At 45.1% G+C, this 230686-nt stretch carries 210 protein-coding genes, 3 tRNA genes, 1 other RNA gene and 1 riboswitch (2 of these 215 cut by a window edge); of the genes, 82 read left to right on the top strand and 132 right to left on the bottom strand.

Features of this window, described 5'->3' with window-relative positions; all coding sequences use genetic code 11:
• Positions 1-2245, top strand: the 3' portion of a protein-coding gene (locus LDX50_RS10465) for a PD-(D/E)XK nuclease family protein (protein WP_225698395.1). 542 nt of this gene lie to the left of the window's left edge; 2245 of the gene's 2787 nt are visible here — the last part of the coding sequence; its start codon lies beyond the left edge, outside the window; its stop codon occupies positions 2243-2245.
• On the opposite strand, the gene LDX50_RS10460 is transcribed toward LDX50_RS10465, so the two are convergent.
• Complete coding sequence (locus LDX50_RS10460; RefSeq protein ID WP_225698394.1) at positions 2246-2944, bottom strand: hypothetical protein; 699 nt, start codon at positions 2942-2944, stop codon at positions 2246-2248. It lies immediately after the preceding gene.
• Between the two features lie 75 nt (positions 2945-3019).
• Here LDX50_RS10460 and LDX50_RS10455 point away from each other — a divergent pair, with 75 nt between their 5' ends.
• Positions 3020-4750 carry an amidohydrolase gene (locus tag LDX50_RS10455; RefSeq protein WP_225698393.1) on the top strand — a complete coding sequence of 577 codons (1731 nt, stop codon included), beginning with the start codon at positions 3020-3022 and terminating at the stop codon, positions 4748-4750.
• Positions 4740-5825 carry an alanine racemase gene (locus LDX50_RS10450; protein WP_225698392.1) on the top strand — a complete coding sequence of 362 codons (1086 nt, stop codon included), beginning with the start codon at positions 4740-4742 and terminating at the stop codon, positions 5823-5825. The genes LDX50_RS10455 and LDX50_RS10450 overlap by 11 nt, the downstream gene beginning before the upstream one ends.
• 15 nt (positions 5826-5840) lie before the next feature.
• Here LDX50_RS10450 and LDX50_RS10445 read toward each other — a convergent pair whose 3' ends face one another.
• A complete protein-coding gene (locus LDX50_RS10445) occupies positions 5841-6236 on the bottom strand; it encodes a tellurite resistance TerB family protein (RefSeq protein ID WP_225698391.1) in 396 nt (131 codons plus the stop codon).
• Positions 6237-6409: 173 nt separating this feature from the next.
• Here LDX50_RS10445 and LDX50_RS10440 point away from each other — a divergent pair, with 173 nt between their 5' ends.
• The gene (locus LDX50_RS10440) at positions 6410-7102 is read left to right on the top strand and encodes a head GIN domain-containing protein (RefSeq protein WP_225698390.1); all 693 of its coding nucleotides are present in this window, start codon (positions 6410-6412) and stop codon (positions 7100-7102) included.
• Between the two features lie 445 nt (positions 7103-7547).
• Positions 7548-8600 carry a DUF4407 domain-containing protein gene (locus LDX50_RS10435; RefSeq protein WP_225698389.1) on the top strand — a complete coding sequence of 351 codons (1053 nt, stop codon included), beginning with the start codon at positions 7548-7550 and terminating at the stop codon, positions 8598-8600.
• Here LDX50_RS10435 and LDX50_RS10430 read toward each other — a convergent pair.
• Together LDX50_RS10430 and LDX50_RS10425 are read right to left on the bottom strand one after the other, a co-directional pair.
• Positions 8592-9467 carry a lysylphosphatidylglycerol synthase transmembrane domain-containing protein gene (locus LDX50_RS10430; protein WP_225698388.1) on the bottom strand — a complete coding sequence of 292 codons (876 nt, stop codon included), beginning with the start codon at positions 9465-9467 and terminating at the stop codon, positions 8592-8594. The genes LDX50_RS10435 and LDX50_RS10430 overlap by 9 nt on opposite strands.
• Positions 9439-10419, bottom strand: coding sequence for a glycosyltransferase family 2 protein (locus tag LDX50_RS10425; RefSeq protein WP_225698387.1), 981 nt, complete (start codon positions 10417-10419; stop codon positions 9439-9441). The genes LDX50_RS10430 and LDX50_RS10425 overlap by 29 nt, the downstream gene beginning before the upstream one ends.
• Before the next feature lie 476 nt (positions 10420-10895).
• On the opposite strand from LDX50_RS10425, the gene LDX50_RS10420 reads away from it, so the two are divergent.
• Positions 10896-13055: a glutamine synthetase III family protein gene (locus LDX50_RS10420; RefSeq protein WP_225698386.1), complete on the top strand. Its 2160-nt coding sequence runs from the start codon at positions 10896-10898 to the stop codon at positions 13053-13055.
• 478 nt (positions 13056-13533) lie between these two features.
• Here the strand turns inward: LDX50_RS10420 and LDX50_RS10415 are convergent, their stop codons facing one another.
• From LDX50_RS10415 to LDX50_RS10395, 5 genes are all read right to left on the bottom strand, one after another.
• Positions 13534-15192, bottom strand: a complete 1659-nt coding sequence (locus LDX50_RS10415) for a S41 family peptidase (protein ID WP_225698385.1) — start codon at positions 15190-15192, stop codon at positions 13534-13536.
• 163 nt (positions 15193-15355) lie between these two features.
• Positions 15356-16006 carry a carbonate dehydratase gene (gene can, locus LDX50_RS10410; protein ID WP_225698384.1) on the bottom strand — a complete coding sequence of 217 codons (651 nt, stop codon included), beginning with the start codon at positions 16004-16006 and terminating at the stop codon, positions 15356-15358.
• A gap of 66 nt (positions 16007-16072) precedes the next feature.
• Complete coding sequence (locus LDX50_RS10405) at positions 16073-17629, bottom strand: SulP family inorganic anion transporter (protein ID WP_225698383.1); 1557 nt, start codon at positions 17627-17629, stop codon at positions 16073-16075.
• Between the two features lie 73 nt (positions 17630-17702).
• On the bottom strand, positions 17703-18020 hold the full coding sequence (locus tag LDX50_RS10400; RefSeq protein WP_225698382.1) for a hypothetical protein: 318 nt from the start codon (positions 18018-18020) through the stop codon (positions 17703-17705).
• A gap of 228 nt (positions 18021-18248) precedes the next feature.
• Positions 18249-18989: a hypothetical protein gene (locus tag LDX50_RS10395; RefSeq protein WP_225698381.1), complete on the bottom strand. Its 741-nt coding sequence runs from the start codon at positions 18987-18989 to the stop codon at positions 18249-18251.
• A gap of 117 nt (positions 18990-19106) precedes the next feature.
• On the opposite strand from LDX50_RS10395, the gene LDX50_RS10390 reads away from it, so the two are divergent.
• The 3 genes from LDX50_RS10390 (at position 19107) to LDX50_RS10380 (ending at position 21358) form a co-directional block, all read left to right on the top strand.
• Entirely contained in the window at positions 19107-19949 is an 843-nt protein-coding gene (locus LDX50_RS10390) for an AraC family transcriptional regulator (RefSeq protein WP_225698380.1), read from the top strand.
• Positions 19950-20044: 95 nt separating this feature from the next.
• The gene (locus LDX50_RS10385; RefSeq protein ID WP_225698379.1) at positions 20045-20755 is read left to right on the top strand and encodes a pirin family protein; all 711 of its coding nucleotides are present in this window, start codon (positions 20045-20047) and stop codon (positions 20753-20755) included.
• A 3-nt stretch (positions 20756-20758) separates the two neighbouring features.
• Positions 20759-21358, top strand: coding sequence for a nitroreductase family protein (locus LDX50_RS10380; RefSeq protein ID WP_225698378.1), 600 nt, complete (start codon positions 20759-20761; stop codon positions 21356-21358).
• A gap of 111 nt (positions 21359-21469) precedes the next feature.
• Here the strand turns inward: LDX50_RS10380 and LDX50_RS10375 are convergent, their stop codons facing one another.
• Together LDX50_RS10375 and floA are read right to left on the bottom strand one after the other, a co-directional pair.
• Positions 21470-22279, bottom strand: a complete 810-nt coding sequence (locus LDX50_RS10375) for an FRG domain-containing protein (RefSeq protein WP_225698377.1) — start codon at positions 22277-22279, stop codon at positions 21470-21472.
• A 72-nt stretch (positions 22280-22351) separates the two neighbouring features.
• Positions 22352-23257, bottom strand: coding sequence for a flotillin-like protein FloA (floA, locus tag LDX50_RS10370; RefSeq protein ID WP_225698755.1), 906 nt, complete (start codon positions 23255-23257; stop codon positions 22352-22354).
• Between the two features lie 134 nt (positions 23258-23391).
• On the opposite strand from floA, the gene LDX50_RS10365 reads away from it, so the two are divergent.
• Complete coding sequence (locus LDX50_RS10365; RefSeq protein ID WP_225698376.1) at positions 23392-23778, top strand: hypothetical protein; 387 nt, start codon at positions 23392-23394, stop codon at positions 23776-23778.
• A gap of 39 nt (positions 23779-23817) precedes the next feature.
• On the opposite strand, the gene LDX50_RS10360 is transcribed toward LDX50_RS10365, so the two are convergent.
• A complete protein-coding gene (locus LDX50_RS10360) occupies positions 23818-25299 on the bottom strand; it encodes a M20 family peptidase (RefSeq protein WP_225698375.1) in 1482 nt (493 codons plus the stop codon).
• Between the two features lie 186 nt (positions 25300-25485).
• Here LDX50_RS10360 and LDX50_RS10355 point away from each other — a divergent pair.
• Together LDX50_RS10355 and LDX50_RS31075 are read left to right on the top strand one after the other, a co-directional pair.
• Positions 25486-25567 (top strand) — tRNA-Leu (locus LDX50_RS10355).
• A gap of 206 nt (positions 25568-25773) precedes the next feature.
• Positions 25774-26121 carry a four helix bundle protein gene (locus LDX50_RS31075; protein ID WP_225698374.1) on the top strand — a complete coding sequence of 116 codons (348 nt, stop codon included), beginning with the start codon at positions 25774-25776 and terminating at the stop codon, positions 26119-26121.
• On the opposite strand, the gene LDX50_RS10345 is transcribed toward LDX50_RS31075, so the two are convergent.
• Positions 26091-26411 carry a hypothetical protein gene (locus LDX50_RS10345; RefSeq protein WP_225698373.1) on the bottom strand — a complete coding sequence of 107 codons (321 nt, stop codon included), beginning with the start codon at positions 26409-26411 and terminating at the stop codon, positions 26091-26093. The two genes, LDX50_RS31075 and LDX50_RS10345, sit on opposite strands and share 31 nt — an antisense overlap.
• Before the next feature lie 75 nt (positions 26412-26486).
• Here LDX50_RS10345 and LDX50_RS10340 point away from each other — a divergent pair, with 75 nt between their 5' ends.
• The gene (locus tag LDX50_RS10340) at positions 26487-27452 is read left to right on the top strand and encodes a hypothetical protein (protein WP_225698372.1); all 966 of its coding nucleotides are present in this window, start codon (positions 26487-26489) and stop codon (positions 27450-27452) included.
• Between the two features lie 39 nt (positions 27453-27491).
• Here LDX50_RS10340 and LDX50_RS10335 read toward each other — a convergent pair whose 3' ends face one another.
• The 3 genes from LDX50_RS10335 to LDX50_RS10325 form a co-directional block, all read right to left on the bottom strand.
• A complete protein-coding gene (locus LDX50_RS10335; RefSeq protein WP_225698371.1) occupies positions 27492-28487 on the bottom strand; it encodes an NADP-dependent oxidoreductase in 996 nt (331 codons plus the stop codon).
• A gap of 82 nt (positions 28488-28569) precedes the next feature.
• Positions 28570-28866, bottom strand: a complete 297-nt coding sequence (locus tag LDX50_RS10330) for a putative quinol monooxygenase (protein ID WP_225698370.1) — start codon at positions 28864-28866, stop codon at positions 28570-28572.
• Positions 28866-29639 (bottom strand): SAM hydrolase/SAM-dependent halogenase family protein, encoded by a 774-nt coding sequence (locus LDX50_RS10325; protein WP_225698369.1) that lies wholly within the window; start codon positions 29637-29639, stop codon positions 28866-28868. Before LDX50_RS10325 ends, LDX50_RS10330 begins: the two co-directional genes overlap by 1 nt.
• 133 nt (positions 29640-29772) lie before the next feature.
• Between LDX50_RS10325 and LDX50_RS10320 the strand changes: the two genes are divergently transcribed.
• The 5 genes from LDX50_RS10320 to LDX50_RS10300 are packed head-to-tail and all read left to right on the top strand — an operon-like array spanning position 29773 to position 35794.
• A complete protein-coding gene (locus LDX50_RS10320) occupies positions 29773-30756 on the top strand; it encodes a PhoH family protein (RefSeq protein ID WP_225698368.1) in 984 nt (327 codons plus the stop codon).
• Positions 30713-31168 carry a GNAT family N-acetyltransferase gene (locus LDX50_RS10315; RefSeq protein WP_225698367.1) on the top strand — a complete coding sequence of 152 codons (456 nt, stop codon included), beginning with the start codon at positions 30713-30715 and terminating at the stop codon, positions 31166-31168. Before LDX50_RS10320 ends, LDX50_RS10315 begins: the two co-directional genes overlap by 44 nt.
• Before the next feature lie 29 nt (positions 31169-31197).
• Positions 31198-33102, top strand: coding sequence for a ComEC/Rec2 family competence protein (locus LDX50_RS10310; RefSeq protein WP_225698366.1), 1905 nt, complete (start codon positions 31198-31200; stop codon positions 33100-33102).
• Positions 33099-33878: an enoyl-CoA hydratase/isomerase family protein gene (locus tag LDX50_RS10305; protein WP_225698365.1), complete on the top strand. Its 780-nt coding sequence runs from the start codon at positions 33099-33101 to the stop codon at positions 33876-33878. The genes LDX50_RS10310 and LDX50_RS10305 overlap by 4 nt, the downstream gene beginning before the upstream one ends.
• A complete protein-coding gene (locus LDX50_RS10300) occupies positions 33878-35794 on the top strand; it encodes a RecQ family ATP-dependent DNA helicase (protein WP_225698364.1) in 1917 nt (638 codons plus the stop codon). Before LDX50_RS10305 ends, LDX50_RS10300 begins: the two co-directional genes overlap by 1 nt.
• Here LDX50_RS10300 and LDX50_RS10295 read toward each other — a convergent pair.
• Positions 35782-36525 (bottom strand): polyprenol monophosphomannose synthase, encoded by a 744-nt coding sequence (locus tag LDX50_RS10295; RefSeq protein WP_225698363.1) that lies wholly within the window; start codon positions 36523-36525, stop codon positions 35782-35784. The two genes, LDX50_RS10300 and LDX50_RS10295, sit on opposite strands and share 13 nt — an antisense overlap.
• A gap of 123 nt (positions 36526-36648) precedes the next feature.
• On the opposite strand from LDX50_RS10295, the gene LDX50_RS10290 reads away from it, so the two are divergent.
• Positions 36649-37170: a D-glycero-alpha-D-manno-heptose-1,7-bisphosphate 7-phosphatase gene (locus tag LDX50_RS10290; RefSeq protein ID WP_225698362.1), complete on the top strand. Its 522-nt coding sequence runs from the start codon at positions 36649-36651 to the stop codon at positions 37168-37170.
• Positions 37171-37213: 43 nt separating this feature from the next.
• Here the strand turns inward: LDX50_RS10290 and LDX50_RS10285 are convergent, their stop codons facing one another.
• The 3 genes from LDX50_RS10285 to LDX50_RS10275 all read right to left on the bottom strand — a co-directional run bounded on the left by LDX50_RS10285 (position 37214) and on the right by LDX50_RS10275 (position 39593).
• Complete coding sequence (locus tag LDX50_RS10285) at positions 37214-37465, bottom strand: RNA recognition motif domain-containing protein (protein WP_225698361.1); 252 nt, start codon at positions 37463-37465, stop codon at positions 37214-37216.
• Between the two features lie 174 nt (positions 37466-37639).
• On the bottom strand, positions 37640-38767 hold the full coding sequence (locus LDX50_RS10280; protein WP_225698360.1) for an NAD(P)/FAD-dependent oxidoreductase: 1128 nt from the start codon (positions 38765-38767) through the stop codon (positions 37640-37642).
• A gap of 118 nt (positions 38768-38885) precedes the next feature.
• Complete coding sequence (locus tag LDX50_RS10275; RefSeq protein ID WP_225698359.1) at positions 38886-39593, bottom strand: tRNA1(Val) (adenine(37)-N6)-methyltransferase; 708 nt, start codon at positions 39591-39593, stop codon at positions 38886-38888.
• A 61-nt stretch (positions 39594-39654) separates the two neighbouring features.
• Between LDX50_RS10275 and LDX50_RS10270 the strand changes: the two genes are divergently transcribed.
• From LDX50_RS10270 to LDX50_RS10255, 4 genes are all read left to right on the top strand, one after another.
• On the top strand, positions 39655-41325 hold the full coding sequence (locus LDX50_RS10270) for a formate--tetrahydrofolate ligase (protein ID WP_225698358.1): 1671 nt from the start codon (positions 39655-39657) through the stop codon (positions 41323-41325).
• A complete protein-coding gene (fdhD, locus tag LDX50_RS10265; RefSeq protein WP_225698357.1) occupies positions 41325-42158 on the top strand; it encodes a formate dehydrogenase accessory sulfurtransferase FdhD in 834 nt (277 codons plus the stop codon). The genes LDX50_RS10270 and fdhD overlap by 1 nt, the downstream gene beginning before the upstream one ends.
• On the top strand, positions 42155-42523 hold the full coding sequence (locus LDX50_RS10260; RefSeq protein ID WP_225698356.1) for a DUF7009 family protein: 369 nt from the start codon (positions 42155-42157) through the stop codon (positions 42521-42523). Before fdhD ends, LDX50_RS10260 begins: the two co-directional genes overlap by 4 nt.
• Positions 42524-42626: 103 nt before the next feature.
• Positions 42627-44384: a glycoside hydrolase family 2 protein gene (locus LDX50_RS10255; protein ID WP_225698355.1), complete on the top strand. Its 1758-nt coding sequence runs from the start codon at positions 42627-42629 to the stop codon at positions 44382-44384.
• A gap of 5 nt (positions 44385-44389) precedes the next feature.
• Here LDX50_RS10255 and LDX50_RS10250 read toward each other — a convergent pair whose 3' ends face one another.
• Positions 44390-45580 carry a trans-sulfuration enzyme family protein gene (locus LDX50_RS10250; RefSeq protein ID WP_225698354.1) on the bottom strand — a complete coding sequence of 397 codons (1191 nt, stop codon included), beginning with the start codon at positions 45578-45580 and terminating at the stop codon, positions 44390-44392.
• 151 nt (positions 45581-45731) lie between these two features.
• Positions 45732-45838, bottom strand: a riboswitch (SAM riboswitch).
• 214 nt (positions 45839-46052) lie between these two features.
• On the opposite strand from LDX50_RS10250, the gene LDX50_RS10245 reads away from it, so the two are divergent.
• On the top strand, positions 46053-48347 hold the full coding sequence (locus LDX50_RS10245) for an FdhF/YdeP family oxidoreductase (protein ID WP_225698353.1): 2295 nt from the start codon (positions 46053-46055) through the stop codon (positions 48345-48347).
• On the opposite strand, the gene argH is transcribed toward LDX50_RS10245, so the two are convergent.
• From argH to LDX50_RS10185, 12 genes are all read right to left on the bottom strand, one after another.
• A complete protein-coding gene (gene argH / locus LDX50_RS10240; RefSeq protein WP_225698352.1) occupies positions 48336-49622 on the bottom strand; it encodes an argininosuccinate lyase in 1287 nt (428 codons plus the stop codon). The genes LDX50_RS10245 and argH overlap by 12 nt on opposite strands.
• Positions 49623-49626: 4 nt before the next feature.
• Positions 49627-50691, bottom strand: coding sequence for a M20 family metallo-hydrolase (locus LDX50_RS10235; RefSeq protein WP_225698351.1), 1065 nt, complete (start codon positions 50689-50691; stop codon positions 49627-49629).
• Entirely contained in the window at positions 50684-51457 is a 774-nt protein-coding gene (gene argB / locus LDX50_RS10230; protein ID WP_225698350.1) for an acetylglutamate kinase, read from the bottom strand. Before argB ends, LDX50_RS10235 begins: the two co-directional genes overlap by 8 nt.
• Complete coding sequence (locus LDX50_RS10225; RefSeq protein WP_225698349.1) at positions 51454-52392, bottom strand: N-acetylornithine carbamoyltransferase; 939 nt, start codon at positions 52390-52392, stop codon at positions 51454-51456. The genes argB and LDX50_RS10225 overlap by 4 nt, the downstream gene beginning before the upstream one ends.
• Positions 52367-53530, bottom strand: coding sequence for an aspartate aminotransferase family protein (locus LDX50_RS10220; protein ID WP_225698348.1), 1164 nt, complete (start codon positions 53528-53530; stop codon positions 52367-52369). Before LDX50_RS10220 ends, LDX50_RS10225 begins: the two co-directional genes overlap by 26 nt.
• Positions 53517-54344, bottom strand: coding sequence for a pyrroline-5-carboxylate reductase (gene proC / locus LDX50_RS10215; protein ID WP_225698347.1), 828 nt, complete (start codon positions 54342-54344; stop codon positions 53517-53519). Before proC ends, LDX50_RS10220 begins: the two co-directional genes overlap by 14 nt.
• The gene (gene argC, locus LDX50_RS10210) at positions 54344-55306 is read right to left on the bottom strand and encodes an N-acetyl-gamma-glutamyl-phosphate reductase (RefSeq protein ID WP_225698346.1); all 963 of its coding nucleotides are present in this window, start codon (positions 55304-55306) and stop codon (positions 54344-54346) included. The genes proC and argC overlap by 1 nt, the downstream gene beginning before the upstream one ends.
• Positions 55299-56510 (bottom strand): argininosuccinate synthase, encoded by a 1212-nt coding sequence (locus LDX50_RS10205; protein ID WP_225698345.1) that lies wholly within the window; start codon positions 56508-56510, stop codon positions 55299-55301. The genes argC and LDX50_RS10205 overlap by 8 nt, the downstream gene beginning before the upstream one ends.
• Positions 56507-57160 carry a GNAT family N-acetyltransferase gene (locus tag LDX50_RS10200; protein WP_225698344.1) on the bottom strand — a complete coding sequence of 218 codons (654 nt, stop codon included), beginning with the start codon at positions 57158-57160 and terminating at the stop codon, positions 56507-56509. The genes LDX50_RS10205 and LDX50_RS10200 overlap by 4 nt, the downstream gene beginning before the upstream one ends.
• A 234-nt stretch (positions 57161-57394) precedes the next feature.
• Positions 57395-58465: a DUF4249 domain-containing protein gene (locus tag LDX50_RS10195; protein WP_225698343.1), complete on the bottom strand. Its 1071-nt coding sequence runs from the start codon at positions 58463-58465 to the stop codon at positions 57395-57397.
• Positions 58449-60860, bottom strand: a complete 2412-nt coding sequence (locus LDX50_RS10190; protein ID WP_225698342.1) for a TonB-dependent receptor — start codon at positions 60858-60860, stop codon at positions 58449-58451. The genes LDX50_RS10195 and LDX50_RS10190 overlap by 17 nt, the downstream gene beginning before the upstream one ends.
• Complete coding sequence (locus LDX50_RS10185) at positions 60794-61855, bottom strand: alkane 1-monooxygenase (protein ID WP_225698341.1); 1062 nt, start codon at positions 61853-61855, stop codon at positions 60794-60796. The genes LDX50_RS10190 and LDX50_RS10185 overlap by 67 nt, the downstream gene beginning before the upstream one ends.
• A 138-nt stretch (positions 61856-61993) precedes the next feature.
• Here LDX50_RS10185 and LDX50_RS10180 point away from each other — a divergent pair, with 138 nt between their 5' ends.
• The gene (locus tag LDX50_RS10180; RefSeq protein ID WP_225698340.1) at positions 61994-62632 is read left to right on the top strand and encodes a DUF6503 family protein; all 639 of its coding nucleotides are present in this window, start codon (positions 61994-61996) and stop codon (positions 62630-62632) included.
• Positions 62633-62637: 5 nt separating this feature from the next.
• On the opposite strand, the gene paaD is transcribed toward LDX50_RS10180, so the two are convergent.
• The 5 genes from paaD to LDX50_RS10155 form a co-directional block, all read right to left on the bottom strand.
• Complete coding sequence (gene paaD, locus LDX50_RS10175; protein ID WP_225698339.1) at positions 62638-63123, bottom strand: 1,2-phenylacetyl-CoA epoxidase subunit PaaD; 486 nt, start codon at positions 63121-63123, stop codon at positions 62638-62640.
• Positions 63124-63154: 31 nt separating this feature from the next.
• Positions 63155-63910 (bottom strand): 1,2-phenylacetyl-CoA epoxidase subunit PaaC, encoded by a 756-nt coding sequence (gene paaC / locus LDX50_RS10170; RefSeq protein WP_225698338.1) that lies wholly within the window; start codon positions 63908-63910, stop codon positions 63155-63157.
• The gene (locus tag LDX50_RS10165; RefSeq protein ID WP_225698337.1) at positions 63907-64518 is read right to left on the bottom strand and encodes a phenylacetic acid degradation b; all 612 of its coding nucleotides are present in this window, start codon (positions 64516-64518) and stop codon (positions 63907-63909) included. Before LDX50_RS10165 ends, paaC begins: the two co-directional genes overlap by 4 nt.
• Before the next feature lie 138 nt (positions 64519-64656).
• On the bottom strand, positions 64657-65643 hold the full coding sequence (gene paaA / locus LDX50_RS10160) for a 1,2-phenylacetyl-CoA epoxidase subunit PaaA (protein WP_225698336.1): 987 nt from the start codon (positions 65641-65643) through the stop codon (positions 64657-64659).
• 42 nt (positions 65644-65685) lie between these two features.
• Positions 65686-66264 carry a TetR/AcrR family transcriptional regulator gene (locus tag LDX50_RS10155; RefSeq protein ID WP_225698335.1) on the bottom strand — a complete coding sequence of 193 codons (579 nt, stop codon included), beginning with the start codon at positions 66262-66264 and terminating at the stop codon, positions 65686-65688.
• Between the two features lie 52 nt (positions 66265-66316).
• Here LDX50_RS10155 and LDX50_RS10150 point away from each other — a divergent pair, with 52 nt between their 5' ends.
• From LDX50_RS10150 to LDX50_RS10135, 4 genes are all read left to right on the top strand, one after another.
• A complete protein-coding gene (locus tag LDX50_RS10150) occupies positions 66317-66826 on the top strand; it encodes a hypothetical protein (protein ID WP_225698334.1) in 510 nt (169 codons plus the stop codon).
• 188 nt (positions 66827-67014) lie between these two features.
• Positions 67015-67698, top strand: a complete 684-nt coding sequence (locus LDX50_RS10145; RefSeq protein WP_225698333.1) for a TIGR04283 family arsenosugar biosynthesis glycosyltransferase — start codon at positions 67015-67017, stop codon at positions 67696-67698.
• Positions 67699-67727: 29 nt separating this feature from the next.
• Positions 67728-69011, top strand: a complete 1284-nt coding sequence (locus LDX50_RS10140) for a glycosyltransferase family 4 protein (protein ID WP_225698332.1) — start codon at positions 67728-67730, stop codon at positions 69009-69011.
• Positions 69001-70116 carry a DegT/DnrJ/EryC1/StrS family aminotransferase gene (locus LDX50_RS10135; protein WP_225698331.1) on the top strand — a complete coding sequence of 372 codons (1116 nt, stop codon included), beginning with the start codon at positions 69001-69003 and terminating at the stop codon, positions 70114-70116. Before LDX50_RS10140 ends, LDX50_RS10135 begins: the two co-directional genes overlap by 11 nt.
• Before the next feature lies 1 nt (position 70117).
• On the opposite strand, the gene LDX50_RS10130 is transcribed toward LDX50_RS10135, so the two are convergent.
• Entirely contained in the window at positions 70118-70753 is a 636-nt protein-coding gene (locus LDX50_RS10130; RefSeq protein WP_225698330.1) for an O-methyltransferase, read from the bottom strand.
• A 22-nt stretch (positions 70754-70775) separates the two neighbouring features.
• On the opposite strand from LDX50_RS10130, the gene LDX50_RS10125 reads away from it, so the two are divergent.
• Together LDX50_RS10125 and LDX50_RS10120 are read left to right on the top strand one after the other, a co-directional pair.
• The gene (locus LDX50_RS10125) at positions 70776-71687 is read left to right on the top strand and encodes a sulfotransferase domain-containing protein (protein WP_225698329.1); all 912 of its coding nucleotides are present in this window, start codon (positions 70776-70778) and stop codon (positions 71685-71687) included.
• A 63-nt stretch (positions 71688-71750) separates the two neighbouring features.
• Positions 71751-72965, top strand: coding sequence for a glycosyltransferase family 4 protein (locus tag LDX50_RS10120; RefSeq protein WP_225698328.1), 1215 nt, complete (start codon positions 71751-71753; stop codon positions 72963-72965).
• On the opposite strand, the gene LDX50_RS10115 is transcribed toward LDX50_RS10120, so the two are convergent.
• Both LDX50_RS10115 and ruvC read right to left on the bottom strand, forming a co-directional pair.
• A complete protein-coding gene (locus LDX50_RS10115; protein ID WP_225698327.1) occupies positions 72930-74390 on the bottom strand; it encodes a lipopolysaccharide biosynthesis protein in 1461 nt (486 codons plus the stop codon). The two genes, LDX50_RS10120 and LDX50_RS10115, sit on opposite strands and share 36 nt — an antisense overlap.
• A 30-nt stretch (positions 74391-74420) precedes the next feature.
• Complete coding sequence (gene ruvC, locus LDX50_RS10110; RefSeq protein ID WP_225698326.1) at positions 74421-74987, bottom strand: crossover junction endodeoxyribonuclease RuvC; 567 nt, start codon at positions 74985-74987, stop codon at positions 74421-74423.
• A gap of 17 nt (positions 74988-75004) precedes the next feature.
• Between ruvC and LDX50_RS10105 the strand changes: the two genes are divergently transcribed.
• The 5 genes from LDX50_RS10105 to LDX50_RS10085 are packed head-to-tail and all read left to right on the top strand — an operon-like array spanning position 75005 to position 80007.
• The gene (locus LDX50_RS10105; protein ID WP_225698325.1) at positions 75005-75934 is read left to right on the top strand and encodes a lysylphosphatidylglycerol synthase domain-containing protein; all 930 of its coding nucleotides are present in this window, start codon (positions 75005-75007) and stop codon (positions 75932-75934) included.
• Positions 75931-77043, top strand: coding sequence for a glycosyltransferase (locus LDX50_RS10100; protein WP_225698324.1), 1113 nt, complete (start codon positions 75931-75933; stop codon positions 77041-77043). Before LDX50_RS10105 ends, LDX50_RS10100 begins: the two co-directional genes overlap by 4 nt.
• Before the next feature lie 38 nt (positions 77044-77081).
• Positions 77082-78302: a GAF domain-containing SpoIIE family protein phosphatase gene (locus LDX50_RS10095; RefSeq protein WP_225698323.1), complete on the top strand. Its 1221-nt coding sequence runs from the start codon at positions 77082-77084 to the stop codon at positions 78300-78302.
• Positions 78302-78934, top strand: a complete 633-nt coding sequence (locus LDX50_RS10090) for a polysaccharide deacetylase family protein (protein ID WP_225698322.1) — start codon at positions 78302-78304, stop codon at positions 78932-78934. Before LDX50_RS10095 ends, LDX50_RS10090 begins: the two co-directional genes overlap by 1 nt.
• 11 nt (positions 78935-78945) lie before the next feature.
• Positions 78946-80007: a glycosyltransferase family 2 protein gene (locus LDX50_RS10085; RefSeq protein ID WP_225698321.1), complete on the top strand. Its 1062-nt coding sequence runs from the start codon at positions 78946-78948 to the stop codon at positions 80005-80007.
• Here the strand turns inward: LDX50_RS10085 and LDX50_RS10080 are convergent.
• Positions 80000-80161: a hypothetical protein gene (locus LDX50_RS10080; RefSeq protein ID WP_225698320.1), complete on the bottom strand. Its 162-nt coding sequence runs from the start codon at positions 80159-80161 to the stop codon at positions 80000-80002. The two genes, LDX50_RS10085 and LDX50_RS10080, sit on opposite strands and share 8 nt — an antisense overlap.
• Before the next feature lie 68 nt (positions 80162-80229).
• The gene (locus LDX50_RS10075) at positions 80230-80580 is read right to left on the bottom strand and encodes a helix-turn-helix transcriptional regulator (protein WP_225698319.1); all 351 of its coding nucleotides are present in this window, start codon (positions 80578-80580) and stop codon (positions 80230-80232) included.
• Between the two features lie 104 nt (positions 80581-80684).
• Between LDX50_RS10075 and LDX50_RS10070 the strand changes: the two genes are divergently transcribed.
• The 8 genes from LDX50_RS10070 (at position 80685) to LDX50_RS10035 (ending at position 86398) form a co-directional block, all read left to right on the top strand.
• Positions 80685-81449 (top strand): TatD family hydrolase, encoded by a 765-nt coding sequence (locus tag LDX50_RS10070; protein ID WP_225698318.1) that lies wholly within the window; start codon positions 80685-80687, stop codon positions 81447-81449.
• Entirely contained in the window at positions 81446-82528 is a 1083-nt protein-coding gene (locus tag LDX50_RS10065) for an asparaginase (protein WP_225698317.1), read from the top strand. Before LDX50_RS10070 ends, LDX50_RS10065 begins: the two co-directional genes overlap by 4 nt.
• A gap of 69 nt (positions 82529-82597) precedes the next feature.
• Positions 82598-82685 (top strand) — tRNA-Ser (locus LDX50_RS10060).
• Positions 82686-82785: 100 nt separating this feature from the next.
• On the top strand, positions 82786-83625 hold the full coding sequence (locus LDX50_RS10055; protein WP_225698316.1) for a MotA/TolQ/ExbB proton channel family protein: 840 nt from the start codon (positions 82786-82788) through the stop codon (positions 83623-83625).
• Positions 83626-83655: 30 nt separating this feature from the next.
• Positions 83656-83982 (top strand): hypothetical protein, encoded by a 327-nt coding sequence (locus LDX50_RS10050; RefSeq protein WP_225698315.1) that lies wholly within the window; start codon positions 83656-83658, stop codon positions 83980-83982.
• Positions 83982-84572, top strand: a complete 591-nt coding sequence (locus tag LDX50_RS10045; RefSeq protein ID WP_225698314.1) for an ExbD/TolR family protein — start codon at positions 83982-83984, stop codon at positions 84570-84572. The genes LDX50_RS10050 and LDX50_RS10045 overlap by 1 nt, the downstream gene beginning before the upstream one ends.
• A gap of 1 nt (position 84573) precedes the next feature.
• The gene (locus tag LDX50_RS10040) at positions 84574-85032 is read left to right on the top strand and encodes an ExbD/TolR family protein (protein ID WP_225698313.1); all 459 of its coding nucleotides are present in this window, start codon (positions 84574-84576) and stop codon (positions 85030-85032) included.
• A 43-nt stretch (positions 85033-85075) separates the two neighbouring features.
• The gene (locus LDX50_RS10035; RefSeq protein WP_225698312.1) at positions 85076-86398 is read left to right on the top strand and encodes an MFS transporter; all 1323 of its coding nucleotides are present in this window, start codon (positions 85076-85078) and stop codon (positions 86396-86398) included.
• Here LDX50_RS10035 and LDX50_RS10030 read toward each other — a convergent pair.
• Complete coding sequence (locus tag LDX50_RS10030) at positions 86395-88278, bottom strand: SLC13 family permease (RefSeq protein WP_225698311.1); 1884 nt, start codon at positions 88276-88278, stop codon at positions 86395-86397. The genes LDX50_RS10035 and LDX50_RS10030 overlap by 4 nt on opposite strands.
• A 34-nt stretch (positions 88279-88312) precedes the next feature.
• On the opposite strand from LDX50_RS10030, the gene LDX50_RS10025 reads away from it, so the two are divergent.
• Complete coding sequence (locus LDX50_RS10025; RefSeq protein ID WP_225698310.1) at positions 88313-88771, top strand: type I restriction enzyme HsdR N-terminal domain-containing protein; 459 nt, start codon at positions 88313-88315, stop codon at positions 88769-88771.
• 18 nt (positions 88772-88789) lie between these two features.
• Here the strand turns inward: LDX50_RS10025 and ald are convergent, their stop codons facing one another.
• The gene (gene ald, locus LDX50_RS10020; protein WP_225698309.1) at positions 88790-89905 is read right to left on the bottom strand and encodes an alanine dehydrogenase; all 1116 of its coding nucleotides are present in this window, start codon (positions 89903-89905) and stop codon (positions 88790-88792) included.
• A gap of 309 nt (positions 89906-90214) precedes the next feature.
• Here ald and LDX50_RS10015 point away from each other — a divergent pair, with 309 nt between their 5' ends.
• Positions 90215-92617 carry an alpha-ketoacid dehydrogenase subunit alpha/beta gene (locus LDX50_RS10015; RefSeq protein ID WP_225698308.1) on the top strand — a complete coding sequence of 801 codons (2403 nt, stop codon included), beginning with the start codon at positions 90215-90217 and terminating at the stop codon, positions 92615-92617.
• 40 nt (positions 92618-92657) lie between these two features.
• Here LDX50_RS10015 and LDX50_RS10010 read toward each other — a convergent pair whose 3' ends face one another.
• Positions 92658-93464, bottom strand: a complete 807-nt coding sequence (locus LDX50_RS10010) for a hypothetical protein (RefSeq protein ID WP_225698307.1) — start codon at positions 93462-93464, stop codon at positions 92658-92660.
• Positions 93465-93572: 108 nt separating this feature from the next.
• Here LDX50_RS10010 and LDX50_RS10005 point away from each other — a divergent pair, with 108 nt between their 5' ends.
• Together LDX50_RS10005 and LDX50_RS30765 are read left to right on the top strand one after the other, a co-directional pair.
• A complete protein-coding gene (locus LDX50_RS10005) occupies positions 93573-94505 on the top strand; it encodes an acyl transferase (protein WP_225698306.1) in 933 nt (310 codons plus the stop codon).
• A 98-nt stretch (positions 94506-94603) separates the two neighbouring features.
• Positions 94604-94729: a hypothetical protein gene (locus tag LDX50_RS30765; RefSeq protein ID WP_255647362.1), complete on the top strand. Its 126-nt coding sequence runs from the start codon at positions 94604-94606 to the stop codon at positions 94727-94729.
• Between the two features lie 8 nt (positions 94730-94737).
• On the opposite strand, the gene LDX50_RS10000 is transcribed toward LDX50_RS30765, so the two are convergent.
• The 4 genes from LDX50_RS10000 to LDX50_RS31000 form a co-directional block, all read right to left on the bottom strand.
• On the bottom strand, positions 94738-95898 hold the full coding sequence (locus LDX50_RS10000) for a sigma-54-dependent transcriptional regulator (protein ID WP_225698305.1): 1161 nt from the start codon (positions 95896-95898) through the stop codon (positions 94738-94740).
• A gap of 22 nt (positions 95899-95920) precedes the next feature.
• Positions 95921-96303: RNase P RNA component class A (gene rnpB, locus LDX50_RS09995), an RNA gene on the bottom strand.
• Positions 96304-96369: 66 nt separating this feature from the next.
• Complete coding sequence (locus LDX50_RS09990; RefSeq protein WP_225698304.1) at positions 96370-97248, bottom strand: DUF2279 domain-containing protein; 879 nt, start codon at positions 97246-97248, stop codon at positions 96370-96372.
• Complete coding sequence (locus LDX50_RS31000; RefSeq protein WP_225698303.1) at positions 97235-101776, bottom strand: translocation/assembly module TamB domain-containing protein; 4542 nt, start codon at positions 101774-101776, stop codon at positions 97235-97237. The genes LDX50_RS09990 and LDX50_RS31000 overlap by 14 nt, the downstream gene beginning before the upstream one ends.
• Before the next feature lie 14 nt (positions 101777-101790).
• Between LDX50_RS31000 and tsaD the strand changes: the two genes are divergently transcribed.
• The 4 genes from tsaD to LDX50_RS09965 are packed head-to-tail and all read left to right on the top strand — an operon-like array spanning position 101791 to position 104710.
• Positions 101791-102795, top strand: a complete 1005-nt coding sequence (gene tsaD / locus LDX50_RS09980; RefSeq protein WP_225698302.1) for a tRNA (adenosine(37)-N6)-threonylcarbamoyltransferase complex transferase subunit TsaD — start codon at positions 101791-101793, stop codon at positions 102793-102795.
• On the top strand, positions 102792-103181 hold the full coding sequence (locus LDX50_RS09975) for a thioesterase family protein (protein WP_225698301.1): 390 nt from the start codon (positions 102792-102794) through the stop codon (positions 103179-103181). Before tsaD ends, LDX50_RS09975 begins: the two co-directional genes overlap by 4 nt.
• The gene (locus LDX50_RS09970) at positions 103178-103807 is read left to right on the top strand and encodes a DUF2306 domain-containing protein (RefSeq protein ID WP_225698300.1); all 630 of its coding nucleotides are present in this window, start codon (positions 103178-103180) and stop codon (positions 103805-103807) included. The genes LDX50_RS09975 and LDX50_RS09970 overlap by 4 nt, the downstream gene beginning before the upstream one ends.
• A gap of 60 nt (positions 103808-103867) precedes the next feature.
• Entirely contained in the window at positions 103868-104710 is an 843-nt protein-coding gene (locus LDX50_RS09965; RefSeq protein WP_225698299.1) for a 1,4-dihydroxy-2-naphthoyl-CoA synthase, read from the top strand.
• 26 nt (positions 104711-104736) lie between these two features.
• Here LDX50_RS09965 and LDX50_RS09960 read toward each other — a convergent pair whose 3' ends face one another.
• The gene (locus tag LDX50_RS09960) at positions 104737-104928 is read right to left on the bottom strand and encodes a hypothetical protein (protein ID WP_225698298.1); all 192 of its coding nucleotides are present in this window, start codon (positions 104926-104928) and stop codon (positions 104737-104739) included.
• 26 nt (positions 104929-104954) lie between these two features.
• Here LDX50_RS09960 and LDX50_RS09955 point away from each other — a divergent pair, with 26 nt between their 5' ends.
• The 5 genes from LDX50_RS09955 (at position 104955) to LDX50_RS09935 (ending at position 108000) form a co-directional block, all read left to right on the top strand.
• Positions 104955-105617, top strand: a complete 663-nt coding sequence (locus LDX50_RS09955) for a peroxiredoxin (RefSeq protein WP_225698297.1) — start codon at positions 104955-104957, stop codon at positions 105615-105617.
• 105 nt (positions 105618-105722) lie between these two features.
• Entirely contained in the window at positions 105723-106193 is a 471-nt protein-coding gene (gene smpB / locus LDX50_RS09950; RefSeq protein WP_225698296.1) for an SsrA-binding protein SmpB, read from the top strand.
• Positions 106190-106984 (top strand): C40 family peptidase, encoded by a 795-nt coding sequence (locus LDX50_RS09945; protein WP_225698295.1) that lies wholly within the window; start codon positions 106190-106192, stop codon positions 106982-106984. The genes smpB and LDX50_RS09945 overlap by 4 nt, the downstream gene beginning before the upstream one ends.
• Positions 106984-107532 (top strand): HNH endonuclease, encoded by a 549-nt coding sequence (locus tag LDX50_RS09940; protein WP_255647361.1) that lies wholly within the window; start codon positions 106984-106986, stop codon positions 107530-107532. The genes LDX50_RS09945 and LDX50_RS09940 overlap by 1 nt, the downstream gene beginning before the upstream one ends.
• Positions 107533-107625: 93 nt before the next feature.
• Complete coding sequence (locus LDX50_RS09935; RefSeq protein WP_225698294.1) at positions 107626-108000, top strand: hypothetical protein; 375 nt, start codon at positions 107626-107628, stop codon at positions 107998-108000.
• Here LDX50_RS09935 and LDX50_RS09930 read toward each other — a convergent pair.
• A complete protein-coding gene (locus LDX50_RS09930; RefSeq protein WP_225698293.1) occupies positions 107997-109340 on the bottom strand; it encodes a sensor histidine kinase in 1344 nt (447 codons plus the stop codon). The two genes, LDX50_RS09935 and LDX50_RS09930, sit on opposite strands and share 4 nt — an antisense overlap.
• Positions 109330-110715 (bottom strand): sigma-54-dependent transcriptional regulator, encoded by a 1386-nt coding sequence (locus tag LDX50_RS09925; RefSeq protein ID WP_225698292.1) that lies wholly within the window; start codon positions 110713-110715, stop codon positions 109330-109332. The genes LDX50_RS09930 and LDX50_RS09925 overlap by 11 nt, the downstream gene beginning before the upstream one ends.
• A gap of 240 nt (positions 110716-110955) precedes the next feature.
• Between LDX50_RS09925 and LDX50_RS09920 the strand changes: the two genes are divergently transcribed.
• The 4 genes from LDX50_RS09920 to LDX50_RS09905 are packed head-to-tail and all read left to right on the top strand — an operon-like array spanning position 110956 to position 117793.
• Complete coding sequence (locus tag LDX50_RS09920) at positions 110956-112206, top strand: efflux RND transporter periplasmic adaptor subunit (RefSeq protein ID WP_225698291.1); 1251 nt, start codon at positions 110956-110958, stop codon at positions 112204-112206.
• 24 nt (positions 112207-112230) lie between these two features.
• Complete coding sequence (locus LDX50_RS09915) at positions 112231-112920, top strand: ABC transporter ATP-binding protein (RefSeq protein WP_225698290.1); 690 nt, start codon at positions 112231-112233, stop codon at positions 112918-112920.
• A gap of 50 nt (positions 112921-112970) precedes the next feature.
• Positions 112971-115346, top strand: coding sequence for an ABC transporter permease (locus tag LDX50_RS09910; protein ID WP_225698289.1), 2376 nt, complete (start codon positions 112971-112973; stop codon positions 115344-115346).
• A gap of 41 nt (positions 115347-115387) precedes the next feature.
• A complete protein-coding gene (locus LDX50_RS09905; protein WP_225698288.1) occupies positions 115388-117793 on the top strand; it encodes an ABC transporter permease in 2406 nt (801 codons plus the stop codon).
• A 62-nt stretch (positions 117794-117855) separates the two neighbouring features.
• Here the strand turns inward: LDX50_RS09905 and leuS are convergent, their stop codons facing one another.
• The 3 genes from leuS to LDX50_RS09890 all read right to left on the bottom strand — a co-directional run bounded on the left by leuS (position 117856) and on the right by LDX50_RS09890 (position 124628).
• A complete protein-coding gene (leuS, locus tag LDX50_RS09900) occupies positions 117856-120624 on the bottom strand; it encodes a leucine--tRNA ligase (RefSeq protein ID WP_225698287.1) in 2769 nt (922 codons plus the stop codon).
• 214 nt (positions 120625-120838) lie between these two features.
• Positions 120839-123304: a zinc-dependent metalloprotease gene (locus tag LDX50_RS09895; RefSeq protein WP_225698286.1), complete on the bottom strand. Its 2466-nt coding sequence runs from the start codon at positions 123302-123304 to the stop codon at positions 120839-120841.
• Between the two features lie 115 nt (positions 123305-123419).
• Positions 123420-124628 carry a serine hydrolase domain-containing protein gene (locus tag LDX50_RS09890; RefSeq protein WP_225698285.1) on the bottom strand — a complete coding sequence of 403 codons (1209 nt, stop codon included), beginning with the start codon at positions 124626-124628 and terminating at the stop codon, positions 123420-123422.
• A 242-nt stretch (positions 124629-124870) separates the two neighbouring features.
• On the opposite strand from LDX50_RS09890, the gene LDX50_RS09885 reads away from it, so the two are divergent.
• The 4 genes from LDX50_RS09885 to LDX50_RS09870 all read left to right on the top strand — a co-directional run bounded on the left by LDX50_RS09885 (position 124871) and on the right by LDX50_RS09870 (position 129373).
• Positions 124871-125563 carry an ABC transporter ATP-binding protein gene (locus LDX50_RS09885; RefSeq protein WP_225698284.1) on the top strand — a complete coding sequence of 231 codons (693 nt, stop codon included), beginning with the start codon at positions 124871-124873 and terminating at the stop codon, positions 125561-125563.
• Complete coding sequence (locus LDX50_RS09880; RefSeq protein ID WP_225698283.1) at positions 125563-126924, top strand: TolC family protein; 1362 nt, start codon at positions 125563-125565, stop codon at positions 126922-126924. Before LDX50_RS09885 ends, LDX50_RS09880 begins: the two co-directional genes overlap by 1 nt.
• A gap of 199 nt (positions 126925-127123) precedes the next feature.
• Positions 127124-129145: a 30S ribosomal protein S1 gene (rpsA, locus tag LDX50_RS09875; RefSeq protein WP_225698282.1), complete on the top strand. Its 2022-nt coding sequence runs from the start codon at positions 127124-127126 to the stop codon at positions 129143-129145.
• Between the two features lie 154 nt (positions 129146-129299).
• Positions 129300-129373 (top strand) — tRNA-Cys (locus LDX50_RS09870).
• Between the two features lie 197 nt (positions 129374-129570).
• Here the strand turns inward: LDX50_RS09870 and hisF are convergent.
• The 9 genes from hisF to trhO all read right to left on the bottom strand — a co-directional run bounded on the left by hisF (position 129571) and on the right by trhO (position 138231).
• Positions 129571-130326, bottom strand: coding sequence for an imidazole glycerol phosphate synthase subunit HisF (hisF, locus tag LDX50_RS09865; RefSeq protein WP_225698281.1), 756 nt, complete (start codon positions 130324-130326; stop codon positions 129571-129573).
• Entirely contained in the window at positions 130319-131041 is a 723-nt protein-coding gene (hisA, locus tag LDX50_RS09860; protein ID WP_225698280.1) for a 1-(5-phosphoribosyl)-5-[(5-phosphoribosylamino)methylideneamino]imidazole-4-carboxamide isomerase, read from the bottom strand. Before hisA ends, hisF begins: the two co-directional genes overlap by 8 nt.
• On the bottom strand, positions 131038-131625 hold the full coding sequence (gene hisH / locus LDX50_RS09855) for an imidazole glycerol phosphate synthase subunit HisH (RefSeq protein WP_225698279.1): 588 nt from the start codon (positions 131623-131625) through the stop codon (positions 131038-131040). Before hisH ends, hisA begins: the two co-directional genes overlap by 4 nt.
• Positions 131625-132746: a bifunctional histidinol-phosphatase/imidazoleglycerol-phosphate dehydratase HisB gene (gene hisB, locus LDX50_RS09850; protein WP_225698278.1), complete on the bottom strand. Its 1122-nt coding sequence runs from the start codon at positions 132744-132746 to the stop codon at positions 131625-131627. The genes hisH and hisB overlap by 1 nt, the downstream gene beginning before the upstream one ends.
• Positions 132747-132748: 2 nt before the next feature.
• Positions 132749-133780 carry a histidinol-phosphate transaminase gene (hisC, locus tag LDX50_RS09845; RefSeq protein WP_225698277.1) on the bottom strand — a complete coding sequence of 344 codons (1032 nt, stop codon included), beginning with the start codon at positions 133778-133780 and terminating at the stop codon, positions 132749-132751.
• Complete coding sequence (gene hisD / locus LDX50_RS09840) at positions 133770-135068, bottom strand: histidinol dehydrogenase (RefSeq protein WP_225698276.1); 1299 nt, start codon at positions 135066-135068, stop codon at positions 133770-133772. The genes hisC and hisD overlap by 11 nt, the downstream gene beginning before the upstream one ends.
• Entirely contained in the window at positions 135068-135928 is an 861-nt protein-coding gene (gene hisG, locus LDX50_RS09835) for an ATP phosphoribosyltransferase (RefSeq protein WP_225698275.1), read from the bottom strand. Before hisG ends, hisD begins: the two co-directional genes overlap by 1 nt.
• A 203-nt stretch (positions 135929-136131) precedes the next feature.
• Positions 136132-137112 (bottom strand): peptidoglycan DD-metalloendopeptidase family protein, encoded by a 981-nt coding sequence (locus LDX50_RS09830; protein WP_225698274.1) that lies wholly within the window; start codon positions 137110-137112, stop codon positions 136132-136134.
• A 63-nt stretch (positions 137113-137175) separates the two neighbouring features.
• Positions 137176-138231 carry an oxygen-dependent tRNA uridine(34) hydroxylase TrhO gene (gene trhO, locus LDX50_RS09825; RefSeq protein WP_225698273.1) on the bottom strand — a complete coding sequence of 352 codons (1056 nt, stop codon included), beginning with the start codon at positions 138229-138231 and terminating at the stop codon, positions 137176-137178.
• Positions 138232-138451: 220 nt separating this feature from the next.
• On the opposite strand from trhO, the gene LDX50_RS09820 reads away from it, so the two are divergent.
• Positions 138452-139213, top strand: a complete 762-nt coding sequence (locus LDX50_RS09820) for a DUF2975 domain-containing protein (RefSeq protein ID WP_225698272.1) — start codon at positions 138452-138454, stop codon at positions 139211-139213.
• A 4-nt stretch (positions 139214-139217) separates the two neighbouring features.
• The gene (locus LDX50_RS09815; protein WP_225698271.1) at positions 139218-139436 is read left to right on the top strand and encodes a helix-turn-helix domain-containing protein; all 219 of its coding nucleotides are present in this window, start codon (positions 139218-139220) and stop codon (positions 139434-139436) included.
• On the opposite strand, the gene LDX50_RS30995 is transcribed toward LDX50_RS09815, so the two are convergent.
• Positions 139424-140125: a CPBP family intramembrane glutamic endopeptidase gene (locus LDX50_RS30995; protein WP_225698270.1), complete on the bottom strand. Its 702-nt coding sequence runs from the start codon at positions 140123-140125 to the stop codon at positions 139424-139426. The genes LDX50_RS09815 and LDX50_RS30995 overlap by 13 nt on opposite strands.
• A gap of 157 nt (positions 140126-140282) precedes the next feature.
• Between LDX50_RS30995 and LDX50_RS09805 the strand changes: the two genes are divergently transcribed.
• A complete protein-coding gene (locus LDX50_RS09805; RefSeq protein ID WP_225698269.1) occupies positions 140283-141209 on the top strand; it encodes a bile acid:sodium symporter family protein in 927 nt (308 codons plus the stop codon).
• The gene (locus LDX50_RS09800; protein ID WP_225698268.1) at positions 141182-142366 is read left to right on the top strand and encodes a 1-acyl-sn-glycerol-3-phosphate acyltransferase; all 1185 of its coding nucleotides are present in this window, start codon (positions 141182-141184) and stop codon (positions 142364-142366) included. Before LDX50_RS09805 ends, LDX50_RS09800 begins: the two co-directional genes overlap by 28 nt.
• Positions 142367-142420: 54 nt before the next feature.
• On the opposite strand, the gene LDX50_RS09795 is transcribed toward LDX50_RS09800, so the two are convergent.
• A complete protein-coding gene (locus tag LDX50_RS09795) occupies positions 142421-143167 on the bottom strand; it encodes a hypothetical protein (protein ID WP_225698267.1) in 747 nt (248 codons plus the stop codon).
• 136 nt (positions 143168-143303) lie between these two features.
• Between LDX50_RS09795 and LDX50_RS09790 the strand changes: the two genes are divergently transcribed.
• The gene (locus LDX50_RS09790) at positions 143304-146168 is read left to right on the top strand and encodes a M16 family metallopeptidase (protein WP_225698266.1); all 2865 of its coding nucleotides are present in this window, start codon (positions 143304-143306) and stop codon (positions 146166-146168) included.
• 3 nt (positions 146169-146171) lie between these two features.
• On the opposite strand, the gene LDX50_RS09785 is transcribed toward LDX50_RS09790, so the two are convergent.
• From LDX50_RS09785 to LDX50_RS09770, 4 genes are read right to left on the bottom strand one after another with little or no spacing between them, the layout of a single operon-like run.
• Entirely contained in the window at positions 146172-146621 is a 450-nt protein-coding gene (locus LDX50_RS09785; RefSeq protein WP_225698265.1) for a hypothetical protein, read from the bottom strand.
• A complete protein-coding gene (gene hutF / locus LDX50_RS09780; RefSeq protein ID WP_225698264.1) occupies positions 146618-147979 on the bottom strand; it encodes a formimidoylglutamate deiminase in 1362 nt (453 codons plus the stop codon). Before hutF ends, LDX50_RS09785 begins: the two co-directional genes overlap by 4 nt.
• Entirely contained in the window at positions 147963-148751 is a 789-nt protein-coding gene (locus tag LDX50_RS09775) for an N-formylglutamate amidohydrolase (protein ID WP_225698263.1), read from the bottom strand. The genes hutF and LDX50_RS09775 overlap by 17 nt, the downstream gene beginning before the upstream one ends.
• Before the next feature lie 48 nt (positions 148752-148799).
• Positions 148800-149420 carry a class I SAM-dependent methyltransferase gene (locus tag LDX50_RS09770; protein WP_225698262.1) on the bottom strand — a complete coding sequence of 207 codons (621 nt, stop codon included), beginning with the start codon at positions 149418-149420 and terminating at the stop codon, positions 148800-148802.
• Between the two features lie 160 nt (positions 149421-149580).
• On the opposite strand from LDX50_RS09770, the gene LDX50_RS09765 reads away from it, so the two are divergent.
• Complete coding sequence (locus LDX50_RS09765; protein ID WP_225698261.1) at positions 149581-150309, top strand: NYN domain-containing protein; 729 nt, start codon at positions 149581-149583, stop codon at positions 150307-150309.
• 7 nt (positions 150310-150316) lie between these two features.
• Here the strand turns inward: LDX50_RS09765 and LDX50_RS09760 are convergent, their stop codons facing one another.
• From LDX50_RS09760 to LDX50_RS09715, 10 genes are all read right to left on the bottom strand, one after another.
• Positions 150317-150823, bottom strand: coding sequence for a GNAT family N-acetyltransferase (locus tag LDX50_RS09760; protein WP_225698260.1), 507 nt, complete (start codon positions 150821-150823; stop codon positions 150317-150319).
• 36 nt (positions 150824-150859) lie between these two features.
• Positions 150860-151147, bottom strand: a complete 288-nt coding sequence (locus tag LDX50_RS09755) for a TIGR03643 family protein (protein ID WP_225698259.1) — start codon at positions 151145-151147, stop codon at positions 150860-150862.
• A gap of 35 nt (positions 151148-151182) precedes the next feature.
• Positions 151183-152157 carry a substrate-binding periplasmic protein gene (locus LDX50_RS09750; protein ID WP_225698258.1) on the bottom strand — a complete coding sequence of 325 codons (975 nt, stop codon included), beginning with the start codon at positions 152155-152157 and terminating at the stop codon, positions 151183-151185.
• A 4-nt stretch (positions 152158-152161) separates the two neighbouring features.
• Complete coding sequence (locus LDX50_RS09745) at positions 152162-153724, bottom strand: amidase (protein WP_225698257.1); 1563 nt, start codon at positions 153722-153724, stop codon at positions 152162-152164.
• A 109-nt stretch (positions 153725-153833) separates the two neighbouring features.
• Entirely contained in the window at positions 153834-155657 is a 1824-nt protein-coding gene (locus tag LDX50_RS09740) for a DUF885 domain-containing protein (RefSeq protein WP_225698256.1), read from the bottom strand.
• 145 nt (positions 155658-155802) lie between these two features.
• Positions 155803-156789, bottom strand: coding sequence for a hypothetical protein (locus LDX50_RS09735; protein WP_225698255.1), 987 nt, complete (start codon positions 156787-156789; stop codon positions 155803-155805).
• A 122-nt stretch (positions 156790-156911) separates the two neighbouring features.
• Positions 156912-157718 (bottom strand): DUF4097 domain-containing protein, encoded by an 807-nt coding sequence (locus LDX50_RS09730; protein WP_225698254.1) that lies wholly within the window; start codon positions 157716-157718, stop codon positions 156912-156914.
• A 33-nt stretch (positions 157719-157751) separates the two neighbouring features.
• The gene (locus LDX50_RS09725) at positions 157752-158594 is read right to left on the bottom strand and encodes a DUF4097 family beta strand repeat-containing protein (RefSeq protein WP_225698253.1); all 843 of its coding nucleotides are present in this window, start codon (positions 158592-158594) and stop codon (positions 157752-157754) included.
• Between the two features lie 6 nt (positions 158595-158600).
• Positions 158601-159374, bottom strand: coding sequence for a HEAT repeat domain-containing protein (locus LDX50_RS09720; protein ID WP_225698252.1), 774 nt, complete (start codon positions 159372-159374; stop codon positions 158601-158603).
• Positions 159375-159932, bottom strand: a complete 558-nt coding sequence (locus LDX50_RS09715; RefSeq protein ID WP_225698251.1) for an RNA polymerase sigma factor — start codon at positions 159930-159932, stop codon at positions 159375-159377.
• Between the two features lie 156 nt (positions 159933-160088).
• Between LDX50_RS09715 and LDX50_RS09710 the strand changes: the two genes are divergently transcribed.
• Positions 160089-162122 (top strand): S9 family peptidase, encoded by a 2034-nt coding sequence (locus tag LDX50_RS09710; protein ID WP_225698250.1) that lies wholly within the window; start codon positions 160089-160091, stop codon positions 162120-162122.
• A gap of 112 nt (positions 162123-162234) precedes the next feature.
• Here LDX50_RS09710 and LDX50_RS09705 read toward each other — a convergent pair whose 3' ends face one another.
• The 5 genes from LDX50_RS09705 to LDX50_RS09685 all read right to left on the bottom strand — a co-directional run bounded on the left by LDX50_RS09705 (position 162235) and on the right by LDX50_RS09685 (position 168043).
• Positions 162235-163137 carry an alpha/beta hydrolase gene (locus LDX50_RS09705; RefSeq protein WP_225698249.1) on the bottom strand — a complete coding sequence of 301 codons (903 nt, stop codon included), beginning with the start codon at positions 163135-163137 and terminating at the stop codon, positions 162235-162237.
• Positions 163138-163232: 95 nt separating this feature from the next.
• Positions 163233-163874, bottom strand: a complete 642-nt coding sequence (locus tag LDX50_RS09700; protein WP_225698248.1) for a DUF2306 domain-containing protein — start codon at positions 163872-163874, stop codon at positions 163233-163235.
• Between the two features lie 138 nt (positions 163875-164012).
• A complete protein-coding gene (locus LDX50_RS09695) occupies positions 164013-165500 on the bottom strand; it encodes a pyridoxal phosphate-dependent decarboxylase family protein (protein WP_225698247.1) in 1488 nt (495 codons plus the stop codon).
• Between the two features lie 36 nt (positions 165501-165536).
• Positions 165537-167090, bottom strand: coding sequence for an FG-GAP repeat domain-containing protein (locus tag LDX50_RS09690; RefSeq protein ID WP_225698246.1), 1554 nt, complete (start codon positions 167088-167090; stop codon positions 165537-165539).
• Entirely contained in the window at positions 167087-168043 is a 957-nt protein-coding gene (locus tag LDX50_RS09685) for a succinylglutamate desuccinylase/aspartoacylase family protein (RefSeq protein ID WP_225698245.1), read from the bottom strand. Before LDX50_RS09685 ends, LDX50_RS09690 begins: the two co-directional genes overlap by 4 nt.
• Positions 168044-168198: 155 nt before the next feature.
• Between LDX50_RS09685 and LDX50_RS09680 the strand changes: the two genes are divergently transcribed.
• Positions 168199-169704, top strand: a complete 1506-nt coding sequence (locus LDX50_RS09680; protein WP_225698244.1) for a Gfo/Idh/MocA family protein — start codon at positions 168199-168201, stop codon at positions 169702-169704.
• Here the strand turns inward: LDX50_RS09680 and LDX50_RS31070 are convergent, their stop codons facing one another.
• Together LDX50_RS31070 and LDX50_RS09670 are read right to left on the bottom strand one after the other, a co-directional pair.
• A complete protein-coding gene (locus tag LDX50_RS31070) occupies positions 169705-169821 on the bottom strand; it encodes a copper amine oxidase (RefSeq protein WP_225698243.1) in 117 nt (38 codons plus the stop codon).
• 112 nt (positions 169822-169933) lie between these two features.
• Positions 169934-170794, bottom strand: a complete 861-nt coding sequence (locus LDX50_RS09670; RefSeq protein WP_225698242.1) for an alpha/beta hydrolase — start codon at positions 170792-170794, stop codon at positions 169934-169936.
• Positions 170795-170978: 184 nt separating this feature from the next.
• Here LDX50_RS09670 and LDX50_RS09665 point away from each other — a divergent pair, with 184 nt between their 5' ends.
• The 5 genes from LDX50_RS09665 (at position 170979) to LDX50_RS09645 (ending at position 176029) form a co-directional block, all read left to right on the top strand.
• Positions 170979-171686: an esterase family protein gene (locus LDX50_RS09665; RefSeq protein WP_225698241.1), complete on the top strand. Its 708-nt coding sequence runs from the start codon at positions 170979-170981 to the stop codon at positions 171684-171686.
• A gap of 9 nt (positions 171687-171695) precedes the next feature.
• A complete protein-coding gene (locus LDX50_RS09660) occupies positions 171696-172844 on the top strand; it encodes an ATP-grasp domain-containing protein (protein ID WP_225698240.1) in 1149 nt (382 codons plus the stop codon).
• A gap of 64 nt (positions 172845-172908) precedes the next feature.
• On the top strand, positions 172909-174009 hold the full coding sequence (locus LDX50_RS09655; RefSeq protein WP_225698239.1) for a carboxylate-amine ligase: 1101 nt from the start codon (positions 172909-172911) through the stop codon (positions 174007-174009).
• Positions 174010-174014: 5 nt separating this feature from the next.
• Positions 174015-174836 (top strand): type 1 glutamine amidotransferase, encoded by an 822-nt coding sequence (locus LDX50_RS09650; protein WP_225698238.1) that lies wholly within the window; start codon positions 174015-174017, stop codon positions 174834-174836.
• Entirely contained in the window at positions 174833-176029 is a 1197-nt protein-coding gene (locus LDX50_RS09645) for a hypothetical protein (RefSeq protein WP_225698237.1), read from the top strand. Before LDX50_RS09650 ends, LDX50_RS09645 begins: the two co-directional genes overlap by 4 nt.
• Positions 176030-176094: 65 nt before the next feature.
• Here the strand turns inward: LDX50_RS09645 and LDX50_RS09640 are convergent, their stop codons facing one another.
• The 26 genes from LDX50_RS09640 to LDX50_RS09515 all read right to left on the bottom strand — a co-directional run bounded on the left by LDX50_RS09640 (position 176095) and on the right by LDX50_RS09515 (position 207417).
• On the bottom strand, positions 176095-177309 hold the full coding sequence (locus LDX50_RS09640; RefSeq protein ID WP_225698236.1) for an ATP-grasp domain-containing protein: 1215 nt from the start codon (positions 177307-177309) through the stop codon (positions 176095-176097).
• A gap of 27 nt (positions 177310-177336) precedes the next feature.
• A complete protein-coding gene (locus LDX50_RS09635; RefSeq protein ID WP_225698235.1) occupies positions 177337-178788 on the bottom strand; it encodes a leucyl aminopeptidase family protein in 1452 nt (483 codons plus the stop codon).
• The gene (locus tag LDX50_RS09630; RefSeq protein ID WP_225698234.1) at positions 178788-179552 is read right to left on the bottom strand and encodes an alpha/beta hydrolase; all 765 of its coding nucleotides are present in this window, start codon (positions 179550-179552) and stop codon (positions 178788-178790) included. The genes LDX50_RS09635 and LDX50_RS09630 overlap by 1 nt, the downstream gene beginning before the upstream one ends.
• Positions 179553-179586: 34 nt before the next feature.
• Positions 179587-180507 (bottom strand): alpha/beta hydrolase, encoded by a 921-nt coding sequence (locus tag LDX50_RS09625; RefSeq protein ID WP_225698233.1) that lies wholly within the window; start codon positions 180505-180507, stop codon positions 179587-179589.
• A 3-nt stretch (positions 180508-180510) separates the two neighbouring features.
• Positions 180511-181029 carry a nuclear transport factor 2 family protein gene (locus LDX50_RS09620; protein WP_225698232.1) on the bottom strand — a complete coding sequence of 173 codons (519 nt, stop codon included), beginning with the start codon at positions 181027-181029 and terminating at the stop codon, positions 180511-180513.
• Positions 181030-181080: 51 nt separating this feature from the next.
• The gene (locus LDX50_RS09615; RefSeq protein WP_225698231.1) at positions 181081-181272 is read right to left on the bottom strand and encodes a hypothetical protein; all 192 of its coding nucleotides are present in this window, start codon (positions 181270-181272) and stop codon (positions 181081-181083) included.
• A 111-nt stretch (positions 181273-181383) separates the two neighbouring features.
• A complete protein-coding gene (locus LDX50_RS09610) occupies positions 181384-183018 on the bottom strand; it encodes a hypothetical protein (RefSeq protein ID WP_225698230.1) in 1635 nt (544 codons plus the stop codon).
• 15 nt (positions 183019-183033) lie between these two features.
• On the bottom strand, positions 183034-184563 hold the full coding sequence (locus tag LDX50_RS09605; protein ID WP_420828562.1) for a sulfatase family protein: 1530 nt from the start codon (positions 184561-184563) through the stop codon (positions 183034-183036).
• An 85-nt stretch (positions 184564-184648) separates the two neighbouring features.
• Positions 184649-185212 (bottom strand): nuclear transport factor 2 family protein, encoded by a 564-nt coding sequence (locus LDX50_RS09600; RefSeq protein WP_225698229.1) that lies wholly within the window; start codon positions 185210-185212, stop codon positions 184649-184651.
• Between the two features lie 97 nt (positions 185213-185309).
• Positions 185310-185744: a hydrogenase maturation protease gene (locus LDX50_RS09595; protein ID WP_225698228.1), complete on the bottom strand. Its 435-nt coding sequence runs from the start codon at positions 185742-185744 to the stop codon at positions 185310-185312.
• Complete coding sequence (locus tag LDX50_RS09590; protein WP_225698227.1) at positions 185734-187191, bottom strand: Ni/Fe hydrogenase subunit alpha; 1458 nt, start codon at positions 187189-187191, stop codon at positions 185734-185736. The genes LDX50_RS09595 and LDX50_RS09590 overlap by 11 nt, the downstream gene beginning before the upstream one ends.
• A 1-nt stretch (position 187192) precedes the next feature.
• Complete coding sequence (locus LDX50_RS09585; protein ID WP_225698226.1) at positions 187193-188461, bottom strand: NADH-quinone oxidoreductase subunit B family protein; 1269 nt, start codon at positions 188459-188461, stop codon at positions 187193-187195.
• Positions 188462-188466: 5 nt separating this feature from the next.
• Positions 188467-190236 (bottom strand): NAD(P)H-dependent oxidoreductase subunit E, encoded by a 1770-nt coding sequence (locus LDX50_RS09580; RefSeq protein WP_225698225.1) that lies wholly within the window; start codon positions 190234-190236, stop codon positions 188467-188469.
• Between the two features lie 118 nt (positions 190237-190354).
• Positions 190355-191155 (bottom strand): dioxygenase family protein, encoded by an 801-nt coding sequence (locus LDX50_RS09575; protein ID WP_225698224.1) that lies wholly within the window; start codon positions 191153-191155, stop codon positions 190355-190357.
• A gap of 187 nt (positions 191156-191342) precedes the next feature.
• Complete coding sequence (locus LDX50_RS09570; protein WP_225698223.1) at positions 191343-191756, bottom strand: VOC family protein; 414 nt, start codon at positions 191754-191756, stop codon at positions 191343-191345.
• Complete coding sequence (locus LDX50_RS09565) at positions 191756-192784, bottom strand: DUF3500 domain-containing protein (RefSeq protein WP_225698222.1); 1029 nt, start codon at positions 192782-192784, stop codon at positions 191756-191758. Before LDX50_RS09565 ends, LDX50_RS09570 begins: the two co-directional genes overlap by 1 nt.
• Before the next feature lie 48 nt (positions 192785-192832).
• On the bottom strand, positions 192833-194119 hold the full coding sequence (locus LDX50_RS09560) for a serine hydrolase domain-containing protein (RefSeq protein ID WP_225698221.1): 1287 nt from the start codon (positions 194117-194119) through the stop codon (positions 192833-192835).
• Positions 194120-194228: 109 nt separating this feature from the next.
• Positions 194229-195845, bottom strand: a complete 1617-nt coding sequence (locus tag LDX50_RS09555) for a M28 family metallopeptidase (protein WP_225698220.1) — start codon at positions 195843-195845, stop codon at positions 194229-194231.
• A 14-nt stretch (positions 195846-195859) separates the two neighbouring features.
• The gene (locus LDX50_RS09550) at positions 195860-197182 is read right to left on the bottom strand and encodes a polysaccharide deacetylase family protein (RefSeq protein WP_225698219.1); all 1323 of its coding nucleotides are present in this window, start codon (positions 197180-197182) and stop codon (positions 195860-195862) included.
• A gap of 16 nt (positions 197183-197198) precedes the next feature.
• Positions 197199-198446 carry a DUF418 domain-containing protein gene (locus LDX50_RS09545; protein WP_225698218.1) on the bottom strand — a complete coding sequence of 416 codons (1248 nt, stop codon included), beginning with the start codon at positions 198444-198446 and terminating at the stop codon, positions 197199-197201.
• 6 nt (positions 198447-198452) lie between these two features.
• A complete protein-coding gene (locus tag LDX50_RS09540; RefSeq protein ID WP_225698217.1) occupies positions 198453-200612 on the bottom strand; it encodes a DUF5916 domain-containing protein in 2160 nt (719 codons plus the stop codon).
• 106 nt (positions 200613-200718) lie between these two features.
• Positions 200719-201486, bottom strand: coding sequence for an NIPSNAP family protein (locus tag LDX50_RS09535; RefSeq protein ID WP_225698216.1), 768 nt, complete (start codon positions 201484-201486; stop codon positions 200719-200721).
• Between the two features lie 51 nt (positions 201487-201537).
• On the bottom strand, positions 201538-202467 hold the full coding sequence (locus tag LDX50_RS09530) for a hypothetical protein (RefSeq protein WP_225698215.1): 930 nt from the start codon (positions 202465-202467) through the stop codon (positions 201538-201540).
• Positions 202468-202620: 153 nt separating this feature from the next.
• The gene (locus LDX50_RS09525) at positions 202621-205149 is read right to left on the bottom strand and encodes a c-type cytochrome (RefSeq protein ID WP_225698214.1); all 2529 of its coding nucleotides are present in this window, start codon (positions 205147-205149) and stop codon (positions 202621-202623) included.
• A 59-nt stretch (positions 205150-205208) separates the two neighbouring features.
• Positions 205209-206174, bottom strand: coding sequence for a proline iminopeptidase-family hydrolase (locus LDX50_RS09520; RefSeq protein ID WP_225698213.1), 966 nt, complete (start codon positions 206172-206174; stop codon positions 205209-205211).
• 34 nt (positions 206175-206208) lie between these two features.
• A complete protein-coding gene (locus LDX50_RS09515) occupies positions 206209-207417 on the bottom strand; it encodes an MFS transporter (protein ID WP_225698212.1) in 1209 nt (402 codons plus the stop codon).
• Positions 207418-207558: 141 nt separating this feature from the next.
• On the opposite strand from LDX50_RS09515, the gene LDX50_RS09510 reads away from it, so the two are divergent.
• The 3 genes from LDX50_RS09510 to LDX50_RS09500 all read left to right on the top strand — a co-directional run bounded on the left by LDX50_RS09510 (position 207559) and on the right by LDX50_RS09500 (position 211025).
• Positions 207559-209391 carry a helix-turn-helix domain-containing protein gene (locus LDX50_RS09510; protein WP_225698211.1) on the top strand — a complete coding sequence of 611 codons (1833 nt, stop codon included), beginning with the start codon at positions 207559-207561 and terminating at the stop codon, positions 209389-209391.
• 127 nt (positions 209392-209518) lie between these two features.
• Entirely contained in the window at positions 209519-210181 is a 663-nt protein-coding gene (locus LDX50_RS09505; protein ID WP_225698210.1) for a hypothetical protein, read from the top strand.
• Between the two features lie 115 nt (positions 210182-210296).
• On the top strand, positions 210297-211025 hold the full coding sequence (locus tag LDX50_RS09500; RefSeq protein ID WP_225698209.1) for a DUF6090 family protein: 729 nt from the start codon (positions 210297-210299) through the stop codon (positions 211023-211025).
• Positions 211026-211096: 71 nt separating this feature from the next.
• Here the strand turns inward: LDX50_RS09500 and LDX50_RS09495 are convergent, their stop codons facing one another.
• The 16 genes from LDX50_RS09495 to LDX50_RS09420 form a co-directional block, all read right to left on the bottom strand.
• Complete coding sequence (locus LDX50_RS09495; RefSeq protein WP_225698208.1) at positions 211097-212197, bottom strand: serine hydrolase domain-containing protein; 1101 nt, start codon at positions 212195-212197, stop codon at positions 211097-211099.
• Between the two features lie 28 nt (positions 212198-212225).
• Positions 212226-212543: a TfoX/Sxy family protein gene (locus tag LDX50_RS09490; RefSeq protein WP_225698207.1), complete on the bottom strand. Its 318-nt coding sequence runs from the start codon at positions 212541-212543 to the stop codon at positions 212226-212228.
• A 9-nt stretch (positions 212544-212552) separates the two neighbouring features.
• Positions 212553-212891: a VOC family protein gene (locus LDX50_RS09485; RefSeq protein WP_225698206.1), complete on the bottom strand. Its 339-nt coding sequence runs from the start codon at positions 212889-212891 to the stop codon at positions 212553-212555.
• Between the two features lie 35 nt (positions 212892-212926).
• Positions 212927-213505 (bottom strand): hypothetical protein, encoded by a 579-nt coding sequence (locus LDX50_RS09480; RefSeq protein ID WP_225698205.1) that lies wholly within the window; start codon positions 213503-213505, stop codon positions 212927-212929.
• Between the two features lie 36 nt (positions 213506-213541).
• Positions 213542-215074 (bottom strand): alpha/beta hydrolase, encoded by a 1533-nt coding sequence (locus tag LDX50_RS09475; protein ID WP_225698204.1) that lies wholly within the window; start codon positions 215072-215074, stop codon positions 213542-213544.
• A gap of 23 nt (positions 215075-215097) precedes the next feature.
• Positions 215098-216075, bottom strand: coding sequence for an NAD(P)-dependent alcohol dehydrogenase (locus tag LDX50_RS09470; RefSeq protein WP_225698203.1), 978 nt, complete (start codon positions 216073-216075; stop codon positions 215098-215100).
• 101 nt (positions 216076-216176) lie between these two features.
• Positions 216177-216986, bottom strand: a complete 810-nt coding sequence (locus LDX50_RS09465) for a hypothetical protein (RefSeq protein WP_225698202.1) — start codon at positions 216984-216986, stop codon at positions 216177-216179.
• A gap of 237 nt (positions 216987-217223) precedes the next feature.
• Positions 217224-217409, bottom strand: coding sequence for a prominin family protein (locus LDX50_RS09460; RefSeq protein WP_225698201.1), 186 nt, complete (start codon positions 217407-217409; stop codon positions 217224-217226).
• A 127-nt stretch (positions 217410-217536) separates the two neighbouring features.
• On the bottom strand, positions 217537-218196 hold the full coding sequence (locus tag LDX50_RS09455) for a DUF6090 family protein (protein ID WP_225698200.1): 660 nt from the start codon (positions 218194-218196) through the stop codon (positions 217537-217539).
• Positions 218197-218279: 83 nt separating this feature from the next.
• On the bottom strand, positions 218280-218999 hold the full coding sequence (locus LDX50_RS09450; RefSeq protein ID WP_225698199.1) for a DUF6090 family protein: 720 nt from the start codon (positions 218997-218999) through the stop codon (positions 218280-218282).
• 114 nt (positions 219000-219113) lie between these two features.
• Positions 219114-221120 carry a copper-translocating P-type ATPase gene (locus tag LDX50_RS09445; protein ID WP_225698198.1) on the bottom strand — a complete coding sequence of 669 codons (2007 nt, stop codon included), beginning with the start codon at positions 221118-221120 and terminating at the stop codon, positions 219114-219116.
• Between the two features lie 295 nt (positions 221121-221415).
• Positions 221416-223392 (bottom strand): serine hydrolase, encoded by a 1977-nt coding sequence (locus LDX50_RS09440; RefSeq protein ID WP_225698197.1) that lies wholly within the window; start codon positions 223390-223392, stop codon positions 221416-221418.
• 27 nt (positions 223393-223419) lie between these two features.
• Positions 223420-224595: an NAD-dependent epimerase/dehydratase family protein gene (locus LDX50_RS09435; RefSeq protein ID WP_225698196.1), complete on the bottom strand. Its 1176-nt coding sequence runs from the start codon at positions 224593-224595 to the stop codon at positions 223420-223422.
• A 65-nt stretch (positions 224596-224660) separates the two neighbouring features.
• Positions 224661-225440: a 3-keto-disaccharide hydrolase gene (locus LDX50_RS09430; RefSeq protein ID WP_225698195.1), complete on the bottom strand. Its 780-nt coding sequence runs from the start codon at positions 225438-225440 to the stop codon at positions 224661-224663.
• A 21-nt stretch (positions 225441-225461) separates the two neighbouring features.
• Complete coding sequence (locus tag LDX50_RS09425; RefSeq protein ID WP_225698194.1) at positions 225462-226955, bottom strand: glycoside hydrolase family 30 protein; 1494 nt, start codon at positions 226953-226955, stop codon at positions 225462-225464.
• Positions 226956-227005: 50 nt separating this feature from the next.
• Positions 227006-228295, bottom strand: coding sequence for a Gfo/Idh/MocA family protein (locus LDX50_RS09420; RefSeq protein ID WP_225698193.1), 1290 nt, complete (start codon positions 228293-228295; stop codon positions 227006-227008).
• Between the two features lie 351 nt (positions 228296-228646).
• Between LDX50_RS09420 and LDX50_RS09415 the strand changes: the two genes are divergently transcribed.
• Complete coding sequence (locus tag LDX50_RS09415) at positions 228647-229507, top strand: phytanoyl-CoA dioxygenase family protein (RefSeq protein WP_225698192.1); 861 nt, start codon at positions 228647-228649, stop codon at positions 229505-229507.
• A gap of 16 nt (positions 229508-229523) precedes the next feature.
• Here LDX50_RS09415 and LDX50_RS09410 read toward each other — a convergent pair whose 3' ends face one another.
• Together LDX50_RS09410 and solA are read right to left on the bottom strand one after the other, a co-directional pair.
• Entirely contained in the window at positions 229524-230291 is a 768-nt protein-coding gene (locus LDX50_RS09410; RefSeq protein WP_225698191.1) for a gluzincin family metallopeptidase, read from the bottom strand.
• Between the two features lie 96 nt (positions 230292-230387).
• On the bottom strand, positions 230388-230686 hold the end of the coding sequence (gene solA / locus LDX50_RS09405; protein ID WP_225698190.1) for an N-methyl-L-tryptophan oxidase. 916 nt of this gene lie beyond the right edge of the window; 299 of the gene's 1215 nt are visible here — the last part of the coding sequence; the start codon falls outside the window, past its right edge; its stop codon occupies positions 230388-230390.

The following is a 230686-nucleotide window of genomic DNA, read 5'->3' as shown; positions in this document are numbered from 1 at the left end:
GGAAGATGGTTATTGCTATGAGGGCAGTATGTACAGACAGCTTGCAGAAAACGTGGAGACTCATAGTTGGAGACAACCGGGTGATATTTTGTGGTTTGCAGGCTTCAATGCCCTCACGTTTGCGGAAGAGAAGATTGTCAAGCACCTGCTCGGGCGTCCGACAACACGAATTTTCTGGGATGTAGACGAATATTACGTTAACGACAAACGTCAGGAAGCCGGACGATTTATCCGTGCTTTCCGGCATGACAGGCAATTGAAACATACCATTCCTGAAGTGCTGCCTGCCATGATCGGTGCAGGTGATCAGGAGGTTCAAATTATCGGCGTGCCTCAATATGTCGGACAGGCCAAACTTTGCAGCAGTTTGCTTCAAAAGACACTGGAGCAAAACCCGGAACTTGATCAACGCCGCATAGCGGTCGTACTTGCTGATGAAACATTATTGCTGCCCGTATTGCATTCGCTGCCCGAATCTGTACAGACCATTAATATCACCATGGGTTTTCCGCTGATCTATGCTCCACTGAGCGGATTTATCGAACTCATTTCTGAATTACATCTGCTGGCCCGCAAACAGGACGGGGAAATCAAATTTCATTACCGTCAGATTCTGGCAATTGAAAATCATCCGATGATGACTGATCACCTGCCGGCAGAACGGCCCTGGAAAAATGAACATGAGCAACGGCTTTACTGGAATATTCCCAGCCTTGCAATCACTCCGCTTTACAGAAAGATTTTCGCGGATACCGATGGAGACTTCGTTTCCTACCTGATATCCATCCTGGAGGAATTATCGGTGATCTCTGCAGAACAGATATCAAACTCACATATTCATTATTTTCTGAAGCACCTGAACCGCTACCGGGAAATGATGGATTATAAAATCGGTGTTGACACCTTCAGGCGTCTTTTCAGGCAACTTGTGCGCATGGATAAAATACCCTTTACGGGCGAGCCCCTGGAGGGATTGCAGATCATGGGAGTTCTTGAAACCAGAAACCTGGATTTCGATCATATATTCGTGCTGGGCATGAATGAAGAATCATTTCCCGCAGGAAAGAACAAGCATTCCTATATTCCATACAATCTGCGGAAGGCCTATGATTTGCCTCATTTTGATCAGCAGGACGCCATTTATGCATATTTGTTTTACAGGCTTCTTCATAATGCGGGTAAGGCCATATTCATTTACAATACGGAAGGGGATGATCTGGGTGGTGAAGAAATGAGCAGGTTTCTCAAGCAACTGATATACGAGCGGCCAATGAAAGTAAGTAATATTCTACTTCGCAGTAAGGCCAATGCCGGGCGAACATCGCCCATCATGGTGCCCCAGGATGAGGAAACATTGGGCCGATTGAGCAGATATACAGGGCGGGATACAAACAAGAGACTCGCTCCCAGTGCGATGAATACGTACCTTGACTGCAGTTTAAAATTTTTCTTCAGGTATGTTGCCAGGCTTTATGAATCCGATGAGCTTGAGGATAATGTGGATGCCCGAACGCTTGGTTCGCTGATACATGAGGGTATCGAATTTCTTTACACTCCGTATTTAGGAAAAGAAGTATCCCCTGAGGACGTTAAAAAACTCAAACCCAGGATCAAGGATGCCGTAATTGCCGGTTTCCGTAAACGATATAAGATTGAAGATGGTGAGCAGTATGAGCCGGAAGGAAAAAATATCATTGCAGCCAGCGTCGCTGAGAAATTTCTGCTAAGAATCCTTGATAAGGATGAAGCCTATGCTCCGTTCAAGGTACTGGGTCTTGAAAAAAAGGTGGAGGGAAGGCGATTGCTGAAGGATGGCATTGAGGTTTATGTTGGGGGTACGGTAGACCGGATTGACATGAAGGATGGTCTGATCCGCATTGTGGATTTCAAGACAGGTTCGGATTCATCGGAGTTCGATGGATTGGATAGTCTTTTTCAGGAAAAAAGGAATAAGGCCGCATTTCAGACAATGTTTTATGCCGTGTTGTATTTGTCAGAGGCCGATACCGACAAGGTTATTCCTGCGGTCTATAACCGAGATGTGCTCTTCCAGGATGCAGACCCCCTTTTCTATGATAAGAAGCTCAAATCGCGCGTAACAAGCCTTTCCGCGTATCGGCAATATGAGCAGGAGCTGGACCAGTTGCTCGGGAAAATCTTTTCTCCTTCCGCTGTGTATGTACAAACGGAGAATTCAAAAATATGTGAATATTGCCCCTATAATATGATCTGTCAGCGCGTCTGATCAGGTGCCAAATAAAATTCCGATAGAAATCTCGAGCCCAGTGTAATCTATTTTTGCATCTTTCCAGTCGATCGGTCGCGTTTCCAGTGGCCCGCTCATCGTTCCTCCTATATAGCTTCCAGTCATTTCAAAGGGCGCATCCCCGATGAAATAGTTAGCCTCCAGTGATACTCCCCACTGATTGGAAACATAGAAAACGAACTCTGTTCCAAAGAAGAAACCCAGTCCAATTCCATGTTTGCCATCCACATCTGAATCGGCCACATCCCATGATTCGTACTTTCGAATGGCCTTGTCCAGGTTGCCATTATTGATTTTGTTGGCGAAACCATAGAAAGCGAAGCCGCCTCCTTTGATGCGGAATTCTGTCGATTGCCCAACCAGCTGCAACACCAGTTCAAGGGGAACCATAATAGTAAAATTAGGACCTACGATCGCATCATTTGTTTCGATATTTTCAATATCCTTAACGTTCATTCCGGACATCCGGTAAAGTGAGAATCCCGTCTGAATAGCCATATATCTGTTCAGGTCGACGCCCACTCCACGCAGTGAAAACGGACTTATGGGGGTGGAAAAGTATCCGTTCTTCGGGATGAAATATGAAAAGGACAAACCTACTTCCTGTGCGCGGGATTTGTATGATGTTGCAGCTGCAATGAGAGTTGTCAGAAGAAAAATGGAGAGGAAACGTTTCATAATTTTATGAAAGGTTAGTGAAAAATTGACATAGCATACTAACTTAACGATTCAAGCTAAACAAACATACATATCATGGTATCAAAACAAAGGCTCTGGCTACTGTTATTTACATTCATTTCTTACATAGCCATGAATGGCTGTACTTCGAAGGAAAACCCCGTGACCGCCGATATGGTGATCAGCGGAGGTACAATCTACACAATGGATCAGACCAATCCGGTGGTGGAAGGAGTGGCAATTGCCAACAAGCGAATTATATATGCAGGACCGGCAGCCGGACTGGAGCAATATATTACTGAAAACACCAGGCAGGTTAACCTGAACGGGAAAACCATGACGCCCGGATGGGTGGAAGGACATGGTCACTTCATGGGAATGGGGTATAACAAGCTGGATCTGGATCTGATGGATGTGAGAAGCTACCAGGAAATGGTGGATCGCGTGAAGGAAGCGGTTGACAAGGCACAGCCCGGAGAATGGATCGTCGGACGGGGATGGCATCAGAGCAAGTGGAATATGCCAGCTGAAGAAATGATCAAAGGGTTCCCTACGAATGACGGATTAAATGAAGTATCTCCGGATAATCCGGTGGTACTGAGGCATGCCTCAGGTCATGCCCTGATCGCTAATGACAAAGCCATGGAAATTGCGGGTGTACTGCCAATGAGTACGGAGAGTATGCAGAACATGGAAATGGAAGGTGGTGAGATCATTCGTGATGAACTGGGTAATCCAACAGGAATCTTTAATGAGCGTGCAATGGGGCTTTTAGCCAAGAACACACCGGAAAATACCCCTGAACGTCAGGCAAAAGCGTTCGCACTGGCGGTCCAAAACAGTTGGGAGAATGGAATAACGGCGTTTCATGATGCAGGAGTTGGACGGGAGACCATTGAATTGTACCGCAGTTATGAAGCGAAGGATTCACTGGGTGTGCGGCTGTATGTGATGGTTACAGGATTTGAGCCTGATTATGTAGAGGAGTGGTTTCAGCGGGGCCCAAAAATTGATACTACAGGGTGGCTTAATATTCGTTCAGTTAAGCTTAATTGTGACGGTGCGTTAGGCTCTCGTGGAGCCTGGTTGCTCGAACCTTATACGGATCGTGCCGGACATTACGGTCATGAGACACTTCCCATGTCTGTCGTTAAGGACATGGCCGAAAAAGGCTTGAAATATGGCTTTCAGATTTGTTCCCATGCAATTGGTGACCGTGCCAATCAGGAAATTCTGGACCGTTACGAAGCAGCTTTCGTGGCAAATCCTGGTGCTGCAGCAGATCACCGCTACCGTATTGAACATGCCCAGCATTTACATCCGGAAGATATTCCAAGATTTGGTGAATTGGGCGTGATACCTGCCATGCAGGCGATTCATATGGCTTCAGACAGGCCATGGGCAATTGACCGTCTTGGAGAGAAACGTATTGTGGAAGGTGCCTATGTGTGGCAGAAACTTCTTCAGTCGGGTGCGAGGATTGTAAACGGCACAGACGTACCGGTTGAACCAATAAATCCCATTGCTTCATTCTATGCAAGTGTGGCTAGAAAAACCCTTGAAGGAACACCGGAGGAAGGGTATGAGCCGGATCAAAGGATGAGTCGGGAGGAGGCATTACGCTCCTATACCCTCGATGCCGCTTATGGTGCATTTATGGAAGATCTTACGGGTTCTATAGAAGTAGGTAAGCTGGCCGATTTTACCGTGCTGGATCAGGATATTATGACGGTTCCTGAAAGCGACATTTTGAATATAAACGTGGCAATGACGATCATTGACGGACGTATTGTATATGAAAAATAACTGGTCACATATTCGAACACCTACGCTCCTGATCGACGAAAAACGGGTTCGAAGGAATATCCACAGGATGGTTACAAAAGCTGCCCGGGCGGGTAAGGTATTCAGGCCTCACTTTAAAACTCATCAGTCCCGGGCGATTGGGGAATGGTTTCGGGATGAGGGTGTATCCCATATTACCGTTTCTTCCGTTGGCATGGCAGAATATTTCGCATCCAATGGTTGGAATAACATTACCATTGCATTTCCATGCAACCTGAGGCAGATCGATCGTATCGATGAGCTGGCCTCAAAAATTGATATTTCGATCCTGGTGGATAGCGAAGACGTCGCTGAACAGATCAGTAAACTCGTTAATCACAAATTGAGGGTATTTGTCGAGATTGATACGGGAAGCGAAAGAACGGGGATCAGGTATGATAATCCTGAAGCGATTATGCGCCTGTATGCGCTGATCGAGGAGTCTGAATTTCTTGAATTTGCCGGCATTTATTCACATGCCGGACATACGTATGCCTGCCGTAGCAGGGAAGAAGTGAAAAAAACCGCCAACGAGGCCATTGACCGTCTCGAGCAGGTAGCGGCGGTTTTCGAGAAAAAGATCGGCGTGTGCTATGGTGATACTCCGGGATGTACTGTGCTGGATGATTTTGGGGATATTATCACCGATTTGAGTCCGGGTAATTTCGTTTTTTATGATATGATGCAGGTCCATATTGGTGTCTGCGAAGTTGATGATATCGGAGTGGTTCTATGCTGTCCGGTTGTCACTGAAAAGACCATTGAGCCGGTGGTTACGTTGTATGGCGGTGCCGTCCATTTTTCAAAGGAACAGCTCGACGATAAATCCTTCGGAAAGGTCGCCATGCTGAACCCTTCCGGATGGGAGGATTCGGTTGTGGGCAGCCTGGAACGAATTTCACAGGAGCATGGGATGGTCAGACTGGATGGCGTAACAGCCAAAGCGGGGGATGTTTTGGCAATTTTACCGGTGCATTCATGCCTTACAGCTGAATGCATGGCAAAATACCTGACACTTAATGGTGTCTACCTTGATCATTACCAAAAAAGCCGGTGAAGCACCGGCCTTCTTTTATTTCAGAAATTTCTGTGTTTTCTTCTTCAGATGATCCCGATCGGAGGTGATCGCCGGGTCGCTGAAAATTTTACTTGAAAGCTCTGCGATTACGCCCTTCTTGTATCCAAGTCGCTCGGCAATATCCTGGCAGAAAGCTATTTCACTTTTAAATACCTGTCCGTCCACTTTCATCAGTTGCACCACGTGATACAAATGTTCAAATTTCTGATCGCTACTGAGCGTGCTGAGATCTCCAATCGGCTTTGCCGGATTACCCAGCATTTGGTCAACTTCTTCCCTGGACAGGCCATTTGACTGTCCGATCATGTGGATCAGTCGGGCTTCCTTCTCAGCCACCTGATTATCACTGGCTGCCAGCTGTATCAATACATTAAGTCTTTCTTGTACCATGATTAAAAAATGATTGCGTTTTTCAAAGCTTAAATGTATTTAAAAATCCGGCACGGAACTGGTCAAAATACCGCCGAATTATTACACTTGTAGTTATTTCAACATTTGATGAACCACTGATGCAACCCTTGATGTCTTGTTTTGTCTTTGGATTGAATATTAATTTTAAAAGCATGAAAACCAAGTATACCTTATTCTTATTCGTAGCCGCACTGTTTCTGGCATCCGGCACAGTATTTTCGCAGCAATCCCAGGAACGAAATGTCGGTTCTTTCAGTGAAATTAAAGTAGGCGAAGCCATTGATCTTTACCTGATACCAGGGTCTGAAGACAAGCTTAGAATTGAAATCGAGGATGGCCGGTTTGATGATGTTGAGACGAAAGTATCGGGCGGCACATTGAAAATTGGTATGCGCCCTGGTAATTACCGGCATACCGTTAAAGTATATGCTACCTATCGAAAACTTGATGGTATTACGGCTACCAGCGCCAGCAATGTTTATACCGAAGGTGTTCTGCGTACGAACAGACTTAATATTTCAATATCAAGTGCCGCATCTGCCGAAATGGAAGTGGAAGCTGAGTTGCTCCAGATTAGCGTAAGCAGCTCAGGAGATCTTGAAATTAGTGGCAAAGCACAAAATGCCAATATTGATGTGTCCAGTGCAGGTGATGTAGATGCGTATGACCTTATCCTTGATGCGGTTCAGGTGCAGGCAAGCAGTGCAGGCGATGCCAAGGTCTTTGCCAAAAATTCGATCCAGGCTCATGCCAGCAGCGGAGGTTCCGTGAAATATCGCGGCAACCCCACAAGGTCACAGACGGATAGCAGCAGCGGAGGCTCCGTCAGAAAATCAGGAGATTAAAACAGGCCCTGGCAGATAATGTCAGGGTTATTTTTTTCGTCTAGAGCGAAGGCGCTCTTCCTGTTGATTTAATTCAAAATTCAATAACGCTACGTGAAAATGCCTGAAATAATCATCGGCAACAGCGTGAGCGGATGTATCAAACTGTGATACGTTCTTCCATTTGCCTGACAACTTCTGAATTGAAAAATTGATCATGTTCTTTCTGTTCAGTTTTAAAAAATCAGTTTGAATATTAAATAAAGTACCAAACAAGTATGCATAACGAGTAAAACGGAAAAAATGTTCGCTAATTGTAAAAAGTGTTAAAATCGTACAGATATTGTACGTTTTTGAACATACCTGAAATTGCGAATTGTACAATGCTGCTTAAGGAGGCTGATTTAATTCATGGCATATCTATTGTGGTAGAACAACACAACTGAACTTTTTACGTTATCACCGCATGAATCGCATCACTCGTTTTTTTTGGGTATGTTCAGGAGCACATCTTGACACCCTCGAGCAATGTCCCAGTGAGTCTTCCAAATATTCAGGTATCGGGGCAACCATATTTTTCACCGGATTATTTGCTGCCGTTGCTGCAGGTTATGCCTTGTACACTGTTTTCGACAGTGTGATTTGGGCAGGCTTGTTCGGAATCGTCTGGGGATTGATGATTTTTAATCTCGACCGCTATATAGTTTCCGGGATGAGAAAGGAAGGATCACTTTGGAAACAACTGCTTACAGCAACACCAAGACTGTTGCTTGCACTGCTCATTTCTTTGGTAATCGCCAAACCGCTCGAACTCAAAATTTTTGAAAAGGAGATTGGTGAGGAATTGCTTGTGATGCATCAGGAAAAGAAAAAGCAGCAGGAAGAATTGATTCGCGGCAGGTATGAGGCAGATCGTAACCTGGCCGAAAATCAAATCCAAAGTTTGCAGAATGAAATCAATCAGAAAGCCGCGATACGTGATGATCTTGCCCGTATAGCCCGGGAAGAAGCAGATGGAACAGGTGGTACCATGCAACGTAATGCCGGGCCGATCTATAAGATTAAAAAAGCCGATGCCGACCGGGCCGAGGCGGAATTCAATGAAATCAGCAAACGGAACGAGGGCCTGATTGCAGAGCAGCGAACAAGGCTGGTATCTCTTGATAGTGCCATGCTGGCCGACCGTGCTGCTATGAATGCCGAGGTGGCGGATGGTCCTGCGGCCCGAATGGATGCACTAAGCCGTCTTACTGCCAAGAGTAGTGCCATATGGATGGCCAATATTTTTATTATTTTATTATTTCTCGCAGTTGAAACTGCCCCGATCTTTGTGAAGCTGATCTCGTATAAAGGTCCGTATGATAATCAGATTCGGGTAGTTGAATATCCTTTTGAAACCAACAGGGTAGAAAAACTAGCACGAACCACAGCAGAAACCCGGGAGCGCACCTCAGATCTTCCCGACTTCGATCGTAAACATGCCAATGACAAACTTGATGTACTGCTGAAGTCAGGGTAATTGACGTCCTTCACCTTTCCAGTGCCGTTCATTCAACGAATAATGAATGGCCAGGCCGATAAGTGAACTAAGTACTGTTATTAGGAAAAAAAGCATTGAAATCGCAACAGAAATTTCCTGGTTCAGGCCAAATAGCTGCGCTCCGTAGAGAAAAACCAATTCCCTTAACCCAAGTCCGCCTACCGTGATCGGTATGATAGTCGCTACTGAAGATACCAGAAAAATTGCGAGATAGGGTAGGTATTCTTGGTGTATGCCTAATCCGTAAATCAAGGCGACGACGCAGGCCATTTGCAATACCTGAATGCTCAGGGAAAGTCCAAAAGTTGCTGGTAAAATCGAACGAAACGATGGAAATATTCGGTAATACAGGTAGATGCCGAATGGTAAGGCCAAAAGCAGCAACCAATTGATCCAGGACGGGTGGTCCGGCAATCGCGGCATTAATGAAAGTGACATGGTTATAACCAACAGATAAATAGCCATAAGCCCGTTAATCCTGTCGGCGACCATGGCCCTGACTAGAGATGGAAAGGAAGTGCCAAATTTTGAATTTAGCAGGTATGCTTTGTATCCGTCACCTCCTATGCCACCCGGGAGCAGGAGATTATAGAACATCCCGATGTAATAAAGTTTCAGATTGAAATTTACCGAGAGGTATGTTCCTATCCGGCCAAAAAAATTATTCAACCGTACGCTGCTGATTACCTGTGATGCGTTGAATGCGATCAGCGCAAGCAGCAAAAATATTGGATTGGTGGATGTGAGATGTTTTAGGGAAGCACTAAAATCAATTTGTCTGAGGAGCAGATAAAGCGCAAGGACGGTTCCGGCAACCTTAATTATGAATTTTAACCTTTGATTCAATTTTGATCGGTTTGGAGATGATGCGCCTGATTTTATAGGTTGCTTTGTGCTGAGATTCATAATAAGTACGCATAATAAGTTCCGTAATGATGCCGAAAGTAAGAAGTTGAATACCCCCGATCAGGAAGATTGCACCAAGGATGAGTATGGGTCTTCCCCATATATCCTGCCCGAGGATTTTTAAAATGAGAAGATAAAAATAAATTACCGATCCCAGTCCTATGGAAATGAGCCCGGCCGGTCCGAATAAATGAATGGGACGTTTTAAATATTTTTGAAAAAATAACAACAGAATCAGATCGCTTAACACACGCATTGTTCGACCGATCCCATATTTAGATTTGCCAAACTTGCGTGCATGATGCTTTACATTCATCTCCGAAATTCGTGCACCATCGAAACTGGCCAGAATAGGAATAAAACGATGCATCTCTCCATAAAGCTGCAAGTTTTTGGCTGTTTCCCGCCGAAAAACCTTGAGTGTGCAGCCGTAGTCATGGACATGAACACCCGAGATATTCCTGATCACGTAATTGGCAATTTTGCTTGGTAATTTCCTTAGAATAAATCCGTCCTTCCGGTTTTTCCGATTTCCAACGATGAGATCGAGATCCTCCCTGATGAGTTTATCCAGCATTAGAGGGATATCTGCCGGGTCATTCTGCAGGTCAGCATCCATGGTAACAATAAATTCTCCACTGGCCTGTTCAATTCCCGCGGCCATGGCTGGTGTCTGGCCGTAATTCCGGTTGAGGACTACAATGTGATGGGGATCATCCAGATGCCGCCGTAATTCCTCAACAGTACCGTCATTAGATCCGTCATCAACAAAGATTACCTCGTAATTAAACCCCTTTAATGCATTATCAATGCTTTCAACGAGATAAGGAACGTTTTCGCGTTCGTTAAGCATGGTTGTAACCACCGAAATTTTGAGGGGAGCAAGTTCCATCACCAATTAAAAACTGATATAGTAAGCTACGTAATTAATATCTTTTTTGTTCCAAATAAGTAAGCTGCTTATTAGACACTGAATTTACGGATAATTGGTGCATCTGAGGAGAAATTACTGTGTATTACTGTTTTTCCTGACCAGAATCATCTGTTTTGCCAATATTTCCAGCTTTATTTCCCTGATGAATCCTATAGCCGCTGTCGTAATAGAGATGATCAATCCAGGTGATGTTATTGTGCCTGCTTAACACAGTGAGCTGGCCCAATTAATAAGATTTGATTAGAATTCCAGCCCGGAATAAATACTGGGATCAATCATTTTTAGTATTCAGGTTGTTTTATTGGCCAGATAGGTCGATTTCAAAGCAATTCCTGAAATTAAGGAGATATATTTTCAAAATCGTGGGTTAATTATTACCCACATGGTCAAAATATTGATATTTTTGTTCACACATTAAATAAATCAACAACCACATGACTACATTGCGAAAAACGGCCCTTGAAAGGGCAAATAGCCGTCCGAAGATTAAAGTTGAATCGCCTGGACGGATTTCAGAATATTTTGGTCGGGATGTTTTTGGATTACTTGAAATGCAGAAACTCCTTGCTCCCGATGTATTCAAAAAAGTAAGCAGGGCAATAGATGCGGGTACAAAGATAGATATTGAAACAGCCGATGCAGTTGCTTCTGCGGCTAAATCCTGGGCGACCACTAAAGGAGCTACACATTATACTCACTGGTTCCAGCCGCTTACAGGATCTACTGCAGAGAAACACGATACATTTTTTGATGCCCTGTCTGGAATTGAAAAATTCAAGGGAACGGCGTTGGTACAGCAGGAACCGGACGCTTCCTCTTTCCCTAGTGGGGGTATTCGAAGCACTTTCGAGGCACGTGGTTATACAGCATGGGACCCAACCTCACCGATGTTTATTTATGGGGTAACACTCTGTATCCCTACGATTTTTGTTTCCTTTACCGGTGAATTGCTTGACAATAAAGCTCCATTAATGAAGGCAGTTGATGCCGTTGATGCAGCAGCAACCCGTGTAGTACAACTCTTTGATAAGAAAGTAACGCGTGTAAAGCCTTCTTTGGGATGTGAACAGGAATACTTTGTCGTTGATAAAGACCTTTATAACGCGCGTCCGGATCTTGTAATGGGTGGACGTACCGTATTTGGTCATAACCCCGCGAGAGGTCAGCAGCTGGACGACCATTACTTCGGCTCAATCCCTCCCCGTATATACAACTTCATGAAGGATTTTGAGATCGAAGCACTAAAGCTTGGTATCCCTGTGAGTACACGACATAACGAAGTGGCGCCGAGCCAGTTTGAAGTGGCACCTGTATTTGAAGATATCAATGTGGCCACAGATCATAATCAACTATTGATGGATGTGATGTCTAAAGTGGCAGAAGGTCACAACCTGAAAGTCCTTTTTCATGAGAAGCCATTTGCTGGTCTCAATGGAACCGGAAAACACAACAACTGGTCACTCATTACCAATACCGGCATCAACCTGTTCAAGCCGAGCAGCAGTGCCCGTGAGAACCTGCTATTCCTTGTATTCTTCGTGAACACAATTAAAGCGGTATACGAATATGCAGATCTTCTCCGTGCAAGTATCGCCTCTGCCGGCAATGATCACCGTTTGGGTGCCAATGAAGCTCCTCCGGCAATCATGTCGGTCTTCATCGGCTCAACCCTCACATCAGTTCTTGACGAGCTTGAGAAAAACGGAAATGTAAAGGTCGAAAAAGGTGACAACATGTATATGAAGCTGGGTATCGATAAGATCCCTCAGATCATTCTTGATAATACAGACCGTAACCGTACTTCACCATTTGCATTTACCGGTAACAAATTTGAATTCCGCGCAGTTGGAGGTGCTCAAAACGTTGCGGCTCCTATGACAGTCCTGAATCTGATCGTCGCTCAACAGCTGAATGAATTCTATACAGAGGTCGAAAAGGAGATAGGTAAGGGAGCCGAGAAGCGTATGGCCGTTGTAAACGTATTGCGTAAATACATCAAGGACAGCAAAAAAATCCGATTCGAGGGAGACGGTTATTCAGATGAATGGGTGAAAGAAGCTGCAAAGCGCGGACTTGAAAACGTGAAGGATACTCCCCGGGCACTTGATGCTTATATCACCAAGAAATCGAAGAAGATTTTTGAGGCCAACGGTGTATTGAGTGAAAAAGAGCTTGAAGCCCGCAATGAGATTTACTGGGAAAACTACATCATGAAAATTCAGATCGAATCTCGTGTGATGGGTGATCTTGCTGCTAACCACATTGTACCCACGGCCGTTAATTATCAGAATAAGCTGATACAGAATGCGAATGGTTTGAAAGGACTTGGAATTTCGAATAAGGAGGTTGTGAAAGTAATCGAGAAAATTTCGGGATACATTCATACCATTCAGACGGAAGTCGATAGCATGATTGAAGAGCGGAAACGTGTCAACAAGATAGAAGACACACGTGAAAAAGCCATTGCGTATTGTGATGACGTCAAAGGTAAATACTTCGATAAAATCAGATACGCTGTTGATAAGCTTGAGTTACTCGTTGATGATGAGGACTGGCCGCTTGTGAAATACCGCGAGATGCTGTTCCTTCGTTAATGATTAACGGAAAAAAAGAAAAGGCCATTGAAATTTCAATGGCCTTTTTTATGCTGAATGGGAATGTGATTTATTAATGAAACGTAGCTTGTATGCGACCGCCCGCTCCTCGGGGGTCGTTAAAAATATATTGCCATTTCTATCATATTTGACCCACGCTAACGCATGGGTCATTTTTTTATTACTCTTTTGCTCAGATAAAGAAAAACGACCCCTGAGTGACGGGGGTCGCATACGTGAGAGAAATATGGTAAAGAAAAACGACCTCTGAGTAACGGGGGTCGCATATGTGAGAGAAATATGGTAAAGAAAAACGACCCCTGAGTGACGGGGGTCGCATACGTGAGAGAAATATGGTAAAGAAAAACGACCCCTGTGTAACGGGGGTCGCATATGATACGTTCTCTGCAGAATTATTCTCAGTGAGCAGCGAAGGTGGAGCGTGCAAAGGACAGTAGTATATGCCCTGTCGAAATGATTACTTTTTATTTAGTATCGTGCCTAATTCTTCGGTATTACTAAGTACCCGAACTGCAGCCTGAAGATCCGGATCAGCATCAAACGTAGACTCAATAGAGCCCCGTTCCAGGTAATATCTGCCGGCAATCTCCTCTTCCAGAAGGGTTTTAATTTGAGATTTATACAGGTCAAGGTCTTTTTCCTTGCTTTGCTCAATCACTTCTTCAAGCTCGTTCAGCTGGTCCTTGATCAGATCATAGTATTTCTCATCACTGGCATTTTCGATCATATCCTCCAGGTTCTTTTCAACCTGGGTTCTATAGGAGTAATCCTGAGTTTTCAACCAGGATTTGAATGCCTCATATTCCTTATCGGATAACGAAAACTGATCGGCTGCCGGAATTTCCGGGTTATCATAGTAATACCGGGTGGCGTAATCGAACAGTATTCCTTTCGTTTGAAGTACATAAGCAATAGCGGAAATATCTTCGCCTTCTACGCTGATATCAGGATCAATTCCGCCGCCATCAAACACTTTTCGGCCATTTTTAGTGGTAAACTCGGTTTTCAGGGAATCCGGAATTTTACCTACGCTTCCGTCAGGTCTGCGATGAGAATAATCCAGCGCCTGAATGCATCTTCCTGATGGAGTATAGTACTTGGCGGTAGTTACTTTAAGCTGTGAATTATAGGAGAGGGGACGGCTTACCTGAACCAGTCCTTTGCCAAATGACTTTTCACCCACAATAACCGCACGGTCATAATCCTGAAGCGTCCCCGCTACAATTTCAGAAGCGGAGGCACTGCCGCTGTTGATCAGTACAGCCAGTGGTATTTCCGTATCCACAGGGTTGTCCAGTGTTTTGTAAGTCTGGTTGTTATCTTCAATTTTTCCCTTGGTGGAAACGACGTCCATGCCCTTGGGAATAAAAACATTGGTGGTATTGACCGCTTCAAGTAACAGACCTCCGGGGTTTCCGCGAAGATCGAGGATGATTTTTTTCGCACCCTTTTCCTTCAATGCCTGAACTGCATTTTTTACTGAGCGCCCTGCCTGGTCGGTGAACTCGGTTAATTTAACCATTCCAATATCTGCCGTTACCATGCCGAAATAGGGGACATTTTCGATTTTCACCTTTTCCCGCTTGAAAGTTAACTTGATGGGGGTTGGTGTATTATAGCGCCTCACGGTCATTTCCACATCCTTGTTGGATTGACCCTTCATCAATTCATTTGTTTCATCACGGGATAGATTTTCAATTGAAACCCCGTTGATGGCAATCACTTCATCACCGATCTTTAGTCCGTTCTTCTGTGCTGAGTATCCGTCCATCAGCATGATTACCTTTACTTTTCCATTAATGCGACCGGTAACGGCACCAATTCCGCCATACTCACCACTGCTTTGGGTTCTGAAATCCTCAATGTCGTCCTCTGGAATATAATTCGTGTACGGATCAAGACTTGCCAGCATGGCATCAATTCCTGAGCGCATCAGCGTATTCGGATTCACCTCGTCTACATAGAGCGCATTTACCTCTTTATAAAGGGTGGCAAAGATGTCCAGGTTCCGGGCGATATCGAAATAACGGTCATCCGGGCCATTGAACGAAAAGAAAATTACCGGGGCAGCGGCCAGGGCAAATACCCATCCCATTTTTCGTAAGGAAGTACGCATATGATCTCGTGGTTTAATCAGGGAAACGTAAGCAGAAAGCTTTTGGTTTCCCTTGTAAGGCATTCATTCAACATTGAAGATACTCAATTCTGTGTAAACCGGATATTATAAAACCCGGAATCTCCGGGTTTTATAATGATTGTAATCGTTTTATGAGAGAATATCAGGCGGTTATATTGGACGGGTTGAAACGGAAAATCTTTTCTAGTCCGTCATTTGAATTCATCGACACGTTCAGATCATGTATGAGACCATCTTTCAGGCTATATACCCAACCGTGAATGTAGGGGAATTCACCTGTTTCCCATTCTTCCTGGACAAATGAAACTTTAGCCAGATTCCCAACCTGCTCAATAATGTTCAATTCAACAAAACGATCAAACCTCTTTTGATCATCCTTGATATTGTTCAACTCCTCTTCATGGGTGCGATAGACATCCTTGATATGCATCAGCCAGTTGTCTAAAAAGCCTAATTTCTCATTGCTCATTGCCGCCTTAACCCCACCGCAGCCGTAATGTCCGCAGACGATGATATGCTTCACTTTTAACACTTTCACCGCATAGTTTACCACGCTCAAAAGATTACTATCGGTGTGCACAACCATATTGGCAATGTTGCGCTGGACGAAAATGGATCCAGGCAAGGCATTCGTTATTTCAGTGGCCGGAACCCGACTGTCGGCGCATCCGATCCATAAAAACTTAGGATGTTGACCTTCTGAAAGTCGTTCAAAGAAATCCGGCTTCATTCGAAGGGTATTCCGAACCCAGTTGATATTCCCTTCCTGCAATTCTTTAATACTATTTGGCATGATATTGATCTTTATGTGATATTAACTTCAATTTAATTATTTATTAAATAGCATGGATAGTCCCTGCTACCCTAAAACACCCGGTTGGTTATCATGAACCGATTTAAGCTTTAGCTCAATATTTTTGTACTGGGCTGTTTCCTTAAAATTTTCGATGACCTCAAGGACATCGTAATCAATATTTCGTGTGCCCGACCCATCGATCGTTACAATGGAATTTTCGGGCAATTTCCGAAGTGTAAGTAGCATACTTCCCTTGTTAATGAATGTAACCTCTTCAGCCAGTTTGATTGTGATCCTTTGCCGGTGGCCATCCTTATCTTCTTCGAACCGGTAGGGCGATCGGTAAACGTTTCGTAAGATATAAAAGATGGCAACCCCCATACCAATCAGAATTCCCTGCAGCAGGTCTGTAAACAAGATCGCGACTACCGTCACAATGAAAGGCACAAATTGTTTCCACCCCAGTTGATACATTTTACGAAACAGAGAAATTTTGGTTAGTTTATATCCTACGACCAACAGGATTGCCGCGAGTGCCGATAATGGAATCAAATTCAGAATTGTTGGGATTAAGATAATGGAAAGCAACAGCAGCACTCCATGAATTACAGCCGACATTTTTGATCGTGCACCAGCATCGATGTTCGCGGAACTTCGCACGATTACTGAAGTCATCGGAAGCCCTCCGATCAGACCTGCGACCATATTCCCGATACCCTGCGCCCTTAATTCCCTGTTGGTGGAGGTGATCCTTTTCAGGGGATCGAGTTTATCTGTTGCCTCGATGCATAGCAGCGTCTCAAGACTCGCAACAATAGCAATGGTGAAGCCAGCGATATAGACATTAATATTGGTCAGTATCCCGAAATCAGGAAATGTAAACTGCCCCAGGAATTCAGCCGTGGAAGCAGCCACAGGTATGGTTACAAGATGCTCACCATGAAGGGCCCAGTCAGAATTATTTCCGTCGAAATATTGATTCAGCAGGATGCCGGCAGCAACCGCTACAAGACCTCCCGGAATAAGTTTGAATAACATTTTCTGACGGATCGCCGGGATCTCCCATATCAGTAAAATGGCCAGACATACTACACAAATGATGAGTGCTCCGGGCTGTATGAATTCTGTCGCACGAAGAATTTCAGTAAAAGTATTTTCACCATCCGCCTGAAAAAATGATAAGTCGCCCTCATAATCTGCATCCCAGCCAACCGCATGGGGAATCTGCTTCATGATCAGGATAAGTCCGATGGCTGCAAGCATTCCCTTGATGACGGAGGAAGGAAAGTAATGGCTGATGATTCCGGCCTGTGCCACACCCAATGCAAACTGGATGATCCCCGCAATTACGACTGCAGCGAGGAATGCTTCGAAACTACCCAGGCTGAAAATTGCATCCAGAACAATCACGGTAAGTCCGGCCGCCGGACCGCTAACACTCACATGTGATCCGCTGAAGAATCCAATGACGATACCCCCGATGATCCCTGATATAAGTCCGCTGAACAATGGTGCCCCCGATGCAAGTGCTATTCCTAGGCAGAGTGGAAGGGCCACCAGGAATACCACCAGTCCGGATGGAAAATCATTTTTCAAATTTGAGAATAATCCCGTTTTCATAAATGGCTGATTGAATGTAATCCCGAAGGAATACAGGTTAAAGTTATGGAGTTGATCTTGTGGCGTTAACTGGTCAGGTATCGCTGCCCCGCTCCGGAGGGGGAGTGAACACATCCGAATGAACCATGCTTAAATATGGATTCAGTAATTCCGGAATGTTGTTGTTTTCCTGCAAAGTAATTCCGTCTGTTAATCCAGGCGAATAAGCGTAAAAGTCCTTTCCGTCCTCACATTCGTTTTCATGCTGATCTCCTGCGGGTTGATGATCGTCTGCCGGCAGGTGGTAACATGCTGAGTCTTCTGAATAAACCACCGAAAGGATAGGGGGTGTAACGAAGGACAATACCAGGCTGAGACTGATCAGAAATGTTAGGATGGTGGATTTATTCATATAATGATCAGGCATTCGTGCTATTGCCCGGATTGATATACTTTCAATTTAATTATAATGGATGTAAATAGATAGTTTCCCTAAACCAAATATTATTTGGTTTAGGGAAACGGGCAATTATTGTAAGTATATAAAATACTATAAATCAGATATATAGAATCATTTACTTAAAGTATATAATTAATTTATTCTTTTCGAATTTTAGCCTGCTTTATTATATAAGCGTTGTTAATCCTGGATGAGATTACCGCTTATCAGATTAAATGTAACGGTTGATCCATTGATAATAAGACTGGCGGTTCCGTCTCCATTAAAGGTGATGGAACCCTTTAAGGTATAGGATCGGTCACTACGGGTAACCTGAATTTCATAAAGGCCGGATCCTGAAATGATGGTTTGTGTTTCAGGGTCAATTGTAAGTGAGGTAAGCGTAATATCCACATTTGAGCTGCCGTTGATATTTTCCCGCTCCTTCACGTTATATTCTCCGGATCGGTCATAGGTTCCGTTGTAAACCAGGTTTTGATTGGCATCCAGTGAGATTTCAAAATCTCCGTTTCCGTCATGTGACCAGGTGAGTTTTGGGCCGTCGAAGGAGCCACTGTAGGTAAAATCAACGGAAAGGCTGACGGGTACTTGTATGGAACTGCAATTTACAGATACGTCGTAGCTGTAGCTGTAATTATACGTTACCATACTTCCATCAGTACTCGATATTTGCTCAGACCCGCTGTCTGTATAATCACATACCGCACTTCGCCCATTGGCAGAACCCTGCGCCGTTTGGTAAAGGGCCACTGATTCCTGGAGGAGTGCATTAACACCGTAAGTGTTGGAGGCTACCGATGCTGCAACCAACAGTGAAACTTCTTCGGAAGCTTCGGGACTGATTTTTTCACCTTCATCATTACAGGCGGTGAGGAAACCAACGGTAATCAGTGCTGACAAAAATAGGATGTTCTTCTTCATTGTTAAAAAATTTGTTCCATGTTGATACACCGTTTTGTGGAGGCGTAACCGTCATTCAACGATTAAATCCACCACTTGTGGACTTGATTCCTTTCTGTTGTATATTTTCACATAATAATGAACGATCGAACTATTGGCAGTGAGTCATTTCAGGGCATTCGAATGGATCGCATGGAGGATATCTATGACCGATCCGGCGGGAGGCCCGGTGAACCCCACCGGCATGACTACTTCACCATCGTATGGGTACACAAGGGTAACGGAACTCATTTGATTGACTTTACCAATTACTCGTTAGGTGAGAATCAGATGTATTTCATATACCCCGGTCAGATTCATCACCTGGTGACAAACAACAGACCACAGGGCTGTGTAATCAGCTTTACCGCAGAATTTCTCTCTGCCAATAATATTTCCATGAGCTTTCTGGAACGCATCAATTTATTCAGAACAGGTAGTGACTCTTCCCCGCTCATCATTCCCGAAAATTTGATCGACAGATTTGATCAACTATTTACGCTGATGTATGACTTGTATGAATCTTCCATATCTTACAGGTCTGAAGCTCTTGGCTCATTACTGAAGCTTGTCCTTGTGCTTTCGAATGAAGCATGCGCGAGACCGGAAACGAATCATCAGCATGAACAGGGAACTTCGTTGCTCAGTCAGTTTCGTAACCTGGTGGAATTAAATTATTCCAGGGAGCATAAAGTCCAATGGTACGCTGGAGCCCTGTTCATTACACCCAAACACCTGAATGCAGTTGTCAAGAATCTGCTCGGACAAACCGCAAAGGAATTTATTCAGGACCGGATTGATACCGAAGCCCGCAGGTTATTGCTGCATACCGACCTTACCGTTAAGGAAATTGCCTTCCGTCTTGGCTTCAGCGATCCCCTTCATTTCAGTCGCTACTTTAAGAATCATACGGGCCGTTCCCCGAGTGAATTCAGAATCTGAGACAATTTCCGACATTTTGCTATGATAACAAGTGATATCTCCATGATCATTTCTTCAAATTATGCGTTATAACATATAAATAGAAAATTTGAGCTATGAAAACAATATTGCACAAATCAAATACAAGGGGTCACGCCAATCACGGATGGCTCAATTCATATCATACGTTTAGTTTTGCAGGCTATTATGATCCGGAGCGGGTACATTTTGGTAAACTCCGTGTGCTGAATGATGATACTGTTGCCCCGGGCAGGGGATTTGGAACACATCCCCACGACAATATGGAAATTATTTCCATTCCGTTATCCGGAGACCTGGAGCATAAGGATAGTATGGGAAATACCACAGTAATCAAGCAGGGAGATGTTCAGGTGATGAGCGCCGGAACGGGCGTATTTCACAGCGAGTACAATAAGAATCAGGATCAGGAAGTGAAATTCCTTCAGATCTGGGTTTTTCCGAATAAAAAGAATGTGGAGCCCAGGTATGACCAGATTTCAATTGGCGAAATTGCCGAGAAAAATGCCTTTTATCAGATCCTGTCACCTAACGCTGATGACCAGGGTGTCTGGATACACCAGGATGCGTGGTTCCATATTGGTGAATTTGATCAGGGCGCTGCTGCTGAATATTCGATCCATAAGGAAGGAAACGGTGTTTATGCATTTGTGCTTGACGGGGAAGTAGAGATTGGTGAACAAAAACTTGCCACGCGTGACGGATTGGGCATTCTGGAAACGGATGCATTCCAGCTGAAGGCATCATCGCCATCGCGTGTTCTGTTAATGGAAGTACCTATGAATTGAGAAATGATGATAGAAACAATAGATATAAAACAGGCAAAAACGAGGTACAATGTACTCGATGTGATCCGCAAGAGGTGGAGCCCGAGGTCATTCAGTAAATACCCGCTCATGCCAGAGGAAATTGAGACGCTGCTTGAAGCGGCTACATGGGCACCAAGTGCGATGAATGAACAGCCATGGAGGTTTGTAGTGGCCTCAAAAGAGGATGAGGAAAAGTTCAGGAAGCTGGCAGATTTTCTTGTTCCCGGAAACCGGGTATGGGCCGAAAATGCAGCTGTATTAATGGTTGTTTTCGGGGTAACAACCTATGCCAGAAATGGGAAGGAAAATATCAACGTCGGGCATGATGTTGGGATGGCCACCCAGAACCTGCTGCTGCAGGGCGTAAGTATGGATGTTTACGGCCATGTGATGGAGGGTTTTGACAAGGATCGGGTTATAGAGGAATTTCAATTACCCGATAATATACGGCCTTTAACCATGCTTGCACTTGGCCGGCTGGATGTTCCGGATCTGCTTGAAGAACCGTATTACTCACGCGAACAGAGTCCTCGTACCCGCCGTTCGGTGGAAGATTCAGTAATATCTTTTCCGGAGATGTGACTTTTTAGTCAAAGCCGGTTATAGTAATAAAGCGCTTCGTCAGGGAAGAGTCGTGACTGCATGAAGTGTTGAAATCAGGATGTCCGCAGTTCGCGCTGCGGACATTTCTTTTTATTCCGGTTCGGCCCTGTTGACTTTTGGTGAATAATGTCGTTTGAGCCATTTGCTCAGTCCTTCATATCCGGGGAAAAGAACGCGTTCATTGATATTTACCTGGTCGAGTTTGTCCCGGATTTCCCATTTCAACTCAGAGGGTATTCGGATGCGAAAGTACATTTCAGGTTTATTCAAAAGCCAGTCATCAAGCATAAGCCCGGGGTGCGACATAAATGTAAATATTGCATACTGGTTAACAATCCTTGAGTCAAGTGATGGTGGTTCAAAAGGAACTACAAACTCATCTGTCTGGCTGGTAAGCTCGGTGATATTATTGTAGGCTTCATTCAGCATTTCTGTCGTAAAGGAATTCGATCCAACAAGTCGAAGCTGATTACGTAAATTATCCGGAAGATAATTCTTAAGTTCCTCATAATTTAGCGCCCATATGACCCCATCACGATTAAACTGGGTTATATCAGCCGTAGCAAAATGTAAGGCCACCAGGGGTGAATAGGTCCAGTCGAGCAGCCGGGTGGGAAGGCCGTGATGTTGTGCCAGCGCGAGCCAGTCCCAGTCGGTATTATTAACAATATCCGGCCGGTGCGCGTATTTCTTGAAATTTCTCAGCAGGTGGAATTCCAGTTTTTCGTAGGGTCCTCCCAGCCGGGTCAGCGATGTCTTTAGTCGGTACTCAAATTGGGATAAGCCACGATAAATAAAAGGGGAACGCACTCTGCCAAGCCGGTCATTAAAAGCATCCTGAAACAATAGTTCCTGTAATTCCAGCCAGCTGGATGGGGTAAGGGCCTCCTTCAAATCCATAGTTTTTCTGCGATGATCGATTGAAAAGTTATCTAATTTTTCCCGATTCCTCCGAATATTTTATTAAATCTGTTATTCTGAATTACGCTTTCCATAGAGCTGACCTACCCGGAAGGCAGCAGATAATGCCGCCGGTATCTCAGCCTCTGCCTGAATCACTTTGGCTTTGGCTTCCTGTGTACGTGCTACCATTTCCTGTTCCAGTGCCACGGCCATTGCTCTTTTTTCCTCGGCTTTCGCTTTCGCGATATTCAGGTCGGCCGCTGCCTGGTCAATTTGAAGTGCCGCTCCAATATTTTCCCCCACATCCAGATCGGCGATGTCGATGGAGAGAATGTCAAAGGCTGTACCACTGTCAAGGCCGTTGGCAAGCACCTGCTTGGATATGCTTTCGGGACTTTCAAGTACTTCGGCGTAATGTCGCGCGGTTCCGATCCGTGAGATGATGCCCTGGCCAACGCGTGCTTTGATTGTTTCTTCGCCCGCTCCTCCAACAAGACGCTGGATATTACTGCGAACGGTTACGCGGGCCACGGCCACCAGCTGGATACCATCGACTGAAACCCCTGTGATGGCTGGTACTATCACGACATATGGAGTTACAGAAACCTGTACCGCTTCCAGTACATTTCGGCCCGCCAGATCAATGGCGGTAGCCTGTTTGAAGGTCAGATCAAGGTTCGCCTTATCGGCAACTATGAGTGCTTTAATTACGGCTTCCAGGTTCCCGTTGGCCAGGTAGTGTGTTTCCATCTGATTGGTGGAAATATGTTCAATGCCAGCTTTATGGGCGATAATCATGGAACGAACAATCAAGCCGGGAGGAACTTTCCGGAATCGCATAAAAACCAGGTCGAACAGGTTGATCTTAACACCTGTAAACTGGGCGGTGATCCAGAGATTGATGGGGAAAATGAAATTCAGTAACCAGATTCCTGCCAGAATGACTGCAATAGTAAGAAGAGAAGGTACAGCCATAGTAAGTTTGTAATGAGTGTTCCGGCAAGGTACATCATGTTGATCATAATTTTGATGTTCATAATGTTTATTTGGCATTTGTGCCATTTTTCCAACCTTAAAGCCTGCTTCCGGGTCATGAAAGAAAATCAAAAATGGCGGCATTGAAATATTTTGTTCCGATTGTAGTGTTGATATGGATCACCGGATGTGCAAACGATTCCGGGAAGGAGATTTTCGACAATACCCTTTCCGGGGAATGGTATTTGGCGGAAGTATTAGCAGATCCGGGCGACGGCAGTGGCACCTTTCAGCCAACAACACAGGAATTGAAGCTGCAAATCTTTTCTTCAGGCCTCTATATCTCGTCTGAATCACTTTGCAACGCGGGATCCGGAATGAGCGGCACCTTTGATATAGAGGAGGGCAAAATCTATCCTGTGAATTGTAATTATTCGTTGGGTTTTAAAGTCGAGGAGGGTGAATTATATGTCTATTTTCCCTGTATCGAACCTTGTGCTTATAAATTCAGAAGAAAATAATCTGCTAAATCTTAGTTGATTATATCATGTTGTTTTGCGCTACTCAATGGAGGATGTTGCATTTTCAATCAGCCGAACATAGTAGCGTATCGCATTTTCAAAATCCTCCACTGAGAGCCGCTCGTTTATTCCGTGAAATGTCTTGATGGTTTCCGGTGTCAGATGGATAGGCGTAAACCGGTAAACATCATCGCTAAGCGGATAATAGTACCGTGAGTCCGTGGCACCAACCACCAGGTTCGGCGAAGTGAGCGCTTCCGGGAATATCTCCTTAATTGTGTTGCGTATGGTTACGAAACCATGAGAATCGGTAGATGAGGATTGAGGTGCTTCAGAATTAAAACTTCCCTCACCAATTACAATTCGGTCATCATTGATCAGGCTTGCAACACGATTTTTTACGTCCTGGATGCTTGTTCCTGGCAAAATCCTGAAGTTGACAGTGGCATTGGCCGTGTAGGGGATTACATTTTCTTTGATTCCTGCATTAAAAATGGTGGGTGCCGTGGTGGTGTGCAGCATGGCCGAACCTGATGCTGATTCAGAAAAAGAATTCATGATGACCGGCTCCAGCAACCACCGGTTTGCAAAGGCCACTTTTTGAGTGAAGGGCATTTCGGGACCAAGATGATCCATAAAATCATTTACAGGCTGGGTTACTTCTGCCGGGAAAGGGTTGTCCTTAAGTTTGACAACTGCCCTGGCCAATACATCGATCGCTGATTCCTCCCCGGGCATGGATGAATGTCCGCCTTCGAGGGCAACCGATAGCTTTAGTGATACAAATCCTTTTTCTGCGGTTCCGATAAGTGCCACGTCTTTGTCGATACCGGGTACAAGTCCTTGTGAAATCGCGAATCCTTCATCCAGCACGAATTCAGCCTTTACTCCCTTATTTTTCAAATGTTCAACAATGGCAGTGGCACCGTTTATACCACCGATCTCCTCGTCGTGACCGAAACAGAGATATATGGTTCGGTTGGGCTGAAAGCCCCGGCTTAATAATAATTCGACCGCTTCCAGGTTTCCGATGACACTCACCTTATCGTCGATGGCGCCGCGGCCATAGATCATGCCATTCCGGATCTCACCGCCGAAAGGAGGGTGGTCCCATTTATCGATATTTTCTTCGGCAACAGGCACTACATCCATATGACCCATAAGAATCACCGGCTTTAGGGATGGGTCTGTGCCTTTCCACTCATAGATCAGACTGAAAGTATTGATTTTGGTGATACCAAGCAGCGAGTCAGCCAGCGGGTAGGTGGTTTTAATAAATTCATGAAACCGGAAAAATGCGGCAGAATCGATCTTTGAAGGATCTTCATTGGATACAGTGGGAATGGTGATCGCCTGCGACATGTGCTCTTTAGCGGATGCCGGGATATCGATCTTCGGTACCGGATCCACATGAACCTGCTGAGAATCGAAAGTGAATGTGTTAAAAAGCATCACGGCAATCAGGAAAATAAATATGGTAAGGAGGGAAAGGAAAATCTTTTTCATGTCGGGTCTTATCATTCTTCGAAAGTTAGTTATCCGGGGGGATAATGCAAATCTGAATAGAAATTAACATTAGTATTGATGTGATTTGCTATTTCAATTTAAATCAAGTCCTGAACAGTGAAATTCCCACATGTATATTGGATAAGAATTCAGGTTTAATCATATTTGCATCCCATTCGGGATTGATTGATCCCGGAATACGCCCAGGTGGCGGAATTGGTAGACGCGTTGGTCTCAAACACCAATGGCTTCGGCCGTGCCGGTTCGACCCCGGCCCTGGGTACTTTTGAGAATGAGAATGAGAAGCAGAATGATGTTTTTCATTCTCATTTTCATTTTAGATCAGTTTAAGACCCATTCTCATTTTCGTTCTCATTATTAATATTATTCATTAGAAAGAATGATATCATTCTTTCTAACTCAAACATATTTAGAAGCAGAATGATATTCCCAATTTCGGTTTGTCCGTCGTGATAGCTAATTCGAAAAATGTTTGAGTTTCAGAATCTCGAGGTTTATAGAAAATCTGTAAATTTTCATCAGGAGGTTAATAGGTTGCTAAAGTCAAAGAAAATTGATCATACCTATCGAAATCAATTACATAGGGCATCACTTAGCGTAGTTTTGAATATTGCTGAGGGCTCGGGTCGGTTCACAAAACCGGATAGAAGGAATTTTTTTATTATTTCACGAAGCTCAATTTTTGAATGCGTGGCACTTCTTGAAATGTTAAAAAATCAGATCCCGGAAATTAGATCCAATTATGAAACACTCCTTGCTGAATGTGATGAAATGTCCAGGATACTTTATTCAATGATCAATAACCTTAAAAAATAAAGTATTAATTGAAATTCAATGTTTGGGCTACTACGAGCGTACCTCAGAAAACTCCTAAAATAACCCATATAGACTTTCATTCTCATTCCCATTCCCATTCCCATTCTCATTCCCATTCCCATTCTCATTCCCATTCTCATTCTCATTCCCATTCTCATTCCCATTCCCATTCTCATTCTCATTCCCATTCTCCTTCTCATTCTCATTCCCATTCTCATTCTCATTCCCATTCTCATTCTCATTCCCATTCTCATTCTCATTCCCATTCCCATTCCCATTCTCATTCCCATTCTCATTCTGCTATCCTCCACAACTTTGTTCCTGCCTTCCGTGTCCGTACCTTGTTCTAAATGAAATAATATTCAATGTATCGCCTCGCATTTTTACTTCTTGTGATGATGGGTGCCCCGGGATTTTCTCAGGATTCGCCCGACTACCAACACTACCACCAACAGGTGATTGCCGCGGAGACCCTGATTACACAGGAGGAATATCGACAGGCACTGGATATCTATAATCAGCTGATTGTATCCTACGATTTTGTTTTCCTGAGGGAATATCAGGTCGCAACCCAGCTTGCAGCTTACCTGGGTGATAATCAAAAAGCGGCCGATTATTTGCGAAAAGGAATTCGCAGGGGATGGAAGAAGAAGTCAATCAAGAAAAATGAAGTCTTGTCAGCCCTCAGGAAAGGCGATAAATGGAAAAGCATCCAGAAGGAATATCCCGAACTAAGATCAGAATATGAGGCTTCATTGAACCAACCCCTTAGGAAACAGGTGAAAAAGATGATTGTAAAGGATCAGAAGAAAGCCTTTCTTGCCCTGTTTACCTTTAGCCCCGAAGCGCAGGACCGGTACGCCGAGAATAAATTTGCGCCACACAGTGAACGCCAGCTGGCTGAATTCATTGAAATCCTGGGAACCTACGGGTATCCCGGAGAACAGCTGATCGGTAATGATGTCTGGATGTCGACGATCCTCAGTCATCATAATTCTATCTCGCAGTCCTACGCTGAAAAAGATACAATCTATGCCTGGCTTAAGCCAAAACTCATGGAAGCCGTAAACAACGGACAGCTTTCATCCTACCATTATGCAATGATCGATGAATGGTATCTGCAGGTTGTGGATGATACTGGCAAAGCTTTCTATGGTTTTCTGGATGCACCGATGGAATCCAGGGTGGAATTTACCAATCAATTACGGGCAGATGCCTGGATCAGACCCATTGAAGTAAGAAACGGACTGGTCGATATCCAGGAATCAACAGGAATTGATTTTTACTTTGAAGGAAATCCATGGGATGGGGGGAAGATTGAGATTCGTTAGCTGTCCGTCCTTAGGCGATGTAATGCGACCTCCCGGAGGTCACACCTTTACCACTATTTTGCCCTTGTTCTTACCAGAAAACAGATCAAGAAATGCTGTCGGAATATTTTCAAAGCCTTCCACAATGGTTTCATTGTAGGCTAATTTTCCTTCCTTCATCCATCCGCTTAGTTTTTGAATGGCTTCCGGGAATTTATCCTCATAGTTTGAAACAATAAACCCCTGCATCAGCGCGCTGTTCCTGATCAGGAACGGCTGTACGCTGATGCCGGTTGGCATAGACGTGTCGTTGTACATGGAGATGGCTCCGCAGATGATCAACCGGGCAAAACGATTTATGCTGAATAAAACTGCATCGGATATCGAACCCCCTACATTGTCAAAGTAGATATCCACGCCATCCGGACAAGCAGCGGCGATTGCTGCTCTCATATTTTTGGTGGTTTTGTAGTTGATGCCTTCATCAAATCCAAATTCAGATTTAAGGATGTTTACCTTTTCATCAGTCCCGGCGATACCTACAACCCGTAATCCCAGTATTTTCCCGATTTGTCCGACAATACTACCAACAGCACCGGCGGCGCCTGAAACCACCAGGGTTTCTCCTTGCACCGGTTTTCCGATTTCCATGAGGCCTGTGTAGGCTGTTAAACCCGTGAGACCAAGAACCCCCAGGTAGGCCGATAACGGCGCCATTCGGGGGTCAACCTTCATAAGCCCTTTTCCTGAAGAAACCTGTTGCTTTTTCCATTGAAGCATACCCGAAACATAATTACCTTTGTTAAACGCGTCATTTTTTGATTCCAGAACTTCGGCAATGATTCCGGAAACGATGGGCTTGTGCAACTCAAACGGGGGGATATATGACTTCGCGTCATTCATCCTTCCCCGGAGATACGGATCTACCGAAACGTACTTTGTTTCCAATAAAAATTGTCCGTCCTGCAGGGCAGGAACTTCTTCGGTGGTGAATTTAAAGTCTGATAATTCAGGTGTTCCAACGGGTCTTTTATCTAATAAAATCGTATTGCTCATTGTTGAGTGGTTAATTTTAACTGAATGATAGATGGTAAGTTACGATTTAATGAGCGGTCGGACGGTATAACCTGAAGAAGGTTTATTCCACCACCTGCTCTATGTGATTCGAGAATGCAAAGGGCTTTTCGGCAAATAGGGCTTTTGTCGCTGGCCAAACGGATCCAAATAATTCAGAATCCCGGTACCGGTCCAGGTGGTCCTGGCTTTCCCAGTGACTGTAGGTACAGAAGGTATTGGGGTCATTGGCATCCCTGTGAAGCTCCAGATGGCGACAACCGGGGAAATGGCGGATTTTATCCCTGCTATTATTGAAAATGTTCAGGAATGCCTGAACTGAATCCTCGCGGAAGGTCATTCTGACGATACGGATCAGCATTATTCTTCGAAGTTTATCATGACGGGACTGTCGTATTTGAGTCCAAGCAAATTCATCGCATTACCCATATTCACCCCGATTTCCATCAGGCCAAGGTCATTGAAAATCACAAAAACATCCCCCGGATCTACCTGGTGAAGAAATTCATGGATCCGGCTTATACGTTCACGGGCAAAGCTGATGGTAAATTTCTTGTCTTTGCTGAGTATATTGAATGTCTCCCGATCGATATTAGTGATAAGGTTGCCATAATGATCCACCCTTAGCACATGCCCTGTGATCATCTTTTTGTTGGCTTTCAGTTGTCTGCCCATCATACGTCGATAGGTTGCAACCCGGGGGCCCAGATCTGTAATGGCTGTACCACTGGCAATTTTGGCTGCCGCGACGGCGAGCACGGTACGCGTGGGAAATGTGGAACGTACGGGGTTGAGCGTATTTATATTGACAATAATACGAGCCTCTTCATCACTTATTAACCCGAAAATCCCATTATCTGTCCCAACAAAATAATGCCCATGCATTTCCAGTGCTATGAAATTATCTTCCGAACCACCTACACTGTTCACGGCGACAAGATGCACTGTTCCGCGGGGAAAATCACGAAACACCGACCGGATTACAAAGGCGCCGTGGGCGAGATCGCATTTTCCTATTTGATGGCTGATATCGATTATACGTATTCCACTGTTTACAGACAGGATTTTTGCTTTTACGGCTGCCACATAGTGATCACTTTCACCGAAGTCTGATAAGAATGTAACTATGGCCATAAAACCTCTGTATGAAAAATTTCGTCAGATAAAACGTTAATGTACTTAAAGGAACTGCAGGCATTGCCTACTTTTGTTGACAAAATTAAGTAAATTTTACCCATTAAAAATTTATCCTAAACCTTATTCAAGTTTGGTAGAAAAAGTTATTACACTGGAGAACGTTTCTCTGATCGACTTTCTTGGAGTTGAGAATAAAAACATCAATGAAGTTGCTTCAGCATTTCCCAAAAGCAAGATTGTGTCACGGGGCAATGAGATCCGTATTAAGGGAAGTACGACGGAAATTCTGAAGATCAATGATATTCTGAATTCATTGATTGAACATTATCACAAATTTGGTAAGGTTACGGAGGAAAACGTGCAGAATTACCTGGCAATGGAAGCCGAAGCAGAGCTCCCCGAGCAGGAAGAGGTACTCATTTACGGTACCCGTGGGTTTACGATCAAGCCGAAGACCATCAATCAGCAGAAACTTGTTTATGCTGTATCCAACAATGATCTGGTATTTGCCCTTGGGCCGGCTGGAACGGGTAAAACGTATATATCCGTTGCACTGGCGGTGAAGGCGCTTAAGAATAAACAGGTTAAAAAAATCATTATTACCCGCCCTGCTGTCGAAGCGGGAGAAACACTGGGATTTTTGCCCGGTGATCTGAAGGAGAAACTGGATCCGTACCTCCGGCCGATTTATGATGCCCTCTACGATATGGTGCCTGCTGAAAAGCTCCGGTACTACATGGAGAATAATGTAATCGAGATTGCTCCCCTGGCATACATGCGCGGCCGCACATTGAATAATGCATTTATCCTGCTGGATGAAGCTCAAAATACCACGCCTAATCAGATTAAGATGTTCCTTACACGGATGGGCCCCCAATCCAAAGTGATTATTACAGGTGACACCTCCCAGATCGACCTTCCGAAAAAACAGAAATCCGGGCTCATTGAAGCTACCCGAATCCTGAAAGATATTGATGGAATCGGATTTGTAGCCTTGTCAGGAAAGGATGTTGTCCGTCATAAGATTGTAAAGGACATCATAGCCGCCTACGATACTTATGAAAATAGTCATGAATCGCATACCCGTGGAAATACGTCTGGTTCAAACGAATGAAGAGCTGAAACAGGCCTTTGCCGTTCGTGAAGCTGTGTACATTGTAGAACAGAATATCGACCGGGAAGATGAATTCGATGAATTTGAACCTGTTTGCCGTCATTTTGTCGCGCTGCAGGATGGGGAGGCTGTGGGTGCCGCCCGCTGGCGGTTTACAAACGAGGGGATCAAGCTTGAGCGGTTTGCCGTGCTCGCTGATTTCCGAAAGCGGGGCATCGCTTCTCAACTGGTGGATGAGGTTATCCGGGATATCAAACGTCATCCAAAATTTAACCATCAGACGCTGTATCTGAATGCCCAGTGGGACGTTCAGCCGCTCTACGCGCAATTCGGATTCAAACCTGTTGGAGATATTTTCCTCGAATGTGATATCAAGCATCAGCGAATGGAAATGTCTGTTCCGATCGTATAATTTGTCCGTACTGATCACGACCTTCTGTCGTGAGAACATTATTCCTGAGAATTACGCTTTATTTTTTTACCGGGATTATCCTGAGCAGACAATTTCCCGGGGATCTTTGTGTAGCAGGTTCTCTTCTGTTGATGCTTATCATAGCACTGATCTGCCAAAAATATTTTATTCATAGGTATGCCCGGGGCATTATCCCCGTAGTCCTTATTCTGGGGGGCTATGTTCATTACGGGATCTTCAAATTAACTGATGAACAACCACTACGAAAAGGGCCCGTTGTCGTCAGGATTCTGAAAAAGGTAAATGACCATCGCTTTGAAGCCAGAATATACGCGATACTTGTGGACCATGAATGGCGCCGGTTCAATCAAAAGATACTGGTGAATAATTTCAACGGAGAAGTTGCGCTGAAGACAGGTGAGCTCGTATTTCTTTCAGGCAGGATCGACTCCCTGCGTTCGGTATCCGGAACCTTTGATGTACGTGCCTATTATGAAAATCGTCATATCAGGAAACAAATCTATGTTGATAATGCAATTGTAGTTCAGCCTGCCTCGGGGTCGGTACAGGTCATTCGCGGTGAAATCGTAAGACGATTGGTAAAGATGCTGGCAGGAAAAGATGAATTGGCCACGGTTCAGGGTATTCTGCTGGGAGATCGGCGAATTCTTTCCGATCAACTTAGAACAGCCTATCAGCGGGTAGGAGGTATGCATGTCCTTGCTGTTTCAGGAATGCATGTGTCGATATTGTTTTTGTTCATACAATTGATTTTGCACAAAGTCCCTAATTATTCTGTGGGTAAATGGGTAAAAATCCTGGTTCCTGTCATTCTTCTTTGGCTTTATGCGGCTGTTGTGGGATATAGTCCGTCGGTTCTCCGTGCAGTATTGTTTCTTACGATTTTCAGCGTTGGCAAGCTTATGCTCCGGCCGGTTTCCATAGTGCATACACTTTCGGTAACCGCATTTATAGTTTGGCTCACAGATCCTTTCCAGGTATATACAGTTGGATTCCAGCTGTCCTATGGAGCGGTTTGCGGGATTGCTCTTTTTCAACCGATTTTTGAAAAGATGCTGATAAATGTTTCTTCAATCCTGGCCTTTATTCTGCGAATATTCACTGTTTCCATTTCAGCCCAGGCGCTCACCTGGCCTCTCATTATTTTCTACTTTGGTGGTATTTCACCAGGAGGTATTCTTTTTTCCATGGTTCTCATACCGGCAGTATTCGTTGTCATATTCCTATCTGTTCTGGGTCTGATTTCTTTCGGCGTACCCTATTTTTCAAGGGGCGTTTCTTCGATACTATCCTATGTGGTTTCTGAATTGAATGAGGCTGTGGTTCTATTGAGTGATCAGGAAGGAATGTATCAGTACATGGATTTTCAAAATATAACGCTGATGCTGGCGGTTGGAATCATAATTTCGACAGGTATTTTGTTTTATTTTCCGGGGCGCCGGCTGTTGGCAGGAATACTGTTTTTAATAGTTGTCTTGACGGTCTTGCCCCGTAATTTAGCTGAAACGAATAAAATCACAATATCCCGCGGCATCCGGATGCCGGTGATCAGGATGGATTCACCCGTACTGTCGGTAGTTGTTTCCGACCAATCCGTGCCTTTAAACAGGGAGCTTTCATCAGTAAAAAGAATTCAATACGGCAACTATACCCAACAATTATATAAATTTGGTAATACGCGTGTATTTTCAACCAGTGAACGGTTAACCGTGCCGATATCGGCTGACATTATTATTATCAACGGGGGACCGATTCCGGGAAATCACGTAATTGAAAGCGGGCAGGTCATCGTCCTTGCCCCCGGGTTATCTTTTTCCGAACGAAAAATGTGGAGGGAATGGGGATTAGAAACAGGTTGTAAGATTCATGACCTTCGTACGATGGGGACGTTTTTGAAAATAACAGCATCATGAAATATAAGTATATCACATACCAAACAGATCAACGCAGGGCATATATTAATTTGAACCGGCCTGACAAGCGTAATGCGCTCAATGGAGAGGTTGTAACAGAATTACTGGATGCATTTGACAAGGCTGCCCTGGATTCTGACTGTAAGGTTGTTATCCTGGGTGCAGAAGGCAAGGTGTTTTGTGCAGGTGCCGATCTGGCTTATTTGCAGGAGCTCCAGTCGAACACCTTTGATGAAAACCTGGCTGATTCGCGACACCTCAAGTCCCTGTTCCTGAAGATCTATACGTTTCCAAAGGTGGTTATTGGTCGTGTTCATGGTCATGCTATTGCGGGTGGGTGCGGACTGGCAACGGTATGTGATTTTGTTTTTACTGTACCTGAAGCAAAGTTTGGATATACAGAAGTAAAAATCGGATTTGTTCCGGCATTGGTTAAAGTTTTTCTGCTTCGTAAACTCGGAGAGGCACAAGCCAGAAAACTCTTACTCACAGGGGATTTGATTGATGCGGCTGAAGCCTGTGATATTGGCATTGCGCAGTATCTGGTTTCTTCAGGTGATCTGGATACTGCTATTGCTGAATTCAGTGAGCGCTTAATTAAAGGAAACAGTGAAAAGTCTATGGCGCTGACCAAGGAAATGATCGCTGCGATACCATCTATGCCACTGGACGAGGCACTGGAATATGCGGCTGAGATGAACGCCCATGCGCGTGAAACAGACGATTGCAGGAAAGGCATTGCCTCTTTTTTGGATAAAACATCATTGGACTGGTGATGACCCCGCTTGAGGTCCTGCAGAAGGTATATGGATATGACCATTTTCGTAAAGGTCAGGAAGAGATCATCCAAAATGTTCTTAATGGAAAGGATACGCTTGCAATTCTGCCGACCGGCGGAGGGAAATCCGTATGCTTTCAGATCCCGGCGTTACTTAAAGACGGCATTTGCATTGTAGTTACTCCCCTGATCGCACTGATGCTGGATCAGGTGTATCAGTTGAACCGGCGCGGAATTCGCGCAGATGCCCTGCACAGCGGGATGACCTCGAGGGAAATCGATGTAACACTTGATAATTGTGCTTACGGTGCCATTCATTTTTTATATGTTTCACCCGAGCGCCTGAAATCAGAACTTTTTCAGCAACGGGTCGCAAAGATGAACGTGAATCTGATTGCCGTCGATGAAGCACATTGCATTTCTCAGTGGGGGCATGATTTCAGGCCAGCCTACCGAGAAATTGCCGAACTGCGTAAGCTTTGCCCCGGGGTTCCTGTAATCGCCTTGTCAGCATCTGCGACCCCTGAAGTACAGAAAGACATTTGCGAACAGCTTCACTTTAAGCAAGGATATGGTGTTTTCAGGGAAACGTTCGGAAGAAAGAATTTATCCTATGCGGTACGGGAGGAAGACGATAAGGATCACAAGCTCCTTGAGATCCTTCGAAAGATAGAAGGTTCATCCATTGTCTACACAAGATCCAGAAAGTCGACATCCGACATTGCCCGATTCCTGTTCATGAATGGGATTTCCTGTACTTTCTATCATGCAGGCCTGGCAGCAGAGGAGCGCCAGAAACGACAGCAGCAATGGGTGAACGGTCAGGTTACAGTAATGGTAGCCACCAGCGCATTTGGTATGGGTATTGATAAGGCGAATGTACGCACTGTAATCCATTACGACATTCCCTCATCCATGGAATCATACTACCAGGAGGCGGGCAGAGCAGGGCGTGACGGTCTTAAAGCGTTTGCTGTCCTTATATGTAATGAACAGGACCTGGGTGTTCAGAAAAAGATTCTTGACAGTGAACACCCTGATAAGGAAACACTACAGCGCGTATACCAGGCACTGGCGAACTATTATTCACTTGCAATTGGAAGTCTGCCGGAACGATCTCTTGATTTTGATATTTCTGCTTTTTCTGAACGGTATCGGATTCCTGCAATGGATTTGTTCAATGCGCTGAAAAAGCTGGAGGAAAATGGATTGATTCAGCTGAATATGGGAATTCACCTGCCTTCCAGGGCGATCTTTCTGGCCAATAAAACAGAAGTATACAAATTTGAGATTGCCCATCAGAGAAGTGAAAACTTCATTAAAGGCCTGCTCCGTTTATATGGTGGTGAATTGTATACGCATTATGTAACCATATATGAGCAGCAGATAGCCAAATTGCTGGGAATGTCCGTAGAAAGTGTTTATAAGGAACTGAATTACCTGGTTTCAGCTGGTATTCTGGATTATCAGCAGCGAAAAGATAATCCACAGATCATGTTTCTCCAGCCCAGGCAGGATGTACGGGTGCTTTCGGTTAGTCAGCATGCACTGGATAGTCGAAAAGATCAGGCCTTTGAAAAATGGAGTATTATGGCGGCATATTTCCGTAACAGGAAGATGTGCAGAACGCGATTTATTCAGCGATATTTTGGAGAGGAGTCTGACAAACGATGTGGGACCTGTGACATTTGCCTGGCAAGACTGAAAGGTGAGCATGCAGAGGAAGAAGAGCGTTTCCGGCAGCATATTCTGGAACTGGTAGACTCAACTCCCAGAGATGTGGAATATATACTCAATGTGCTCGATCCCGAAGAGCCGGAACAGGTTATTGAACTCATACGACAAATGGTGGATTACCAGGAGCTTAAATACCTTGATAACTGGAAAATTGCCAGGATGGATTATGCCGGTTGATATTTTCTGAAGTAGCTGCTCACCTTCATCAGTATAACACCGAAAAAAGCTTCTTTGAATATCCCGCTCGACATTTTTGATTTTCCACGTGTTCTGTCTGTAAATATTATCGGGACCTCAGCTACTTTAAATCCATGGGAAAGTGCAGTAAACTTCATTTCTATCTGGAAAGCATATCCAATAAAACGTATTGAATCCAGGTCGATTCGTTCCAGCACATTGCGTTTAAAACATACAAAACCGGCAGTTGTATCATTAATGGGCATTCCCGTGATGAATTGTACATATTTACTCGCAAAATAGGACATGATTACCCTTCCCATCGGCCAGTTTACCACATTAACCCCACTCACATATCGGGAACCAACCGCTACATCGTTTCCATCAATCGCACAGGCATCATAAAGACGCTGCAAATCCATCGGATTATGCGAAAAATCCGCATCCATCTCAAAGATATAGTCATAGCCATGTTCTATAGCAAAGCGGAATCCCATGATGTAGGCAGTACCAAGCCCTAATTTCCCCTCCCTTTCAATAAGATGGATGGTCCTGGCCTCCTGATCCTGGCTCATTAAATGCTTCACAATCGCCGCAGTTCCGTCGGGTGAATTATCATCGATTATTAGTACATCAAATCGCTTGGGAAGAGCAAATACAGCCTCGATGATGAGCTCGATATTCTCTTTTTCATTGTATGTAGGTATTATAATGAGGCTGTCGTTCTTCACATCAGTTCATGGCTGGTCGGCTAAAATACTAAAATCGACGGAAATCAGATTGCCGTTGGAAACCATTTTAGAGATTATTCCGGAAATTGGAATACTTAGCAAAGAAATACACAACTTTATAACATGATTCAATTGCGCAATAAGTATGTATTACTCGACAGGGATGGTGTGATCAACATGGACCGGGACGACTATGTTTATTCTCCGGATCATTTTGTCTTTATTCCAGGCGCGGTTGATGCAATGAAAGATCTGCATCGGGCAGGATACGGGCTTATTGTGATCACAAATCAGGCAGGAATTGCCAAAGGGCTCTACAAACGTGAGGATATGGAACTTTGCCATAACATCATACGTGAAGCCACCGGAGGCATCATTGAACATTTTTATTATTCGCCCTGGCATCCGGTATTAACAGAAAGTCTCACCCGGAAACCAGGGTCACTGCTTTTTGAAAAGGCCCTTGCGAGGTATCATTTTGACGTGCGCTACAGCTGGATGATTGGTGACAAAGACAGGGATCTTGTTCCGGCGAAAAAAATTGGATTGAACACGATACAGGTGAAATATGCCAACAGTGTGAATGCCGATCATTATGCGGAGAATCTTCGCGAAGCGGCAGGTCTGATTTTGGAAAAGGCATAAAAAAAGCGACCCTTCCGGATCGCTTTCAGGAAATATCTATGGATTAACGCTCTTCTTTGGGGCGTGCTTTCTTCACAACGATGGTTCGCCCATCCATCATACTTTCATTCAGTTCACGAATTGCGTTTTCTGCTTCTTCATCATCAGGCATTTCAACAAATCCAAATCCTTTGGAACGTTGCGTTTCACGATCGAAAATAACTTTTGCGGATGTCACGGTGCCATACGCGGAGAAATACTCATTTAGTTGCTCGCTGGTTGTGCGGAAGTTCAACTTGGCTACGAAAATGTTCATTTGAAATTAGGATAAAATAAAATAATACTCTTGGAAGGAGAAAAGAATGAGAAGCCGGAAGAGGTTTTAGTTTTTTAGGACCTGGCCTTGCCGAATCAAATCAGCCGATCTACCTGTTAAACAAAGGTATAAAAAAAATCAATACAAAATGTTGCACAATTTCTTTGAATCATATCACAGAATCAGTTTCCTGATGGATTTCCCAACCATATTTATATTATCAGGGTATCGCCGTGTTCCGGCAAAAACATCCGATACATATTCGGTAATATACTGTCCTTTATTTTTCAGTATCCGGGCACAAAAAGAGGGATAATCATAGAATAGTTTTGAGAACATACGTGCCGATCGTATTTGCGGTGCGAGCTCAGACTTTATTAGCTGCTGATAAGCCGGACCTGCAGCTGTTGAAGGATTTTCAATGATTGCCCGTGCTGCCCATTTGCCACTAAAAATAGCATGCGAGATGCCCTCCGCCACCAGTGGGTCGGCTAATCCCGCTGCATCACCCGTGAAAAGAATATTGTTATGATATAACTGTCCGTGAGGATAAAGTGGGATCTGAAAGCCATATTGTCTTTTTTCACGGATGATCGGCTCCAGCCCGGTTTTCATCAGGTAGTCGAAAAATGCTCGTTTAAGTGACATGCCTGCATGGGGCATCGCAGCGACACCCACAGATAGGTGATTGGCCTTCGGAAAGATCCAGCCATATCCTTTTTGAATCGCAGTAACGTCGAAGATCACCTGTTTGAAAAAATCTTCATTTCCATCTTCAATCTCTATTTCTGCCTCAATGGCTGGTATTTTGATCCGCTGATCATTAATGTTGAGCTGTTTGAATACTTTGCTGCGCAATCCGTCTGCGGCAATTAAGTGACGGGCCCTGTATTCATCTTTATCAGTTCGTACAGAAATGGATTCACCATCTTCTGTAAAATATTCGAATGATTCCTCGTCATGAATAACCACACCTTCCTTACCCGCGGCATTTGTGAGAAATGCATCAAACTGATCCCTCATAATCATGGATACCAGTGGAAAGGGTCTTTCAACGATATAATGTAAATCATGCCGGAATTTCCAGTCAATCCTGTAAAATTCCTGGTGTACAATATCATTGATAGGGATTTCCAGTGCTTCGCGTGCGCGCCAAACCAATCCGCCACCACAAACTTTGTACCTCGGCAATTTTTCCTTCTCAAGAAGTAAAACCTTCGCACCTGAGGAAGCAAGATAACGTGCGGCAGTTGCACCCGCCGGACCGGCACCAACCACGATAGTATCAAATTGCTGCGCCATAGAACACCTAATTTACATCGGAACGGTGAGATTTCAACAACAGAAACCTGAAGATGGAAATGACGCCGGATAAAATTGATTATTATGATCTATCGATGAGCCTGCTTCCCTGCAGGAATTAGCCCTTCAATTCTAAGTAGAAGGGAGATGTAAGGGCTTTATATTCCTCGGTGTATTCTCCATTATTTCTGATGAACAGATGTTCCTGGTGAATTCTTCCCGGAGTTTTTCCGAAAGACATCATTCTTCTGACAGCCTGATCATGATCAGAATAAACCAAACAGTGGCGATTCAGAAAAAGACCATTGACCAGTGCCAGGTCCATAAAATCCTTACCTTCCTTTACCGGTAAGATGATATGCAGATTCCCTGCGTCTGTGAGCAGCCGTGGCATTGCTTCGATTATATCCATTTGGGATAATTCATGCATCTGCCTTGCCTGATTTCTTGAGGATTCTTTGTTATTCTTTCCCGGATGAAAGTAGGGAGGATTTGTGAGTATTGCCTGATACATTCCGATGTGCTCCTGCAGTTTTGCCTTCTCAATGGTGAGCCGTTCTTTCCAGGGACTATTTTGGAAGTTTTCTCTTGCTTCCGCATACGCAGGTTCATCCGGTTCAATGGCGTGAATTCCTGCGCGGGCATTCCGTTGTGCTGCCATAAGAGCGATGAGTCCTGTGCCGGTTCCTACGTCAAGAATGCTATCGGCTTGATCAATTGCAGCCCAGGCTCCCAGTAGAACACCATCTGTGCCAACTTTCATGGCACTTTGATTATGGACTACCGTGAATTCCTTGAAGCGGAAATTTGATTTGCGATCATTCATGCTGCAAATTCAGTCATAACTGCTAATTTTAGTAGCCACTTAAACCTGAAAATAATAAATAATGAAATCAGACCTGATCATAGCGCAATCAAAGGAGCTTAAGCCAATTATTGAAATAGCTAAATCAGTAAATATACCAGAATCAAGCCTGGAGCTTTTTGGTAAATATAAGGCAAAATTGCCCATTCAGCTGATCGATGAAGAACGTGTAAAATCGGCAAAGCTGATTCTTGTTACAGCCATGACACCAACACCTGCTGGCGAAGGCAAAACAACCACGTCGATCGCACTTACAGAGGGCTTGAACCAGATTGGTAAGCGGACTACAGTCGTTCTCAGGGAACCGTCGCTTGGACCTGTCTTTGGAATGAAAGGGGGTGCCGCCGGTGGCGGATATGCCCAGGTTGTACCCATGGAAGATATCAATCTGCATTTTACCGGCGACTTCGCTGCCATAGAAAAGGCAAATAACTTACTTGCTGCGCTGGTTGATAATAACATTCAGTCGAAAAAAGACAATCTTGGAATTGATCCCCGAACGGTGGAATGGAAGCGTGTGATGGATATGAATGACCGGTCATTAAGAAATATAGTTTCCGGTATGGGGGGTAAGCCAGGTGGAGTAATGCGTGAAACCGGCTTTAATATCACAGCGGCTTCTGAAATAATGGCCATTCTATGTCTGGCCAGGAACATCGATGACCTGAAGGAGAAAATGGGCAACATTTATATCGGCGATACCTATGACGGGAAGGCTGTATTTGCACGTGACCTGAAAGCAGAAGGTGCAATGGCTGTCCTCCTCAAGGATGCAATCAAACCTAACCTGGTGCAGACCCTGGAGGGAAATCCCGCCATTATACATGGCGGTCCGTTTGCTAATATTGCGCAAGGCACCAATTCATTGATCGCCACCAAAATGGGTATGTCACTCACCGATTATGTCGTTACTGAAGCAGGATTTGGTGCCGACCTCGGGGCTGAGAAATTTCTTAATATTAAATGCCGTTATGGGGATATTTCTCCCAGGGCTGTCGTGCTTGTTGCAACCATCCGCGCGTTGAAATATCATGGCGGACAGCCACTGGCGGACTTGAAAGAGCCCAACACAGTAGCACTGGTTAAAGGCCTTGTAAATATTGAAAGACATATAGAAAACATGAAGGTCTTTGGTTTGCCAGTGATCGTTTCTCTTAATAAGTTTTCTGGTGATTCGCCGGAAGAGGTTAAAATTCTCACAGACTGGTGTGCAAAGCAACAAGTGCCTATGGCATTGTGTGAGGGCTGGGAGAAAGGAGGAAAAGGAGCCATTGATTTGGCGGAAAAGGTCTCCGAAGCCGCAGAACGTACGACGAGAAAATTCAAAAGTACGTATGACTGGGACTGGTCGGTCAAGGAAAAAATTGAGGCGATAGCCCGTAAGATCTATGGTGCAAAGGATATTGAATATCTTCCAAAGGCAAAACAAAACCTTGCCAAGATCGAGCGGATCGGTCTGAATGACAAACCCGTTTGTATCGCAAAAACTCAAAATTCCTTCAGTGATGATCCACGTGCTCTTGGGCGTCCACAGAATTTTACGGTAACTGTGCGCGAGATAGAGATTGCAGCAGGTGCCGGATTTTCCATTCCCATCATGGGTAATATGCTGCGTATGCCGGGTCTGCCTCCTTTGCCTGCAGCCACAGGTATGGATATCGATAACGACGGCCGGATAACCGGACTTTCCTGATGAAGGCGGCGGTAACATCTGTAGATGTTTGGAGAACGCGACAGCTAAATCATGATAAAGATCTGCTGGCCGTAGAAGAACCGTTGCAGCTTCGCCTTGAATATGGTGACCCGTCGGATCGTTCCACAGCTGATATCGCCGTAACTATGCGTACCCCCGGGAATGATTTTGAATTGGCGCTGGGATTTTTATTCACCGAGGGAATTGTTACAGACCGAAATGACATTCAGACGATCCGGTATTGTCTTCAGGTAAAGGATGTGCGGGAAAGGGACAATGTTGTAAGAATCTCCCTGAAGCCGGGTGTGGATCCCGGCCTTGAAAGACTGAAGCGTAATTTCTTTACCTCCAGTAGCTGTGGTGTTTGTGGAAAAACGTCCATAGATCAGGTAAAGCAGCTCTGTGCTTCTGTTCAGAATGATTATACTTTTGTCGCAGAGCGGGTGATCTCAGCTCCTGACCTTTTAAGAAAGGGGCAAAAAGTCTTTGAATATACCGGCGGGTTACATGCAAGCGGGTTGTTTGACAAATCCGGCGACCTGATCCTGCTCAGGGAAGACATCGGTCGGCACAACGCACTGGATAAAGTGATCGGTGCGGCGCTGGAGATGAATAAAGTTCCATTGCGAGACCATTTTTTGGTGGTCAGTGGCCGTGCCAGTTTTGAGCTCATTCAGAAGGCCCTGATGGCTGGCATACCGCTGGTTGCAGCGGTGGGTGCGCCCAGTAGTTTGGCCGTGGAACTGGCAAAGCAAGGTAATATGACCCTTCTCGGATTCGTGAAAAGGGGAAATTTTAATATATATTGTGGGAGGGAACATCTGAAAATATGAAGATCAGAATACTTGGAAACAGCCTGAGACTTCGACTGAGCCAGTCGGAAGTTGCTAACCTGGCCGAAGATATGCACGTCTCAGACAGCATTAACTTTGGCGGAAGAAAGCTTATTTATGCGTTGCAGGGAGCAGATGTGGAATCGATTAGTGCAGAGTATAACGGTGATATTATTACGGTTAACGTTCCGGAAAGCCAGATCAGAGAATGGACTGCCTCCGAACAGGTGGGATTTGACCATCGCCAGAAATTGACGGATAATAGCTACCTGAACATATTGGTTGAAAAAGACTTTGCCTGCCTGGTGCCCCGAAAAGGGGAGGAGGACCTGTTTCCAAATCCTCAGGAAGGGAAGCACAAATAATACTATGAAACGTTTTGAAAACCTGCTGTTAAACCTACCTGCACAATCTACACTCTGTGGATTTTTGATTGTGTCTGTTCTTAGCTTGATTTATTTACCATCCATGTCCCAATGGAAACCTGCCGGTGATAAAATTAAGACCGAATGGGGAGAGAAACTTGATCCGGAAAATGTATGGTCTGAGTATCCCCGACCGATTATTAAAAGGGATAACTGGTTAAATCTGAATGGTCTGTGGGATTTTCAGATGACCGAACAGGGCGCCGCGAGGCCGATGGAGTATGATCGCAAAATCCTGGTTCCTTTCCCTGTAGAATCAAGTCTCTCAGGTATCATGGAACAAGTGGGATCAGGCCGGGAGGTCTGGTACAGACGCAATTTCAACATACAGCCCTACTGGGAAGGTGAAAGAATCCTGCTGAATTTTGGTGCAGTTGACTGGCGGACAGAGGTGTGGATAAATGGGATCAAGATTGGTTCGCACGAAGGCGGTTATGATCCATTCTCGTTCGAGATAACGCCTTTCCTGAAAGAAGGGGAGCAGGAGGTTGTGGTAAAGGTTTGGGATCCTACCGATGAAGGCCCGCAACCACGCGGCAAGCAGGTGCGCAATCCCAGAGGTATCTGGTATACCCCCGTCACGGGTATCTGGCAGACTGTCTGGATTGAACCGGTTCCCGCTGCTTATGTCGATAATTTAAAGATTTACCCGGATATTGATCATGAGGTGATAAAGGTACAACCCTTCATTAAACATGTTCGCTATGGTGATGTATTCAAGGTGGAAATAATCGAAGATGGAAAGGTAGTTGGTGAAGCCATGGCGGCAACAGGGCAGGACGCTACTGTTTCTTTGCCGAATGCACATTTATGGACACCGGAAGATCCTTATCTCTACGACATGCGTATTTCAGTGATCTCTAATAGTAAGGTCATCGACCGAATCGACAGCTATGTGGCTATGCGGAAGATCAGCAGGAAGAAGGATGAACGGGGTATTTGGCGAATTCAGTTGAATAACAAGGATATCTTCCAGTTCGGAACACTTGATCAGGGGTGGTGGCCAGACGGATTATATACTGCTCCTTCCGATGAGGCGCTTAAGTATGATATTGAGCAAACGAAGAAGTACGGCTTTAATATGATACGAAAGCATGTAAAGGTTGAGCCGGCACGCTGGTATATGCATTGCGATCAAGTGGGTATGCTGGTTTGGCAGGACATGCCCAGCGGCGACAGAACACACAGCTGGCAGAACCGAAATTATTATGAGGGTACAGAGCTTTTCCGGACACCGGAATCGGAAAGGATTTTCCGGAATGAGTGGCGCGCAATCATGGATTATCTGCAGCCGTATCCCAGTATTGTGACCTGGGTGCCATTTAATGAGGGATGGGGCCAGTTTAAGACCGAATACATTGCCGCTTTTACGAAGGAATATGACCCGGACAGATTGGTGAATGCAGCCTCGGGAGGGAACCACTTCAGGGTCGGTGACATGCTTGATCTTCATAACTATCCGCAACCCGAAATGTATATGTACGATGCCGAACGCGCGACCGTCCTTGGCGAATATGGGGGAATAGGGCTTGTTATCGACGGGCATTTATGGAATGCCGACCGCAATTGGGGTTACATACAATATAAAACCTCTAAGGAAGCCACCGATAAATATGTGGAATATGCCGATATGCTTGCCAAAATGATTGAAATGGGATTTTCTGCAGCAATCTACACCCAGACAACCGATGTGGAGATGGAAGTGAACGGCCTGATGACCTATGACAGAAAAGTCAATAAGCTCAATGTCGAAAGAGTACGAAAAGCCAATCAGTCTGTGATTGAAGTTTTGTCTGAATAATCGGCTTAAGATTCCGATAGCTTCAGGGCATTTTCGATATCCCTGATAATATCTTCCGGATGTTCCAGTCCCACCGATATACGAACAAGCCCCGGTGTAATACCTACATTCGCACGTTCCTGATCACTCAGTTTAGAATGAGTAGTAGAGGCCGGATGCGTGGCTATCGTTCTGGTATCACCCAGATTCGCGGTGAGTGATAACATTTGAAGGTTATCCAGGAACTTTCTCCCACGTTCAACACCACCCTTCACTTCAAACGTGAACAGACCTCCGCCATGAAGCATCTGTTTTTTGGCCAGTTCATATTGCGGGTGGGAAGGGAGAAAAGGATATTTAACAAAATTGATTTCAGGATGCTTTTCAAGCTGGCCTGCGATGGCAAGCGCACTCTGGCAATGCCTGTCCATTCGAACAGCCAGGGTTTCCAGGCTTTTTGAAAGAACCCACGCGTTAAACGGCGACATGGCAGGGCCGGTATGCCGACAAAAAAACCGGATCTTTTGAATCAGTTCCTTGTCGCCAATGATTGCGCCGCCAACTGTTCGACCCTGCCCGTCTATGAATTTTGTGGTTGAATGACAAATGAGATGTGCACCATATTTCAGGGGTTGTTGCAGATAGGGCGTTGCAAAGCAATTGTCCACAATCAGGATCAGGTTATGTTTTTTTGCCAGGTTCCCCAGCCATTCCAGGTCTACAAGGTCAAGACCCGGATTGGATGGTGTTTCAACAAAGATCAGTTTCGTTTTTTCATTGATCAGTGATTCCCACGATTCCGGATCATGGATATCGGCATAGGAGTGTGAAATACCCCATTTTGGAAATATCTGTGTCAAAACCTGATGGGTACTGCCAAACAGGGATCGGGATGCAAGCACATGATCGCCCTGCTGTAGCAGGCCAGCCATACTGCTGTACATGGCCGCCATACCTGAGGCAGTGGCTATTCCGTCGTCTCCGCCTTCAAGCAGACATAATTTTTCAACGAGTTCATTGCTGTTCGGATTGGAAAAGCGTGAATATATGTTACCGCTAATTTCATCTGCAAACATCGCCCGTGCATTTTCAGCATCGTCAAAGACGAAACTTGAAGTCATGAAAATTGGAGTGGAATGCTCCTTGTGCGAAGCGTTGTCAGACTGCGTCCTGATCGCGTTGGTTTCGAAATGTTCTGATTCTGAATGTGATTTCATAAAGCAGGTGAACGGAAGCTGAACCTGGACGGCTCTTTCCCTTTCATTTTTTTAGTAATAAAAGTTTGAATGTACAATCCCTCCCGAACAGACCCGTGGGCTGATAGTGCGGATGGCGAAAAAATTTAACTGAATGTTTCAAGGTAATTAAAATTTATAGCTGTCCGTACCTTACGAACCAGGATTTAGCACCGTTCCACACCCGGGAGGTTGCTAGCGTTTCATTGAGCCTGATCTCTCCGCGCTTCTTTATAAATCAATCACCATTTCTTGGAATTGACGCTACAATCATAAATTCAATTTTTTAACATTCAAAGAATTCAAATAAAAAATGTTAGTAGCATGGTCTGATCGCGTAATAGATATACCGTGCAGAAATGAATGCATTGGCGGTTTGAAGGCGTCTTTCATTGATTTTAGGGTTAAATGTGCAGGGTGGTTGAAATGTAAAATTCTCTGTATTTTTAGCCATATGACGAAGAAGGTTTTTGTTCAGCCGCCGGTGAATTACACCGGGTTGAGAGTTTCAGATCCGGCAGCCGTATCAGGGGGAATCAGGGCGGTGAAGTCTTCTATGCACCATGTATTTAGCCAGGTGGGTGTTATGGAAGGAATTCGTACAATGGCTAAATTAAATCAGTTCGACGGATTTGATTGTCCGGGCTGTGCATGGCCTGATCCGGATGGTGACAGGGCCATTGTAGAGTTCTGTGAGAATGGAGCAAAAGCAGTGGCAGAGGAAGCTACCACTGCCAAAGCCGATCCACAATTTTTTAAAAAATATTCAGTGAGTGCGCTTTCTGCATGGTCGGATTATGAACTCGGAAAAAGCGGAAGGATCACTGAGCCGATGAAATTATCCCCTGGAAGTGATCACTATGAACCGATTTCCTGGCAAACAGCTTTCACGGAAATTGGAGAACATCTTAAAACTCTTCCATCTCCTGACCAGGCCATTTTCTATACCTCAGGGCGAACGAGCAATGAGGCGGCATTCATGTATCAGTTATTCGTACGTCAGTTTGGAACAAATAATCTTCCGGATTGCTCAAATATGTGTCATGAGTCCAGTGGGGCCGCACTTTCGGAAACCGTGGGGATCGGTAAAGGTTCTGTTACGCTCGAAGATTTTTATCGTACAGACCTGATTATTATCATCGGGCAAAATCCCGGAACGAATCACCCCAGGATGCTTACGGCCCTGGAAAAGGCAAAGGCTAATGGCGCAAAGATCATTGCGATAAACCCGTTAAGGGAGACCGGTTTATTAAAATTTAAGCATCCCCAGCATGTTGGTGATATGCTTGGGTCCGGAACAGAGATCACAGATTTATATCTTCAGATACGTGTAAATGCAGATGTAGCCTTATTGAAGGCACTCATGAAACTCTTACTGGAGAAAGAACGCGACCAGCCCGGTCAGATTCTGGATCGTGATTTTATTGAACAAAAGACTACAGGCTATTCCGATTTCCTGTCAGACCTCGAATCATATTCACTTCATGAGCTTATTGCGCAAACAAGTATCGGTGAGGACCTGGTAAGGAAGGCTGCAGATTTGATTGCTTCCAGTGAGAGAATTATTGCTTGTTGGGCGATGGGTCTTACTCAGCATAAGAATGCGGTAGATAATATCCGGGAAGTGGTCAATTTACTGCTGATGAAAGGCAGTATTGGAAAACCGGGTGCGGGAACCTGTCCTGTTCGCGGCCACAGTAATGTTCAGGGCGACCGGACCGTTGGCATCTGGGAATACCTGAAACCATCACTTCGCGAAAAATTGAAAGAGAATTTTAATTTCCAGCCACCTGAAGAGACAGGATTTGATACTATTGGCAGCATTGAGGCAATGCATCAGGGTAAAGTGAAATTTTTCATGGCCATGGGTGGTAATTTCCTCAGTGCATCACCGGATACTGAACTCACCGGTAAGGCTCTGATGAATTGTGATGTTACGGTGCATGTATCGACCAAACTAAACCGGAGTCACCTGTCCCATGGGCAAACTTCCTATATCTTGCCCTGCCTGGGAAGAACCGAAGCGGATATACAGAATGGCAGGCAACAATTCGTGTCGGTGGAAAACTCTACCGGAGTTGTTCATCAATCCCGCGGAAATAAGCGGCCTGTTTCGAATCATTTGAAGAGTGAGCCGGCCATTGTAGCCGGACTGGCCCTGGCAGCGCTGGGCGAACGTTCACAGGTCGACTGGCAAGCCTGGTCTGCTGATTATGACCTCATCAGGAATGCCATTGAAAAAACCATACCCGGGTTTGCCAGCTATAATGAACGTGTACGAAAGCCGGGCGGGTTTTACCTGCCCAATGGTGCCCGGGAAGGTGAATTCCATACCAGGGACAGCAAGGCGCATTTTACCGCCAATCAATTGCCGGCGCATCAAATGTCTGAAAATGAATTTATCATGATGACCATTCGGAGCCATGATCAGTTTAACACCACAATTTACGGATTGAATGACAGGTACCGCGGGATACACAATGAACGACGTATCGTACTTATAAACGAACAGGACATGCTCAAGCAGGGGTTTCGTTCCGGAGATAAAGTGGATATTATTAGTGAGTATGACCACATTGAAAGAAAAGCAGAGGGGTTTATCATCATTCCATATGACATCCCGGCAACCTGCATAGCTACCTATTTTCCGGAAGCAAATTCGGTGGTTCCCTACAATCATTTTGCCCACACGAGCAGAACTCCGATTTCAAAATCTGTTATTGTCCGCCTTATTCCTTCAGCTGCTTAGGGCCGAGTTCATCTTTTCCCGGATCTCCTTAAGGCAAAGATTTCCAATACTGCCTTCATGGGTATGGCTTAGATTTGAAATAGGCTTATAGGTTCCGTCGCCCACCTGCTTGCCCACAGTTTTGTAGGCATCACGAAATGTTGCCCCTTTCATAACCTCTTCATTTACATTTTCTACCGTATACATGTAGCGGTAACGTTCATCATTCGCGGCATTTTTGTTGATGATAACATGCTGAAGCATATATTCGGCCATATCAAGACAGGCTTTAAGCGAGTCTATGGATGGGAAGATGCTCTCTTTCAAAAGCTGATACTCCCGGTGATACCCGCTTGGCAGGTTGTTGGTGAGCATGGTTATTTCCGTGGGAGCTGCCTGAATGCGGTTACAACGTCCCCGTATAAGTTCCCAAACATCCGGGTTCTTCTTATGAGGCATGATGCTCGACCCGGTTGTAAGCTCGTCGGGAAATGAGAGGAAGCCGAAATTCTGACTGTTATACAGGCATACATCCATGGCCATACGTGCTATTGTGGATGCAACAGAGGCCATTGCCATTGCTACACTTCGCTCGAGTTTCCCGCGGCCCATTTGTGCCGCGACCACGTTATATTTCATTGTGGAGAATCCCAATTCACGTGTGGTCATGGAACGGTCGATAGGAAATGAACTCCCGTATCCGGCCGCTGATCCTAATGGATTCTGATCTGCGATGTGCTGAGCCGCTCGCAGGAAATAGATATCATCAATCAATGTTTCTGCATACGAACTGAACCATAATCCGAATGATGATGGCATAGCTACCTGCATATGCGTGTAACCGGGTATAATAATTTCTTTATGTTGATCGGCAAGCAACATAAGCCGGTCGAAGAGGTTCTTCACCAGCTCTGTGATATCCCTGAGTTCATCCTTAAAAAACAGATGGAGATCTACAAGAACCTGGTCATTCCTGGACCTGGCCGTATGGATCCGTTTTCCTGCATCTCCCAGTAATTCCGTTAGTAAGTATTCAATTTTACTATGAACATCTTCAAAATCATCCTCGATCAGAAAGTCACCAGACTGAATCAGTCCCTGAATTTGGTCCAGTGCCTGTTCAATTTCTGCTATCTCATCGTTTGAAATAAGGCCTTGTTTTGCGAGCATGCGCGCATGTGCCCGCGAGCCCTCGACATCATAGGTGGCCAGTTTAAGATCGTATATCCGATCATCTCCAACGGTAAACTGCTCTATCTTTTTTTCAATGCTGTAACCTTTATCCCAAAGCTTCATACTGTTATTTTAAAGTGTCTGTCAACATATCTAATAATCTGCGGTAATCGTTCAATCCCTGCTTCAGCTGTTCTGTAAAAATGAATTCATCAGCGGAATGTGATCGGGAAGAATCACCCGGGCCCATCTTGATGGTAGGAAAGCTCATTAATGCCTGATCCGAGAGAGTAGGGGAGCCAAACAGTTTGAAATTACACTTCCGTGCGGCGTTCACAAGCGGGTGATCCAGGGGAATAGATGAAGGGCGCAATCGCACCGACCTGGGCGTGACTTCCGCCTTCACGTTTGCCTGAATGATATCAAGTGTTTCCTCCAGCGTGTAAGCGTCGGTGGTACGTACATCCACGGTAAACCGGCAGCTGTCGGGCACAACATTGTGCTGGCTGCCTGCCTGGATCATGGTAACGTTCATATGCAGTGGACCAAGCATATCCGATACTTTGTCAAACGTGAAACCTTTAAACCATTCGATATCCGGAATGGCATGGTATATGGCATTTTCGCCTTCATTTCTTGCTGCATGCCCCGATATACCGCTACTCACACAATCAAGTACAAGAAGTCCTTTTTCAGCCACTGCCACTTCTCCTGAAGTTGGTTCACCTACTATTCCGAAATCAATTTTCGGCAGATGCTGAAGAAGCATCTCAATGCCATTGGGTCCTGAGATTTCCTCTTCAGCACTCGCGGCCAGAATGATATTGAATGGCAGGTCCTCAGCATCATAGTAATGGCAAAATGTAAAAATAAGACATACCAGCGCTCCTCCGGCATCATTACTGCCGAGACCGAATAACTTTCCATCCGCAAGAATTGGCTTAAAGGGATCATTCGTATAGCCTGAATTGGGCCGGACGGTGTCATGATGCGAATTAAGAAGCAGAGTGGGTTTCGCAGGTGAGAAGTGCTTATTTGCGGCAAAAATATTATTACGTACGGTGTTATAGGGAACATGCCGGTTATCAAAAAATGCCTTCAGGCATCTGAGTGTACCCGCTTCTTCCTTCGAGTACGAAGGAATCCGGATCAGATCACTCAGTAGTACGATGGCTGATTCAAGATCATTCATGCCTGATCAATTTTGTTCCGGTGGAATTATTCAATGCATGCCGGATTGTGACATCCACATCCTTATCAAACGCCTTGAATGCATTATCCAGTTTAGGAATCATCCCCTCGAAAATTTTACCTGCTGACTTCAATGACAAATACTCATTTTTGTCCAATTGTAATATAACTGATTTGTCGTTTTCAGCATCCCGTAACACACCCGGTTTTTCAAAGCACAGGTGTAAATGAACATTGAATTTTTCACTGAGGGCAATCGCTATGCCGGCAGCAAGGCTGTCGGCGTTCGTATTCAACAGGGATCCATGCATATCGTGCGTCAAGGCGCAAAAAACGGGTGTGATACCATTCTCAAGCAATCGGGATAATTGCCCGGTATTTACATCTTCTGTAACAAAATCGCCTACGAACCCATAATCCACCTGCGCATTTTCGCGTTTCCTGGCCTTAATCAGATTTAAATCTGCACCGGTTAATCCGAGCGCATTCACTTGAAGTGACTGTAATTGGGCCACAATGTTTTTGTTGATGAGTCCTGCGTAAACCATGGTAACGATCTCAAGGGTGGCGGCATCGGTTATTCGGCGCCCCTCGATCATTCTGGGTTCGACTCCCATCGTTCTGGAGAGTTCACTTGCTTTTTTCCCTCCACCATGGATCAACACCCGGGCCCCTTTTTCCTTACTGAAACTGTGCAGGAATTTCTGCAGTGAGACGGGATCATCGATGATATTTCCGCCAATTTTAATTACGGTAACATCGTTCATAGCTGATCAAGTATTGATTCCAGAACAGCTTGCGCAGCCCAGGTTCTGTTTCCAGCCTGCTGATAGATTATAGATTGATTATCCAGTACATCGTCTGATACCACCACGTTCCGGCGAACAGGCAGACAATGCATGAAGCGGGCATGATTGGTGACCTTCATTTTACTGCCATCGATAGTCCAGTCTTCCTGTACCGGAAGTATCTCTCCGTAATGATGATAGCTCGACCAGTTTTTCCCATAAATAATGTCGGCGTTCTCAAAGGCTTCCAGCTGATCATGAACAACAGGTACTCCCTGGATGAATTCATCAGCCAGTTCATATCCTTTAGGGCAGGCAAGTATGATCTCAGCATCAATTACCTTTACCCATTCAAGAAATGAATTTGAAACTGCCTGTGGCAGCGCCCGGGGATGCGGAGCCCACGACAGTACAACCTTGGGTTTTTGGATTCCAAGTTCGTTAATGGTTATCATGTCCGCCAGAGATTGAAGGGGGTGACGGATCGCAGACTCGAGGCTGATCACCGGAACTGTGGCATATTTCAGAACGGCCGATAATACCGCTTCGTCATAATCAGCCGAGCGGTCTTTGAGTCCGGGAAATGTACGTATACCTATGACATCCACATATTCACTGATCACACGGATTGCATCCTTGATATGTTCCTGGGCATCTCCTTTCATGACGGTGCCATCATTCATCTCCAGTTTCCAGCCCTCACTGTTCATATTCATAACCATTACCTGCATTCCAAGATTCATGGCTGCCTTCTGCGTGCTTAATCGTGTTCTGAGGCTCGGGTTCAGAAAAAGCAATCCCAGCACTTTTCGTTCTCCGACATTGGATGTGAAGGGATTTGCCTTTAATTCCAGTCCGCGCTTAATTAATGCTGCGGGATCTTTTACGTCACTCAGACGGGTGAATTGATTCATGCTTTTTATATTCATTGAGCACCGACTGCAATGCGGTGATTAATTTATCCAGTTCCTTTTTCCCTGCTGTAAGCGGCGGTAATAAACGGATGGTGTTGGGATTCACTGATGTTCCCGTGAGAATATGATGTTCACGGAATAGCTTTTCCCGCAGGGGACGGATTGCAAAGTCCATTTCCAAACCTATCATCAATCCTTTGCCGCGTACGGCCTTTACACCGGGTAAATTCAGCAGGGCGTCTATCCAGCGATTACCTTCATCACCGGCACGTTGAATGAGTTTTTCCGATTCAAGGACTTCAAGGACTGCCAGACCTGCTGCGCAGGCAAGATGATTTCCTCCGAAGGTCGTTCCCGACATCCCGTGCCAGGATTCAATTGAGGGGCTTATGAGTACACCTCCAATCGGAAATCCATTACCCATTCCTTTAGCTACTGTAATAATATCAGGCCGGATGTCGGCATACTGATGTGCAAAGAATTTTCCTGTTCGACCATATCCAGATTGTACCTCATCCAATATCAGCAATGCGCCATATTCCTGGGTCATTGCATGTAAATTTTTCAGGAAATTAGTTTCCGGAACGTATATACCTCCCAGTCCCTGAATTCCTTCAATGATAACAGCACAAACATCCTGTGTGCGAAATGCATTTTGCAATGCTTCGATATCATTCCAGGGGATGAAGATCACGTTATCAAAATCGTCCAGAGGTGAACGGTACTTTTCATTATCCGTTACTGAAAGGGTTCTTGAAGTTCTGCCATGAAAGGACCTCTCGAAGGCAATAATCGTCTTACCCGGATTTTGAAATGCGGCAATTTTGATGGCATTTTCATTCGCTTCGGCTCCTGAGTTGCAAAGAAAAAGCTGGTAGTTGTCGTAACCGCTTAGCTTCCCCAGCTTCGCTGCCAGATCAAGCTGAAGTGAGTTAATTACAGAGTTGGAATAGAATCCAATCTTCTTGAGCTGTTTCCTGATCCTTTTTACATAGTGCGGATGACAGTGACCAATGGAGATTACCGCATGTCCGCCGTACAGGTCGAGGTATTTTACGCCATTTTGATCATATACATAGCAATCCCGCCCTTTCACCAATTCAATTGGCAGTAGCGGATAAACATCAAACAGGTTCATTGTCTGGTTTTTTCATTTGGTTAATCCGTTCAAAGGAAGTAGCCAGTCCTTTTATAAGGGCTGAACTCAGACCATTGTGTTCCATCTCATTCAAACCGACGATCGTGCATCCCATCGGGGTAGTAACGCGATCAATCTCTTCTTCAGGATGTTTGCCGGTTCCGTTCAAAAGACTTGCAGCGCCAAGGCAGGTTTGCACCGCAATTTCCTTGGCATCATGTGCATCAAAACCCAGTTGTACACCGCCTTGCATTGTTGCCCTGATAAACCGCATCCAGAAGGCGATGCCACTTGCGCAAACCACGGTGGCGGCTTGCATCAGAGGTTCTTCTATCCACAGGGTTTTTCCAACACAGGCAAAGATATTTTCCACTTCTGTCTGAACCGATTCGGCCACACCGTTATGGGCCATACAGGTCATCGATTCACGGACTGATATAGCCGTATTGGGCATAGCCCGAATAATAGGAAACGGCCCGCCCGCGTACGATGATAATTGTTCTATTCCTACAGCAGTGATTACAGAAACAAGAATATGCCGATCGCTGTCGAGCACAGGGCGGAGTTCCTTGAGAAGATGCTCAATCTGATGCGGTTGTACACAAAGAAGGACAATATCCGCACCTGCTACAGCATATTTATTGTCAGAAGTAACTTCTACATTATCCGACTTCCAGGACTCAATGCTACGCGTGTTTCTCCGTGTAAGAAACAATTTTCTGTCGGCGAGAAATCCCGCCCGTTGTAAACCATCTGCAATCGCCAGACCGAGATTTCCAGCGCCGAGGATGGCAATATTCTTGAGTTTTTTCATTAGAAATAGGAAGCTTTAAGATTCAGCCCGGAGCTCTCATCAAGTCCGAACATTAAATTCATATTCTGTACTGCCTGACCGGAAGCTCCTTTGAGTAAATTATCTATCGCAGAAGTTACAAGTACCTGGCCTTTTTTAACAGTTACATTGATCATGCAATTATTTGTGTTTACCACCTGTTTCAGGTGTATTTCCCCGGAGGAAACATGCGTGAACGGAGCACCCTGATAGAAGTTATTATACAGATCAGTAATATCGGATTGGGTGCCGTCGTATTCGGTATAGGCAGTGATAAAGATCCCACGTGTAAAATTTCCGCGAACCGGCACAAAGAGGAGTTCCGGCAAATCGCCTTGTAATCCTTCCAGTGTTTCTCCTATCTCGTTAAGATGTTGATGGTCAAATACTTTATATAACGAAATATTGTTATTTCTCCAGCTGAAATGACTGGTCGGAGAAAGGGATTGTCCTGCCCCGGTTGATCCGGTGATTCCATTAATATGAATGGCTGATTTTACCAGGTTCTCACTGGCTAGTGGAAGTAGTGCAAGCTGTATGGCGGTGGCAAAGCAACCCGGATTGGCAATATAACTGGCCGCCGCTATTTCGGCTTTATTTATTTCCGGCAGTCCGTAAACGAAATCCCCGGCAGTTGCTTTTAATCTGAAGTCCTGACTGAGATCAATGACCTTGCCCGATACCTTATTGTTCTGCAGCCACTCCCTGCTTTTGCCGTGGCCCATACATAGAAATACCACGTCGGCATCCTGATCAATTTCTGCAGAAAAAATCATGTCACCGGTTATATCACCGTGTACTGTGGATACCCTTTTGCCCGCCTGACTTTCACTGACGGCGGATGTAATAATTGTATTTGGATGATATTGAAGCAGTCGTATCAGCTCTCCGCCGGTATATCCGGCGGCGCCAATGACAGCGGCTTTTATTGTTGAATCAGTCATTCGAAACGTCTTTGTTCACGGTGTGAAAAATCTTGGATGTATTGGCAAGGATCCGGGTAAATCCGCGAACATCTTCTCCGGACCACAATTTATTCATTTCTCCGTACGCACCGAAACTGGATGTCATTAAATCGTGTGGTGATTCAATTCCCTTGACATGAAAATGGTAGGGTCGCAGTTCGATGAAAACGTCTCCTGTAACTGTTTGCTGTGAGTCAGTCAGGAATGCCTCAATATTGCGCATGACAGGATCAAGGTACTGGGCCTCGTGTAGCATCATACCATACCAGTTGGCCAGTTGTTCTTTCCAGTATAACTGCCATTTGGTGAGTGTATGTTTTTCAAGGGCATGATGTCCCTTGATGATCAGCAACGGTGCAGCCGCTTCAAATCCTACCCGTCCCTTGATTCCGATGATGGTGTCACCCACATGTATATCCCGACCTATCGCATAAGGCCCTGCGATCCGGCTGATTTCCTTTATAGCTGAAACCGGATCCATCTTGCGGTCATTCACACCGCAGACTTCACCTTTTTTAAAAGATATCTTCAGGGTTGATATTTCAGTCTCTGTTAGCTGGGTTGGATAAGCCGATTCAGGTAAATCAGTGTTCGAAGTTAGGGTTTCAACACCACCCACACTGGTGCCCCAGAGCCCCTGGTTGATGGAGTAGCGTGATTTTTCCCAGGAAGACTCCACACCGTGTGATTTCAGGTAATCAATCTCCTCCTGGCGGGATAACTTCAGGTCCCGGATTGGAGTTAGAATTTTAACATCAGGGATCAAAACTTCAAAGATAAAATCAAACCGGACCTGATCGTTCCCTGCGCCAGTGCTACCATGTGCCACGTAGTCGGCGCCTTTTTCTTTTACATATTCAGCAACAGTCTCCGCCTGAATGGTTCGTTCCGCGCTTACCGAGAGCGGATAGCTGTGATTTTTCAGAATATTTCCGAATACCATGAAGCGAATTGCATCCTCGTAGAATTTTTGCTGAACGTCTACATTTCTATGCTCCTTTACGCCCAGGGAGTATGCACGCTTCTCGATTTCTTCCAGTTCTTCAGCCGAAAAACCACCAGTATTTACCAGGATGGAGTATATCTCCAGTCCTTTTTCATGAATCAGGTATTTTACGCAGTATGACGTATCCAGTCCGCCTGAAAACGCCAATACCACTTTTTCTTTACCATTTGAACTCATAATACGTAAGATTTGATTGTTGCTATTATTTTCTTCGTCGGTTTCCAGTTTTCTATGGACAGAAATCTCTTAAACCGCTGCCAGCGCTGCTCTTTTGTTACTTTTTCTGCCTGTGTCTTTGCCTTCTCAGGGTCGTACATCATGCCTGTACACAAGCAGTGTGAACGGTTTGTGCGGGTGAGAATATCAAAGTTCTTGCAACTCTGACATCCGTTCCAAAACGCCTCATCCGTTGTTAATTCCGAAAAGGTAACGGGTTTATATCCAAGTTCAGCATTGATTTTCATCACGGCCAGGCTGGTGGTAATACCAAAAATTCGAGCCTCGGGATATTTCTTGCGGCTTAGCTTGAAAATTTCCTCCTTGATCTTTTTACCCAGGCCCTGGCCCCGATAGTCGGGATGGACGATAAGACCTGAGTTGGCCACATACTTTTCATGGCTCCATGTCTCAATGTAGCAAAACCCTACGACCTGGTCGCCATCCATTGCGATTACAGCCTTGCCTTCCTCCATTTTTTTGGAGACATATTCAGGCGATCGCTTAGCAATTCCCGTTCCCCGCTGTTCAGCGGCAGTTTGCATGTATGTACAAATAGTTTCGGCGAAGTGAAGATGTTTTTCACTTGCAACCGTAATGACTAGATTCATTACAGAGTGTATTCAGTTAAATAGAAAGATTATAAAAGCTATTGCGCATGCAAAGGACGTACCTTCGCTAAAGTCGATTACCCCACAAGGGGCCTGAATGGCCTGATCCTTAATACAGACACCGCACTTTCCGGGCGGAAAGCACTTGAAATTGGGCTATATGACTGGTTAGACTTCATTATGACTGACAAAAGTATAAACTTAATTCAGAATACAATGAATTATTTGGGAATTTTAGTAAAAAGAGGGTTGGTTAAACGTGCTGCCTTCCAGAATCCTGCAATCAATACATTCCCTCAGATACTTCTCTTCGTCCTGTCCTGGTATGTAGATACAAGGATCATCAGGCACAGGATATGGGAAATCTCCCCGCCAGGCTGTCACACGGCTGATGGACTTATTGGTGGCTTCAAAATAACCTAAGACCTGTTCATCCGGGTCATTGATGTTGAAAATGTTTCCTTTTACCGCGGCAGGTGGAGTGTCGAAAATAGATCCGTTATTATTCAGCAGGATCCTGATCTTTCTCCAATAGTCGTAGGCCTGGGGCGTCATCGAGTGGGTTTCAAGCGTGATCACGTTTTTTGCGATAAAAGCGTAATCGATTTCATTCTGCGCGATAAACTGCCGTGGCACAGCTGTCCCCTGGAAACCATTTGAATTGAACAGGACAAGATTCTCCGGCTGAATACGTCGGTTTACAAAACATGCCGGGGGAATAGTGTTAAATATATCCGGAAAATTGGTCGGGTCGAAACGGAAGGTCTGGATGGGGGTGTAACGTACATAATACTGCTTCGATGGATCTTCAAGAAACGTTTCAGCACTAACCTGCATCACGTCTTTGGTGATTACCGCGTTGAAAGATCCGGTATTGACTTCAATGCGGGCAAAATTCACATATATATCTGACTGTGCCTGATGCAAGGGAATCTCTTCCGGGACCGACTCATAAAAATCACCTCCAGCTGTACGAATCCGTAAGACGTAGCTTCGGCCCGGTACAATTTGCATGGTGAACTCACTGTAATAATAAATTCCCTCATCGTTGGCGGAAAAAAATCTCCCCTCATTTCCCAGGTTATCATGCAGGGTTACTCGCGCGCCAGGTTCCGGTTGAAAACGGTTGGGCACCGCAGTGGTTCTTGAAAGCTGAACAAACATCCTGTCGGAACCGTCATCAATATGCCCATACACAACCAACTGCCGGCCTTCACGATCAATATCAAATTCAATGGGTTCAACACATCCGGCCAGGATGAAAACCACTATTAGATAAAAATATCGTTTAGCGTTTCCTGACATCCAGTTTCAAACTATAAGTGATTGATGGAAAAATGGATCCCAAAACAGATAATTTGTAGGCACGGGGAATTGGTGAATTATCATTCCGCTGATAAAATACAGAATATGCGTTACGTCTTCCCAGTAAATTGTACAGGCTTATCGTCAGGCGGTCATCCAGTTTCCGGATAATACTGCCCAATGTCATTGACACATCAATCCGGAAATAATTTGGAATCCTGTATTCATTTCGATCTGAGTAGTGAGGAACAACCAGGGGTCCCTGCAGATAGTCAGATGTAAGCGCCGTGATCGGTCTTCCGGTATTATAAACGATAGTCGACCCAAAACTACCTTTACGGGATTTACCCATTCGTATATCTGAAACAAATTTGAATGAATGAGGCTGATCGTAATATGCCGGGAACCAGTCTCCGGAATTGATGGTTTCCACATCACCCGGAAAGGATACTTCGCTTCTTGTGTAGACGTAGGAAACCCACCCGGTCCAGATCGGTGTGAGTCGTTTCACAAAGAATTCAAGTCCGTATGCCCGGCCCTGACCAATCAGTAATTCAGCCTCAATGTTCTCCTGAAGGATGAGTTCCGCGAAATCCTGATACTCGACTACTTTGTCCAGCTTCCGGTAAAAAGCCTCCACCGATGTAACCCAGCGATCGTTTTTAGAATTCTTATAAACACCGATGGAAAAATTATCGGATTGGGTGGGAGGGATGTATCGGGTACTTACCTGCCATTGATCAACAGGAGTTGGGGAAGTCGTATTAGAGATGAGGTGAATATATTGATACATCCGGTTGTACGCCAGTTTCAGGACAGTCTGATCACTCAATTCATAACGAAAAGCGATCCGTGGAGCGAGGTTATTGTAGGTGATGATCTTTTCTCCCGCATTATAAAAGAGCGTATCTGAAATGTTATCATCGCTCAAAACACCGTCGTATTCATATTCAGTGGATGGTCCGATCTGGCTGTATAAATTAAAGCGCAGTCCGGCATTGATATCAAAGCGTTCGCTGACTTTAAAAATATCCTGTACGTAAAAAGCCAGCTCACGCCCGCGATCCCGGCTGATGCCGTCAGGTGATATGAACGAGCCCTCATTTAGCGGATTTCGTATTTCATCACCCGGGTTATAATCAGTCATTTCGAGGCCAAAGTCCAGCTCATGAGCAGCTGTCGTATGCTTTCCGTTAACCCTGAGCTGAATTTTTTCCATCTGATTCCGAAGTTCAGATTCCAGGCCCGGTTGATAATCGAGCAGTGAGTTTGTGTATTGAAGATAGTTGGCATTTACGTCAAAACGCCACACAGCTGAGGGCTGGAAATCATACTTAAAGTTAAATCCGTAATTGCTCCAGTCATATCCGAAACTATTGGAATAGTCGAAAGAGTCTGCGCTCCCCAGGTAGGAGAACATGACATGATGCTTATCATTGAAGAAATGATCACCCCGTACGAAAATGTCATAAAAGTTTGCAGCGCTATTCTGAATATCAAGGTCATTCACCAAACCAAGAACCCAGTCGGAATATGTAACCCTCGCCGCGGCCAGGATACTCGTCTTTTTGGTAATGGGCCCTTGCAATGTCAACTTTCCTGAAACACTTCCGATCCCGGCTTCAGCACTCCAGACATCTGTTTGCCCCTGAAGACTGTTCACAGCAAGCACAGATGAAGCCCGCCCGCCATATTCAGCTGGTATATACCCTTTGTACAGGGTGAAGTCGCGCGTAGCATCCGGATGAAAGATGGAGAAAAACCCGAGTACATGTGATGTATTAAAGAGCTGCATGCCATCGATAGTGACCAGATTCTGATCGATGGCCCCTCCACGAACATTGAACCCCGAAGAACCTTCACCCACGGTACTTACCCCGGGAAGGAGGGTGATCGCCTTGATCACATCCACTTCGCCCAGAAAAGCGGGTATCGCCTCAATATTTTTTATGGTAAGCTTTGATGCTCCCGGGATTGTACTTTGAAGATTCTCCTTCGGATTATTGTCGCGTATGATCACTTCTTCAAGGCTGAGGGTGGTAGCTTCAAGTGTTATTCGCACGAATTCCGGACTTTGGAAATTGTGCTGATAGGTACGACTCAGAAATGAAATGTGTGTGATCGTCAGCAGATGTGTCCCCAGTGGCATCTGAACCCTAAATTTCCCATTCTGATCTGTTACCGCCAATAAATTGCCCGCCGGGTCAAGTATCGTCGCACCTTCTATAGGTTGACGCTGCTGATCCTCGATAATTCCGTCAAGGACAACTTTGCTTTGTCCGAAGCAGGAGAAAGTGAGTAGAGTAAGTAGTACAGTGACCCGAAGAATCACTGCTGAACCCTTTCGCTTTTCAATTGCCAGGATTCCAGCCGTGGATTCATCAGATGGAACCACAGACCGGGGACCAACGCCAGAATGATCATGGTTGAGTAACCGGCGGGCAGCTGCGGACTTTCATCATAATGATACAGGACCTGATATCGTTTTATAGCATTTGCATGATGATCTGAGTGCCGTTGCAGTTGAAAAAGGAAGAAATTACTGATTACGTGGGAAGCATTCCAGGAGTGTATTGGGGTAACCCGTTCATATTTACCGGGCGCGATCTCCTTTCTCTCGATCCCGTAATGCTCAATATAGTTGACCTGTTCGAGGAGTGTGAATGCGATAAAGCTCTGCACAAAGAAAAATACAGGCAGCTGCCATACAAAGTGATTTGCCCAGATACTGAATATTCCGGTAACCACAGCGATGAAGATCAGCGGCAGGATGCTGAACCAGATCATCTCGTTATGAATACTCAGGGCCGAAACACCTTTTCTTCTAAGTCGATTATTCTCAATCTTCCATGCATGGGCATACCCGTGAAATACGCTCCGAAACCAAAATGCGTAGAATGACTCATTTTTACGTGAAGTAGCGGGATCTTCGGGTGTTGCCACTGTAACATGATGACCCTTGTTATGCTCGATATAAAAATGCATGTAACAAACGGTCAGCAGCAAAATTTTACTGTACAGCCTTTCAAGAGCTGATTTTTTATGGCCTAGTTCATGGGCTACTGTAATCCCGATTCCGCCCGTTACTAATCCGGTTCCAAGTGTAAACCCAATCCACTCCTGTACGGAGGAAAGATGGCCAAAGGTGACCACGTAAAAGGCCCATGCAAGGAACAGCAACTGAAAATACGTCCAGAGATAGGTGACAAACCTGTAAAAGAACTGCTCTGAGATGATTGAAATGCGATCCTTTGGGATATTATAATCGGAAGTACCGATCATGTAGTCAAGAAAAGGAATGATCAGAAATACCAGGGCAAGCGAAAGCATGTTCCACCATCCTGCCAGGTAATAACCCACAATTACCGATGCAGGAATTATAAATGCCATAAAAAAGCCGATTTTCCGAATAGGATTCATTTCTTCCTGTTTACTCGCTTTAAGATAACCAAATATGGCAAATTATGGTTTTGTGGGGTTTGGGTTTTGCTGAAATTATTAATACGCCAATGATTTGTATATTGTGAAATGAAATTAAGTTTTCTACTGCTGATTTCTGTTCTTCTTAGCTGCGGTGAGCAAAAGCTTATTTCGGAGGAGATTCTGGAACGTTCTATCGGTTTTCATGATCCGGAAAACCAATGGCAATCACTCGAAACTATTTTGAACTTCAAAGAGGAAGGGGCTAACGGTCCCCGGCAGACTACCGTATGGATTGACAATAATACAGGCTATTTCAGAGTTCGACGCGGAAGTGTGGAGGATCACGGCATGGTTCAGGATTCTTGTTTCATTAATTCAGGGAACGTTGACTGTAACCGTGCAGAAAGATTGAGAAATTACTACCTCTATCTCTGGGGGCTGCCTATGAAGTTGAGAGATAGTGGAACGGTTTTAATTGATCGGGTGGATTCCATTAGATGGAATGGGTATGATGTTCTTACACTTCAGGTAGAATATGAGGAAGACAGGTGGACATATTATATTGACCAAACTGATTATCAGCTGCGGGGGTATTCTTTCCTGAAAAATGATGGTTCCGGTGAATGGATTGAGCTGGAGGGTATTGAAAAGGTCCAGGGCATGAGACTGCCCAAGAGCCGTGCATGGTATGTTTTCAGTGACAGCGCATATCTCGGCCGGGATTTGCTATTATCAGGAGAGTAGGGGACTCAGACAGGTTTAAACTGCTCAAAAGTTTCCTTACAATTCTCGCAATAGTGAATGGAGCGGCATGCGGTCGGTCCGAAAGGATTTTTCAATTGTGTGTTTTCACTACCACATACCGGGCAGGTCGCATGTTCCAGCACATCTATATCAACGATGAGATTGTGTTTTGGCGGAGGAGCCAATCCGAACTTTCGCAGTGCCTCTCTTCCCTGATCGGAAATCATATTTGAATTCCAGGAAGTTTCATAAGTTATTTTCACATCCACCTCCTGAAGGCCATGCTGGTGCAATACATCAATAACATCCTGTTTCATGTAGTCGATTGCCGGGCAGCCGACGAAGGTTGGGGTCATATGAACTGTAAGGTGTTCTTCCTGCCAGTCGAGACGGGTTATTACACCCAGGTCTACCAACGATATTACAGGTATCTCCGGATCTTTGACATCCTGAAGCCAGTCATAAATTTGATCGTCGCTTATCTTTCCCATACAGTAATAACAGATTTTAAGGATGTTTCGTTTACCAGTCGGCGGTAGGATCTGATCTGAATACTTCTGCCATTTCATCCAGGAGCGGTTGCAAATGGGGTGTATGTTTTCCAATTCTGCCGCCATAGGAGGGTGATAATGCGGTTAAATCAGGAACCTGCAGGACTGTCTCAGAGAGTACCTTCATTATTTCGATTTCCCATGCGGCCTGCAGTGCACGTTCTCCTTCAAATAAACCGGAAGAGATGATTTCATCCTCAAATGGTGAGGGCTCAAATATGCCAAGGGCATGGGGCAAAGCTTCATTTAATGAATTCTGTAAACGTTCTACACTTTCCGGTGTGGCATTGCCCAGTTGCCGGATCCACGTTCGGGCATGCATTGTATGATACCGGATCTCGCCTCTGATTTTTATTGAAAGATCAGCGAGTGGTTTGTAGGATGAACGTGTAAGCATATCAAAGCGAATAGCTTCGGCAGCGTCAAATAGGAAATGCCGTATCAGGCTGAAGTCGTATTCGCCATTGGGCAGTTCGGTGAGCGTACAGTTATGAAACTGATCGGCATTTCGCATGAAAGCCACTGTGTCGGGTTCACCTTCTCCGAGTTCATTGAGCATTTGATACAGGGCGTAACTTTGTCCAACTTTGTCCTGTGCCATTGAACTGAATGCGATATCTTCTTCAAGAAGAGGCCCAAAACCTGTCCATTCACTGTTTCTGTGGCCAATAATCAGCTGATCATCAGCCATTTTATATAACATCTCTTTCAGTGCCTCGGTATTCATTGGTCTGCCTGTTTACGTTCCTTGAAATCTTTCAATTTATCCCCTGCCTTATAAGCAATTGCATCCCTGAATTGTTTTTCCGGCAGGGTATTCCAGATAATTTTATCCTCTTCGTCATTGAACAGGATGTCTGATGTTTTAACGACCCAGACATTAAACACCGGCTTACCATCAATGAATTCTGGTTTGGCCAGTGATAGCGCACCCTGATAGCTATCTGCCTCCACCGAACCGATATGTTCGTGTTGTTTGCCACGCCGCATCAGGTGAAACACTTCATAGGACTCCGTATTGCCCGTTCCGGGAGTCTGGTCGGGAACAGATGAGTAAATATTCTGATCATCTTCGGTGAATCCGGTTGTATACACATTGCGTGTATCAACAACGAAAAGGCCTGTGCATGTTTGTCTTCTGGAAAACTGTTCCTTGGCAAACAGGAAAGCCATTTCTTCATTTGGCGCATGAACTGCCCCGGTATGAATGTACGGCTTGTTTTCGTGAAGCTGCGTGAATACCTCAAATGTGCCCAGCTGATCCAGTGGTGCTTTAGGTGCCAGTTCGCCATTTAGTTCGGGAAGTCTGTTTACCCTGGGGTCAAGTGATTTCATACTGCAAATATCCGCCTTTTGTAGCTCCTATGCAATCGTTTTCGGAGGATAAGCAACAGGAAACAATGTCTGCGGCAAAAGGAATAAATAAAAAAACCCGCAGGGTTTGCCTGCGGGTTTCTTCAATTATTTTTCCTGTTATACCAGGGGCTTTACATAATCTGTTTTCGGAGTTTTCAAAGCCTCGCGAACCCAGCGTCCACGCTCTTCGGCGGTTCTTCGCACAGCGAGTCGTTCGGCATTACACGGACCGTCACCATTGATAACCCTTTTGAACTCCTCCCAGTCCGGCTCGGTATAAACCCACCGGCCTGTTTCCTGGTCTTTACTTAATTTGGGGTCCGGAATTGTAAAACCAAGTTCCCATATTTTCGGCACATACATATCGAGGAACTGGTTTCTCATGTCATCATTGCTGGCCATTTTAACCTTCCATTTCATGAGAACTTCTGTATGGGCAGACATTTTATCGGGCGGGCCGAAAAAGTGCATCATGGGCGCCCACCAGCGATCGATTGCTTCCTGCATCATTTGCCGCTGTTTTTTTGTTCCTGTTGCCATGTGGATTACGCAGTGATGGCCATATTTTAAATGAAATGACTCCTCGGCGCAAATACGGTCGAGTGCCCTGCAGTACGGACCATAGCTTCCGCGGGCATTTGCCAGCTGATTCACGATCGCACCGGCATCAACAAGCCAGCTGATAAAGCACGCATCTGCCCAGGTATAAGCGGGGTAGTTGAAAATGTTTGAATATTTTGATTTACCGTTGATCAGGTCATCGATCATCGCTTCCCTGGGTTTGCCCAGTGTTTCAGCAGCAGCATAGAGAAGTTGAGCATGACCTACTTCGTCCTGAACTTTTGCCATGAGGGCAAGTTTCCTCCGGAAGCCGGGCGCACGGGTAATCCATGTTCCTTCAGGTAAAGCGCCAATAATTTCACTGTGTGCATGTTGTTCAATCATGCGGATCAACTGCTTTCGGTATAAATCCGGCATCCAGTCGGTTGGTTCAATTTTTTCACCCCGTTCAATACGGGCTTCAAAGGCTTCAAGTTTTACCGGATCTTCATTGGTAAGTTCTTTACTGTTTACCGGCTCAAAAGTATTTCCTCCTCCGTACATTAGGTATTTATTTGGTTATCGCAATAGTAACAAAAAAACTTGCTATTTCGTTTTCAATCCTTCAATTAACATGTCAGCCAGCTGATTTCCAAGTTTTTCCGGATCGATAATTCCTTCGGGATCATACCAGTGGGGCATCCAGTTAAGGGATGAGAACAGTGTCATTACAGCGAGTTTGGTGTCTACAGGATTAAACTCTCCAGCACGAATTCCTCTTTCAATGATCCGCTTGAACCGGTTAATGTAGTTAATCCGCAGCAATAGAAAATCCTTCAGATACTTATCGCTCAGGTGCCTGTGTTCATTCATGAAGACGGCTGATGCAGTGAGGTTTTCAGCCATTACGGCAATATGCCCTAAAATGCCCGCACGCAGCTGGCCGGCATAGCCGCTTTGATTCTTTTCAACCTGATCGAGCGAATCCATGAATTTTTCGGCCATTCCAAAACAAAGCGTGATCAGAATTTCTTCTTTCGATTTTATATGGGAATAAAGACTGGCTGCCTCGATGCCCAATTCTGTCGCCAGATCGCGCATTGAAGTGGCGGCATAGCCGCGAACCCTGAATAATTCAGCAGCGGCCTGAATGACCTGATCTTTTCTTGATTCCGAGAACGGCATGATACAAAAATAATTATTCGGCAGTGAACCGGAAGTAATTTATTAGTTTTGAATGGATAAAGATATGGGTTTTAAAAACATTCGTAATTTCCATGAAAAGGTGAACAACATTTTTCACCTGACCCTGGCATTGCCCCTTTTGCCGATGGGATATATTTTCCTGGAATCGAATCACGATGATTTTGAACCACCATTGGGTGAAAATCAACTTCTGGTGATTGCATCGATCATTTCAGCACTTTTAGTCACTGCATTTGCCTACACTCATTACCAGGGTAATCTGGAAAAAGTGAGGGAAGAAGATGGATTGGCAGCCCAATTCAGGGCATTATATAGTCAATACCAAAAATTATATCTTGGAAATCTGGCTGCGAGTCTCCTGCTTGTCGTAGGTTATTATCTTACAGGGTCAGATTATGTGATCGGCACTTACGTTCTGCATCTTTTTACCCTGTCACTCATCAGACCCTACTACGACCGGTATAGCCGGGATCTTAAATTATCTAAGGAAGATGCACTGGCAGTAAGAAAGATGACCCTGGCGTTTGAGGAGGATTTGTAAGTTGTGTAATTACCGATACGGCATCATCGGCATTTCGGATGAATTCAAAATAAAATGCAGCGGCAATCATAATCGCAAGCAGGATGCCGATTAAAATGATCAGTTGTTGTCTTTGTTGTTTGCTCACGAAATCCATAAGTTGAACGAACGATTTTGTCTACAGACCCGTAACATCTTGATTTGGTTGCATGCAAACCCTTAAAAAGTCCATATCGGTAATCATCCCTGCCCTCAACGAAGAGAACATGTTACCAGGTCTTTTAAAGTCTGTGTTGGCAAAACGGGTTCCTGTGGAAATTATTGTTGCCGATGGGGGAAGTACCGACCAAACGCGGAAGATTTGTGAATCCCACGGTGTGAAGTTTATTTCTACCTCACGTGGGAGGGCGAAACAAATGAATGAAGGGGCGGCAATGGCCACCGGAGATATTTTGTTCTTTGTGCACGCCGACAGTCGTTTGCCGGAGTGCTGGTATCAGGAGCTTCATGAAGCACTTTCATCGGGCGTCGTTGCGGGCACCTTTTCGCTGGAGTTTGATGAGCAATCTGTTTTGTTGAGAGCCTATGGTCAACTGAGCAAATTGAATCACTCGCTTTTTACTTATGGAGATCAGGGGCTTTTTCTACATCGCACTACATTCATTGAAACAGGTGGTTTTAAGGAAATCCCGATTATGGAAGATGTGGAAATCTACAGGCGGTTGAAAAAGATGGGGCCTGTAGTTAAAATGAAAAGCACCATCGTTACCTCTTCACGCAGATTCCGTAAAAACGGGATAATTTCCCAACAGCTGATGAATATTTTTCTGGTATTTGCATTCAGGGCAGGAGTCCCCGCGGCATGGCTTCAAAAATTTTATCCTTATAATTGATTTAAACTGCAGCCTTATATCTTTGCCACATGAAAACAGTGCTGATCATCACATATTATTGGCCACCCAGTGGTGGAAGTGGTGTGCAGCGCTGGATGAAATTTGCAAATTACCTGGAAGACGAAGGCTGGCACCCGGTAATTCTTACCCCCGAAAATCCACAATTTGTTGTTAAGGATGATTCACTTGAACAAGAAGTGAATGAAAATATTGAAGTGCTGCGCATACCTATTTGGGAACCATATCAGTTATTCGAAAAAGCCGGCGGCAACCCAAATGTATCCCAGGGAAATACTTCTGGGTCTGTGTCATCAATTGCAAAGTTCATAAGGGGTAATTTTTTTCTTCCGGACCCAAGGGTATTCTGGCGAAAACCGGCTGTCAGGTTCCTGAAGGATTACCTGAAAAGCAGGCGCGTTGATTTCATCGTTACGACCGGACCACCCCATAGCATACATTTGATCGGCCTCTCACTGAAAGGGAAATTCAATATTCCCTGGCTTGCTGATTTCCGCGATCCGTGGAGCGACTGGGATATGCTCGATGAATTTCATACCTCTGCGCTGGCGCGGTCTTATCATCGTAAAATGGAAAGGAAGGTTGCCGGAAAAGCGGATATTCTTCTCACCGTAAGCCCTTCCTGGGCAGAAACGCTTCATAAAAGGTACGATCGGCAGGTAGAAGTCATTACCAATGGATTTGATACGGCCGATTTCAGCAATGTTACAGACACCGGGCCCGACAACTTTTCGCTGGCACACTTTGGGCTAATCAATCAGTTTCGCCATGCACCGGCTTTCTGGGAGGCCCTGGAACAACTTCAATTATTGAATCCGGAGATTCATGACCTTTTAAAAATTGATTTATATGGAGTCATGGACCCGGAAATTCACACATTTATTGAATCCTGGGATAAGTCGGGAGAACAGGTGACTATTCATGGAAGCATAAGCCATAAAGAGGTGATTGAATCGTACCGGAAGTGCACGGTTGTTCTGATGTTTATGAATAAAAGTTCAAATGCGAAAGGCCACATCCCGGGGAAATTATTTGAATACCTTTCTGCCGGTAAACCCATTCTTGCAATCGGAGATCCTGAAGGTGATGCTGCAACGATAATTCGTGACACCGGGGCAGGAGTAGTGCTGAGGTGGGACGATACGGAGGGGATCTGTGGAATTCTTAATGAATGGTACCTGGAGTATAAAAAAACTGGCTCATTGCCTGGTCCGGACAGGAATGTGATTAACAGGTATTCCCGAAAGGAGCTCACCACCCGGCTTGCATCATTGATGAACAAACATGCAGGATAACGACGATTTCATACCATTTTTTGACCTCTCACGGCAGGGTGCTGAGCACATATCCGAGTGGATGAATGAAATTGAGCGCATCGTTCGTTCCGGTAAATTTCAATCGGGCCCGGAAGTACCCGGATTTGAGAAAGCTTTTGCAGAATGGCTTGGAGCAGCGGATGTTGTTGGGTGTGCGAGTGGTACCGATGCCCTGGAGGTCGCTCTTCGCGCTTGGCAGATTGGCCCCGGGGATGAAGTCATCGTTCCTGCCAATACATGGGTTTCCGATGCCGAGGCTGTGCTGTTCACCGGGGCTACGCCTGTTTTTGCCGATGTACTTGATGAAACCGGACAACTTGATCCAGCCGGCCTTGAGCCTCTGATCACGGAAAAGACAAGGGTGATCATTGCAGTTCATATGTACGGCTCCGTCTGTGACCTGGGATCCATCATGCAAATTGCCAGGCGGCATAACATCCTTGTATTGGAAGACTGTGCCCACGCCATCGGACTCAAAACCCAATGGGGAATGGCCGGAACACTTGCGGATGCAGCGGTATTCAGCTTTTATCCAACAAAAAATCTTGGTGCATTTGGCGATGCCGGTTGCATTGCTTCTGCGGATTCCCGGTTTATTGATCGGGTGCGCCTAATCCGTGATCATGGTCAGCCTGTCAAGGATACTCACCTGATTGTCGGTAAAACCAGTCGGATGGATGAAATTCAGGCGGCAATACTGTTTAAGAAGCTCCTTTACGTAGATCAATGGAATGCCCGGCGGCGTGATATCGCAATGTCATATGCAACAACCATAGAATCAATCCAGGGTATTCAAATGGGGTTTGACCTGAATCAAAACGCTGTGGTTCATTTGTTTATATTGAGAACCAGCGAGCGGGATGAATTCATACAATTCATGAAGAAGCGCGGGATTGGAACAGCTGTTCATTACCCGTTGCCTATTCCGATAACTCCTGCATTTCAATCGGGTAACTACAGGGGAGTATGGTCGGTGGCCGAGAGGAGGGCAAAAACTATTGTTTCGCTTCCGGTATTTCCTGAATTAACGGACGGGGAAATCGGTCGGATTAATGATGCCCTCGTTGCCTTTGGTCAGAAATGACTCAGGGCTTAAACCAGAAGGTGGTGTCGGTAAGTCCGGTAGTTGTATTCACCATTTTCCAGCCCTTCAGCAATTCAAAAACTTCAGCATAATATTCGCGTTCCGAATTATCCAGGACAAGAATGCCACCTGGCTTTAACCTGTCGATGGCATTTTTACAACATTGAACCCGATTGCGGCCGTCTACAAGTACAAAGTCAAATGAATTTTCCGGAAATTGGAGAATGTAATCGCTGTATTCGGTGTAATCAGGTTTGCCCGAATTCAATTTTGGGGGTATGAGTTCGTAATCCACATTTGAAAGACCTTTTATTTGATCCTCGACTTTCCTATACCACCCTGTATCATGCTCAACGCTTACCAGGTGGTTCAGTAGTTTAGCGAAGAAAAGCGTACTACCGCCACTGCCGTATTCAAAGCCCTTCATGTCACTGGATAGAATTTTTCTGAATATTGCGATGGAAGCAGGTGAAGTCCATGGAACTTTACCCATAAAGAAGCGCCAGGATCTGCTGTAAACCTTTAGGGCGGGGCGGACTATTCTGAAGACCAAATACGGCAGCTGTGCAGTCTTGTAATTTTTTTGTGTAAAGTAGCTTCTCCCGGCAATATCTTTGGTGATCGAATACTTATCCATAGTTTTGTTAAAATCTTGTTTTATGGTATCGGAAAAGCCTGAATTTCTTATTGCAGGAGCTGCCAAGGCAGGTACCACATCGCTCTATCACTACCTGAATCAGCATCCGGAAATTTTTATGTCTCCGGTAAAGGAACCCGACTATTTTGGCGGGCACTTCTGGTCTTTACCGTTAAATGATATTTATGGCCCGGATCCGAAGTTACAAATTTATCAGGATTGGGATGAATACCTATCCTTATTCAGGGAAGGAAAGGGAAAATTGAAAGGTGAGGCGAGTCCGAGTAGCTTTTATTACTTTGCCGAGGCCATTCCTGAAATAAAACGGCGCCTTGATAATCCAAAAATAATCATCATTCTTCGGAATCCGGTTGACCGTGCCTACAGCCATTATACATTCAAAAAACGGGATGTGAAGGAAAATCTGACATTTTCAGATGCCCTTGACGCTGAGGAGAAGCGAATGCAGGAAAATTATCATTATGGATATTTTTACAAGGCACTCGGTTTTTATCACAGGCCTGTTGAAGCCTTTCTGGCTGAATTTTCAGATGTTCATATTGTGCTTCTGGATGAACTCCAGGCAAACCCGGAGCATGTCATAAAAGGAATTTTTCAATTCCTGGATGTTAAAGATGATTTTGAGCCCTCACTGGATGTTGTATATAATGTATCAGGCAACCCAAGGATGAAGGGGCTTAATAAATTTTTACGGAAGAAGAACCCATTCCGGGATTTGATCCGTCCGGTACTGGATGTGGTGCTTTCTGAGAAGTCTAAAACAAAGCTTATGGAGAAGATACACCAGATGAATACTGCGCCAAAGGAGCCGCTTGAAAACAGCACCAGGCAGAAATTACTGGATTTGTACCGATCCGATATAGGAAGATTACAGGATCTCATCAATCGTGATCTTTCACAATGGATGCATTAGTTTCTCCTGCAGTTTGTAAGGGTATATTAGGAAAAAGTAGTTAATTAATACTATACTCGCTTTATGAAAATCGGGATGATCCTGGACAATACATTTCCGCCGGATTCCAGGGTGGAGAATGAAGCTGTTAGCCTGATCAGGGAAGGGCACGAGGTGTTTTTGTTCTGTCTGAATTCCGGTGATCAGCCTGAAAAGGAAATAATCAATGGAATTCAAATTCATCGTTTTCCAACCAATAAGTTCGAATATAAGCTTTCTGCACTTGCTTACACGATACCCTTATATCACTGGCTGATGCGGCCTAAAATCAAGACGTTTATTAACGAAACACAGGTGGAGGTTATCCACATACATGATCTTACGATTGCCCGAGCTGCTTTTGCGGAGGCCAGAAAAGCCGGGAAAAGAGTGGTTCTTGATTTGCATGAAAATCGTCCCGAAATCATGAAGTTTTATGTGCATTTGCAGAAATGGCCTGGAAAATGGCTCATCTCTACGAGGAGATGGAATTCATTTCAGAAGAAATACTGCCATGCAGCGGATGCAGTGATCGTAGTAACTGATGAGGCCAGACAGGACCTTGCCAGCGAATACAGAATTTCTGAGCAAAAATTTGCAGTTGTTCCGAACACCGTCGACACCTCTATTTACCTTTCCTATGAACCGGATCCCGGAATTACTCAGGCATACAAGGATACCTTTAATATACTTTACATGGGTGATACAGGTCTCCGGCGCGGAACAGATACGGCTATTCTTGCCATCGAGTTGCTGAAGGATTCGATTCAGAATGTAAAGCTGATTTTAGTTGGCAGCAATACCGAAGATGCGGAGCTCAGGGAGATCGTTCGGAAAAAGAACCTTGAACCCTATGTACATTTCGCCGGATGGCAGGATGTGTCCCTGTTTCCCAGTTATGTCGAAATTGCCGATGTATGCCTGTCGCCGCTTAAAAGGAACCGCCACCATGACACAACATTTGCCAACAAGATTTTCCAATATATGGCCGGAGGTAAACCACTTGTTGTGAGTGATTGCCCGCCCCAGGTGAGGGTTGTCGAGAATAGTGGGTGCGGGCTTGTGCATCAGGCAGAAAGCCGGAATTCACTGGCAGAATCAATTTTTTATATCCATGAGCATCCTGAAGAATCTCTTGAAATGGGTGAACGTGGCAGACGAGCGGTGATGGAGCAGTGGAACTGGAATCATACTTCCAATGAATTGAGAGCCTTGTATGCCGGGTTAGCGTCTGAACCTGTCAAGAATCAAATCAACTAATTCGCTCAGTTCCGGTGAATATCGCTTCCAGTAAATGACGGGGGCGGTTAATATCAGGAATAATGAGGATTTCAGAATGCTGGCGACCCACAGGTTTTCAGGTAAGGGAAGAAAATAACAAATTATGCCGGCAGCAATCATGATCAGAACTATTTCCATCGTTTTTCCTGTAAATGGATTAAGATCCATTTTGATCTTCAGGAAGGAGAATCGCGCAATATTGTAGGCAAGAATTGCCATGGTGGTTGCCATTGCTGCACCAAGTGTTCCGTACAAGGGAATAAAGACGAAATTCAGTCCGACAGTGATCACCAAAAGCAGTACCGACAAGATGGCATCCACCTTGTAATATTTTGAGTTGACCATGATATATCCGTTGATACCCACACCGGTATCGATCACCTGTGCCAGGCCAAGCATGATGAATATAAGAAAACTATCGGCATATTCTTCCGGAATATAATACAACAATAAGGAGTAATTCAGAGTGATCAGCAGGAAGACTCCACTGCTAAGAATAAGCTGATTTATGGATGATTTTCTGTATAATTCTGAAATAGTCCTATGGTCGTTATCCTTGAATGCATGGGCAATGAGTGACGGTGCGGTACGGGCAATCGAACTTGCAGGCACGCGGATAACAGAAGCCATAGCAGCGGCGATAGCGTAGATACTCACCGAAGACAGACTTTCAAGACTTCCCAGCATGAGACCATCCACCTTATTGATCATGTGTGCAGACAGGCCGCTGAGTACATTGAAAGAGTTGAATTTCCTAATTTCTTTTAAGAAGGTACGGTCACCCGGAGCAATGGTCAGTTCCGTAGGTAATTCCCCAAGTATCCCAATATAGATCAGAGTAATTAAGGCGATCAATGCATAAGATACGGTATAAGCGATGATAAACGTTTCAAAGTCAAATTCTCCTTTGGCATAGAGCAATATCAGGATCATCCACAGTATTCTCAGAAATATGAATGGCAGGGAGGCAGATAAAACATTTTTGAACAGGGCTTTCAGATAGGCATCAAAAAGGTTGTAAAACACCATCGCAATGCTGAAAGGCACCAGTAAATAAAAATATTCTACAAAGAGGCTGGAATTTTCGATATACCAGCTCGTGATTTCAGGTTTAAATATCCAGATCAAAGAAAGTACCAGCGTAAGTCCGCCCGCGCAAATCAAAAACCCGTAATACAATACCTTTCTATGCAGGTATGGGAAATATTTAACGATCATCGAGGGTGTTCCCAGTTGGGAGAACTGTGAAATCACGATGGTCACAGAAAGGAGAATCCGGGTGAGTCCGAACTGGTCACTATCCAGGATGTTGGGAAACAGTATGACCGTATTCACATACCCCAGGAGAATGCCCAGATACTGGATTATGCTGAGCCAAATACTGTTTCTGCGGACAATTCCCATAATATGCGCTTAGCACAAACTTGCAAAAATTTATTTAATACGATCCGGGTTTTCATTGATGAATGATTTCCAGCTTTTAGATCCATTCTTTCTGGTGCCGAACTGAAAGTGATGACAGAGGGCTACAGCAAGGGCATCAGTCGCATCCAGAAGTTTAGGTTGCTCTGTGAAGCTCAACAGCGTCATAATCATCTGCGCCACCTGTTCTTTCGATGCATTTCCATTTCCCGTTACAGATTGCTTCACTTTTTTAGGAGCATATTCCGTTATGGGAATGTCCCTGTTCAGTGCGGCAGCCATGGCTACCCCCTGTGCCCGGCCGAGCTTGAGCATTGACTGTACATTCTTGCCGTAAAAAGGCGCTTCAAGGGCCACTTCATCCGGTGAAAATTCCTCTATCAGGTGGTTAACACGCTCAAATATTTTTTTCAGCTTTAGTTCATGGGACCGATATTTTGAGAGGTGTATGACCCCCAGCTGAAGCAACTTCAGGCGATTTCCCTGAACGAGGATTACTCCATAGCCCATCACATTTGTTCCCGGATCAAGGCCCAGGATGATCCGTTCCAAATTCGAATTTTTCTCTATCTTCACCACCGTTGCAATATAGCTATATGGCCACGAAAAATGAAAGCAGAAAATATTATCTATACCTGATCAAATCAGCGGTTTTCCTGCTGATCCTTTATTTCATTTACCGAAAAGTTGAGGAACATCCGGAAGATTTCCAGAGTCTGCAGCATTTTCTTCAGGATCGGTTATCCGTTGGTATGTTAGTTCTGCTTGCCTTATTGATCCCCGTGAACTGGGGCCTTGAAATTGTGAAATGGCGTTACCTGGTGCGGACCAAATATCCAATAAGCTGGAAGGCAAGTACCGAGGGGGTGCTTTCCGGACTGGCAATGGGTTTTATCACACCCCATGGAATCGGCGATTATTTCGGACGGCTCACTTCTATTGATTTAAAAGGAAAATCCAGTTTTATAGGTTTAATTATGGCAAGTCGTTTTGCCCAATTATCGGTTACAGTTTGTTTCGGTATGTTGGGCGTTACGGTGATTTTGAGTTCGGCTGAAATTGCCATGCTGCTGGGATTGTTTTCAGGAGTGGGAGTGGCAGTCGTTGTGTTACTCAAGTATATCTCCTCAAAAAAACGAAAACGTTACCTCGATTTTATTGGCCGGTACTTTGAAATATTAAGATCACTTACCATCAGATCTTACGCAGTTATATTTGTGTTATCTGTCTTTCGTTATATGACTTTTGCTTTTCAGATGACCCTGGCCATTCGTGTTTTTGCTGATCAGGATTGGTGGCTGTCTTTTGCTGGTACGACATGGATCCTCCTGGCCAAGTCGGTTATCCCCTCGTTTAATTTTCTTAGTGATCTTGGAATCCGGGAATTTTCCGGTATATATTTCTTTGATAATTTTCAGGTGTCACCAGTGCCTGTAATTGCTGCCACCTTGCTGATCTGGTGTTTAAATATAGTATTGCCTACCTTGGCAGGAGCATTTCTGATGCTGAAAATAAGGTTCAAATGATTATACTCCTGGTTTTTCCGGCATTATACTGTATACTCCTACTGGTGTCGATCATCCTTTGGGCCAGGATACCTTCTGTGGGTGTAAATACTGAGGCGAGGAATAGTTTTTCTGTTTTGATACCATTTAGAAATGAAGAGCAGAAACTGGAATCTCTGATGAATTCTCTGCTTGGAGTTGATTACCCGGCAGATCAATTCGAGGTTATATTTATTAATGATCATTCCTCCGACGGGGGGGAGGCAATGATTGAATCAGCCTGTAATAATTATCAAAACTGGAAAATTATAAATCTCAAACAGCAGACCGGGAAAAAGTCTGCGCTGTTAAAAGGGGTTCAGGAAGCCAGATATCCGATTTTAATTACGACAGACGCTGATTGTAATGTACGTCCCGGCTGGCTCAGAACCTATGATCAGGCTTACACACGGCCAGATACACATTTCGTGGCAGGCACCATAGAGCTTGCTTATGAAAAACCCACTCTGCCGGTGATATTCCAGGTGTTTGAACAATATGCTCTCACGGGTTTGACAGGTGTAACCATGCATTCCAGGTATCCAACCATGTGTAACGGAGCTAACCTGAGTTTCACGAAGGAAGCATTCCTGGCAGTGAACGGATATGAAGGTAATGAGCAAATCCCCAGTGGAGATGATCAGTTTCTGTTAAAGAAGGTAACATCGAGGTTCCATGATTCGGCAATTTTTATGAAAGACCCGCAGGCGGCTGTCAGAACGGGGGCAATCACAGAATGGGATGAAATGTTGCATCAGCGGATCAGATGGGCTGCAAAATGGAAATCGACCGGAGGTATGGTTTCTGTGATGGCTGTATTTATTGCATTAACTTATTTCTCCCTCCTGGTTTCATTATTCTTTACACATCAGAGCATGATTGGTGAATATCTGCCGGGAATTCTGTTGACCAAACTTTTTGCAGATGCGTTGTTTGTGGCAGCTGTAGCCGGGAAGAGGATACATGCAGGATTATATATTTATTGGCCAATAATTCAGGTCATTTACCCGTTTTATACGTTGTTTGTGGTATGGAAATCAATTCGCGGAAATTACATATGGAAGGACCGCAGGTATTCCTCCGCAGTTTGACCAGGAAATTCGTATATTCAATTTGTCATTGAAATTTCATGAGTGCTGAATCGATAGAATCAAAGTATAATCTCAAAGAACTTCAGGTTAATGCCTTGCTGGAGATTACACAGGCAATCAATAACAACCTGTCGGAAACCTCCCTGTATAAAATATATGAGTTTACCTTGCGCGCGAACCTGCGCACACAGAAGCTGGCCCTGTTTGTTTTAGACGATGAGTGGGGGTGTAAGATCTGGTTCGGAACCAGCAGGAGCTGTGAGGAGGAAATACCTGCTGAAGATATGCTTGGGCTGAAGACAGTGACAAAACTCAGCGAAGAAAGGGATGATATTTTTGGGGAGTTTGATTATGCGCTGCCCGTGATTCATAAAGATCGCACCCTGGCCATTGTTTTTGTGGGAGGCATGTTAACGAATCATGATCAGGCAACCACGTCGAGCAACCTGAGGTTTATACAGGCCTTGAGTAACATTATCCTGGTGGCTATTGAAAACAAGAAACTGGCACGCCAGCAACTGGAACAGGAATCTCTTCGAAAGGAACTTGAAATCGCCAGTGACGTGCAACATTTTCTTTTTCCGGAGTCTTTGCCGTACGGTCCCCGTTTGAAAATTGAAGCCAGCTATTTACCGCATGACCGGATTGGAGGCGATTATTATGATTATATACCCCTGAACAAAAATCAGTTTTTGCTATGTATCGCAGATGTGAGCGGGAAAGGTATTCCGGCAGCGCTCCTGATGTCGAATTTCCAGGCTTCCCTTCGCACACTGGTCCGCCAAACCGGTAATTTGAGAGAGATCATTGAGGAATTGAATTATCAGATCCTTGAAAATGCCAAGGGAGAAAAATTCATCACCTTTTTCGTATGCATTTATGATCATACATTAAAGACACTGGCCTATATCAATGCAGGCCATAACCCGCCGGTATTAATTAATGGAGAAGATGTACAATGGCTCAAAGAAGGTTCCACTGTCTTAGGGGCAATGCATCCGCTGCCATTTATTAACGAGGGATTTATTACCGATTTGGAAGACTTTGTTCTCTTTTGTTATACGGATGGAGTTACCGAAACGCAGAATGAGGAAGAGGAGGAGTTTGGCGAACACCGACTTTCAAATTTTTTCAAAGACCATCATACCCGCGACTTGAAGAAGATCCATCATGATATCATTATTGCACTGGATAATTTCAAGGGTAAAAATGGATACAGGGATGATATTACTATATTGTCGTGCAAGATTAATCCCTGATGCTGTATTTTCACCGAACACCGGAGCTGCTGAAATGGCTCTATCCCGATCATATATGGCAAATGGAACGAAACTCCGATCGGGTGTATCTCACTTTTGATGACGGCCCGGTTCCTGAAATGACCCCTGCAATACTGGATATTTTACACGAGAAATCCGTGAAGGCCACATTTTTCTGTGTGGGTGACAATGTAAAGAAATACCCGGATATTCTGGACAGAATGTTGCAGGAAGGACATCACGTCGGAAACCACAGCTTCCATCATTTAAATGGCTGGGCAACACCCCGGGAAACATATCTCGCAGATGTGGATGCCTGCACCACTGTATTTCGGGAAAGAGGCGTTCAAACCACCTTATTCAGACCCCCTTACGGTAAAGTGAAAAGAAGCCAGGCACGGGAGATCCTTCAACAGAATAAAATCATCATGTGGGATGTGCTCAGTGGAGATTTCGATCCGGCTTTATCACCGGTGAAATGTTTGTCAAAAACACTAAGCGCTGTCCGCCCGGGATCCATTATTGTGCTGCACGATAACCCTAAAGCGGCGGAAAGAACCTTTTATGTTCTGCCGCGACTTATTGATCACCTTCTTGAATCCGGATTGAAATGCTCAGTAATCCCATATTAATTAATTCCATCATGGGGATCCTCTGTCTTGCAATCTTGCAGGACATCCTCCTGTATTTTCTTTTCAAGCCGTATAAACCCGGAACTACGGATCCTGTTTCGTTGCCATATGTGAGTGTGCTCCTGGCCATGCGTGACGAGGAGGAAAATGTGGATCGTTGTCTGAATGCAATACGGAACCTTGACTATCCGAAAGGCAAAATTGAAATCCTGGTCGGTGATGACGACTCATCAGATAAGACCCTGGAATTGCTGAGAAAACATGAAATGGAAGATGACAGGATACAGGTGATTTCTGTTAGGGAGGAGCTCGGACTGGCAAGGGGCAAAGCGAATGTTCTTGCGCATTTAATAAATAAAGCGGCTGGCAGTGTATTTTTAATCACTGATGCTGATGTCGAATGTAACCCGGCCTGGGCCAAAACCATGGTCGGAAACATACCTGAAAAGGTTGGGGTGATTAACGGACTGACCGGTGTTTCTGGGAATATATTTCAACATTATGAATGGCTTCAGGCACAGGGTATGTTACATGTTCTGCAGCGGTTTATTCCCATTACAGGAATTGGAAATAACATGTTGGTTACCCGGGAGGCATATATGGCCACGGGAGGTTTTGAAACTATCGCATTTTCGGTAACAGAGGATTTTGCACTCACGCGAAGAGTTTTAGAGGAGGGTTTCTCCCTTTCAAGCCGGTTATGCAACAAGGCAAGGGGGACTACTCTTGCCAGAAATGATATTGGATCGTTGCTGTCTCAACGTAAACGCTGGATGCAGGGGGCTGTGAGAATGCCTGTTTTTATTGTGTTCCTTTTGCTGGTGCGAGCGCTGTATTATCCTGCCATTATAAGTGCGTTTATCCTTTTTCCAAAAATTGCTGCGGTGGCTTTTTTAGTCAAAACACTTTTTCAGGCGGGATTGATCCGTGCGGTTAACAGGGAATCTGGAAGAAAACTTATGGTTTTTCCGCTCATGATGTATGAGCTGTATGCCTTTCTAATTTCCTGGGCAGAAATTATTGCTTACCTGATCCCAGGTAAGGTGAAGTGGAAAGGACGGGAATTTACCTGAAATTGGCTTGTGCGCTTATCGAGCTGTAGGAGTCGGTCACCCAGTTCAGAAACATGCCAATACATTCATGGCATATAAAGAAAACTGAGCCCAGCAGGATCATATAAAATACGATCTGAAGCTCATTGTTCGAGACGGCAGAATAAAATTTCATGTTGGTGCTTGTTTAGGTTATCCCAATATATAGATTAAATTCTATTGCACGATAACACTATTGTTACATCAGGAAATCCTCTTTTTTGCGATTTCTGAAGGATTATAATGATACATTTCACGGAATGAACGGGCAAAATAGGATAGATTATTGAATCCTACCTCATAGGCGATCTCTGTGACAGACTTCCCTGACTCCTTTAATAACTGAAATGCACGGCGTAATTTTCGCTCACGGATGTGGTGGCTGCTGGACTTTCCGGTAATCTTCTTAATCTTTCTATGGAGTTGAACACGGCTGATCCTGAGATCTGAGGCCAGGTCCGAAACGGTATATCGCTGATCAGCAAGATGTGCATCGAGCAGGTCGTTGATCTGCTCCAGAAAGTTTTGTTCGGAGTCACTTCTGAATCCATGCATGGAACAATTTAATCATTTTAAAGGGAGAATTCAATACACCTGATGATTGTATGCGTGAATCTCTTAAGAATCCTTAATTTCGCAGAAATTATAAATTCAAACCCTTGATTGACAGCCACGCACATATATATCTGAAGCAATTTGATGAAGACAGGGATGAAGTCGTAGGACGAGCACTTGATAACGGAATCACGCGGATTCTCATGCCCAATGTTGACCATGAGACTATTGAAATCATGTTTGAGGCTGAGATGAAATATCCGGAATCATGCATGGCCATGATGGGGCTGCATCCGTGCAGTGTGGACCGGCATTTTGAACGGGCGTTATACGAAGTGGAAAGCTGGCTTGGAAGCCGCGAATTTGTTGCTATTGGCGAGATTGGAACCGACCTGTACTGGGATCGTACTTATTGGGGGCAGCAGCAGGAAGCATTTAAGATCCAGATGGCATGGGGGGCGGAAAGGGATTTGCCGGTTGTTATTCATTGCCGTGAATCAATCGATGAGACGATAGAACTTGCAGAGTCCCTTCAGCTGTCCGCATATAAGGGTGTCTTTCATTGTTTTACCGGTACACTTGAGCAGGCCCGAAAAATCACAGGCATGGGATTTCATCTGGGTATTGGAGGAGTGGCTACTTTTAAAAACGGAAATCTGGATGAGGTACTTAAAGAAATCCCGCTGGATCGTATATTATTGGAGACAGATAGTCCGTATCTTGCCCCTGTGCCGCACCGCGGCAAAAGAAATGAACCGGCGTTTGTACGGCTGGTTGCTGAAAAGATCGCTGGCGTGAGGACGGTCGGACTGGATGAAGTGATCGCAGAAACCACGCAAAACTGTCAACGTTTATTCGGCATCAAATGAAAACAGAACGAATCCAGGTTATTACGTCTTCAGCCCATGCTCCGGATCGCAGTGTGCTGATCATTTATACCGGTGGAACGCTGGGTATGATCCACAATGACCAGGGGCTCCTGGTTCCGTTTGATTTTGCAAGTATTTTATCCCATGTGCCTTCATTGCGGCAACTCGGGCTTAATCTTACAGTAATTTCGTTCCATCCCCCAATCGATTCCTCTAACATGACACCGTCCTACTGGACGGAAATAGCCAGGATCATACATAATGAATATCTCAATTTCGACGGTTTTGTTGTATTGCACGGAACTGATACCATGGCTTACACGGCTTCGGCGATAAGCTTTATGCTCGAAAACCTGAATAAACCAGTGATTTTCACAGGCGCTCAGTTGCCCATTACAGCATTTCGCAGTGATGCCCGCGAAAACCTTATTACTTCCCTGGAAATCGCTTCCGCTCAGGATAACGGAATTCCAGTTGTTCCCGAAGTGGCGATCTATTTTAATAATGTGTTGCTGCGTGCAAATCGTTCAAAGAAAGTTGAAAGTGTACACTTCGATGCTTTTGAGTCTGAAAACTATCCAATGCTGGCGGAGTCTGGTGTTGTGATCCATTATAATCATGCCATGATCCTTCAGACCCCTGCAGGACCGTTGACACTGCATGACAAATTGGACAACCGTGTTGCCATACTTAAATTATTCCCGGGCATTCCGCGGGAAGTAGTGGAGGCCATTGTAAATGTGGAGGGCTTGAGAGCGGTGGTTTTGGAAACCTTTGGCGCTGGCAATGCAATCTCCGCTGACTGGTTTATCGACTTGTTACGTGTGACTATTGAAAAAGGTGTGGTTATCGTTAATGTGTCTCAGTGCAATGGAGGAAGGGTAATGCAGGGCAGATATGAAACCAGCAAGCAGCTCGAGGCGATCGGTGTTATTGGCGGTGAGGATCTTACGACGGAGTCAGCTGTGACGAAGCTGATGATGGTCCTGGGTGAGGAGACGGATACCGTTCGTGTAAAAAAGCGGTTCATACAGCCCGTATGTGGCGAAATGACTGATTTGAAGGCGCTATTAAATTAATTTTATCCTTGCATAAAGTCTTTTTTATTGATTTATTTGTGACTTGCCTGAACGTAAGGTTTGGGGAACGGAGAGGTGACCGAGTGGTTGAAGGTGCTCGCCTGGAAAGTGAGTGTGCCCCAAAAGGGTACCGGGGGTTCGAATCCCTTCCTCTCCGCTGAATGTTCGAAAAAATTACTAACTTTAATAAATTTTAATTAGCACTTTACCAAACACGTTTAATCATCTCAAACCTTGAGAATCCTAAAACTTAAATTATGAAAAAACTATTTGCATTATTGGCGATTGCAGGGATGATGTCCCTAGGTTACCAGTCTCAGGCTCAGGACGAGCAGGAAACGTCAGATATGGTTGAAGAAACAGTTGATTCTACTGCTGCTGCGGTTGAGGAAGTTGTGGAAGAAGCCGCACCTGTCGCTGTCACGGAAATTGAACCTGAAGTTGAAGAAGAGGCTAAGTCATTCCAGCAGATCATCAAGGAGAAATTCATCGAAGGTGGTGTGGAATGGATGACGCCTGTATTGATCTGTCTAATTCTCGGACTGGCCATTGCAATCGAAAGGATCATTACCTTGAACATGGCAACCACCAACACCAACAAATTGTTGGCAAACGTTGAAGATGCCCTTGCCAATGGTGGTGTGGAAGCTGCGAAAGAAGTTACACGCAATACTAAAGGCCCTGTTGCTTCAATCTTTACTCAGGGATTGATGCGTATGTCTGAAGGTATTGAAATGGTTGAAAAATCGATTATTGCTTACGGTTCCGTAGAAATGGGCCGCCTGGAGAGAGGTCTTGTTTGGATCTCACTTTTCATCGCACTGGCTCCGATGCTTGGTTTTACCGGTACTGTAATTGGTATGATCGCGGCATTTGATGCGATTGAAGCTGCGGGTGATATTTCACCCCAGATTGTTGCGAACGGTATTAAAGTGGCCCTCCTTACCACGGTAGCGGGTCTGTTCGTAGGTATCATACTGCAAATTTTCTACAATTACCTTGTGTCTAAAATTGATTCCCTGGTTAATCAGATGGAGGATGCATCCATCACACTTGTTGACCTGCTTGTAAAACACAAGCTCAGCGGCAAGTCTTGATTTAATGTTGGAATTAAAATTAATTAACACATGGAAACTTTTGTAAACATAGCGATCCCTGTAGCCTTGATTATGGTGTTGGCAGCGGCAGTATTGTCACTCGCATTACCATTGATCAAGTCGTTGGGTGAGCCTAAAGTACTCTTGAAGAGCCTTCTGGGAGTTGCTGCCATCGCAGTGGTTTTCCTGATTGGCTGGGCAATTGCCGGAGATGAAGTTACTGCAAAATATGCGTCACAAGGTATCACCGAAAGCGGTTCTAAACTGGTAGGCGGTGCACTTACCACGATGTATATTCTGTTTATACTCGCAGTAATCGGAATTGTATTTAGTGAGTTTAATAAAGCATTGAAATAATGGCCAGAAACAGGAAAAGGGAAGATCCCCAAATCAATTCGAGCTCGATGGCAGACATTGCCTTCCTGCTGCTGATCTTCTTTCTTGTGACGACTACCATTGCCAATGATCGAGGTCTGTTTATTCCGCTTCCCCCGGATCCGGAAACGATGGAAGATGTGGATATTAAGATTCCTGAAAGGAACCTTTTCAAGATCCAGATCAACTCGGCTGACCGCTTATTGGTTGAAGGAGAACCGTTAGAAGATGTATCCGCGATCAAACCTATGATTAAGGAGTTTGTGCTTAACTATGGCGCAGATCCTGAGTCTTCGGATAGTCCGGAAGAAGCCATCGTTTCACTGAAGACCGACCGTGGTACCACACAGGCGAGATTCATTGAGGTTCTGGATGAAATTCAGGGAGCCTACTATGATATCTACGCAGACCGTGCCGGGGTAACAAACCAGGGATGGCGTAAGATCATCGATAACCTGAACGATCCGGAGAACAGGCGATTGTATGACGTGGGAAGAGGTATGACGCCGGAAGGCAAACCTGAATTCCCCATGAATATTTCAATTGCAGAACCTACTAAAATCGGAGGGTGATATGTCGAAATTCAAGAAAAAAGCAAATACCAAACAGGAAATACCTACCTCGGCACTGCCGGATATTATTTTCATGCTGTTGTTCTTCTTCATGGTGACCACGGTGTTGCGTGAAGTGACCATCAACGTGAAACAGCGTATCCCCGAAGCTTCGCAGCTGAGAAAGCTGGAGCGCAAGTCACTGGTAAGTTACCTGTATGTAGGTGAACCGAAGAAAACAGAACAGTGGGGATCAGAACCGCGAATTCAGGCGAATGACCAGTTCATCGAACCAAAAGATGTTATTCTTTGGGTGAGCCAGGAAAAGGATAAGCTCGATGAAAATGAACGTGACCAGATCACGATTGCTATGAAGGTTGATAAGGAAGCGAAACGCGGACTTATATCCGACATCGAGTTGCAGTTGCGTAAGGCCAATGCCCGTAAACTGCTGTACACTACGCTTCAGGAAACGGAGTAAGTGTTGAAATAAATAATGCAAATTAAAAGGGTTCCATTTGATCATGGAACCCTTTTTTAATGGTATGAAGCTCAACGATCCGAAAATAATTAACGGCTGGTGCATGTACGACTGGGCAAACTCAGTGTACTCACTCGTGATCACATCGGCCATTTTTCCGGTTTATTACCAGGAGGTTACCGCATCTGAATTCTCAGATACCGTTCAGTTCTTCGGATTTGGTATTTCAAATACAGTCCTGTATTCCTATGCCTTGTCGGCTTCTTTTCTGATCACAGCGATCATCTTGCCGCTGCTTTCGGGGATGGCAGACTACAGTGGCCGAAAGAAGAACTTCATGAAGGGATTTGTCCTGGTAGGAGGTCTGGCATGTATGGGGTTGTATTTTTTCAGGGGAGACAATATTGAATTGGGAATTTTACTTTCCATGCTCGCTAGTATCGGGTATAGCGGAAGCCTTGTTTTCTATGACGCATTTCTGCCAGAGATTGCCACCCCGGATCGCTTTGATAAAATATCTGCCCGTGGTTATGCATTCGGCTACGTTGGCAGTGTGATCCTGCTGCTGTTCAATATATTCATGCTCATGAAACCGGATCTGTTTGGAATACCGGAAGAACAGGGAGACCTGGCGGCACGTATATCATTTCTAATGGTAGGTCTCTGGTGGATTGGGTTCTCTATTATCACCTTCATAAGACTTCCAAATAATCCGTATAACCGGAAGGCAGAAGGAAATATTTTGACTGAAGGTTATCTTGAAATTCAGCGGGTGTATAATTCCCTGTCGGATCTTCCAAATTTGAAGAAGTTCCTGTTTTCGTTCTTTTTCTATAATATGGGTGTTCAAACCGTGATGTACCTGGCCGCCAGCTTTGGATCAAAAGAGCTAAAGATGGCCTCTGAAAGCCTGATTCTCATTGTGCTCATCATTCAGCTTGTAGCCATTGCAGGGGCATACTTTTTCGCTCATCTGTCTCAACGGAAGGGAAACCGGTATTCACTGATTATCATGATTAATATTTGGATCCTGATATGTCTGGCAGCTTATTTTGTATATACCACACCTCAATTTTTCGCGCTTGCCTTTGCAGTCGGACTCGTGATGGGAGGTATCCAGAGCCTTTCCCGGGCAACCTATGCAAAGCTGATTCCTGAAAGCAGCATCGATCACGCGTCTTATTTCAGTTTCTATGATGTCACCTATTATATTTCCACAGTGGTTGGCACCTTCGTTTACGGCCTTATTGAACAACTTACCGGTAGCATGCGAAGCAGTACTCTTGCACTGATGATATTCTTTGTGATCGGACTGTTATTGATGCTGGCGGTACGAATTCCGCATAGCAGGAAATCGGTTCTTTAAATAAAGGAATCCTGATACAAATAAAGAATTACGCTGATAGCCACACTCAGGTATACCACTACGATCGGGAAGCCAAACTTCAGAAAATCTTTGAATGAGTATCCTCCGGGACCAAAGACGATAAGATTCGTCTGATATCCAATCGGTGTGAGGAAAGCCGCGGATGCAGCATAGGCTAATCCCAGGTAATATGGGGTGCCATCCACACCAATACTATTGCTCACCGCATATACGACAGGGAAAATAATGGCCACAGCACCAACATTGGTGATAAAGGAGGTGAGAATGGTTGTGAAGATCATTACACCGGCAAGGATTGCAATACTTCCATAGGGTTGCAGTAATCGTACTACCTCCAATGCCAGCAGATCACCTGTACCCGTACGGATCATGGCTTCACCGATTGATATCGACAGAACAAGTATCGCAACCATATTAATATCCAGATCACGCTTGATGTTTTTTACCGTTATCAGTTTCATGGCGGTCATGACAACGAAAATGATCAGCAGTGAGGTAAATAGGTTAAACGCCTGGGTAATGAGTAAAATCAGCGCAAGACAGGCCACAGTAATCAGCCTTCTTACACTGGACCTGCGGGGCTGAATTTCCTTTTGATCCCCGGCAATCACATACATATCCTTATAGAGGTCGACCCTGTCACCGAATTGCTCGCCGGCATACATAAGCAGAACGTCGCCTGCCCGCAATTTCACATCACCAATCTTACCACTGAGTTTTTCACCGTTTCGATGTATGGCAACGACGGCCGCATCATAACGTTCCCTGAAATTCGCTTCCTTCACTGTTTTTCCATTGATACTCGAGTTTCCACTCAGTACTGCTTCCACGATGTGAATTTGCTTTTTAGGATCAGATTGAACCTGCTCGGGATACCGGATGCCAAGTTCACCCAATTTCAAATCAACGATGGGATCTGTATTTCCAGCAAAAATCAGAATGTCCCCCTGTTCAATAATTTCCTGCGGCTTCACAGGAGAGATCGTTTCTTCGCTTCGTATAATCTCCACCAGGTAAATGCCTCTAAGGTTTCGCAGCCCACCTTCAATTACAGTTTTTCCAATCAGTGAGGAGTTTCGGTCGAGACGTTTTTCAATCAGGTATTCCCGCTGGTTTACCTTGAACTCTTCAATGAGATCTTTATTATCCGGAAGTATGTGCTGAGCGAAAATGACCATAAACAGGATTACTGCGACCGCAACGCATAGTCCGGTGATCAGCAGATCCAGTGAATGCAGTCCGGGAAGCCCGTTCTCTATCATGAAACCGTTCAATACCAGGGTGGTGGAGGTTCCAATGATTGTGATCATACCGCCAACGATTGTTCCATAGGATAGTGGAATCAGGAGTTTCGACGGCGATATACGGTGTTTTTTACCCCATTCAAATACATAGGGCGTCATCAGAACGACGACTGGGGTGTTATTTACAAACGAGGATAAAACGGCAACCTTGGCCAGCATCCCGGCCAGAAATCGCCGATAAGTTTTAGCCCTGCCAAAGACGCGGTCCAATATCCGTTCGGTATTAAAATTGGAACGGATCCCTGCCGTAATCAGGACAAGGATGATCACGCTTGCGATCGATTGATTTGAAAATCCGATCAATACATCCCCCGGTGACAAAATACCCAGCAGGATGAACAAAATCACAGCCAGCAGAAAACTCACCGTGTGTTGTATCCATTCCGTATATAAAAGGATAAACATCAGAATCAGGATTCCGATGACAAAATAGGGCTGAAGTTCAGGGGAAAGTGTAAAAATCATTTCGTCTTCTACTGCGCTCGAATATAGTGACTTCAGCTCAAAATTCTCAATCCGAACCTCTATCTTTCTTGAATAGGGACCGTCTGACATATATTTCCGAAGATGTAGTCGTAACTTAGCGAATATGGTAAGGCTGAATCTTCCTCCATTTAATATCAATGTGCGCAAAAGCCAGGGGAGGCTGGAGATCTTCGATGTAATTCGGAAAAAATTCATCGTTCTGACCCCCGAGGAGTGGGTTCGTCAGCATATGGTGCATTACCTCAAAAATGATCTGAACTATCCGCTCTCACTGATTCAGATAGAAGGCGGGTTGAAGTACAATAAACTTCAGAAAAGAACCGATATCCTCGTGTTTAATAAACAGGGTAATCCTGCCGTACTGGTTGAGTGTAAGTCCTACAAGATGAAAGACATGGGGGAAAAGGTTTTTCAACAGGCTGCCATGTATAACCGGGAAATGAAAGCACCGTACCTTGTTATCACCAATGGGTGGGGGTATTATTGCTGGTCATTCAGGGAAGGGGATATCCGCCAGGAAAAAGAAATCCCTGCCTGGAATGAGATCAACAGGCAGGGATAAAAGTTACTGTATATTTTTTTAGATCAGATGCTCTTCCACACGTACAAATGGCAGGTCAAATGCTTCGGCAACAGCTTCGTAAACGACATCGCCTTTGATAACATTAAGACCCAATAACAGCTCCCGATTTTCCTTGCATGCCTTTTTCCATCCTTTATTAGCCAGTTCTATAGCATAAGGAAGTGTGGCGTTGGTGAGTGCTAGAGTGGAGGTATAGGGTACAGCACCAGGCATATTTGCCACGCAGTAATGTAGAATGCCATCGATCACGTATGTCGGATCTTCATGAGTCGTCGGTTTGCATGTTTCAATGCATCCGCCCTGGTCAACCGCAACGTCTACGAGTACTGTTCCTTCCCGCATTTCCTTCAGCATATCACGTGTAATCAGGTGTGGTGCCTTGGCTCCATGGATGAGTACGGCACCTACAATAAGGTCATGTGTGGGTACCAGTTCCCTGATGTTATATTCGTTTGACATGAATGTGTTCACATTGGCTGGCATCACATCGTCAAGGTAACGCAGGCGGGGAAGGTTAACATCCATGATGGTCACATCGGCACCCATACCTGCAGCCATTTTCGCAGCGTTGGTTCCAACAACACCGCCACCAAGGATCAACACCTTTGCCGGACGAACACCGGGTACACCTCCCAGCAGGATACCCCGGCCCTTGAGGGGTTTTTCGAGATATTTAGCACCTTCCTGGATAGCCATACGGCCTGCAACTTCCGACATGGGAACCAGAAGGGGCAGACTGTGATCAGCCTTTTCAACTGTTTCATATGCCAGACATACCGCCCCGCTCTTGATCATAGCGTGTGTAAGCGGTTCGTAGGATGCAAAATGGAAATAAGTGAAAACCAGTTGATCCTTCTTAATTAATTCATATTCAGGTTCAATTGGCTCTTTCACCTTCATAATCATTTCGGCTTTGTCATAAACAGCCTCGATAGTTGGCAATATGCTTGCGCCTGCCTGTACATATTCGTCATCAGGAAAACCACTGCCTTCCCCGGCGTGGGTTTGAATATATACCTCATGTCCCCTTTTGACAAGTTCCTGAGCTCCTCCGGGTGTGAGGGCTACGCGATTTTCGTTGTTTTTAATTTCCTTGGGTACTCCAATGATCATGATATAGTGATTTTAGCATTCCAGCCACAAATATAATCACTCATGACCGTTCGGAACATAGATTTATGAATGATGGTTTTGCAGGCATCGATAAAAAAAATTAAAACCATATTAAATTTTATATAATGTATGTTATACAAAATAATAGATTGGTAAATCGCGTTTTTATTTATCAATATTGGGAAAAAAATTTCCTGATTTTTTATCTGCTCTATTTTGGAAAAGTATCTCTATTTGTCAGATCATACCTTTTAATGTAATTTAGAGCCGGAAATCCGAACGGGAATTTTTTAAAACATATTAAATAAAGTGAGTATCGCCAAGACAGCCAGAAAGACGAAAAATTCTACCGAAGTATTACAGGACTTTAGGTTAGCTTGTGAAAGCCGGGAAGCCAGTTTACTTGGCAGGAAAGAGGTTTTTATGGGCAAGGCCAAATTCGGTATTTTTGGAGATGGCAAGGAGCTGGCGCAGATCGCAATGGCTAAGGTTTTTCAGCCCGGTGATTTCAGGTCAGGTTATTATCGCGATCAGACCTTCATGCTGGCAATAGGTGAACTCACACTGCAACAATATTTCGCACAGTTGTACGCTCATACAGATGTTGAAGCGGATCCGGCTTCTGCCGGGCGACTGATGAATGGTCACTTTGCAACGCGTATGTTGGATGATGAGGGCCGTTTAAAGGAAATCAGCAAGCTTAAAAACAGCAGTGCCGATATATCACCAACCGCCGGACAAATGCCACGGCTGGTCGGACTTGCCTGGGCATCAAGCCTGTTTCGTCAACGGAAAGATCTCCATCGATTCACTGAACTTTCTAATAAGGGCAATGAAATAGCCTTTGGTACGATTGGAAATGCATCTACCTCGGAGGGTATGTTTTATGAATCCATCAATGCGGCGGGGGTTCTTCAGGTACCGATGTTAACCTCGGTCTGGGATGATGATTATGGTATTTCCGTTCCGAAGGAATATCACACAACAAAATATAGTATCTCCAAAGCGCTGGCAGGTATGCAGCGGACAAAGAACGAACCGGGGCTTGAGATCATGACGGTGAAAGGTTGGGATTATCGTGCCTTGATTGCTGCATATGAGAAAGCCGCCAAAATTTGCAGGGAGGATCATGTGCCCGTGCTACTGCATGTAACAGAGGTTACCCAGCCACAGGGCCATTCCACCTCCGGATCCCATGAGCGTTATAAATCCAAGGAGCGTCTTGAATGGGAGGCAGAGCATGATTGCATTCGTATGATGCGTAACTATATCCTTCAGGAGGGTTTTGCTGATGAGGCCACTCTTGATGAGATTGAAAAGAAAGCTAAATCCACCGCAAAAGCGGCAAAGGATGCCGCATGGAAAGCCTTTAACTCCCAGTTAAAGGCTGCAGAGGATGAAGCCCTGGCGCTGATCGATATGGCCATGGAACAAAGTATCCATAAAACTGCACTGAAAGAAATCAGGCAGGAATTGGCAACTACCGTAAATCCCATCCGGATGGATTCGGATCGTGCGGTTCGTAAAGCCTTACGTACTATACGTGAAGAGGAACTCGAGGTAAAAGATCGCTTGCGAACCTGGATAAAGCGGGAGGAGAATGCAAATTTCGACAGGTTCAGCTCACATCTGTATAGTCAGTCTGAGGAGGCAGCCACAAATATTGAGGTTGTTCCCCCGGTATATTCCGAATCAAGCAAGTTAGTTGACGGCAGGGAAGTACTCCAGGCCTGTTTTGACGAGGCGCTTGCACGCGATCCGCGTGTCTTTGCCTTCGGTGAAGATGTTGGGAAAATTGGAGATGTTAATCAGGCTTTTGCAGGTCTTCAGCAAAAGTATGGTGAATTAAGAGTTACAGACACCGGAATCAGGGAGACGACCATTATCGGACAAGGGATTGGAGCCGCATTGAGGGGATTGAAGCCCATCGCTGAAATTCAATATCTTGATTACCTGATTTATGCCCTGCCCACCCTGAGTGATGATCTTGCAACGCTTCAGTATCGTACGAAAGGCGGGCAAAAAGCTCCCCTTATCATCCGTACAAGGGGTCACAGACTTGAAGGTGTTTGGCATGCCGGATCTCCGCTGGGTATGATTTTACATAGCTTGCGTGGCATTTACGTATTGGTTCCAAGGAACATGACGCAGGCAGCGGGTTTCTACAATACAATGCTGCAGTCAGACGATACAGCCCTGATCATCGAATGCCTGAATGGTTACCGGCTTAAAGAGAAAGTTCCTGATAATATCGGGACATTTACTGTACCACTCGGCCATCCCGATATATTGCGTGAGGGGAATGATGTAACCATTGTGACCTATGGTTCTATGTGCAGAATAGTCATGGAGGCAGCCCATCAACTTGAATCAGAAGGTATTTCCTGTGAAGTGATCGATGTTCAGTCATTGCTGCCTTTCGATGTTAATCACAAGATCGTAGAATCTGTCAGGAAGACGAATCGCCTGGTATTCGCCGATGAAGATGTTCCCGGTGGTGCCAGCGCATTTATGATGCAGCAGGTGGTTGAAGGACAGAATGCCTGGAGATACCTCGATTCGAAACCGGTGACTATCAGCGCAAGAGAGCACCGGCCAGCGTATGCTTCGGATGGGGATTATTATTCAAAGCCAAATACCGAAACCGTGTTTGATGCGGTTTATAAAATGATGGCTGAGGCTTTACCCAACCGTTTTCCTGATATTTACTAAAGATGTATAAATGGATGATCTGTCCGGGTTACCCGATGGATTACTGAATTTCATCGAGTCGGAATGCAGGCGTTTCAATTTCGTTGCTTTTGTGTCCTGCCCGATCATAGATAAATACCTTCAGTTTTATTCGATTGTTTTGAAAGGTGCTTCTCCAGCCGACACTCGTCATACGATATGTAATTACACCTTCGGATGATTTGTCCCTGCCAATTTCATTAATGAGCGGAAAGCGGCCGTTGTAATTAACGTTGCATTCTGGCGGACGGGAAAATTCCCAAAAGAACTCTTCGAAATCATTGCTTCCTGGAACATTTTCCACGAAGAATTTCACATACATATTATTGAATCGCGGATTTTTTTGATAGTAGACAGTATCATCGACAATCGGCTGATCACTTTGAGGTCCGAAAATCTGTATCTCCCTCCAATATTGGCAATATTCGGGGAAGCTGTAATCGGGTAAGGTATCCAGTTCAGGAATGTTGCGACGATCGGAAAACCGGATAATATTATTTACGAGTTCGAGATCTGATTGAGATGCCCCGGATAGTGTATCCAGTGCATATTCAGTAATTCTTTCCGAAACAGGATTGAAGGCAAAAAGCGAGAAATCATTGAAAGGTGACTCACGGTCACGCGGATCCTCTGCCCGTAATCCCAAATCTCCGTCTCCATCCTCGAAATCAATTTTTAAAATCAGTGAATCAGACTCCAGAAAACCTCCGACCTCCACATACCTTATATCGTTGAACGAAATGTTGGGTGTTATCGGGAATTCCTCCGTATCAACGCAGGAAACCATGCCAAGCATAAGGACGGATAACCATAAAACATTTATCTTCATGCCTAAAATTACTATTTAATCCAAGATAATCCGAAAACACTGGCCCCTTTTGAACATATCAAGCGACTGATTGACGGCGGTGAACTCATCGATTTCGACAGGCTGGCAATGGAGGTATTCCATCTGCAGGCCGGTCAAAACCCGGTTTACCGGGCTTTCCTTCATTATCTTGGTGTCAATCCAACTAATATAACGCAGATTCATCAGGTTCCGTTTATGCCGGTTGAATTTTTTAAGCAACACCGTATCGCCACGGGCAACTGGGAGGAGAAGGAAGTATTTACAAGCAGTGGAACAACCGGAATGCGTGTTAGCCAGCACTTCATAGAGGATCCTGGGTTTTACCTGCGCCATTCATTGCAAATCTTTGAGTCGTTTTACGGTGCGGTAACTGACTACCACATCCTCGCTCTTCTCCCTGGATACCTTGAACGGGAGGGGTCATCCCTTATCGCGATGGTTCAGTATTTCATAGAGCGATCTGAAGACAGCCATGGTGGTTTCTTTCTTCATAATCATGATGAATTACGTGAGCGGATTACCTGGCTTTCGCAGAACAGTGATCGAAAAATATTACTGCTTGGCGTATCCTTTGCACTCCTTGATTTCGCTGAGGAAGGTGATATTCCGGAGCTGAACAACCTTATCGTAATGGAAACCGGAGGGATGAAGGGGAGACGAAAGGAGATTTTGCGGGAGGAATTGCATGAAACACTTTGCAAGGCCTTTCATGTCACAGAAATTCACTCTGAATACGGCATGACAGAGTGTTTGTCCCAGTCATATTCAAAGGGCGGAGGTATCTTCCGTATGCCTTTCAGCATGCGTATTTACCTTCGTGATGCAAATGATCCGCTTGACAGCAGCAATGAAGTGAGCAGGGGTGCCATCAATATCATTGACCTGGCAAATGTGCACAGTTGTTCTTTTCTTCAGGTAGGGGATTTAGCTGAGAAAACAGCCAACGGATTCCGGGTTCTCGGCCGGATGGATAATTCCGATGTTCGCGGTTGCAATTTAATGGTTCAGAGTTCGTTTTAATGGTGTACTTTGGAACAGAATGTACTTTTTTGTGGTTTTAAAGTACTAAAAGTAAATATTTCACTATATTTCGAATTCGAAAATTTAAAATTGTACACATGAAAGTTCGAATCGCCCTGTTTTTGTTTGTTGTTTTCGGATTATCTGCATGCAGCCAGTATACCTGTCCGACCTATTCAAAGGAAGATGTTAAGAAAGAGGTAAGCGAAGAGCAACACATTTGATCTGAAGGTTACCCTATGTCAGTATTGCGCTGAACGTCCTTTTCATTTATTGTTTCCCCGCTCATTATTACCAGTCGTTCCACAACATTCCGTAATTCACGGATGTTCCCTGTCCATTCGTGTTTTTGAAGAAGTTCGATTGCTTCCTTGTTAATTGACTTTGGCTTTGTTCCGTATTCGTTTGCAATGTCATTTAGAAAACGTTCAACCAGCAGGGGAATATCATCTTTACGTTCCCGAAGCGGTGGCACCTTGATCAGTATTACACTCAGCCTGTGATACAGGTCTTCCCTGAACTTGTTCTCCTCGATGGCTTTTTTCAGGTCTTTATTCGTAGCAGCTATGACCCGAACATTTACCTTGATCTCCTTGTCCCCGCCAACCCGGGTAATTTTATTTTCCTGCAGGGCCCGCAATACTTTCGCCTGAGCAGAAAGGCTCATATCACCAATTTCATCAAGGAAAAGTGTTCCGTTATTGGCTTGCTCGAATTTACCGATACGTTGTTTTACAGCAGATGTAAAGGATCCTTTTTCGTGACCAAAAAGTTCACTCTCGATCAATTCTGAAGGAATGGCGGCGCAATTCACTTCTACCATTGGATTTTTCTGACGGGTGCTGAGCTCATGAAGCCAACGGGCAACAAGTTCCTTCCCCGTACCGTTTTCACCAGTGATCAATACGCGTGCTTCGGTGGGGGCAACTTTTTCGATTGTTTCCTTTACCTCGCTGATAGCCCGGGACTCTCCAACAATGTCGAAAGTCTTTGATATTTTTCGCTTAAGGGTTTTTGTTTCCTGGACCAGGTCTGAACGATCCATGGCGTTCCGTACCGAGATAAGCAGACGATTCAGATCCGGCGGTTTTTGAATGAAATCGAACGCTCCTTTTTTGGTGGCATCAACTGCGGTTTCGATCGTGCCGTGTGCGCTGATCATTATGAACGGAACATCAAGTCCCTCCTCCATTACCTTGTCCCGCACCTCCATGCCATCCATTTTCGGCATCTTAATATCGCAGAGGACTACATCAAACTGCTCCTTCTTAAGCATTTCAAGTCCCTCGGCGCCATTTTTAGCTTCCTTTATTTCATACTTTTCGTATTCAAGGATTTCCTTAAGGGTATCCCGGATGCTCTGTTCGTCGTCGATTATCAGTATTTTCGGCATAAGATCGTTTGGTTAAAAAATAAGATAATACAAGCCTGTAAGCCGGGTTCTGTCTGCCGGCTTTCGCCGTCAGCCCTGTCATTTATCTGGTCCTGGCGTCACCACCAGGATCTATCAGCCTACCCATCCGGTCCGTTCCGAAGAACATTGGACGAGCCGCCCTCTGGGCCGGACTTATTTGGCCTTTCAGCGCGCAAGGTTTACCATGCCTCCCGGGTCACCCCGAAGAGCGGTGGGCTCTTACCCCGCCTTTTCACCTTTTCCTCAATCGAAATTGAGGTAGTTTGTTTTCTGTGGCACTTTCTGTACCCCGATCGAAATCAGGATCCTTCCCGTTAGGAAGTGCGCTGCTCTATGCTGCCCGGACTTTCCTCCCGTATAACGAGCGACAGGGCGGCTTGCATTATCTTATTCAAAATTACGTAAATCCCTCACATACACCACACCTATTGTGCCAATCTATGTCAGATGTCAGTATAGCCAGTGAAAACGCACATCTTTCCTGCTGAATTCAACGGACGGGGCGGGAATACGTATCATATTCACAAAAAACAGGGCTGTATTCACAAACTTTGATCTGCTCCGGATGTGCGTGAGGTCGAAATCAATGCCCACATACCACTGGCGATATGGATCAAGGCCGGCTTCCCGGTTCTGGTCGTCGTTTGCATAGATCATATCTTCTGCGCCGTACCCAATGGCCAGGTTGAGCCACTTCGGGAAGGGCTTGTTGATAAATTCAGAGAGATCGAATGAGAGCCAGTATGACTGTCCGTTGTAATCTTTCAGAATCTCTTCTGCAAGACCGCTGCCCAATACTTCCGGCCGGAGTTCTGCATAGCCCGTTCGCCTGAAACTGAACTTGGGATGAATCCTGATATCCTTCCAAAGCAAACGTTGTCCGGTGTAAAGCCCGATGCCAAGGGTATTTGCAACAAGATCTGTTGCCGAAGCGCCGTATTCTGCTGAGAAGCCATCGAGAACTTCTATGGTGGCCATAAAGGTAAAGGAAGAAACCGCAGACCAGAGTATAGCCTTGTTATCTTCCAGCCCCGCCCACTTCAAAGCCTGGAAGGATGTACTTTGCCACTGAAAAGCGCCGTAAAGGTGCCCGACCTTGTCAACCTGTTTCCACTGCTTACTGTCATTAAAAAAGTGAAAAGGTTGCTTTTCAAAATCCGAATACCATTGATTGCTTAGCCAGAGGATCGAGCCTGTGTAAGCTACCGCTGTGCCCACAGAAAGGTAGGTCAGCCGCCTGGAATAATTGATGCTGTCATTTTCCTGCGCATATCCCTCCAGCACAAGGAAAAAAATCAGAAGCCCCGTAATCAGTTTATTCACTTTCATCTTCGCGATTGGTGAGAATCAGGGGGTCTGTCTCTTCCTGATTTTCCTCCGGGGTATCGGGTTGCTTTTTCCTGGATCGCTGAAAGAGATCTTTTATTTCATCAAATGTCTGTGTGTAGATGAATCCGAACCCGGTGGTAATGGTATTTCGGTTATCATCCGTTTGATAGATCGGGTTATAGTTTGTTCGGTTGTACATTTTTGCCTTGAACTTGCCATCCGGCGTCAATAAATATTCAACCATCCAGTCGCCGGCAATACTTGAAATGTCAACCTTGTTTTGCTGGTTTGTGAACCCACCTGCACGTGTTACACGCAAGCGTCCATCCAGGAATGTATAGGAAAGGCGTAGCTGGAACGTGTTGAATGCTTCATTATCAAGAGCACCCAGATCTACATCAATCTCGAGGTTTTCATCCACCTGCGTGATCCAGTAGCTCAGCTGATTGGAAAGGAGTTCGCTCACACTGCTGGTAATCGCACCTCCTGTATTGAATGACTGTAACGGACTGAACTTACGAAGAACGATAAGGCTGAATACCTGTCGCTTCAGTTCCTGTTCGTCGATACTGTTCTTGAATCTTAAAAATTCAAATTCCAGATCAACATTTCGTTCGGCAATGGTAATATTTCGGGGAAGTTCCTGTGCCACTATGTCAAAATCAACAGCTGGCGACAGCAGTGGTCCTTCAATGTCCAGGAGTACCTGTACCGGATATTTTCTTCTTAGCTCCACCGATTCGCTGTAGACTTCATCACTTTCCTGTTGAATAAGTAGCGGAAGGAACGAAGCCAGCTGATTGTAGGTGGCATTAATATCGAGTATGCCCTGGTAGGGGTCTCCGTACCAGGAGATCTTACTGTTGGGCAAGATCTCAAATTCTTTATTGATGATGTTATACAGGGTGAAGTTGTATCCTCCTTCCTGTATTTCAAAATCGCCGAACATGTTGAAATCTCCCTTCGTATCGATTTGAAGCTTGATATCCCCATTTCCCCGGCCACGGATAATATCACCTGCCTTTATATCAAAAATTATTTCTGCATATGCCGCTGGTGTTACCTCCAGATCGAAATCCAGTTTTAACCCGCGAAGATCAACTCGTTTTACCACGTTATCCTGGTCTAGATTGGTGGTGTCATTGAAATTCATGAACTGTATGAAATCCTTTTGTTCAAAGGATTCTGTATCTCCGATCGGGATAAAGATGCGTGTTCCCCTCTCGGTTCTGGCCTGCGCAGTGATGCTCATGTTCTTAACAGGTCCTTCGAAGCTGATTTCACCTGTTGCGATACCCGTACCATAAAACAGATCATTATCCTGCGAACGGGTGTCGAGGACAGTAAACTGATTCATAACCCCTTGCAGGTCCATATAAAAGTCCTTGTAGTTGGTATGACCAATAATACCGCTTAGAAACGCCTTCTGATCACGGGTATCAGTCAGGTTAATTCGCTGAAAACCGATTTTGTCAGGTTCCAGGAAGAAAGTTCCTTCCAGTAAATAATCGGTGTTCAGGTAATTCACATGAACCTGACCGTCTTCAATAATACCTTCACCCCGAATATACGGGGAACCAAGTCTGCCTGTTACGCGTACCAGACCAGATACCGTCCCCTGGATATTAGTAAAGTAACTGTTGAAAAAGGGTTCAAGAATCTTCAGACTCGTTTTATTCAGGTTGGCGGTAAGATTCAGTTGTTCTGTTTCTTCGGATGGCGTATACGTTCCATCGATGACCAGGATCCGGTCTTCCGACCGTTCAATACGAAGGGATGTCTCAAACTGTTGGCGTAAATGGTTCCAGTTGTTGGTTCCTTCAATATTGCCAATCAGAAAATTATCAATAGTAAGTGCCTGTAATGTTCCGGTGGACTGTATTTTCGTTTCGCCATAGTACTCCCGGATATCCGCAAACCCGTTGATGGTACCCGAAAGTTGCTGATTTATGATGGTATTGATATTATCGAGCTGAATGCTGTCGATTCTGATATTAAAAACATCGGATGGGTCTGCTGAAAGTATTCCGTTGAATGACAGTTCCTGGCCCTGGTGAGAAATATCCAGATTGTGGATTTCGATTCGCTCTTTCCGGATCTCAATGCTGTTGGATGGTTCGATCGTCCACATTTTATCCAGGATGGTGAGATTTGAAGGGGCAAAGCGTATTCGCGTCAGGTCGTCCAGAAAATCGACCTCACCGTATAGTCTGGCATAGTTCGGGTAGGCAGACTGATCTATGTCGAATTCAAAATCAATATGATCATCATTCCAGATGCCTTCAACAAAAAGGTTTTTGGTTGAGATATTTTCAATTGATTGCCTTCCGCTGCTTCCAAAAGCCATCGCCAGCACATTCGTACTGTCGCTCACCTTTGAGATATTCAGCTGAATGTCGTTTTCAAAGAATGAATTGCCTTTGTAGGTTACCGTATCAGGATTTGTCTGCATGGAAAAAATTGACGTATAGCCACTGATATAACGTCCGTGGATACCGGTCTTTCCAGAGACATAAATATCGGGTAAGAATACGTCGAAGAGTGGTTGTCCATTCACCAATTCGATAGAATAGTCGATATCATGATTGTCAGGGATTTCTGTTTTGGCGTCATAGTAGCCTCGGAGTGCATCCGGGTCATTTTCGAAATTCAATCTGAATTCTGTATAAAGATTTTTTACATCGGTTATGAGTGTTGTGATATCAAATGTACCCTCAAGACGCGCATTCAGCAAAGAGGTAATGAGATCGATCGTCCTCCGGTCGTCATATATATTTGACTCCAGCATAAGGGAGTCCAGCTGAAGGCTTTTCTGTTTATATCGGACAAATGTATCAGACAGACGCGCCACTCCGCGAATACTATCCAGTTCAAGGCCGGTCGCGTCTATTGTGAGTCGGGTATGAAGAAAGAACTCGTCATCGGTAATATTTAGCAGATCCAGACGAGCAGTATCAAGTTGTGCCCGCACGTTAAAGAGATCAATACCCTCCCGAAGGTCGATGGATCCTGTGGTAGTCAGCTTCAGGTTAGGATCATCGATCTGCAGGAATCCTTCAAAATATTCTTTCGCGAAGCGTGCGTCTGTGTTGATGTTTACATAATTATAATTGTTGATCCCGATTCTATCAATTCGTCCTTTTAACACGAAGTTTGCACTTTCGAGGGTAAAGCCCGTTCCTTCGATCTCCCCGTTCATGGTCACCCGACCAAAAACATCTTCCCCGGTGTAACCTCCGAGGTTGAAGTTGGTGACCGACAGACGGCCCGTGTAACGGGATTGATTGATATCCTCTTCCAGCTTCAGGTTTATGTCTGAGTTGATATTTCCATAATCGGTATAGAAATCTCCATTGGCAACAAAGTCACTCGGGAAACCAAGGAACTGACTGTTGAAGCGAACGGTTGAAAATGGTTCAAGGCGCTGATAGGTGGCTGGTTGGACATAATCTTTCAGGTCTGCGATCCTCACGTAGGAATCCTCCAGGTCGAAATCAATGAATGTTTCAGAGAAATCGGGAAGACCCGCCATACGGATACGGCCGTTAATGGATGTATTCTTCCCAAACTTCACACTGGCTTCGGTGAAATTGAAGCTGTTCACCAGCCCTTCAAATACCCCGGATATGGTATAGCTGTCTTCATAATTTTCGAATACAGGTGCAAAGAGGGCCAGGTCTTTGCTGTAAATACGCGTGTCGGCAATATGTGCTTCCATACGTACTTTCGTAATGAATTCACTCATCTCGGCAGTACCGTTATACAGGAAGCGTATGCTGTCGTTGATTTCAGACTGCCCGATTTTCAGTGACAGGTCATAGAATTCCATTGCCTGCTGGGAGACTCGGAAGAATGATTCCATGTCATGAAGTTCAAGATTCGTTTTTTCGTCAGTAGCACTCAGTTGTAATATGTCAAGCGCAAGGGTATCGGATATGGAAAGAAGGTTCCGAAAGGAACCGTTGATCTTATTAAGCCGGAAGTGGTTATAATCGAATCCGTCAATCGAATCTTTACGGGGATCGTCATAAATGAAGGTTGCATTATCCAGGGTTACTAAATCAACGGAGACGTATTTTCGTGTTTTCTTTTCCTTTTTGATCAGGGCCTTGACGCGTCTCACCAGCTCGTTGATATTCAGCGTTTCGATGCTGTCCTGAATATTGATCCTCGTAAGGAATATTTCTGCTCCTAAAATATTCACTTCATCGATATTTCTGTTTGAACGGTCGATAAGTGAACGAATGGCAAAATCTATTTCAATACGGTCGGCATTCAGCAACCGGTTGTTTTCAGGATCATACAAGCCAACTCCTTCAATGGCAACCTTATCAAACCAGTCGATATCTACTTTATCGATGAAGAGCGTGTATCCGGTACTTTCGGAAAAATTTTGGGTTAACCACGAAACGATTCGGGTTTGTACATAGGGGAATTGGATCAGACCTATCAGGATCAATAGGAAGATAAAGAAATAAAGCAGCGCCTTTAAAACTACCCTGAGAAATCGTTTTTTAATAACTTGCACCAAAGTTGCTCAACATGAATTGCACCATTCTCGCCATAGAATCATCCTGCGATGATACTTCTGCCGCTATTATCAAAAACGGTAAAGTACTTAATAATATCGTAGCCACACAATCAGTACACAAAAAATATGGAGGAGTAGTTCCTGAACTCGCTTCGAGGGCGCATCAAAAGCACATTGTCCCCGTAGTTGAGGAGGCGTTGCGCCAGGCGGGTGTACAGAAAGATGAGCTGTCGGCAGTGGCCTTTACACGTGGTCCCGGACTCCTTGGATCATTGCTGGTAGGGGCCTCATTTGCAAAGGGAATGGCAATGGCGTTGAATATACCGTTGATCGAAGTCAATCATATGCAGGCTCATATCCTGGCGCATTTTATTGATGAACCAAAACCTACTTTTCCGTTTCTATGTCTGACGGTGAGTGGTGGTCATACACAGCTGGTGGTTGTAAAGGATTATCTGGATATGGAGGTGGTTGGTGAAACAGTGGATGATGCAATCGGCGAAGCCTTTGACAAGACTGCCAAATTGCTGGGATTGCCTTACCCGGGAGGTCCGATGGTTGATTCACTGGCGGCAGATGGGAATCCGTTTGCCTATGATTTTCCATTGTCGGAAATGCAGGGCTATAACTTCTCGTTCAGTGGAATAAAGACCGCCATTCTTTATTTTCTGCAGGATCGTATTAAGCAGGATCCTGATTTCATTCAGAACCATCTTCAGGATATTTGTGCAAGTGTTCAACGGCACCTGATTGAAATGGTCATGATAAAATTACGAAAGGCAGCATCTGATCTGAATATCTCGCAGATTGCTATTGCGGGAGGAGTTTCGGCGAATCGGGGCTTACGGGCAGCGCTGGCGGAGGAAGGTGAACAGAGCGGCTGGGAGGTATTTATTCCTGATTTTCAGTATTGCACCGACAATGCCGGAATGATCGCTATGGCTGCACATTTCAAATATTTGGCAGCTGATTTTTCGGATTTATCGGTAACACCTGAAGCGAGACTGCCTTTATGAAACGTATTTTTAGCATTGGTGACAGGAAATTTCACAAGTACCTGGTAAAACCGGAGGATGTAGCTGCCTTTCAAAATGAAGTGGTTCACCCGGTCTGTTCAACCTATGTACTTGCCAGGGAAATGGAATGGGCGGGACGGCTCTTTGTCCTGGAACTTCGGGAAGACCATGAAGAGGGAGTGGGTACTCATGTGCTGGTGGAACATGTTGCACCAGCTTTTCCGGGCGAGGAACTAACACTGATGGCAGAAGTTACGGTATGGCAGGGGAATGAGCTGATTTGTTCAGTATTCGTGTCAGGAAAGGATGGCCGGGAAATTGCACGCGGTAAGACCGGACAAAAAATATTGAATCGAACGCTCATACAGAAAATATTTACACCATGAAGAATCCGCGGTTTGCCTTCTATCTTATGGCATTCTTTGGTATTACCATCGGATTATATCCATTCATGTATTTAATTGTCGATATGAATCAGGGACTGTTAGCTGCGAAACCTCCAGAAATTCGTGATACTGGCTGGTGGCAAACGACATTTTATACGCATATTATTTTTGGGGGCGTCAGCTTACTGATTGGCTGGGTACAGTTTAGCGGCAAGCTTCGCAGGAAATACCTCCGTTGGCATCGTATTCTGGGCTTTATTTACCTGATTGCCGTTCTGTCAAGTGGTATGGCTTCTGTCATCCTGGCTGTTTTTGCTGAAGGCGGACTTACAGGTAAACTCGGGTTTGGAATACTTGGTATTCTCTGGCTTGTGACAACCGTGGTCGCGTTTAAAAATATCCTGAACTCGCGGCCATTCCAGCATGGGAATTGGATGATTCGGAGTTATGCACTCACATTTGCAGCGGTAATGCTGAGATTATGGATGCCTTTCTTCGGGATAGTGCTGCACCTGGATTTTCCGGTGGCATACCCCATCATTGCATGGCTCTGCTGGGTGCCGAATATTGTTGTCGCCGAATTGTTGGTGGCGCGTAGAAATAAACTGGTTAGATTCGCCGGTTAATCCGATTTAGCTGTCGGTTAAACTGGCAAATGTTGTAATTTTGGAATTAAAAACATCGAAATGAGCGAAATCAATTGGCAAACGGTTAAGGAGTACCAGGACATTACCTATAAGAAATCCGGAGGCGTTGCCCGGATTGCATTTAACCGCCCTGAAGTACGCAATGCATTCCGGCCAAAAACGGTGGCTGAACTTTTTGAGGCATTCCTGGATGCCCGGGAAGACACCAGCATCGGGGTTGTATTATTCTCTGCGGAAGGTCCCTCACCTAAAGATGGCAAGTATGCTTTTTGCAGCGGCGGAGATCAGAATGCCCGGGGTCACCAGGGGTATGTGGATGAGGAGGGGATGCCAAGACTTAATATTCTGGAGGTACAACGACTGATTCGCTTTATGCCGAAGGTTGTGATCGCTGTCGTTCCCGGATGGGCAGTGGGCGGCGGCCATAGCTTGCATGTGGTTTGTGATCTTACACTGGCCAGCAAGGAACACGCAATTTTTAAGCAGACAGATGCCGATGTAACAAGCTTTGATGGTGGCTATGGTTCGGCCTACCTGGCTAAAATGGTCGGACAAAAAAGGGCGCGTGAGATTTTTTTCCTGGGAAGAAATTATTCTGCGCAGGAAGCCTATGAGATGGGAATGGTAAATGCCGTCATACCCCATGATGAACTGGAAAGTACTGCCTGGCAGTGGGCACAGGAAATACTGGCCAAATCACCTACTTCGATTAAAATGCTCAAATTTGCTTTCAATCTCACCGATGATGGAATGGTTGGGCAGCAGGTCTTTGCCGGAGAGGCAACACGTCTGGCGTATATGACCGAGGAAGCCAAAGAAGGAAGAAATGCATTCCTTGAAAAGCGCAAGCCGGATTTCAGTAATATCAAGTGGATACCTTAATTTTAGTGGAGCGCTTTCTTTACCTGCTAAAACAAATAAAGAATTAGCGACGGATAAAGATCCCGGCCCGACTCCCTGAATGTCCCCGGTACAACCGGGTCCCGCATGGAGTTCCGCCGGCCTGCCTGCCGGAAGGCGAACAGGGATCCCTGCGTCTTCCCGCCCCCGGTTTTTTCGGTAACAAAAGTCACGCTTTCATGATGAAATATCAGGTACATTTAACTATCACAATCAAAAATGTACCATGGAAGCAGAACAAACCCTGAATTTTACAGCAATGCCGCGAATCGGTGATCAGGCGCCGGATTTCAAAGCGGTTACGACAAAAGGACCAATCAAATTTTCTGAATATGAAAAGGGTAAATGGGTGGTGATGTTTTCGCATCCGGCTGATTTTACTCCAGTTTGTACCACTGAGATGAGCGGATTCGCGGAACGTAAAAGCGAATTTGAAGCACTGAATACTGCTTTGCTTGGATTGAGTATCGACAGTGTTCATTCACATCTGGCATGGGTAAATAATGTGCGGGAGAATACAGGAGTTTACCTTGATTTTCCAATAATTGCCGACCTTGACATGAAGGTTTCAAAGCTGTACGGAATGCTGCAGCCGAATGAAAGTGAAACCGCTGCCGTTCGCGCTGTCTTCTTTATTGACCCCTCACGGAAGATCCGTTTAATTATGTACTACCCGCTGAATGTCGGCCGTAATATGGACGAAATTCTACGCGTATTGGAAGCATTACAGGTTTCTGATAAATATAAAGTGGCAATGCCCTTGAACTGGAAGAAGGGGGATAAGGTTATTGTCCCTCCTCCCAAAACACTCGACGAGATGGATGCCCGGATAAAAGATGATTCACTTGAAAAGGTGGACTTTTACCTGGCCCGAAGATCGTTGAATTAGGGTTGTGATGTGAGTGTACAGGAGGCCTCCCGACTAGTTGGGAGGCCTTTTGCTTATTTGCCTGATTGCCATAACATTCAATGAATTTTTCTACCTTTGGTGCTTATGAGCAAGGACAGCAAGAGATTTTCAAATACAATTCAGATCAAGAACCGCAAGGCCCGTTTTGAATATGAGTTTCTTGATAAATATATTGCCGGTCTGGTTCTGAAGGGTACTGAAATAAAATCGATCCGGGAAGGTAAAGTAAACCTGACGGATGGTTACTGTTACTTCAGAAAAGGAGAGCTCTATGCCAAAGGGATCCATATTAGTCCGTATGAAAACAGTTCCTTTTACAGCCATGAAGAGGCGCGGGAGCGCAAGTTGTTGCTCAAAAAGCAGGAATTGAAAAAGCTTGAGGCTAAAATTGCGGAAAAGGGCCTTACGCTGGTGCCCATCCGTTTATTTATTAATGACAGGGGATTTGCCAAACTTGAGATCGCACTGGGCAAAGGCAAGAAAATATTTGATAAACGCGATTCCATCAAGGAACGTGATACAAAGCGTGAACTCGACCGATTAAGACTTCAATGATTACAACAGGAACGAAGGGTATTTGCCGACTGGCATTGATGCCGGTAAGGGCGGCAGCCGCCGACACGAGTGAACAGGTAACGCAGTTGCTCTTTGGGGAGCACTATGAGATTCTGGAGATATCCAAAAACCAAAAATGGTTTCGTATCCGTATCAACTATGACGGGTATGAAGGATGGGTAGACCACCGGCAACATACCACTATATCAGATGCCTACTACGATCAAATTAATATTTCAAATTATAAAGTGTGCCTCGAGCTCACCACTACTATTCTTTACCAGAAGCAGGCCCTTCAAATTTTAATAGGCAGTGTTCTTCCAATCAGCACGAATGAAATTTTTAAGATGGAGGAACAACTTGCATTCAATGGGGATGCCAAGGGGCTCGGACAGCGAATGGGGTATGAATATCTCAGAAATGTTGCTCTGAAGTATCTCAATTCCCCCTACATGTGGGGTGGCCGTTCACCATTTGGCATCGATTGCTCCGGATTTACTCAAATTATTTATCGGATCGCAGGCTATTCCCTGCTTCGTGATGCCAGTCAGCAAGCTACCCAGGGGAGGGAAATAAAAAACTTATCTGAGGCCCGCCCCGGTGATCTTGCCTTTTTTAAAAACGATTCCGGTAAGATCTATCATGTGGGAATGATCATGGAAGATCGACAGATTATACATGCTTCGGGGCGTGTTCGCATTGATCAGCTGGACGAACAGGGTATTCGTGTTGAATCAAGCGGAGAGTACACTCACTTCTTAAGCTCCATCCGGCGGATCCTGAAAAATTGATGACCGTTTTTGCTTGGGAACAAGCGGAAATGTATTTTTATCTGGTGAATCGAAAGGTGTTGGTATTGAATCAGGACTATTCACCAATCTCTGTATGTACAGTACAACGGGCATTTTTGCTTACTTTCCTGCGTAAAACGGAGATGGTGGAATCCGCGAACGGTCATGTCATAAGATCCGTGTCGCAGAGCTATCCCATGCCCGCAGTCATACGGCTCACCCGATATATTCATATACCCTATAAAGGTGTCGCCCTGACACGTCAGAATGTATTTAAGCGGGATAATTTCAATTGTCAGTATTGCGGTACGCATAATGAACTTACCCTGGATCATGTTATGCCTCGTTCCCGGGGTGGCAAATCATCCTGGGATAACCTTATTACGGCCTGTAAGCGCTGTAATGCATTCAAGGGGGATTACACACCGGAAGAAGCGGGCATCAGTCTCCAGTATAAACCCTTCAGGCCAAGCTACGTGATGTTCCTTCGGGATTACTCCGGGTACCATTGTGATGAATGGCGACCTTACCTGAAGGTTGGAAAATAATTGACCAGCTTGGAATTGGACCGCTTATGGGTAAATCCTTTGAATTTGATGGAAGGCTGACTACTTTATTCTACAGATAAAAAACAACACGCCATGCAACAACATTATAAAGTTCTCGGGATTCTTCATCTGGTGATGAGTGGTTATCTTCTCCTGGCCGGATTCATTGTAGCTGCTGTTTTCAGGTTTTTAATTCCGATCGCGAATGATCCGGAGGCCGAAATGGTATTTGCATTTCTGCTGTCATTCCTGCCCGCTCTGCTGATGGTGCTGAGTATCCCGGGTATTATCGCGGGAATCGGGCTGTTGAATAATAAACGATGGGCATTGATCCTGGCTGTGGTACTTTCCATATTCAATCTTTTCAACTTTCCATTTGGTACCGCACTCAGTATTTATTCGATCTATGTTTTGGTAAAGGAAGGTGATCTCCAGCGGCAGGACCGAAGTGCATACGGGTCGCGCTAAAATTTCAGCGTAAAGCGGGTGAATTTTCCGGGTTCTGAATCAGCTGTCAGAGACCCGTTATGGAGCTGCATAATCTGCCTTGACAAGCTTAATCCAATACCGGAACCGGTTTTTTTGGTAGTATAAAATGGGATAAAGATTTTATCGAGTGCTTCCCGGATAATCCCTTGTCCGTGATCTTCCACCACTATGCGTGCGTTTCCATCATCCGATTTTCCGGCGTAAAGGTGTATGGCAGAATCGTCCGGCGAGGCTTCAATGGCATTTTTCACCAGGTTGATCAATACCTGTTCAATGAGTTTATCATCGGCATTGATGACAAGATTTTCCGGAACCAGGTAGAGTTTCAGGTTAATATTGTGGCTATCCAGCGAAGACTTGAGAAGCGTCTCGATCCGGTGAAGCAGGTCTTTTACGACGATCGGTTCGGGATCGGGCAGTGGGATGGATGTATAATCCCGGTAGGCATCAATAAAACTGATCAGGCCTTTACTTCTTCCCTCAATAGTTCCCAGACCATCCGTTAAATCATCCTTGGTTTCCTCATCCAAAACGTATTCAGAACCCTGGGCCCTAAGGTCTTCAGCCAGGATGGTTCTCAGCGTGGTGGTAAGTGAAGCAATGGGCGTGATGGAATTCATGATCTCATGGCGCAGCACCCGAGTCAGGTTTTGCCAGGCTTCAATTTCTTTCTTTTGCAACTGCGTCTGAATATTTTGAAGGGAAATAAGCTTAACTTTCTTTCCCCGAAGAATGATTTCCGTCGCACTTACAGAGATTTGCTCTTCTTCCTGATTACGGTATATAGTGCTTTTACCGGTTGGCAGATCAAAAATGGTCTTGTAGAATTTTGGATGTTTTTCCAGCAGATCCTCAATATTGTGAATCGCATAAATGCCGATCAGCCGCTTCGTACTGGCATTGATGAGTTCAATATTTCCGTTGTTATCAAATCCCAGTAACCCGGTACTCACGTGCTCGACGATGGTGTTGAGAAAATGCAGGTTGGTTTCCTTCTCAGAACGTGCCAGACGAAATGCTTCCAATACTTCGTTAAAGGCAATATTTAAATCTTTAAAAGAATCCCCCAGCCGACTGTCGGTAGTAAAGGTGGAAACAAAGTCGGAATACCGGATGGATTCAAGAAAGCGCGTGAGTTTTCGGTTGGTTGTTTCAACGAAATGAAACAGGTCGGCTAATTGAGCTGCGAGAATAAAACTCAATACGACAAAAGCAAACCAGGCATTTAGCCCGATCAATGTATATGTCATTACCGCCAGTGTCGCAGCAATGAGAATAACCCGAATGATTACACGAATCCTGAATCCTTTAAAGCCCATGTTTTTCAAGTCTGCGGTAAAGAGATGATCGGGTTAGTCCGAGTGCCTGGGCGGCTTGCGTAATATTCCCATTATATTTTTGAAGTACTTTCCGAATCAAAATTTTCTCAACGTCTTCCAGGTTATACTGGTCAAGTGTTACATTTTCATCATCAGGGCGGCTCATGCTTCCGCCAAAATTGAAATCTTCTGGTTGCAGAACCTGTGACTGACTCATGATTACGGCCCTTTCAATGGCATGCTGTAGTTCCCGAACATTCCCCGGCCACTGATACTTCTGCATGCGTGCAATTGTCGCCTCACTCAGCTTCCTGATTTCCTTCTGATATTTATCGTTATATACCTGCAGGAAATGCCCGGCCAAAACCGGTATGTCTTCCAGGCGTTCCCGCAATGCCGGTAACCGTATCTCAATGGTGTTAATTCGGTACAATAAATCCTGCCGGAATGTATTTTCCTTCACCATTTCGTACAGGGGCATATTGGTGGCGCATATCAGCCGTATATCAATGGGGCGCTCACGGTGTTCGCCCACGCGGCTTACTTTCCTGCTTTGTAAAACAGATAATAATTTGGTTTGCAAATTCATAGTCAGGTTCCCGATCTCATCCAGGAAAAGGGTTCCTTCGTTGGCGTTCTCAAACCTTCCTGCTCGATCTTCCTTTGCATCGGTGAAAGAGCCTTTCTTGTGTCCGAAAAGTTCACTTTCAAAAAGACTCTCGCTGATGGAGCCCAGATCCACACTAACGAAAATTTCATCTTTGCGTAAAGAATTCTGATGAATTGCCCGGGCCACCAGTTCCTTACCTGTTCCATTTTCACCAAGGATCAACACATTGGCATCAGTGGCGGCGACACGATCTATGGTTTCAAACACCTTGATCATCGCCTGGCTGTCACCGATAATATCTCCGTAGCGGTCGTTGAGTTTCTGACTTAATTCCTTATGGCGTGTGCGAAGTTCCTCAACTTCAATACGGGATTCGCGCAGGCGCATCGCAGAATAGATGGTCGCCAGTAACTTCTCATTTTCCCAGGGTTTCAGTACAAAATCAGTAGCGCCGGCCTTGATCGCTTTCACAGCCATCTGCACATCGCCATACGCTGTAATCAAAACCACAACCGCCGAAGGATCTATCGAAAGGATACGCTCAAGCCAATAGTAGCCCTCTTTTCCGCTGCTGACATCTTTGGTGAAATTCATATCCAGCAGGATCACATCATAATTTTCATTGCTGAGTAATGCGGGGATCACTTCCGGATTTTTTTCCAGGTCAACCTGGCCAAAATGACGCTTCAGAAACAGTTTGGCTGCCTTCAATAAATCCTCATTGTCGTCAACGATGAGTATCTTCCCTGTTTTAGCTTCGCTCATTGAAACTTACTTTTATTTACCCACTGCAAAACTGATACCGTTCTTTGCTTTCTTCGATATTACCAATTCAAGGCCATTTCTCCTATTAATCAGTTTTTTAATTTGTTCGATATCGGACGCCTTCGTTCAAACCTGAACGGTACTGAACGTCGATAATGCTCAAATTTGCTCATACAGGCAATTCTTGAGTATTGGCACACTTGTTGGCAATCAGTAAGTGAAGAATTTATTTTCTATTGCATGGACAGACAGATTAAAAAGAAGAAGTGGACTTTACAGCGCATCGCCCTGGTAGCTGGAGGAATACTTATTGTTGCGCTTATTATTTACCAGCTCGGCTGGGCTGATCGCCGCCAGAAGCTTAACGTGGAGCGTGAGAAAATTACAATACAGGAAGTCAGACGCGGCGTTTTCCAGGACTACATACCTCAGACCGGAACAGTGGAGCCTGCCGTAACCTTTTACCTCGATGCCATTGAAGGCGGTACTATTAAAAAGGTGCATGCTGAAAGTGGTGCCATGCTGGCAAAGGGGGATATCATTCTTGAACTGACCAACCTTAACCGCGAATTAAGTGTACTCAGCCAGGAAGCCAGTTTGAACGAAAGCATCAACCGGGTTCGGCAAACCCGTCTTTCCCTTGAGCAGAATGATCTGCAACAGCAGCAAACCCTGGCACAGATCGAAAATGAACTGGCCAAACTCGAACCTCAGTATGAGCGTCAGAAGATGTTGTATGAAAAAAAGCTGATCTCCAAGCAGGAGTTCGAACGAACCGAGGCCGATTTTCTGTACAATCTTAAGAGAAAAGAGATCACCTATTCCAGTTATAAGAATGACTCAATTTCAAGGATGCGCCAGCTCGTGCAGCTGAATGAATCGGAGCGCCGGATGTCGGCAAGTCTCGATGGGGTAGGGCAGATTCTGGATAACCTGGTGATACGGTCCCCGATTGACGGACAGCTATCTACTCCCCAATTATTTGAGGGAATGGCTGTAAATCCCGGACAGCGGCTCGGTCAGATCGACAAGGTGGGCGCCTACAAAGTACGTACCCCTATCGATGAATTGTACCTTCCAAGAATTTCGAAAGGCCTGAAAGCCACGGCTCCGTTCAATCGTACGGACTATGAACTGGTAATCACATATCTGTATCCAACCATCACCAATGGACGATTTGAAGTAGATATGGAATTCACAGGCGAGATTCCTGAACGGATTCGCAGAGGACAATCGGTTCGTCTGCGGATTGAACTCGGGCAATCGTCGGAAGAGCTATTGTTGCCGGTTGGTGGCTTTTACAAAGATTCAGGCGGAAACTGGGTCTTCGTAGTAAATGAAGACGAAACACAGGCTGAGCGCAGGAACATACGACTTGGCCGTAAGAATACAGAATTCTTTGAAGTACTGGAGGGTCTGGAGCCCGGAGATAAGGTAATTACCTCATCGTACGACAACTTCGGAGACAGTGAAGTTTTAATTTTAAAATAAGTAATAACAACAACTAAAATAATCATGATTAAAATCGAGAACCTGCAGAAAGTATACACCACCGACGAAGTGGAAACAACTGCACTGAACAACATCAATGTTGAAATTAAGGATGGTGAATTTGTGGCCATTATGGGACCTTCGGGATGCGGTAAGTCTACCTTGTTGAACATCCTGGGACTGCTGGATAATCCTTCTGATGGCAAGTATCATTTTGGTGAGCACGAGGTGAGTAATTACAGTGAACGTCAGCGGGCGCAACTTCGTAAGGGATCAATAGGGTTTGTATTTCAGAGCTTTAACCTTATCGATGAGCTCACTGTCTTTGAAAATGTGGAGTTGCCCCTCCTGTATTTGAAGGTGCCCTCTGCCGACCGGAAAAGAAGAGTGGAAGAAGTACTGGAACGCATGAACATTATGCACCGTAGAAATCACTTCCCGCAGCAGTTGTCTGGTGGACAGCAGCAGCGCGTGGCTATCGCACGTGCGATTGTAGCAAAGCCTAAGGTGATCCTTGCCGATGAACCAACGGGAAACCTCGACAGTGCGAACGGAGAGGAAGTTATGAAGCTCCTTGCAGAACTCAACGAGGAAGGAACAACCATCATCATGGTAACGCACTCACCCTATGATGCCAATTACGCGCACAGGATCATTAACCTGTTCGATGGTAAGGTAGTAACGGAGAATATTAAGGAGCAATTTCATATCTGATGGATTGAAAAAGTGCTTCAAGGTCAGTAAAAGCTCAAAACAACAATAGTATGTTCAGGAATTACATCAAGATTGCATTCCGCAGCCTTCTAAAGAATAAGTCCTACGTGATCATCAATACCCTGGGAATGGGTACAGCTATTGCAACCTGTATCATTGCCTATCTGAATTATGACTTTAATAATAAGTTTGACAGAGACCAGGAGCATTTCGATGAAATCTATCACGTAGTTTCTGTGAGGGATTATAACGACGGAGAACAACCTTATGGAATTACTCCCCTTAAGTTTTCTGAATTTATGGACCCTGAGACATCCGCCATCGATGAGATCGTGCGGATTATTCCAGCATATGGATCGGTGAAGATCAAAGAGGAAGTCCTAGAGACCAATATACTATTTGCGGATCCTTCAGTATTCAATGTGTTCAGTTTTGAAATACTAAAAGGCGGGATTCGTGATTTCGAAGGGCCGGAAATTGTGATTACTGAGGAGGCTGCTTTGAAGTATTTTGGCAATTCAGATCCTATCGGTCAGACGGTAGAACATATCGTGGATGATCAACCCAAGCCTTATACGGTAATAGCGGTCATAAAAGATCTGCCTGAAAACTCAAGTCTTGAATTTGTAGAGGCGATCGCCCCGATGGATAATTACCGTTATGTGGTAAAAGACCTGTATGATCAAATGTGGAATTACTGGTCTACTACATTCGTACGCCTGAAAGATCCATCAAAGATGGCGTTGGTGGAAGCGGAGATGAATAAGATCATTCCCGAACAAAATGAAGCACGGGAGGATTTTAAACTCCTGCGGTTTGAATTGATGCCACTTGACGGCATGGCCGACCGCGGGCAGAACTCCGAAATATGGTCCATGTGGCTGACACGGGGTGTTCCTGCCGCAGCAATAGTAGGCCCTATGGTGATGGCACTGCTTCTGATGCTGCTGGCCTGTTTCAATTATACAAATACATCCATTGCGATGTCGGGCAGAAGGCTAAAGGAAATCGGACTGCGTAAAGTAATGGGAGGTTTGAGGAAGCAACTCATGTTTCAATTCATTCTTGAAAACATGGTGCTGTGCCTGTTTGCACTCTTTGTTGGAATTATGATTGCGGAACTCATAATTCCCTATTACAATTCTATGTGGGATTTTGTTACCCTTCGAATTGACTACCTGGAAAACCGGGACTTACTGCTTTTCATGTTTATCCTGATTCTTCTCGTAGGATTAATTGCCGGCAGCTATCCCAGCTACTTTGTGAGCAGTTTCGAAGCGACTCCAATTCTTCGTGGGACAGTGAAGTTCGGAGGGAATACCGTGTTGAGTAAAGTGCTTCTTTCATTGCAATTGAGTATTTCCCTGATAGCCATAGTTGCGGCATTTGTTTTCATCCATAATGCGAAATTTCAGGAGAATTTTGATCTCGGGTTTAACAGAGATCAAATCATCTACACCTATGTGAACAATGGGCAGGAATATGAAAACCTTTCCAACGCTCTCCGTTCCTATGAGGAAATTGATCAAATCGCAGGAACGGAACAGCATATTCTTTCCTATACAGGTGGTATGACTATCGATTTAAATGACGAGGAATACCAGGTTGAAGCCTATAGGGTAGGGCACGACTATTTCGATATCATGGACATAGAAGTCCTTGAGGGCCGTGGATTTAGGGAAGATTCTGAAACGGATATGAATGAGTCGGTGGTCGCGAATGAAATGTTCTTAAAGGAATTCAATATTCAGAATCCAATTGGTCAGAGGATCATGTGGAATGACTCGGTATCACTTTACATCGTTGGAGTAGTGGAGAACACGTTTACCAATGCATTGTGGGGACCCGTTGAACCAATACTTTTCCGGCCAGCTAAAAAGGAAGATTTTCAAAGAATTGTTTTGAAAACGTCACCTGAGAATATGATAAAGGCTCATGAGATCCTTGGAGAGGAATATAGTAAGCTGTTTCCTTTCAGGATTTACAACGGGGTATATATGAATGATGAGATGGCCGAGGAAAAGGTAGTGAACAGGAATATTGTTACCATCTTTACTTTTCTGGGCGTCGTGGCTCTTATCCTTTCGGTCACAGGACTGTATGCCATGATTTCCCTGAATTTGCTCAAGCGTACCAAGGAGATCGGGGTGCGGAAAGTAGTGGGCGCCTCGGTTCCGAGCCTAATTATGAAGCTAAATAAACCCTTCATGATTATCGTTCTAGCATCGGTCGTACTTGGTTGTGTAACGTCTTACTTTCTGGTGGATGGACTGCTGTCTATGATCTGGGAGCATTATGCGTCTCCAAATGCGGGTTCGATGTTCATTGGAAGTCTGATACTCGTAGTCGTCGCACTTGTCACTGTAACTGGCAAAGTGTTTAAAGCAGCATCAGTGAATCCGGTCGAATCACTGAGAAGCGAATAACAACAAAAACTCAAATACTCAAAAACTCAACAACAACAATCATGATCAGGAATTTCTTTAAAGTCGCATTCCGGAATATGGCGAAGCACAAATTCTTCGCAATCATTAATATGTTCGGACTTACCCTGGGAATAACGGCATGTCTGTTCATTGCCATGTACATTGCTGATGAGCTCAGCTATGATAAGTTTTATCCGAATATTGAACGGATTTACCGCCTCAATCTTCATGGAAAGCTGGCAGGGCAGGAGCTGTATACAACATCTACCAATTCACAAATACCTTATACGCTTGAAACGGAGATTCCGGAGGTGGAGGAAGCTACCCGTTTGTTTCAATTCGGAGAATGGGTCTTCAGAAAATCGGATATAATTTATACTGAGCGCCAGGTTTATGCCGCTGATTCGGGATTTTTCCAGGTCTTTCAGCTGCCATTTGTAGAGGGAAATCCTGAAGGTGCACTAACCGGCCCTAATAAGATGGTTCTCACGCGTTCAATAGCAGAGAAGTACTTTGGCGATGCGCCCGCATTGAACCAAACACTTCTGATCGGAAATGATAAACTGGAATACGTGGTTAGCGGGGTTATTGAAGACATTCCCTCCAATACACAAATCCCGTTTGAGATTTTGCTTTCCATGGATTCCTTTGAATGGATGAATCCTAAACAGGGGGCATGGCTGAGTAATAGTTTCCTCGGATATTACGTGCTTCGTGAAGGGGCTAGTGCAGACGTGGTTGACGAAAAGCTCCGCCCGATAATTGATAAGAACGTTTCACCTATCCTGAAGGAATTCATGGGTAAGACGCTGGCAGAAATGGAGGCGGAAGGTAGCATATACGAATATTTTTCATTTCCGATGGAGCGTGTTCATCTCTATTCCACATTAACCGATGAACCTGTTCCGGTAGGTGATATTAAATATGTGTACATTCTGGGAGCCATCGGCCTTTTCATACTGGTCATCGCAGCCATAAATTTCATGAACCTGTCGACTGCCAAGTATGCCAACCGGGCGAAAGAAGTTGGTTTACGTAAAACGATGGGATCACTCCGACAGTCACTTGTTGGACAGTTTATTTCAGAATCTGTGCTCTACAGCGCTCTTTCTACTATCCTGGCCATCGCAATAGCTTCGGGCTTACTTACTTATTTTAATCAGCTTTCGGGTAAGGAAATGGCACTTGCCTCACTCTTTACGCCAACCATGGTTGTCATCATGGTATCGCTTATGTTGATTATTGGATTTCTCGCAGGATCCTATCCGGCTTTCTACCTTACTTCATTCGATGTCGCTGAAACGCTGAAAGGGAAACTAAAAGGGGTTCGGGGAGGAAAAATCCGCAGTTTCCTGGTCACTTTCCAGTTCTGGATCTCAATTGTTCTCATCATCTGTACAGCAGTGGTATTCCGCCAAATAACGTTTATGCAAAATGAAAAGCTGGGCTTTGATAAGGACAAGGTGATGATTATCGAAAATGTGGGAAGACTTGCCGATAATGCCGACGTATTCAAGAATGAATTGATGGCAAATACGGTAGTGGAGCAGGTTAGTTTCTCGAACAATGAACTGCCGGGTGTGAATAATACGACGATTTTCAGGGCTCAGGGAAGTGACTACGATCATATTTGCGGAACCTTCTTTACAGATGAAACATTTGCATCCACACTGGGCATTGAAATGGTTGAGGGCAGATATTTCTCGAAGGATTTTCCATCGGATTCGCTGGCCATTATCATGAATGAGGCTGCGGTAAAGGAATTTGGATTTGCAAATCCGCTGGAAGAGCGTATCATGAGTTTTAACGGAGACGAACCCGTGTCACTTCAGGTGATAGGCGTGATGAAGGATTTTAATTTCGAAACCATCAAAACCCCAATTCGTCCGTTGCTGCTACTGTTTTCCCGTGACAATTCGACCATGTACGTCAGATATACCGGCAATGCTGAAAACCTTGTGAACCTCGTTGAAGAAAAGTGGGCGGGGCTCGCACCGGAAGAGCCGGTTGAATATTCCTTCCTTGATCAGGATTTTGATAACCTGTTCCGTGAGGAACAGCGACTGGGCAGTGTCTTTACCATATTTACCGCCATCGCTATCGCCATCGCGTGTTTGGGGTTATTCGGACTGGCATCGTTCATTGCCGAACAGCGGACCAAGGAAATTGGAGTTCGGAAGGTGATGGGCGCTTCTGTCTGGGATATTACCAATAAAATGTCAATCCAGTTTATCAAGTTCGTTGTAATTGCGTTCGTGCTCGCCATATTTCCGGCATATTACTTTATGCAGGAATGGCTCTCGGAATTTCCGTTGCGTATCGAACTCGGGGTGGGGGTTTTCCTGATTGCGGGTCTGATCTCAATAGCCATCGCTTACATTACGGTAAGCATAATTTCCTATTTCGCGGCCAGTGCAAACCCCATCAAGTCGCTGAGATACGAATAATAATAAAACTCTTCCCCCGTTTCTCATTATTGATGTGAAGATGAGTAACGGGGGAGGGGCTTTTAAACTACGACATTCACTATCTTATTAGGTACTATGATAACCTTTCTGGGGGATTTGCCTTCGAGCCATTTTTGAATTGCTTCAGACGCCAATACCTCGGCCTGAATCTGATCTGTCGGCATATCGACCGGAAATAGCATTTTGGCGCGCATTTTACCATTTACGGATACCGGATATTCATATGAGTCCTCCTTCAGGAATTTTTCATCATAAGCCGGATATTCGGCGTCATTCACTGTAGTAGTATGTCCCAGTCTGTGCCAGAGTTCCTCTGCAATATGAGGGGCATAAGGAGCTAAAATGATGACTAGTTTTTCCAGTACCTCCCTTTTATTGCATTTTAGTGATGTCAGCTCATTTACACAAATCATGAATTCACTTACCGAAGTATTAAAGGAATAGCGTTCAATGTCTTCCTGGGCTTTTTTGATAGTGCGGTGAATGATTTTTTGTTCCGCCTCAGTTGGCTGGGCATCTGAGACAACAAACTGATCTGCATCATCATGGAACAGGTTCCAGAGTTTACGAAGGAACTTGAACACCCCGTCGATACCATTGGTATTCCAGGGCTTTGACTGCTCAAGCGGACCAAGGAACATCTCGTACATGCGAAGTGTATCGGCACCGTATCGTTCTATAATATCATCCGGATTAACCACATTATACTTGCTCTTGGACATCTTCTCCACTTCATGTCCGCACATGAATTTGTCGTTTTCGGGAATGAACTCAGCATTGGCTAATTCAGGGCGCCATTTTTTAAAGGCTTCCATATCGAGCTCGTCGTTGTGAACGATGTTTACATCCACATGCATCGGTATGGTATCGTATTCGTGCCGTCTCTGATAAGTAACGAAGGTGTCTGATTCCTTAATGCGGTAAACCAAATTCGACCGTCCCTGGATCATACCCTGGTTGATCAGCTTTTTAAAAGGCTCATCCACGGTTACAAGACCCATGTCGAACAGGAACTTTGTCCAGAAGCGTGAATACAAGAGGTGGCCCGTTGCGTGTTCTGAACCCCCTATGTAGAGGTCTACACTGTCCCAGTATTCCTGGGCTTCTTTCCCAACAAAACGATCATTGTTATGGGCATCCATGTACCGGAAGAAATACCAGCTGGAGCCGGCCCACCCGGGCATGGTACTTTGTTCATAGGGAAATCCTTCGGATGTTTCCCAACTGGCAGCACGAGCGAGGGGAGGTTCACCCTCTTCAGTCGGCAGGTATTTATCAACTTCCGGAAGTACGAGGGGAAGCTGGTCCTCACCCAGGAGGTAGGGCAGGCCGTCTTTAAAGTAAACCGGCAGCGGCTCTCCCCAATAACGCTGGCGGGTAAAGATCGCATCCCGCATCCTGAAATTAATCTTGCCTACTCCGATACCTCGTTTTTCTACTTCTTCAATGCCTTTTTTCATGGCTTCCAATGGTGACAAACCATTCAGGAATCCGGAATTGATGACGGTTCCTTCCTTGGTGGCATCGGCCGCCTCAGAAATATCAGCTGAATCATTGATTGGGATGATGGGCAGGCTGAAATGTTTGGCAAAATCATAGTCCCGCTGATCACCCGCGGGTACGGCCATCACTGCGCCTGTTCCGTAACCTGCCAGGACATAATCTGCGATCCACACAGGAATTTCTTCTCCTGAGAATGGATGAATAGCATAGGCGCCGGTAAAAACACCTGTAACTGTTTTTACATCCATCATTCGTTCGCGTTCCGACCGGTTTTTAGCCTGCTCAACGTAGCTGGCAACGATTTCTTTCTGTTCTACTGTGGTGATCTGTTCAACCAGGTCGCTTTCAGGTGCGAGGACCAGGAAGGTTACTCCGTAAATCGTATCGATACGGGTAGTGAAAACCCGGATTTTTTCATCGTGGCCCTTCAGGTTGAAATCGAGTTCAGCGCCTTCCGACCGTCCAATCCAGTTACGCTGCATCTCTTTCAATGGTTCAGGCCAGTCGACCACATCCAGTCCGTTCAACAATCTTTCTGCATAAGCGGTGATACGCATCATCCACTGCATCATTTTTTTACGCTCCACGGGGTGTCCTCCACGCTCTGAGAAACCATCCTTAACCTCGTCATTGGACAGTACTGTGCCCAGTGCGGGACACCAGTTCACGACCATATCGGCCAGGTATGCCAGCCGGTATTTCAGGAGCATTTTCCCCTGTTCATTACCAGAGAATGCCTTCCATTCGGCAGCCGTAAATTCCGGGGTGTCTTCGTCGCAAACAGCATTGATCCCTGAATTCCCGTGTACTGAGAAGTGATCAAGCAGATCATTTATCGGCCTGGCTTTATCAAGGTCGTTATCATACCAGCTGTTGAAGAGCTGCATAAAGATCCACTGTGTCCATTTGTAGAAAGACGGATCACTGGTCTGAACCTCACGGCTCCAGTCGAATGAAAAGCCAAGCTGCTGTAGCTGTTCTTTGTATCGTTCAATATTATTGGCTGTGGTAACTGCGGGATGCTGTCCTGTCTGGATGGCATATTGTTCAGCGGGAAGGCCGAAAGAATCGAAACCCATCGGGTGCAGTACATTGTATCCCTTCAGGCGCTTGAAGCGGCTTACAATATCCGATGCGATATAGCCGAGTGGATGTCCTACATGCAATCCTGCTCCGGAAGGATACGGAAACATATCCAGTGCATAGAACTTTGGTTTTTTGCTGGTATTGGATGTTTTATAGATTTCGTTATCTGCCCAATACTTGCGCCACTTTGCTTCAGTCTCTTTGAATTGATATATCGCCATCAGTTGTATTCAGATTATGAAGGTGCAAAATTAACATAATTCAGATCAAATTGGTGGTAGGATTCGGGATAATCGAATCTACGCAGTCTGAATTCACATGCTGTTGAGAAATGGGAACGCGGAAAAGCGGGTTGTTATCTTTGTATTGGCAGGAATAAAAAAGGTCCGGCGTTTGCCGGACCTTCCTTCCTTCCTAATCATTTTCTGTTCTGAATCAATTGTTAGGATCCAGAATCATATCAATCCTTTCGATCGCGTCTTCCAGGTGGTAACGGCTTAACCGGTCTGTAGTCCGGTTCAACCCGTTCCGAACCTGTGTGCGGAGAGTTTTTAACTCAGCACGTACCAGCGGACGAATATCTGATTTTTCCATATCAACAGATCCGCCAAAGCGTCCTGAAGGCTCTTCGGTCATCAGGTAGTGCATACGCGCGATATAGGCACGCTGCAGGTTACGGCGATAGATATCGATAGTGCTTCCGGATCTTAGTTCAGACCAGATTCCATTGCGCAAATCGCTCATCATTTCAATCGGTGTATAGGCATCTGAACCATTCATTGCCTCATTTTCAAACATACGTTCGAGACGTGCAGGATCCAGCACCTGGTTCAGTGTATTTTCCTGTGCATTACTGATGCGCTCAACTGATCCTACGCCTTCAATACGATCGATAATGTCGCGTTCAAGCATCCAGGTTGGTGTTGCAAAGGTATTTTCCTGCAACCACGTCATGGCTCTCTTTTGTTTTTCCTTCGGAACAAATTCATATACTGCTCCATCCTGGTCGGCAGTTTTGAAGGTCTCGTACAATCCGCCGATGTTGTTCCGCACGTGGCCGTTGTATCGGTTCCACTGCCCAATCACCTGACCGTAAATCTCATTAAGGTCATCGTAATTCTTGCCTTCTGTTGTTGTCCATTCAATAAGATTAGGAACAATTCGCTTAAGATTAGCCACTCCGTAGGAGCTTGAAAGCATGGCATCATTTCCAAGATCTTCCGTTTGCGCCCTTGGGTCAACAGGGTTGAAAGTTTGTCGTCCATACCAGTACATCTGATCGCCCGAGTGTTCTTTCACCCAACCGTCCAGGGTTGCTTCTTCAGAGTCGGGATCTGTGGTTTCCGGGAAATATGTATAACCCCATTTCACAGCCCACTTGTCGTAAACACCGATCTGAGGGTACAGCGCTGCATTATCTCCGGGCTGAGCAACATAGTTGAAACGGGCATAATCCATAATCGAAGGTGCTGTTCCCATGCGTGCTGTGAATGAAGGTGACCTCAGTGAATCAACAGGGTAAGAATAGCTGCCTCCCATGTTGTGGGGGAAACCCAGTGTGTGTCCTACTTCGTGTGCGGAAACAAAACGGATCAGATCACCCATTACGGCATCATCAAACTTCACCTTGCGGGCTTTCTCATTAACTGCTGCAGTTTGAACGAAGTACCAGTTTCTAAGCAGATTCATAACGTTGTGATACCATATGATATCACTTTCGATGATTTCGCCGGATCGCGGGTCATGAACGTGAGGTCCCTGCGCATTTTGGATCGGGTTTGCTGTGTAGCGCACCACTGAGTAGCGAACATCTTCCGGACTCCAGTCAGGATCTTCTTCCTTGGTAGGAGGATCCTTCGCGATGATGGCGTTTTTGAAACCGGCGGCTTCAAATGCCTTTTGCCAATCTTCGATCCCTTGCTTGATGTAGGGTCTCCACTTGGTAGGAGTTGCCGGGTCAATATAGTAGACTATTTGTTTCTTAGGCTCTACGAGTTCACCTCTTTTGTAAGCTTCAAGATCTGACGGCTCCAGTCTCCAGCGTGTGATGTAACGTCGCTGGGTGGCTTTTTGCTCATCGAGTCCGTAGTCTATCTGAGAAACCGAGAAAAACCCTACACGCTCATCGTATAGTCTGGGCGTCATAGGTTTTTTGGGCAGCAGTACCATGCTTTGGTTCATTTCTATACTGAGTGTACCGGTATTTCCGTTTGCAGGAGGGTTGCCGGCATTGTAGGTAAGAATATGGCGAACCTCTGTATTCAGGGGAAAGCTTTTCCATGACATGATCAATGAGCGTTTCTTGTCGACTCCCCGAACCTGGAATTGCTTTCTTTGGTTATCGTTCAACGCACCGATCATTTCTACGTCTGATGTAAACAGGTCGGCGACATCGATCACATACGCGGCGGAATCCTTAGATAAAGCCTTGATGTCAAAAGTGGCAATAACCGGCTCAAAATTATTATTTCGAACAGACTGATAGATTGGTGTTTCTTCGCTTGCTACACTGTTGTGGGAAACGGAGCGTAGCAGCAGCTGGTTGTCTTTTCGCTGCCAGCGAATTACCTGCTGTCCGCGTGCCTTCATACCCGCACCACCGAAATTGAGATTCTCAACGGTACCTGAAATCCGGCTGATAACCAGGATTTCGCGTTCCATCAGGGAATCAGAGATTTCGAAGTAGTAATTATCTTTTACCTTGTGGGTAGTAAACAATCCTTCATCGGTGATCGCATCTTTAGTAACGATTTCGCTGTAGGGTTTGAAAGGAGAATCATTTTTCTTTTTTGGTGCCTCGGCTGCCGGGGCATCCTTGTCTTTTTTCTTCTTCTTTTTTTGTCCGAACCCTGCAGGGGAAATCAGCAGGAGAACAAGTAGTAAAGTAAATATTCGTTGCATAGGTTGAGTACTTTTAATGGAACCTTAAAAGTCCCCAATGACAACGAGTTACGTGGTGCTTTAATGACAAACTGCTGTAAAATTATATGAATGGTGGAGGAAAAGGATTGTATTATCAGGGATTCTTGTCCCAGAGGTTTATTGCATCTCTGTATTCATAGTAGAGGTGAAAAAAATAGGGTCCGGCTTCATTGACCAGGTTGTCTGATGAATTTGAAAGAATACAGATGGCGACCTCGTCATCCCTGTCGAGAGCAATGTGACTTTTGAAGCCATTGGCATAACCGCCATGGTAGACAATTGTATCATTTTCCAGAGGAAGAATCCGCCATCCCAGTCCGTAATATGCCCTGCGTGCGCGAAGCCATTTTCTGTAGTAACGATTCAGGAGCGGAGTGATGATGCGTGGTTCAAAGACTTCATCAAGAACCGAAGAATCCACCGCTTCCTGGTGATCCCCGAGAAGCATTTGCAGGTATTTGGCCATATCTTCGATGCTGGCATTCACCCCGCCTGCGGCGGCTGTATTGTAATAGGAAGAGGAGAGCTGGACAGGAATATAGGAATAACGTGTTCTCCTGTGTGGCTTTGCGGCGTTTGGGGAATCTTTCATATCCTCAAATTCAGCCGAGGCATTTTCCATTTGAAGCGGACCGAATAAATAGGTATTCAGCAGTTTCGGAAATTCCCTTCCTGTCTGGCGTTCAAGAATCGGTTCAATGATGCTGTAAGCAACATTTTGGTAGCTGTATTGTGTTCCGGGCTTCGTTGCCACTTTTAATTCCGCAAGTGCATTGATCATTTCCGGGAGTGTCCAACCATCCTCAATGAGATTCGAATATGCCTGGTACGGAAAGCCGCTGGTTTGGGAGATGATGTTGCGAATGGTGATGGAATCGGAATAGCTGAATGGTTCAGGCCGAAAATCTGTCAAATAATAATGTATGGGATCCTCCCAGGATATGACTCCCTCCTGAACCATTTTACTCACAAGTATGGATGTAAATCCTTTGGAAACGGAGGCAAGCCGGAATTTTGTTTTAAGATTTACTGCGTCATTGGTATGGTTCGTTTTGTGCCCCATCGCGTTAATGTAGATCGGCTGACCCTTACGTACGATGGCAACCGCAATAGCGGGGATGTCCCTTTCTGTGCGAAGGCTGTCAATAAAACGTTCGAAATCGTTAATGAGTTGTTCCTGATGGGGATTTACCGGTGGAGATGTTCTCGGGGGAACGATCAGAACTTCTTCTTCAATATCAGGTTCGGCATTAAGGCGAGCATACCAGAAAAGAGCTGCAGCGACAGCCATCCCGGTTATCATCAGCAAAACCCAGATTTGCCTTTTACCCTTCACCTGATTTTATGCTCCCTTTCCATTCAATCCCTGCGAATCTAATTAATATTTATCAAATGCACATACATGCCTGAAAGTGTCTGAAATCGGACACCTCCATTCAATTTCGGACAATCAAAATGAGTAAAAAGGCGGTTTAAACGTCTTGAGGCGCTTGGCATACAATTGGCAAGTGATTAAGTGCATTGCAATAATTTAATCAAACGAAAATGATAAAACTGAGAGACCTTGATAAATATGTCGATTCGAAATATCAGCGCACATTTATTTTAAAGGGTATTGATCTTGATATACAGCAGGGGGAGTTTGTCACGATCATGGGGCCAAGTGGTGCAGGAAAGTCAACCCTTATGAACATCATTGGAATGCTCGATGAGCCCAGTGCCGGTGAATTCTATTTCCTGGATAACCCGGTGCATAAGTTGAAGGAACGTCAGAAATCTGAGATGCATAAGCATCATATCGGCTTCATTTTTCAAGCGTATCACCTCATTGATGAACTAACGGTATATGAAAACATTGAAACGCCTCTGCTATACAAGGGGGTGAAAAGTGCTGAGCGGAAGAGCATGGTGGCTGAAATGCTCGATCGATTCCAGATGGTGGCAAAAAAAGATCTTTTTCCCGAGCAGCTTTCAGGCGGTCAGCAGCAGCTCGTGGGCATTGCACGTGCGATAGTCGGCCAGCCAAAGCTGTTGCTTGCCGATGAGCCCACAGGAAACCTTCATTCGGAGCAGGGTGACGAGATCATGGAGATCTTTAAAAAGCTGAACGACGAGGGAATGACCATTCTCCAGGTAACGCATTCGGAGCGGTGTGCATCCTATGGCAAGCGAACTATTCGATTGGTGGACGGTCAGGTTGTATCTGATCAGGTTTCTTCTATACAAAATCAGGCGTGATGAAGATGAGAACATTATTCGGTATACTATTGTCTTTTCTTGCGAGTGCCGTTTATGCGCAGGATACCCTTCAATTCCTTCATTTATCGGATGCGGTAACTATCGCGCTCGAGAATAACATCAGTTTGCGTCAGGAATCGAATCGGCTGGATATTTTCCAGTCAGACAAATCCTCCAGTTATGCACAAATGGCGCCGACTGTTGCGATCACCGGAAACTATGGCCGCAATGACGGTAACTCCTTTAACCAGCAGGAGGGGCGTGTGGTGAACGGACAACTCGATTTCATGAATGGATCAGTCAATATGAATATGCCGCTTTTCAACGGGTTTAACCGATTGAAGCAAACCAAACAGGCGAGCAGTGCCCTGGAATCGCAGGCCCATCTGGTCACACGTACGAGGCAGCAAGTGATCCGTGATGTATCAAATCAATACCTGCGATGTCTGCTTGACAAGCAGCTTGTGCTTATTGCTCAGGAAAACCTGGTGAACCAGCAGGAAGTTTACAGGCAGATGAGTGAACTGGTTAATGCCGGAAGCCGTGCAGAAGTGGACCTGGTAAACCAGCGCTACCAGCTAAAGAATTCGGAGCTTAACGTGCTTCAGGCAGAAATTAAATTGCGCAACAGTAAGGCTACACTTTCACAGTTATTGCAGCTGGATCCAAGCCTCACCTTTGACGTGGTTGATCCGACCTGGGAGCTTTCCGATTTTGCCTTTGAAAAATATCAGCGTGATTCTTTATATGAAATTGCACTTGAACAGCGACGTGATCTTCTTCAAGTTCGTGCCAGTGAAGAATCTGCCCGGTATGGCCTTGGTGCTCAGCGCGGTCGGTATTATCCACAGCTGTCGGCATTCTTTAACTATGGATCGGCCTTTAACCAGATTGTGGGTACCCCGGACAGTGTTTCAAGGGATTTTAATCAGCAATTTTTCAATGATAACAGGTATAATACATATGGATTAGCCATTTCTATTCCCATATTCCAGGGATTACAAAACAGGAATCAGGTGGTGCGCGCCAGGGTAAATTATCAGAATGCTCAGCTGGAGACCCGGCAGTTGGAGAATACAGCAAAGCTGGAGGTGCTCAATGCACATCAGAACTTGCAGGATGCCCTGACAAATTTTGAAGTAACCCAGGTTCAGCTGGAGGCTGCCGAACTGAATCTTCAATTGCAGGAGGAGCGGTACCGTCTGCAGGCGTCGAGTTTTGTAGAGTATACACAGGCAAATGCCGATTATGTGGCTGCAAAGGGAGCCCATGCCCAGGCGAAATATGTCTTGCTGTTCCAGGATATTTTACTGCAGTTTACACTGGGTACGCTGGATACGGATGATATCCCGGCAAATTAAAAAAACCAATCAACCAACTCTGAGATCCCGGCAGATATTGTCGGGATCTTTTTTGTGGGATTTGACTAATAATTTTATTAATTTTGCGCTCCCTTTCAGGTGAAAGGGTCTTTTCCATTTTCGGAAGAGGATTATTTAAACCAAATGTGTTTTACACAGCCCGGGTAAAACATGTATTTAAGGGCGTTTTTAACTTATTATGGCAGAAGAAAACAAAAAAGCCGAGGAGCTCGAGCAGAACCAGGCTGAAGAGACTACCGCAACCGAGGTAGTAGCTGAAGAGAAAAAAGCTGAGAAAGCTGCAACTGAGGCTCCGGCCAGCGCTGCACAGGATTCTGAGGAATTCGATTGGGAAGCATTTGAAACCAAAGGATTTGGTGAAGGGTATTCCCGCAAGAAGCGTGAAGAAATGGAAGCGATGTATGATAATACATTGACTACCATTGAAGAAAAGGAATTGGTTTCCGGAACAGTAGTTGGAATCAACGACCGTGATGTGATCCTTAACATTGGGTTCAAATCAGACGGACTGGTATCTGCTACGGAATTCCGTGACCTGCCAAACCTGAAAGTAGGCGATACTGTAGAGGTATTCATCGAAGAGCAGGAAAATGCAAACGGTCAGCTCGTACTTTCACGCAGAAAGGCGAAGATCGTTCAGGCATGGGAAAAAATTAAGGAAGCGTATGAGAATGACCTGGTGATTGAAGGCTTTGTGAAGCGCAGAACCAAGGGTGGTCTCATCGTGGATATCTACGGAGTGGAAGCATTCCTTCCGGGTTCACAGATTGATGTGAAGCCTATCCGTGATTTTGATGTATTTGTGGGTAAGGCGATGGAAGTGAAGGTAGTTAAGATTAACTACTCTAACGACAACGTGGTTGTTTCTCACAAGGTACTGATTGAGAAAGATCTTGAGCAGCAGAAAGCTGAGATCCTGAACAACCTTGAAAAAGGACAGGTTCTTGAAGGAACCATTAAGAACATGACCAACTTCGGTGTATTTATCGATTTGGGTGGCGTTGATGGCCTGTTGCACATTACAGATATCTCATGGGGACGAATCAATCACCCTGAAGAGGTATTGAATCTTGATGAAACAGTGAAGGTGGTAGTTCTTGACTTCGACGAAGACAAGAAGCGTATTTCACTTGGCATGAAGCAGCTGACTGCTCATCCGTGGGATTCACTTCCTGCAGAGCTTGAAGTAGGAAGCAAGGTTAAAGGCAAGATTGTAAACGTTGCAGATTACGGTGCGTTCCTCGAAATTCAGCCAGGTGTTGAAGGACTGATTCACGTTTCGGAAATGTCATGGTCACAGCACCTGCGGAATCCTCAGGACTTCATCAACATTGGAGATGAACTGGAAGCAGTAGTACTTACCCTTGATAAGGAAGAACGCAAAATGTCACTTGGCATTAAGCAGCTTACAGAAGATCCCTGGAACAAGCAGGATGTGCTTACTAAATATGCGGTTGGAACACGCCACAAAGGTATCGTTCGCAACCTGACTAACTTCGGCCTGTTCATTGAACTGGAAGAGGGAATTGACGGATTGGTTCACGTTTCAGATCTTAGCTGGACCAAGAAGATTAAGCATCCTTCGGAATTCGTGAAAGTGGGTGATGAAATGGAAGTGGTTGTTCTTGAACTGGATGTTGACAACCGTCGATTGGCACTGAGCCACAAGCATCTTGAGGAGAACCCATGGGATACATTCGAAACTGTATTCACCCCGGGATCTGTACATAAGTGTACTGTGATCAATGTGAATGAAAAAGGAGCGGTTCTTGAACTGCCTTACGGTATCGAAGGATTCGCAACCATGAAGAACATCGAGAAAGAGGATGGATCCAAAGCGAAGCCCGGTGAAACACTGGAATTCAAAGTGATGGAATTCTCTAAAGATGACAAGCGTATTCTTCTTTCACATAAAGCGGTATACGGCAAAGCTGAAGAAGCACCTAAGCCTGCGAAGAAAACTGCTCGTCCGGCCGGTGGAGCTTCCAACAAGACAACCCCTGATGTTGAGAAATCTACATTAGGTGATCTTGAGGCACTAAGTGCGCTGAAAGAGCAGATGGAAGGTGAAGCAGAAGCCAAGATCAAGAAGGCGCGTAAAGCGGCTGAAGCTGAGAAGGCTGATGAAGAAGAAGCTCCCAAAGCCAAGAAGGCAGCCAAGAAGGAAGATGATGCTTCTGAAGAAGAAAGCGAAGCTTAAGAAGTCGAAACATCATACAATAAAAAGGGCACCGAATTTCGGTGCCTTTTTTCTTTTACGTGCTCCTCGACATATAAATGTGGCATGCCTGAAACATTTCCATCTTTATCTTTGAGGTAAAAGTGATTATGCATAGTTTTGCGCCTGTAAAGATGGCGCTGTGGCCGAGTGGCTAGGCAGAGGTCTGCAAAACCTTTTACAGCGGTTCGAATCCGCTCAGCGCCTCCATCATGAACCCGGGTCTGTTGATCCGGGTTTTTTGTTTTTATGCTGAATCCAGAGAAAGACCAGGCCCATTAATATGCCAAAAAGTAAGGATTTTGCCCAGTTGGGTTCGAGACGTGGAATTATGGAATAAAAACCGAAGTGCAGTAAGCAAAGTATCAATGCACTTAACATAAATGAAAGCACATTATTTCTTTTCATCAGATTCTAACCGGAATATTTTGTTGTTGCAGATAACGTTTCAAATCAGGGATGGCAATTTCCTTAAAATGAAAAATGCTGGCCGCCAGTGCAGCATCGGCACAATTGTCTTTAAACACATCAGTGAAGTGCTCCATAGTTCCTGCACCGCCACTTGCAATCACCGGAATATTCACCTGCTCCGATAATGTTTTAAGCGCCTCTGTGGCAAATCCTTCTTTGGTACCATCGTGGTCCATGCTGGTAAATAAAATCTCACCAGCGCCCCGCTGTTCAACTTCTTTGGCCCAGCTAAACAATTCCTTATCCGTAGGCTTCCTTCCCCCATGGGTATAAACAATCCACTTACCCTCGGTGAATCGGGCGTCGATTGCTACGACGATGCACTGACTGCCGAATGCCTGCACAAGTTCATCGATTAATTCCGGCCGCTTTACCGCTGATGAATTGATCGAGACTTTGTCGGCCCCTGCCTTAAGCAGGGGTGAAACATCCTCTACCGAGCTGATGCCACCGCCTACCGTAAAGGGAATATTCAGGTGACGGGCGATATCCTTAACCAGTTCTACAAAAGTCTTGCGCCCCTCGTGTGTTGCAGTAATATCGAGGAATACCAGTTCGTCGGCGCCCTGATCCGCGTAGAATGCGCCCAGTTCCACGGGGTCTCCGGCGTCACGGATATTGACAAAATTTACTCCCTTGACCGTACGGCCGTCCCTAATATCGAGACACGGTATAATTCTTTTCTTAAGCATCCTGAAATGTTGCTAGGTCCTTTAATGATATTTTTCCTTCGTAAATGGCTTTTCCCACGATCGCACCTTCAAGTCCGTTCTCCTTCAGTTTCAACAGGTCATCCATGGTAGTCACTCCACCGCTGGCGATAAGATGAATATGGGGGAAGATCTCCAGAATATCATTGTAAAGTTTGAAATTAGGTCCCTTCAGCATTCCGTCAGTGGCGATGTCGGTGCAGATCACATAATCCATTCCCTGGGCAATGTAGGAGTGGATCAGGTCTTCTATGGACAGGGTCGTTTTTTCTGTCCAGCCATGTACAGCAATCATTCCGTTGTTTACATCTGCCCCCAGGATTAATTTATTCGGACCGTAATTTTCAAGCCACTGATAAACGATCGCCGGATTTTTAACAGCGATGCTTCCGCAGGTAACCTGTGTGGCGCCGGCATTCAGTGCAATTTTAATGTCTTCACCCTTCTTGATCCCGCCCCCAAAATCCACGATTAAATCCGTTTTACTGGTAATGGATTCCAACACCTTCCAGTTAACTATGCCACCTGATTTGGCCCCGTCAAGGTCTACCAGGTGAAGGTACTTTAATCCTGCACCCTGAAACTGACGCGCTACTTCGAGGGGGTCGTCGGCATAAACAGTTTTCTGACTGTAATCGCCTTGTGAGAGGCGGACGCATTTACCATCGATGATATCAATAGCTGGAATAATTCTCATAGCTTAAGAAAGTTTTCAAGAATTTTCTGACCCTGAGCACCTGATTTTTCCGGATGAAACTGAACGGCGTGAAAATTGTCACGATGAATTCCCGCAGAAAAGGGGTGTATATAATTTGACCTGGCAGTTGTGAATTCTGATACGGGAACATAGTAGCTGTGTACGAAATACACATGCAGATCCTCCATGTTTTCATAAATAGACTTGTCTGCCCTAAGCTCCAGGTTATTCCATCCCATATGAGGTACTTTTTCGTGACGGGCAGGGATGAATCGCTTAACCTCGAGGTCGAACATTCCCAGGCATTCCGTGTCATTCTCTTCGGAGTGCCGGCACATCAGTTGCATTCCCAGGCAAATTCCCAGGAACGGCTGCTTAATGGTAGGCAGGACCTGATCGAGCCCCATGGATTTCAGGTGCCTCATGGTGGAACCCGCTTCACCCACACCCGGGAAAATTATTTTATCGGCTTTTCGCAGTTCTTCGGCATCATGAGTGAGACGTGGTTCCACACCCAGCCGGTTCAGGGCATTAATGACCGATTGGGTATTTCCGGCGTTATATTGAACGATAGCGATATCCATTATAAGACTCCTTTTGTGGATGGCAATTGCATACTTTCAGGGTCTTTCCGTATGGCCATTTTTATGGCCTTAGCAAACCCTTTAAAGATTGCTTCTATTTTGTGGTGCTCGTTATTTCCCTCTGCGCGGATATTCAAATTACAGCGTGAAGTATCAGAAAATGATTTAAAGAAATGCATGAACATCTCTGTAGGCATTTCCCCGATTTTCTCCCGCTTAAATTCCGCGTCCCATTCCAGCCACGGCCGACCACCGAAATCAATGGCCACCTGGGCCAGGCAATCATCCATTGGAAGCAGAAATCCATAACGCTGGATGCCGCGTTTATCACCCAATGCCTTTTCAAAACAACTACCGAGTGCAAGTGCGGTATCCTCTATGGTATGGTGTTCATCGATATGTAAATCTCCCTTCACGGAAATATTAAGGTCTACAGATCCATGACGTGCCAGCTGATCAAGCATATGATCAAAGAATCCCAGACCCGTTGATATCGAACTCTTGCCTGTACCGTCCAGATTCAATGAGATTTCAATATCGGTTTCATTGGTTGTCCGTTTTACGAATGCTTTTCGCGAAGGTGAAAGAAGAAAAGAAGTGATTTCCTGCCATGAGGTGGTAATGAGCGAACAGATCTCCATAAGTCCATCTGTTTCAAGCTGGGGCTTCATACTGCCATCATTGATTAAAATGGCCTTGCAGCCCATGTTTTTGGCCAGCATCACATCAGAAAGGCGGTCCCCGATCACGTAGCTGGAAGATTTATCGAATCCATTCTCCAGGTAGGATTCAAGCATTCCTGTATTGGGCTTTCTGTTTCGGCTATTTTCGGCCGGTAATGACGGATCGATATGAATACTGCTGAAGTGAACACCCTCCCCGTTGAGGGTTTTTAACATTTTAGTATGCGCCGGCCAGAAGGTATCTTCCGGAAATGAATCGGTTCCCAGTCCGTCCTGGTTGCTCACCATTATCAAACTGAATTGACCGGATGCAGCGAGGCGTTGAAGTCCTGTGATGGCTCCCGGAAAAAATTCGAGTTTTTCCAGGCTGTCGATCTGTTCATCTTCCGGTTCCAGAATGATAGTGCCGTCGCGGTCTATAAATAATAGTTTCTCCATTATCACGTCATTTCAAATAATGCTTCTACTAATTTCTTGTTTTCTTCCGGTGTTCCAACAGTAATTCGCAGGCAATTGGAGCCGTGGAGCACCGAAGAACGATCTCTTGTAATGATTTGAAGGCTTAGTAACTCCCGGAATATTTTTTGTGCGTCTCTGAATCTTATCAACAGGAAATTACTGTCACTCGGATATATTTTCTCGACCGAGGGATGGTTTGCCAGGTGTTCCCTCAGCCAGCTCCGCTGCGAAATAATTTCAGTCATTGCAGTTTTTACATTTTCCGGATTTTCGAGCGCATTGAGGATTTTCTGCTGACTCAGAATATTGATGTTGTAAGGTGGCTTTACCTTATTGAGTAATTGGATTATCCGTTCTGAAGCAAACGCCATTCCTACACGCAGACCGGCCATACCCCAGGCTTTCGAAAATGTCTGAAGAACTACCAGGTGTGGATATTTATCCAGCTCATCTATGAAGCCTGGATCATCTGTAAAATCAATATAAGCCTCATCTACAACCACAATGCCGGTGAAGTTACCCATGATTCTCTGCATGGCCGTTTTAGAAAGCAGGTTTCCGCTTGGGTTATTCGGACTGCAGAGAAAGATGATCTTTGTATCGCGTTGGATTTGACTGAGTACCGTTTCCGGATCCAGTTCAAAGTTCTCCGTTAGCGGTGCCTTAATGACCGTCACATCATTAACAGCCGCCGCCACCTGATACATGCCATAGGTGGGATCCAAAATCAGAATGGAGTCCACTCCGGGCCTGCAAAATATCCGGATCAGCAGGTCGATGGGTTCGTCGCTTCCATTACCGAGAAAAATCCGGTTTTCGGCCACCCCTTTAAGTGCGGAAAGTTTTCTTTTGATTTCTTTCTGATAGGGGTCGGGGTACCTGTTAAGTCCCGTTTCGTTGGGATTTTCATTGGCATCCAGGAATATCCCTGCCTGTCCGCTAAATTCATCCCGGGCGGAGCTATATGGCTTCATCGCCAGGATATTGGGTCGTATGAGGTCATCAAGCTCCATTGTATGATTTTTTTCGTCTAATGGATACGGCATTTTTGTGGGCGTCGAGCTGTTCAGCGGCAGCCATTTCCTCGATGGTGTCACCGAGTAATTCAATTCCTTCTTCTGAAATGGCCTGGAATGTCACCATTTTCATATAACTATCCAGCGAAACACCGCTATAGGCTCGTGCGGTGCCATTTGTAGGAAGGGTATGATTGGTGCCGGAGGCATAGTCCCCTGCAGATTCAGGCGTATAATGCCCTACGAAAACAGAGCCTGCATTCACGACCTTTTCCGCGAGTTCTTCAGCATCTTTTGTTGCCAGGATCAGATGTTCAGGCGCGTAGGCATTACTCATTTCCATTGCTTCCTCAATGGTTTTTGTGAGAATCACGCGGCTATTGCCAAGACTTTCGGCGGCCATTTCCTTTCTTGGAAGTTGTTCCAACTGACGGTCAATTTCCGTGTGTATGTCGTCAACCAGCGATTCTGAGTTTGTGAAAAGAATTACCTGGCTGTCCCGGCCATGCTCAGCCTGTGAGAGGAGGTCCGCAGCAACGTAGGCGGGGTTGGCTGTTTCATCGGCGATTACAGCTACTTCTGAAGGACCGGCGGGCATGTCGATAGCGGTTCCCGACAAACTAATGAGTTGCTTGGCGGCTGTTACAAATTGATTTCCAGGGCCAAATATCTTGTCGGTTCGGGGAACACTCTTCGTACCATATGCCATGGCTGCAATAGCCTGAGCTCCTCCCGCCTTGATAATGGTGGTAATACCTATAATTTTGGCAGCGAAGAGAATGGCCGGATTAATATTTCCTGTTTTATCCGGAGGGGAGCAAAGAACAATTTCCCTGCAGCCGGCAATTTTTGCCGGAATACCCAACATGAGGACACTTGAAAATAAAGGGGCCGTGCCTCCCGGAATGTAGAGTCCGACTTTCTGAATAGGAATTGCCTTTCGCCAGCAGCGGATTCCAGGCATGGTTTCCACGAAAAGGGGTTCGGTTCTTTGAGCCTTGTGGAATAATTCAATATTTGCGGCTGCCTGACGGATGGCATTTTTCAGTTTCTCACTTAACCGGGTTTCAGAATCACTGATTTCCTGTTCAGAAACCTGTATATCCTGAACGGACACTCCGTCAAACCTTTCCGTGTATTGGCGCAACGCCTGATCTCCATTGCTTTTAACCTCATCCAGAATTTCCTGAACCGTACTGAACAGGTTTGTGACATTGAGCGTGGGGCGCTTGAAGAGCGACTCCCATTCTGATAGTTGGGGATATTTGCTGATATTCAGATTCATCAGATAATCATTTTTTCAATTGGAATTACCAGAATTCCCTGGGCACCGAGCGATTTCAGCTGATCGATGATATCCCAGAAATCATCTTCGTTTACTACTGAGTGCAGGGAAGACCAGCCTTCCATGCCCAGCGGGGTGATAGTCGGACTTTTCATGCCAGGGAGAATGGCGGTAATTGCCTCTATAGCTGAATTCGGGGCATTCAGCAGGAGGTATTTATTATTTCTTGCGGTGTTTACCGACTTGATCCGGAAGATCAGCTGATCAAGAATTTTTTGCCGCTCATCATCCAGGTTTGGATTTGCGATCATTACTGCCTCACTCTTCATTACGGTTTCAACTTCCTTCAGTCCGTTACTTAGAAGAGTGCTTCCCGTGCTTACGATATCACAAATAGCTTCAGCCAGGCCAATTCCCGGTGCTATTTCTACAGATCCGCTGATTTCGTGTATATCGGATGAGATTCCCTTTTCGGATAAAAACTTGCGAACGATGTTGGGGTAGGTAGTGGCGATACGCTTACCGGCAAGGTCTGCAAGACCTGAATAGTGTGTTCCTTTAGGAACGGCGATACTCAGACGGCATTTCGCAAAATTCAGGCGTTGCACCAGGTCAACTGCCTTACCTTTTTCCGCGTAGACATTCTCCCCGACGATACCGATATCCGCTACCTGGTCCTCCACATATTGGGGGATGTCGTCGTCACGAAGGAAGAGGATTTCTGCCGGAAAATTGTACGATACGGCTTTGAGCCGGTTGGTTCCGTTACTGAAATTCAGTCCGCATTCTGAGAGTAATTTAATCGACTTTTCCTGTAATCTCCCTGATTTCTGTACAGCGATACGAAGCATTGTATTCATTTAGTTTAATTCGTTGTAAATAAAAAAGGCCCACCGCATGGCAGGCCTTTTCTTATGTTTTACGCATAATCTTTCCACCACGCTTTTCAGGTTGCGACTGAATGATGATGGATATGATGTACAGCGTTAAATTTCATTTTCTTAATTAACTGCTAAATAAATTAATTGTTCATTGTGAACCAAAAAAAATCAGCAAATCATTTTTACATTCCCAGTGATTGGTTTTCAATGGATGCCAGTTCGATGATTTTTTCGTATTCATCCGGGTTAAGGTCATTAAAGAAATAGTGAACCGGATTAATTTGTTTATCGTTTTTGAGAACTTCATAGTGGAGGTGTGGCGCTGTTGACAGGCCCGTGCTTCCCACATAGCCAATAACCTGACCACGCTTTACGGTCTGACCGCTCTTCACTTCGAATTCCTGCATGTGCGCATACCGCGTTTTATATCCGAACCCGTGATCGATCTCAATCAGTTTCCCATAACCGCTAAAACGTACCTGTGCTTTTACGACAGTACCGTCTGCAGTGGCATAAATGGGTGTTCCGGGAGGAGCTGAAAAGTCGATTCCGGGGTGCATTTTGCGCACTTTATAAATCGGGTGTGTTCGGTATCCAAAGCCAGAGGCCAAACGGATCAATTCCTCATTGGAAACTGGCTGGATGGCCGGTATCGCTGCGAAAAGTTTTTCCTTACTTTCGGCCAGATCAGCAATCTCATCATACGATTTAGACTGGATATACATCTTCCTGCGAAGTTTGTCGACATCCTCCTTCAATTCCACTATGATATCCTTGTTATCGAGATCCTTATTTCTGAGTTCCGTGTAGCGGTCTGTGCCACCGATACCTGCATTCCGGACGGAAGGGTCTATGGGCTCAGACCCCAGCACAACCCGATAAAGGTTGTCGTCACGTCTTTCCAGGGCTGCGAGAACCTCGTGCAACTGAGTTACCTCTTTGTCAAGGTTTTCATAGTAATGCTGCATTTCCTCTACTTCATTCGTTAACCGAACTTCCTTCGGTGATTCGAAGTAGGAGAAAAACAGGAAAACGATTCCAACACTGGATACAAGTATGAGTGAAGCAAGGCCCAGCACATTCCAGATTACATCCTGGGTGCGTACCTTGATCCGCTCGTATTTACATGTTTCGGTGTCGTAATAATATTTTATACGTGCCATAAATCATTTAATTCCTTCTGACCAACTTAAGTTAACGAATTATGCTCTTGCAGGGTTCAGGAATTATTTATTTTCTGTCTTTAATTCTGTACTTCCCTTAAAAAGTAACTTCGGCGATCGTCCTTTGCGATAGACCTGACGTCCGAGATTAACCTTTTTCCTTAGTGCTTTTTGTTCCTCTTCAGGAAGGTGAATCACTTCCACACATTCCGTAGAGCAGCATCCTTCCATTTTTTCGGCACATTCAGCACACTGAATGAACAGGAGGTGGCATGCTTCATTCACACAATTTGTATGTGTGTCGGCGGGTTTTCCGCATTGATGACAAACACTGATGATATCATCGCTGATACGCTCACCTAGTCGTTCGTCAAACACAAAATTTTTGCCCTTGAAAAGGTTTGGCAGCTGTTTCTGTTCTACCTGCCGTGCATATTCAATGATACCTCCATCCAGCTGAAATACATTTTTGAAACCTTTATGCTTGTAATATGCACTGGCTTTTTCACACCGGATGCCCCCGGTACAATACATTACCAGGTTTTTATCTTTCTGGTCGGCAAGCATGTCTTCAACGAGCGGAAGTGCTTCCCGGAAGGTGTCAACATCGGGGCATATGGCGTTTTCAAAATGGCCCACCTCACTTTCATAGTGATTACGCATATCGATGATGATCGTGTTGGGATCCTGGGCCAGGCGGTTAAAGTCTTCTGCCGATAAATGTGTTCCCCGTTTGGTCACATCAAACGTTTCATCGTTTAGTCCGTCGGCAACAATTTTTTTACGGATTTGAATTTTAAGTTTGTAGAACGACTTACCATCGTCGTCTACAGCAATGTTCAGGCGAATACCCGTGAGCTCTGCTGATTCTTCTATAAACTGTCGGAATTCCTCAAACCGGTCATCGGGAACACTGATCTGGGCATTAATTCCCTCATGGGCGACATAAATCCGCCCCAATACTTCCAGTTTGCTGAAATCAATAAACAGCTGATCCCGGTATGATGCCGGATCACTCAGTTGAACATATCGATAAAAAGACAGGGTTGTACGTTTGCGTGTGCTGTTTCGGATCTGCTCTTTGAGCACATCACGATTAACGCGGTTATGTAGGATCATTTTGCATGAATGATTAATAACTCACTTACTTTCAATAAAATATCCGGTATTCTTCCGGTGGTGCAAAGTTACGAAATATTTTATTAGTGACGATCAAATTGGCGCTTCGATAGAGAGAGACTTCATACATTCGTAGGATGAGGATAATCATCAATAAAGAATAAAAAATTATTGAAAAACAATAATAAATTATTACCTTTGAATAATAATCAACATTATTATGAAAAGAATAAGCAGAATTTCCACGGTTTCTCTCTGGGTAGTCAACATTGCGATCATCGTAATATCAGCGGGGTCACTTTTTTCCTATTACATGTTATCAGGATTTGTGGGGGAGGGAGTACGCCCTGAAAGTGATGAAGGCATGGTGGGGTGGTCGGATACAAGTGAGATTAAAGTAGGCCAGTACTATCTGGCCAAGGTTTCTGAGTTTAAGGATGGTGTTTACCGTGATTACCTGGAATTGCGGGTGCCTCATCCCCGGATATATTTAATGAACACGGACACAACCGGTCAAAATCTGAAGATAGTTCCCAGGACGGACGTTACTGTCAGGGCTTCCTATGAGGATCGGTTTTACCTTCCAGTAGTCTATGAGTTTTTTGGCGAAAAAGATATCAAAAAAATCATCTGGCTTTTTATTGGTTATTTAACTGTTTCTCTCGCATTGAGTCTGTTTGTGCTCATCACTTTCCGTCGGTTTCTTTTAAGTCTGTCCCGTGGAGAGTTTTTTATTCGGTCTAATTACAAAAGGCTTTTACTGTTGAGTCTTGTATCTTTTCTGATACCTGTTTTTAAATATGTTGGAGACTTGTTTTCCAGCAACTATTTTGAGAAAAATTTCAGAGTGGTCAACGGGGGTGTGTATTTATACGGAGGGCTGGATTTGACCCCAATGATCTTTGGGGTAGTTCTGTTACTCATGGCCGGCATGGTGTATGAGGGCAGCCGGCTCAGAGAGGAATCCGACTTAACGATTTAACATTATGGCAGTTATTGTAAATCTTGATGTAATGCTCGCCCGTCGGAAAATGCCATCGAAGGAGCTCGCTGAGCGGATTGGAATTACCGAAGCCAATCTTTCCATATTGAAAACAGGAAAAGCCAGGGCTATTCGTTTCAGTACACTCGAAGCAATATGCCGTGAGCTTGATTGTCAGCCCGGAGATATCCTCGAATATATCGAAGAGGGTCAGAGTGACTGAGAATTGATATATTTCTGAATTCTGAATCCAATGGTCCCGGTCTGAATTTCAATAGCCGTGTGCAGGATGATGGGCAGGATTAGGAATCCCGAGAAATAATAGATCACGCTGAATATCAGTCCGAGTACAAATGCCCCCACCATGTTCTGGAATCCGCTTTGAATACGGGAAAGTGCAAACAAGAAATTCAGGATCAGGATGGACACCGGTGCCGGAAGGAACAGGTGGAAATAATGATAAAGATAGTAACGGAATATAATTTCTTCGCATATACCGGCAGTGATTGACAGCGCTACAAACCACTTGTATTCAATCGGTGATTTTGGGATAAATATCCATATTTCCTCCATCCCGGATCGTATTTCCAGCGCATCCGCTGGTTTAATTTTTTGCCGAATCTGGGCCAGGATAAAGAGAGTAATGAGTATGGAAAAAACGATGGTGGCATTATTTATCCCGGAGAACCAGATCACCGGTTGCAAGGTGCCGAAAAGGTGGTTCACCACAACGATGAAGACCATCAGCATAAGAAGAGCAATGGATCGCTGGTAGTACGTAAGCCTGGAAATCCGACCAGTTTTAATTTTATGATACGTTTTTCGGAATGTAAGGACGCAGAAAAGGGGATAAGCAACTGCAAAGATTGCCGCTGTTATGCCGGGCAGTACATATTCTGGCTGGGAAAACACTGTTTGATATTATTCTGAGTCTGTTTCAATTTCCAACAGAATGTCCATTGATTCAAGCAAGGATGGACCAGTGGGGGAAATCAGGGTTCAACGGAGGAGTTAACGGTTATGATTTGAGATTACTGTTCTCATATAAAAATATTTGTATTTTGCAGCAATGAGTGAAAATCAGCCTTTGCCGCTTCAGGATGTTCATATCGACTTTTCCGATGATAATATGTGGTTAATGAACATCTGCCTGGCGATCATTATGTTCAGTGTGGCCTTATCTATCAATCTCAAAGATTTTCAGGAAATATTCAGAAATCCCAGGGGAGTCATATCCGGTCTCATTTCACAATACCTGCTTTTTCCCTTTATGACCTTCCTTTTGGTGCTGGTGATGCGGCCGGATATGGGACTGGCATTGGGAATGATTCTCATTGCGGCTTGTCCCGGAGGCAATATTTCCAATTTCTTTTCGCTTCAGAGTCGCGGTAATGTAGCACTGAGCGTAAGCTTAACGGTTATGGCTACGCTGCTTGCGCCGCTGATGACTCCTTTTAACTTCCATTTCTGGGCTCGAAAAGTGGAATATGTGAAGCCGTTATTGTCGACCATATCAATCAATTATTACGACCTGGCACTTACGGTGCTGCTTATCATGGTAATTCCCCTGATGCTGGGGATGTATCTCGCAAATCGTTTCCCTGACATTGCCCAAAAACTATTTAAACCGCTTCAGGTACTGAGTGTACTTATACTCCTGGCGTTCATTGCTGTTGCCTTTGTTGGTAATCTTGATGTTTTTGCGGATTACTGGGAATATTTTGTTTTCCTTGTATTTATCCACAATGGTCTGGCCTTGTTGATGGGATATGTTTTCGGTCGGTTGACCACCGGATCTCTTTCGGATGCGAAAACAATATCTATTGAAACGGGCATACAGAATGGCGGTTTAGGGTTGCTTATCGTGTTTACATTTTTTGGCGGGAAAGGTGGAATGGTTTTACTTGTTGCCTGGTGGGGTATTTGGGATATAATTTCAGGACTCATCATTGCACAAATTTATAAGCGATGGCAACTGGTAAGTATGAATACGTAAACATCGGGAATTATCTGTTTCTTACTTTCCTGAGAATCTGGGCAGGTGTTACGGCGATATTCTTTTTTCGAAGGTATAAGGTGGTGAAAGAAGCGCCCGTACCCAGGGATCATCCTGTAATATTTGCTGTAAATCATCAAAGTGCATTCCTTGATCCCGTACTTATAGGTATTTCCTGCGGCCGCAAGCCCTGGTATCTAACAAGGGCAGGGGTTTTCCAGGGTAAGTTCGTGAAGTTTTTGCTTCGAGCCATCCATATGTTGCCGGTTTACCGGCAGCGTGATAATGTAAATGTTAAGCATGCCAATGAAGATACATTTGATGAATGTGTAAAGATCCTCGGCGGAATGGGCTCAGTATTAATTTTTCCGGAGGGTAATCATGGGATGTTGAAATATCTTCGGACGCCCCTGAAAAAAGGGCTGGCGCGTATTGTTTTTGAGGCCGAATCGACTCATGATTTTCAACTGGGAGTACAGATTATTCCGGTGGGTATTAATTATGAACATCCTACAAAATTCAGGACGGATGTACTGATAAACTGTGGCAAGCCCTATAGTATCAAATCCTTTAAGTCGATATTCCAGCAAAGCAGGTCTGAGGCATTTAATCAATTTAACAGGGATCTGGAGGAAAGGATGTCGGAATTAATGTTGAACATAACTCCTGTTGAACGCTATGACCAGACAGAAAAGGAGTGGATGTTGCACCGAAGGAAAGAGAATAGTCTTTTACAGCGATTCAATTCCGATAAAAAAATTATTGCCGCCATTAGCGCAGGCGACAGTCTTTCGGATGAAGGGCAAGCCAAAACGGGATGGATCAAATGGATAATGCGGATCCTGGGTTTACCCATATTCATTGCCGGTTTTGTTTTGAATCTCCCGGTTTTTATTATTACCCGACTCATACTGAAAAAATCGGTACGGGATCCACATTTTTTGCAGTCGGTAAAATTCGTATGCGCCATGGCTGGTGTACCTTTGTTTTCGGCACTGGAGGCAGGAATTATTTATTCTTTTTTTGGCACCTTCTGGATTCCATTCTTCGCGATTCCATTGTTAGGGATAATCGCCTATGATTATTGGGATTTGTTGATTCGGGGTAACAGTTATGTTCCTACCCGCAGTCTTGGTGCAGTTTATTTGCCTGAATGATCCTCCACAGGAAATTGATCCTTATCCTTGGGTCACTATTAGTTCTTTTCAATTTCATCGTCGGTCGTATAATTTGTTTATGAAATCCTGAGTTTCATAAGGTGTGAGATAATAAGTGTTCATAAAATATTTTGCTTCCTGGTACAGTTCATTGGTACTGTCTGCATAACGGACAAACCGGGCATAATTGAGCAGTTGATATCCAAATCCACGGTAGATCACCAGGCGGTCTGTTGATGACTCATGAGATTTCCGATAGGAGGGGAACAAGGCATACTTAAGGCCCCAGCTCAAAAATTTCACGGTTGAAAGCTTCTCATAATATGCTGTATGCCCTATTTCATGAATCAGGATGGCTACCTGGGCATCAAAAGGCAGGTTCTTCAACAAAATAGGATCGAGAAATGAACCGCCACTGTCATTGAGCATTATTTTGTAAACGCGGTCTTCCTTCGCCCCCACAAGGGTTGGCAGATAAATGCTGGATTGCATGGGATAGCCTTCGCTGGATAGGATGAAATGGATCTCCGTATTCTTCAATTCCGGGAAGGCGCTGAGAGCGATCAGGCATTGAAGGGAATAGGCTTCAGGTATACTCTTTTTCCCACCCCAGATTTTGCTCAGGCTGTCAGCCTTTCCTTCAAAGACTTTTTGTAAATCCGGTTGGTAAATCTGTGTGCTTTCGTTCCAGTCAAGTTTCTGTTCGGCAGGTACCTGTATCAGCAGCAGTATCGCGACAGGTACCAGAATGATCGCTATCAATTTCAGTAAAATACGCAGGATGAATCGGAAGGTCTTCATTCTGAAAATGATAATAATTTGCTGCTAACAGGAATATACAAATTAAAAAGTTTATAGTTTATGCGTCTCCGGACCATTATAATTTTAAATCAAAATCCACACTGTGTATATTCGCTGTCTATTCAATTCTACCCCTATGATTCGATTCGTAAGAATTTCCATCTTCGCCTTAATGGCATCCATCATCATTTCAGGTTGTTCCAAGGAAACATCTGAGGATTCAGGTGAGAGCACTGGCTTGTCCATTGAATATGAAAAGATCACGCTGGACAACGGTCTTGAAGTAGTATTTCATCAGGATCATTCGGATCCTGTTGTGGCTGTGGCACTTACTTTTCATGTTGGGTCGGCACGGGAAAAGCCGGGAAAAACGGGATTTGCACATCTTTTTGAACACTTGTTTTTCCTTGAATCTGAAAATCTCGGGAAGGGTGGTCTGGATAAGATGAGCAGTCGGATCGGTGGCTCGGGAGCAAATGGTTCCACAAGCAGAGACCGGACGAATTACTTTCAAACCGTTCCAAAGGATGCATTGGAAAAGATGATCTGGGCAGAGGCTGATAAGGTCGGCTATTTCATCAATACGGTAACGGATGAGGTTCTGACAAAGGAAAAGCAAGTGGTGAAGAATGAAAAGAGACAGAGTAATGATAACAGGCCGTACGGGCACACCAATTACGTAATAACAAAAAATCTGTATCCCGAAGGACATCCCTACAGCTGGGAGGTGATTGGTACGCTGGAAGACCTCCAACAGTCTACATTGGCTGATGTCAAGGAGTTTCACAAGAAGTATTACGGTCCGAATAATGCCACGCTCGTTATTGCCGGAGATTTTAATCTTGAGGATGCAAAAGCACTGGTTCATAAGTACTTTGATGAGATTCCATCCGGCGAACCGGTTGAGTCTTTGCCCGTTATGCCTGTTGAATTGCCTGAAACGCGCAGACTCTATCATGAGGATAATTTTGCGCGACTGCCTGAACTGAACATGGTTTGGCCTGCGGTTGAGCTTTACCACCCGGATTCCTATGCCCTCAGTATTTTATCTGAACTTCTGACTACCGGAAAGGATGCACCGTTTTACAAAGTGCTGGTGGAGGAGAAGCAACTCACTTCAGATGTCTCGATGTATGACTATACATCGGAAATTGCAGGGGAGATGAGGCTGCAGGTTCGCGCGTATCCCGGTGTGGATCTGGATACAGTTGAGGCGGCTGTTTGGGAAGCATTGCGGCGGTTTGAAACGGAAGGGTTTAATGAGGCTGATCTGGACAGGATCAAGGCCGGAATTGAAACCAATTATTACAATGGTCTTTCGAGCGTATTAGGTAAGGCATTTCAATTGGCGCAGTATAATATTTTTGCCGGTGACCCCGGGTATATCAATGAAGATATAAAAAAGACGCTTGCTGTTACCGTTGAGGATGTGAAGCGGGTATATCAGAAGTATTTACGTGATAAGAATTATGTGGTCACCAGTTTTGTGCCGAAGGGAACGGCCGGCCTTGCCCTGGCAGAATCTACCCTGGCTGAAGTGATTGAAGAACAGATTGTCGAAAGCGGTGAAGGCGAGACGTTCGAGACGCCAGGTGAGAGTAGTTATGAACGTACGGCGTCATCATTCGACCGGACAGTCGAGCCTCCTTATGGTGAGAGTGCGGAAGTTGTTGTGCCTGATGTATGGCAAACAGAGCTCTCCAATGGCATGAAAATTCTGGGGATTCAGTCGGATGAACTTCCTTTAGTACAGTTTGTAATCGACATTAAGGGTGGTATGTTGCTTGAGGATCCTTCCCGTACAGGGGTTTCAAACATGTTAGCTGAGATGCTTACCAAGGGTACAGCAGGAAAGACTCCGCTTGAGCTTGAACAGGCGATTGATGCGTTGGGCGCCCGGATCAATATTTATGCCAGCGCTCAGCATATATCGGTTTCGGGAACAACATTATCACGGAATTATGCCGCCACCATGGAGCTGGTGGAGGAAATGTTAATGGAACCACGCTGGGATTCGACTGAGTTTGTACTTACAAAGCAGGAAATTTTAAGCCAGATTGAGCAGTCAAAGGGAAACCCGAATGCGCTTGCCGGGGAAGTTTTCCGGAAGCTGATCTATCGTGATAATATCCTTGCCAGCAATTCAGTTGGTACTATTCAGAGTGTGCAGGAGATATCAATGGATGACCTGAAAGATTATTATGAGCGCAATTTTACTCCCAACCTGGCAAACATGCATGTGGTGGGTTCACTGGGGCAAAATGAGATCGTAGCTCAGCTTGACGGGCTGCAGGAACGATGGGTTCCGAAGGATGTTGATTTTCCGGATGTACTGAATGCATCTCAGCCGGCATCCTCTAAAGTATATTTTTATGATGTTCCCGGTGCCAAGCAGTCGGTCTTGTATTTCGGGTACCTGGCCATGCCTGAGACGGATCCGGATTATTACCCTGCGACAGTTATGAATTATATTCTCGGAGGCGGGGGATTTGCCTCCCGGTTTACCCAGGAACTTCGTGAAGGTAAAGGTTATACGTACGGAATTGGCTCCGGTTTCGAGGGAGACGCGTTGCCCGGGCCCTTCAGAATTTTCAGTGGAGTTCGTACCAATGTAACGTATGAGTCTTCAGCTCTTGTAAAACAAATCCTTGAGGATTATCCGGAGACGTTTAGCGAAGAAGATCTTGAAAACACTAAAAGCTACTATTTGAAAAGTAATGCACGTGCATTTGAAACGGCGGGCGCAAAGCTGAATATGCTTCAGAAATTGAGCGAATACGGATGGGATGCATCGTACATAAAGGATCGTGAACAAGCGGTTAAGGATATATCGATTGAGGAAATCCGTGAGCTTGCCAAAAAGTATGCGAATCCAAACAACATGTATTATGTAGTCGTGGGTGATGCCGCGACTCAGATGGAAAAGCTTAAAGATCTGGGGTTCGGTGAGCCTGTGTTAATCAGGGATTTGGAAAGCATTCCGGTAGGTGAGATGCAATAGACTTTAGTCCCTGATTTTTCGGAAATAAACGTTCATTACCTGTACGGCATTGGTGTTGTTGAATATGGGAGATTGCAAGGTCAGTTTCCTTCGTGAAAACATGTCGATACGTAACGAAGTTTCCGGCAGCTCTTCTGTGATACTGTGTTTTAATTTCCGTTCGTAAAATACCAGCTCGTTATCGTTCACAAGCTTCCATTTGCTGTGATGAGTTCGTAATATGCCATCTTCCTTCCGGTACGAGAATTTCATCGTGTGATCTTCATAAAAATAAAGAGTATCGGTCAGCCACTTATCCACCCGATCCTTATGATGAGTAAAAAGTATCTCACTGCCTTCAAATTTCCAGGTGCCAACCAGCATGGAATCTCGGCTGCGATCTTTTGTTTGAACTGTGTTTTCTGATCCGATCAGGAAAAGGATCATGAGTGTCAATGCATGAATGGTCTTCATCTTTTACGCAGGTTCAGAAATGTTTGAACAGTTTTCGGAAAGGCATCATGACTTTCGCGGTGATATTTCCACTGACCGTTTACAATAGTGCCCAGGACATCGGAAACATCACCGGTGTAAATGAGGGTGCTGCACCATTGCTCCGGTGATGATCCTGCCAACAGAGGTGAGTCTGCATCTATCACAACGGCGTCGAAGGGCATACCTATATCGAAAAATTGATGGTCTGTTCTGCCCATTGCCAAACGCCCTGCGGATATGCTCATTTCAATAGCATTAAATCCGCTGTCAGCTTTATCTTCAAGGGTGAAGGTATTCCGGCGGTGACTGATCAGGCGCTGACCGTAATCGAGCATCCGCAATTCCTCAAAAGGGTTAAGACCGATATGACTGTCAGTCCCGATGCTCCATTTACCGCCAGCCATTTTGAAGTCGTGAAAACGGAATAATCCGTCGCCCAAATTCGCTTCTGTTGAGGGACAAAGAACGACATTTGCTCCGGAGGCAGCGATACCCCAAACCTCGGATTCCGTCAAATGAGTGGCGTGTACAAGATGTGTAGTATGATCCGGCTGGCAGGATTCAAGGAACCATTCTACCGGCCGTCTTCCGTAAAATGCCTCACATTCTGAAACCTCTTTCAATTGTTCAGCGATATGGATGTGAAAAGGTATTCCGTTTTGCCGAAGTTGGAAACATTCCCGGATGAGATCGCCATCAACTGCTCGAAGTGAATGGACACCCATGCCGAGTGTCGCACCCGCGTATTGTTTGATGACAGAACGGGATGCATCAAGAAGTTTCATGTAAGTATCCAGATCTCTGGAAATAAACCGCCGCTGATTCTTTTCAGCTGGTTTTCCGAAACCGCCACGCTGATAAAACATGGGAATAAGCGTGATCTTAATTCCAGCTTGTCCTGCGGCGGCGGCAAGACGTTCCCCCATTTCAGCTAAATTTGAATACGGTTCACCCGTCGGGTCATGGTGCAGGTAATGAAATTCTGCTACTGAGGTATATCCATGCCGCAGCATTTGTCGATACAGTAGAAGAGCTACTTCAAATAACGTATCAGGACTGATAGACAGTGCTATTTCGTACATGGTATTGCGCCAACTCCAGAAGTCGTCTGCCGATTTGTGATGCGGATGAACTTCAGCAAGTCCGGCCATCGCATACTGAAAGGCATGGGAATGCGCATTCTGGAACCCTGGCAGTGCCAATCCATTCACACCTTCGTTACTTTCCTTGTCTTCGTCCGTTGCAATCGACTTTATCAGTCCATTTTCATCAACTGTTATGGTGGCATTCTCCATCCAGCCATGGTTTGTTAAGAGCGCTTTAAATTGATACTTCATGGATCAGATTGGTAAATAAATTTTCAAGCACTTTTCGGATTTGTCCGGCACGTGCATGATCATAAAGCCTTTCGGAATCATCCAGGTAATTCAATTTAGCCATTTCAAGCTGAAGGGCATGAATATTTTTTTCAGGATCGCCATAGTTGCGCGTGATATATCCGCCTTTGAAAGGTTCATTATGTGCTACCTGGAACGGGGAATCTGTCAGGGCTTTCATGGCTGCGGTTATTACACTGTCGCTCGCAGATCTTCCCTCATCATCACCGAGGATCAAATCGGGAAATGGCTCAGGTCTGATTCCAGGTACATTCTTTCGGATGGAGTGAGCGTCGAACAGAATCACTTTCCCGAATTTTTTGACCTTTTCACTGATGAGTTCCGAGAGCTTATCATGGTAGGGCCGGAAATACTGATCAATCCTGATTTGAATTTCTTTTTCGCCGGGATTCAAATCGTACAATGCTGCTCCATTGAATGTAGTTAGCGGAACAAGTCCGGTGATCACACGGCCGTCGGAATACAGCGGCTTATTAGCCGGGTCCCGGTTCAGGTCGATCACCCATCGATTATAAACCGCTGAAATGAGGGTAGCACCCATATCCGGAACAAAATCATACAATTGATCTATGAACCAGTCGGTATCATCCGGGTTCCCGGCAAATTCCGCTTTAATGGAAATAGAATCGGGAAACCGGATGCCTGAATGCGGAGAACTTACGATGACGGGGACTTCTTTGGCGCGTGGTGCGGTAATCCTGAATACTTCCATTTGACGAAGGTATTGGATTTCATCCAAAGACGCTACCGTAATACTTGGCTATTCCACGGGTTTCTGTCCGATATAACGAATCACTGATGCTTTACCATTGTGATACTTACCTTCTTCCAGATCGATCAGTTTCTCTACCAGGGTAATGGTTTCGAGGCCCGCGAATAACTTGTGCATATCCTCAATGGAAAAAAGCATATCTACGTTTTTCGGACCGCCTGCATGAGGGTTTAATTTCTGGAATTTGATATGGTTCTTGCTGAAAGCTTCAAAGATTACAAATCCACCGGGTTTAAGCAGTGATATAAACTGGTTATGATAAGCAACCTTGATATATGTTTCGAAATGCGCATAGATCAGGCCGATCACATCAAATGATTCCGGTTCGAGCTTGAGCTGGTTCAGATTTCCTACCGTATAATTAATATCCACAAAGTTATCTGCTGCCAGTGCTTCCGCCTTGCGTTTTCCTTCTTCACTGATGTCAAATGCTACGACTTCCAGGCCTAAAGATGCCGCAAAAACGGCATTTCTGCCTTCGCCTTCTGCAGGTAAAAAAATCTTTCCGTGAGGGTTAAGTTCTTTTAGAGCGTGTGCAAAAAATTGGTTCGGTTTGGTTCCATAAGCGTATTCCGGTTCTCGGTATCGCTCATCCCAAAAATCTTTCATTTACTTGTGAATTTCTTTAGTTCAAATGTATCAAACCTTTTTGTTACTTCTCCAAGAATCAATCACATTTTGAATATATATGTATTGATTTTGGCGTATATATACAGAGAATGGCGACTATTTCATTATCAGGGGCTATTATTTGCGTATCTTTAGGTATATGAAAAAAGATAACAAGCTGGCAGTCCTCATCGACGGGGATAATGTGCCATCAAAATATATTAAGGAAATGATGGAGGAGATCACCAAATACGGGACACCCACCATCAAGCGGATTTACGGTGACTGGACCAAGCCTCATTTGGCAAAATGGAAAAATGTATTGCTTGAAACAGCGATTAACCCTATTCAGCAATATAGCTACACGACCGGGAAGAATGCCACGGATTCAGCCATGATCATTGACGCGATGGATATCCTCTATTCAGGAAGTGTCGACGGATTTTGCCTGGTTTCTTCCGACAGCGATTTTACAAAGCTGGCGACACGATTACGGGAGGCAGGAATGCAGGTATTCGGAATTGGGGAAAAGAAGACACCGGATCCTTTTATCGTTGCCTGTGATAAATTTATTTATCTTGAAATTCTCCACACCGATCAGGAGTCTGACGGATCCAAGGGAAAGACCATAAAATCAAATGTAGATAAGATCACGCCAAAAGTGATCCGTTTACTGAAACAAACAGTGGATGACGCTGCCGATGAGGATGGCTGGGCTTTCATGGGCGACGTGGGATCGCTGATTCTCAAGAAGCAACCGAATTTCGACTCGCGAAATTTTGGTTTCGACAAGCTTACCCCGCTTTTCAAATCAACCAACCAGTTTGAGATTGAGCAAAAAGATCAGAGTGGGGGAAGGTTTAAGCTGATTTATGTTAGAAACAAGTAATCTTTAATTATTCCCTGTAAAGGCGATATTCGTTCACTTCAAGGACTTTGCCTTCACCCATCTTGTAAGATCCATGAATCGTCGGGGTGAGCTTCTCGATCACCGCTATGCTTGGTTTGTTGTGGATATCAACCGGATATCGAATATAATCTATATCCAATGTCTTCACGGCCCATTTCATGCAATATTCAGTAACACTGCTGCCAAAACCCCTGCCTTGAGCCTCCTTCTTGATCCAAAGTCCGAAATGTGGTTTACGCGACGGGATATTGTGGATGCCGCAACACCCGATGAATTCCTGCTGATGCAGAATCACCCATACGATATCCGTTCCTTTTTTTAACTGGGATACCGAAAGATCAATGAATGCTTCCGTATCGGTAATAGCCTCCGGAGGTTTTTCTACCAGAAGATATCGGACGATGTCGCTGGAGAAATGGGTAAAGATCTCTTTTGAAAAGCTCCTGCTAATAGGCTGGAGCTTCAGATGATCATTGATTGACAGCGAGTCCATATACTAAAAATAACATGAGTTGCGCAAAATTCCGCATCAACGTTTACTGATCCTGTTGCCTGTGATGATACGTTGGGCATTGGATTTAAAGCGATCTGTTTCTGAGTTTCGCTTTGCCTGGTGTTTGGTTGCCCGGTTTTGAACCCGCTCGCGCCATTTTTTCCAGTTTTTCAGCGTCATTTCGCGCTTCATTATCTGAATGACTTCCTTTTCATTCACGCCGAACTGGTTTTCAATGGCATCGAAAGGGGTACGGTCTTCCCATGCCATTTCAATGATCCTGTCTATTTCCAGTGCCGACAAATCCTTGCTTTTTCCTTCCATATTAGGTTAACAAGATTAAAGGGAAGACGTTCTGGCTATTTGATTTTAAAGTTCAGAATGTTGACCGGCTGAACGTCGAGTGGGTTTGAAGGCGGCGTTTTATATTGGGAAGGAATGTCATTCCAGGAATCATAATACTTTCCATCAATATAAAACCCGCTTGTAAGCGTGTTGGTAGGTTGTTCGGAATTAAACCAAACGCTATAGCTGCCTGAGGGGACCTGTGTGCCTGCCGCGGAACCTTTCAGGAGCAATTCTACATTTCCATCTCCATCAACATCTGCCTTTATCCAGTTGAGCTGCAGGATTTCATTGTAACTGCCGTCTCCAATCATTTTCAAGATAGCCTCATTGAATTTTACAATGATATTTGCAGCGTCCGGATGATCCTTTCGAATGGCGAAATGAAGGGACTTTGTCAGAAGACTATTTGTGCCGATTTCCAGGTATCGCGCCGCTTCTTCTGACTGATATCGCAAAACATACTGTATGAGCAGGGCGTCTACGAGCATAAAATCTATTTCATTCTCCAGGAGTTTTTCCAGGTTTTCCTGGTCGCTCGTGCCGGCAATGAAGCTGGCTGCCGTCTCACCTTTCAGGTCATCGCCATACGCATAATTTGAAACTATGCCTACTTTTTTTCCGTTCAGATCGTTCAGGGTGGCTGCCGAAACATCAGATCCTTTCCTGCCAACCAGGATCAATTGATTTTGTAAATAAGGCTGTGAGAAAAGCAGGAAGGATTCTCTTTCAGGAGTTTTCCACAGGGCGGCACTGCCATCGAGCTTTCCGGCCTCAAGGTCATCAAGAACTTTTTCAAAATCCTGAATGACGATTTCAGGCTTGACAAATGACCGTTCCAGCGCGGATGATACAACATCCAGCGCAAAGGCCATTTCGGGCTTTTCATTGGTGAATGGCGGCCAGATATCCGAGCCAAGCTTAAGTGTTGTGATCTGGCCAAAAGCAGAAGAGGCGATCAAAAGGAATAAAACGGTGATTAGTTTCATTTTTCTAAAGTTTTGGGGGTTTACGGTGAAGCGTTGCCTGTTCATAGGCATAGGTCATTTGGATCAGAACGGGCTCACTGTACATTCTTCCCAGGAACTGGATTCCGGCGGGCAGACCGGCAGAGGTAAATCCCATGGGGACCGTGAAAGCCGGCTGTCCGGTATGTGGAGAAATGATCTGACTGTTATCTCCGCGATAGCCTTCCTGGAAATCATTGATCAGTGCAGCGGGGTTATTCCAGGATGGATACACGATCACATCCAGCTGGAGACTGTCCATTACGCCTTCAATGGCGTTTCTGAAAGCAATACGAAGGCTGTCAGAATAAGCATCACCGCAGGGCGCGTCAATTGCATCGCTGTACCTCCCAACGAAATCGAGGGAATTTTGAAGCCGCTGAAGGGCGAATTCACTATTCGTGCCGATCCTGATAATGTCTTCTATGGTTTGAACAGAATCTGATTTCACGTATGTGGCAAGAAATTCCTCGACATCCTGCTGGAAGACGGAGCACCACTGATTCTGGCGAAGGGCATTGAAATCCGGAATATTGAGAGGATCGATGATGGTCGCTCCCTGTCCGGCCAGGTCTGAAACAGCCTGATTGAACAGGGCACTGATTTCCGGATCAGGATCATTATCACTGAGGATGCGCAAGACACCAATGCGTTTGTTCTTTAGTCCATCTTTATCCAGGTAGCGCAGATAATCAGTTTGGGTTCTGCCTTCACTATATTTTGTAATGGGGTCGGCGGGGTCGTAGCCGGTCATTACCTGCATCACCCGTGTTGCATCTTCAACGGTACGGCACATGGGACCGACAACATCATTACGAAGATAGAGTGGTATGATCCCGGACCGGCTGGTCAGTCCAAGGGTTGTACGGAAACCAACAAGCGAGCAATGGGAGGAGGGGCCCCGGATGGAATTTCCTGTGTCCGTTCCGAGTCCGACAGTTCCCATATTCGCTGCAATGGCTGCTGCGGTTCCACCACTTGAGCCGGCTGGTACGTGGGCAGTGTCGTATGGATTATGGGTGGTTCCGAACGTCGTGCTTTCCGAATGCCTGGGGGAGAAGGCCCACTCCGCCATATTCGATTTTGCCAGAACGATGGCCCCGGCGTCCTTCAGTTTTTGTATTATCGGGGCATCTTCCGAGGGAGCGAAATTCTCCAGTGCACGGGATCCGCCGGTCGTTAAAATCCCGGCAGTGTTGATGTTGTCTTTAACGATTACAGGAATCCCGTGAAGGGGCCTGAGCTTTCCGGTCTGCCTGAATTCCTTGTCAAGATTTCGGGCTTCCTCCACGGCCGCAGGATTCAAAACGGTGATGGCATTAAGCCTGGGTTCGAGCATTTCGATCTGTTCCAGGTACGCGTTTACAAGGTCTTCGCTTGTATAGTTACCTGCCTGAAACGCACGGTGTATTTCAGCAATTGTAAGCTCTTCCAGCTGTATTTTTTCTTGTGGTTTTTCACAGGATGTCAGGGCGAAAAACAGGCAGAGACAGATGGTGACAGGAAGATAATGAAGAAGATCAGACCTGTTTGCTGTGATATGTGGCATGTGTCTTTTAATTAAAGTAATGAGTTAGTTAAAGTTAATTAATCATTTGATTAATAATAAAATATAATTTAAAACGAATGTAAATTTAGACTAATCTAAAAATTATAATTTACGGGTTTACCTGTTTCGCATCAATCCATCCGTCTATTTTTTGTTCGAGCAGCACCAGTGGCAAACTTCCTGTTCCGAGGACCTGGTCATGGAATGCGCGGATGTCAAATGCATCGCCCAGTTCCACCTCGGCGCGGTTGCGAAGCTCGATGATTTTGAGCTGGCCGATCTTATACGACAGTGCTTGTCCTGGTGCAACCATGTACCGTTCAATCTCTGCAGTGATGGACGTTTCACTTTCGGCTTCATGATCGAGCGAGTACTGAATTGCTTCCTCGCGGGTCCATCCTTTTGCGTGCATTCCCACATCAACGACCAGTCGGATCGCGCGGTGCATTTCTGCGCTGAGCATTCCAAAATATTGGTACGGATCTTCATACAGTCCGAGTTCCTTACCGAGTGATTCTGCATAGAGTGCCCAGCCTTCCACGTACACTCCAAGGCCTTCGGTGTGCATGAATTTTGGAAGGTCCTGATTCTCCTGCTGAAGGGACAGCTGGTAATGATGCCCCGGAATTGCTTCGTGAAGAAAGAGGCTTTCGTCGCCGACAATATTATAGGAAGTCGCATCGGGTACGGGTACATAGAATATGCCCGGCCGGCTGCCATCTATGCTCCCCGGGAAATATTCTGCAGAGGCAGATGCTTCACGGAAGGCTTCCGTGCGACGGATCTCAAAAGCAGATTTTGGCTTCTGATTAAACAAAATGTTCAGTTGAGGTTGCATTCGGTCATGGATCTGTCGGAAATTAGCCAGTACCTCTTCTGCTGAAGAAAAAGGCATGAGTTCGGGCTTTGATCTCAGGTGATCAAAAAACCCGGACAGGGTTCCCTGAAATCCCAGCTGTGTCTTTACCTTTTCCATTTCTGCGGAGATGCGTTCCACCTCTGATTTTCCAAGTTCAAAGATTTCATCCGGTGTCATATTCGTCGTGGTGTGGTATTTCACCAGGTACCGGTATGTTTCGCTGCCACCGGGAAGTGCTCCTATGCCCGCTGTTTCAACCGCTTGCGGCAAATATTCATCTCTCAGGAAATTCTTCAGATCGGTGTAGGCGGGGATTAATTTTTTTTCGATGAATTCGGCATATTTCGCGGGCAGTACCTCATGTTCAATAGGAGGAAGGTCATTTGAGAGGTTGGCTACGGGTTGGTAGAATGTATGTTCTTTGACCGGCGTATCAATAAAGGCATCCAGCTGCAGGATCATTTTTTCAACAATCACCCGGGGAAGAGTAAATTTTGCCGATATACCTTCTTTCATTTTCGCTTTGGCTGTATCCAGCCATTGTAAATAATCTTCCAGGCGGCTGAGCCAGTCGTAATAGTCTTCAGTGGTTTTAAATGGTTGGGCACCGGTTCCATTAGCCAGCTGTGAGACATAGAGGTGAAAGCTGAATATCTGATTGATGGGTGCTACGTCGATTGCAGGGAGTCCGAATAATGGGGTGGTAACCACGCCGTAGATATTTTCAAGCCCTTCCTTTTTTACATCACATTCCCACAGAAGAACATCCCGATACAGCTTCTGCGATTCTGACAATACATCTTCCGGGTAGGCGCGGGTCTTCTCTGCATAGGATGTATAGAAGTCAAGCAGGCGTTGCTGATAGCTATCTGATATAAATATTGGAATCGTATCATTATAGCGGTTGTCGCCTGCAGCCGTTGCTTCAAACGGATTAAAACGGATGCGTTCCTCATAAAAATCCTCAAAAATCTCCTCAATGGGTATTTCGGGACTTGTATTTTCTTTCTGTTCTGATGGCTGGGAACAGGCCGTGAGCATAACAAGTAGTAATATCCGGGAATATGTTCTCATGGTGGTTTTTATTTCTCATTTAATATAGCACATATTCCTTCAAAGGGAATGCATAACTCTAAAAAGCAATGAAGCCTGTCCGTGAGATTTTGTATGTACAAAATCTCACGGACAGGCTGTCTTGTCTTCAATAAAACCTAATTATCTACATTGCACCCCCAACAGTAAAGACCTGAAACATTCCCCTGGATGCGGGGTCCGGAATTTCAGCAACCCAGGCGTAGGTTCCGGGTTCCAGGTTTACGTGGATATAGCCTACTCCCCCTGCAGCCATATCGTTTACACCACCAACAAAAGTGGCGGGCGATGGTGTCTGTAATCCATCGGGCGTGGTCCAGTTCATCCACGCCGCAACCGCGGCCTGATCTGCATCTTCATCAAGTTTGACGATGTGTACATCATGGCCGACAAAATTTTCATAAACGGCCTGGTCGGTAAACGTTACCTTCACGATATTGAGCCCCTCCGCGGGAGATCCGTTTACGGTGATCCCTTCAGTAGAAGAAACGGAAACCTCCATTGTTGGTACTGGTTCTGCCAGTCCGCTATTTTCAGCGGTAACTGTTAGCCCAAGAACCATTCCCATTTGATCGGGATCGGGATTGTAACTATGAAAAATGCCGTCAGTTTTTACATAACACTCCAGCATATAATTTCCAGGTTCCAGGAAAACAGTGGTTTCAGCTGCGTACTGAGGAGCTACCAGTCCCGGTCCGCCAAGATATTCAATGCCGCCGAACCATGCCGGGAGTTCCATTCCGGCATCCGGTGCACTCAAAGGCTTTCCATTGTAGTTATCCATAAAATTCTGGAATACAGGTGCCACGAGCTGCTGCTGATCCGCCACGCTAATGGAGTCCGGAATTCTTTCTACAAGGGCAAAGTGCGTCATGGCCGACAAATTATTCAATCGAATGGTGGTCCAGCCCGAAGGTATGGTAGTCGGACCGTCGAATTTCATCCCGGTTACGGTATACTCAATATAGGTCGGCTCCGGAGCGAGTGCTTCCACAATGTCTTCATCCGAATCGTTTTCGGTCTTGTTGGTATTGCACCCATAAAAAAATCCTGCACAAATTAACAGGATCGGTATCAATGTGCTTGTTTTAATTGTTAGTGCATTGAATGTCATAGTGTTGATGTTGGTTAATCCATCATAATATACTTATGATTCAATGCATTTGCAATAGAAAATATTAGCCGGAGCGGGGACAAAAAACAATAAAGGCGAATCAATGATCCGCCTCTTATTGGTTACTTTTTCCTCAGGTAAATATTCCCATTATAATTCTTAAGCATAAATTCCGGTCCGCCCCCATTGATTTTCCCTCGTACCCATTCATCCATATAAATCTTATAAGTACCGGATTTTGTGTCTTTTTTCGTTTCAGGTTCTGATTTTTCAAGTGTGAAATCGAATCCGGACAAGATATCACCACGAGCGGTTTTCATTTTCATCGAACCTCGGAAATTGGCTGGAAGAGTGAGATCGATGTCCCCATTGTAAGTGGAAAATGCCATGGGTGTATCGGGTTTGATCTCATCGAACGTCACGCGAATTGCGCCATTGTATGTATCTGCGATCAAAGAACCGGAAATGTTTTCAGCAGTGATGCGTCCATTCTGGGAATCGGCAACAACTTCTCCCTTGATGTTTGATACAAACAAATCCCCGTCGTTATACGATTCTACATGCAGATCTACCCGGTAGGGAACCTCTATCTTCACATTTACACCTTTATTCCAGGAGTCTGATTCAATTTCGACTGTATTATCCTTTTCACTGATTTCAAGATTAAGTGACGCACTGGCAATCCGCTTCAGACCATCAGATGACGTTCCGTTCTCATTCATTTTGGAATCAGTGGGTTCATAATAGATCTTGACATCCTGGCGATCTGAACCAACAACTTCGATGGATCCGCGTCTGAGGTCGACAATCACCTTCTTTGGTTTTGCCGGGTCACTAAAGGGTACCACAAGTTCCCCTGAATCCTGGGAGAACCCTGAGTATCCGCCCGAGATAACAAGGATCGTAAGTATGATAATGAGCTTTTTCATGCTGAAATATTTTAGTGTTTAAAATTGACCTGTTTAATTTTCACGGATATAGGCGTTTCCATTGAATGTTTCAATGTCGAGCAGCCCGCCTCCCTCACGTATTGTGATCATCGTATTTAATTCTGCCCTGAATGATGTTCCTTTTCCCTTTTCTTCCTTTTTTGTGATCATCGGTTCTTGCCGAACATCAGGTACGTTGGTATAAATGTCTCCGTTAAAGCTCTTGAAAGTAGCCCGTGTGCTGAAACCTTTGGGCAGGTTCATGTTGATATCTCCGTTCAGGGTGTAGTATGAGCCCGACTGTGGTGTTTTTAAAAAAGCGATATCCACATCTCCATTGATCGTTCGCGCCTTAATCACGTTCGCGGCATCATCCACACGGATTGAACCATTCACATTGTGAAGGCTCATCATTCCGGATACTCCGCTCACTGAAATGTCGCCATTGTTGACCGTTGACAGATGAAGATCCTGGTTCGCAGGAACACGCAGTTCCATATCTAATTTGAACCGGAATTTATCGTTGCAATCTTCAGTGTACCAGGACCGTTTATTTATCGCTGCGGTGGTGTTTTTCCATTTTTCAGAACCGCAAATTCCATCGATGTATACCAAGACAGTATCATTCACAGATTTAGTTTGTAACACCACGGTAGATTTTGCTCTCTCAAGTATTTCGGTGTCGGGTGCGTTGAGTTCCCGCTGGTATGAAACCATAATATCTGACCGGTTCTCTGCGATCACCGTGATGGATCCGTTTATGTTGGGCAGGTAAAGTACTTTTTCTGTAGGTATGTTCAGCTGCTTGTCATCGGTGAATTGCGCATGCGCACTCGTGGCAAGCAGCATCAACAGGAGGGGTAGAATGTTTTTCATGAGTTTTTAGATTAGTATGTCGATGTTGCTTTTCAATTGTGACCTGACATCGTCCGGTGTGTTGTTATTCCGTAATATTTGGTTGAATTCCTCAACTGCGCCTTTTTCCTGCAGAGCCACCATCAATTCAGAAAGTGCCAGTAAGACCAGGGGTGATTCCTGTTTCGAGATCGAATTTATCAACCCTTTTCGCACAGCCGGTTGGTTTACATAAGGTATCAGTGCCTCAATAGCAGCCAGCCGTACATTAACATTCTCATCATTCCCCAGTGTTTGAAGGAGCGCTTCTGTCACTTTATCACTCACCGTGGGCATATCCTGTGTGAGGTTCACCGCTTTAAGCCGGTCGTTGATAGACTCCTTTTCCAGCATGGTCAGAAGCATGACTTCCTTCACATTGTTAATCTCTGCGGTAAGGGTTTTAATTTCATCTACATTATTACGCGTATTGACGTATTCTCCAGCGATGAAACCTACCGCGATCAGCACTATCCCAAAAGCCCATCGTGCGATCGGATTGAATTGAAGGGCTTGATTTATTCTTACTAAAACTGATGGCCGGCGTTCCTTTTTCAATTCTTTTGCAAGGCTTGAATAAAACCTGGAAGTCATTGTTTCTGAAGGTTCCGGAACATTTGAAAACATCTCTCCAAATTTTTTAAGGGATGCCAATTCCGCAATTTCAACCTCGCCAGCATGGATCATTTCTTCGAGGAGCCTGAGTTCCTGCTCACTGGCAGTTCCCTCGTCAAATTTCTTAATTAGTTCATCTCTCATCATCTACACTTTAGATTGTATTGCATCATATTCAGACCGGAGGGCCTTAAGTGCCCTGAAAACCTTTGTTTTAACCGTATTTTCCGAACAGTTGATGATCTCGCCAATTTCCTTGTACCGAATCCCTTCAATTTTACTGAGCGTTAGAATCTCCCGTTTTTCATGGTCGAGGCGATTCATGGCCTGCCGAAGGATGATCAATTCCTCTTCCCTCGTAATATCCTCTTCACTGCTGGGAGCTAAATCTGAAATTTTTGTCAGTGAATGTTCCAGGCTATCTTCAATGACATTCTTCCTTCTGCGGAAGTGGTCGTTGCCCACATTTCGTGCAATCCGAAACAGCCATAATTTAAATTCCCCGTTTGCCTCATATGAATTACGGTACTTCAGTATTCGCATAAAACAAACCTGAACCAGGTCCTCGCATTCATCCATATCCCGGAACATATTGTAATAGAAACCAAAGACAGGCTTTTTGTACCGTTCGAATAAAAGCCCGAGCTTATCGAGTTCACCGGCTTTTACTTGCTGCATTAATGCATTGTCCGAGAAATCTGTCAAGATAATAGCGTTAAATATTTAATTGCCTAACTGTAGTACCGGCAGGTATCAGGAAGGTTACAAAAAATAACCAATAAATTTTTAACTGCTTTTATTAAACAGTCTGATTGAAAGTGATTTTCAATATATTACGTATTCAACCACAAACCGTATATCATGACAAAACGAATTACACCTCTTGTTGCACTTCTGTTGATTGCCTTTGCCAGTCTGGCTCAAACAGGCGCAAGCCTGGAACTCACCGATATATACAACATGGAGCTGGTATCCGACCCCCAGATTTCACCTGATGGCAGTAAGATCGTCTATGTGCGCAGTTTCAAGGATATTATGACCGATAAAAACCTGTCCAATCTATGGATCATTAATTCGGATGGAACCGGAAACCGGCCTCTCACGACCGGAAACCATAATGATGTTGCACCTAAGTGGTCTCATGACGGAACCAGGATCGTATTTAAGTCAAATATGCAGGACGACAGGATGAAGCTCTTTATGATGTGGATGGACACCGAAAAGACCGTGGCGCTGACCAATACGCCAACGGCACCGGGTGCTGTTTCCTGGTCAAGAAATGATCAGTACCTGGCCTTTAATATGTTTGTTCCGAAATCGGATCCTTCGCCAATTGCACTTCCTGCCAAGCCTGAGGGGGCTGTCTGGAATTCACCGCCCGTCTATATTGATGAGTTGAATTACCGCGCCGACGGTCAGGGCTATCTCAAGGATGGCTTTATGCAACTTTTTGTACTGTCTACTGATGGAGGTACGCCGCGTCAGCTAACACATTCAGAACATGATCATGGAGCGCCGGAATGGTCTGCGGACGGACAACATCTTTATTTTTCAGCGAATTTGGGTGAAAATCATGAATTTGAACCGCTTAATAGTGAAATACACAGGCTTCGGATATCGGATGGGTCTATCGAGACGCTTACCGATCGTTTCGGTCCGGATGCCTCGCCGGTTCTCTCGCCCGATGGAAAGAAAATTGCCTATACAGGTTTTGATGATACATTCCAGGGATATACTGTTACTAAGTTGTATGTTATGAATACCGACGGAAGTGGTAAACAATTACTGGCGGCAGACCTCGACAGGGACATTGATAATGTACAATGGGAAGCCAACGGATCAGGGATTTACTTCCAGTATACTGACAACGGGAATGATAAGATCGGGCATGTTGCCCTTACTGGCAAAGTTCGGACGGTATTGGAGGGAATGGGTGGTTTATCACTGGGAAGACCCTATAATGCTTCGTCGTTTTCTGTATCAACCAATAACCGCTTTGCCTTTACGCTGGGCGGACCCGACCATCCTGCTGATCTGGCCATCTGGAATAAAGGAGAGGTACAACGTCTGACCCATGTGAATGACGATCTGTTTTCGTTTCGCAAAATTGGTCAGACTAAAGAAATCCGCTGGAAGTCATCTTATGACCAGCGGGAGATACAGGGATGGGTAGTAACACCGCCAGATTTTGATCCTTCGAAAAAGTATCCGTTGATTCTGGAAATTCATGGTGGTCCGTTTGCCAGCTATGGATCGGTATTCTCAGCGGAAATACAATTATATGCCGCGGCCGGATATGTAGTGCTCTATACCAACCCGCGTGGAAGTACCGGATATGGTCAGGAATTTGGCAACCTGATTCATCATGACTATCCAAATCATGATTATGATGATCTGATGTCGGGTGTTGATGCAGTGATCAGCCAGGGTTATGTCGACAGTGATCAGCTGTTTGTTACCGGCGGAAGCGGTGGAGGTGTCCTGTCTGCCTGGATTGTGGGTAGAACAGACCGTTTCCGGGCAGCTGTAGTCGCAAAGCCGGTGATTAACTGGTACAGCTTCGTGCTTTATGCTGATGGACCAGGGTTTTTCTATCAATACTGGTTTGATAAGAAGCCCTGGGAAGACCCTGAATCCTATCTTAAAAGATCACCTCTTTCCTACGTTGGCAATGTGAAGACTCCCACGATGTTGCTAACCGGAGAACAGGACTTTCGTACTCCCATTCCTGAGTCGGAGCAGTTCTATGCCGCATTGAAAATTCAGAAGGTAGAAACTGCGCTGGTTCGGATACCTAATGCCTCGCATGGTATCGCCAACCGGCCAAGTAATCTTGTGGCAAAAGTTGCCGCAGTATTGTACTGGTTCGATAAATATCGAAATTCAGAAAAGTAAGTCAATAAAAAGGCCGTCAACACCAGACGGCCTTTTTATTGATTACAGAATTATCCACCATAGCGAATGCGATGGTGGAGCGGGCGGTCGAATTGCCGAGGTTATTATTAGGTTAGTCTTGTATTAAAACTCCGTTTTCCCGGAACACATTGGTAATGAAGAGTACCTGATAGGGCAGGGCATTTCCCCAGTATTCCCAGGTATGACCACCCGGGCGTTCGGTATAATCATGGGCTGTGCCGTTATCCAGGAGTTTCTGGTGCAGCATGCGATTAGTCTCAATTAAAAAATCGTCTACTCCACAATCAAAGATCAGTCTTACATTGTTGGTCTTCATATTTTCTGTAAGTCCAACTGCTGAATAATCAGGATAGGATATAATACCTTCAGCAGGGGCACCGAGTAATTCAGCGAAGGTCTTTTTGCGCATATCTGCAAATTCCTTTGGCACCTTCCAGGTTTCTGTATTGAGATTCATCACTCCGCTCATACTGCCGGCCACGCAGAAAACATCCGGATGCCTGGCTGAGATGAAAAAGGCACCATGGCCACCCATTGATAAGCCCGCGATGGCGCGACCTTTCCGTTCCCCAACCGTCCTGAAAGTGGCATCTATTTCCGCTACGACATCCACGGCGATGAAGGATTCGTACTGGCTTTTTTCATTAAGCGGACTGTCGAAATAGTATCCCAGCGAAGATCCTTCGGGCGTAACAATAATGATCTGGTACCTATCTGACAGATCGTGCAGAAGGTTTCGGTCCGGGGTTTTTGTAAGCCAGTCCCGGAAACTACCAGACCCGCCATGCAACAAGTACAGGACAGGGTATTCCCTGTTTGAATCGGCATAGGAGTCAGGCAGCACTACCGCAGTCGGAAGTGATTCCTTCAAAGCATTGTTTTTCACAAAAATAGTATCAACCGATGCGCCTGAAGCACAGATATGTAAGACGACGAGGGCCGACAACAAAATAAATCTGAAGTATTTAGTATTCGTAGAAAGTGTCGTTTCCATAGAAGCGTTTTTTGCAAAATATAAAATTGCGCGAAAAACAATGTATTTCCCGGTATTCAGGTTGTAAAATCAATCAATGTTAATTGCTTGTCCCGCTAGTTTTTGTCCCGATACCAGCTTAGTATCATTTCGGTAATAAACAGGGGAAATACCCAGCATGCCCATCCTACGGTCGGTCCGCGAAAGACAAATTCAGGTGATAGTTCATAAAGAAAGGGAAGATCGACCATCCATCTGAACAGTACGAAGCCAAAGGTGACGACATAACTTCGGATCATCCATTCTTTGTGCATATTGATGCGTCTTTTTCGGATCGCGATATAGGCCATAGATGCCGTCGCTAGCCAGGCAAATGACAGCGATCCAAGTGCTACACTCCAGGTCCAGTGGATTGCCACAGCTGTGGTGAAAATAAGTCCAATGGAAGATAGTGATGCTAAAAGAATACCCCCGAGATAGAACCGGCCCAGCATGCGGTGAACTTTGAGGTATTTGTTGCGAAAGGCAGGCCAGAACTGAAAAGGTCCAATGGCGATGGCCAGTAAACCCCCGGTAATATGGCCGGTTAACCACCATTTCATACCCCAGAACCGGCCAAAAACGTCCTCGGAAAAACCGAAGTAGGGAAGGGCGTCACGAATGACAAAACGGGCTGCAAATACAATCAGAAAGATCCAGAAAGCGACTTTCAGGATTAATTGTCTTTGAACGGCTGGCGTTGATTCAATAGTATTCATGTTTATCAGGTTGGTTGATTAGGTTCTCTTTTACTCGCCCAATCATTCCTTCCTAAACGATCATCATCTCCTGCCATTCCTACATCAGCATCAATTGAGCGTAATGAAAATAGTGATTATTATTCAAACAATCCAGCATTATCGCAATGCCGGATTGCTTATCCGCAATTCTTTGTCCACCTGCATCCCTGTTGAATCGATTATTGCGAGAATTTCATCGATATCCCTCTTCGTCGTTCTGAAATTGACGATACAACCGCGCAAACAATATTTGCCTCCGATGACTGCGTTTGAAAGGAAGGCTTTGCCGCCTAACTGGAGCTGATTTAACAGTACTTTGTTCACTTCATTAATGTATGATTCGGTAGCGTTTCCAGGAGGAATATAGCGGAATGTAGTAATACTCAGGTTATGACTCATTGCCTGAAGACGCGGATGTTTGCTCGCCAATTCATACATATAAGCCGCCAGCAGAATATCTTCACGGATTAGTTGTTCAAATCCACTGCGCCCTACCTGTCGCAAGGCGAGCCAGACCTTAAGTGCCCTGAAGCCCCGGGAATTCTGCAATCCAAACTCGTAAAAATTATGGGCTGGTTCATCTCCTGTTTGAGTGAAATTATAGTATTCGGGATGTGAACTGAAGGTGTTCAGCAGATGCTTCGGGTTCCTGACGAGCGTACACCCGGCCTCAAGCGGAGCATAGAGCCATTTATGCGGGTCTATCGCAATACTGTCGGCTTCTGTGAGGCCGTTGAAGATCTCTTTGTATTCCGGTACAATGGCGGCAGGTACGCCGTAAGCGCCGTCTACATGAAACCATAATTCATATTGCCTGCATACTTTTGCCAGGCCTGCCAGATCGTCGACCACACCGGTACTCACATCACCGGCTGTGCCAATAACCATAAAGGGTTCCAGGCCCTGTTCCAGGTCCTTTATAATTGCAGATTCCAGTAACGCAAGGTTGATCTGGTTTTGATCGTTTGTTTCGATCCATCGCAGCGCTTTAGTTCCATGCCCAAATAAAATCATGGCCTTATCGATCCATGTATGTGTGGCTTTCGAACAGTATACCGTCATGCGAGCGCAGGAAGCCATTCCATCTTCCTTCAAGTTTCCACGTGCCATGGTCTGACGCGCAGCAAGAAATGCAGTGAAATTGGCCATGTTACCTCCGCTGACCAGGATGCCGCCATAATTATTTTTTACACCGATGAAATCACAAAGCCAGCGGATGGTTTGCTTTTCAATCTCCGTTGCAACCGGACTGAGGATGTTGGCCCCAACATTCGGATTGATGGAGGATGCCAGAAGTTCGCCGAGAATCCCAATCGGCGCTGGCGAAGAGGTTATGTAACCCATGAACTTTGGATGCCCGTTGAAAAGCGAATGATCCATCAGCAATGATCCGGCCTCGCTGAGAAGTTCTGCCGGGCTGGATCCGTTCTCGGGAAAAGTGTCATCCGGCATCAGATCATTGATCCGGGCGGGTGTTTCACCGGTTGTTACCGGCATATCAGGAAGCCGGCTCAGAAGTGCGGCGATCTCATTGACGAGTTTATGGCCGAGGGCAATAAACTCTTCTTTCGATATTTTGATGTCGGATGTTCTTTCCTGATCCATAGCTGATGAGTTATTTCAATTCTTCAATTAATACTTCTATCGGTTGATGATGCGTACACATCTTTTATTTCCCGCCCGGTCGGTGGCGCAGAGATATCCCGACTTGAATTCATCGTTGGGTAATTCCATATACCACAAATATTCACCATACCATGTCAGATGGGTCATCACACCTTTGTCTGCGTTGTCTTCCTGGTAATTGACCGTCGACCAATCCCCGGGCATACTCGGACTTTTATTATCATGTATGCGTAAGTCGATCCGCACTGTATTGGATACGCTGTCACGTTTTAGGCGATAGCGTCCCACGCGCGGAATGGCGGTGTCTGCACCCAGCGAATCCGCCATAAAAATACGTTCATCCAGATCAGAGTCACCCTCGCCCTGTCCCATGATGATGTCGGGTTTGTTATCATTATTCAGATCAGCAAGAATCAATGAAAGAGTATGAGGGGTCGGCTCACCCTTCATCACCGGTTGCTCCAGCGTAAAATGTCCTTCTCCGTCGTTGACCAGCAAACGATCTTCCCCGGTGAGTGAGCTCAGAAGAAAATCCGGATCACCATCTGAATCAAAATCAAGGAAAACGATGTTATTATCATCTTCACCAATGTTTTCTGACGGTGGCCAATGTGTTTGGGTGGCATCGATAAAATATTTGCCGCTGTCGTTGAGGAAAAGATGTTCCCGTCGTGAATAGGATCTCGGGCCTACAATATCACCGTCATTCACGGTAACAAGGTCCATAAAACCGTCGCCATCCACATCCATCACTTCAAATTCATAATTGTTGGTATATGCCGGAATGCCTCTGCGATTTGTAAAATTACCTGTTCCATCATTTTCGAATAACCGGCTTGTTGCGCATCTTTTACAGGAAATGACCACATCAAGGTCAAAATCATTATCGAAATCAATAAACTCGAGATCCCAGGAAAACCGGATCAGCAGATCAGGCATACGGGTCTCAGTAACATCCGTGAACTTGCCTTCTCCGTCATTAAGCCAGAGCATGGTTCTGCCACCTTCATTTTCCATATTATTACCGGCGCCCCAATCAGCCAAAACCACATCCAGGTCACCATCTTTGTCGACGTCTCCAAATTCTATATCACCGATACTCGCAGGCTTTTGCGGTAGATGTGTTGACGTCACATTCATGAAGTCACCATCGCCTGTACCCAACAGGAGCTGGCTTTGTGACTGAAAAGTTGTACCGATAAAGATGTCGGTATTTCCGTCGCCGTTAAGGTCCATGGCCTTCGCCACACGGGCATGGTATTTTTCTTCACCAAATACTTCCTGTGTTATTTCTTTAAATGGCTTTTCGGATCCCTGATTCAGAAAAATGCGGCAATATTCCGGTTCTCCGGGTTCTGAATAATTCCCGCCGTTCGCAAATATTATGTCAATATTTCCATCTCCGTTTAAATCTGCCGCTTCTGCGCGGTTGGTCCATTCTGATGTTTCCGGAAGATAAGCGGAGGTTTGATCCGACCACAAGTTTAACATCCTTTTGGAAATGGTGTTGGTTTCTGGTGTTGAACACGCTGTAAGAATAATCAGTGATAAAGTAGTTAAGTATTTCATTTTTTTGAAGTCAGTCCAAAAGCCATTACAGGGGATCCGGGATAGGCCAATGCATTATCGGTATGACCCAGTACGATGCCATCAGAAAGGGCGGTAATCAGTTCTACTTGTTTTCCGAAAGCATTACAAACCTTTGCCAGTTTGGCACCCTTGCTTACAAGGTCCCCGGGTTTTTTAAGAAAGCGCACAATTCCACTTGATGAGCTCAGCGGAAGGGCTGAATACTGCAGCGGATGATCTGGTAAATGTTCAAGTGAGGGGTAGCGGTAGGGTGCTTCTGTGTTTTCCACCATTTTAAGATGTTCCAGTATGTTCCATATGGACCGGATTCCTATTTCAATATTTTTTTCGTTGATGATAAATGACTCTCCGAGTTCCAGGACAAATGCGGGTACATTATTGCGAATCAGGTTGTAGGTGAGTGTTGAATGTATCCGGTCTGTCTCTTCAATTTGAATCATTCCGGAAGCACCTGCAATTTCCAGGATCTTTTGATCGACCCTTTCGTTATCACTGCGATCAAGAACCGCGTAAGGAATTGATTTATTCCAGTCGTTATGAAGATCAATTACAAGATCGGGTTTGGTCTGCAGAATGAGACTCAGAATTTTTGATGCAATGCGTTCCGCCAGGGTACCATTCTCATTTCCAGGGAATGAACGGTTCAAATCCTCCTTGCTCAATACGATGTTTCTGGAAATAGCCTCGAAACCAAAAGGATTCATCAGGGGAAATGCATGAACCTTGCCTTTCAGTAAGCTTTTTTTCAGACGTTTAAATACCTCATGAATGATCACTGTTCCCCCGATTTCATCACCATGCATACAGCCGGTAAGCCATACAACAGGACCTTTCTTATCTGATTCAAGCGTCATGGCCGGCATACGGCGTTTCGACAAATCTGAACCCGTGAGTATTTTTATAAATGTGTAATGCTGGTGGATATTTGTCATAGAAATAATATGTAATCCAATTACGTTAAAAGCCCCGATGAAAACAATATCCACAGGGCGATGCCTTTCTATGCGGTCGGTAAACCATTCATAAAATCATTTTAGGAATCTTTAAAATGGATATTTAACTTCAGAACTGCAGAAAAAGGCATATCATGAAAAAAGAAAATCTTACCCGAAGAAAATTCATTGAGACAGCTGCTGCTTCCGCGGCAACCATCAGCATTGTGCCATCCCATGTTTTGGGGGGATCCGGCAAAATTGCACCATCCGATAAAATCACTGTTGCCAATATTGGGTGCGGTACACAGGGTCTGAGGGAAATGGGTGGCATGCTCCAGGATGAAAGGATACAGCTTGTTGCGGTATGTGATCCAAACAAATACACTACAAACTACATTGACTGGTCACCCTACGGTATTCGCGATGATATCAGGCGGGTATTGGGTGATAATTCCTGGTGGGAAGGCGTACAGGGGATTCCGGGTGGTCGTGATGTGGCTGAGGAATATGTAAATGCCTACTACGCAAAAAAGGCCGGAAAAAAAGGATCGAAAGCATGTGGTTCCTACGAGGATTTCCGTGAGTTATTTGCACGGGAGAAGGATATTGATGTGGTGAAAATAATGACGCCGGATCATCTGCATGCAACGATTGCCATCGCGGCTATGGACAGGGGGATTCATGTGGTTACACATAAACCCATTGCAAACCGGATGGAAGAGGGGCGCCTGACTATAGAAAAGGCTCGGGAAACGGGTGTAATTACACATTTATTGGCATGGAGTAACCGCCCGGAATATGAAAAAATAAAGGGCTGGATCAATGCCGGTGAGATTGGTACCCTCAGAGAAATTCACAACTGGTCGTACCGACCCGTTTGGGAACAATGGACCAAACGTCCTTCGGGGACTCCTCCGGTCCCGGCTGGATTCAACTGGGATCTTTGGCTTGGTCCGGTTCCGGATATGCCCTATCATCCGAATTATACACATAATGTCTTCCGGGGATGGTATGATTTCGGTGGAGGCAGTATCGCTGATATGGGACACTACAGCTTATTTCCATTGTTCGAAACGCTAGGTATAGACCGGTCCCCCGTCAGTGCCCGTGCATTTGGTACTACTACGCGCGAGGCGAAGGACAATGTTTATCACTGGGTTGAAAATGATGTGGCATTTCCCCATAGCTGTATGATAAAGTTGAAATTCCCGGAACAGAAGTCCCTTCCGTCATTTGATCTGATATGGTATGATGGAGGAATGAAGCCATTTGCTACAGAAGAACTGGAGGCAGACGGGAAGGATATTCCCAGCGAAGGACTGATGTTCGTAGGAGACAAAGGTAAAATCCTGGGTGGATTTCGTGGTGAAGACCCGCGTTTAATCCCCGATTCAAGGATGGCGGGTCATGAATCTGTAGATTCTTCGAATGTGGAAAGAGATACGGAAATCTGGATAGATCGTGTTCGCGAAAAGAAACAAACGCCCGGAAGTTTCCTCCGTGCACAGACCATTACAGATACCATCAATTTGGCTGCAATTGCCTTGCGCTCAAATCAGCGCATCGACTTCGATCCGGTGGCTATGAAAATTACCAATGATGCGAAAGCCAATGCATTGCTGAAGCGGGAATACAGAAAGGGCTGGGAACTGTCCTGATTATTTAGGCAAATCCAGCGCCGGGTTCCCGTCGAAGAAGTCAAATGGCCGGATCTCAAATGAGTGCCAGAGAACTGGCATTAGGGGCCAGTCTTTTGCACGAACCATGTGATGCATCCGTGCATTGGTCTTTATAAGTTGTTGGTTGGGTAGACAGGTAAGGTAGTCATTTTTAACCAGATCTGTGATCCCTGATTTCGTAAATTATAGTGAGGTTAAATCAGGAGATCTATCGGTCAAAAGCCCACTTGAGGAATTCAGGGAAAACTTCAGACCACGTATGGAAGTTATGTTCTCCGCCCTCAACCTCAACGTACGTCATGGATGCATCCGTGTACCCTGCGTTTTTAAGGCTTTTCATAATGTCCAGCGTGTCGTCGATGGAATCGATGATTCCATTGTTATTGCGGTCGGATTTTTCATCATTGGTGCCTGCCTGAAACCAGAATTCCAGTTCCGGTTTATGGGAGCCAGAATCGATTCGCGCATGCATGATCCGGTCACTGTCCTTATAATGATCCTCCAGGCCTTTTTTTCTCCACCAGAAGGAACCTGAAAATACGCCGACGCGCGTAAAGTATTCCGGATGATGCCAGGCAATATCCATGGCACTTAAGCCGCCCAGTGAAAATCCTGCAATGGCTGTTTTACTACAATCCATGGCGAAGCCATATTCTTTACGGATGAAAGGCATGAGTTCCTCGAGGACGAATGAAGTATACTGTCCTGCTTTCCAGCCTCGTCCCATGTAATCCGGTGTTCCGGAGGTGCCATACTCATTGATACGGTCGCCTGCATGAATACCGATCACTGCGATGTCTGCTTTATCTTTATTCCTGTATCTTGAAGTAAGTGTTTTTTGCAGACGGAGCTGCCGTGCATCCTGTCCGTCATTTAAAAAGAGGGTAGGGGTCTCCTTCTGATTTTTGTGACCATTCGCTGCAGGATAAAAGATGTCAACATTAACATTTCGCTTTAAAAAACGAGAATGCATACCGAGATGACAATGCATCAGGAACGAGTTGACGTGTTCCTCCGAGCGGTGTCTGATAATGGTTTTTTGAACCCGTTTTTCTTTATGATCCGACATGATAGAAGCAAATCTATCATTTCTTCGAGATTCATAGAAAAAAAGTATTCTCAATATGTCTATTTCAAACGAATGCAGTAACTTATAGGAACAGCAGTACCAAATAATGTTTTGATCTGATCAGGATTAATACGAACTTTGCAGCCGATTTGAAAGGATCGTCATTATTTAACCAAATATCATTTTGAAAGAGGAATATATCAGGTGGTATTCTCATGCAATGGGCAGGGAAATAGAGATGCTGGTTTACGGACATGCGGGATACCCGGTAATTATTTTCCCTACAACCATGGGAAGATATTACGAAAGCAAAGATTTTGATTTGATTGAGTCTGCCCGCTGGTTTTTGGAGCAGGGACTTATCCAGTTATACTGTCCTGACAGTATCGATAAGATGAGCTGGTACAACAAGTCTATACATCCGGCCGACAGGGTTCGGAATCACGAATTATATGACAGGTTCATCATGAACGAACTTGTACATCACATCCGGTTGGAAAAGAAAATACCCAAAGTTGCGGTTGCCGGGGCGAGTTTTGGTGGCTACCATGCGGCGAATTTCGCTTTCAGGCATCCGGAAAGTGTGAGTCATATGTTCAGTATGAGCGGAGCATTTGACGTTAAATCATTTATGGACGGGCATTATGATGATACCGTTTATTTCCATAATCCGGTTGATTACCTGCCTGGCAGCAGCCATCCGGAACTGTGGAATATGAATATTGTTCTGGGAGTAGGTGAGTGGGATATTTGCCTGGATGCAAATGAGCGGTTATCCGGAATACTGAACAGCAAGGGTATACATCACTGGTATGACCTTCGTCGCTGGGCAAAACATGACTGGCCGATATGGCGGGACATGTTTCCACATTATTTGTCTTTAATTAAATAACATAAAATCATGAAAAAAATTGGGATTCTGTTCGGACAGGAAAATACCTTCCCCTGGGCATTTATTGAGCGTGTAAATGAAAAAAAGATAAGTGGTATACAGGCGGAAGCGGTATCCATTGATGTCGTACAACAAGCGGATCCGTCGGAATATGCTGTAATCATCGACCGAATATCGCAGGATGTACCCTTTTACCGTGCCTTTTTGAAAAATGCGGCGATCAGTGGTACTGCGGTTATCAACAACCCGTTCTGGTGGAGTGCGGATGAGAAGTTTTTCAACAATGCGCTGGCTGAAAAGATTGGTGTACCCGTTCCGAAAACGGTCCTTTTGCCCTCGCATCATCGTCCGGATGATACCAATGAGAATTCATTCAGGAACCTGAAATTCCCTACTGATTGGGAACGTATATTTAATTATATCGGGTTTCCGGCCTATATGAAGCCATTTTCAGGAGGCGGCTGGAAAAGCGTATATAAATTAAATGACCAGGATGAGCTCTTCGCACGTCATCAGGAGACCGGTCAGCTGGTCATGATGTTGCAGGAAGAGATTCAGTTTACTGAATATTTCCGTTGCTACGCACTGGGTGGCAATAAAATCCACATCATGCAGTATGAGCCCCGTAACCCTCACCATCTCAGGTACGTTCGTGATGCACAACCTGTTGAAAAAGCCTTACTCAAGAAGATTGAGGATTATTGCATTAAGTTGAATCAGGCGTTGGGTTACGATTTCAATACAGTTGAATTTGCTGTCAGGGATGGTATCCCCTATGCGATCGATTTTTGCAATCCGGCACCCGATGCGGATATTCATTCCGTGGGCGAGGATAATTTTGAATGGATTGTAGAGAATGCGGCGAACATGGCGATTGAGAGGGCTAAGGCACACAAGGAAGGTCAGATGAACCTGACGTGGGGAACCTTTATCAAAGATGCGACTGCTCCTTCGGTAAAATCACCGGCCAGGAAGGCGGCAGCTAAAAAAACAGCAGCCAAGCCAGCCGCTAAGAAACCTGCAGCCAAATCTGCTGCTCCGGTTAAAAAGGCGACAGCAAAAGCAAGCGCGGCTAAAGCTACTGCCCCGAAAAAATCTGCGGCAACTAAACCGGCGGCAGCAAAAAAAGGGACTTCAAAAGGCCGTTCTGCTAAATAAAGTCGTAACGGATGCTTAAATTGGTATCGGGAGATGGGTAATCTCCCGAGCTAACCAATCAGTTATGAAATTTACCTTAGGAATAGAAGAGGAGTATCAGGTTATCGATCCGGAGACCCGGGAACTTGCCTCACATGAACAAAAAATAGTTGAAGCAGCAGCAGAAACCCTTGGTGAGCAGGTTAAGGCCGAAATGCACCAGGCAGTTGTGGAAGTGGGTACCAATATATGTACCGACATCCACGATGCACGCGAGCAGATTACCGGACTGCGAAGAGATGTCGACAGTATAGCCCGGTCACTTGGGTTCAGGATTGGTGCAGCAGGGACCCATCCCTTTTCTGCCTGGCAAAAGCAGTTGCTCACGCCACATCCCCGTTACAATGAGATAATCCATGAATTGCAGGATACGGCGCGTTCCAACCTCATTTTTGGTTTGCATGTGCATGTTGGTATTGATGACCGGAATATGGCTCTGCATATAGCCAATTCCATGCGTTATTTCCTGCCCCATGTTTACGCACTTTCTACCAATTCTCCCTTTTGGGAAGGCAGGAATACGGGCTTCAAGGCATTTCGATCGAAAGTATTTGATAAATTTCCCAGAACAGGTATTCCGGACCATTTTGAAAGTGTGGCCGAATACGACAGTTATGTGAATTTGCTCATCAAGACAAGGAGTATCGACAATGCGAAGAAGATCTGGTGGGACCTTCGGGTTCATCCTTTCTATCCGACCATGGAAATCAGGATTTGCGATATTCCTCTCACCGCAGATGAGACCGTGGCTATTACAGCGATTATTCAGGCTCTCGTTGCCAAGCTTTACAAGCTGCGCACGCAAAACCTGAACTTTATGAGCTATAAACGAATTGTCCTCAATGAAAATAAATGGAGGGCATCCCGTTACGGACTTGACGGAAAGCTCATTGATTTTGGCAAGGAGGAGGAAGTGGATACCCGGGCGTTGATCCATGAAATACTGGATTTTGTTGATGATGTGGCCGATGACCTTGGTTCGAGGGATGAACTGCAGAAGGTGGTTCAGATCCTGGAAAATGGTACCGGTGCTGATCGTCAATTAAAAGTGTATGAAGAAACCGGAAGCCTCGAAAAAGTTGTTGACTTTATTATAGAGGAAACAATGAGAGGCATTAATAAGTAATAATAATGAATACCATAAAACTGGCAATTCTCGATATGAATAACGGCCATCCTAATCAGGGAATGCGCTGTCTTCGTGATATTGCCAATGAATATACTGATCAGTTGCAATGGGATGAGTTCAATGTGCGTGTGGATAATGTTGTTCCATCACTTGATTATGACATCTTCATTTGCAGCGGGGGGCCGGGGAATCCACTTGAAGGGAATGGTGACTGGGATGTGAAGTTCTATGACCTGTTGGATCGCGCCTGGGACCATAACAAGACCAGCGCTTCCAGGAAAAAGTATTTCTTCTTTATTTGCCATTCGTTTCAGATGGCATGTAATCATTTTGAGCTGGGTGATATTGTACGCCGTAAATCCACCTCATTCGGTGTTTATCCTGTTCATAAAACGGCTGCCGGTAAAAAAGATCCGATCCTGGCCGGACTTCCCGATCCCTACTATGCTGTTGATTCGAGGGACTGGCAGCTGATTCAGCCAAATCTGAAGGTTTTTAAGGAACATGGCGCGACGATACTGAGTCTTGAAAAAATACGCACTCATGTGGAGCTCGAACGCGCTATTATGGCTGTGCGTTTTTCTGAAGAGTTCGTTGGTACTCAGTTTCATCCTGAAGCGGACCCCATAGGTATGAGGGAACATTTTAAAAAGGAGGAAAACAGAAAAACTGTTATCAGGAACTTCAGCAAACGGAAGTATACCAATATGATGACCCATCTTGAGGATCCTGATAAAATCGCGTTGACGCATCGATTCATTATTCCACACTTCATCGAATCAGCATTGGAAAATCTTGTGCCAGTGGGGGCGGTCGCATCATGATACCATCAATCAGAGAAGAATTTAACCGCAACTTTACACAGGAGAAATACCAGGCATTCCTGGATTTTATTACTGAGCAATATGGTCACAAGCCACCCTTCAGAATTGCTGAAACACCGGTCTTCATCCCGGACATTCTTAAAAAACGATTGATTGAGGCTTGTGAGGATATCAACGCTGTCATTTGCAAGCCCGATTTTAAGGAAATTACCCGGGAGGCTATAAAGCATCCTATGCTTGAGGTGCCGGGAGAGGATTATCACACACGATTTCTCCAAATGGATTTTGGGATATGCCTGGATGAAAATGGAGAACCGTTCCCTCAGCTCATTGAGGTTCAGGGTTTCCCTTCATTATATTTTTTTCAGGACCTTCTTTCATCTGCATACAAGAAGTTCTTTGAAATACCCCAGGGCTTAACAGTACACGTCAACAATATTGACAGAGAGACGTATGTAGAAATGCTGCGTGAAATCATTGTCGGCGACAGCAATCCCAGGAATGTTGTTTTATTGGAAATAGAGCCTGAAAAACAAAACACGTATATCGATTTTCTTGGTGCAGAAGCCTATCTCGGAATAAAGATCCTTTGCATTACCCGGCTTAAAAAAGATGGACGCCGATTGTACTATCTTGATGACGATGGGAATGAAGTTACGATCCATAAAATTTATAACAGGGTAATTTTTGATGAACTGGATCAGCGTACCGACCTTGAACTGGAATTTAGTTTTAAGGATGATGTGGATGTGGAATGGGTAGGGCACCCGAACTGGTTTTTCCGTATCAGCAAATACACCATGCCGCTTCTTAAGAGCAAATATGTTCCTGAATGTCATTATCTCGATAAACTCGAGAAATATCCGGAAGACCTGGAAAACTATGTTTTGAAACCCCTTTATTCTTTTGCGGGTGCCGGAGTTCGGTTGAATGTTACTGCGGCAGAACTGGATGCACTTGCCGATAAGCACAATTATATTTTACAGCGGAGGGTTAAGTATGAGCCGGTGATCAGAAGTATTAATGAACCGGTAAAATGCGAGATCAGAATGCTGATGCTTTGGAAGAAAGGCGAAACCCAGGCAACTATTGTGAATAACCTGATACGTCTCAGCAAGGGCGAAATGATTGGGGTGAAATATAATAAAGACAAGGACTGGGTAGGGGCTAGTGTAGGGTTTTTTAGCAGATAATTGGTGGTAGGGAGTAGGGAGTAGGTGGAATACAAGCTATTCACTACTCCCTATTCCTTGTCAATCTAATTTGTCGGTCGTTCCGGTGCAGGCGCGCTGGCATGAAATTCTCCGGCGATGCGATGTGTGTACGCGTCCAGTAATTCAAGAATACGTTCCCGTTTTTTCGATTGCACGATGAGACCGATATGCCAATCCTTTCGCATACGCCAGACAAGTTCATCATCAGTGAAAGAACTGGTATCCGGTTGTTCAAACCGGCTTAAGGAAACCACAATTCCAGCATTGAGTTTACGGTCTTTCGGCGCCTTATATTTTTTCTTCAGTGCCTTTGCTGTTTCCAGTCGTGCCCACTCGGCCCACAGGTTGATACCGGTCGCTGCCTCTACCATTTCTGCCAGATTTGCACCGCCAACCCTCGAGGAGGTTTCCAGGAAGTAATATTTTCCGTCTTCATGTGCCTTGATGAATTCGGTATGGGAAGCGCTGTATTGCATTCCAAAGGCCCTCATGACATCCGTATTCATTTGCTGCAGTGCCTTGTCATCATCCGACCCCATTTCAATGGTATGGGATCGAAATATTCCACCGCCATGCGCAACATCGAAGGGGGTGTCAAGGTACTGACTAACACGACAGAATTGCACTTTTCCATCGAAGGTGAGGGCATCGGCATGGTATACATCGCCCGGTGTAAATCGCTCAACAAGATACCGGTGCCGTTTATCGCCAAGCTCATTGATGATCCTCCAGAGGTCATCCTTGCTGTGGATCTTTTTTATCCCGGTTGCACTTGCTTCTCCCCGGGGTTTTATCAGCCAGGGAGTGGGGACGGAATCTGCAAATGCATTGATTTCGTCATCGTTGAATAAAGCGGTAAAATCCGGAACATTTATACCTTCTTCCCGTGCTTTCATTCGCATGGCGAGTTTATCGCGGAAATAGCGGGCGGTGGTTTCACCCATCCCGGGAGAGCGAAAATACTCCCGCAATAGGGCCACCTTCTCCACATCAAAATCATCCAGTGCGACAAACCGGTCGAAGTGAATGGTTCGGAATTTATAAGCCAGACCGTTTATCACATCTTCCCTGTGCCAGTTTCCATTCTTTTCAACTTCCATAAAGAAGAAATCATCTATCGATTCCCTCGGCCAGTCGGCATGTTCCAGTTTTGGTACTGTAAGCAGATAAACATTGTTTCCGGCTTCCTTACAGGCACGAAGAAAAGCTTCCCCTTTGAAGTAGGTCGAAACGCATAGAAAATTAAGCGGTCGTGACATGTTAGTGGGTATTTGTATATACTAAATTTACGATTTTTCGGAGAGTTGTTCCATCACTTCGAGTAACAATCTGGGGCCAAAACCTTTGGCACTTTTCATTTTTGAAAATTCTGAATCACCGAACGCAACGCCGGCAATATCAAGGTGCGCCCACCGAGGGTGTTCTTTCACGAAATACTCCAGAAATTTAGCTGCAGTGATCGCGCCCGCTATGGGTTTGCCGCTAAAATTCCGTACGTCTGCAATATCACTTTCAAGTTCACTCTCAAAATCGTCATACAAGGGTAAACGCCACACCCGTTCATGAACCTTTTCACCCGCTTTGCTCAGCAGTAAAGCAAGCTCATCGTTATTTGAGAACATGGCCCCGGCCGAATAACCCAGCGCCATAACCGCGTTTCCAGTTAATGTGGCCAGATCGATCAGGTGTTCCGGTGTGTAATTTTTTTCCATATATGCGAGGGCATCGGCAAGAACAAGCCGTCCCTCTGCGTCGGTATCAATAATTTCAATGGTTTTCCCTGAGTACGATTTGATCACATCCCCGGGACGGTAGCTGTTGGCGTCCACTGCATTTTCAGCAGACGCAACAATGCCCACCACATGAATATTCAGCTTCAGGCGCGCCGCCAGTTCAACCGCACCCAAAACAGCTGCTGCCCCGCCCATATCGCTCTTCATATAATGCAGGTTTTGGGAACCTTTGATCGATAATCCACCCGTGTCGAAGGTAATACCCTTCCCTACAAGTCCGACCATCGGTATTTTTGCCAAATTTTTTTTCGGACGGTATTCAGTTTTAATCAGGACAGGCGGGAACTTGCTTCCCTGCCCAACAGCGAGCAAGGCATGTAACCCTTCTTTTTCCAGCATTTTTTTGTTCAGGATACTCGCCTTATATCCATGTTTTTTGGCCGAGTCCTCAGCCCATTTTGCCAGTACAGCCGGCGGCTTTTCATTTCCGGGTGCATCTACCAGGGTCATGATTGAGCTGAGCGTTTCTGCAATCACAAATCCCCGCGAGACCAGTTCCTTTTTTTCCTTCGGAACCACACACTGGGCTACAAATTTGTCTGTAAAGAAGGGGCTGGTATCTGAACCGGTTTTAAACCTGCCGATCTTGTAGGCGGCAAGGCCCAAGCCGAGTCCGACAGCCTCAAGTGAATGACTGTCGAGGTGTGAGGCAAGAATTGAAATTCCCTTTTTCCAGTTCTTCTGTTGTTGATGTGCCAGCAGTCGGAATGCGATATGCTGCCGGCCAAAATCTTCCTTTTTCCCCAATCCAAGCAGGTAAATTGTTTTTTCTGTAGTTGGATGAAACAGGATGTTGATCTCCTTAAAGGTCCCTGAGAATGAGTGATTTACTTTATGTCCGGATACTTCTTCTATCAGTGATGCATCGATATTATCCTCATAGAAGGGAAGTATCACGTTTGAATACGTTGGATTCTTTTCGGAAGAGATATATGTCGTTTTCATTAATTATAATATAGCCATTTCACGGCTTTTGGGAATTCCTGGCCCCAGAAATATTCATTGTGTTCACCATGATCATTTATGGAAAGCTTAAAATTCAGGTTAGGGTAGGATTGTTTTTCTTTTAATAAGGCAGATTTAAATCGCTCTACGTTAGGTATGTGGAATTTACTTTCTTTAGCGCCGGCATACAGGTACAGGTAAGTGGGGGCTGATGGCGAAAAGTGCAGGCCATGTTCATGAATAATGGGAGAGATCCACAGACTGGGCGAAAATACCATGAGCTTGGCAAAATGATCTGATTGTGTTAAACCGGCGTACAAACTGATGAGACCGCCCATGGAACTTCCGCCGATACCGGTATTGAGCCGGTCGGATTTCACCCGGAATGTTCGGTCTACATAAGGCTTAAGCTTTTTGATCATGAATTCGACGTAGCGGTCACCGTCTCCGGGCCCCAGTCGGGTATCCTTAAATGGAAGGTATTCCTTAATACGCTCCTTTTCCCCATGATCAATCGCAATGATGATCAGATCATTCATTCCTTGTTTTGCAAGCGATGAGATCGACTTATCGATTCCCCAGTCTCCGAATGGTGCATTCGGGTTGAACAGGTTCTGACCATCCTGCATATAAAGAACGGGGTATGTCTTATCTGTCTTTTCGTAATCATAGGGTAACAGGGCTGATATGCGACGGTGTTTTCCTAACTGCGGGATTTCATAGTCTTCTTCGATTACCCTTATAATTGGCCTGAAATCTTCCATACTGTGCGAATGCGACAAAAGTACTTACCTGTACTCAGTAACTGTCAACTAATGCATCTATTTTTTTAGAAATTTCTTCGGGGTATAGGGAAGGCCCGCAAATGTGGCATCCATCGATAGCCATGAATTCCCTCGGCTCGCTGGCTTTCTCATAAAGTTTTTCACCCATCCGGAAAGGGATTACTTTATCCTCCCTGCTATGGATGATTAACACTGGTATGGTAATATTAGGAATCGACTTTAATGCTGAATTTCCACCTTTTACCAATACCGGCCCAAGCAGGGGTACTTGCTTTCCGGCAATTGCAGGATAGGAGGTGAAGGCGCCTTCAAGGACCAAAACGTCGATCTTTTCCAGTCGTTCCCCTGCAACCATTGGTGCCAGATGGCCGCCAAATGACTGTCCGTACAGGACGATTTTGGTTCCTGCCACCTCGGGCATCGAAAGGACGAAATCAATTGCGGAGAGGGCGTCATTCATGCTGTTTTCCCTTGTTGCCTCACCGCTTGAATACCCAAAACCACTGTAGTCAAACATAAATACCTGGTAACCCTGCTTAACCATCGATGTGCCAAAACCCAGGTGGGATAACATAAAACCACCGTTTCCGTGGAGATGAATGATAGTGGTAATTGCTTTTTTACTCACAGGGCTCAACAACCAGCCATTCAGGTTGTTGCCCGATCCTGAAATGAAGGTTACCCCCTTGATGGAGGTTTCAGAAAGATCCCCATTATCGGATGTTTTGGTAATGGAAGGCTGAAGGTCACGTCCTGAAATAGTAAGAACAGTCGTATCTGAGGAGGAGGCAGCAACAATTCGATTCTGTGCCCTGGAAAAACTGGTAGGCTTCAGGAATGAATGGTCGAAAGAACAGCTCAAAAGAAGGGAAAATACCACTGTGTATAATAGGGTTTGGTGTCCAATTCCCCTGAAGAAAGAATTGGTCTTCATCTGTTATTCTGCGGTACGTCGTTCATATTCTTTTAGCATGGCCTGCGTTTGCTGCTGCATTTTAACTTTAAAGCTTTTCGTGCCTCCAAATAAGCGACCGGTAAGGCCGAGTGCCTGCTTCGCCCATGATTTAAGATTAAAATCATCGACATGGTGAATGATCAACCCGTCCTTGAATTCAAATGATGCACGTACGATATTGTGGACCTTTCTTCCGGTTTTGCTGAAAATATAGTATGCCTCCCAGTGTGCACTGCCTTTCTCTTCAGCATATTCGAAATTTGAGGCATGAATTTGAAAATCCTTGCCCCGCTGTGACTGACAAAGCATACGCCACATGTTACAGGCGTGTTCACCTTCGAGTTTCCCGAAGGCGGGATCTTCAAAAATGATTTCCTTATGATAGCACTCCAGCATACGATCAGCATCCAGGTCTCCGAATGCGCGATAGAATTTTTCAATAGTACTTTTCATGAGCAAGAGTGGGTGAGTGCGAAAAGTACGTATTTCTCGCGATTTCATTGGGGTTTGCCGGATAAAAAGATTCGGAGCCCAAAGATTTGATTCAGGAAATTAACCTATCCTGCCATCCTTATTGATATCACGCCCCGTATACTCCTCCAGGGTGGTTAGTGTTTTAATCAGAAGTTCCTGGGTCTTTCGAAGTTCCACTTCCAAATATTGAACCCGCGCTTCCAACGTTGAGGCGCGGTCGCTTTGCTGACTTATTTGACTTTGTTGAATTAGGTTCCAGAATAATCCCATAGTGATAATGTATCTTGTTTTATATGATGTACACTTGAAGCATCTTGATATTATACGCTGATTCAACATGAATTGTTGACCATCACTCTACAGACACCTGGGTGATTAGAGTTACTTCTTACTCTTATTAATAAACAGGGATGCTGTATTGGAGGGTATGATTACCACCATTCCTTCTTTGATACTTTGCCACATGAAGTTAAATGGCCCCCTTTTCAGGTTTCTGGTTGTAACGTAATTCGCTGATTTATATCCGTTTTCTGAGGGGAGATTATTCTGACGTATCGCGGTATTGAACAAACCGGAAAGGAATCCATACCGCTGTCCCGGATCGTTTTTATTTTCGATGAGCAACTCAACTCCTAAATTCTCGTAATCCAAATTCAAAGAATTTCCAGAAGTATTGGAATTTGCGTCCATGGTTAATTCGATACCATGTATTTTACCTGAGCTAATCCTCACGTCAGCCAGTGGCATGATTGTTTTATTCAGTACAAGTGCGTTCATGTTAGAAATTTTAGCATGGGCATAGAACCGGTCATCTTCATATGGAATTAACAGTTCCAATTGTATACTGGCATTGCCATTAATATTTCCTGAAATAGTTGCCTCAATTTTTTCAAGTGGTCCCTGGATTGCCGGCGATGTCGTAATTCTGCTGAATCTCCCGTTAAGGTTTCCAAATTGAAGTGTTCCTGGTTCTGTTCTGCCTTCACCGAGTTCTGTATAGGATATATGGCTATTGGAAATGACTACCGAATCTACGTTCAGGGGGAATGGTATCTGGCGGATCATTCCTGCAAAGAGCGGTTTTACAGGTTCATTCTTTCTTGGAATATTTTTATTCCTGTGATCTTTCAGGATCAGGCTGTCAATATAGATGGAGGATGCTTCGATGTCCAGTGTGTCATAGAGGGTACTCTTTGCCACAAGGTTATTTATTTTGAGTTTTTTCAGATCAAATTCAATGATATCCTGCTGATCCCCCATTTGCCGACTTACATCGATCCAATCATTGGTGAGTTTCATCGACACATTTGATGCCGAGAAGTCTTCTGTTTGTGAATCGAAGCTAACAGAATCTGCAGTGATAATGGAAAATTCATCGGGCTGGTATTGTATGCCGGCAAAGTGTGTTTTTATTCGCCCCAGTTGAAATGGAATGATGTAGGACATAATCACCGAATCAGTTTCAATGTTCAGCGCTTCAATATCAACCCTGTCAATGCTGGCATACTGAATAGTGTCATTCGCATCAAATTTTAAAAATTTAACGCGGCCTGATTCCAGATAAAATCCCTGTAGTTCTGCGGCAGAAATAATATTTTTGAAGAGGTTCTGAAAGCTTTTTCCAGGTTCTCTACGTCGGGTGGTATCAGTGCTTATATAAACGGTAAACTCCGGCCTTTCCAGAATCATATCTTTGATCTGAAGTGTTTTTCCAGTCAGGAGTTTCATCCATTGCAGACCGTTAATTTCGACACGCCGGGTGGTGCCATATATGCTAACCGCCTGATCATGGATACCCGTATTCGGTTTAATTTCCAAGCGCTCAATCGTTGCACCATTAAAAAGGGAATGCAAGTCAATGCCTGAATAGCCGATTTGATAACTGCCTTCGGTATTGTTATTAAGAAGATCCTCCAGGCGGTTTTCTATCCAAAACCCAAGCACAACATGGAGTAACACAATACTTGTGATCGTGATAAGGATGATTATGCCAATTTTCTTACCTATGGTTATCATTGGTTTTCGGGATTTCTAATTTATTGCGGTAAGATTTTTATAGATCTGAATAAACTGGTTTAGTCTTGCAGAATCACCGGGAGCAAGATTTTTCTGTTGCGAAAGGTCTGTTGTGAGATCATAGAGCTGATACTCCGCTGAATTTCCTGATTCAATATTTACATTTTGAAATACCTCAGGCCCATTGTTCGGGGGGATCACTAACCAGTTCTCATAGTGTAATGCAGTTCGTCCCGTGGCTTCGGTGATCAGCGTTTTTCTTCCATCCTGGCTCCTGCCCAATAAGACAGGTAACATGTTTTCACTATCCCGAAATGTTGCGGAGCTGCCCGTAAGTTCAGCAAGAGATGCGGCCAGGTCGATTTGTGAAATCATCGCATCAGAAGTTCCGGGTTCAATATAGCCTTTCCAGAATGCCAGAAAGGGCACACGTGTCCCCGCCTCAAAAAGGCTGTATTTACCGCCGCGCAAAGGGCCTGAGGGCTTATGATCACCGAGCAACTCCACAGCCTGGTCCAAATATCCGTCATTTATGACTGGTCCGTTATCACTGCTCAGAATGATGAGTGTATTTTCCAACAGGCCTTCTTCTTCCAGGGTTTTCATTAGTTCCCCGATGCACCAGTCCGCTTCTGCGATCACATCACCGCGCGGGCCCATCGAGGTTGCTCCAACAAATCGGGGATGTGGTGTACGGGGAACATGCGGTTGTTGCAGTGCATAATACAGGAAGAATGGAGACTCTCGCTGATTATGAATAAATTCCCGTGCTTTTTCCAGGAATACATCTGCCATATCTTCATCAATCCACCTGGCCCTCTGCCCGCCTTTCATGAAACCAATTCTTGGAATCCCATTTACAATGCTGTTGTTATGACCATGATCCCATTTCATTTTCAACATTTCAGGATGGTCCAGCGCAGTGGGCTCACCTTCAAAATTCTCTGAATAGCTAACCATAATCGGATCAGTCTCTTCAAGCCCAACAACATTGCCGTTTTCTATATAGACAGTAGGTACCCTGTCCTGGGTTGCAGCCAGAATGTAGGATTCATCAAAACCAACTTCATTCGGACCGGGAGAAATCTGTTCATTCCAATCGATAGATCCATCTCCCAGACCGAGATGCCATTTGCCGACTATACCTGTTTTGTAACCTTGTTGGCGGAGCATTTTTGGTAAAGTGATCATGGACGTATCAATCAAAAGGGGGGCCGTTCCAGGCAAAATTCGGGCATTCTTATTTCTCCATGGATACGTACCTGTGAGCAGCGCATACCGGCTTGGAGTACACGTCGCGGAGGCCGCATAGCCACGTGTAAATTTTAATCCTTCATTGGCCAGTCGGTCCATGTTAGGGGTGGATATGGTCGTTGAACCATATGCACTTACATCTCCATACCCAAGGTCATCGAGATAAATAATGATAATATTTGGTCGTTCCGGCGATGGTTGTTTATCCTGTTTGCCACAGGATGAAAAAAGCACAGCCATTGTACTGTAAAACAGGAGGGAGATGCAGGCATAAACGGGTCCGGAATTCATGGAAATAAATTCGCGCTTTTTTTGATGGTTTCAAAGCAATGGCTCCAGACAGTAGCTAAGACTGCCTGATACTCCATTCATTAGTTCAGGCCGTTAGTCTTTTTAGTTTCCGCCGATACCTGAAGGCCAGAATAGTCGGAATCAGAGCGATTAATAAGCCAATGGCAAAACCCTGGAGGGTATATCTACGGGTCATCGGACCGTCAATATCATGCCGATGATTCCATAGCTCAACAATTTTTCCGTCCTTAAACCGGAATACATTGATAATTGGTATTTCGTGTTCGCCCAACACCACTTTCCCGAACAGTGTTTTTGGCTCATACCGGGCGATCCACCGGGTGGCGACCAGGTCACCCTCCGCAATCTGGTAGTCATAGCGGCTATGCCACTCCCCATTTTCCCAGAAGAAATCGGCAATATTTTTTTGCTCAACAGCGGGCTCCACCACACCCTTTCGGTCACCAATGTCGTGGGCAACGTAAGTGTCTGCCATGTATTTTACATAGTTGTCGGTATTATTTGAAAACCAAAGATCGTCATAGAAGCCACGGGCAAGGGCTTTATTACTTTCTTCAATTTCATTAGTTTGAGCGTGAGCAAGAGAACTGCAGGTTAGAAGAAGGATGCAAATGAGTATTTGTTTCATGATGGAATATAATAGATTGGAAATGATGTACTTACCATTAATATAGTAATTTCCCTAATGTGATTAAAATCTTAGTGGATGTCGAACTTCACACCCTTCAGAGGGTAATTTTATCGAAGAAGCGAATGGCATTATCAAGGTTGATACGAGCCTTGGTTGAAAGTCCCTGATTCAGTTCCCATTGATAACCGCTTATCGCCATGACCCAGCACTCTGTATTTGCGGCGTACAATTCTTTTGCGAGCCAGTATACATGTTCAGGCGGTAGTTTATGACTGGTATAAAGGGTAAATGATTCAGGCTTGCACAATGAATATTCAAATCCTTTTTTGTGCTGTTCCCGGGAGGCATCGGTAAAAATAACGGTATCATACCGTGCAATAAGTTCAGCGTCTTCAATCTGGAGCTGATAACGATATTCCACATCAAACTCCTGGTGGAATTCAGCAAAATAGTCAGCCACTTTCCATCCCAGGGCATCATCTGACCTGCCGTAATTACCTATACCTATGATGAGTGTATTATTCGCCATTTCTTACAATCTGATGGATCAGACTTCCCGTATGATCGTAGAGCTCTGCCTTCAGCGACATCTGTCCCAAAGCCTGGGTTGCGCAGCTCAAACAGGGATCATAGGCCCTGATTGCAACTTCAACCTGATTGAGCATGCCTTCGGTAATGGTACCCTTTTCGCTGATAACATGGTCTGCTACCCACCTGACGGCATGGTTCATGGCTTCATTATTATGGGTGGTGGAAACAATGAGGTTACACTTGGTGATCATTCCATGATCATCTACCTGATAGTGGTGTGTTAAGGTTCCCCTTGGCGCCTCGATGATACCGATTCCCTCGTTTCGCGGAGTGCCTTCGCGGAAAAGGTCGTCGCTGAGAAGCTCATCGTCATTGAGGAGGTCTCTCATGATCTCTGCACAATGTAAAATTTCGATCAGACGGGCCCAGTGCGCATAGAGTGTGCTGTTATTCACCTTTTTTGCTGAGAAAGAAAAGAATTCCCTGCGTTCCTGTTCGGCAAGCGGTGTAGAAATTTTGTCGCAAACATTGATCCGGGCAAGTGGGCCAACCCTGTTCCATCCTTTTTGGGGACCGATATTTTTCAGGTATGGAAACTTCATGTAAGACCATCTTTCAACACCTTCCAGGAAATACTGCTGGTAATCGTTGGTACTTACGTCATTAAGCGTTGTGTTACCAGTGGAGTCTATTGCGCGCAAAAGACCATGATACATTTCCAGGTTTCCCTGATCATCCACCATTCCGAGATGTCCGGATGGGAATTCGGCAAAAGTATCCAGCAGGCTATGGTGTTTTTCTGCATAGGCTTTTATGAATGCCAGCACTTCCTGAGACCATTGGATCATGGTTTCAATATTCGGGATATCCTTACCGTTCAGGAAATATTCTCTTTCCTCCGGATTGAAAACTTTATAAACTCCCCCGGGAACAGCGGCCACCCCATGAATTTTCTTGCCGGCAATTGCTTTTATGATCTCCTGGCCAAATTTCCGCATTAGGATACCTTTTTTTGCCAGCTCCTTATTTTCAATGGCAACTTCGAAAACGTTTCGTTTTTGAACCGGTGCATCCATACCAAACAGCAGATCCGGTGATGCCAGGTAGAAGAAATGCAGCGCATGTGACTGGAAGATCTGTCCGTAGTGCATGAGTCTGCGGAGTTTAGTCGCAGTAGGTGATAAATCCTCAGGATCAACACCAACGATCTGATCAATTGCTTTGGCGGCTGCAAGGTGGTGGCTCACCGGGCAAATTCCGCACAAACGCTGTACCAGTACAGGTGCTTCCCAGTAAGGACGTCCCTGAATAAAGCGTTCAAATCCCCTGAATTCAACGATATGGAAGAATGAATCTTCAACTTTACCATATTCATCCAGGTGTATGGTTACACGTCCATGTCCTTCTACCCGTGTTACGGGATCAATTACCACTTTACGGCTCATGTCAGTCATATTTGAATTCGGAATAAAGTACGGAGAATGATTCACCCCAAAGAAGGCTTTTTATCACCTTCCAGATATGTGCGGCATTCGGCGGGCACCCGGGGATCGTATAATCGACTTTAACGATTTCGCTGCAGCCATATACCCTGTCGAGAATCTTCGGCAGGTCTTCGTGGTAGGGGATTGTGTGCTCGCCGGGCTCTGCTGTAACGCAATTGAGATATGCTTCCTCCAGGCATTCTCCGAGAGGTATGGTATTTCTCATTGCCGGAAGGCCGCCCCAGGCTGCACATTCTCCCATTACCACCAGTATATCGCACATTTCCCGGAATGTGCGGAGGGTTTCAATATTTTCAGTATTGCAGCATCCTCCTTCCACGATTCCCAGGTGACACCGGCGTGTGAAGGTCTTGATATCGGTTAACGGAGATTTGTTGAATTCAACAAGTTCAATGATATCAAGTAATTCTGTATCAATATCCAGCATCGACATATGGCAGCCGAAACACCCGGCAAGTGAAACGGTTGCAATCGTTTTCTTTTCGAGTGGACCTTTGTGCCCTTTTGGAACAATCCTGGATTTGAAATCCGATTGCGAGGAGGCCGTATCGAATGCACGTTCACCAAATGGCCTGGTCATGGTTTTGCCTCTGACAAGAATTGCGCCTGTCGGACAAATCATGGCTGCATTTTCAGCCTGTTCAGTGGTAAGCGACGCCTCTGCATTATAATCAATACCAATGGAAGTATGATATCCCCTGTTCACAGAGGTGAAAACCCGCCGGCCGTCTGACGTGTGGATTTCCTCGATACATCTTTTGCATTTAATACACCTGCTGTGTTCCAGTACGAGCCTTTTAGGTTGAAAGTCGATCAGTCGGTCCTGAAAGAGGTGCGGGAATCTGGTTACAGAAATTCCGAGTTCGTAGCCCATGTGCTGCAGGTCGCAATTACCGCTTTTCTCACAGGCCGGACAGAAATGATTTCCTTCGGCAAACATCATTTCTATGAGCGCTTTGCGCAAATCGATTAGTTCTTCGGTATTTACTTCTACCGAAAGTCCTTCTTTAACACTTGCCGTGCACGCAGGGTCATACCGGCCATCGATCTTACAGGTACAGGTACGGCAGGTACCCAGTGGGGGATCGATGTGTTCATAATAACACAAGGAGGGTATGAAAATTCCATTTGCCTTTGCTGCATCCACCAGGTTGGTTCCTTCCTCGGAATAACACGGATTACCATCGATATAGAATGTACATTGAGCCACAATTCTCAGGGTTTGTATTGTTCAAAAGGTGCGATTGCCCGGGTATAGTCAAACGGGTGAATCAGGTCATTGTGATAGGCGCCATAAGTACCTTCAAAATATTCACCGAATTTTTCCAGGGCGGTCAGTACAGGGTTACCAGCAGTCTTGCCTAATCCGCAACGGCTGGATTTGCGCATAATATGAGTCCAGCTCTTCAGTTCATGGAGGTCATGATGATCGGCAAGCCCCGACCGTAATTTTTCCAGTTTCCGCTGAATGATGAAATTTCCAGCCCGGCAGGGTGTGCAGACTCCGCAGGACTCATGCTTGAAGAAAGCATTGAAATTCATAATGATCTGAAGTATATCCCGTTCTTTACTGAAAACCATCAAAGATCCGCCGCAGCGAATCTCCCGTTCAGGGTTAATTGAGCGTGGAATAAAAATTCGGTCCCTGTCTGTGGTTGTCAGCGTTTCCCCGGAAGGCCCGCTCACTTGTATGAAGAGCGGGTCGATCGCCATTGACATGTCAAGTAATTCGCCAACAGAGGTGCCGTATTCAATCTCATAGATGCCGGGTTTTTGGCAATCACCAGCGACGCTGATAATTTTGGTACCGGGCGAAGAGGGGATTCCTCTTTTGCAATACTCTCCGGATCCCATTTCAAGTATTCTGCATGCCGCAGCAAATGTTTCAACATTGTTTACCACTGTAGGCAATTGGAGATAACCACGTTCCACCGGGTAGAACCACTTGGTTCTGGGCTCGCCCCTGCGCCCCTCCATGGATTCGAGAAGTGCGGTCTCTTCTCCGCAAACGTAGGCGCCCGCGCCAAGTTCAATCCGGATATCAAAATCAAAGCCGTCGGTACCGGCAATATTCTTTCCGAGCAATCCGGCTTCCCGAAAGGCGACCAATTCATCTTCAAGGTGATTCAGTAGCCACTGGTACTCACCGCGGAGATAGATCATTCCATAAGTCGCGCCAACGGCAAATGCGGCAATGATCATTCCCTCGATCACAGATCCGGCCTGTTTATTGAGAAGTACCCGGTCCTTGAAGGTTCCCGGCTCACCTTCATCGGCATTGCATATGATCACCTTGGGATCTGAGGTAAAACTTCTGCAAGCATCCCATTTTTTCCAGGTGGGAAAAAATGCACCGCCACGTCCGGAGAGACCGGCAATTTTAATTTCTTCAATAATTGCCTGGCGACCGATTTTCAGGGCACGCCGGATTCCATTTCCCCGGAGGTAGGGTGTGAAGAAAACTGACTTGCCATCGGGCGGGGTAAATCGTATATGATCTGCGGGATGATCACAAATTTCAGCCGGATGAATTCCTTCTCGTATTTGCTGAATGATTTCCTTTACCCGAACCACGTTCAGATTGGTAAAGGGATAGAAGTCGATGAGCGCAGCGGGTTCCTGATCTGATAATCCGATGCACGCGGTAGGAAAGAGCCCGAATGTACCAGATATATCGGTACTGCCCATACGCGCACCGGTAGCCTGCTCAAATGCTGTTCTAACCCGTTCGTATCCCCGGAATTCTGAAATTACACTGGTATTCAGGTAAATGGTATGCTTACCGGCTGGCTTGAGGTGAAAGAAGTGATAGAAAGAGGCAACTCCCTGTATTTCAATTTCAGATACACGATGCTTCCTGGCCAAAACCCGGATGGTATCTGCGGAAATATATCTGTCCTGGCGCTGGTAATGCCATAATTCTGAAAGTAATCGCGCTCCTGGCGGATCGATAGGGAAAAATTTCTGTCGGGAAAGGGTATGCATGACAACGTGAATGCGTAATGATTGAATTTACCGCATATTCAGTCGGCGTCACATGACCTCTATCATTTCTTCAGATGTCAATGAACAGTGAATAATGAGCTTGTCCGGGATGTTCTTGTCAGGAGTTTACAATTCCAATTTTGGTAACTGTGGAAAGGACCTGATTCTCATTCGGAGCGATACTGAACATCAGTCCGAATGCATTTTCCGTCGAAGCAAGAACTCCGTCATTTTCTATTTTGAGCGGACATTTGCCATATTGGGAGTACGGCTCAATTGATGTGTAAATTTCATCACAAAGGTTGGTATCAAAATAAAACTGGGACAGTACCTCCCTGTTTTCACGGGTGGTAATTTTCACATGGATGTGCGGAACACGTCCTACATACCATCCAGGAAAAATGGTTGTAAAGGCCACTTCACCATTCGAATCAGATTGCTGTCTTCCACGTAAGAACTTATTTTCATTCACAGGATTCACGTGCATCTTGTCATCCATGGTTTCACTGTTGTTCAATAAAAACATAGCAGAGGCCCATTCATCATGCGTTATTTCTTCCGGATATCCGCTGTAGGTGCCTTCGGCATCACAATGCCAGATTTCTACGTTGGCGCCTTCAACCGGGGTGCAGTCGGGGTGATTTACTATTTGAAATTTTAGCTGAAGTTCTTTTCCTTTGCGGTCTTCCCGGATATCCGATCGGGCCGGAGAAGGAAAGAAAAAGGGCCCCTCAGTCTGCTGAACGGTAAGAATGCAATAGTCTTCTTCGCCGGGGGCTGAGGTAAGTAATTCCGGATTAAAATCACCTTTCATCAGTTGCCTTAATATAGGCCTTCGGAGGAGCCAGGTGCCCAGAACAGTCGTGCCTAAAATACCTGCTGTCCCAATGATAAATTTTCGTCTGTTTGATTTTGCCATAAGTTGTGAAGAGGAAGAGATTCGCGGTAATTACATCAAAATCAGGTAAATAACCAAGAAAAGAGTTACGATCACACGATTACCTTATACCCTCGAAGGTGGTATTCATGGCAGTCGTTCAATGCCCTCTGAAGGTATAAATTAATAGACAACTGAATTAGGTATTGATTCTGCAAAAACTGAACAATCAGTCAATACGATATTCACTGATCTCAAACAGGTGCCCATCCGGATCATAGAAGAAACACCGGGTTTCATTCCCCCGGCTAATTGGAGGTGTAATGAATTCAACCCCACGGCCTGAAAGAATTTCATAGGATTGCCAGCAATTGTTAACTCGGATGGTAAAGGAGTGGCTCACGACTTCTTTATTGCCCGGTGTTTTAAAATACGTACCGGGCTTGTCGTCTGTTGGCCCGCCGGGTTTTACCAATAAAATCCAATGTCCCATGAGTTGGATAACCGCAGAATCGCCGCCATATTCCCTGAAGAGGCTGGCGCCTAATGCTTGAAGATAAAAGTCTTTTGACTTTTCAAGGTCTGAAGTAACGAGTATGGTCGTGATTTCAGAACCTTGAAACGGATCCCGGGATTCATGCATTAATGGTGATTTTCATAATGTTGTTTCAGCAGATCTTCTGCGAAATCATTTGTGAGGTCACGAACCACCGAGTGGATATGATTGGCATTGTTCTGCGTATTATCAAATTCAATGAGCAGGGAAGGTCCCTGGATGCGATAGTAATGGCCACTACCTTCTGTGAGGCTGCCAGCCCAGGAAAATGACAGGTTGTCAATTCCGGCCGCTTCAATTTTAGCGCGAAGTCGTTTTGAAAATCCAAGCTCATAATTGTCGATATAAACATTTAGCAGGTCCATGAAAATCTCCTGTTGATCCTGTGTCATGGAAGGATACAGTATACCTCTTGGTTCCAGGGCCGTAGCAGTCCGGTTAGCTCCCGAAAATATGCCTTCCGGCGCTTCTTCGGAAAACCGTACAATTTTCATCTGCTCATCACTCATGGTACCGAGTAACCTAAAACCAAGGTCGGATTCAAGCTTCAGCACCTCGATTTTGTCAAAACCTTCTACATCCACTTTAGCCGGGTTCGTGCCGAAAAAGGATGGTGTTGAGGAAACGATCTGATTATCATTCAGCATGAAATTGAGCGATATGTGATGTCCTTCAAAGCGCCAGCCCCAAAACCCAGTATCAGAAGGTGTTCCGAAAATTGAAAAAAAATAATTCAGCGGATCCCTGCCCGGGCTTCCATCAGGCCATTTAAAACGGTTATTCTCGATCTTGTACAATACATTTTCCAGGGCCATAATTTCTGTTGTCTTACGAAGTCCCTCATCGCTGAGTGAGGATCTGATCAGGGAGAAAGCCATATCCTGCTGACTTTCATTCAGGTCATGAAAGTTAATCCCTTTCCTTTCGCGTGGAACAAAGTGAAAATTCATGCGTTCCTCGTCATTGAGACTGAAGAGCATGCGCTCCTTCAAAGGTTCGGATAGGTTTCTGATCAACGTGTTGGCTTCTGCGGCCAGATTTTGCGCATAAGAAGTGATGGCTGAGCCTGCTGTGAGGGTCAGCGCTATGCAAAGGGGAATAAATCGATAGTTCATGAATGTAGCGGTTAAGGGTTAAGGTGTTGGCGTGTTTATTTGAAATGATCAGTCATCCACTGCTGCTTCAACTAATACCTTGAATTTCCAGCCGGTAGGCTCTTCCCCGATATTCAGGGTTTGTTTCAGTAATATTCCAATAATGTTTTCTTTCGGATCGGCAAAATACTGGGTGTTGAATGCGCCTCCCCAACTGAATGTGCCTTCGCTACCTTCTCCTCCAATTCCTTCGCCGTGTTCATCAATTACTCTAAAGGCGAGACCATAATATGCCCCTGAATTACCCCAGATATTACCAATTTGATTGCTCATGATCGAACGAACGGTTGTGCGGCTTAGAAGGCGAACGCCATTCAATTCGCCTTTATTCAGATACATCTGTAAAAATGAAGCATAATCAGTGGCAGTACTTACCAGTCCCGCTCCCCCGCCAAAGTAGGATTTAGCCCCGGCTTTAGGGAAGTCGGAATCACCCAGTCCGCCCGACTCATAGGCTACCAGTTTGCCGTCTTTTCTTGTCATAACGTTTACCAGACGATCATATTTGTTTTCCGGGAGATAGAAATAAGTATCATTCATGTTCAGGGGTTTGAATATTCTTTCCTGAAAAAATTGGTCCAATGGTTTCCCGGAAATAATTTCAATCAGCCTGCCCAATATATCCAGCCCTTCACTATAGGTGAATTTTTCACCGGGATTATGGTGAAGGGGCATAGTTGCAAGCTTCTTTATGTTGTCGGCCAGCAGAACAGGTTCTTTTGTAATGCCATCCACAATCCCTGCTTTCTGATATATTTTGGTAAATCTTTTGTCGCCATCGATCACACCATAGCCCACTCCGGATGTGTGAGTAATCAGGTGCCGAATGGTTATGGGTTTATCCGTTGGTGAGATAGTAAAGGTAGAATCAGCCTCATTGAACGAGGCCAGAATACCCGCATTTTCAAACTCAGGGATATAGTTTGCGATTGGGTCATCCAGTTGAAATTTTCCTTCTTCCCAAAGCATCATAACCGCGGTTGCGGTAATAGCCTTTGTCTGTGATGCAATCCTGAAAATATCATCTGTTTTGAATGGGTCATTACTTTTGTTCATTCCAAAGGCTTTAAGATATACTATCTTGCCATTGCGGGCTACGAGGGCAACAGCTCCAGGGATCTCATTTTTTTCTATTGATTCCTGAAGCATCTTATCAATTCTTGCAAGTCTTTCAGAGGACATGCCAACGCTTTCAGGGGAAGCTTCAGTGAGGGGAGGGGAATTTTTGATTGACTTAGTCTGGGCATTCACCGTGATTGAGACGGTGAGCATGGCAATAAGGCATAAGTATTTCATGTATTGAAAGTTATAGCGAGAGGTTTGATTTTATAAGATAATCTTTTTTATAAAAAAAACCGCCATTGCTGAAAAGCAATGGCGGATGCAAATGCGGTATCTGAGAAGATTACTTTTCCCTGGCGGCCCTGAACTCACTGGTTTCGTACCATTTCGGGAAATAATCTTCGCTGGCCAGGGTGTTACCAACCTCATATAAAAGTTGAGCATCGAATTGAATTCCTGAAAGCGGCGTTTCTCCCGGGACATATTCATCAGCAGGCTGATGGTATTTATTTTGCAGGTAATCTTCCTTCTGCTCGGCAATATAATCTACTCCATGTTCGAAATCTTCATAGGACCCGCTTGCATACAATGCGGGTATTCCAATTTTCGCGAAGTTAAAATGATCGGAACGGAAGAAATATCCTTTTTCAGCATCGGGATCCGGTATAATATAGCGGCCCTGTTTCTCGGCAGCGCGCGCTGCATATTCATCCATTTCTGAATGACCGAAGCCTGTAATGGTTAGATCCTTCATTGGACCCGGACTTTCCAATGCGTCCATGTTGATATTTGCCACTGTCTTCTGCGGAGGATAGATAGGATTTTCTGCATAGTATGCAGATCCGAGCAGACCCTGTTCCTCTGCCGTTACTGCCAGGAAAATAATGGATCGTTCCGGTTGCGGCCCCTTGGTAAATGCTTCTGCTATGGCAAGCAGGCAAGCTGTTCCTGACGCATTGTCCACAGCACCGTTATAGATTGAATCTCCATTGATGGGTCTGCCAATACCAAGATGGTCCCAATGTGCTGAATATAAAATGTATTCATCTTGCCGTGTCGTGCCCGGCAGTACAGCGATCACATTTTTAGACTCATCACGTTTGATGGTATTGGTAATGTTTACTGAAGCGCTTTTTCCTAACGGGACAGGTTTAAAGTCGGGCTGGCGTGCGAGGGTTCTGAGATCATCTACCGAAATGCCTGTACCGCTAAAGAGCTTTGCTGTAGCATCGCCCGTTACCCACCCGATTACATCCGACTTAGGGGCATTACTTTCGAGGCTTTGCTGTGGACCAGTCCAGCTTGACTGCACCACATTCCAGCCATAGCTGGCAGGTTTGGTGTCGTGAATGATCAGGACTCCGGCGGCACCCTGCCGGCCACCTTCTTCATACTTGTAGGTCCAGCGGCCATAATAGGTCATCTCATTTCCCTTGAACAAGCTGGAATCCCCGGATTCAAAACCAGGATCATTCACAAGTACAACAGCAGTCTTGCCTGCCCAGTCAATTCCCTCATAGTCATTCCAGTCATATTCCGGGGCAACGATGCCATAACCCGCAAACACGAGCTCTGAATTATTAAGGCTTACCTCGTTCACAACCTTTGTCGTATTGGCTACAAAATCATCAAAAAAGGCCAGATCAAATTCTTCTGATCCTGTAATTCGCATGGTTTCGGAAGGGGTTCCGGTAATTTCCACAAGCGGTACTTCCTGAAAGAAACTTCCATTGTTTCCGGGCTCAAGACCCAGTGCTGAAAATTCCTTTTCCAGGTAATCAACGGTTTTTGTTTCGCCTTCTGAGAAGGGCATTCTGCCCATGAACTCATCAGACGCCAGACGTTCTATGTGTCGTCCAATCGACTCTTCCGAAACCGTGGCAGTCGATGTCTCTTCCGTTGTTTTTGTTGAGCATGCCGCAGCGATAGCAACCAGCAGCACTAATGAAGTGTGTTTCATGTTTATAATTGAGGTTAATTTTTCTGTAAAACGAGTTCTCCTGCGGATGGTATCACATTGAAAAGAACGTATTTACCATTCGCATCATCCTTAAAGATAGCCTGAATATTTTTACCGGTTGGATCGGTGATCGATATCTTTGTCCAGGATTCAGGAATATAGGTTTTAAGGGTTACAGGTACGTTGTATGACTCTGGATCAAGTTCAGTGCTTAGCCGGATAGAAATGCGGTTATCTTCAGATTTCGTTTCAATTACGGTATTTTTCCGCTCCCGGATATATTTAGTGACATTCCCAAACGTATCTACCCATAAGGAGTCGCGCTGATCGTTCACAAAACTGAAATATTGATCCAGCTCTTCTCCCGTTTTGGGCTCCCAGCCAAACTGGTCGACTCCATGAAAAACAAGCACGAGCCATACACCCGAACCGGATAAGGCTGTATTCACCCAACCTTTCATATCGTCGACACTGTGGCGGGTAAGTGCACCACGCTGCCATTGTACATACTCCTCGTCGGAATCCAGCGGTGATTTATCGCTGGATCTGTTTAATTCTTCAAGATAGGGTTCGGGCATCCTGTTTCGCAGTGCGGGATAAATGTCATAGGCATAAGACATAACCCGTTCGTTTTCAGTGCCGTACGGTCCTTCGGCAGAAAATGTGTATTCAGGGCCCAGGAATTTTTCAATATCAGCCTTGCTCTGCTCCAGTTCATATTTCATGTTAATCTCATCCAGTACTGCCAGCCGGGGATGAGTAACCGTATGGCTGGCGATTTCATGGCCATCTGCAGCGTAGGAACGATATTGTTCCCAGGTGGTGGTGTCTTCCACGTTATTGTGAAAAACAACATCATTAGTATCCTTCATCGAACCATTCCGGATTTTCGAGTAACCCTCATCCAGCAATTGATATGCTTCCTCTACTTTGCCCTGTTCATAAAGCGATCCTACACGGGCGTGATAGTCCTCTGCCTCGGAAGTGCCGGTAAAGGCGATGAGGGAAGCACGTTCAAAAAAATTGTTTTCGTTCGTTTCAATATCAGCAGTCTCTTTGATGATCTCTTCCGGTGATCGGCCAATAAATTTACCTGGTTGAGAACCCTCAACCTTTCCGGTAATAATAAAGAAGGTACCCTTCAAATTATATTGATCCATGATAGGTCTGGCAACGGTCAGCTGGTTTATAATGCCGTCATCAAAGGTGATGGACAAAGCCGCCTTTTTGTCGTCCGGCCATTTGGTAATGACGGTTTCACCGGAGTGTCCTTCTTTCTCCGGGGAGCAGGCAAGTACAAGACATGATAAAAATAATACTGTAAGAGCGTTTTTCATTTCTGTGAAATTATAATTAACGGTAAGTTAGTTTGCGCCACAATGCTTCCAGCGGCCCCTGTTTATGGGTTTTCATCCACCATGTACTTGCTATCAGCTGGAATATCCAAATACCCGATACGATAAACAGAAGCTCATACCTGTTGAAGGTATTATACCTTCCGAATCCATATCCATAGAATATCAGGGCACAAATAATGCTTTGCATAATATAGTTTGTCAACGCCATTCGCCCGGCAAGCGAAATAGGGTTGAGGTCTTTTCCTTTCAAAACCTGGTGGTATAAACCATTCAGCACCAGGATATAGGCAACTCCCAACGTTTCCTTTGGCAGCGTGAACAACCATGATTGCCATACATTTTCTACCGGTTCGAAGTAGTGAAATGTCCAGTGATCATAGCGTAAATAATTGATTACAAGGGCAACGAAAAACAGAAGGAGAGTGGTTGACCAATACAATTTTTTATTCCTGATGTCTGAAAAAATTCCGGTTTTATAGAGAATAATACCAAGTATCATCATGATCAGGGTTCTGAAGAGTATTCCGGGGTATAGTATGTTTCCCTTATGTACCCCTGAGTGGTCAGCGTTTATCGTGATACTTTCAACAAGGCTTTTTCTCACAGTGGCAGTATCGGTTACGGCAATACCTTTTGATGTCCTCTTTTTCCATATCTCAATATCTTCAGCCTGTTGCCCCGTACGGTCTTCAGCGGGCAGACGCTGTGCCAGTATTGCCTGCTCATGGAGAAATTCTATCCTTTTGGCATTCTGATAACTGTTGTAGAACAAAATACCAGTAAAAATGAGGACCGTAATCATCAACTGTTTCAACTTGAATGATCTGAACGGGAACAGCAAAAAACCGCAGATGGCATAATGATATAATACGTCTCCATCCCAGATCACGTAAGCATGTATTACTCCGAAAATAAAGAGCCAAAGGAGACGTCGGGCATAAATGTCCATGGCTTTCAGTCCGAGCCCCTGTAGCCGCTCCAGGAACATGAAGAAGCCTACTCCAAAAAGCAATGTAAACATGCTGAAGAACTTTCCCTGTGCCAGAAAGTAAACCCAGAAACGGGTATTTGCATCGACCGCGGAATCAAATCCATATTTGAACGGACTCCATGGGTCATCATAGGCAAATGATTCAATATTGATCACCAGTATTCCGAGGACTGCAATTCCCCGAAGGAAATCCAATGAACCAAGTCGTTTGGTCGCCTGTATGGGCTGAGGATCATTTAGATTACCCTGCATTTGATGTTAAAGATTGAGCCAGTAGTTAAGTTTAATCACTATCGCCCTGTTTTTCACCTTAAAATTATTGGAATAGTAGTTATCCGTGTAGACAATGAATAGATCAGATACAGGGGCATATCGCCATTGAAAACGGGCGTTAAGATTTACATTATCGATCTGGTTATTGTACTGAAGCCAGGTAGTGAGAAATATCTTGTCGGTAAATGTGACATCGAGACGGGGCCCAACCAGCAGAAAGTCTGAATTATTTTCTTCTTCATCGAAAGTCAGACGGTTAAAATCGGCCGTCACAGCGATACTTCCATAGGGTTGAAAACGATAACTGAGCGAACCCTGGAGGTTTGTAAGCGTTCCATTGAAAAATCCCCCATACTTCACGCCGGCATTATAGGTCCACCGGTTGCGTCGGTCTGATGTCATTTGAAACTCAACCTGGCGAAAACGGTGCTCTGATCCGGCCGGCAGGGGCTCTTTATCGTTATTAGTAGGATCGAATGGTTCGGTCAGCTGGATAAAACTTTCTTCGTAACCAACCTGATAGCTTGCGGTATTCAATAATAACAGCTCATAGTTCAGACTCAGAATATGATCGGTAAACCCCCATCCTTCGGTGAAATAGAATTGATTGCGCAGGGTGGGGCCATGTCGGTTCACCACGGTTGATTTAGGGAACCATTTATAACCGACATCCGGATTAAGCCGCAGGTATCCCGTTCGGGGAACAAATCCTACCTCGGCGACATAATCACTTCCCACATATTGATGTTCCCATTCGAACGTGAGGTTCTGACCCGTGTATTCCAGTTGTAATCCATGCGAAAGATCCTGCTGATCCGGTGTGAAAGACCCATGTAGAAATACTTTTCCTTGCCAAAGATTGTTTGCAGAGAAGAGATTGAAGTCGGCACCCACGACCCTGTTCCATTTATTGGCCAGGCTATCGCCCTGCATCACGTCAAGGCCATCACGGTTCACCACCATGAATGCAATATTGGATCGCTCCATTACGCGCCGCTGGAAGGCCGCCACAAAATAATTCTGTCCGGGATAATTCACGCTGTCTACCCGATTGGTGATCATGTCCAGCACGCCGATCCGCCAGTCCTTATTGATCTTTCCGCTCAGGCGTGCCCCTGTAAGGATCGGATTGGTAAGCCCGATTCGTCGTGAAAAGAACGGGCGAATATTGCGGTCACCAAAGTTGGCAAACAGGTCACTGTTTTCGAGGAAAAACTGCCGGCGTTCCGGAAAGAATAATTCAAACCTGCTCAGGTTCGTCACCTGGCGATCCACTTCAACCTGTGAAAAATCCGGGTTCAGGGTAAGGTCCAGATTAAGCGAGGAGGTAACGGCGATCTTGGCGTCAAATCCCGCATCAAAGGTATAGTCGGTTTCACTGCCTTCTTCCTGATTCTTGATTGCTCTTCCGGATACATAGGGTATTACAGATATATTTGTTCCTGGTGGTGGAGGTGGCTTATCCCAGTGAAGGGTACCAACGAAAGCCAGTGAAGCGCTTGGAAATTGCCTGGGAACCGGGGCCCAGGAGGATTTTTCATTTCGCTTGTTGTCTAAACGTGAGAAATTGATGCCCCACTCATCTATACCTTCCTTGTACCGGATCGATTTGAAAGGTATCATATATTCATGTACCTGGCGTCCCTCTTCCCGGTTAACTTTTGAAAACCATTTATTGTCCCACTCAAGTCCGACTGTACCACCGTCGGATTGCAAACCATCCCATTGTGCCCCGCCTGCAGATGCACCAAAGGAAAAGCCGTTGGTTTTATCCTGAAACGTGTCCATGAAAAAGATGAAATTATCGTTAGCGGAAAAATTAAAATCACGGCGCAGCGATGCGATCAGGTTCTTGCCGGGCAGATCATCCCAGCAAATTACTGCCACATATATGTTTTCCTGGTCATAGGTCATCATAACTTCTGTTTTTGCTTCCGCAAAACCAGTATCCATAGGGGTAATTCTGTAAAAATCCTTTGCAACATCTGCTGTCTCCCAACTTTTCTCATCCAGAATACCATCAATTCTGATCGGATCTATTGCTTCCTTGATATTCAGATGAAATTTTTCAGAATTATTCTCCTGGGCCCGGAGTATTCCAGCGGGAGATATCAGTATTAAAAATATGAGAAGAGCTCTGTTCACTATGATTGTAAACAGGAAGGTTAGTTAAATGCCAATAGATTTCAAATTCAATTTTTATGACAGGTATATAAATGTTTTGAATTGAACCGGTATCGCCGGATGCGTCCTAAACAGGTTGTAGAAACAACCGGCGAATATTGGAAACCGAATTGGCATATTCCGGTTTCGCCGACATCCGTTTCCACTCCGGATGGTCAACGAATACCTTCCAGTTGGCGTCCCTTTCTTCCATATCTTTAAACCCAAGCATGTAAACGAGGCTTGGCCGGAACGGTCCGCTGATCATATCCCCGAAAAACACAGGATGAAGTCCGGTTTTATAGAAGAGATCGATTTCTTCGACATTAAACATCTTTATTTTACGGCGTGTTGCATCTTCCGAGTAGCCTTCGTAGGTGCGCAGTTCAAAAATTGATGCCCCTTCAATCGGGTTATTCATTTTTGGAAGACCGTCAAATGCAAGCAGGAGTGATGAAGTGTATCGATTATACAACGGGCGGTCTGCGGGTATAGCATCATATTCCTGTGCGGCAGAATTGAAGGTTTGATCGTTTTGCAGATTTTGCCCGGCCAGGTAAATGGCTACTGTAGGATAGGAAATCAATACGTGCAGATTTGAAGGGTTGCTCATGCCATATTCGCTGAAAAGGATGAAATGATTGACACCTGTTCGCTTCAATGCCGGCTGTAGCACATCCTTCAGATAATTGACAAGTAAAGATTGGTTGCTTCCAAATTTCACCTCATACGTTCTGAGCTCATAAAGCTCTTTTTCCTCGGCAAGAGATGAGGTGGCCGATGCCTTTCCAAATGTCATGGAAAGAGGTATTGCTGAAGTAAGGGAAGCGGCCTGAATAAATTTGCGTCGTTTCATGAGGCATGGTCTTTAGTTCAGGTGTAAGTTACAAATAACCCTTGAATGACTTTATTCAATAACCTCAAATCGTTTATACATATTTCGCTCAAGCGCTTGTGGCACTTCAGATATAAGCAGGTAGCTCCCGGTTTGAAGAGAAGCGCTGAAGTAACCCGTCTGACCGCCCGGTAATTCCTGTATGCCCCCCAGAAAAGTATAACCTTCTGGTGCCGGTGTTCGCAATGCTGTAAAATCTGCTGCGTTCAACCAGGCAGCCAGGGGAGCGATATCTGTATCGGCAGCGTCAAGGCGGACAATGTTAACATCATGTCCCATCATATTTTCGTACTTCTTCTGATCCTCAAAATGGACTGAAAATGTATACTCACCAGCCGGAATAGTATCGTTGAATTGAATTCCATTTGTGCTGGAAACAGAGATTCCCAAATCAGATGGAAGATCTTTCAGGGAAGATACAGCATCGGTTACGATAACTTCATTCAGCATACCCATCAGTGCATGAGGCCGGCCATTGGGCATACGAACATAACATTCCATGGCATATCTGCCCGGCTCCAGGAAAAATGTGGCATCTGCTTTACTGGCAGGGCCGAGAAGACCGACGCCACCTACATTTTCTACCTGGCTAAACCATTCCGGTATCTTGCCGAATTCCTGGAACCCTTCATCCATTTTGCCTTCGTCGAAAAGATCAAGTGCATTTTCAAAAACAGAAACAATATCGCTTTTATAATTCTCCAGGGTGATGCCCTCCGGTAATTTTTCAAAAACAAAAAAATGGATGTCCCCCGACTGGTTGTCGTATTCAAAAGTATGCCAGCCCGATGGAATCGTATCCGGCAGGTTGAACTCCATCGATCGGGTAGTCACAACTATCGGGGTGTAAGCAGGAGTTTCAGCTTTATCATTGCTTGTCTCAGTGCTGCATCCACAAAACAGAACCAAAGAAAAGCCGATCAGTATATGAAGGTGTTTCATTAGAAAGGTTTTTTTCCAATAATATAGTAAGTATGCGGCTTTTATGTCAAGTGACAGGTTCGAGTTCGCCAATTAAATTTTATCATAGAATCAACATCAAAGCTATAAAGACGGTCACCAAAAATCTCGCAGAGCGTTTCAATATCGCAGGTCTTATTTAGAATCGTTTCTGCTTTTACTCAGATAGGCCATCAGTTGGCGCAATTCTTCGTCATTGAGTGAATTGATCAGGCCCCCGGGCATCAACGATACCGGAGATGGCACCTGGGATTCAATGTTATCGGCAGCAATGGAAATTTCATCATTTCCAAATGGATTCACATTCACATATGCAGTATCATCGGTTGTTCGTGTTGTTCTTCCGACTACAGTATTCCCGTCTCTCAGCGCAAATAATGTTGCAGCATATTGGTCTGAAATTGACATACTTGGCGAGATCATTGCCATTAACAGGTCATAATTGGAGAAACGCGTACCTGCCTGTGTGAGGTCCGGACCTACATTACCGCCCAGGCCATCCATGCTGTGGCAGGATGCGCAGAGCAGCGCTTTGTATAACTCCTCGCCACGTTTCAGGTCTTTTCCTTCGAGCTGACCGTTCACAGCCTCCAGTGCCATGCTGATTTGCCAGTTTTTTCCAGGACCTGATGGAGGAGGAACATTTGAATCGTACGAGGGCTGGTTCAAAAGTGCTTCCCCCGAAATCTCAGCCAGTTGTTTACGTTCATCAGCCGGAACCTGATCCAGCGCCTCCAGGCGGATGCGCTCTACAAAACCAATATAACTCCACCCTCCGCTTTTTTGTAAAGCCCGATAGAACCACCGGAAATATCGTTCCCGAAGTTCCGGCGTCCAGCCGGACTCCTGATGGCTGAGTGCTCGTGCCAGGGCGATTCCCTGCTCAGCTGGCCTGTTTTCATGCATCGCTTTGATGGTAGGACCGTATTGTTCACTTCGTTCCAGCACATCTACCGGGGTGAGGTCGGCTTCAATGGTCGCCTCGGCCTGCTCCATTAAGGTGAGTGTAGGCTCAATTACTTCCGCATGGTCGAGATAGACAAGCATTTCGCTCATCTCCCGGTCAAGGGCGGCATTGCCGCCTGGATATGCGGGCAGGTTTGAACGGATGTCATTGTCTGGTGCGCCGAGCCTTGAAAAAATCAGGGCATATACGCGTACGAGGGCCAGCTTACTCTGGAGATCCAGCTTTTCGGGATCGACTGATTTAAGTTTTGAAAGTAAGGGATTCTTCAGACGGACATCATTCGAGTGTGCAGCCGCGATGGCAGCTTCAAATATGATGGAGGGTTGACTTTCTGCCTCAAGTTTGGAAAGCCATGAATCTGCAGGATGTTTCTCCAGGGCAACGCGCGCTGAATAACGGATGAAACGGTCATCGCTTGAAAGTCCGTTCCAGATTTCGTCCAACGGCACAGCAGGTTCCATAAGCGCATGCATCGCTGTGCGTGCCGAACTATTGGCGGAAGCCATTTGAACAGGATCGGTTGCAGCATTACCGGTATACCGGACACGGTAGAGATAGGAAGTTCCTCTTCTTCCCCCGGTGGTGAAATACATATTGCCATCCGGAGCGATAACCAGATCGGTGATTGCCAAAGGTGTGCCGGATAGGAATTCCGACTTTTTAGCGGAGTAGGAGGCTCCGTTTTCCGACAGATCGACTTTATAGATCGTTCCGAAACTCCAGTCGGAAATATACAGACTGCTCTGATATTCAGCTGGAAATTTTGCGCCATAACCAAACGTGATTCCGGTAGGTGAGCCCTGTCCGATGTCGATAACGGGAGGCAGGTTGTCGGGATAATATGCGGGCCATTTCCCTGAGCCTGTTCGCCACCCAAATTCTGCACCGGGTATGACATGACATACTCGTGTTGGCCGATACCAGGGAGATCCCAGATCCCATTCCATATCTGAGTCATAGGTGAAAAGCTCACCTTCAACGTTGAAAGCAATATCATAGGCATTTCGAAATCCTGAAGCAATGACGTTCCAGGATTGTCCATCATCGTCTGATCGCGCAATCCATCCTCCCGGAGGCTTTATGTTGTTGGCATGTCCGCGGGGGTCCAGAATTGCCGGGTACAACCGGTCCTCTTTCCAGTTCGCATTTAAAATTGATGTGGAGTTTTCGGGTACCAGTGTATGGTTTCCGGCAATGAGATAAAGTGACTTCCCGTCGGGGCCTTCAATAATGGCGTGTGGACCGTGTTCGCCTTCGCCTTCCAGGGAAATCAATTGTTTCACATCATCCAGTTCATCGTCACCATCTGAATCAGTGATCCTGTAAACCCCGCTTCCATTGAAGGTATCATTGGGGCGGGCGTTTACGGAAACGAACAGACCTCCGTCTTTCCAGAGAAGTCCCTGGGCGCTTCCGATATTAAGGTTAATGCTATCTACGGTTACCCCGGCACCTTCCAGGGTAATGCGATACAAGCGGCCATATTGATCTGAAGTAATTAACCGGCCATTGTCATCATAGGTCAGAGAAACCCATGAACCCTGTCCGTGTTCTGTTGGAGAGTATAACATAGTGGCTTCGAATCCTTCAGGAACAGTGATTATGGGGTAATCGCCATTAGCAGGATTGCCTGTCTCTTTTGTGGAACAGGAACAGTAAATTATGCAAAAGACGAGGGTAATATTCAAAAATTTCATTCGGGTCGATTCAGGGAGGTTAAAATTTTACGAGTTCACTGTGACTGAATTGGAACAGCTCATTCTTCAAGTTGATTCAGGAAGGTTCGCTGGACAGCAATCGTTTTTTCGGGGTTGCCCCAGGTAGTGAGATGAACTGCATTATCTATTATTTCCACCTTTGATCCGGGGACCATGTCTGCCCATTTACGTACATAACTTTCCTTTATTTCGTCGAATTCGCCCGCAGTGAACAGGGTTGGTACATTGATCTTTTTCAGGGTTTCAGTAGCGTCAAACGTTTCCAGTGTGCCAGTAACGTTAAACTCGCTGGCTCCCCACATATACCCATAAATCTCATTGTTCATCGTTGTAATTGTACTGTCAAAATCAGCCGCTGGCGGATTAGCTCCCCAGACATAATTTTCGTAAAACATATTCATGGCCGTTTCATAACCAGGGTTACTGAAATCACCAGAAATTTCTGCTTCATTGATTGCTTGTTTCAGGGAATCAGGGAAGGACTCCAGTAATTCCCGGGTACTGCTCATCCAGTCCTGGCTTACCAGGCACGGACTGGCAAAGGTAAGGGATGCTACGGCATCCTGGTGCGCTTCATAATAGGCTGCGGCCAGCATAGTGCCCCATGAATGACCCATAATGTGCCATTTTGAAATACCAAGATGGTTTCTCAATGCTTCCAGTTCACCAACGAACCTGTCCACAGTAAATAAGGTTGTATCACTGATATAATCAGATTTTCCACATCCCAGTTGATCGTATCGTATCACGGGCCTGTCTGAACTCAGATCCTCAAATGGTTTCAGGTAAATGCTTCCCACACCTGGTCCACCGTGTAATAATACCAACGGAACGGCATCACCGCTGCCGGAAACTTTATACCATATTTTTCCTCCTTCGACTTCTGCGAAACCTTCCCCTGCTTGAAGAGTGTTGGTGGATTCCTTAGGTTGACATCCTGCAACGAGGATGAGTGTGAGTAAAGCGAGTGCAAAAGGAATGAGGTAGTGATTTCTTTTTGTCATAAACGTGTTTTTTGATTGAAACAATATACAAAAACTATTGAGTTTGGAAGGCGTCCTGATCAGGCCTCAATAAATTCTTTTTCCTACTTTTAGCTGATAGCAGACCTGTGAGAGGTCCGATGAGCAGGGCTAAAAATATATATTGGACAGGGATGTTGTTTTGCAAAACATTCAGAAGCTGGATGCTGAATATGGTAATAGAAAAGCCAATACAATTTACAATGGTTAGTGCTGTTCCTTTGTTTTCCGGGATCGCGTTTTGAGCTACAAGTGTAGAGAAGAGGGGTGAATCTGCGATGACCACCATTCCCCAGCAAAGAAGAAATATGAGAAAAACTAACTGCGAGCCGGACATGAAGGCAACCGGACTGATCAGACAGCAAATTCCGGAAAGCGAAAGGGCGGTAAGTGCGGTACGTTTCGTTCCGAAGAGTTGTGAGAGATATCCTCCCGCAATACATGCGAGGCTGCCTGCGCCGATAATCAGGAATGACCAGAGCGGTATTGAAAATGTTGCCTGCGGGTGAAGTGACTTATAGGTTGTGAGCATTACCGGAACGAAAGCCCAAAAGGCATACAGTTCCCACATGTGTCCGAAATAGCCAAAAGCGGCTGAGCGGAAATCAGGCGCACTGAATACTTTAAAAAAAGCTGAAAACTGGAGTTTCTGACTTTTCCTTCGAAAGGGGCCATCAGGAACTAAAATTAATATCAGCGTTCCACCAAGAATTGCAAGTATTGATGTTATGATCAGCACAGATTTCCAGGGCAGGGAACCGGTCCATTGATTCAGCAGGTGGGGAAAAGCCGTACCCAGTACAAGAGCTCCAACGAGAAATCCCAAAGATTTACCCAGTCCCTTGTCAAAATAGTCTGAAGCTATTTTCATGCCCACCGGATAAATCCCTGCAAGGAAGAATCCGGTAGCGAAACGCCAGCTGATCAGCGTGGCGAAAGTGTTAAAATCCAATATGGTTAAGCCATTAAACAAAGCGCCAAATAGAGCGCTGATAAAAAAGACCCGGGAAGGGGAGTACCGGTCGGATATAGTGAGCAGGGCAAATACAAGCGTTCCGCAAATGAAACCGAATTGAACAGCCGAAGTAAGGTGTGGAAGTGCTGAGGAGGGCAGGTCATACGTGGCAACAAGTGATGCCATCACGCCATTACCGGCAAACCAAAGCGAGGTACAACAAAACTGTGAAAATACGATGACAGGAAGGATATGGCTTCGCACAGGCATGGCCGTAAGATAAAAAGATTTAATTATCAATGGGGGTATCAGGAATCATTAAAATAGTTACCGTTGCGAATGACTTAAATCAGTGTAAAAGAGTCCTGATTGGTTTACATTAAACCTGCCGGAATAACAAGAAGTGTAATCATGCCTACCATGTTTATTGAGGCCGTGAGATCTACCATACAGAACAATCTCTCCAGGGAGCATTATGGGGTGAATGAGTTGGCAGTGGATATGGGTATGAGCAGATCACAGCTTTTGCGCCGGATTAAGGAATCCACAGGGCTTTCTGTCTCAGAATTTATTCGAAATGAAAGACTCGGAGAGGCACGAGTTTTATTAAAAACAAGTGACCATTCAATTTCTGAAATTGCTTATTTGGTTGGCTTCAGCAGCCCTTCCTATTTTGTCAAATGCTTTCATGATAGCTATGGTGAAACGCCCGGGGATTTTCGGTCAGGACCGTCTGAATTAACCGGGACGCCGGAACGTCGAAGATCGGTTCCTATGCTGGGCATTATTTCACTAACAGGTGTATTTTTAATTCTGGCGATCTTGCTGGGAATATATTTTCCCCTGAATCGCGATGAGGTACCAGATTCAATTGCGGTATTGCCATTCTCAAACCTGAGTGAAGCGGAGGAATTTGTTTCCGATGGCCTTACTGAATCGGTCATAAATGATCTTGCAAGTGCAGACAGGTGGCGCGTTATATCGCGGGCATCGGTAATGCGCTTTAAGGATGATTTTCCAGGAACTGCGGAAATTGCCAGGCAACTGGATGTTGACCTGATCGTTAGTGGCTCCATTCAGCAAATAAAGGACAGTATCTGGGTAAATATTCAGCTCATAAAACCTTTGCCTGAAGAACATCAACGATGGATTAAGCGATATTCCTTTTCCAACATTGATATATTGAGTCTTTCGGAACTTATATCTGCCGATATTAAAAATCAACTTGACCCTGAATTTCCGGTGCTTTCAGAAATGGAAATAAATGAGTATTCAGAATCAAGAGAGTTGTATCTGAAGGGCGCTTACTTCCTGCAACATGAAACCCCTGCTGGACTGGAAAAGTCGATAAAATATCTGCTTCAATCTATCCAGCTGGATTCAACATATAGCCCGTCCTTTTCGGCACTTTCCAGGGCGTATATTTCACAAAACCGTTTTCTACAGGATATCGGGGAAAAGAAAATAAATCACGAAAAAAGTCTCAAGGCTGCAAGAAATGCATTGGCATTAAATAAAAATTCCGCATCGGCCTACATAGCGATGGCCAGGGTTAATCTATTGATCGACTGGGATTGGGGCGCGTTAAAGAGGAATTTGCAGCAAGCCCTTATGATCAATCCAAGCCTTTCAGAAGCTCATGAGTTGATGTCTCATTATTACGCCTTGCAGGGTGAATATTCACAAGCCATTGAAGAGGCCGCTACAGCCCGCAGACTGGATCCATTAAACCCTGCAGCCGGAACGTTACTGGCTGATCGATATTATATTGCATCTGAACTCGAAAATGCCATCGACACCTATCAGGGGGTATTGGAGCTTTTTCCTGATTACAGCTATGCCTGGGACGGTCTGGGTTACGCATATTTTTACTCAGGCAATAAACAACAAGCCTTAAAGTGCTGGCAAAATTTTCAGAATGTCATTGGCAATGAAGTTATCGCAGAATTTTATACGGAACAATCCTTTAACAGCAGTCTGCGCTATTGGCTGGAGAAAGCAATGGGCCCAACACCTCAGACCTGTTCAAACCCGACAGTAGTTGCGACAGTATATATGATGCTGGATCAACCTGTGGAGGCCATTGATTATCTTGAAATCGCCTTTGAGTTTCGGGATGAAAGGCTTCCGCTAATGCTGATAAGACCGGATTTCTATAATCTTAGAATTAATCCGAGGTTCAAATTCATTGCCGGTCAACTGGATATAACCCTGCCGGAACCCGCCTTCAGTACTGATCTCTGAAATGAAATTGCCTGCTGCGCCATCAGTCTTATTTTGGTATTAAAATTGACATGATTCGCTGCAAATTTGATAAGAATGACATAGCCTGTTTAGCGAAATTGATCCTGTAAATTAAACAATCAGAGCTATGAGAAACTTTATAATTTTTACAGGAATTTGGGCTTTGTCTTTCTTGCTTATAACAGCATGTGAAGACAGTGTCTATGATGAAATTGTTGAAGAACCCGTTAGTGAAACAGTTTCTTCCGATCAAAAAGGCAACGATCAATCCAGGGTCTATGGGTTTGACCAGTGGGGCTATAACTGGAATGCGCATCACTTTAATGGTAATGTCTGGAATGCTATCGTTGCAGATTACCTCTACCAGGGTGAGTTCTTCTGGCGGATTGATCCCTATACCGGGGATGATGAATCCTATCTTGAAAAATATCCGTGGGCTGATCAGATGCCATTTTGGGCATACAGGAATATGGAACTCGTCATGCACTGGAATGAGGGTCTGATTTCAAAGGATGGTGAATATCAGGATTGGCTGGATTCAGACGCATGGATCACATTCCACTACAAGCTTGGTAAGGGAAGTGATAAATGGTTTCAATTTCAAAAGTTTGTGGCGGCAAAATCAACGGATTATATAAAAGACGGTATGTGGTACGACCAGGATGGTAATCTTATTGGAATATTTCACGATTGGGATACGCTCATAATGATAGAAGTCCATGACGCCGGTCAACCACCTTATTTCAAAAGCCCTCTAAGTCCGGGTTTAGGAAAATATAAGCTCCGATAGTTGGCTTACTTAAGCAAAGCGCGGATCATTTTGGTCCGCGCTTTCATTTTACAGACCTGTGTTATTATCAAATGGAGAATTTGAAATATATATTTTTTCCTGCATCTTGACGGCCATGCGTACTTTTTTAAAAGGTAATAGAAGAAAGTCTCTTGACCGGATTCGGCACTACCTGGGTTATGCGGTAGGTGAGATTGTCCTGGTAGTGATTGGTATTCTGATTGCCCTTCAAATCAATAACTGGAATGGATTCAGAAAGGAGAGGAATCTTGAAAAAGAGATCCTGGTAGAAATTAAAAAATCACTTCTTTCAGACATCGAATATGAGTTACAACCGGAAATTGACCAGGCGCTTCAGGACGTCAGGAATTCGAATGAGATTCTGTTTGTATTGGATAATATGAAGGAAATGCCTGATTCCATAAGTCTTAAATTCCGTTCATTTATGTTTAGCAAGGACCTCGTTTGGGGGGTGACTGCCAACAAAACACTGGAGAATGAGGGCATTAAGGTCATCCAGAATCCATTGCTGAAAGAACGAATTGTAGAACTATACAATGTTAAATTTCCTTCTGCCAGGAATGCCGTTGACAATTTTGGAAATAATCTTATTGAATATTTCAGGCCAATGATGAGGGATCGATTTGTTTTCGCTTATAAAGATTTGGACTCAGTTCAATATTACCCGATCGATTATATCACATTGCGCCAGGATCAGCTTTTCCTGAATACGGTTCAGACGGCACGGCTAAATTTTAGAAATATCAGCAGGACATTGCTAAACCTCAGGCAGGAAATACTGGATACTGTTGAAATGATTGACAAAGAGTTGGAGGACAGCTGAGTTCTGGTTTGTCCATCGGCAAAAGGTTGTTTGAACGGCTTCGGGAAGAACCTTCCTGTCAGCAGCCTAAATTATTTAATCGAAGTATGTATGTTCTTCAGAATACTCCATGAATTTTTTTCAATGTCCCACTGGTTGTAGTTTCCTGCTGTGGTAACAATGACCATATCATTTTCGGAGTCAAAGAAAATGCGCTGATCACCATTTCCGACAGCAGCAGGAATTACATGTTCTCCATTTGAGTCTTTTAAATTGTACGTCCAGAATTGGTAACCATATCCTCCGCCACCGGGTCTTTCTACATGGGGGCTAAGTGATTCTTCAACCCAGGAAGCGGGAATAATCTGATCTCCATTATACATCCCTTTGTTGTGATAAAGAATTGCTAATTTCAACAAATCCGGCGAAGTGAGTCGTAAGCCGGATGCTGCGGCAGGCATCTCTGAACCAGGAAAGGTTGTCCATTCAGACCGCGTGATTCCTATTGGAGTGAAAACGTATTCCTTCGCAAATTCATGGACATTTTTTCCGCTCACTTTATGAATAATTTCCGCCAGAATCTCTGTGGTCCCACCGCTGTAATTCCATTCGGTTCCCGGGGAGGTGACCATCTTTCTACTCAGAATGAAGTCCACCTTATCCGGGCTTTCATCCATCTGGATTTCGCTGTTTTCTGGATTTGTGTAGGGAACATTTTCATTCCACTCCAATCCCGCAGTCATTGTAAGCAAATCCCTGATCGTAATATTTTCGCGGCCATCATTTTTGTACTGCTGATAGTCTTCAAAAAAGTCGAATACGGATTGGTCAGTACTTTTAATCAAGCCCATATCGATAGCTATTCCTATACAAGCCGAAACGACACTTTTTGAAACACTCCGCATATCATGAAGAACTGTATCTGTGTGCTGAACAAAACCAATCTTTTCACCCCAGATCTCATCTTCTCCCGGAAAGTATTCTTCGACAACCAGGCTATCATTCTTGTAAATAAGCAGACTATGGCGATTCGGATAAACCCCCGATCGGATACTGTCAAGGAGTAAATTAATATTAGCCATATCCAGGCCGATGTCCACGGATTTGTCCGGTTCATTCGTGGGTGGTTCCGAAGTATTACATCCAATTGAAAAAGTGAGCAGTATGATCAGGAGGATTCGGGCTGGATTCATATGAATTTAAGTGTGGGTGGTAAAGTGGTTATTTTTTCCTTTTTGGTGGAGGAAGTTCTTTCACAGTAATTTTTACAAGTTCACAAAGCCAGTCCCTGTCTTCCAGTTTGTCCTCTATTAAAAAACTGTTTTTTGCCCCGGGATAGGGGGGAGCTTCAGCCGGTTTTCCAATAAATGCCCTTCCGCCTTCCGTTGGTTTTACAAAAAATCGATTGTCACAAATCAAACCAAAAAACACCCCGTCGAGGTAGACGCCATATTCCCCGAACATTTTTTTAGCAAACACGTCTCCGGCAGCTTCAAGCTGGTCTGTAACGAAAGAAACAAATTCCTGGTCTGAAGCCATAAATCCGAATTAAATTTCGATAAGGTACAAAATATTACCATCGGGATCGCAAAAGGAATTCAGATTCGCCTGATCATTTTTATTTGGTTGCATCCTTAACCCTTTTTCCATTAAGTCTGACGTAGCTTTTTTTAAATCCGATACCCTGATTCCTATCTGAAGGTTATTTCCCTGAATAATTTCATCGGCAGTCGGATGAAGTCCCAGGTTAATGCCCGGGCCTTCAATGTCTGCCCAGTTGTTGCCAAACCGGTGTTTCAGTGTAAAACCGAGGGTTTCGGTATAGAATCGTATCGATGCTTCCAACGAATGGACCATGATTGTCAGGTTACAATTGATTATTTCCATAGCGTAGAATGTATTATCGTTAGTATGGTTAGCCTTTATTCAACCAATTCCCTTTTCCATAAATTTTCAAGTTGCGCTCTTAATTGTTCATAAACGGGCTGATAATCTTCCGAAGATTCAGTGCTGAACTTAAGTGAAACACTGTCAGGGTAGTGCCCCATTGAAATAAAATGGTTATCCATCGTATCCCTTTTGTTATAGAAAGTTGGTGTTTCCCCCTGGAAATCATAGAGATGCTCCGAAAGAATATGCGTGTAACCCGTTGCATCATTATTGATGATGGATTCCCATTTCAATTTCCGAACAGCCTGTATATCGTTACTTCTATTCAACAGGTAATGGGTGAATGTAAATCCATATTCTCCACAGGTCAGGGAATCAACCACGATGATCCTTTTATTTCCTGTGAAATGATAAACGTCCCCAAAACAATCACCGCCGCCGTAGGCATAAATACTGTCCAGCGTCATTCCATCTGTCTGAAAGACTGAAAGACCTGACATATCAATGACTGCCTCAGCAAACTGATTGTCATTACCAGCTTCTGTTGAGTTACTATTTTTCTGACACCCTGCGACAATAAGTATCAGGATAACAAGCATATCGTATTTCATAGGAGAAGTTAATGAAATACGCGATAAAATTTCTGTTTAGCGTACGGATTCGGCCATTTTTTCCTGTATTTTAAGAAGGGTCAACTGGTAGTTATAGTTCTCGCAATGTCCTTTCATCGGGGAAAATTCCACGACCGCGTCTGACTTCGGGTTTTCAGTAGTTTCCAGGAAATCAGCAAAGGCACGGGTTGCGGGATTAAGATAGAAGTTATCCATATCACCCATCCAGATATATACTTTGCCCTGAATTTTCGGCCCCAGTGTTTCCCAGTTCTCCTTTGCATGGATCTTAAAATCATATTTTTTCCAGTGTTCAGCAACCTCATGATCTATTTCACCCGATTCGGGATCGAATACCGGCAGGGGTAAACCATCAGACCCTTTGGGACTGTACAGTGCGGTGTGTGCACTGAATTGGCCGCCAGACTTGACATAAGTATTCGTTGTGCTCAAAACATTTTCATAGTTAATAAAATCCTGAAGGGAAAGCATCGGCTCGCCCAGGACACTACGCATCACAGGTCTCTTGTATCCGAATTCATTGTAATAGGCATTTTCATCCTTGTAAATGTTAATGAGTTGATAATTCTCAAATTCAATGGCATCCGGACTGAAGGAAAAAACACCCCCGAATGTATCAGGGTAATAAAGCTGCAGACCCAGTGATACCCATCCGCCAGTTGAGCATCCGTCAACAAACCGTGTAGCCGCGTCATCGGTACCGCGGTATTTGCTTTCGATATAGGGAATCAGTTCATTGATGAGAGCATAGCCGTACGGACCGCTGTTTTCAGAATCCATCTGGTAGGAGTCACCGTATGGACCTTCTCCATCGAGGAATACGCTGATGATTTGCGGAGCTTCTTCTGAATCCCACCAGGACATAAATTTCTCATCGTTCAGCAGGTAATTGATCCTGGTATAACGGCCTCCATACCCCGCTACATTGTAGCGAATGGTATAGACATTCCCCGGTTGATAGTTGTGTGGAAACAGGATCGATGCTTTCAGGTGAACTGGTTTCTTCCACCAGCTCGACAACGTATCGCTTTTGAAATCTATTACCGTGGCAAGTGGACTTTCAGTGATCGACCTTTCACCTATTTTTTTATCAAGTGAAAATACCGCGGTCGCATCGTCGGACAAATTGACCGGTTGTTTTTCTGAATATAGGTTTCCCGGCGCATTGATTCGGGATTCCTCTTCATCCTGATCCCACAATACTTGCACGAAGTATTCACCAGCCGGAACATTATCCAGATTCCAGCTTGCTGTGGAAGACCAGTCCTCCGTTTTTCCAATAATCAGGGGATTGGTCATATCCCATCCCGATAAATTTTTAGCGAAAATTTCAGTTCGTGACATCGGGTTTGGCCAGGTTTGAGTTCTTGGTTCGACCTGAGGATTCTGCGACAGAAAGATATACAATCGCCCGGCGTCCCTGAAGTCATCTTTCATTTGATCTGAAACGGAAATAGTGATGGTGAGTTTACTCTCCTGCGCATGAGATCCAAAAGAGAACGTCATCAGGATGAACATGAGCGCAGCACTGCGGTATATAATTTTCATGATTGGTAATGGTTTTGCGTGCGTTAAGTTTCCGGGTTTTGGACCTTCAGAATTACATTTCCTGTTTTTTGTCCTGAGAGTACATAGGCATAGGCTTCTTTTACTTCTTCCAATGAATACATCCGGTCGATAAGAGGCTTGAATGCTCCCGCACTGATCAGTTCCGCGGAAAATTTCAGGCTTTCGTTTATGTTGAGAGGTATCGGGAATTTAACTTTTCTCCCGCTTGATACTGGTGCTATCATTGCAAGAAACGGGTTTTCATAATTCGGTCCTAATTCTGAAGAAATGTATATTCCCCTGGCGGACAGGAGTCGCTTGCACTTTCCGTAGCTGCTTTTGCCTACCGCATCAAAAACATAATCATAAATTTCATTCTCTTTGGTAAAGTCGGCAGAGGTGTAATCAATAATTCTGTCCGCGCCAAGTTCTTTTACGATATCTGCATGTTCACCTCTGCAGGTGGCAGTTACACTGAGACCATGGTATTTCAGCATCTGAATAAGGGCTGAGCCAATGGCGCCGGTGCCGCCATTCACCATGGCTTTTTGGCTGGGTTTTAAGGATACTTTGTTTATGAAATTATAGGCATAATGAACACCTTCAATACAAGCGACTCCTTCAATTGGGTTAATGGAGTCAGGCATCAATTCGATACCCCTGTTTTCATTGAATATCATATATTCCGCCTGGGAAGCAGCCTTTCCGGAATCATCAAACCCCCAAACCCTGTCACCTGGTTTGAATTTTTTTACCTTTTCGCCGACTTCCACAATTTCACCGGTGAAATCTGTTCCGGGAACCGGGTATTTGGGCGTGACGAGTCCCATGATAAGTTGCATGATCAGCGGTTTCCCCGTGAGATTGGCGCAATCGGTGCGGTTCACTGTGGTTGCTGTCACTTTAATGATCACATCATTCTCGGAGGGGCCAGGAACCGGTAATTCCTTGATTTGAAGAACTTCCTGGTTTCCATAGGATGTGCGGTATGCGGCTTTCATACTGCTAGTAATTCATTTTTGATCAGGATTCAAACGGTCTGATGATAAATGGGTTTATTCAAAGTTCAGCGATGAATCATGATTTTAAAGTGATGCACACTTCAGTTATTTCGAACCATGATTAGTAATGAGTCGACCTCAGCCTGGCGATTCCTGATATAACTCAAAGTTACATGAAGTTCGGCCAGTCTGCCGCGAAGTGCATTGGCCAGTTCCGGATCACCAGACAAAGCCTGGGCGGTCCTCAAAACATCATCTGAATTCGGGGGTGGAGGACAGGCAGGAAGGTATTTGGCGCTTTCACTGATATTCGTAGCGGTATTTGCCACCTGTTCAAATGAATAGCAATTTTCCCAAATATAACGCTGGATTCGCCAGGGAGTCCGCTCCCTGATCATTTTCCTGTAGAAATCGGGTCCTCCGAATGTTATGCCTATTTCTTCCTGGGCATCCTTGTAATAGGAAGCCATCACATCCTGAACCAGCGGGCCGCCTATAAGATCCAGGTTTCCAGCGTTCTGCAGTTCCACGTATGTTTGATCTTTCGGACGGAAAGGCCAGATCTGACTTGCCTGGTATGCGGCGTAGACAGATTCCCAGGGGTCGTTCAATGCTTCCGGATCACCGTTGAGCAAGGGAAGCGCTTTTTCTCCAAAGGCCAACGCTTCCATGAAATAACGTGTGCGGATGGCATAAATTTCCTGATCGCTCCTGAGGTCCTGTGCGAGCCGGTTCCTGGCTTGGTTTCCAGCGGCCAGCCGTACAGATTCGGCGTACATACTATTGATCTGAAGAGCTATTAAAATGCCGATTACAACCAGAATAATTTCACCTGTCGCGTAGACGAGGTATTTGCTTATTCTGTTTTCGGACAGAAGCTTTAACCGATCCTTTCTGAATAATTTTAGCATATGGATCAAAAGGTACTAAAATATTTAATTAGCTCACGTGGTTTTTGTTGGCAGAATATCTGCAGGCTGGATTTTGATGAGGCAGGCTTGCCGCTTTGGGCACTTTCTATGCTTGTTGCTGTATTTTTCTGAACAGCGATAGTTTTTTCTTAGATACTTAAATCCCGTACGGATCAATTTTGTGGTTGTCCGTTTAGGTACCTATATTTTCCCCTGAAGGGGGAATGGGGTACACCGCTAATGCGTCTCACTGTAATGCGAGAGGAAGGGAACGATGACCAGCCCCAGTCCAATGCCGATCAACAGCGATGCAACCATGATAAAAGGCGATATGGTGAGGAAAATAAATCCAACTCCAAGCCCCATCAGGGTCGTTCCGCCGATGACCCATGTGCTCCGATCCTGTTTTTGTTGCGCAGACATGGTAAAATGGTTTTGATGATGAGATAAATTACCATCATCAGATGAATTTTAACCTGATGATCATCAATGCGAAAAACTACTTTAATCAGAAGACCTTTGGACAAGGGTGGCAGGAAGATACTACAATTCAGTTCGAAATTTCAGATTTAATCAGGGTCATCAGATTTCCAATCTGCCTTTGTGCATGGTTGTAGGAATTAATATGCTGATCTGTCTCATTGAGTGCGAAGATCGTATAGTTTCGAATTTCTATACCATAGAAAAAATCGGGATCCGCCACTTCCAGATTTGACATATCCACCTGCCTCAACAGCATCGGGAAATAATTATCATCCAGTGCCTGAAGAAAATTCTTCTGCATGAAGTCAATATTTTCATAGATTTTCAGCAATCGAAGCAGCTCCCGTTTAATTTCCTCCGATTGGATAAGTTTCAGGTCTCCGCTTTGCATCATCGATATGAGGGTGAGATTGTCAGGAGTGAAAAAATCATAGCTTCCAATTTCGATCACCTTAAATAAGATGCTGTCAACGGGTGCCCTGGCTGAAATTAATTCAAGACCCGCGGAAAGCTTTTCCTGTTTTAATTCATTAATACGTACGTTTCTGGACAACCGTGCGCTGTCAATTTTCAGATCATGAAGAATGTCTTTTAAATAAACGATCTCCTGAACACGTTCTTTTTCACGTACCGACACATTATTCAGCCAGAATGCAATGGTAATGCCAATGATTACGATGAATAATTCGATTAAATGATTGGTCCAGTTGATCCTGTTTTTTTTCATTGCTCCATATTTCAGAATGATAATATAATAAGCTTTGGAATTTTTTCACATCCCATATTGGATGTTTTCCGGAAGAGCAATACCTACCGTAGTCTCTCTTTTTCTTCGGACAAAAGGACCAGCATACTGTCGATGGAAGCCATGAGACTTTCTTCCTCTTCAATGGATTCATGCCGCAACACAAGCAGATTTGCCGTATAGGACTCAAGCGTTTGGCTCATAAAGACTTTATTCATTTCATGTGGAAACTGGCTTACCGGTATGGAGGAGTACCGTTGATGCCAGGCATCACTGAATCCAATATAGTTGAAAAGTATGGGCCGAAACTGATTGTTGCGAACATCCTTGAATTCCAGTGCACTTTCCCCGGCATCTAATGCATAATCCTCAAATGATGCCAGCAATGACCGTAATTCCTCATTTCGAATGTTCCCGATCTGACCTGTTGAAACGGCCGATTTTAATACCCCTTTGTTTGGGTCAAACGTAAAGTTTTCTCCGAATTTATTGAATAGTTGAAAAAGACTATCCTGGTTAAGGTGATCCACCGGCCGGCCAAAAAGTTGCATCAGTTTCTTTCCTGCTTCCAGGTTTTCATAATGCTTTGAAAAAACAATTTGCAGCTGAGCTTTATTCTGTTGCACCTCCGACTCAAGGGCAATCAGCAGATTTCGGGTATTAATGCGTGTAATACGTTCCTGGTTCCAGTTATTTACCTGGAGTGCAACCAGAATTCCGATTACAACAAGTATGATCTCTCCAATGGCATATTTTAAATACCTGGATACTTTTTCGTTTCCCATTTGAGCAAATTTGACCCTTTTCAGCATTCAGTCTTAGCTTAGTTGTGATCGTAATATAGGAATAATTTTTCCCGGGTCTTCCAGTAATGAACCTGTACCAGACTCATGCTAGGGTCAATGCTTCATTTGCCTGCGTAACAGTTGGGCATTCAGCGCCACGATAACAGTACTCAGACTCATCAGGACAGCACCAATTGCCGGGCTTAGAATGATCCCGATACCTGCCAGCACACCGGCAGCAAGCGGTACCGCAACGATGTTATATCCAGCCGCCCACCACAGGTTTTGCATCATCTTTTTATAGGTAGCAGTACCAAAAAGAATGAGGTTGGAGATGTCTTTCGGATTACTGTTGACCAGTAAAATATCCGCAGTTTCAGCTGCTACATCAGTGCCCGAACCAACTGCAATTCCAACGTTCGCCTGAGCCAGTGCTGGGGCATCATTCACACCATCACCCGTCATAGCCACAAATTCACCTTTTTCCTGCAAATCCTTAATGATTTGTTGCTTGTCTTCCGGAAGAACCTCAGCATAATAATCGTCCAGGCCAAGTGTTTCGCTAACTGCCCTGGCCACTTTTTCATTATCTCCGGTGGCCATTAAAACCTTGATTCCCCTGTTTTTTAGTGTTTTGATTGCCTCGAAAGAGTCTTCACGTATTTCATCAGCCAGCGCGATGTAACCCAGTAGTTTATCTTCAGAAACAACGAATACCACTGTTTCATCATCTGATTTGAATGCATCCTCCGGTTGATCTATTCCCAATTCGGAAAGCATTCCGGGACTTACAATTTTGTATTCCTTCCCATTTACGGAAGCCTGTATTCCTTTTCCGGTTATATTTTTAAAATTCTCTGCTTCATCCAATTCAAGGTTACCGGATTTGGATTTGTTAACAATCCCTGCAGCAATCGGGTGTTCTGAGTTGTTTTCGATGGACGCGGCTACCTGGAGAAGTTCATCATCACTCATGCCATCCTGAGTACTTTTAAACCGGGTTACCCCAAATTCACCTTTGGTTAGCGTTCCGGTTTTATCAAATATGACAGTCGTGATCTTTCTTGAATTTTCAAACGCTGTTCTGTTTCGAACCAATAATCCATTTTTTGCTGAAACGGCCGTAGAAATTGCTACCACGAGGGGAATGGCAAGCCCCAGCGCGTGCGGACAAGAAATAATCATTACAGTCACCATTCTTTCAAGTGAATACTCAAAATCCTTCCCCAACAGGAGCCACACAATCAATGTAATGATCCCTGCGCCAAGTGCTAAATAAAAGAGCCATGAAGCTGCTTTATCTGCCAGGTTTTGTGTTTTTGATTTGGATTGCTGGGCTTCCCTGACCATTGTGATCACTTTCGACAGGTAGGAATCCTCGCTGCCATGCTTTACCCGGATTTTAAGAGATCCGTTGTCATTGATCGACCCGCCAATGACCTCGTCTCCTTCCTTCTTAGGGACGGGCATGGATTCACCGGTAAGCATAGATTCATTAACATTACTTTCGCCGTTGATAATGAGACCATCGGCTGGAATTTTTTCGCCGGGTCTTACCAGGATGATGTCATCACTCTTTAATTCAGAGATTGGCACATCCTGATCTTCGCCGTTTTCATTTATTTTTCGGGCTTCTGATGGCATCATTTTAGCAAGTTCCTGTAATGAATTAGATGCGCTCATCACCGATTTCATTTCAATCCAATGACCTAAAAGCATAATAACTATCAGGCTGGCGAGTTCCCAGAAGAATATTTTTCCCTCGAGCCCAAAAACCACTGCAGAACTATAGAAATATGCAACTGAAATTGCCAGTGCGATCAAGGTCATCATTCCCGGTGACCTTTCCCTTATTTCATCTGCCATTCCTTTAAGAAACGGCCAGCCGCCATAGAAGAATATTATCGATGACAGCACAAATTGAACATACCGGTCTCCTTTAAAACCAAGTTCATAGCCCAGCAGGCTTTGAATCATCGGCGCAAGAACAATGATGGGAATTGTTATGATTAAGGAAATCCAGAAACGTTTTCGGAAGTCACCGATCATGTGATCGTGATGATCATGGTGATCATTTGACTTTTCTGGTTTTGAATTTGTATGGTGAGCATGACTATTCATGACGGTATGGGTAGGGTACTCTGATTAATGGTAAGAGATATAGATAAGCTACCACTATAAATGGTTCAAATCCAAAGAATCAAAGACAAATTCATGAACTCTTTTAAATACTATTCGAGGGCCGCACATCCCTCAGGCTCCACTGTAAAGGAAATATTCAGGATTTTCCATCCCTCGTTCATTTTGAACAGTGTAAAAACATCTACACCACAGTGGTTGAAAGTATCATTAATATCCAGTGTATAAGGTATCCGGGCAACTCAAAAAGCCCGCGCGATACAAGAGAATACTAACCTTATTCATTTCCAACTTTTTTAAATCTGAGGTTTTGAACCCGTCCCGATGATGCCTGGCATCCGGTAATTTCATTTTTTTCATTACGTAAAAACTCGACCTGTCCAAAGAACCAGGTGGTGGAACGGAATGCATCTGGTTTTTCAGGGATAAGTTCAAAATCGCTATGACGGATATGCTGAGCCATCAGTTTACCATCAACCTCCTTGAATGTATAAGTGGTTAACAACTCTTCACTGAAATATTCGCCCTCATATTCTGACAGATCCACGCTTGAAGGCTCGAAAGGTGCTATGCGCTTTCCCGGATAAGTTTCTCCGTCGGCCTCTACCCGTAGCGTGGCTGCCTTTTCTTCGGTGATGTTCTCAAAGTTGAATACCACATCTGCGTTTGGTATGTAAAAGGTGTTCTCATTTCGGGCCAGCAATTTATTCTTTCCACCCGTTGTTTGGAAGAACAGGTGTTGATCCTCACTGGTTATTTTGGCAATAAAACCGGCATCCATTTCATAATTTCCGATATAACGCTCCAGAATTGTATCATCCAACGGAACATCCGCCATTTCTGAATCGGTGGATTTAACGTCTTCAATCAGCAGATCAGACAGAAAAACATCAGTCACTTTATGCGCCATTGCCCCGGAATTGAATCCTCCGTCGTTGCTAAATACCGAAACTGCCACGTTCTGATCCGGAAAACGCGCCAGGTACGTGCGGTACCCGGCATCGGCCCCTCCATGCTGAATTTCTTTCAGGCCTTTATATTCACCGACGAACTGACCCAGCGCACCGCCAAACGTTTCGCCATTATTGAGTACATAGGGTGTATTCATTTCCTCTACGATTCCGGCATTTCCAACTTTTAGTGTCCTGAAATTATCAGCCCACAGGCTCAGGTCTTCAACGGTAGTGAAAAGACTGGTTGCACCTGCAATTGCGTAGCTCAATACACGTTTCTCATATCCATCTTCAGATGATCCGTACGAGTAGGCGCGGTTTGGTACAATTCGCTCATGATCATCATAGAATAAGGTATTCTTCATTCCTAACGGCTTGAAAATTTGCTCTTCTGTAAATTCCGGAAATGATTTGCCTGAAACGCGGGCGACTACTTCTGCAAGCAACGTGAATCCTGTATTGCAATAAGTATACTTTTCCCCTGGCTGAAAATTCAGCTCCTTTTGCCGGCTTACAAGTTTAAGAACCTGTTCGGTTGTTATTACATCATCGAGGCGCCACCCTGCCATTGCCAGCAGGTTCCATTGATCCCGAAGTCCGCTTGTATGTGATGCAAGATGCCGAAGTGTGATCGTTGTGCCGAAGTCAGGAACCTCGGGGATATATGTACGGATATCGTCATCAAGCGATAATTTACCTTCATCCTGTAACAGCAATATCGAAAAAGCAGTGAATTGCTTGGATACAGATGCGATATGAAAGATTGTGGCAGGTGTAATCGGTACATCATATTCCAGTGTGGCCATTCCATAGCCTTTAGAAAAGATAATCTTCCCCTCTTTCATAACCGCAACCGAGGCGCCAGGAGTGTGGTCAGTATCCCATGCGCTGAATATTTCATCCACCTTACCCGCCTGGGCAGTGGCTCGTTTCCGGGTCTCAACCACAGTAATGGAGTACATGCCGGTATCATTTTCTTCCAGAGAGGTAATCTCGAGTGAGTAATCCCCGGATGTTTCTGAACCAATGGTTATATGTTCGATGCTGTTCGGACCGTCGAATGTCTCCAGCCTGGTTCCTGATGGATCATAGGTGACAACCTCGACGTCTGCCTCCATCTGATTAACCTTCAGAATTACAAACTGATCTTTCTGGATTGAAATTGTATACCGATGTTTCGCGGCGGGTTCGATATCAGACTTGATGATGGTTTCGGGGCTAATATGTCCCTTTTCAGTTTGGGCACTTGCGCAGGTGATGGTGAGCGCCAGCAGGAATAAGAGTCTTTTAGGGTGCTTCATGGTGATATTTAATGTTCATTTCAATAATCAGGATTGCGCAACTTTTTTCCACCGCTCGAGCAGATCTTTTTCCCTGGCAAGTACAGAATCAGGATCCTGTTCAAATTTAATTCTATCCTCATCCGTAAGGGCGTCAGAATACCACCACTCATATGTATCTGCAACGGTATCCTGAAGCTTTCTGAAAGTAAGTCCGTTCGTCATTCCTTTAGCATTGTTGATCCTTGCGGAACCGTAATTATTACCAATTGGGATAATCCAGGGAACGATATCTGTTACACGGTTTGCCTTCAGAAAGTCATAATCTGAGATGTTTACAAAGGTTGATTCAGCATCAAAAACTCCGGCTGCCTTTTGTACAAAATCCTGTATTCCCTGGGGTGAGGCCGGGCCTGCCGCATTAAAGGTGCCTGTATTCTTCTCTTCTATAAGTCGTATCATCCATTCTGCCACATCCCGCACGTCGGCATATTGTACAGGATCCTCCGGCATTCCGGGAACGAGCACTTCACCACCACGCGCAAGGCGTACGGGCCAGTGAATAAACCGGTTGGATTTGTCGGCCGGACCGATCATATAGGTTGGGCGAACCACAATGGTTCTGTCGGCACCAAAATTTTCACGAACTGCTATTTCCGAATTCGTTTTCATGACGCCATACCAGTACTCGATTTTCATTTCTTCATCCTCAATTCCCTCCGGTTCTGCTGTCAGTAACTCTGTATCTTCTTTGATATCACTGCTGAGGTAGGGATAGTAAACACCGGTTGAGGAGGTGAACAGGTACAGGTCACACTTATCCTTCAGGAGCTTCGCACTTTCCACTGCCCAGTCCACATTATGTCCGGAATTATCAATGACGGCATCCCATTTGCCTGATTCGAGGGCTGAGAGGTCGCTTGCACGGTCACCTGCAAGCATGGTAACACGATCGAAGAGATCCTGGTGAATTGTTGGCATGGTCTTTCCACGGGTGAAAGTGGTAATGGAGTGGCCACGTTCCATGGCATAGGCGATCTGGTGCGGACCTAAAAAACTTGTTCCTCCCAGTATCAGAATATTTAGTTTTTTCAGGGAATCAACGGGTCGATCCTTTTCAGACGGAGATGCACATGAGAGCAGCTGAGAACCGGCCAGCGGCAATGCAACACCAATGGCAAGGCTCTTTTCCACGAAAGTTCTTCTGGAGATTTGATCTTTCATATGATTAGGGGTTTACATGCACAAGAAGAGAAAAAGATACTAAAACCAAAAATGCTTTTACATTTTCATTGATCTGCTTCCTGTAGGCGAAGCAGCTGTATATTTCTGAATTCCACCGGATGGCTCTCCGCCTGAAGGGCAATATATCCCTCCTTAAGCATACGTGGAATACCTTGCTCGAGCAGATGTGCAGAGAATGGGTCGGAATCATCGAGCTGGGGATGTGAATATTCAAGTACTGTTCTCCCGTTTATCCTGTGAATAATCTGATCATTCCCATGCACTTCAATTTCCAGTGAAACCCATTGGTCGTCATGAAAAGTCTCCGAGGTTGAATTAATGCAGTGTTCAGTGATAAGCTCTCCGTTCATTTCAATATGAGTGCCTGCAGTGCAAACATTACCGGTAGGCCGGGGATCTGTGCCGTTGCCTCCCAGCAGCTGGGCTTCAATGGCAACCAGTAATCGCTGGTCTTTTGGAATATCTTCAGGAGGCTGGGAATGAAATTTTACCCCGCTGTTTTTGTAGGCCCATTCAGGTGCTCCTGCCACCTGATCGCCGATAAACCGGTATTCCAGTCGGAGTTTAAAGTGAGACAATTTCTCGTCATAGAAGATATGACCGAATTTCTCATCGAATGTGACATATTCATCATAGGAAACAACGAGTTTACCATCAACAACCCGAAAGGTATTTTTATAGTTGTCGTTCAGTTCCTGACCTGAAATTTTGATTGTCCATCCCGTGAGGTCCTTTCCATTGAAAATTGTTTCCCAGGTTTGCCCTTGTGCGAGAACGGAACAAACAGAAAGCAAGTATACCCAGACAGTACAAATGAATTTCAAGGTCATTTATTAGTTAACACTTTATCCCACTACGTGTGTTTGTATGGCATGCGCGGGAATTGTAACGGTTACGGCTTCTGAATCAACATACAGTTTGTATTCGATATCCTGATCACTTTGATTCATTACCACCGTGATCAGGCTTCCATTTTCATTTAAAAACGAAGTGCTCAATATCGGACTTCTGCTGCTGGCGGTACTTACGCGACTGGCACCAGGACGAATGAATTTTGAAAAGTGACCGATATAATAATAGGATGGGGTGTAGATCAATTCCTGGGAGTCGGTATCACCATGAATAGGAGCGAAACAGAAATTACCCACATGGTTGGGGCCGCCGTTCTGATCCAGAAGGATATTCCAGTCGGTCCATCCCCTGGTACCCTGATTGAAGTCATTGATCATCGACCGTCCGTATCTTTCTGCATGAGCCCAGAACTGGTATCGTTCCTGAGTAAAACCTTCCTGGCATCCTTCGGTAAACATAAGATTTACATCCGGAAAGGCATCCTTTATTATCCCCAGGTTTTCAAACATCGGCGTGCCGCCGGTCCAGGTCTCATACCAGTGAAAGCCCACGCCCCAGGCGTATTTTGCTGCATCCGGATCCTCGAAGATTACATTGGCCCTGTGATTGATTAAATCCCTGTTGTGATCCCAAACGATAATGTTCTTGTCACCCAATCCTTCGCGCTCCATTGTTGGTCCGAGGTGATTTTTCAGAAAATCACGTTCCTCTTCGGCAGTGTATATGCATGATTCCCATCGCTGGGTAGCCATGGGTTCATTTTGTATAGTAATTCCCCATATCGGCATTCCTTCGGCCTCGTAGGCTTTAATGAATTTTGTATAATAAAGAGCCCATGCATCGGCATATTCCGGGAGAAGTTTTCCTCCTTGCAGCATGTTATTGTTGTCTTTCATGAATGCCGGGGGGCTCCACGGACTCGCATACAACATAAGTTCACCTCCGGCTGCTTCTATAGCACGTTTGATCATTGGGATCTTATAGGCTTTGTCGTGATCGATACTGAATGTGCTCAGTTCGGCGTCACCTTCCTCAATATAGGTATAGCTTTCACTGCTGAAATCACAGCTGTGAATTGGGGTTCTGCATAGAGAGTATCCGATGCCATCGTTAATGTCATAATATGCCTTCAGAAATTCAGCCTGCTTTTCCGGCGGCAGTTTGGCGAATACTTCTGCAGAGGCATCTGTTATCGCCCCTCCGATTCCGACAAGAGACTGGAATTTAACATGTGGATTTACGAATACAGATACTTCATTTTCCAGCGGTTGGGCGGCTGCTTCAAAAGACAATGTATTTGTATTTGCAAGCCGCAGTTCTGAGTTGCTGGCCGTGGTATATACAACAGATTTCCGACCGGTTATGACAAAATCGGTTTGCGAATTTTCTGATGGTGAAGACGAGTCTGTTTCCGTGCTGCTGCTGTTTTCTGTGCTGCAGGAGCAAAATAATCCGATTATGATCAGGGAGCGAAAGAGTGTATTCATAGCTTGTGTATTTACCTTTATATATTGGAACGGTTTCGTGTAAGGATACCTCAAAATTTACGATATGAACTTGTCAGGTATTGATTTGCTTCAGATTCATCGAACAGTTGGGTGCCGTTATTCCAATGGAGAGTTTTATTTGGAAATCGGTTTGCTACAACTCCTAGGAGTATGGCTTCTGTAAGCCTTGCCGCGTATGAAAATGGCGCACTGCAGGTATCATTTCCCAGGCAGGCGTCAACAAACTGGTGGTAATGATTTGCCGGTTCCAGATCAGGATAATCAACCGGCTCATATTTACCATCAACGATCAATTTTGGGAAATCCCAGTGTGGAAGCAGGAGGCGACCTTTTTCGCCGATAAACATAGAACCCTGTTCGGGTAAACTTTCCATGTTTGGCAACCGAAGTTCTTCATGGTCCGTTGGTGCTCCCGGCCCATCATACCAGACCCATTTCAAGGTATCGGTTGTAAACTCCGTTCCCGGGAATTCATAAGTGACGACGTTGTTTTCGGGGTAGCCAAATCCGTTGGGTTCCCGGCATTGGGTCGTGATGGTTGCCGGAACGTCCAGCGAAAGAGCCGTGTAGGGTGTATCAAAGATATGCACACCCATGTCACCCAGGGTTCCGCATCCAAAATCGAGGACCTTGCGCCAGTTGCCGGGATGATAGTATCCATCTTTATACTCACGTTGAGGGGCAGTTCCCAACCAAAGATTCCAGTCGAGGTTTGCCGGAACAGGGTCGCTGCCGGTGGGTATGGGGCCGTCGTACCCCCAGTTTTTCGGAGACCAGGCCCGAACCGTATGGACTTTCCCGATGATTCCGTTCTGGATGAGGTGAACTGCGGAGCGATATTCCTTGAAGGAATGGATCTGTATCCCCATTTGAGTTGTCAGGTTTTTGTCTGCTGCCATCTTCCGCACTGCCCGGGCCTCAAGTACATGATGGGTAAGAGGCTTCTGACAATATACAGGTTTATTCATTTCCATAGCCATTAAGGATGCCGGGGCATGTGTATGATCGGGAGTAGATATGATCACAGCATCGATCTTTTTGGCCATTTTATCAAAGAGAACCCGGTAATCACTGAATGTCTTTGCTTTTGGATGAAGAGATGAGGCGGCCGCGAGATTATTGCTGTCCACATCACACAAAGCAACCACTTTCACCATTTCATGGGAGGATATATCTCCAAGATCGGCCAGTCCCATTCCGCCCACGCCGATATGAGCGGTTCGTAAGGTGGATTTTTTTACAGTGGACCAGACATGGGAAGGCAGTAGGGTAATGGATGAAAACGCTGCGGCAGATTTTATAAAATGTCTTCTTTTCATGGGATGGTATGGTTAAGAGGTGATTCCTGGTTGAAATATGTAAATAGTACAGTGGAAATACAAGCCCGGTCTGTTCAATATATATTTTTGATTTTGAATCTCGCGTATCTAACGGGCTCAGGCGACATTTACGCCAAATAAATATCCGACAAGAGCTGCTAGTCCCATAGCGCAAGTTCCCCAGAAGGTATTTTTATGATTTTGCTCGCTACGCCGGCCTCTCATGTTCATAGACCTCTTTCGAAGATGGCAGGAAGATTTTTTAAGAAAGGATTATGGCATCGATTTGAATTGTCAATAAAATAATCAATGTATATTATGGTTGATAAACATCAAAAAGAATTTTCGGCCATGAAACGAATAGCCAATGACGACTCGGGTGCGCACCGCAGAAAAGGACTTCAGTATAAACTCACGAACAAAGAAATTGAGCAATATCATGAGCAGGGATACCTGGTCTTGAATGATGTCCTTACCGAGGAGGAGGTGGCTTTTCTCGAGCCGTGGTTCGATCATTTTGTCGAGGGAAAGGAAATGGATCGGATGGGAAGGGATTTTTGTGATATGTCCCAGCCGTATGGCACTCCTATGGAGGATTTTCAGCTGGTGAACGCGATGCTTCCTAGTACCTACAGGAAGGAGCTGGAAAATAATATCTTTCACCAGATCACCCAAAATATAGCTGATCAATTGTATTCCGGAGGAAAGGCAGCTATCGATTATGAGCAATTTCTGGCCAAAAAACCATCAAAAGAGGGGGCAGAATTTGCCATGCATCAGGATTTGGGCTATTGGCCAAAAACGAAGAATACATGGACGGCTACGTTTTCACTGGCCCTGACGGATTCAGACCTGGAGAATGGGTGCTTGCAGGTGCTGCCCGGCACCAACAAGGAGCCCGAACTGCGCAAACATGTTCCGAAGAAATACAGTGATGGTGACGGTAATGCGGGAATAAACAGGGAAGATTCGCATACCCTTGTAATTGAGACAAATCCGGACGATGAGGTGGTTTATTTGCCGGTCAAGCGGGGAAGCGTGACCATTCACGATGAACGCATTGTGCATGGATCAGGAGGTAACAGCTCGCCTCACTGGCGCAAAACATATGTAGTGGCCTACAGAGATACCAAAACTATTGATGAAGAAAGGGCTATGGGTTTCACCCATTCACATAACGATAAGGTGAATTGGGATGAAATCATTAAGTGACCTTTTAGATTCCCCGTTAATAGGTAATGTTGCTGTAATCTGTCTGATTGATGGTTTCGATCCATTCTGTCTCAAGCTCCTTCAGACTTTTACCCGTTCTGTCGGTAAGACTTTTCCTGTTGCCTTGCCAGATATCCTGTACAACCGGTCTGCCATACGTTTCATCGAGAAATTTCATAAAGCTTCCCGCTAACGGATAGGAGAGCAGGTCGTCTGTTTTTCCAAATTGACCGGTAAGTTTTTTCAGTGTTAAAAAACGGCCGGAATCCTTCAGGTAATGGGCCAGTGCATGCAGTTCATAGCCGAACCATCCTCCATCGGAATAGACGGCCATACCCTCGTTGATCCATCTGTCAGGAACACCCCACTCGTTCATGGCCATAACATGGAACAATTCATGAGATGAATATATGCTCCGAATTCCGCCTGAGCCTATGGCTGTGAATGCATTCAGTTTGTGAAAGGCCGTTCCATTGGTTTCATAACCCAGGAGGTCTTTCATTTGAGCACGGGAATTAACTATATAAACATGCACTTTGTGGTCATATTCCGGGCTCTTCATGAATTCTAAAATAGCAGTTTTCATTTCCGGTAAGCGCTGCCGGATTGTCCCGAGATTTTCCTCCGTCCAGCTCGCAGCAATAAAATAGATGGTAAAACCTTCGATACTGTCTTTGTTCCATTCAAACGGACTCCTTCTGAGTTCTTCTGACAACGGATCCTGGCATAAAATTTCTTGTGAAAAAGAGAGTGAGAGAATCAGGGAAATAATCAGGCTGCGCATGGCCAATAAAGTTAAATTATATAAACCATTCTGCCATCCTTTTAATCCTTTCGCGGCCCAACCCGGTGGAAGGCTATTCAGCGTTAAAATCAGGACTTATTTGAACCGGTTACCAGCGAGGAATGCTGCTGCCGGTGATGTTTTGCCCGACTCAGCCATCTCAGCCAGCAGTTCTCCAACGGCACTGGCAAACTTAAAGCCGTGGCCGCTAAAGCCCCCGGAAAAGATAACATTCCCGTCAAAGCCAGGTAGATGGTCAATGACGAAGTTTTCATCTGGTGAATAGGTGTAAAGACAAGTTTTCAGCTCCACTGTCCTGCTGTATGAACCGGGCAGGTATTTCTCCAGGAAATCAATCAGCACTTTTTCATCCGAAGAACCCGTATGCCTGTCAA

The sequence above is a fragment of the Fulvivirga sedimenti genome (genome assembly GCF_020328055.1).
This window is presented reverse-complemented; position numbering and strand designations above follow the sequence as displayed.

Bases quoted from the DNA above. Each gene is read 5' to 3' on its own strand.
- LDX50_RS10460 (WP_225698394.1), bottom strand. From the start codon at position 2,944: ATGAAACGTTTCCTCTCCATTTTTCTTCTGACAACTCTCATTGCAGCT.
- LDX50_RS10455 (WP_225698393.1), top strand. From the start codon at position 3,020: ATGGTATCAAAACAAAGGCTCTGGCTACTGTTATTTACATTCATTTCT.
- LDX50_RS10450 (WP_225698392.1), top strand. From the start codon at position 4,740: ATGAAAAATAACTGGTCACATATTCGAACACCTACGCTCCTGATCGAC.
- LDX50_RS10445 (WP_225698391.1), bottom strand. From the start codon at position 6,236: ATGGTACAAGAAAGACTTAATGTATTGATACAGCTGGCAGCCAGTGAT.
- LDX50_RS10440 (WP_225698390.1), top strand. From the start codon at position 6,410: ATGAAAACCAAGTATACCTTATTCTTATTCGTAGCCGCACTGTTTCTG.
- LDX50_RS10435 (WP_225698389.1), top strand. From the start codon at position 7,548: ATGAATCGCATCACTCGTTTTTTTTGGGTATGTTCAGGAGCACATCTT.
- LDX50_RS10425 (WP_225698387.1), bottom strand. From the start codon at position 10,419: ATGGAACTTGCTCCCCTCAAAATTTCGGTGGTTACAACCATGCTTAAC.
- LDX50_RS10420 (WP_225698386.1), top strand. From the start codon at position 10,896: ATGACTACATTGCGAAAAACGGCCCTTGAAAGGGCAAATAGCCGTCCG.
- LDX50_RS10415 (WP_225698385.1), bottom strand. From the start codon at position 15,192: ATGCGTACTTCCTTACGAAAAATGGGATGGGTATTTGCCCTGGCCGCT.
- can (WP_225698384.1), bottom strand. From the start codon at position 16,006: ATGCCAAATAGTATTAAAGAATTGCAGGAAGGGAATATCAACTGGGTT.
- LDX50_RS10405 (WP_225698383.1), bottom strand. From the start codon at position 17,629: ATGAAAACGGGATTATTCTCAAATTTGAAAAATGATTTTCCATCCGGA.
- LDX50_RS10400 (WP_225698382.1), bottom strand. From the start codon at position 18,020: ATGAATAAATCCACCATCCTAACATTTCTGATCAGTCTCAGCCTGGTA.
- LDX50_RS10395 (WP_225698381.1), bottom strand. From the start codon at position 18,989: ATGAAGAAGAACATCCTATTTTTGTCAGCACTGATTACCGTTGGTTTC.
- LDX50_RS10390 (WP_225698380.1), top strand. From the start codon at position 19,107: ATGAACGATCGAACTATTGGCAGTGAGTCATTTCAGGGCATTCGAATG.
- LDX50_RS10385 (WP_225698379.1), top strand. From the start codon at position 20,045: ATGAAAACAATATTGCACAAATCAAATACAAGGGGTCACGCCAATCAC.
- LDX50_RS10380 (WP_225698378.1), top strand. From the start codon at position 20,759: ATGATGATAGAAACAATAGATATAAAACAGGCAAAAACGAGGTACAAT.
- LDX50_RS10375 (WP_225698377.1), bottom strand. From the start codon at position 22,279: ATGGATTTGAAGGAGGCCCTTACCCCATCCAGCTGGCTGGAATTACAG.
- floA (WP_225698755.1), bottom strand. From the start codon at position 23,257: ATGGCTGTACCTTCTCTTCTTACTATTGCAGTCATTCTGGCAGGAATC.
- LDX50_RS10365 (WP_225698376.1), top strand. From the start codon at position 23,392: ATGGCGGCATTGAAATATTTTGTTCCGATTGTAGTGTTGATATGGATC.
- LDX50_RS10360 (WP_225698375.1), bottom strand. From the start codon at position 25,299: ATGATAAGACCCGACATGAAAAAGATTTTCCTTTCCCTCCTTACCATA.
- LDX50_RS31075 (WP_225698374.1), top strand. From the start codon at position 25,774: ATGTTTGAGTTTCAGAATCTCGAGGTTTATAGAAAATCTGTAAATTTT.
- LDX50_RS10345 (WP_225698373.1), bottom strand. From the start codon at position 26,411: ATGGGAATGAGAATGGGAATGGGAATGGGAATGAGAATGAGAATGGGA.
- LDX50_RS10340 (WP_225698372.1), top strand. From the start codon at position 26,487: ATGTATCGCCTCGCATTTTTACTTCTTGTGATGATGGGTGCCCCGGGA.
- LDX50_RS10335 (WP_225698371.1), bottom strand. From the start codon at position 28,487: ATGAGCAATACGATTTTATTAGATAAAAGACCCGTTGGAACACCTGAA.
- LDX50_RS10330 (WP_225698370.1), bottom strand. From the start codon at position 28,866: ATGCTGATCCGTATCGTCAGAATGACCTTCCGCGAGGATTCAGTTCAG.
- LDX50_RS10325 (WP_225698369.1), bottom strand. From the start codon at position 29,639: ATGGCCATAGTTACATTCTTATCAGACTTCGGTGAAAGTGATCACTAT.
- LDX50_RS10315 (WP_225698367.1), top strand. From the start codon at position 30,713: ATGAATCGCATACCCGTGGAAATACGTCTGGTTCAAACGAATGAAGAG.
- LDX50_RS10305 (WP_225698365.1), top strand. From the start codon at position 33,099: ATGAAATATAAGTATATCACATACCAAACAGATCAACGCAGGGCATAT.
- LDX50_RS10300 (WP_225698364.1), top strand. From the start codon at position 33,878: ATGACCCCGCTTGAGGTCCTGCAGAAGGTATATGGATATGACCATTTT.
- LDX50_RS10290 (WP_225698362.1), top strand. From the start codon at position 36,649: ATGATTCAATTGCGCAATAAGTATGTATTACTCGACAGGGATGGTGTG.
- LDX50_RS10285 (WP_225698361.1), bottom strand. From the start codon at position 37,465: ATGAACATTTTCGTAGCCAAGTTGAACTTCCGCACAACCAGCGAGCAA.
- LDX50_RS10280 (WP_225698360.1), bottom strand. From the start codon at position 38,767: ATGGCGCAGCAATTTGATACTATCGTGGTTGGTGCCGGTCCGGCGGGT.
- LDX50_RS10275 (WP_225698359.1), bottom strand. From the start codon at position 39,593: ATGAATGATCGCAAATCAAATTTCCGCTTCAAGGAATTCACGGTAGTC.
- LDX50_RS10270 (WP_225698358.1), top strand. From the start codon at position 39,655: ATGAAATCAGACCTGATCATAGCGCAATCAAAGGAGCTTAAGCCAATT.
- fdhD (WP_225698357.1), top strand. From the start codon at position 41,325: ATGAAGGCGGCGGTAACATCTGTAGATGTTTGGAGAACGCGACAGCTA.
- LDX50_RS10260 (WP_225698356.1), top strand. From the start codon at position 42,155: ATGAAGATCAGAATACTTGGAAACAGCCTGAGACTTCGACTGAGCCAG.
- LDX50_RS10255 (WP_225698355.1), top strand. From the start codon at position 42,627: ATGTCCCAATGGAAACCTGCCGGTGATAAAATTAAGACCGAATGGGGA.
- LDX50_RS10250 (WP_225698354.1), bottom strand. From the start codon at position 45,580: ATGAAATCACATTCAGAATCAGAACATTTCGAAACCAACGCGATCAGG.
- LDX50_RS10245 (WP_225698353.1), top strand. From the start codon at position 46,053: ATGACGAAGAAGGTTTTTGTTCAGCCGCCGGTGAATTACACCGGGTTG.
- argH (WP_225698352.1), bottom strand. From the start codon at position 49,622: ATGAAGCTTTGGGATAAAGGTTACAGCATTGAAAAAAAGATAGAGCAG.
- LDX50_RS10235 (WP_225698351.1), bottom strand. From the start codon at position 50,691: ATGAATGATCTTGAATCAGCCATCGTACTACTGAGTGATCTGATCCGG.
- argB (WP_225698350.1), bottom strand. From the start codon at position 51,457: ATGAACGATGTTACCGTAATTAAAATTGGCGGAAATATCATCGATGAT.
- LDX50_RS10225 (WP_225698349.1), bottom strand. From the start codon at position 52,392: ATGAATCAATTCACCCGTCTGAGTGACGTAAAAGATCCCGCAGCATTA.
- LDX50_RS10220 (WP_225698348.1), bottom strand. From the start codon at position 53,530: ATGAACCTGTTTGATGTTTATCCGCTACTGCCAATTGAATTGGTGAAA.
- proC (WP_225698347.1), bottom strand. From the start codon at position 54,344: ATGAAAAAACTCAAGAATATTGCCATCCTCGGCGCTGGAAATCTCGGT.
- argC (WP_225698346.1), bottom strand. From the start codon at position 55,306: ATGACTGATTCAACAATAAAAGCCGCTGTCATTGGCGCCGCCGGATAT.
- LDX50_RS10205 (WP_225698345.1), bottom strand. From the start codon at position 56,510: ATGAGTTCAAATGGTAAAGAAAAAGTGGTATTGGCGTTTTCAGGCGGA.
- LDX50_RS10200 (WP_225698344.1), bottom strand. From the start codon at position 57,160: ATGAATCTAGTCATTACGGTTGCAAGTGAAAAACATCTTCACTTCGCC.
- LDX50_RS10195 (WP_225698343.1), bottom strand. From the start codon at position 58,465: ATGTCAGGAAACGCTAAACGATATTTTTATCTAATAGTGGTTTTCATC.
- LDX50_RS10185 (WP_225698341.1), bottom strand. From the start codon at position 61,855: ATGGCATTTATAATTCCTGCATCGGTAATTGTGGGTTATTACCTGGCA.
- LDX50_RS10180 (WP_225698340.1), top strand. From the start codon at position 61,994: ATGAAATTAAGTTTTCTACTGCTGATTTCTGTTCTTCTTAGCTGCGGT.
- paaD (WP_225698339.1), bottom strand. From the start codon at position 63,123: ATGGGAAAGATAAGCGACGATCAAATTTATGACTGGCTTCAGGATGTC.
- paaC (WP_225698338.1), bottom strand. From the start codon at position 63,910: ATGAATACCGAGGCACTGAAAGAGATGTTATATAAAATGGCTGATGAT.
- LDX50_RS10165 (WP_225698337.1), bottom strand. From the start codon at position 64,518: ATGAAATCACTTGACCCCAGGGTAAACAGACTTCCCGAACTAAATGGC.
- paaA (WP_225698336.1), bottom strand. From the start codon at position 65,643: ATGTACGGAGGAGGAAATACTTTTGAGCCGGTAAACAGTAAAGAACTT.
- LDX50_RS10155 (WP_225698335.1), bottom strand. From the start codon at position 66,264: ATGCCGTTCTCGGAATCAAGAAAAGATCAGGTCATTCAGGCCGCTGCT.
- LDX50_RS10150 (WP_225698334.1), top strand. From the start codon at position 66,317: ATGGATAAAGATATGGGTTTTAAAAACATTCGTAATTTCCATGAAAAG.
- LDX50_RS10145 (WP_225698333.1), top strand. From the start codon at position 67,015: ATGCAAACCCTTAAAAAGTCCATATCGGTAATCATCCCTGCCCTCAAC.
- LDX50_RS10140 (WP_225698332.1), top strand. From the start codon at position 67,728: ATGAAAACAGTGCTGATCATCACATATTATTGGCCACCCAGTGGTGGA.
- LDX50_RS10135 (WP_225698331.1), top strand. From the start codon at position 69,001: ATGCAGGATAACGACGATTTCATACCATTTTTTGACCTCTCACGGCAG.
- LDX50_RS10130 (WP_225698330.1), bottom strand. From the start codon at position 70,753: ATGGATAAGTATTCGATCACCAAAGATATTGCCGGGAGAAGCTACTTT.
- LDX50_RS10125 (WP_225698329.1), top strand. From the start codon at position 70,776: ATGGTATCGGAAAAGCCTGAATTTCTTATTGCAGGAGCTGCCAAGGCA.
- LDX50_RS10120 (WP_225698328.1), top strand. From the start codon at position 71,751: ATGAAAATCGGGATGATCCTGGACAATACATTTCCGCCGGATTCCAGG.
- LDX50_RS10115 (WP_225698327.1), bottom strand. From the start codon at position 74,390: ATGGGAATTGTCCGCAGAAACAGTATTTGGCTCAGCATAATCCAGTAT.
- LDX50_RS10105 (WP_225698325.1), top strand. From the start codon at position 75,005: ATGGCCACGAAAAATGAAAGCAGAAAATATTATCTATACCTGATCAAA.
- LDX50_RS10100 (WP_225698324.1), top strand. From the start codon at position 75,931: ATGATTATACTCCTGGTTTTTCCGGCATTATACTGTATACTCCTACTG.
- LDX50_RS10095 (WP_225698323.1), top strand. From the start codon at position 77,082: ATGAGTGCTGAATCGATAGAATCAAAGTATAATCTCAAAGAACTTCAG.
- LDX50_RS10090 (WP_225698322.1), top strand. From the start codon at position 78,302: ATGCTGTATTTTCACCGAACACCGGAGCTGCTGAAATGGCTCTATCCC.
- LDX50_RS10085 (WP_225698321.1), top strand. From the start codon at position 78,946: ATGGGGATCCTCTGTCTTGCAATCTTGCAGGACATCCTCCTGTATTTT.
- LDX50_RS10080 (WP_225698320.1), bottom strand. From the start codon at position 80,161: ATGAAATTTTATTCTGCCGTCTCGAACAATGAGCTTCAGATCGTATTT.
- LDX50_RS10075 (WP_225698319.1), bottom strand. From the start codon at position 80,580: ATGCATGGATTCAGAAGTGACTCCGAACAAAACTTTCTGGAGCAGATC.
- LDX50_RS10065 (WP_225698317.1), top strand. From the start codon at position 81,446: ATGAAAACAGAACGAATCCAGGTTATTACGTCTTCAGCCCATGCTCCG.
- LDX50_RS10055 (WP_225698316.1), top strand. From the start codon at position 82,786: ATGAAAAAACTATTTGCATTATTGGCGATTGCAGGGATGATGTCCCTA.
- LDX50_RS10050 (WP_225698315.1), top strand. From the start codon at position 83,656: ATGGAAACTTTTGTAAACATAGCGATCCCTGTAGCCTTGATTATGGTG.
- LDX50_RS10045 (WP_225698314.1), top strand. From the start codon at position 83,982: ATGGCCAGAAACAGGAAAAGGGAAGATCCCCAAATCAATTCGAGCTCG.
- LDX50_RS10040 (WP_225698313.1), top strand. From the start codon at position 84,574: ATGTCGAAATTCAAGAAAAAAGCAAATACCAAACAGGAAATACCTACC.
- LDX50_RS10035 (WP_225698312.1), top strand. From the start codon at position 85,076: ATGGAACCCTTTTTTAATGGTATGAAGCTCAACGATCCGAAAATAATT.
- LDX50_RS10030 (WP_225698311.1), bottom strand. From the start codon at position 88,278: ATGTCAGACGGTCCCTATTCAAGAAAGATAGAGGTTCGGATTGAGAAT.
- LDX50_RS10025 (WP_225698310.1), top strand. From the start codon at position 88,313: ATGGTAAGGCTGAATCTTCCTCCATTTAATATCAATGTGCGCAAAAGC.
- ald (WP_225698309.1), bottom strand. From the start codon at position 89,905: ATGATCATTGGAGTACCCAAGGAAATTAAAAACAACGAAAATCGCGTA.
- LDX50_RS10010 (WP_225698307.1), bottom strand. From the start codon at position 93,464: ATGAAGATAAATGTTTTATGGTTATCCGTCCTTATGCTTGGCATGGTT.
- LDX50_RS10005 (WP_225698306.1), top strand. From the start codon at position 93,573: ATGGAGGTATTCCATCTGCAGGCCGGTCAAAACCCGGTTTACCGGGCT.
- LDX50_RS30765 (WP_255647362.1), top strand. From the start codon at position 94,604: ATGAAAGTTCGAATCGCCCTGTTTTTGTTTGTTGTTTTCGGATTATCT.
- LDX50_RS10000 (WP_225698305.1), bottom strand. From the start codon at position 95,898: ATGCCGAAAATACTGATAATCGACGACGAACAGAGCATCCGGGATACC.
- LDX50_RS09990 (WP_225698304.1), bottom strand. From the start codon at position 97,248: ATGAAAGTGAATAAACTGATTACGGGGCTTCTGATTTTTTTCCTTGTG.
- tsaD (WP_225698302.1), top strand. From the start codon at position 101,791: ATGAATTGCACCATTCTCGCCATAGAATCATCCTGCGATGATACTTCT.
- LDX50_RS09975 (WP_225698301.1), top strand. From the start codon at position 102,792: ATGAAACGTATTTTTAGCATTGGTGACAGGAAATTTCACAAGTACCTG.
- LDX50_RS09970 (WP_225698300.1), top strand. From the start codon at position 103,178: ATGAAGAATCCGCGGTTTGCCTTCTATCTTATGGCATTCTTTGGTATT.
- LDX50_RS09965 (WP_225698299.1), top strand. From the start codon at position 103,868: ATGAGCGAAATCAATTGGCAAACGGTTAAGGAGTACCAGGACATTACC.
- LDX50_RS09960 (WP_225698298.1), bottom strand. From the start codon at position 104,928: ATGTACCTGATATTTCATCATGAAAGCGTGACTTTTGTTACCGAAAAA.
- LDX50_RS09955 (WP_225698297.1), top strand. From the start codon at position 104,955: ATGGAAGCAGAACAAACCCTGAATTTTACAGCAATGCCGCGAATCGGT.
- smpB (WP_225698296.1), top strand. From the start codon at position 105,723: ATGAGCAAGGACAGCAAGAGATTTTCAAATACAATTCAGATCAAGAAC.
- LDX50_RS09945 (WP_225698295.1), top strand. From the start codon at position 106,190: ATGATTACAACAGGAACGAAGGGTATTTGCCGACTGGCATTGATGCCG.
- LDX50_RS09940 (WP_255647361.1), top strand. From the start codon at position 106,984: ATGACCGTTTTTGCTTGGGAACAAGCGGAAATGTATTTTTATCTGGTG.
- LDX50_RS09935 (WP_225698294.1), top strand. From the start codon at position 107,626: ATGCAACAACATTATAAAGTTCTCGGGATTCTTCATCTGGTGATGAGT.
- LDX50_RS09930 (WP_225698293.1), bottom strand. From the start codon at position 109,340: ATGGGCTTTAAAGGATTCAGGATTCGTGTAATCATTCGGGTTATTCTC.
- LDX50_RS09925 (WP_225698292.1), bottom strand. From the start codon at position 110,715: ATGAGCGAAGCTAAAACAGGGAAGATACTCATCGTTGACGACAATGAG.
- LDX50_RS09920 (WP_225698291.1), top strand. From the start codon at position 110,956: ATGGACAGACAGATTAAAAAGAAGAAGTGGACTTTACAGCGCATCGCC.
- LDX50_RS09915 (WP_225698290.1), top strand. From the start codon at position 112,231: ATGATTAAAATCGAGAACCTGCAGAAAGTATACACCACCGACGAAGTG.
- LDX50_RS09910 (WP_225698289.1), top strand. From the start codon at position 112,971: ATGTTCAGGAATTACATCAAGATTGCATTCCGCAGCCTTCTAAAGAAT.
- LDX50_RS09905 (WP_225698288.1), top strand. From the start codon at position 115,388: ATGATCAGGAATTTCTTTAAAGTCGCATTCCGGAATATGGCGAAGCAC.
- leuS (WP_225698287.1), bottom strand. From the start codon at position 120,624: ATGGCGATATATCAATTCAAAGAGACTGAAGCAAAGTGGCGCAAGTAT.
- LDX50_RS09895 (WP_225698286.1), bottom strand. From the start codon at position 123,304: ATGCAACGAATATTTACTTTACTACTTGTTCTCCTGCTGATTTCCCCT.
- LDX50_RS09890 (WP_225698285.1), bottom strand. From the start codon at position 124,628: ATGATAACCGGGATGGCTGTCGCTGCAGCTCTTTTCTGGTATGCTCGC.
- LDX50_RS09885 (WP_225698284.1), top strand. From the start codon at position 124,871: ATGATAAAACTGAGAGACCTTGATAAATATGTCGATTCGAAATATCAG.
- LDX50_RS09880 (WP_225698283.1), top strand. From the start codon at position 125,563: ATGAAGATGAGAACATTATTCGGTATACTATTGTCTTTTCTTGCGAGT.
- rpsA (WP_225698282.1), top strand. From the start codon at position 127,124: ATGGCAGAAGAAAACAAAAAAGCCGAGGAGCTCGAGCAGAACCAGGCT.
- hisF (WP_225698281.1), bottom strand. From the start codon at position 130,326: ATGCTTAAGAAAAGAATTATACCGTGTCTCGATATTAGGGACGGCCGT.
- hisA (WP_225698280.1), bottom strand. From the start codon at position 131,041: ATGAGAATTATTCCAGCTATTGATATCATCGATGGTAAATGCGTCCGC.
- hisH (WP_225698279.1), bottom strand. From the start codon at position 131,625: ATGGATATCGCTATCGTTCAATATAACGCCGGAAATACCCAATCGGTC.
- hisB (WP_225698278.1), bottom strand. From the start codon at position 132,746: ATGGAGAAACTATTATTTATAGACCGCGACGGCACTATCATTCTGGAA.
- hisC (WP_225698277.1), bottom strand. From the start codon at position 133,780: ATGGAGCTTGATGACCTCATACGACCCAATATCCTGGCGATGAAGCCA.
- hisD (WP_225698276.1), bottom strand. From the start codon at position 135,068: ATGAATCTGAATATCAGCAAATATCCCCAACTATCAGAATGGGAGTCG.
- hisG (WP_225698275.1), bottom strand. From the start codon at position 135,928: ATGAATACAATGCTTCGTATCGCTGTACAGAAATCAGGGAGATTACAG.
- LDX50_RS09830 (WP_225698274.1), bottom strand. From the start codon at position 137,112: ATGGCACGTATAAAATATTATTACGACACCGAAACATGTAAATACGAG.
- trhO (WP_225698273.1), bottom strand. From the start codon at position 138,231: ATGATCCTACATAACCGCGTTAATCGTGATGTGCTCAAAGAGCAGATC.
- LDX50_RS09820 (WP_225698272.1), top strand. From the start codon at position 138,452: ATGAAAAGAATAAGCAGAATTTCCACGGTTTCTCTCTGGGTAGTCAAC.
- LDX50_RS09815 (WP_225698271.1), top strand. From the start codon at position 139,218: ATGGCAGTTATTGTAAATCTTGATGTAATGCTCGCCCGTCGGAAAATG.
- LDX50_RS09805 (WP_225698269.1), top strand. From the start codon at position 140,283: ATGAGTGAAAATCAGCCTTTGCCGCTTCAGGATGTTCATATCGACTTT.
- LDX50_RS09800 (WP_225698268.1), top strand. From the start codon at position 141,182: ATGGCAACTGGTAAGTATGAATACGTAAACATCGGGAATTATCTGTTT.
- LDX50_RS09795 (WP_225698267.1), bottom strand. From the start codon at position 143,167: ATGAAGACCTTCCGATTCATCCTGCGTATTTTACTGAAATTGATAGCG.
- LDX50_RS09790 (WP_225698266.1), top strand. From the start codon at position 143,304: ATGATTCGATTCGTAAGAATTTCCATCTTCGCCTTAATGGCATCCATC.
- LDX50_RS09785 (WP_225698265.1), bottom strand. From the start codon at position 146,621: ATGAAGACCATTCATGCATTGACACTCATGATCCTTTTCCTGATCGGA.
- hutF (WP_225698264.1), bottom strand. From the start codon at position 147,979: ATGAAGTATCAATTTAAAGCGCTCTTAACAAACCATGGCTGGATGGAG.
- LDX50_RS09775 (WP_225698263.1), bottom strand. From the start codon at position 148,751: ATGGAAGTATTCAGGATTACCGCACCACGCGCCAAAGAAGTCCCCGTC.
- LDX50_RS09770 (WP_225698262.1), bottom strand. From the start codon at position 149,420: ATGAAAGATTTTTGGGATGAGCGATACCGAGAACCGGAATACGCTTAT.
- LDX50_RS09765 (WP_225698261.1), top strand. From the start codon at position 149,581: ATGAAAAAAGATAACAAGCTGGCAGTCCTCATCGACGGGGATAATGTG.
- LDX50_RS09760 (WP_225698260.1), bottom strand. From the start codon at position 150,823: ATGGACTCGCTGTCAATCAATGATCATCTGAAGCTCCAGCCTATTAGC.
- LDX50_RS09755 (WP_225698259.1), bottom strand. From the start codon at position 151,147: ATGGAAGGAAAAAGCAAGGATTTGTCGGCACTGGAAATAGACAGGATC.
- LDX50_RS09750 (WP_225698258.1), bottom strand. From the start codon at position 152,157: ATGAAACTAATCACCGTTTTATTCCTTTTGATCGCCTCTTCTGCTTTT.
- LDX50_RS09745 (WP_225698257.1), bottom strand. From the start codon at position 153,724: ATGCCACATATCACAGCAAACAGGTCTGATCTTCTTCATTATCTTCCT.
- LDX50_RS09740 (WP_225698256.1), bottom strand. From the start codon at position 155,657: ATGAGAACATATTCCCGGATATTACTACTTGTTATGCTCACGGCCTGT.
- LDX50_RS09735 (WP_225698255.1), bottom strand. From the start codon at position 156,789: ATGACATTCAATGCACTAACAATTAAAACAAGCACATTGATACCGATC.
- LDX50_RS09730 (WP_225698254.1), bottom strand. From the start codon at position 157,718: ATGAAAAAGCTCATTATCATACTTACGATCCTTGTTATCTCGGGCGGA.
- LDX50_RS09725 (WP_225698253.1), bottom strand. From the start codon at position 158,594: ATGAAAAACATTCTACCCCTCCTGTTGATGCTGCTTGCCACGAGTGCG.
- LDX50_RS09720 (WP_225698252.1), bottom strand. From the start codon at position 159,374: ATGATGAGAGATGAACTAATTAAGAAATTTGACGAGGGAACTGCCAGT.
- LDX50_RS09710 (WP_225698250.1), top strand. From the start codon at position 160,089: ATGACAAAACGAATTACACCTCTTGTTGCACTTCTGTTGATTGCCTTT.
- LDX50_RS09705 (WP_225698249.1), bottom strand. From the start codon at position 163,137: ATGGAAACGACACTTTCTACGAATACTAAATACTTCAGATTTATTTTG.
- LDX50_RS09700 (WP_225698248.1), bottom strand. From the start codon at position 163,874: ATGAATACTATTGAATCAACGCCAGCCGTTCAAAGACAATTAATCCTG.
- LDX50_RS09695 (WP_225698247.1), bottom strand. From the start codon at position 165,500: ATGGATCAGGAAAGAACATCCGACATCAAAATATCGAAAGAAGAGTTT.
- LDX50_RS09690 (WP_225698246.1), bottom strand. From the start codon at position 167,090: ATGAAATACTTAACTACTTTATCACTGATTATTCTTACAGCGTGTTCA.
- LDX50_RS09685 (WP_225698245.1), bottom strand. From the start codon at position 168,043: ATGACAAATATCCACCAGCATTACACATTTATAAAAATACTCACGGGT.
- LDX50_RS09680 (WP_225698244.1), top strand. From the start codon at position 168,199: ATGAAAAAAGAAAATCTTACCCGAAGAAAATTCATTGAGACAGCTGCT.
- LDX50_RS31070 (WP_225698243.1), bottom strand. From the start codon at position 169,821: ATGCATCACATGGTTCGTGCAAAAGACTGGCCCCTAATGCCAGTTCTC.
- LDX50_RS09670 (WP_225698242.1), bottom strand. From the start codon at position 170,794: ATGTCGGATCATAAAGAAAAACGGGTTCAAAAAACCATTATCAGACAC.
- LDX50_RS09660 (WP_225698240.1), top strand. From the start codon at position 171,696: ATGAAAAAAATTGGGATTCTGTTCGGACAGGAAAATACCTTCCCCTGG.
- LDX50_RS09655 (WP_225698239.1), top strand. From the start codon at position 172,909: ATGAAATTTACCTTAGGAATAGAAGAGGAGTATCAGGTTATCGATCCG.
- LDX50_RS09650 (WP_225698238.1), top strand. From the start codon at position 174,015: ATGAATACCATAAAACTGGCAATTCTCGATATGAATAACGGCCATCCT.
- LDX50_RS09645 (WP_225698237.1), top strand. From the start codon at position 174,833: ATGATACCATCAATCAGAGAAGAATTTAACCGCAACTTTACACAGGAG.
- LDX50_RS09640 (WP_225698236.1), bottom strand. From the start codon at position 177,309: ATGTCACGACCGCTTAATTTTCTATGCGTTTCGACCTACTTCAAAGGG.
- LDX50_RS09635 (WP_225698235.1), bottom strand. From the start codon at position 178,788: ATGAAAACGACATATATCTCTTCCGAAAAGAATCCAACGTATTCAAAC.
- LDX50_RS09630 (WP_225698234.1), bottom strand. From the start codon at position 179,552: ATGGAAGATTTCAGGCCAATTATAAGGGTAATCGAAGAAGACTATGAA.
- LDX50_RS09625 (WP_225698233.1), bottom strand. From the start codon at position 180,507: ATGAAGACCAATTCTTTCTTCAGGGGAATTGGACACCAAACCCTATTA.
- LDX50_RS09620 (WP_225698232.1), bottom strand. From the start codon at position 181,029: ATGAAATCGCGAGAAATACGTACTTTTCGCACTCACCCACTCTTGCTC.
- LDX50_RS09615 (WP_225698231.1), bottom strand. From the start codon at position 181,272: ATGGGATTATTCTGGAACCTAATTCAACAAAGTCAAATAAGTCAGCAA.
- LDX50_RS09610 (WP_225698230.1), bottom strand. From the start codon at position 183,018: ATGATAACCATAGGTAAGAAAATTGGCATAATCATCCTTATCACGATC.
- LDX50_RS09605 (WP_420828562.1), bottom strand. From the start codon at position 184,563: ATGAATTCCGGACCCGTTTATGCCTGCATCTCCCTCCTGTTTTACAGT.
- LDX50_RS09600 (WP_225698229.1), bottom strand. From the start codon at position 185,212: ATGAAACAAATACTCATTTGCATCCTTCTTCTAACCTGCAGTTCTCTT.
- LDX50_RS09595 (WP_225698228.1), bottom strand. From the start codon at position 185,744: ATGGCGAATAATACACTCATCATAGGTATAGGTAATTACGGCAGGTCA.
- LDX50_RS09590 (WP_225698227.1), bottom strand. From the start codon at position 187,191: ATGAGCCGTAAAGTGGTAATTGATCCCGTAACACGGGTAGAAGGACAT.
- LDX50_RS09580 (WP_225698225.1), bottom strand. From the start codon at position 190,236: ATGCATACCCTTTCCCGACAGAAATTTTTCCCTATCGATCCGCCAGGA.
- LDX50_RS09575 (WP_225698224.1), bottom strand. From the start codon at position 191,155: ATGGCAAAATCAAACAGACGAAAATTTATCATTGGGACAGCAGGTATT.
- LDX50_RS09570 (WP_225698223.1), bottom strand. From the start codon at position 191,756: ATGCATGAATCCCGGGATCCGTTTCAAGGTTCTGAAATCACGACCATA.
- LDX50_RS09565 (WP_225698222.1), bottom strand. From the start codon at position 192,784: ATGAACTATCGATTTATTCCCCTTTGCATAGCGCTGACCCTCACAGCA.
- LDX50_RS09560 (WP_225698221.1), bottom strand. From the start codon at position 194,119: ATGAAATACTTATGCCTTATTGCCATGCTCACCGTCTCAATCACGGTG.
- LDX50_RS09555 (WP_225698220.1), bottom strand. From the start codon at position 195,845: ATGAAACACACTTCATTAGTGCTGCTGGTTGCTATCGCTGCGGCATGC.
- LDX50_RS09550 (WP_225698219.1), bottom strand. From the start codon at position 197,182: ATGAAAAACGCTCTTACAGTATTATTTTTATCATGTCTTGTACTTGCC.
- LDX50_RS09545 (WP_225698218.1), bottom strand. From the start codon at position 198,446: ATGCAGGGTAATCTAAATGATCCTCAGCCCATACAGGCGACCAAACGA.
- LDX50_RS09535 (WP_225698216.1), bottom strand. From the start codon at position 201,486: ATGAAACGACGCAAATTTATTCAGGCCGCTTCCCTTACTTCAGCAATA.
- LDX50_RS09530 (WP_225698215.1), bottom strand. From the start codon at position 202,467: ATGAAACACCTTCATATACTGATCGGCTTTTCTTTGGTTCTGTTTTGT.
- LDX50_RS09525 (WP_225698214.1), bottom strand. From the start codon at position 205,149: ATGAAATTTTTGAATATTACCCTCGTCTTTTGCATAATTTACTGTTCC.
- LDX50_RS09520 (WP_225698213.1), bottom strand. From the start codon at position 206,174: ATGACAAAAAGAAATCACTACCTCATTCCTTTTGCACTCGCTTTACTC.
- LDX50_RS09515 (WP_225698212.1), bottom strand. From the start codon at position 207,417: ATGCCTGTGCGAAGCCATATCCTTCCTGTCATCGTATTTTCACAGTTT.
- LDX50_RS09510 (WP_225698211.1), top strand. From the start codon at position 207,559: ATGCCTACCATGTTTATTGAGGCCGTGAGATCTACCATACAGAACAAT.
- LDX50_RS09505 (WP_225698210.1), top strand. From the start codon at position 209,519: ATGAGAAACTTTATAATTTTTACAGGAATTTGGGCTTTGTCTTTCTTG.
- LDX50_RS09500 (WP_225698209.1), top strand. From the start codon at position 210,297: ATGCGTACTTTTTTAAAAGGTAATAGAAGAAAGTCTCTTGACCGGATT.
- LDX50_RS09495 (WP_225698208.1), bottom strand. From the start codon at position 212,197: ATGAATCCAGCCCGAATCCTCCTGATCATACTGCTCACTTTTTCAATT.
- LDX50_RS09490 (WP_225698207.1), bottom strand. From the start codon at position 212,543: ATGGCTTCAGACCAGGAATTTGTTTCTTTCGTTACAGACCAGCTTGAA.
- LDX50_RS09485 (WP_225698206.1), bottom strand. From the start codon at position 212,891: ATGGAAATAATCAATTGTAACCTGACAATCATGGTCCATTCGTTGGAA.
- LDX50_RS09480 (WP_225698205.1), bottom strand. From the start codon at position 213,505: ATGAAATACGATATGCTTGTTATCCTGATACTTATTGTCGCAGGGTGT.
- LDX50_RS09475 (WP_225698204.1), bottom strand. From the start codon at position 215,074: ATGAAAATTATATACCGCAGTGCTGCGCTCATGTTCATCCTGATGACG.
- LDX50_RS09470 (WP_225698203.1), bottom strand. From the start codon at position 216,075: ATGAAAGCCGCATACCGCACATCCTATGGAAACCAGGAAGTTCTTCAA.
- LDX50_RS09465 (WP_225698202.1), bottom strand. From the start codon at position 216,986: ATGCTAAAATTATTCAGAAAGGATCGGTTAAAGCTTCTGTCCGAAAAC.
- LDX50_RS09460 (WP_225698201.1), bottom strand. From the start codon at position 217,409: ATGTCTGCGCAACAAAAACAGGATCGGAGCACATGGGTCATCGGCGGA.
- LDX50_RS09455 (WP_225698200.1), bottom strand. From the start codon at position 218,196: ATGAAAAAAAACAGGATCAACTGGACCAATCATTTAATCGAATTATTC.
- LDX50_RS09450 (WP_225698199.1), bottom strand. From the start codon at position 218,999: ATGGGAAACGAAAAAGTATCCAGGTATTTAAAATATGCCATTGGAGAG.
- LDX50_RS09445 (WP_225698198.1), bottom strand. From the start codon at position 221,120: ATGAATAGTCATGCTCACCATACAAATTCAAAACCAGAAAAGTCAAAT.
- LDX50_RS09440 (WP_225698197.1), bottom strand. From the start codon at position 223,392: ATGAAGCACCCTAAAAGACTCTTATTCCTGCTGGCGCTCACCATCACC.
- LDX50_RS09435 (WP_225698196.1), bottom strand. From the start codon at position 224,595: ATGAAAGATCAAATCTCCAGAAGAACTTTCGTGGAAAAGAGCCTTGCC.
- LDX50_RS09425 (WP_225698194.1), bottom strand. From the start codon at position 226,955: ATGAATACACTCTTTCGCTCCCTGATCATAATCGGATTATTTTGCTCC.
- LDX50_RS09420 (WP_225698193.1), bottom strand. From the start codon at position 228,295: ATGAAAAGAAGACATTTTATAAAATCTGCCGCAGCGTTTTCATCCATT.
- LDX50_RS09415 (WP_225698192.1), top strand. From the start codon at position 228,647: ATGAAACGAATAGCCAATGACGACTCGGGTGCGCACCGCAGAAAAGGA.
- LDX50_RS09410 (WP_225698191.1), bottom strand. From the start codon at position 230,291: ATGCGCAGCCTGATTATTTCCCTGATTCTCTCACTCTCTTTTTCACAA.